We start from the raw sequence: 223,709 nt of genomic DNA on the forward strand, positions 1-223,709 counted from the left end.
GGTCATGCAGGCTTCGACGCGTTCTTCCGCGATGATCAGCAGCCCGCGCTCGGTGTCGACCAGCGCATAGACGATTTCCGGATGGAGGTTCAGCGCCTGGTTGGCGGGAATCGTCCACGGCGTGGTGGTCCAGATCACGATGCCGCCCTCGGCGCGCGGCAGCGCCGGCAGGCCGAATGCGTGCGCGGTCTTTTCCGGTTCCGCGAACGCGAACATCACGTCGATCGTCGGGTCGGTGCGGTCCTTGTATTCGACTTCCGCCTCGGCGAGCGCCGAGCCGCAGTCGAAGCACCAGTTCACCGGCTTTAGCCCGCGATACACGTAGCCCTTCTCGATGATCTTGCCGAGCGCGCGGATTTCTTCCGCCTCGTTGACGAAGTTCATCGTCTTGTACGGGTTCGCCCAGTCGCCGAGCACGCCGAGGCGCTTGAAGCCGACCTTCTGCTTTTCGATCTGCTCGGTCGCGTACGCGCGCGCCTTGCTCATCACTTCGGCCGCCGGCAGCGACTTGCCGAACTGCTTCTCGATCTGGATCTCGATCGGCATCCCGTGGCAATCCCAGCCCGGCACGTAAGGCGCGTCGAAGCCGGCCATGTTGCGCGACTTGACGACGATGTCCTTCAGGATCTTGTTGACCGCGTGACCGAGGTGGATGTCGCCGTTCGCATACGGAGGGCCGTCGTGCAGGATGAACTTCGGCCGGCCCTTGCTCGCCGCGCGGATCTTCTCGTAGATGCCGCGCTCTTCCCACTCCTTGACCCACTGCGGCTCGCGCTTGGGCAGGTCGCCGCGCATCGGGAACGGCGTGTCGAGCAGGTTGACCGGATACTTGGCCTGCGGTTTCGAATCGGCTTTCTTGTTGCTCATGATGGGATCGCTATCAAATCGGGGGACGCTCGTGCGTCGTGAATCGGGGATGCGCGCGGTCGGCGGCGCGAGGAGGGCGGCGCGGGGCGCCGCCGGCCGGATCAGCTAATTCGGTCGGTCGCGGACGTCGAGAAGCCGGTTGCACGGCTGCCCGGCGCGCGGTCGCGCTCGATGAAGTACGCGCGCGCATTGGCGACGTCCAGCGCGATCGCGCGCGACAGCGCCTCGAGATCGTCGAACTTCGCCTCGTCGCGCAGCTTCTTCAGGAATTCGACGCGGATCAGCTTGCCGTACGCGTCGCCGTGCCAGTCGAGCAGGTGAACCTCGAGCAGCACGCGGCCCGAATCGTCGACGGTCGGGCGCAGCCCGAGGCTCGCGACGCCCGGCAGCGGCGCGGGGCCGAGGCCGTGCACCTGCACGACGAAGATGCCCGCGAGCGCCGGCCGCTTGTGCGCGATCGGCAGGTTCAGCGTCGGGAAGCCGAGGTCGCGGCCGAGCTTGAGCCCGTGCGCGACGTGGCCGCTGATCGCGTAGCCGTGGCCGAGCGCCTGCGCGGCCGCATCGAGATCGCCCGCGCCGAGCGCGGCGCGCACGCCCGAGCTGGAGATGCGCGTGCCGTCGCTGCCGGCGACCGTGCCCATCTGCTCGACCTCGAAGCCGTACTGTTCGCCGGCGGCCTTCAGCGTGTCGAAGGTGCCCGCGCGCTTCGCGCCGTAGCAGAAATCGTCGCCGACCATCATCCAGCGCGTGTGCAGCCCGCCGACCAGCGTGCGTTCGACGAACGCCTGCGGCGACTGGCTCGCGAACGTATGGTTGAAGTGTTCGACGACGACGCGGTCGACGCCGTGATCGCGCAGCGCTTCGAGCTTGTCGCGCAGCATCGCGATGCGCGGCGGCGCGCCGGCCGGATTGAAGAATTCGCGCGGGTGCGGCTCGAACGTCATCACGCACACGGGCAGGCCGCGCGCGTCCGCTGCCGCGCGCACGCGCGCGAGCAGGGCCTGGTGGCCGCGATGGACACCGTCGAAGTTGCCGATCGTCAGCGCGCAAGGCGCGCGGCTTTCGGCGTTGGGCAGGCCGCGGAAGACTTTCACGATAGCGGATGCAGCGTCGGGGAATGGGCGGTGGGATGCCGCAAAGCAGAAGATTATAAACGTTCGGGCGGCCCGGCGGCCGAGAAGGGGGGAAACGCGAGGGCGAATGGTAAAATTCGCGGATGAAAAAACTCGTGATACTGATTTCCGGTCGCGGCAGCAACATGGAGGCCATCGTCCGCGCGTGCGCGCAGGAACGCTGGCCGGCCGAGATTGCCGCCGTGATTGCCAACCGGCCCGATGCGGCCGGCCTGGCTTTTGCCGCGTCGCACGGGGTGGCGACCGCGGTGGTCGACCATCGGTCGTTCGACGGCCGCGACAGCTTCGATGCAGCGCTCGCCGCCGAAATCGACCGTTTCGCCCCCGATCTCGTCGTGCTCGCCGGCTTCATGCGTATCCTGACGCCCGCTTTCGTCAGACGATACGAGGGCCGGCTGCTGAACGTCCATCCGTCGCTGCTGCCGAGCTTCAAGGGCATCCACACGCACCAGCAGGCGCTGGATGCCGGCGTCGCGCTGCACGGCGCCAGCGTGCATTTCGTCATTCCCGAACTCGACAGCGGCGCGATCGTCGCGCAGGGCGCGGTGCCCGTGCGCGCGGGCGACGACGCGGCCGCGCTCGCGCGGCGTGTGCTGACGGTCGAGCACGTGCTGTATCCGCGTGCGGTGCGCTGGTTCGTCGAGGGGCGCCTGCGCCTCGAGAACGGGCGGGCAGTGGTGGCGCCGGAAGAGGCGCGCTGGATTTTCGCGGATCAACCGCATACCGAAACGAGCGAGGGCGTATGAAGCTGCACGGATTCCTGATTGGCCAGACCGAGACCTTGCTGGCCGAGGTGCTGAAATTCGCCGGCCCGGCCGACGCGACGACGAGCCGGTTTTTCCGCGCGCATCCGAAGCTCGGCCACGCCGAGCGCGGCGTGATCGCCGAGGCGGTGTTCGCGGTACTGCGCCGCAAGATGGAGTTTTCGCACCTCGCCGAGAGCGGCACGGGCAGCCCCGCGCGGCGCCTCACGCTGCTCGGCCTGATGCAGACGCTCGGCCGCAACGCGCTGAAGCCGTTCGTGTCCGACACCGAGGCCGCGTGGCTCGAGCACGTGTCGAAGATCGATCCGGCGAGCCTGCCGGTGCGCGTGCGCACGAACCTGCCGGACTGGATCTACCAGGCGCTGTCGGCCCGTTTCGACGCCGACGAGCTTGGGCAGCTCGCCGCCGCGCTGAACTACCCGGCGCCGCTGGACCTGCGCGCCAATGCGCAGAAAGCGACGCGCGACCAGGTGATCGACGCGCTGCGCGCGAACGGCATCGACGCGGGCGCGACGCCGTTCGCGCCGTACGGCGTGCGGGTCGTCGGCAAGCCGGCGCTCACGCGCCTGAAGCTGTTCGAGGAAGGCCAGATCGAGGTGCAGGACGAAGGCAGCCAGCTGCTGTGCTCGCTCGTCGCGCCGCGTCGCGGCGAGATGGTCGTCGATTTCTGCGCGGGCGCCGGCGGCAAGACGCTCGCGCTCGGCGCGATGATGCGCTCGACCGGGCGCCTGTACGCGTTCGACGTATCGGAAAAGCGTCTCACGAAGCTGAAGCCGCGCCTTGCGCGCAGCGGTCTGTCGAACGTGAATCCGGTGCTGATCGACAGCGAGCACGATGCGAAGATCAAGCGGCTCGCCGGCAAGATCGACCGCGTGCTGGTCGACGCGCCATGCAGCGGCCTCGGCACGCTGCGCCGCAATCCCGACCTCAAGTGGCGCCAGACGCGCACGTCGATCGACGAGCTCGCGCCGAAGCAGGCGTCGATCCTCGCGAGCGCGGCGCGTCTCGTGAAGAAGGGCGGCCGCCTCGTCTACGCGACCTGCAGCGTGCTCGACGCGGAGAACGAAGCCATCGTCGAGCAGTTCCTGGCCGACCATCCGGAGTTCGTGCTGGTCCCCGCGCAGAAGGTGCTGGCCGACCAGCGCATCGAAATCGAAACCGGCGACTACCTGTCGCTGTGGCCGCACCGCCACGCCACCGACGGCTTCTTCGCCGCGGTGCTGGAACGGCGCCCGCAGTAACGGCAGCGCGCACGGATGATGCAGAATCGTCTGCTGTCGCACCGGCTCGCGTCGGTCATCCGCGACTTCAACCAGCCGGTGATGATCTGGCAGGCGGCGATCCTGGTCGGCGCGCTGTGTTTCGCGTGGGTGGCCGCGCGCTTCGTGCACGGCCGCATCGACGCACGCCGGCGGGCTGCCGGCCGCGTGCCGGGCGCCGGCGCGCAGAGCCTGAAGCGCGCGCTGTTCCCGTTGTTCGGCGGGCTGTTCGTGCTGGCGGCCCAGCTCGCGTTCGACCCGTTCATGTCGACGTCGCTGCTGTCGCTCGCGCTCGTGCCGCTGTTCGGCATCGGGCTCATCTACGTGCTGTTCTTCTTCGCGCGGCGCGTGTTCGCGCGCGACGGCCACACGCATGCGTGGTTGTCGGTCGTCGAGAAGATCGTGTCGGTGATCGTGTGGGCGGCGATGGTGTTTACCGTGCTCGGGATCCAGTCCGACGTGATCGCGTGGCTCGACAGCGTGCAGTTTCGCGTCGCGAATGCGCACCTCACGCTGCTGTCGGTGATTTCCGGCGCGCTGTGGGTGTGCGTGACGCTGATGGTCGCCATGTGGCTCGGCTCGGTGCTCGAGGAACGCCTCGCGCGCTCGAGCACGCTGGATGCGAACCTGAAGGTCGTGCTGTCGCGGGTCGGCCGCGCGCTGCTGGTGTTCGCGGCGATCCTGATCGGGCTGTCGCTCGTCGGCATCGACGTGACGGTGCTCGGCGTGTTCGGCGGTGCGCTCGGCGTCGGTCTCGGCTTCGGGCTGCAGAAGATCGCGAGCAACTACGTATCGGGCTTCATCATCCTGCTCGACCGCTCGCTGCGGCTCGGCGACGCGATCAGCGTCGGCGGGCTGCAGGGCATCGTCACGCAGATCCGCACGCGCTACACGGTCGTGCGCGGCCTCGACGGCAACGAGACGCTGATCCCGAACGAGAAGCTGATCACCGACGTCGTGCAGAACCAGTCGTCGTACCTGACGCGCGGTTACGCGAAGGTCGCCGTGCAGGTCGCCTATACGAGCGACGTCGAGCACGCGCTCACGGTGCTCGCCGAGGCCGCGAAGGGCGTGCCGCGCGTGCTCGCCGAGCCGGCGCCGGCGCCATACCTGGTCAGCTTCGGCGCGGACGGGATCGACCTGGAGCTCGGCTTCTGGATCGAGGATGCGGCGAAGGGCACGTCGGGCGTGCGCTCGGCGGTGAACCGCAACATCTGGCGGCTCTTCGGCGAGCACGGGATCTCGATTCCGTTCCCGCAGCGCGAAGTGCGCGTGGTCGGCCTGCCGGGGGAGTTTGCCGCGACCGGCGCGGTGGCCGACGGCGTACCCGTGGCCGGCAGCGGCCTGGCCGACGGGCAGGCGTCGACCGCTTAGGCGCGTCGTGCCGGCGCGAACGGGCCGAATCGGCGCCGTCGGGCGGCCAGAACCGGATCGCGGGGCTTTCCGGGTCCGTCGATGGACTGCTCGCGTTGCTTCATGACAAGAAAATATTCATTTTTTACAAAGACTTGGAACGGTTGAAGTAAAATTCCGGTCTACACGCGGTATGCTTTCATTTTTCTGACGCTTGCGCGAGCCGGCGTCGCTCTCATCACAGGTAACTGCCTTGTTGAATTCCCTGCTCGATTTTCTTTCCCACGGGCTCCTGCGTTTTTCGTGGTGGCAGGTCGCGCTGTTCGCGCTGGCCGTCACGCACGTGACGATTATCGGCGTGACGGTCTATCTGCACCGCTGCCAGGCGCACCGCGCGCTGGAACTGCATCCGATCGCGAGCCACTTCTTCCGCCTGTGGCTGTGGATGACGACCGGCATGCTGACGGGTCAGTGGGCCGCGATTCACCGCAAGCACCATGCGAAGTGCGAGACCGAGGAAGATCCGCACAGCCCGCAGACGCGCGGCATCTGGAAGGTGTTCCTCGAAGGCGCGGAGCTGTATCGCGCGGAAGCGAAGAACGAAGAGACGATGCGCAAGTTTGGTCACGGCACGCCGAACGACTGGCTCGAACGCAATCTCTACTCGAAGTATCCGATTCTCGGCATCAGCATGATGATGGTGATCGACGTCGCGCTGTTCGGCGTGATCGGCCTCACCGTGTGGGCCGTGCAGATGGTCTGGATTCCGTTCTGGGCGGCTGGCGTTGTCAACGGCTTCGGTCACTTCTGGGGCTACCGCAACTTCAACTCGGCCGATGCGAGCACGAACCTGTTCCCGTGGGGCATCGTGATCGGCGGCGAAGAGCTGCACAACAACCACCACACGTTCGCGACGTCGGCGAAGCTGTCGAACAAGTGGTACGAGTTCGACATCGGCTGGATGTACATCCGCATCATGTCGGCTTTCGGTCTCGCGAAGGTGAAGAAGGTCGCGCCGACGCCGCGCCTGAACAAGCCGAAGACGGTGCTCGACCAGGAAACGCTGCAGGCCGTGCTGTCGAACCGCTACGAAGTGATGGCGCGCTACGGCAAGGCCGTGAAGCGTGCCTACCGCCAGGAGCTCGCGCACCTGAAGGAAATCGGCGGCGAGAAGTACCAGTTGATGCGCGGCGCGCGCAAGTGGTTCCACAAGGATGCCGACGGCCTCGACGAGCCGCAGAAGAAGCTGCTGCCGGAGATTTTCGCGAACAGCCAGAAGCTGCATACGTATTTCCAGCTGCGCCAGGATCTGGCCGCGATCTGGGATCGCTCGACCGCGTCGCGCGAACAGCTGCTCGCGCAATTGCAGGATTGGTGCCATCGCGCGGAACAAAGCGGCATCAAGTCGCTGCAGGAATTCGCGACACGCCTGCGTCGCTACGCCTGATTCGAAATCGATTAGAATCTCAGGACGTCACAAACCCCGCGTTGGCGGGGTTTTTTCTTTTGGGCGGCCGGTTTTCACGGGACGACCGGACGTGCCGGAATTCGTATGAGGCTTGGGGCAGCACCGACGTGGCACCCCGGGGGCGAGCGTAGGGGATAGGGCCGAAGTAGGTGCTGAAGCGCTGACTCGGGTCGACCGCGAAGCATGGGACCGGAGTAAGCGCTGAAGGGCTGACTCGGGTCGACCGCGAAGCATGGGACCGGAGTAAGCGCTAAAGCGCTAACTCCGGTCGACAGGAGATATGGAGATGCAATCGACGATCAAATCCGTCGAGTACGACCGGCCGGTCTCGGCAGGGACCGTTTGTGGCGTCGGGCAGGCATGGGCCAAAGTGCCGGATGCACCTTCCGCCGAAGAACGCGCCGCACTGAAGGCGCGCATCAAGGCGCTGCTCGTGCGTGAAAAAGCCGTGCTGGTCGCCCATTACTACGTCGACGCCGAATTGCAGGAACTGGCCGACGAAACTGGCGGCTGTGTCGCCGATTCGCTCGAAATGGCCCGCTTCGGCCGCGATCACGATGCGCAGACGCTCGTCGTCGCCGGCGTGCGCTTCATGGGCGAAACCTCGAAGATCCTGAGCCCGGGCAAGCGCGTGCTGATGCCCGATCTCGATGCGACCTGCTCGCTCGACCTCGGTTGTCCGGTCGACGAATTCTCCGCGTTCTGCGATGCGCATCCCGACCGAACCGTCGTCGTCTACGCGAACACCAGCGCCGCGGTTAAGGCGCGCGCCGACTGGATGGTCACGTCGTCGATCGGCCTCGAGATCGTCGCCGACCTGCATGCGCGCGGCGAGAAGATCATCTGGGCTCCCGACCGCCATCTCGGCAGCTACATCCAGAAGAAAACCGGCGCGGACATGCTGCTGTGGCAGGGTTCGTGCCTCGTGCACGACGAATTCAAGGGCATCGAGCTGGACCTGCTGCGCGCCGAATATCCGGACGCGAAGGTGCTGGTTCACCCCGAGTCGCCGGAAAACGTCGTCGCGCAGGCGGACGTCGTCGGCTCGACGACGCAGCTGATCGACGCAGCCGTGAAGTTCGACGCGAAGCACTTCATCGTCGCGACCGATCTCGGCATCCTGCACAAGATGCAGCTCGCGGCGCCAGGCAAGACCTTCATCGCCGCGCCGACGGCCGGCAACAGTGCGACCTGCAAGAGCTGCGCGCATTGCCCGTGGATGGCGATGAACGGCCTCGCGAATCTCGCCGACGTGCTCGAGCGCGGTCACAACGAGATCTTCGTCGATCCCGCGATCGGCGAACGTGCACGTCTGCCGATCGACCGGATGCTCGATTTCGCGGCCGCGCACAAGAAACGCGTGCAGGCGAGCGGCGATCTGCAGCGCGACCAGCAACTGTTTGCGAACGTGGGGGCGGCATAATGAACAGCCCCCACGCTCACGTTCGTTCGCTGCCCCTCGAGGGGGCGGCCACCGTCCTTGGAGGCGGCCCGGCGGAAGGCGGCATGACCACGGCAGTCTCGCCGCTGTTCGACAGCGTTCGTGCGCAATACGGCGCGGCCTTCGACGAAGCGATCGCGCGCAACGTCGCCGATGCGATCGCCGAAGACGTCGGCACTGGCGACCAGACCGGGCGGCTCGTGCCGGCCGGCGAGCGTCGCCATGCGCGCATCATCGTGCGCGAAGAAGCGGTGTTGTGCGGCGTGCCGTGGTTCGAGGCCGTCATCGCACGGATCGATCCGTCGATCGTCGTGCAATGGCGCTATCGTGAAGGCGACCGGATGTCGCCGGATTCGACCGTCTGCGAACTCGAAGGGCCGGCGCGCGCACTGCTGACGGCCGAGCGCAACGGGCTGAACTTCCTGCAACTGCTGTCCGGCGTGGCGAGCGCGACGCGCCGTTACGTCGATCGTGTCGAAGGGACGCGCGCGAAGATTCTCGATACGCGCAAGACGCTGCCGGGCCTGCGGCTCGCGCAGAAGTACGCGGTGCGGGTCGGCGGCGGCGAGAACCAGCGTCTCGCGCTGTACGACGGCATCCTGATCAAGGAAAACCACATCGCGGCAGCGGGCGGCGTCGGCGAGGCGCTCGACGCGGCGTTCGCGCTCGAGTCGGGCGTGCCCGTGCAGGTCGAAGTCGAGACGCTCGCGCAGCTCGACACGGCGCTCGCACACGGCGCGCAGTCGGTGCTGATCGACAACTTCACGCTCGACATGATGCGCGAAGCGGTGCGTGTGGCGGCTGGCAAGGCCGTGCTCGAAGTATCGGGCGGCGTCAATTTCGATACGGTGCGCGCGTTCGCGGAGACGGGCGTCGACCGCATCTCGATCGGCGCGCTGACGAAGGACGTGCGCGCGACCGACTACTCGATGCGGATCGTCAACTGATCGCAAGTCATGCCGTCTGACGAAAAAAGCCGCTGGCGCGAAACGCCAGCGGCTTTTTTTCCGGGTACGGCAGCCCTGAGACGGGCGTGCCCGATCAGCGTCGCGCGCGCGGCGTGAGCACGCTCGGCAGCGCCTTCGGCAGCGTATGCGGCCAGTCGCGACTGTAGTGCAGCCCGCGGCTTTCGCGGCGCGAATACGCGCTCTTCACGATCAGCGTCGCGACGTCGACGAGATTGCGCAGTTCGAGCAGGTCGCGCGTCACGCGGAAGTTCGCGTAGTACTCGTGGATCTCGTCGCGCAAGAGCGACAGTCGGTGCTTCGCGCGTTCGAGGCGCTTGTCGGTGCGCACGATGCCGACGTAGTTCCACATCAGGCGGCGCAGTTCGTCCCAGTTGTGCGCGACGACGACTTCCTCGTCCGCATCCGACACGCGGCTTTCGTCCCAGGCGGGCAGTGTGGCCGGCGTGTCGGCATCGTAGCCGGCCGCCTCGATCGCCTCGGCCGCCGCGCGGCCGATCACGAGGCATTCGAGCAGCGAGTTGCTCGCGAGCCGGTTCGCGCCGTGCAGCCCCGTGTACGACGTTTCGCCGACCGCATACAGGCCCGTGAGATCGGTGCGCCCCGCGAGATCGGTGACGACGCCGCCGCACGTGTAGTGCGCGGCCGGTACCACGGGAATCGGCTGCTTCGCGATGTCGATGCCGAATTCGAGGCAGCGCGCATGGATCGTCGGGAAATGTTCGCGCAGGAACGCTTCCGGCTGATGGCTGATGTCGAGATACACGCAGTCGATCCCGCGCTTCTTGATCTCGAAGTCGATCGCGCGCGCGACGATGTCGCGCGGCGCGAGTTCGGCGCGCGGATCGTGCGCCGGCATGAAGCGCGTGCCGTCGGGCAGCTTCAGCAGGCCGCCTTCGCCGCGCACGGCCTCCGAAATCAGGAACGACTTCGCGTACGGGTGGAACAGGCAGGTCGGGTGGAACTGGATGAATTCCATGTTCGACACGCGGCAACCCGCGCGCCACGCCATCGCGATGCCGTCGCCGGTCGCCGTGTCGGGGTTGGTGGTGTACAGGTAGACCTTGCCCGCGCCGCCGGTCGCGAGCACCGTGTGCGGCGCCTCGATCGTGATCGTGCGGTCGTTGTCGACGTCGAGCGCATACAGGCCGTGACAGCGGCGGCCGGGCAGGCCGAGCCGGTCCGACGTGATCAGGTCGATCGCGTGGTGGTTTTCGAAGAAGGTGATGTTCGGATGCTGGCGCGCGCGCTCGGACAGCGTCGCGAGCACCGCATGGCCGGTTGCGTCGGCCGCGTGAATGATCCGGCGGTGACTGTGGCCGCCTTCGCGTGTCAGGTGGAAGCCGAGTTCGGCCGCATCGTCCTTCGTGAACGGCACGCCCTGCGAGATCAGCCATTCGATCGCTTCGCGACCGTGTTCGACGATGTAGCGCGTCGCGCCTTCGTCGCAGAGTCCGCCACCGGCGACCAGCGTGTCGTCGACGTGGTTCTCGATGCTGTCCGCGGAGTCGAGGACGGCTGCGATGCCCCCCTGCGCGTTATCGCTCGCGCCCTCCATCATCGAACGTTTCGCGATCAGCGCGACACGTCGCGTGCTGGCCAGGTTGAGTGCGACCGACAGCCCTGCCAGGCCGCTGCCGACGATCGCCACGTCGAATTTCATGCTGCATCTCCATCGTTACGCTTTAGATCTTGTGCGTTCCGTCGGCCGTGGCCGCGGAAAGGGGAGAGCATACCGCGTCGGGCCCATACGTGCGCGCAAAACAAAAAGCCCCGCATGTGCGGGGCTTTTTGGTCGCCGTCAGGCTGGCAGAAACCGGAGATTACTTGATCTTGGTTTCTTTGTATTCCACATGCTTGCGGACGACGGGATCGAACTTCTTGATCGCCATCTTTTCCGGCATGTTGCGCTTGTTCTTCGTGGTCGTGTAGAAGTGACCCGTACCAGCGGTCGACTCGAGCTTGATCTTGTCGCGTGCGCCTTTTGCCATGATTGTGCTCCTTGGGCTTAGGCTTCGCCGCGTGCGCGCAGGTCAGCGAGCACGGAATCGATGCCGTTCTTGTCGATCAGGCGCAGGCCGGCGTTCGAAACGCGCAGGCGCACCCAGCGGTTTTCGCTCTCAACCCAGAACCGGCGGTTTTGCAGGTTCGGGAGGAAGCGGCGCTTCGTCTTGTTGTTTGCGTGGGAAACGTTGTTGCCGCTCATCGGCGCTTTCCCAGTTACTTGGCATACGCGTGCCATGAGAGCACTCCTAATACGCTAAATTCGGGGTTCGATCGCCGATGAAGGTTCCATCGTACCGCCACGTGATCCATGGCTGCACTCAGAACGCCGAAGCCCTTACAGACAAGGCCCTTCGATGGCTAGAACTGGTTGGAAAAAAGACAGACGACGATTCTAGCAGAAAAAGTTCAGAAAAATCAAACCCAATTTCGCATCGTCGTTGCGGCGGCCCCGGGGCGGGTCGCCGGGCCACAGTCTACAGCCAACCGGCGCGTGCGAACGAAAATGTATCGGCGGTGCCGACGACGACGTGATCGAGCAGCTTCGCGTCGACGAGCTGGAGTGCTTCATGCAGGGCGCGCGTGAGCCGGCGATCCTCCGCGCTCGGCTGCACCGCGCCGGACGGATGGTTGTGCGCGATGACCAGCGCGGCGGCATTCAGCGTCAGCGCGCGGCGCACGATCTCGCGCGGATAGACGGCCATCCGCGTCAGCGAGCCGCGTGCGCTTTCTTCCACGTCGATGAGGCCGTGACGGGCATCCAGATACAGCGTCACGAATACTTCGTACGGACGCGTGCCGATCGTCAGTCGCAGATAGTCCTCGACCGCGCCCGGCGAATCGATCTGCACCCGCACGCGCGCCTTTTCGGCCAGCGCGCGCCGCGTGATCTCGGTCACGGCGATCAGCAGCGCCGAGCGCGCGGCGCCGATGCCGGGGTGCGTGGCGAACACGTCGGGCTCCGCGTCGAGCATGTCGCGCAGCGAGTTGCCGAACCGCGCGAGCAGTGCGCGCGCGCTGTCGAATACGTCGAGGCCGCCGCCGCCGGTGCCGAGCAGCAGCGCGATCAGCTCCGCATCGGTCAGCGCGGCCGGCCCGCGTTCCAGCAGCCGCTCGCGCGGCAGGTTCGGTTGCCAGTTGCGCGGGCGGCGCTTGCGCGGCCGGACGGGGGCCGTGCGGCGGGCCGCAGCGGCCGGGGCATCGGCGGTATCGCGACATTCGGTCGCCGCGACGGCGAGGCAGGATGACGGCATGCTCGAACTCCATTGGCGGCGGGGCGTGCGCGCGACCTCGTCGCACTTTCAGCCCTGCGCGCTCAGGTGACTTACAATATTGGCTTTGCGCCGGGCCTTTCGGCCCATCTCGGGCGCCGACGAACACGAGTAATTCATGAGCCTCATCGATCTATCCGAAGTGAAGCCCGGTTCCCATGTCACGCTGCATTACCGGCTTGCACTGGCCGACGGCGCCGATATCGTCAACACGTTTTCCGACAAGCCTGCCACGCTGCTGCTCGGCGCGGGGCAACTGGCGCCGTCGCTGGAACAGATTCTGATCGGGCTCCGGGTCGGCGACCACTCGACTTTTCAGCTAACGCCCGAACAAGGGTTCGGCCCCCGCAATCCCGACATGCTCCAGCGCGTGACGCTGTCGACGCTGCGCGAGAACGGGATGGTCGGCGACGATTTCACGCCGGGCGAGCTGATCGAGTTCAACGCGCCGGACGGCGGCCGCTATGCAGGTGTGCTGAAGGAAGTCAGCGAAACCTCGGCGCTGTTCGACTTCAATCATCCGCTCGCGGGCCAAGCGCTCACGTTCGAAGTGAAAATCATCGGAATCCTGTAATCATGAGCCCCACCGATACGCTGTCCGGACAGGCCGTCGCCGCCGACGCCGAAATCCTGCTGGCCCAGCCGCGCGGTTTCTGCGCGGGGGTCGACCGCGCGATCGAGATCGTCGAGCGCGCGATCGCGATGCACGGTGCGCCGATCTACGTCCGTCACGAGATCGTCCACAACAAGTACGTGGTCGAGGATCTGAAGAAGAAGGGCGCCATCTTCGTCGAGGAACTCGAGGAAGTGCCGGCAGGCAATACCGTGATCTTCAGCGCGCACGGCGTGTCGAAGGCCGTGCGCGACGAGGCCGACGTGCGCGGGCTGCGCATTTACGACGCAACCTGCCCGCTCGTCACGAAGGTGCACGTCGAAGTGGCGAAGATGCGCCAGGACGGCGTCGACATCGTGATGATCGGCCACAAGGGCCACCCGGAAGTCGAAGGCACGATGGGGCAGGTCGAGCGCGGCATGCATCTCGTCGAAAGCGTCGAAGACGTGCAGAAGCTGCAGCTCGCGGACCCGGAGCGTATCGCGCTCGTCACGCAGACGACGCTGTCCGTCGACGATGCGGCGGAGATCATCGGCGCGCTGAAGGCGAAGTATCCGAAGATTCGCGAGCCGAAGAAGCAGGACATCTGCTATGCGACGCAGAACCGCCAGGACGCGGTGAAGTTCATGGCGCCGCAGTGCGACGTCGTGATCGTCGTCGGCAGCCCGAACAGCTCGAATTCGAGCCGCCTGCGCGAAGTGGCCGAAAAGCGCGGCGTGCCCGCGTACATGGTCGACGCACCCGACCAGATCGACCCGGCATGGGTTGCCGGCAAGCGCCGCATCGGCGTGACGGCAGGCGCATCGGCGCCCGAAGTGCTCGCCCAGGCCGTGATCGCGCGGCTGCGCGAACTCGGCGTGCACCATGTCCGCGCACTCGACGGGATCGAGGAAAACGTGTCGTTTCCGCTGCCGCGCGGGTTGAACCTGCCGCCTGCTGCCTGATTGCCGCATCGCACCTGCGACACACCAGAAGCGCGCCTCCCGGCGCGCTTTTTTTTGCGCCGCATCGCTCCTGTCGCAACCATTATTCACATTAATGGTGCAACCCGGTTGCTATGCCGTTGCTCAAGCGTCTCTCAAAATTGGTTGCAATGCAGGAAAACCCCATCGAATCAGGATTATTGGCGTCCTATAAATGGAGTTACAATGCGCCCGTTTTCAAGCCGGAATGGCTTTGAAATCGGGTTTTGGCAAGGCGCGGGAGACCTACTCGATGCATGTGAAGTTGGCTTACGCCATGTCCGTCGCCGCACCGGTTGCAATGCTTGCCGGTTGCAGCAAAAAGAGCGACGACGGGGCGGGCAGGGAGACTGCGGCACACGCAGAACCGGCGGCCAGCGACGTGCGCGCTGCCACGACCGGTGGTGCGGTGCTGTCGGCGTGCCGCATTGCGCAATCGGACAGAGACAAGGATAACGGGGCACGTTTGGCGATCGAGGAATTCAACGCGCAAGGCCCGAAGTTCGGCATGCAGGCGGCACGGCACGCAGTACTCGCCGGCGACGCCGCGGCCAGCCGGGTAACGGGCACGCGAGTGGCCCGACAATGCGCTGCCGGCCGTGATGCGGCCGCGGCGGGGCGCGTCGGTCGACGGACGCCCGGGTTTCGGGGCAACGCAGGCAACGTGCAGATGTCGCTGATCCCCATTCATTTCGATTCGACGAAACAGCATGTCGCCGCGTCCCGTCGCGTTGCGGCAGGCGCGCTGTTTCACTCGACGGATTCCGATGGACTCCTGACGAAAGTCGGGTGCCGTCTTCGCGGTGCCGGTGACGGCGTCGCGCGGGCGGCGGACGGCGCGCTTGCGAAGCAGGCGCAGGCGTCCGGCATCGGAGCGCAAACCCTTGGCGGCAATGGCATGTGCGCCGCCAAGGTGGTCGAGCCCGCGGACGACGCGGCGCGGAACCTGATCTGCCCGGTTGCGGGTTGCATCGCGGCCCGGACGGAAAAAGGCACGGACTTCGGGAAACCGGACGACGGCCGTTTCGGCACGCAGCCCTACGACTTCAAGGAGGCCCAGTACACCGTCCTCGATGTCGTGACGATTTAGCGACGGGACTCATGATGGCACCGGAACAGTGCGGTGCCGTTTTTGTATCCGCTCCGGCGGCAGGTCCGGCCGTACAGGCCGGGCGGCGCGCGCCGGGACGATCCACCCTTACCGGTATCGACTAGTACCCGCAGTGTCGCCGAGAAGGCGCGATTCCTCGCTTACCCGCGGGGCGCAACGTCCTCCGGCAGCACGGGCCAAGGAGCTTTAAATGGATATCTTCGTCCAGCAGATCCTCAACGGGCTGGTGCTCGGCAGTGTGTACGCCATCATCGCGTTGGGCTACACGATGGTGTACGGCATTCTCGGCATCATCAACTTCGCACACGGCGACGTGCTGATGATCGGTGCGATGGTCGCGCTCTCCGCGATCACCGTGCTGCAGAACCACTTCCCCGAACTCGGCAACGTCGCGACACTGACGATCGGTCTCGGCATCGCCGCAGTCGTCTGCGCATTCCTCGGCTTCGCGATCGAAAAGGTCGCATACCGGCCGCTGCGCCGCGCGCCGCGCCTCGCGCCGCTGATTACCGCGATCGGCGTGTCGATCCTGCTGCAGACGGCCGCGATGATCATCTGGTCGCGCAACCCGCTGCCGTTCCCGCAACTGCTGCCGACCGATCCGATCAACGTGATCAAGGCCACCGACACGACGCCGGGCGCCGTGATCTCGGTGACCGAAATCGTGATCATCGCGGTGGCGTTCATCGTGATGGCGGGCCTCCTGCTGCTCGTGCACAAGACCAAGCTCGGCCGCGCGATGCGCGCGATCGCGGAAAGCCCGAACACCGCGAGCCTGATGGGCGTGAACCCGAACTTCGTGATCTCGGCGACGTTCATGATCGGCTCCGCGCTCGCCGCGCTGGCCGGCGTGATGATCGCGTCCGAATACGGCAACGTGCACTTCTACATGGGCTTCATCCCCGGCATGAAGGCGTTCACGGCAGCGGTGCTCGGCGGGATCGGCAACCTTGGCGGCGCCATGGTCGGCGGCGTGCTGCTCGGCCTGATCGAGCAGCTCGGTGCGGGCTACATCGGCAACCTCACGGGCGGCGTGTTCGGCAGTAACTACCAGGACGTGTTTGCATTCATCGTGCTGATCATCGTGCTGGTGTTCCGTCCGTCGGGCCTGCTGGGCGAACGTGTCGCGGACCGCGCGTAACGGAAGGGGAGCAAACAACATGACATCCATTCAACCGATCGAATCGTCGACGTCGCTCGTCGAACAGCGCAACACGGCCAAGACCGTCGCCATCGGCATCCTGACCGCGGCCCTCGTGATCGCGGCACCGATCGTGATCGGCTCGGCCGGCGGCAACTACTGGGTCCGCGTGCTCGATTTCGCGATGCTGTACGTGATGCTCGCGCTGGGCCTGAACGTGGTGGTCGGCTTCGCCGGCCTGCTCGACCTGGGCTACATCGCGTTCTACGCGGTGGGCGCGTATACCGCGGCATTGCTGAGCTCGCCGCACCTGACCACGCAGTTCGAGTGGATCGCGAATCTCGCGCCCGGCGGATTGCATCTGCCGTTCCTGATCATCGTGCCGATCGCGATGGCGCTGGCGGCGACCTTCGGGATCCTGCTCGGTGCGCCGACGCTGCGCCTGCGCGGCGACTACCTGGCGATCGTCACGCTCGGCTTCGGTGAAATCGTCCGGATCTTCATGAACAACCTCGACCGTCCGGTGAACATCACCAACGGCCCGAAGGGGATCACGGGCATCGATCCGGTGCACATCGGCGGCTTCAGCCTCGCGCAGACGCATACGCTGTTCGGCTTCCAGCTGCCGTCGGTCTACCTGTACTACTACCTGTTCGTGCTGTGCTCGCTGCTGGTGATCTGGGTCTGTACGCGTCTGCAGCACTCGCGTATCGGCCGTGCCTGGGCGGCGATCCGCGAAGACGAAATCGCCGCGAAGGCGATGGGCATCAACACCCGTAACGTGAAGCTGCTCGCGTTCGCGATGGGCGCGTCGTTCGGCGGCCTGTCGGGCGCGATGTTCGGCGCGTTCCAGGGCTTCGTGTCGCCCGAGTCGTTCACGTTCTGGGAATCGATCGTCGTGCTGGCCTGCGTGGTGCTCGGCGGCATGGGCCACATCCCGGGCGTGATCCTCGGCGCGGTGCTGCTCGCGATCTTCCCGGAATTCCTGCGCTCGACGATGAGCCCGCTGCAGCACGCGCTGTTCGGTCACGACATCGTCGATACCGAAGTGATCCGTCAGGCGCTGTACGGCCTCGCGATGGTGGTCATCATGCTGTACCGCTCGGAAGGCCTGTGGCCCGCGCCGAAGCATGAGGACAAGATCGCGAAACTGGCGAAGCGCAACAGCAAGAAGCCGGTGCGCGCTTAACCAACGGATAAGGGGATAGACACATGAGCGACAAGCAAATCCGACTGTCCGTGCAGGGCGTGAACAAGCGCTTCGGCGGGCTGCAGGCGCTGTCCGACGTCGGCCTGCAGATCCGCGAAGGCGAGATCTACGGGCTGATCGGCCCGAACGGCGCCGGCAAGACCACGTTCTTCAACGTGATCACGGGCCTCTACACGCCGGACTCCGGCGACTTCAAGCTGGACGGCACGAACTACACGCCGACGGCCGTGCACCAGGTCGCGAAGGCGGGCATCGCACGTACGTTCCAGAACATTCGCCTGTTCGGCGGGATGACCGCGCTGGAAAACGTGATGGTGGGCCGCCACGTGCGTACCAAGCACGGGCTGCTCGGCGCGGTGTTCCAGACGCCGGCCGAACGCCAGGAAGAACGCGAGATCAAGGAACGTGCGATCGAGCTGCTCGAGTACGTCGGCGTGCTGCAGTACGCCGACTACACGTCGCGCAACCTGTCGTACGGCCACCAGCGTCGTCTCGAAATCGCGCGCGCGCTGGCCACCGACCCGAAGCTGCTCGCGCTCGACGAGCCGGCGGCCGGGATGAACGCGACCGAGAAGGTCGAACTCACGCGCCTGCTCGACAAGATCCGCTCGGACGGCCGCACGATTCTCCTGATCGAGCACGACGTGAAGCTCGTGATGGGACTGTGCAACCGGATGACGGTGCTCGATTACGGCAAGGTGATCGCCGAGGGTCTGCCGCAGGACGTGCAGAAGAATCCGAAGGTGATTGAGGCATATCTCGGCGCAGGGGTGCACTGATGGCAGCGGCAATGTTGAAAATCAAGGGCTTGCAGGTCAACTACGGCGGCATCCAGGCCGTCAAGGGCGTTGACATGGAAGTCCGTCAGGGCGAGCTCGTGACGCTGATCGGCGCGAACGGCGCCGGCAAGACCACGACGATGAAGGCGATCACGGGTCTCAAGGCGTATTCGGCGGGCGACATCGAGTACGACGGCAAGTCGATCAAGGGCGTGCCGTCGCACGAGCTTTTGAAGCGCGGCCTCGCGATGGTGCCGGAAGGCCGCGGGATCTTCGCGCGGATGTCGATCATCGAGAACATGCAGATGGGCGCGTATCTGCGCAACGACAACGATCAGATCAAGAAGGACGTCGAGCGGATGTTCGGCTTCTTTCCGCGCCTGAAGGAGCGGGCGTCGCAGCTCGCGGGCACGCTGTCGGGCGGCGAGCAGCAGATGCTGGCGATGTCGCGCGCGATTCTCTCCAAGCCGAAGCTGCTGCTGCTCGACGAGCCGTCGATGGGCCTGTCGCCGATCATGGTCGAGAAGATCTTCGAAGTGGTGCGCGAGATCTCGAAGGAGGGCATCACGGTGCTGCTGGTCGAGCAGAACGCACGCCTCGCGCTGCAGGCCGCCGACCGCGGTTACGTCATGGACTCGGGCACGGTCACGATGGAAGGCGACGCGAAGCAGATGCTCGACGATCCGAAGGTGCGGGCCGCGTATCTGGGTGAATGAGCGGGCTCGGCGGCGCGCGGCGGCGGATGCCGGGCGCGTCGCACACGGGCTTTCGAAAAGCTGTCACGGGATGCCGTGACAGCTTTTTTTTCGCGTCGCGCGATTCGAGCCGAACTTGTACAGGCGGGCGGGACTCCATTCGACTGTTGCGCCGCGCCCGCGGCGCGGGAACGATGGCGCGGCCGCCCACGGTGGTCGCCTGCAAACCGACACACGGACCGTGCAGCATCGGCGGCCCGTCGGAACACGGAGAGCATGCATGAGTCTGGACTACGGTTTCGTGAAGGCGAAGGTGACGTCGGTGGCGAAGCTGAAGGGCTCGCCGCACGGCAGCGAGATCCAGTATCACATCCACCTGACGCTGGCGTTACCGGGCGGCAACTGGGACGTCGCGATCAACGTCGGCACCAGCGACGCGGACGACTTGCTGAACTACAAGCTCGTCTACGATTTCCATCATCCGGTCACCGCGACGCTCGCGGCCGCGGCCGAAGGCTATACGGATCTCACCGGGCAGGCCGCGCTGCCGGCGCTCGACTATCTGCGCAGCGACATCCTGAACGAGACGGGCGCGTGGCGCGCCAGCGCGGTGATGGACGGCACCGAGAATCCGGAGCCGATCCCGTCGCTGTTGCGGCTCGTCAATGCCGCGCAGTCGCAGGGGCTCGACGTCGTCGTGTTCGGCCGCACGTATCGGCAAGGCAACGGCATTCACGACACGCACATGAACCAGGGTTCGACGGGCTCGAACTACCTGCATCGCGCGGGCGACGACCGCAACGATCACAACGACGTGTGGCAGGACGGCGCACTGATCGTGCGCGTGAGCGAGTCGCAGTGGGCCGCGTATTTCGCGGCGTTCGAGCAGCAGGCCGTGCCGACCGATGCGCTCGGCAATCCGTTGCCGGGCGCGGGGCCGATCACGCGCGGATGAGGGGGCTGCCGGCCGTCAGGCGGCCGGCAGCGTCTTGCCGAACGAGATGCGTTCCTCGACGCGATAGCCGAGCGCCGCATAGAAACGGCATGCATCGTCGTTGCCGGGCAGTACCTGCAGATTGATCTTCAGGCAGCCGCGCGCGGCGAGCGCACTTTCCGCATGTGCGATCAGCGTGCGGCCGATGCCGAGTCGCCGTGCATCGTTCGACACGCCGAACGAGTAGAGCCAGCCGCGATGTCCGTCGAAACCCGCCATCAGCGTGCCGACGACCCGCGCGCCGCAGGTCGCGACGAAGAACAGCTCCGGCTGCGTCGCGAGCTTCAACTCGATCGATCGCAGCGGATCGCGGTGCGGCGGCGCGCCGGCTTCGTCGTACTGCGGGAACGCGTCGCGCCAGACCGTGAGCACGGCATCGGTGTCGGCGCGTTCGAACGGGCGGATAGCGACAGCATCGGCGGCGGCATCCATCGCGGCGGTCTCCTTACAGTGTGTCGAGGACCGACCGCAGCATCGCCATCATCTGGTCGATCTCTTCGGTCGTCACGTTCAGCGCGGGCATGAAGCGCAGCAGGTTCGGGCGCGCCGCGTTGAGCAGCAGGCCGTCGGGCTGCATGTCGCGCGCCTTCTCGACGATCTGCGGGCCGATGTCCTTGCCGAGCAGCAGCGCGCGCAGCAGGCCTTCACCGCGTTCGCCTTCGAAGCCGCGCTCTTCCGACAGTTCGAGCAGCTTGCGCTTGAGATATTCGCTGCGCGCACGCACGCCTTCGAGGAAGCCGGGTGCGACGAGCTGCGAGATCACCGAATAGCCGACCGCCGTCATCAGCGGGTTGCCGTTGTACGTGCCGCCCTGGTCGCCGGCCTCGAACACCGCGACCTCGGCCTTCGACAGCAGCGCGCCGAGCGGGGCGCCGCCGCCGATGCCTTTCGCGAGCGTCATGACGTCCGGCTCGATGCCCGACAGCTCGTACGCGAACAGCGTGCCCGCGCGGCCGCAGCCGCTTTGCACTTCGTCGACGATCAGCAGCAGGTTGTGCTGCTTCGTCAGTGCGCGCAGCGCCTGCATGAATTCACGCGTCGCCGGAATCACGCCGCCTTCGCCCTGGATCGGCTCGAGCATCACCGCGACGGTCTTGTCGGTGATCAGCTTTTCGACCGAGTTGATGTCGTTCAGCTCGGCCTTCGGGAAGCCCGGCACCTGCGGCGCGTAGATCGTGTCCCAGCCCGGCTTGCCGCTGGCCGACATCGTCGCGAGCGTGCGGCCGTGGAAGCTGTGGTCGAACGTGATGATTTCGTACGCGCCGTTCTTGAACTTGCGGCCCCACTTGCGCGCGAGCTTGATCGCGCCTTCGTTCGCTTCCGCGCCGCTGTTCGTGAAGAACACCTTGTCGAACACGCTGTGCTGCGTGAGCAGGCCGGCGAGCTTCGCCATCGGTTCGTTGTAGAACGCGGGCGACGGGTTCAGCAGCTTTTCGGCCTGCGTTTTCAGCGCTTCGACGATGCCTTCGTTGCAGTGGCCGAGGCTGTTGACGGCCCATCCCTGGATGAAGTCCAGATAGCGCTTGCCCGTGTGATCGTAGAGCCACGAACCCTTGCCGTGCGTAAACACGATGTCGGGGCGGTTCGTGATGTACATCAGCGAGTCGATCGGATAATCGTTCAAGGGCATGGCAGCAGACTCCAGCGGACGTTGAAAGGGAAACGGGCAATAAAAAAGCCACGGAATGCCGTGGCTGGTGGATCGAACAGCTTGTGCGTAACCGGTGAAGCAGTGTGGGGGTTACGCGCGAGTCCGTGACGAGCCGGCGGCATCCGGGCGGAGCGGCGAGCGGCGACGTCGGAGAGCGGACAGGAAGCGGTTCATGTGCGCAAGCATAAGGCATCCCGCGCCCCACTGTAAACCGCCGCGATGCCACGGATGTGACACGGCGGCGCGCAGCGGGCGCGCGGGTGCCCGGGACTCAGACCGGATGCGCGAGATCGGCGGCGCTCGTGAACGAGTCCGCGTAGAACTCGTCGGCCGGCAGCGCGTGGTGCTGCGTGAAGTCGCGCTGCGCGGATTCGACCATCACCGGCGCGCCGCATGCGTACACCTGGTGACCGGACAGATCGGGCAGGTCCTCGATCACCGCGCGGTGGACGAAGCCGGTGCGGCCGGTCCACTGGTCGGCGTCTTCCGGTTCGGACAGCACCGGCACGTACTTGAAGTTCGGGATCTCGCGCGCCCACTGCTCGGCGAGCTCGCCGAGGTAGATGTCCTTCTTGCGGCGTGCGCCCCAGTAGAGCGTCATCGGGCGCGTGATGCCCGAATGCCTGACGTGCTCGATGATCGCCTTGATCGGCGCGAAGCCCGTGCCCGAAGCGAGCAGCACGATCGGCTTGTCGGAATCCTCGCGCAGGAAGAACGTGCCGAGCGGGCCTTCGAAGCGCAGGATGTCGCGCTCCTTCATCGCGCCGAACACGTGATCGGTGAACTTGCCGCCCGGCATGTGGCGGATGTGCAGCTCGATCGGGCCTTCCTCGTGCGGCGCGTTCGCCATCGAGTAGCTGCGGCGCGAACCGTCCTTCAGGATGAACTCGACGTACTGGCCCGCGAGGTACTGCAGGCGTTCGTTGGCGGGCAGCTGCAGCTTCACGACCATCACGTCGTCGGCGCGGCGCTCGAGCGCGGCGATCCGGCACGGCAGCTTCTTCACCTGCACGCCGTCGACGCCGGCGATTTCACGCACGTCGATCTCGAGGTCGCACTGCGCCTTCGAGCAGCACAGCAGCGCGAGACCGCGCGTGCGTTCGTCGTTGGACAGTGCCGACGCGGCGTGCGGGCCCTGTTCGATCTGGCCCGACACGATCTGGCCCTTGCAGGAGCCGCACGCGCCGTTCTTGCACCCGTACGGCAGATGGACGTTCTGGCGCAGCGCTGCCGCCAGCACGGTTTCGTCCGACTCGACCTGGAACTGCCGGCCGCTTTGCTTGAGAGTAACGTTGAATGCCATAGAACCAAATAGAACAAAATGTGGGGACCGTGCCTGTCGCGCACGGCAGCTACAATGCAAACCCGTTGCGCGCCGCGCAACGGTGGCTACTGATTTCGCAACCAACATGATCGCGACTCGAATCCTGCGCCGGCCGCGCGTGCTGATCGTCGGCTGCGGCGACGTCGGGCTGCGCTGCGTCGCACAATGGCGCGACGCGCGCCGCAACCTGCGCATCGTCGCGCTGACGAGCCATCTGGGCCGCTGCGACACATTGCGCGCGGCGGGCGCGACGCCGATCGTCGGCAACCTCGATCGCCGGGCGACGCTCGGACGTCTCGCGGGGTTCGCCCGTACGATCCTGCATCTTGCGCCGCCGCAATCCGACGGTCGCGACGACCTACGCACGCGTGCGCTGATCGCCGCATTGTCCGTGCCTGCGAGGCGGCCGTTCGTACCGGCGGTGTCGTCGGTCGGCCGGCTTCGCACGCTGCGCGCCGCTGCCCGACAGGCTGGCGCGCCGGTTCGGGCAGCGCGTATTGTACCCGACGCCCTTCGTGCGCCGACGCTCGTCTACGCCAGCACGACGGGCGTATACGGCGACTGCGGCGGCGCGCGAATCGACGAAACCCGGCCGCTGCGCCCGGCGAATCCGCGTGCGTTCCGGCGCGTGTCGGCCGAGCGCCAACTGCGGGCGGCGACGGTGCGCGGCGTGCTGTCCGCGCGCATCGTGCGCATTCCCGGCATCTACGCGGCGAACCGGCTGCCGCTCGCGCGGCTCGAGCGCGGCACGCCGGCGCTCGACGCGGCCGACGACGTGTACACGAACCACATCCATGCGGACGACCTCGCGACGATCCTGCGCCGGGCAGCCGTGCGCGGCAGGCCGGCGCGCGCGGTGCATGCGTCGGACGACAGCGAACTGCGGATGGGAGAGTATTTCGACCGGGTCGCGCAGGCGTTCGGCCTGCCGCCGCCGCCGCGCATCAGCCGCGCGGACGCCGAGCGTCAACTCGAGCCGACGCTCCTGTCGTTCATGCGTGAATCGCGGCGCTTGTCCAATACCCGGCTCAAGGCCGAATTGTGCGTGACGCTGCGCTATCCGACCGTAGACGAATTCCTTCAAACGCTCGCGCCGGGCGGCGCATCAGGTGAGCGCGGGTAACGCTTCGATCAGCAGGAAGCACAGCAGCGCACCGATCAGCGCGCCAATCAGGTTCGGATGATATTTATGCTTCATGTGCATCGTGGCCAGCAGCCCGCCGATCACGATGGCGCCCACGACCGCGAACGCGATCGTCATGTACGAAAGTTCGAACGAATGGTCGATGTTCATGATGTCCCCCTGCGTCGCTGCTCGTACAGCTTGTGATTTCAGTATAGCGGGGGAAGGCACGGCCGCGATGCGGCCGGACGTCGAACGATCGTGCGGATTTTCCCTTACAGGGTTTTGACGGGATTGCGCAGTGCTGAAAGGTCCGCTTCGCCGAGCCAGCGCCATGCGCCCGGCGCGAGGTCGTCCGGCAGCGTGAAGCCGCCGATGCTTTCGCGGTGCAGCGCCTCGACGCGATTGCTGGCCGCGGCGACCATGCGTTTCACCTGATGATATTTGCCTTCAAGGACGGTCAGCGCGAGCGCGTGCGTGTCGCGCGCGTCGGCGGCGACCGCCGCGATCGGCTTCGGCTCGCCGTGCAGTTGCACGCCGGCGCGCAGCGCCGCGAGCTGCGCGTCGTCGAGCGGGTGGCGCACGGTGGCGACGTAGGTCTTCGGCACCTTGCGTTTGGGCGACGTGTACGCATGCACGAACTGGCCGTCGTCGGACAGCAGCAGCAGGCCCGTCGTGTCCTGGTCGAGGCGCCCGACGCACTGCACGCCGCGCGCGACGAGCGGCGCCGGCAGCAGGCTGAACACGCTCGCGTGGTGCTGCGGGTCGCGCGAACACTCGTAGCCGGCCGGCTTGTTGAGCGCGAGATACGCGTGCGCGTGAAACGGCCATGCGTCGTCGTCGACCGTGAACACCAGACCGTCGGTGTCGAACGATGCGTCGGGGTCGATCGCGCTCGCACCCGCGACGGTGACGCGGCCCGATTCGATCAGGCCGCGGCACTGGCGGCGCGAGCCGAAGCCCTGCGTGTAGAGAATGCTTTCGAGATCCATAGCGCGCGCATTCTATCAAGCGGTGCGCGGGCATCGGCGCGAATCGGTGCGCGCTGGTAAGCTGCCGGGACGTCGCGCGGAGCGCGATGCTCGTTCATTCTTCACGGAAAGTCCATGCAATTCGACCCGCTGCTGTTCGGCCGCAAAGCCGCCGCCGTCGTGCTGACCGCCATGGTCTCGTCGGCGGCGTTCGCGCACGCGCACGTCGCGAACAGCGATCCGGCCGCGAACGCGGCGCTGGCCGCCGCGCCCGCTGCCGTCACGATCGATTTCACCGAGCCGCTGGAGCCGGCGTTCAGCTCGATCGTCGTCGTCGACGGCGAAGGCAAGACCGTTTCGAACGGCCGCGCGAACATCGACGCCGCGGCCGCCAGGCGAATGACGGTGCCGCTCGCCGCGCTCGGCACGGGCGCCTATACGGTGAAATGGGTGGCGGTTGCGACCGACGGGCATCGCACGCAAGGGGCATACGGCTTCAGCGTGAAGTAGTGCCATGACGGTGGCAGGCACGTGCCGGGGCCGCCGTCGTTTCCATCCGACACGGAGCCTGCCGCATGAATCCGACGACGCTCGACGCACTCGCCGATTTTCCCCGCCTGCTCGAAGCCCATTTCGCCGCCGTGCCGGACGGCTATGCGCGCTGGACGCCCGACGACTGGCGCGGGATCCCGAGCGAGCACTTCTCGCCGCTCGGGCAGCTCTGCCATGTGCGCGACATCGAGATCGACGGCTATCACGTGCGGCTGCGGCGCATGCTCGACGAGGATCGTCCGCTGCTGGTGTCGATCGACGGCGACGCGCTTGCAACCGAGCGCCGCTACGACGCCGCCTACGCGTCCGACGTGCTCGCGGCGATTCGCGATGCGCGGCGCGACACGCTCGATCTGCTCGCGCGCCTCACCCCGGAACAGTTCGCGCGCACCGGCGAGTTCGAAGGCTACGGCCCGCTGACCGTGCGTGGCCTCGTGCATTACCTGTGCAGCCACGATCAGCAGCATCTGGCCGGCATGCAATGGCTGCTCGGCAAGATCGATGCAACGCTGCATGCGCGCTGACTTGCGCGGATTCCGATGCGGTTGTCGGTGGGGCAGGGCACCGTCCCCGCATTCCGATTGGCTCTTTTTTCTGGATAATCCATCCAGCCGCGCCTGGCTGACCGGTGCGTCGCGCGTGCCTACACTCCTAGCTTCATTCAACGCAAAAAGGAGTCAACCGTGGCCATTCACACGCTCGCAGACAAGATCGTCCTGATCGCAGGTGGCGCCAAGAATCTCGGCGGCCTGATCGCCCGGGACCTGGCGAGCCACGGCGCGAAGGCGGTGGCGATTCACTACAACAGCGCGGCGTCACAGGCGCAGGCCGAGGAAACGGCTGCGGCCGTGCGCGCGGCCGGTGCGCAGGCCGCGACGTTCCAGGCCGACCTGACGACGGCCGCCGCGGTCGAGAAACTGTTCGACGACGCGAAGCAGCACTTCGGCAAGATCGATATCGCGATCAATACCGTCGGCAAGGTGCTGAAGAAGCCGTTCACCGAAATCACCGAGGCCGAATACGACGAGATGTTCGCGGTCAACAGCAAGTCGGCGTTCTTCTTCATCAAGGAAGCGGGGCGGCACCTCGAGGATCACGGCAAGCTCGTCACGCTCGTGACGTCGCTGCTCGGCGCGTTCACGCCGTTCTACGCCGCCTACGAAGGATCGAAGGCGCCGGTCGAGCACTTCACGCGCGCGGCGTCGAAGGAGTACGGCGCGCGCGGGATCTCGGTGACGGCGGTCGGGCCGGGCCCGATGGACACGCCGTTCTTCTACCCGGCAGAAGGCGCCGACGCGGTCGCGTATCACAAGACCGCGGCCGCGCTGTCGCCGTTCAGCAAGACGGGCCTGACCGACATCGAGGACGTCGTGCCGTTCATCCGCCATCTGGTGACCGACGGCTGGTGGATCACCGGCCAGACGATCCTGATCAACGGCGGCTATACGACGAAGTAATCAACGACGTCACGCTCGCCTGCGGTCGCCGCGGGCGAGCGGCGCACCGCAATGGCGCGTTTGCATGGACAATGGACGGGCGCGCGGGCACGAGGCCGCGCGCCCGTTTCTTCTGGGTCGCCGGAACCGGCCGCTGCGCACGACGGCGGCCGGTGACCGTTGCCCGAACCTACGTTTTCCGCCGATGGACAAGCTGGATCAGGTCAGGATATTCCTTCAGGTTGCCGAGATGGGCAGCTTCATCAAGGCCGCGCACGCGCTCGACGTGCCGCGCGCGACCGTGTCGGCGGCCGTCCAGCAGCTCGAGACGGCGCTCGGCACGCGGCTGTTGCATCGCACGACGCGGCAAGTCCAGCTGACCGCCGACGGCGCGCTGCTGCTCGAGCGCGGCCGGCGCCTGCTCGCGGAAGCCGACGAACTCGACCGGCTGTTCCGGCGGCGCGATCGCGACGTGGTCGGGCGGCTGAACGTCGATGCACCGAGCCGGATCGCGCGCCGCGTGATTGCGCCCGCGCTGCCGTCGCTGTTTCGCCGCCACCCGAAGCTGCAACTGTCGCTCGGCTCGACGGACCGCTCGATCGATCTGGTGCAGGAGGGCGTCGACTGCGCGATCCGGGTCGGGCGGCTTGCGGACAGCAGCCTCGTCGTGCGGCCGCTCGGGCAGTTCGTGCTGATCAACTGCGCGAGCCCCGACTACCTGCGCGAATGCGGCGTGCCCGAGCACCCGGACGCGCTTGCGCATGGGCACTGGGCGATCGGCTATGCGTCGCCGACGACCGGGCGCGAACTCGACTGGGAATACTGCGCGGACGGCGGGCGGCACACGCTGGCGTTGCCGAGCCGCGTGATCGTCAACAACGCCGAAACCTATATCGCGAGCTGCATCGCCGGGATGGGGCTGATCCAGATTCCGCGCTTCGACGTCGCCCATCTGCTCGACAGCGGCGCGCTCGTCGAGGTGATGCCCGGTCACCGGGCCGAGCCGATGGATGTGTCGGCGGTCTATCCGCATCGTCGCCACCGGTCGCGGCGGCTCAACGCGTTCGTCGAGTGGTTCGGGGAACTGATGGCGGATGCGTTGAACGACACGGGCGCGGCTGCCGGCGGCGACTGACAGGCCGTCGGGCGCGAGCCGCGGCCGGGGGCAGGGTGGCGGAGGATCAGCCCGCCTGCACGGCGAACCGCCGGGTGCGCCCCGTGGCGCGTACCGCCTCGATCAGCGCGGCACAGGCCCCGTCGGGCTTCGACGCGAACGCGTAAAAGCGCGCGGCCGGCAATGCCGGCAGCCCGTCATCCGGCCCGCATGCGCGCAGGCCGTCGCGCAACTGGCTGCGCGCGAGCGCCGTGACCGCGAAGCCCGCGAGCGCGGCCGACATGCAACCGGCCATGCTGCCGCTTTCGAACTGCACGCGAAACGGCCGCAGCGCGGCGGCGAGCGCGGACACGGCTGCTTCCCGGTACACGCAGGGCTCCGGAAACAGCGCGAGCGGCACGTCGCCTTCGGCGTCGAGTGCGGTGTCCGACGCGAATGCCCACACGAGCGGCTCCTCCCACAGCAGTTCCCCGGCCGAGTCGACCTGCCGGCATTGCTTGCCGAACACGACGTCGAGCCGGCCCAGCGTTTGCTCGCGCAGCAGCGATGCGGTGACGCCGACCTTCAGCTCGATCGACGAGCGCGGATGGCTGTCGCGGAACGTACGCAATACCTGCGGCAACCACGTGCCCGCGAAATCCTCCGACGCGCCGACCCGCAGCGGGCCGTGTGCCGGCGCACCGCGCAGCCGCGCCCGCACTTCGCGCTCCATGTCGACGATGTTGCGGGCGTACGCATAGAGGGTGTCGCCGGCCGGCGTCAGTGCGACGCGGCGCGTCGTGCGTGCGAGCAGCACCGTGCCGGCTGCCTGCTCGAGCCGCTTGATGTGGCCGCTGACCGCGGACGGCGTCAGCGCGAGGCGTTCGGCGGCCGGCGCGAAACCGCGGCTGTCGACGACTTCGAGGAAGGTGCGCAGCAGCGCGATGTCGAGTGCGGTCGACGCGGGGTCGGTGAGCGGTTCCATCGATCGATTCAACGCAATATTCGAAGAATAAGTGATGATACTCCGCGAATCGTGATGAGACGTGGATCTACCATCGGCCTTCGGGTTCACTTACCGGAGTACACGATGACCGCTTATCGATTTGCGACGACCGCGTCGCTCGACGTCGCCTATCTCGAATGGAATCCGCGCGGCGAACGCGTGGCCGTGCTGCTGCACGGCTGGCCGGACAGCCCGGTCGGCTGGGAAGCGGTCGCGCAAACGCTCGCCGCACGCGGCTATCGCGTGCTCGCGCCCGCGCTGCGCGGCTTCGCGCCGACCCGCTTTCGCGATCCGGCGGTGCCGCGCAGCGGCCAGCTGGCGGCGCTCGGTCGCGACCTGCTCGACTTCGTCGACGTGCTCGGCATCGAGCAGCCCGTGCTGGTCGGGCACGACTGGGGCGCCCGTGCGGTCGCGAACGCGTGCGGGCTGCGCGACGGGGTGGCGTCGCATCTCGTGATGCTGTCGGTCGGCTACGGCACCAACGACCCGGCCCAGCCGCTGTCGCTGCAGCAGGCGCGCAACTACTGGTATCACTGGTTCATGGCGACGCCGCGCGGCGAGCAGGCATTGCGCGACGACCGTCGCGCGTTCGCGCGCCTGATGTGGGACACGTGGTCGCCGCCGGGCTGGTATGGCGATGCGGAATTCGACGCGGCAGCCGACGCGTTCGACGGACCGGACTGGATCGACGTCGTGCTGCATTCGTACCGGCAGCGCTGGGGCTTCGCGCCCGGCACGCCGGCCTATGCGGACGACGATGCGCGGCTGAACCCGGCGCCGGTGCTGTCGGTGCCGACGCTCGTGCTGCACGGCGGCATCGACACCTGCAATCATCCGGACGGCTCGGCCGGGCGCGAGCGCTTTTTCGCCGGGCGCTACGCGCGGCAGGTGCTGGACGGGGTGGGACATTTTCCGCAGCGCGAGGCGCCGGCGGCGGTCGCGGAGGCAATCCTCGGGTTCTGCGAACGGGGCTGAGGCGCGCCGGCCGGCCCGGCGCGTTGCGGCCGGCGCTTTCGCACGTCGACGCGCAGACCGTATGGCCGGCGCGCGACAACCACTTCCTTCGTGATCGATCTCCCGCAAGCGGCCGGCCCGTATGCGGCGTGCGCGATTCCCGGCGTCGGTCAGCACATGCCGCCGTTGGCGCGCAGGATCTGGCCGTTGACCCATGCGCCGTCGGGGCCGGCGAGGAAAGCGACGACGCGGGCGATGTCCTCGGGCTGGCCCAGCCGCTCGAGCGGGTTCATCTTCGCCATCCGTTCGACGAGTTCGGGGCGCTTGCCCTGCAGGAACAGCTCGGTCGCGACCGGCCCGGGCGCGACGGCGTTCACGCTGATGCCGCGGCCGCGCATCTCCTGCGCGAGTACCTGCGTCATCCCTTCGACGGCTGCCTTGGTCGCGATGTACACGCCGTAGGTCGGCAGGCGCATGCCGATCACGCTCGACGTCAGGTTCACGATGCGGCCGCCGTCGCGCACCCGTTTCGCCGCCTCGCGGCTGACGTTGAACGTGCCTTTCAGGTTGATCGCGACGGTCTGGTCGAAAGCCGCGTCGTCGAACTCGGCGAGCGCGGCGAGTTTCATGACGCCCGCGCTGTTGACGACCACGTCGATGTGCCCGAAGGCACGCTCGGCCGCATCGAACAACGCGCCCACCGCCGCCGGGTCGGCGACGTCCGCCTGTATTGCGATGGCCTCGCCGCCGTCGGCGACGATCGCGTCGACCACGTCCCGGGCCGGGCCGGCGCCGCCGGCGTAGTTCACGACGACCCGGAAGCCGTCCCGGGCGAGACGGCGGGCGATTTCCGCGCCGATGCCGCGCGATGAGCCTGTGACGAGGGCAACCCGTTTCGATGCGTTCATGTCCTGCTCCCTGGTTTGTGAGTGCCGGCCGATCCGGCGACAGGACTACTGTAGGCGCCCTTGATCAATAAAAATAATGAATAATGATCAGGTTAATAATGACTGAAAGTACGTCTCATGGCATTCGACAGCAGGCTCCTGAGCGGAATCGGCGTGCTTTCGGCGGTGATCGAAGCCGGGACCTTCGCGCGCGCGGGCGAGGCGATGGGGTTGACGCAGCCGGCGGTGAGCCGCGCGGTCGCGCGGCTGGAAGAGCGGGTCGGCATCCGGATCTTCAACCGGACGGCGCGCGCGATCACGCTGACCGACGAAGGGCGGCGCTTCTACGAAGCCGTCGCGCCGCTCCTGGCCGGCATCGAGGAGGCGGCGGTCGATGCCGGTCGTTCCCGGGCGCGCGTCCGGGGGCGGTTGCGGGTCAACGTGGACGGCACCTTCGGCCACTACGTGCTGGCGCCGAGGATGGCGGAATTCCTCGACCGCTTCCCCGAGCTGTCCGTCGAGATCAGCGTGCGCGACCGAATGGGCGACCTCGTCGCCGACGGGTTCGACGTGGCGGTGCGTTTCGGCATTCCGGAACCGTCGTCATACCGTGCGCGACTGCTGCTGGAGACGCACGTGCTCACCTGTGCATCGGCGGCCTATGTCGTGCGTCACGGCGAGCCGCGGCATCCGCGGGATCTTGCGGACGGGCACCGCTGCGTGCTGATCCGCGATCCGGTGACAGGCCGGCCGTATGGGTGGGAATTCCATCGCGGCAACGAGGTGGTGCCATTCGACGCGACCGGCCGGCTGACCGTCAACGATACGGGCGCGCTGCTCGGCGCATGTGTCGGCGGCGAGGGCGTCGCGCAGTTGCTGGAGCTCTATGCGAGGGACATCCTTGCCGACGGGCGGCTGGTGCAGTTGCTGCCGGAGTGGGCGGACGAGACATTCCCGCTCTACGCCTATCACCACGCGTCGAATCTCGTTTCGGCAAAGGTGCGCGTGTTTCTCGACTTCGTGCGGGAGCTGACGGGCTGAGCCGGTGCGGCGCAAGGCGGCCGGTCATGCGGTGCGACGCGGATATCGTCCGGAAACGGATGGGGTGCATGCGGTCCGGGCCGGCCGGGCGTCGGGAGGGGGAGGCGCGTGTTGCGGCGAGCGCGGCGAAAAACAAGAAACCCGCGAAGCGATGTGCTTGCGCGGGTTTCGAGCGCAGCGCGTGACGCTGCGAAATGCTGATGAGGGCCGGAATTAAATAGGTGTCATAGTGCTCTGCCCGGATGTCGTCTGCCTCGTGTGCGTCGGAAGTCGCTCGTGATAGCAAGGCGGCGGGCCATACAGGGTAAGTCGGTTGTTGCGATTCTGGTAATCTCGGCCACATTCGAACAATATTGAGGGCCGTATGGTGGACAATCGCTATTCCTATAACGGGCATACCGATCTTCAGCCTGCCGATTTGTTTTTCTGGGTCGCGGTCGACCAACTTTGCAAGCGGTTTGGCTTCAGCGATCTCGCTGCCGCTGCTGGCATCCTGCTAGGGCAAAACGATGTGCCGGTGCCGGGCAAACTGCGCGGCGCGGTTGCCGGTACGTCAGTCGTTTCAATGGCCGCGCGAAAACCTCTTGCCGTTCAATATCGGTATGCGGCTACCGACCATCACAAAGGCTGGCGTAGGTGGACTGCGGATCGCGATGACGCGCAATCTGGGAGCGTTTGTGGGGCGCTCGGTGCCGGTGGTCGGAACCGTCATGCCGGCGACCGATGCGGCAATCGTTATGTGGAATACGATGCAGGCCTATAACGGCATCGTGAAGCCGGAAGATCGGGTGCTGTGACATGACAGACCCGACATGGGAGCAGCTTGAGGCGTTCGCCCGTGAAGAGCTGGGACGGCCGATGTTGGGTGGTCCGCTGAAGTTAATGCGCGATAGCCGGATGGAAGAGGACCTTCGCATTACCGGAATCGACGCGATCGAGTTCATCGACAAGTGGGCAGAGACCTTCGGCGTCGACGTGACGAACTTCCCGTACAAGCGCTACTTCGGTCCCGATACCCTTGACGTGGTTCGGTCGATCCTCGGGCTGTTCTCTTCCAGGTATCGCGATCCGGCGTTGGTCCCTCTTACGCTCCGGATGTTGGAAGAGGCAACGCGCCTTGGTCGATGGGACACGGAAGCGATTGAGCGCGCCGCCCGTATCGAATAGCTGCGTACAAATGAAAAACGGGCCGCGCGGATTGCTCCGGCGGCCCGTTCTGCCTGCGCCCCAGCAGAGGTAGAAGGGCATAGCTCTTCCGAACGAGTCACGGACTGCGCGGGTTTTTCTGTGGGGCACTCATAACACCCCTATTTCTTGTTCACAACGAGACGCGGGGGAGGCGGTGGCCCGCCGACCTTCGACGCCGCTGCCTTGGCCGCTTCGGCCTTCGCGTCGTTCTTTCCGCCTTCGCTCTTCTTGGGGTGCGTGTGCTGCGCCACAGCGATTGCTGCGCGTACCTGAATCGCTGTCTTGGGGTTCCGGATGGCTGTATCGGTTAGTGGCACGGGGACAACTCCTGAGGAGTAAGGCAGTTTCGGAGTGGCTGCCCCCAAATATCGCCCCCAAATATCGCCCCCGGATGTCGCCGGACTTCGCCGGAATGAAAAAACCCGCGAAGCCTTGCGCTGTCGCGGGTTTGTGGACTGTGCCGAACGTTGTCGGACGAGTAGCTGGTGCCCAGGGCCGGAATCGAACCGGCACGCCTTGCGGCGGGGGATTTTGAGTCCCCTGCGTCTACCAATTTCACCACCTGGGCTTTGATCCTGGCCGCGCATGCAGATTGCGCGCGGCGAAACGAGGATTATGGCGGAAAACGGGGCACCGGGCAAGCTGCCCGATACCGGCCAGCGTTACTGGCTCAGATAGACGAACTGGCCGTGCCTCACGATCCCCATCACGCTCGCGCGTTGATCGAGCCCCACATGGTCCTTCTCGCTCGTATTGACCACGCCGTTCGGCACGACCAGCTCGTGCGCGCGTTCGAGTTCGCGCCGCAGCGCCGTGCGAAACGCCGGCGTACCGGGCTGCGCGGTCTTCAGCGCGCGGCCGACCGCGTCCGCGAGGCGCGGGTACACGCCCGCCGCGTCGCCTGCGAATTGCGTGACCGTGCCGGCACCGTATTTCGCTTCATACGCGTCGACGAACGCCAGCGCGGCCTTGCGGGCCGGATGGTCGGCGGGCAGCGTGCGCGCGACGACCACCGGCTGGGTCGGGAACAGCGTCCCCTCGACATCCTTGCCGCCGAGCTTGATGAATTCGGGCGTCGCGATCCCGTGTGTCTGATAGATCGCGCCCTTGTAGCCGCGCTCGATCAGCGTGCGCTGCGGCAGCACGGCGGGCGTGCCCGAGCCCGCGATCAGGATCGCGTCGGGCTTCGCGGCCATCAGCTTCAGCGCCTGGCCCGTGACGCTCGCGTCGGTACGGTTGAAGCGCTCCGTCGCGACGACGCGGATCTTGCGCACTTCGGCGAAGCGCGTGAACTCGTTGAGCCAGCTGTCGCCGTAGCTGTCCGCGAAGCCGATGAACCCGACCGTCTTCACGCCGTGGTTGGCCATGTAGCGCGTCATCACGTCGGCCATCGCGCTGTCGCTCTGCGCCATCTTGAACGCCCAGGTTCGCGCGCCTTCCTGCGGCTCGACGATCGCGCCCGAGCCGACCAGCGTGATCATCGGCGTCTGGGCGGCCGCCACCGCGTCGAGCGCCGCGAGCGCGGCGGGCGTGATGTTCGGCCCGACCACGACGTCGACGTGATCCTCGTCCACCAGCTTGCGGATGTTGCGCACGGCGGCGCCCGGGTCGGACGCGTCGTCGAGCACCGTCACCTGCAGCGGCTGCCCGGCGATCGTCTTCGGCCACATCAGGATCGCGTTCTTGCTGGTGATGCCGATCGCGGCGGCCGGGCCGGTCGACGACAGGTCGACGCCGACCTTCAGGTCGGCATGCGCGGCCGCGCATGCGAGCACGAGGGCGGCGCCGGCGGCGCGGCGCAACAGGGCGGGAAGCGTCATGCGGGAATCTCCGTCGGGCAACGAAAAAGGGGCGCGATATGCGCCCCTCGTTTATACACGTCGGTCAAAGCTCGTACGATTCGGATTCGCCCTTGAGCGCCTGCTCGATCAGCTTGCGGTTCAGCGTCGGCGACAGCAGCTCGACGAGCGTATACACATAGCTGCGCAGATAAGCGCCCTGCTTGAGCGCGACACGCGTCACGTTGCTGCCGAACAGGTGGCCGACCGGAATCAGCCGCAGGTTGCGGTCGCGCTCGGGATTGAACGCGATGTCGGCCATGATCCCGACGCCGAGGCCGAGCTCGACGTAAGTCTTGATCACGTCGGCGTCGATCGCCTCGAGCACGATGTCCGGCGACAGCCCGCGCAGTGCGAACGCGTGGTTGATCTTCTTGCGGCCCGCGAACGCGTCGTCGTACGTGATCAGCGGGTACTGCGCGAGATCGTCGAGCGTAACCGGCTTGCGGTCGAGCAACGGGTGGTCGGCCGGCACCACGGCCGCGTGATGCCACTGGAAGCAGGGCAGCGACACGAGTTCCTTGTAGTCGGCGATCGCCTCGGTCGCGATCGCGAGATCGGCCTGGTCGTGGATCACCATCTCGGCGACCTGCGTCGGGCTGCCCTGCAGGATCGACAAATGCACCTTCGGGAAGCGCTTCTTGAACTCCGCGATCGCGGCCGGCAGCGAGTAGCGCGCCTGCGTGTGGGTCGCGGCGATCGTCAGGTTGCCCTGATCCTGCGCTGCATAATCTTTCCCGACCCTTTTAAGGCTTTCCACTTCCTGCAGGATCCGCTCGACCGACGCGAGGATGATCCGCCCCGGCTCGGTGAGCGAGCGCACGCGCTTGCCATGCCGCGTGAAGATCTCCACGCCGAGCTCGTCCTCGAGCTCGATGATCGCCTTCGATACCCCCGGTTGCGACGTGTACAGCGCCTTGGCGGCCTCGGTGAGGTTGAAATTCTGCCGGACGGCCTCGCGCACGAAGCGAAATTGGTGCAGGTTCATTTATAACCCTTCCGCATATCAACAGAATTTTTTAGTCGTTTGAAATATAAGGCGAGTTTATTACGATTCACCGGAGTTTTTCAAATATGGATATCTGTTTTCGTCATTAGCAATCCAGCCAGGCAGCGCAAGGCCGGCGATGGCGGCGGAACGGAGATTCGGGCGCGACGTGGCTAGGACGTCGCGCGGTCACCACGAAAACCCCTGGGGTCCCCGAATGTATCAGTACGACCAGTACGACCAGACGATCGTCGACGAGCGAGTCGCACAGTACCGCGATCAGGTGCGCCGCCGCCTGTCGGGCGAGTTGAGCGAAGACGAGTTCCGTCCGCTGCGCCTGCAGAACGGCCTGTACATGCAGCGCCACGCGTACATGCACCGCATCGCGATTCCGTACGGCAACCTGCGCAGCGAGCAGCTCCGCATGCTGGCGCGCATCGCCCGCGAGCATGACCGCGGCTACGGCCACTTCTCGACCCGTTCGAACATCCAGTTCAACTGGGTCGAGCTGGAAGACACGCCCGAGATCCTCGCGAAGCTCGCATCGGTGCAGATGCACGCGATCCAGACGTCGGGCAACTGCATTCGCAACATCACGGCCGACCAGTTCGCTGGCGTGGCGCAAGATGAAGAGATCGATCCGCGTCCGTGGGCCGAGATCCTGCGCCAGTGGTCGACGTTCCATCCCGAATTCGCATGGCTGCCGCGCAAGTTCAAGATCGCGGTGTCCGGCTCGAAGGACGACCGCGCGGCCGTGCAGATCCACGACCTCGGCGTGTACCTGAAGAAGAATGCGCAGGGCGAAGTGGTCGCGAGCATCCTCGCGGGCGGCGGCCTCGGCCGTACGCCGATCGTCGGCGCGGTGATCAAGGAAGACCTGCCGTGGCAGCACCTGATCACGTACTGCGAAGCCGTGCTGCGTGTATACAACCGCTACGGCCGCCGCGACAACCTGTACAAGGCGCGGATCAAGATCCTCGTGAAGGCGCTGTCGCCGGCGAAGTTCGCGCAGCAGGTCGAGGAAGAGTGGCAGCATCTGAAGGACGGCCCGTCGACGCTCACGCAGGCCGAGCTCGACCGCGTGTCGCAGTACTTCCAGCCGCCCGTCTACGAGAAGCTGGCCGACACCGACGCATCGTTCGAACAGCATCTGCTCGAGAACAAGGCGTTCGCGCGCTGGGTCGAGCGTAACGTCGCACCGCACAAGGTGCCGGGCTATGCGGCCGTCACGCTGTCGCTGAAGGACCACCGTGTGGCGCCGGGCGACGCGACCGACGCGCAGATGGATCTGGTGGCCGACTGGGCCGACGCCTACTCGTTCGGCGAGCTGCGCGTGTCGCACGAGCAGAACCTGATTCTCGCGAACGTGAAGAAGTACGACCTGTTCGCGGTGTGGGAAAAGGCGAAGGCGGCCGGTTTCGCGACGCCGAACATCGGCCTGTTGACCGACATCATCGCGTGCCCGGGCGGCGACTTCTGCTCGCTCGCGAACGCGAAGTCGATCCCGATCGCGCTGGCGATCCAGCAGCGTTTCGACGATCTGGACTACGTGTACGACCTCGGCGACCTGTCGCTGAACATTTCCGGTTGCATGAACTCGTGCGGTCACCACCACGTCGGCAACATCGGCATCCTCGGCGTCGACAAGGACGGCGCCGAGTGGTACCAGGTGTCGCTTGGCGGCGAGCAGGGCACGGGCCGGAACGGCGCGCGCCTCGGCCGCGTGATCGGGCCCTCGTTCTCGGCGGAAGAAGTGCCGGACGTGATCTCGAAGCTGATCGACACGTTCGTCGAGACGCGCGTCGACGGCGAGCGCTTCGTCGACACGTACGACCGCATCGGCATCGCGCCGTTCAAGGAGCGCGTGTATGCGGCGCGCCAGGCAGTGAACGCGTAACCAACCGGGTAGAAGGAATTTGCAGATGGCTTCGATTATCAAGAACCGCGCAGTGATCGACGACGCATGGCAGGTCGTGCGCGCGGCGGAAGACGGTGCGCTGCCCGCGGTCGACGCATTGCCGGCCGGCAAGGTGCTGGTGTCGTTCGCACTGTGGCAGGCCGAGCGCGCAGCGCTCGTCGCCGCGAAGACGAAGGACGAACTGGGCGTGTGGCTGGCGCCGGACAGCGAGCCGGCCGATCTTGTGGCCGACTTCGGCGCGATCTCGCTGATCGCGGTCGAATTCCCGCGCTTCGCGGACGGCCGCGGCTACAGCATTGGCCGCCTGTTGCGCGAGCGCCACGGCTGGACGGGCGAGCTGCGCGCGATCGGCGACGTGCTGCGCGACCAGCTGCTGTACATGTCGCGTTGCGGCTTCGACGCCTTCGCGGTGCGTGCCGACAAGGACATCCACGACGCGCTGAACGCGTTCGGCGAATTCACGCAGCGTTATCAGGGCGCGTTCGACGAGCCGGCGCCGCTGTTCCGCCGTCGCGCGGGCGCGGCCGATACGAAGGTGAGCGCATGAGCACCGCGACCGCCACCGCGCTGACGCCGGAACTGGCTGCGAAGGTCGAGCGCCTCGACGCGCTGCTCGCGCAGATCGGCGAGCGCCACGCGAAGGTGAAGTTCGCGAGCAGCCTCGCCGCGGAAGACATGCTGCTCACGCACGCGATCCTGTCGAAGGGCGCGTCGATCGGCATCTTCTCGCTGAACACCGGCCGTCTGCATGCGGAAACGCTGGGCATGATCGACCGCGTGCGCGAGCGCTACGGCTACGAGATCGAGCAGTTTCACCCGCAGCAGGACGCGGTCGACCAGTACGTCGCCGAGCACGGCCTGAACGCGTTCTACGAAAGCGTCGAGCTGCGCAAGTCGTGCTGCCACATCCGCAAGGTCGAGCCGCTGAACCGCGCGCTGGCCGACGTCGGCGCGTGGGTCACGGGCCAGCGCCGCGAGCAGTCGGTCACGCGTGCGGAGCTGCACGAGGAAGAGCAGGACGAAGCGCGCGGGATCGCGAAGTACAACCCGCTCGCCGACTGGACGGAAGCCGACGTGTGGGCGTACCTTAAGGCGTTTGACGTACCGGTCAACCCGCTGCACGCCCGCGGCTACCCGAGCATCGGCTGCGAGCCTTGTACGCGTGCGATCCGCCCCGGCGAGGACAGCCGGGCCGGCCGCTGGTGGTGGGAGTCGCGCGACACGAAGGAATGCGGGCTGCACATCACCACGATCACGCCGATTCCGGTGGCCGCCGTTGCCGGCGCCGCGCACTGAAAGCCGACAAGAAACTGAATATTGCGCCGCCTGCGACAGCGGGCGGCACGAACCCAGAAGAGAAGGACTGAAATCATGAGCACGACGCTCGAGCAATCCGCCTTTGCCCCGCCCACCGGTGCCGACAACCGCATGGGCCACCTCGACTGGCTCGAAGCCGAGTCGATCCACATCCTGCGCGAACTGGTCGCCGAGTGCAGCAAGCCGGCGCTGTTGTTCTCGGGCGGCAAGGATTCGGTCGTCGTGCTGCACCTCGCGCTGAAGGCATTCGGCCTCGGCGGGAACCGCAAGACGACGCTGCCGTTCCCGCTCGTGCACATCGATACGGGCCACAACTACGAAGAAGTGATCGACTTCCGCGATCGCCGCGCGAAAGAGCTCGGCGCCGAGCTGGTGGTCGGCCACGTCGAGGATTCGATCAAGCGCGGCACCGTCGTGCTGCGCCGCGAAACCGATTCGCGCAACGCCGCGCAGGCCGTCACGCTGCTCGAGACGATCGAGCAGCACGGCTACACGGCGCTGATCGGCGGCGCGCGCCGCGACGAAGAGAAGGCGCGTGCGAAGGAACGGATCTTCTCGTTCCGCGACGAATTCGGCCAGTGGGATCCGAAGGCGCAGCGCCCGGAACTGTGGAGCCTGTACAACGCGCGCCTGCACAAGGGCGAGCACCTGCGCGTGTTCCCGATCTCGAACTGGACCGAACTCGACGTGTGGCAGTACATCGCACGCGAAAACCTCGAACTGCCGTCGATCTATTACGCGCACCAGCGCGAGATCGTGCGCCGCAACGGGCTGCTCGTGCCCGTCACGCCGCTCACGCCGATGCGTGACGGCGAGACGAGCGAGCTCGCGCAGGTGCGCTTCCGCACGGTCGGCGACATCAGCTGCACGTGCCCGGTCGAAAGCGACGCGGACGACGTCGAGAAGATCATCGCCGAGACGGCGGTGACCGAGATCACCGAACGCGGCGCGACCCGGATGGACGACCAGGCCTCCGAAGCCGCGATGGAACAGCGCAAGAAGCAAGGTTATTTCTGAAGCACACGAGGACATTCACATCATGAGCATCATCGAGAACACCGAAGACCTCGGCGTGTTGCGCTTCATCACCGCGGGCAGCGTCGACGACGGCAAGAGCACGCTGATCGGCCGCCTGCTGTACGACAGCAAGGCCGTGCTGTCCGACCAGCTGTCCGCGCTGTCGCGCGCGAAGAACAAGCGCACGGTCGGCGACGAGCTCGACCTCGCGCTGCTGACGGACGGCCTCGAAGCCGAGCGCGAGCAGGGCATCACGATCGACGTCGCATACCGTTATTTCGCGACCGCCAAGCGCAAGTTCATCATCGCCGACACGCCGGGTCACGAGCAGTACACGCGCAACATGGTGACGGGCGCATCGACCGCGCATGCGGCGATCATCCTGGTCGACGCAACGCGCGTGACGATCGAGAACGGCGTCGCGCAACTGCTGCCGCAAACCAAGCGCCACAGCGCGATCGTGAAGCTGCTCGCGCTGCAGCACGTGATCGTCGCGATCAACAAGATGGACCTCGTCGACTACAGCGAAGCGCGCTTCAACGAGATCCGCGATGCGTACGTCGCCCTCGCGAAGCAGCTCGGCCTGAACGACGTACGCTTCGTGCCGGTGTCGGCGCTCAAGGGCGACAACATCGTCGGCGCGAGCGAGCGCATGCCGTGGTATGCGGGCGAGCCGCTGCTCGACGTGCTCGAATCGCTGCCGGTCGAGACGCAGGCGCATGACGCGCTGCGCTTCCCGGTGCAATGGGTTGCACGCCAGGACGGCAGCTCGGCCGACGACTTCCGCGGCTACATGGGCCGGATCGAGTCGGGCGAGGTGAAGGTCGGCGACGAAATCGTCGTGCTGCCGTCGAACCGCACCGCCACGATCGCCGAGATCGTCGCACCGGTGCCGGGCGGCACGGCGTCCGTCCCGCACGCGTTCGCGGGCCAGACGGTGACCATTCGCCTCGAAGAGGATGTCGACGTGTCGCGCGGCGACATGTTCGTCACGACCGCCGAGCCGGTCGCGCCGGCGAAGAAGCTCGAGGCCGACCTGTGCTGGTTCGACGAGACGCCGCTGTCGCCGCAGCGCAAGTATCTGCTGAAGCAGACCACGAGCACGGTGTTCGCGAAGATCGGTGCGGTCAAGGAAGTGCTCGACGTGCATACGCTGTCGCACGCCACCGACCGCCAGGAACTGAAGATGAACGACATCGGCCGCGTGGCGCTGACGCTGCAAAAGCCGATCGTCTGCGATACGTACGACGCGCATCCGGGCACGGGCGCATTCGTGCTGATCGACGAGGCGACGCACCACACGGTCGCCGCCGGCATGATCCGGGCGTTCTCGGCATAACCGGCATGACCGGCATAACCGGTGTTTGGCGCCGCCCTCGCGGCGGCGCGCGCCGGTCCGCCGTCCGCACGGGCAGGACAAGCGAAGCGACAAACATGGGCAAGGTGTATCTGATCGGAGCAGGGCCGGGCGCTGCAGACCTCATCACGGTGCGTGGCGCGCGGTTGCTCGCGCAAGCCGACGTCGTGCTGCACGACGCGCTGGTCGAGCCGGCGATGCTGGATTACGCGCCGAACGCGCGGAAGATCGCGGTCGGCAAGCGCTGCGGGCAGCGCTCGACCGCGCAGCACTTCATCAACAAGCAGATCGTCGATGCGGCGCGCGAGCATGCGTGCGTCGTGCGGCTGAAGGGTGGCGATCCGATGCTGTTCGGCCGCGCGGAAGAGGAAATGCGCGCGCTCGAGGCGGCGGGCATCGACTACGAGGTCGTGCCGGGCATTACCGCGGCGCTCGCGGGTGCCGCGACGCTGAAGCGCTCGCTGACGTTGCGGGGTGTGTCGCGCAGCGTCGCGTTCGCGACGCACAGTCGCGCGCCGGGCAGCGACGAGATTCGCGAAGCGGCGCGTGCCGATTCGATCGTCTATTACATGGGCCGCGACAGCGCGCCCGGCATCGCGCAGGAACTGATCGACGCAGGCCGTGCGCCCGCGACGCCGGTGGCGATCGTCGAGGCATGCAGCACCGCGCGCGAACGCACGCTGACGCTGACGCTCGCGCAGATGGCGGCGGGCGATGCGCAGGCGTGGCTCGATCCGGCGGAACCGAGCCTGCTGATGATCGGCGATGCGTTCGCCGAGCGTGCGCGGCTCGTGAAAGCGGGCGATGCATTGCGGGACGCCGCGTGAGTCGACGCGGCGGTGCGCACGTACGGCGCTCGTCTCCTGCTGCCCGGTAGCGGGCGAACCGCATAAAAAAAGCGCTGGCAGAAGAAGCCAGCGCTTTTTTCTTTGGAGCCGCGGAAGCCGCTACGCGTCGCTGCCGAGCTGGTCGACGCAGTAGCGCGCGATCGCATCGAGCACGCCGTCGTCTTCTCCGACGGCCGTCGCGCAGCGGATCTCGACGCCCGGATGCGCGGCGCGGCATGCGTCGACGAGTTGCGGCAGGTCGCGGCGCACATGGCCGCCCTGGCCGAAGAACACCGGCACCACGGTGACGCGCGTGCAGCCGGCCGCGACCTGCGCGGCGACGGCCGCATCGAGCGGCGGCGTCATCAATTCGAGGAATGCGAGCGACACGTGCGGCGCGGATTCGCCGGCGCCGCGCAGCCGCGCGGCCAGCCGCTCGAACGGCTCGGCCCAGCGCGGATCGCGTGCGCCGTGACCGAACAGGACGATGCCTTGCGAACTCATGTCGAAGCCTCCGTCGTGACGGCGTTCAGTGCCGGTCGACCCACTTCAGCGCGAACAGGCCGAGCGCGAGATAGATGAGGCCCGGTGTCGCCGCGGTCAGCGGCGCGGGCCACGTATTCAGCGTGCCGATGTGCGAGAACAGCGTGTTGAGCAGCTGGAAGCTCATGCCGAGCATGATGCCGCCGAACACCTTCACGCCGACCACGCCCGCACGCGTATGCAGGTACGCGAACGGCAGCGACAGCACGAGCATCACGAACACCGCGAACGGGTACAGCAGCTTGCGCCACAGCGCGATGTCGTAGCGCTGCGTGTCCTGCTGGTTCTCGCGCAAGTGCTGGATGTAGCGGAACAGGTTGATGATCGACATGCGTTCCGGCGACACGAGCAGCACCGACAGGATCTGCGGCGTCAGGTCCGAGCGCAGCCGGTATTCGGGCAGCGTGACCTGCTGCGACCGGTACACGGGGTTCAGCGCGTCGGCCGGCTGGCCGCTGATCGGCTTGATCGGCGTCAGGATCGTTTCCGTGACGCCCTTGAGCAGCCAGTGGCCGGGCGGCTCGTAGCGGCCCGTCTGCGCGATCCGCACGTTCTGCAGCTGGAATTTCGAGTCGAACTCGTAGATGCGCACGTTGCTGATCGTCGAGTCCGGCGACAGGCTGCCGACGTTGACGAAGCGCGTGACCTGCTCGCCGTTCTCGCGCGCCGCGAGCGTGTCCTTCACCCACACGCCCGACTGGAAGTTCGACGACACCGATGCGCCGAGCGCCTGCAGCCGCACGCGTTCGGACAGCTGGTCGGCATACGGGCCGACGAATTCGCCGATCAGGTAGGTGACGATCACGAGCGGAATGCCGATCTTCAGCAGCGAGCGCAGCGCCTGGTTGGTCGCGAGGCCCGACACGCGGAAGATCGTGAATTCCGAGTTCGCGGCCATCTGCGCGAACACGTAGATCGCGCTGATCAGTGCGGCGACCGGGATGATTTCGTAGAAGCGCGACGGCGTCTGCAGCGCGACGCGCAGCACCGCATAGCCGAACTTGTAGTTGCCGTGCCCGACCGAGTTCAGTTCGCTGATCAGGTCGAAGAAGAAGAACAGACCCGAGAACGCGAACAGGATGAAGACGAACGTGACGTAGATCTGCCGTGCGAAGTATTTTTCATAGAGCCGCATCGATCATGCTCCCGAGCGGCCGAACAGCGCGCGTGTAAACAGCGGACGATTGCGCACGCGCAACCAGAAGATGAACGCGACGATCACCGCGACGATCGCATGCAGCCCGACGAGGCCGACACCGAACGACATCTTGCCCTGTTCGATCTGCGACTGGACGACGTTCAGCAGGTTCGAGTACGTGAGGTAGATCAGCACGGCCATCACGAGGTTGATCGTGCGGCTGCGGCGCGGGTTCTGGTACGACAGCGGGATGCCGAGCACCAGCAGGTTGATCGCGATCAGCGGCAGCCCTGCGCGCCACGCGAATTCCGCGAGGTTGTCGCGCGTCGGGTTGCGCAGCAGGTCCAGCGTCGGCGTGCTGTTGGTGGTCGGCACGTTGGTGACCGGAGTGCTCGTGATCTTCACGCCGTAGCGCTGGAACTCCATGATCTTGAAGTTCGGCTGGCCGGGCGTGCCGTCGTAGCGGCGGCCGTTTTCCAGCACGACGAAGCGATCGCCGTCCTTCGTTTCGGTATGACCCGTCTGCGACACGACGACGTTGACCTTGCCGTTCTCCGTCGACGTGACGAAGACGTTCTGCACCTTGCTCTGGTCCGGCGACATCTTCTCGATGAAGAACACGCGATGGTTCGTCGCCGATTCGCGGAACTGGCCGGGCGCGAGCAGCGAGATTTCGTCGCGCTGCTGAAAGCGCGCCTTGATCATCTTGCTCTGCTGGTTCGACCACGGCCAGCCGACGAACGCGAAGAACGCGATCAGCACGATGATCGGCGTCGCGAACACGCCGATCGGCTTGATCAGGCGCGTGAGGCTCACGCCGGACGCGAGCCACACCACCATTTCGGAGTCCCGGTACCACCGGGTCAGCACGAACAGGATCGACACGAACAACGTGACGACGAGCATCACGGCGAGATAGCCGATCACGGTCAGGCCGATCAGCACGAGCACGTCCCGCGGATCGATTTCGCCGGACGCGGCGTAGCCGACGATGCGGATCATCATCGTCGTGAGCATGATCGTGAGCAGCACCATGAACACGGCGCCAGCCGTATACGCAAGCTCGCGCTGGAGGGAGCGTTCGAAGATCATTCTTGATGAGAAGAGGGCGGGAGGCTGCGCACGCGTGGTGGAGCGCTCGCGCCGCCACGGGAAAAATAGCGGATAATTGCGGCTTTCATCCTTAGCCCAGATTTTATCCGAGGACAAGCGCGATGGACTTTAGCATAAAAGGCTGTGATTGGAGCAAAGGCGAGGCCAAGGGGTTCCTGACCGGGAAGTCCGACTGCATCGTGCTCGGCATCTTCGAGGCGCAGACCCTGTCTGGCGCGGCACTCGACATCGACACGGCCACCAACGGGCTGATCTCGCGCGTGGTGAAGGCCGGCGACATGGACGGCAAGCGCGGCCGGACGCTGTTCCTGCACGAAGTATCGGGCATCGGCGCGTCGCGCGTGCTGCTCGTCGGCCTCGGCAAGCAGGATGCTTTCAATCAGAAAGCCTACAACGACGCAGTGACGGCCGCATGGCGCGCGCTGCTGGCGACGAAGGTCGTGCAGGTCACGTTCTCGCTCGCGCAACCGCCGGTCGACGAGCGCGGCTCCGACTGGGGCGTGCGTGCGGCGATTCTCGCGCTGCGCAACGAGACGTACCGCTTCACGCAGATGAAGAGCAAGCCGGAGCCGGCATCGCACACGCTCAAGCGCGTCGTGTTCAGCGTCGATCCGTCCGACGAAAAGGCGGCGAAGCTGGCGATCAAGCAGGCCGTCGCGCTCGCCAACGGGATGGATCTGACCCGCGATCTGGGCAACCTGCCCGGCAACGTGTGCACGCCGACCTATCTCGGCAACACCGCGAAGAAGATCGCGAAGGATTGGGGCCTGAAGGCCGAGGTGCTCGGCCTGAAGCAGATCCAGGCGCTCAAGATGGGCTCGTTCCTGTCGGTCGCGCGCGCGTCGGTCGAACCGCCGCAGTTCATCGTGCTGCACTACCAGGGCGCCGCCGCGAAGGCCGCGCCGGTCGTGCTGGTCGGCAAGGGCATCACGTTCGACACCGGCGGCATCTCGCTGAAGCCGGGCGAGGGCATGGACGAGATGAAGTACGACATGTGCGGCGCGGGCTCCGTGCTCGGCACGATGCGTGCGATCGCCGAGATGGGCCTGAAGATCAACGTCGTCGCGATCGTGCCGACCTGCGAGAACATGCCGGGCGGCAACGCGACGAAGCCGGGCGACATCGTCACCAGCATGAAGGGGCTGACGATCGAAGTGCTGAACACCGACGCCGAGGGCCGCCTGATCCTGTGCGACGCGCTGACCTACGCGGAGCGCTTCAAGCCGGCCGCGGTGATCGACGTGGCGACGCTGACGGGCGCATGCGTGATCGCGCTCGGCGGCCACAACAGCGGCCTGTTCTCGAAGGACGATGCGCTCGCGGGCGAACTGCTCGACGCGTCGCGCGAGGCGAACGACCCGGCATGGCGCATGCCGCTCGACGACGAGTACCAGGATCAACTGAAGTCGAATTTCGCGGACATCGCGAACATCGGCGGACGTCCGGCCGGTGCCGTGACGGCTGCGTGCTTCCTGTCGCGCTTCACCGAAAGCTACCCGTGGGCGCACCTCGACATCGCGGGCACCGCATGGAAGAGCGGCGCGGCGAAGGGGGCGACCGGTCGTCCGGTGCCGCTGCTCGCGCAGTTCCTGATCGACCGCGCCGGCCAGTAATGGCGGTGCACACGACGATGCAGGTACGCGGGCAATGACGCGAATCGATTTCCATTCGAACGTCGGCGATTCGCTCGCGTACGCGTGCCGGCTGCTGCGCAAGGCCTATCAGGCCGGGCAGCCGGTCGTCGTGCTCGCCGAGCCCGCGCGCCTGCGCGCGCTCGACGAGCGGCTCTGGACCTTCTCGCCGCTCGATTTCATCCCGCATTGCGGCGTCGACAGCGCGCACGCGGCCGGCACGCCGATCGTGCTGACCGCCGATCTCGACCAGGCGCCGCATCATCACGTGCTGCTGAACCTCGGTGCCGCCGTGCCCGCGCAGTTTGCCCGCTTCGAGCGTTTGCTCGAAGTGGTCGGCAATGCGCCGGACGAACTCGCCGCGGGCCGCGACCGCTACCGCTTTTACCGCGATCGCGGATACGCGCTGAACAACTACAAGCAGGGCAGCTAGCCGAACCCGTCGACGGAGCGTTCCCGTGACACAAGCCGACTCATCCTCGATCCCGACGCTGACCGACGTGCTGGTGCCGGGCAAGCCGGTGCCGGCGCGTGCGTCCGCGGCCGATGTGCCGTCGCCGCACGACGATGCCGCCATTCCGGTGCTGACCGACGTGGTTGCGCCGGATCGTGCCGCCGAAGTGCCCGGCGCGCCGCAACGCGCGGAAACCGACCCCGAATCCGTGGTGGTCGAGCCGGTGCCGACGCCGTACGTACCGGCCGTCGAACTGCCGGGCGACAGCGATGCGCCGGCCGAACCCGGCGCCGCGGAGCGCGTCGTCGCGGAGGAATCCGCGGCGATGCCAGCGCCGCTTCGTTCGGCGCTCGCCGCCGACGATTCGCAGCAGCACGCTCTCGCTGCCGTGCCGCACGAGCCGGCGGGGCACACCGATGAAGCAGCATTGCCCGAGGCGCTCGTACCGGCTGCTGACGTGCCGGTTCCGGATCACCTCGCCGGCGCACCGCAGCCGGATGCGAATGCGGCCGCCGCGCTGACGGCGGAAGACGCGCAGCGCATCGCCGAGCGTCTGCGCAACCGTCTGACGAATTATCTGACCGGGGAAGGGCGTGAGGCGATCGAGGCGCGTTGCCGCGACGCGCTGCACGACCATACGGCCTGGCTCGTCGGCCAGGTTACGCGCGAAGTGGCGCTGGCGCTCGAAACGGAAGTGATGGATTGGGTTCGCGACGCGGTCGATGACGAGATCGCCCGCCGCCGGACCGGTCATTCGGGCTGACCGCGCATTCGTTTCGGTGCAGGAGCCGCGGGCGCGGTTCCCGTCGCCACCGGCGAACCTGCCGGCGCGTGCGCGCGCCGGATCATTCTCTTCAATGCGGCTTCAGTGCAGCGACAGCACCCACTGCGCGAGCGTGTGCGCTTCGGCGCTCGTCAGCTGCGTATTGGCGGGCATCGGCACGTTGCTCCACACGCCCACACTGCCGTTCACGATCGACTGCGCGAGATAATCGGCGGCGTTCGCGCGTGCGGCGTACCGGCCGGCAATGTCGCGGAACGACGGACCCATCAACGGCTTGCCGATCGCGTGGCAGGCCAGGCAGTTCTTGCGCTGCGCGAGCGCGAGCCCGTCGGCGCCCGGGTCGGCGTGCGCGGCTGCCGCGCTGCCGGTCAGCAGCATCACGAGCAGCGCGCGCAATATCGTCTGTTTCATGCGGTTCTCCGCCGGCGGGGACGGCCGGCTTCACGGTCCGCGTGCATTATAAGAGTAAAGGGAACGCGTGTTTTACGCGTTTCCCCGGCGGCCGTCTGCAATGGGGTCGCATGACGCCCGACACGCGTCAGCCGGTGACGGCCCCCTTGTTCGCCGGGCGGGCGAGGGCCGCGTACTTGGCCAGCACGCCGCGCGTGTAGCGCGGCGCCGGCTGCGTCCAGGCGGCGCGCCGGCGCGCGAGTTCCGCGTCGTCGACGTTCAGTTGCAGCACCAGCCGGTGCGCATCGATCGTGATCGAGTCGCCTTCCTGCACGAGCGCGATCGTGCCGCCGACGAACGCCTCGGGCGCGACATGGCCGACCACCATGCCCCAGGTACCGCCGGAGAAGCGGCCGTCCGTGATGAAGCCGACCGACTCGCCGAGCCCCTTGCCGACGATCGCCGACGTCGGCGCGAGCATTTCCGGCATGCCGGGGCCGCCTTGCGGGCCGAGATAGCGCAGCACGAGCACGTCGCCCACGCGGATCCGGTCGCCGAGGATGGCATCCATCGCGCTCTGCTCGTCGTCGAACACGCGCGCCGGGCCGGTGATCACCGGGTTCTTCAGGCCGGTGATCTTCGCGACCGCGCCGTCTTCCGCGAGATTGCCCTTCAGGATCGCGAGATGGCCTTCCTTGTACAGCGCGCGATCGATCGGGAAGATCACGTGCTGGTCCGCGCGCGGCACGCCCGGCACGTCCTTCAGTTCCTCGGCGATCGTGCGGCCGGTGATCGTGATGCAGTCGCCGTGCAGCAGCCCCGCATCGAGCAGGATCCGCAGCACCTGCGGGATGCCGCCCGCCTTGTGCAGGTCGGTCGCGACGTACTGGCCCGACGGCTTCAGGTCGCAGATCACCGGCACGCGTTTGCGGATGCGCTCGAAGTCGTCGATCGTCCAGTCGATCTCGGCCGCGTGCGCGATCGCGAGATAGTGCAGCACCGCGTTGGTCGAGCCGCCGGTCGCCATGATCAGCGACACGGCATTCTCGATCGACGCCTTCGTGATGATGTCGCGCGGCTTCAGGTCGCGCTTCACGGCCTCGACCAGCACGCGCGCCGATTCGGCGGCCGAATCGACTTTTTCCTGATCGGGGTTGGCCATCGTCGACGAGTACATCAGCGACATGCCGAGCGCCTCGAACGACGAGCTCATCGTGTTCGCGGTGTACATGCCGCCGCACGAGCCCGACGTCGGACACGCGTTTTTCTCGACGCCGTCGAAATCCTCCTGCGACATCCGGCCCGCGGTGAATTCGCCGACCGCCTCGAACGACGACACGATCGTCAGGTCGCGCCCCTTCCAGTGGCCGGGGCGGATCGTGCCGCCGTACACGTAGATGCCCGGCACGTTCAGGCGCGCGAGCGCGATCATGCCGCCCGGCATGTTCTTGTCGCAGCCGCCGACCACCACCACGCCGTCCATCCACTGGCCCTGCACACAGGTTTCGATGCAGTCGGCGATCACTTCGCGCGACACGAGCGAGTACTTCATCCCCTCCGTGCCCATCGACATGCCGTCCGAGATCGTCGGCGTGCCGAAGATCTGCGGATTCGCGTCGGCCGCCTTCACCGCCGCGACAGCGGCGTCCGACAGGCGCTGCAGGCCCGAGTTGCACGGCGTGATCGTCGAGTGACCGTTCGCGATGCCGATCATCGGCTTGTCGAAATCGTCCTTCTGGTAGCCGAGGGCGTAATACATCGAGCGATTCGGCGAACGGGCCACGCCTTGCGTGATGTGCTTCGAGCGGCGGTTGTACGACATGGGGGACTCCATCGTTGTATTGGCGACGCCCGCGAGCGGTGTGCCGGTTCGGATGAAGCAAGAATGGAGTTTCCGGTTTGGGATGTCCAATATATTATTTGTCGCTTATTAAGTCGTTTTACGAATGAGTGAAGCATGGCCGATCCGACGCCCGACCTGCGCCAGTGGCGCTATTTCGCAACCGTTGCCGACGAGCGCCATTTCGGCCGCGCGGCCGAGCGGCTGTCGATGACGCAGCCGCCGCTGTCGCAGGCGATCCGCTCGCTGGAGGATGCGCTCGGCGTTGCGCTGTTCGTGCGCACCAAGCGTTCGGTCGCGCTGACCGCGGTCGGCGCCGCGCTGCTGCCCGACGTGCACAGGCTGCTCGCGTCGGCCGACGCGCTGCCGCCGCTCGCGCGGCGTCTCGCGCGCGGCGAGGCCGGCTCGTTGTCGCTCGCGTTCGTGTCGACCGCCGATTACGGGCTGCTGCCGGCGCTGCTGCGCGCGTTCGGCGCGCGCTATCCGCAGGTGCGGCTGCAGCTCGCGGAAGCGACGAGCGACGTGCAGATCGACGAACTCGTCGCGGGCCGTATCGACGCCGGGCTCGTGATTCCGCCGGTGCCGCCGCGCCACGCGGCCGGGCTGTCGTACCTGCCGGTCGTGCGCGAGCCGCTGGTGGTCGCGATGCCGGCGTCGGTGGCCTCTAGGGCGCCGGAGGCCGCCGAGGACGAACCCGTGCATCTGGCGGAGGTGGCCGCGCTGCCGCTGGTGATCTTCCCGCGTCGTTTGGCGCCCGGCTTTTATGACATCATTACGGGCTGCTACGGCGCGGCGGGGGAAACCCCGCGCATCGGCCAGGAGGCGATCCAGATGCAGACGATCGTCAGCCTCGTGTCGGCCGGGATGGGCGTCGCACTGGTGCCGCAGTCGTTGCGTAACCTGCGGCGCACCGGCGTGGTCTACCGGCCGCTCGCCGGCGATGCGCCCGTCGTCGAAACGGGCCTCGTGTGGCGCACGGGCGACGTGAGTCCGGTGCTCGCCGGCTTCATTGACGTCGTGCGTGCGCACGGTCTCGCCACGTGACGCGAACGTTGACGTGCCGGCGCCGTCCAATGCGCGGTGCGGGAGCGCCGTACCGCATTCGAAAACTTCATCGCTAACCCATGATCATTCACCCGAATTTCGACCCCGTAGCGATCCATCTCGGGCCGCTCGCCGTGCGCTGGTACGGTCTCATGTATCTCGTCGGCTTCATCGCGGCGATCGTCGTCGGCCGAATCCGCCTGAAGCTGCCGCACGTCGCGGCGCAGGGCTGGACCGCGAAGGACATCGACGACATGATGTTCTACGGCGTGCTCGGCACCGTGCTCGGCGGCCGGCTCGGCTATGTGCTGTTCTACAAGGCCGACTTCTACTTCGCGCATCCGCTCGACGTCTTCAAGGTGTGGGAAGGCGGGATGTCGTTTCACGGCGGCTTCCTCGGCGTGACGCTCGCGATGGTGCTGTTCGCGTGGCAGCGCAAGCGCCACTGGCTGCAGGTCACCGATTTCGTCGCACCGATGGTGCCGACGGGGCTCGCGGCCGGGCGGCTCGGCAACTTCATCAACGGCGAGCTGTGGGGCCGCGTGACGGATCCGCACGCACCGTGGGCGATGATGTTCCCGGGCGCGATGCGCGACGACGCCGCATGGCTGCCGAAGCATCCGGCGCTCGTCGAGAAGTGGCATCTCGCCGACGTGTTCATGCAGTACCAGATGCTGCCGCGTCATCCTTCGCAGCTCTATGAAATCGCGCTCGAGGGCATTACGCTGTTCTTCGTGCTGTTCTTCTTCTCGCGCAAGTCGCGGCCGATGGGCGCCGTGTCCGCGCTGTTCCTGATCGGTTACGGCCTCGCGCGCTTCACCGTCGAATTCGCGCGCGAACCGGACGATTTCCTCGGCCTGCTCGCACTCGGCCTGTCGATGGGGCAGTGGCTGTCGCTGCCGATGATCATCGCGGGCATCGCGCTGATGGTGTGGGCGTATCGCCGCCACGCGAAGCATGCGGCTGCGTAGCCGTCGATGCAGGTAATGCATCGCACGCAAGATCACCCATGAAAAACGCCGGCCCTCGGGCCGGCGTTTTCGCATCCGCCTGCGGCGGCGCGATGCGCGTTACTTCATCTGCACGGAGCCGTTGACCGTTACCGAGACGGTCGCCTTGCCGCCTTCGACCGCGATCGGCGCGCTCATCTTCGCGCTGTCCATCGGTGCCGCGGCCATCGCCATCATGCGCGGATACGGCTGAACGTTGCGGCCGCCGCCGACGTTTACATCGCGGATCGAGTAGCTGCTGTAGCCGAAGGCTTTCGCGGCTTCGTCCGCGCGCGCGCGGAACGACTTGATCGCCTCGGTGGTGAGCTTCTGCTCGGCAGCGCGCTGCGCGTCGGGCGACAGCGAGAATTCGACGTTCGCGACCTGCATCTGGTTCGACAACTGGCCCGCGAGTTTCGACGCCGCCGCGAAATCGCGCGATTCGAGCACGACTTCGGTGCGGCCGCGCCATGCGGAAATCTTCCCGTCGCGATCGGTGCTCGGATACACGGAGAACGCGCCGGTGTGCGCGGTGACGCCCGACACGCCCTTCGCCTGCGCAAGCGCTGCGTCGGCGCGCTGGTTCAGCGCGGACGTGAGGCTGCCCGGATCCTTTGCCTGCTGCTCGTAGAACAGCGTGATGTGGATGATGTCCTGCGGCACGTCGGCGCTGGCCTGCGACGACAGCGACAACACGCCCGCCGGCTCGGGAAAGTGCGGGTTCGCGGTTTGTGCGTGCGCGGCGGGCGACGCGAGCGTCAGCGCGACGGGCACGGCAGCGGCGAGGGCGAGCGACAGCGCGAGTGCGGATTTCTTGGTCATTGTTGGACTCCTTGTGCGAGGGCGCGCACGCGGATCACGCGTGCGCGACGCGGGCGTGCCGCGCGACGGAAAAACCGCCGTCGGCCAGATCGGCGGACGGCGGTTGCTTAGGCTGCGCGAACGCGCCGCGAGTTCCGCGGCAGTGGCGCGCGCTGACCGGATTTGACCTTTCGCGCACGCCTACTTCATCAGCTTTTCGGTGATGAAACGCCATTCCGCACGCGTGACGGGCGTGATCGACAACCGGTTGCCGCGCGCGAGCACGCGCATGTCGGCGAGCGCGTCGTGTTCGCGCAGCGCCGCGAGCGGCACGAGCGGCGACTTCTTCACGAAGCGCACGTCGACGAGCAGCCAGCGCGGCGTTTCCTGCGTCGACTTCGGGTCGTAATACGGGCTTTCCGGATCGAACTGGGTGGGATCGGGGTAGGGCGTCGACGACACTTCGGCAAGGCCCGCGATGCCCGGCTCGGGGCAGCTCGAGTGATAGAACAGCACGCCGTCGCCGATCTTCATCGTGTCGCGCATGAAATTGCGCGCCTGATAATTGCGTACGCCAGTCCACGGCAGCGAGCGCTGCGGTGCGTTCGCGAGATCGTCGATGCTTGCTTCGTCCGGTTCGGACTTCATCAGCCAGTATTGCATGGATCGTGATCGACGCAGAAAGGGCTGCTGCAAAAGGAAACGGCATCGGGAGTTCCCGATGCCGTTGGATAGGCCCCCGCCTTGGCCGCTAGGCCGGCATCCTGAACCTGGGGTTCAGAATTGGTCGCAGTTAGCAGCACTTCGGGTACATCAGACAGAGTGACGCGCGCGCCCGTGCTACAAATTTCCGCAACCGTGCACATGGCATTGGTTCAAGGAATATATGACCTTGGCGAACCAGGCAGGGAAGCTGACTGAACTGTGTTTCGTTGCGCCAATTTGACCACCGTTGATCGCCGAGATCAAGGGGAATCGACGCATCGATCAAACGTTACTGCGTCTCGTGCTGTGCGAGCACCGCGCCGAGCTGTTCGTTCATCTGGTGCATTGTACGACGGATTTCCTCCGCCGGAAATGCTTCACCGTGCCGCACGCTGGTTTGCAGTCGCAGCAATTCGGACGCCAGCGACAATGCAGCCATCACCGCGATGCGATCGATGCCGCGCACCGAACTGTTTGCGCGGATCTTCGACATTTCGGCGTCGACGCGCGCGACGGCCTCGAGCAGCGCCGCTTCGGTCTCGGCCGAACAGGCGAGCCGATAGGGCTGACCGAGAATCGAGACTTCGATCTGCTTGGTGCTCATGCATGTTCTCCGTGGCTGGCCGCGTCATCGCTATCCGTACGCGCCTGCGCGTCGAGCAGATCGAGCTGGTTGTCGGCCTGCTCCGCGCTCTTCGAGCGCGGCAGTTTTTCGAGAATCGCGTTCAGTTTGACCTGGGCGTCGTCGATCTTTGCCGACAGGGTGTCGCGCTCGGCCGCGAGCGCATTGCGTTCCTCGCGCAGTTGCGCGAGTTCCGCGCGGACCGAGTCCGCTTCCGCGCGCAATTGCGCGACTTGCTCCTCGAGCGCGAGCCGTTCCGTGTGATAGCGCTTGTTCAGCGAAATCAGACGGCCAATATTTTGAGATAAGGTTTCGAGTTCGTTGAGCATCTGCTGCGTCCTCTAAAGACCCAGCATTTTAGCGCGGAATAACGCGCATTCCGACATCTGTAACGTTTCCAGTCGTAACACCCCCGCTTCTTGCCTCGAATACGCGCGTCGAGCGTGCTCCGAAACGCGCGCGCGGCCGCTTTCTTGACGCTCGTGCGGCCCGCTCCTAAACTGGCGCCGCCTCGGTGCTCGCGCGTGCGTCGCGCGGTTAAACGGGAAGCAGGGCGCGTACTCCGCCAGGAAAGCGCCAACCTGCGCTGCCCCCGCAACGGTAAGCGGCCGCGTCGTACGACGCAGGCCGGCTCGGGCGTGTCCGACGTGCAGGTTGCGCACGCGGGCACGGGCCACTGCGCGCGACATGCGCGGGAAGGCGAGCCGGTACGCTGCAGCCCGGATACCGGCCGAGGCGAGGGGCCCGCACGGGCTTCGTGACGCGCGGCCTGCGGGGAAGCGGGGCGCGCAGTGCTTCACGGGACTTGTCTTCGATGCTGACCCCAATCGTCCGCACGGCGCTCGGCGCGCAGCGCGGATTGTCGCTCGCCGCCGTCGCGCGGATTGCCGCGCACGCCGATTCGGCGAGATTCGCGGCGACGTGCGCCGTGATGGCGGCCGTGCGTGCCGCCTCGAGCGCCGCGGTCGTCGATGTATCGTGGCCGGCGACGATCGTATCGCGCGTGCCGCGCGCGCTCGCGGATGCGGCCGCGCAGTGCGCCGGATTCGATACGCAGGATCTCGCCGCGCGTGCGGACACCGACCCGATACGGCGGCTTCCACTATATTGCGCAGAACGTCGGCTGCACGCAGGTGCCGCGGCCCGCCGGAGCGTCGCGGCATCAAGCCGGTACGGCCGACGCGCGGCGGGGCGCGAGGTCGCGGGATGCGGCTCGGCGGCCACGGGATGGGCGACGTCGCGGTGCGCGATGACATTGCCGCGTCGCGATACGCCCGCGAACGCTTCAACAACCCCTTGTTCCATAAGGATGACGAGCTTGCGTACCCCCACAACACGCGAAAGCGCCGCGACCGTGCCGCGTTCGGCCGGCAACGGCGCTCAGCGGATGCGTCGCACGTCGTGCGCGATGCCGCACAGCGCATGAGCGCCGCTCGGGCCGCCACGATCTGGGGCGCGCTGGCGGTCGCGGTCGCGTTGCTGTTCGTCGCGTCGCTGTCGATCGGCAGCGTGCCGATGTCGCCGTGGCAAGCGCTCGCGTCGCTCGTCCCGCATGGTGGCGATGCGCTGTTCGCCGACATCGTGCGCACGTTGCGGCTGCCGCGCGCACTCGCCGGCTTCGCATGCGGCGCGCTGCTCGCGCTGGCCGGTGCGCTGCTGCAGGTGCTGCTGCGCAATCCGCTCGCGGAGCCGTACGTGCTCGGCGTGTCCGGCGGCGCGGCCGGCTTCGCGCTCGTCGCGATGATCGCGGGTGCCGCATGGTGGCTCGTCGATGCGTCGGCGTTCGCCGGCTCGCTCGTGTCGGTCGCGCTGGTGCTCGGGCTGGCTCGCCGCGAGCTGTGGCGCGGCGATTCGCGCGATGCGTCGCCGCGGCTGCTGCTCACCGGGGTCGTGATTGCGGCGGGATGGGGCGCGCTCGTCACGCTGCTGCTGTCGCTCGCGCCCGACGGCCGGCTGCGCGGCATCCTCTTCTGGCTGACGGGCGACCTGAACGGCGTGACGGCGCCGTGGTTCGCATGGGGGGCGCTGCTGCTGGCCGCGTGCATCGCACTGCCTGCCGCGCCGCAGCTGAACGTGCTGCTGCGCGGCGACGCGACCGCGCTCGCGCTCGGCGTGCCGGTCGCGCGACTGCGGGTGCGGATCTACCTCGTCGCGTCGCTGGCGGCCGCAGCGGCGGTGACGACGGCCGGCACGATCGGCTTCGTCGGTCTCGTCGTTCCGCATGCGCTGCGGCTTGCGTTCGGCAACGACCAGCGCATGCTGCTGCCTGCGGCGATGCTCGCGGGCGGCGGCGGCGTGATGGCGGCCGATCTGCTCGCGCGCACCGCGATTGCACCCGCGCAATTGCCCGTCGGCGTGATGACCGCGTTGATCGGCGTGCCGGTGTTCCTGTGGATGTTGCTGAGGAGGCCGATGCGATGATGCTCACCGCACCGCGCACCGCGGGCGACATGACGTACACGGCGGCCGGCGTGACGCTGAAGGCCGGCGACCGGACGCTGCTCGACGGTTTCACGCAGACGTTCCGGCCGGGCGAGATCTGGTGTGTCGCCGGGCCGAACGGCGCCGGCAAGACGACGCTGCTCGCGACGCTCGCGGGGCTGCAGCCGCCGGCCGGCGGCCAGGTCGAGATCGACGGCCGGCCGCTTGCCGCATGGCCGCCCGAACAGCTCGCGCAGCGCCGTGCGTTGATGCCGCAGCAACTGCACGACGCGTTCAGCGCGACGGTATTCGATACGGTGCTGCTGAACCGCTTTCCGTATCTCGGCGGCTGGGGGTGGGAGCGTGACGGCGACCGCGCGGCGGCGCGCGATGCGCTCGCGACGTTCGGGCTGACCGCGCTCGCATCGCGTGACGTGCTGTCGCTGTCCGGCGGCGAGCGCCAGCGCGTCGCGCTGGCCGCGACGCTGTGCCAGGATGCGCCGCTGATGCTGCTCGACGAGCCGCTCGCGCATCTCGACCTGCATCACCAGATCGATTGCCTGGGCGCGCTGACCGCATGGCTCGACGCGGGTCCGCGCACGGTGCTGTTCTCGTGCCACGACCTGAATCTCGCGCGGCGTTTCGCGACGCACGCGCTGTTGCTCGACGGCCGCGGCCGTGCGTGGGCCGGCCCCGTGCACGACGTGCTGACGCCGGCGCGAGCGAGCGAGGCCTTCGGCTATCCGCTCGTGCTGATCCGCGAGAACGGCCGCGATGCGCTGCTGCCTGCGTGGCCCGAGCGGCGATGATCTTCCTTCTTTCGATGCGCGGCACCGGCCGCGCCAACGAGGCAACCTTCCGATGACGAACCCGACCGACTTCCCGCCCGCGATCGCACCGCTCGACGACACGCTGCGCAAGCGCCTGCAGCATGTGATCGATCACAAGACCAAGCCGCCCGGCAGCCTCGGCCAGCTGGAGGCGATCGCGTTGCAGATCGGGCTGATCCAGCGCACCGAGCGGCCGCATGTGCAGCGTCCCGTGACGATCGTGTTCGCAGGCGACCACGGGATCGCGGCAGAAGGCGTGAGCCCGTATCCGCAGTCGGTCACCGCGCAGATGGTGGCGAACTTCCTGGCGGGCGGCGCGGCGATCAACGCGTTCTCCGGCGTCGCGCAGAGTGCGCTCGAGATCGTCGATGCCGGCGTCGCGTCGCCGCTGCCGGTATCCGACCGGCTGGTGTCGCTGCCGGTCGCGCGCGGCACGCGCAACTTCGCGGTCGAGCCCGCGATGACGCGCGACGAGGCGAACACCGCGCTCGCGGCCGGCGCCGCACGCGTACGCCTGCATGCATCGCTCGGCACGAACGTGATCGGCTTCGGCGAAATGGGGATCGCGAACACGTCGTCGGCCGCGTGCCTGATGAGCCGGCTGCTCGACGTGCCGATCGATGCGTGCGTCGGGCGCGGCACGGGGCTCGACGACCAGGGGCTCGCGCACAAGCGCGCGGTGCTCGGCCGCGCGCTCGTCAGGCATTCGCACGCGATCGCGCCGATCGACGTGCTCGCGACGTTCGGCGGCTTCGAGATCGCGATGATGACGGGAGCGTATCTCGCGGCCGCGAGCGAGCGGATGACGATCCTCGTCGACGGCTTCATCGCGACGTCCGCGTTGCTCGTCGCGGAACGCATCGCGCCCGGCGTGCGCGACTACTGCGTGTTCTCGCATGCGTCGCACGAGGCCGGGCACCGGCGCATGCTCGAGCATTTCGGCGCGAAGCCGCTGCTCGCGCTCGACCTGCGGCTCGGCGAAGGCACGGGCGCGGCACTCGCGCTGCCGCTCGTGCGCGCGGCGGCCGCGTTCCTCGCCGAGATGGCGAGCTTCGAGTCCGCCGGCGTCGACAACCGTGACGCCTGAGCGCGCGCGCGGCGTACGCGCCGAACTGCGCTATTTCTTCGTCGCGCTCGGCTATTTCACGCGCGTGCCGGTGCCGCGCGCGATCGGCTACGAGGCGGGCGATCTCGACCAGGCAGCGCGCTATTTCCCGCTGATCGGCGCCTGCGTCGGCGCGTGGGGCGCGCTCGTCTATCTCGCCGCGCTGCGCGTGCTGCCGGCGTCGATCGCGGTCGGACTGTCGATGGCCGCGACGCTGCTCGCGACCGGCGCGTTTCACGAGGACGGTCTCGCCGACAGCTGCGATGCGTTCGGCGGCGGTTACGCGCGCGACGACGTGCTGCGGATCATGCACGATTCGCGGATCGGCACGTTCGGCGCGGTCGCGCTCGTGATCGCGCTTGGGCTGAAATGGCAGGCGCTTGCCGCGATGCCGCCGCTGCGCGCCGCCTGGACGATGATCGCCGCGCATGCGGCGAGCCGTGCGGCGGCGGTGAGCCTGCTGATATCGCTCGACTACGTTCGTCCGGAGGGCAAGGCGAAGCCGGTTGCGCAGCGCATGGGCGCGCGCTCGGCATGGGTCGCGGCCGTGTTCGGGCTGCCGTGGCTGTTCTGGCCGGACTGGCGCGCGGGCCTCGCCGCGTTCGTCGCGCTCGTGCTCGTGCGCGCATGGGCGGCCCGCTATTTCGTGAAGCGGATCGGCGGGTATACGGGCGACTGTCTCGGCTTCGCCCAGCAACTGAGCGAGCTTGCAATCTATCTGGTGGTGCTCGGATGGATGTCGTCCTGATTCGCCATCCGGCCGTCGCCGTCGAGCCCGGCGTCTGTTACGGACGCAGCGACGTGCCGCTCGCCGCACCGGCCGAGCCGGGTGCGCTTGCCGTACGCGGCCATCTGCTGGCGCTTGGGGCGCCGGCGCCCGCACAGGTCTGGACGAGCCCGCTGATGCGCTGCGCATCGGTTGCCGGCCGGCTTGCGCAGGCGTTCGACGTGCCGCTGCGGTGCGATGCGGGCTGGCAGGAAATGGACTTCGGCACGTGGGAAATGCAGCGCTGGGACGCTATCGACCGCGCGGCGCTCGATGCGTGGGCGGCTGATCTGATGCATGCGTGCGCGCACGGCGGCGAGAGCGTCGCGCGGTTCGCCGCGCGTGTCGCGCGAGTGGCCGATGCGCTCACGCAGGCCGACGCGCCGCACTGGGCGCTCACGCATGCGGGCGTGATTCGCGCGTTCGCGTCGCACGCTTTGCGCGTGCCGCTCGATACGCTGCTGTCGCGACCGGTGCCGACGGGCGGTGTCGTCTGGTTGCGTGCGGACGATGCGGCGCGAACCTGGGCAGTCGTGCACTGGGATGCGTAGGCGATCGCGCACCGGTGTGCCGCCGGCTCGCGATCGTGCGTGCTTCGGCAGCGCAAAGGCATGCCGTCACCCGAATCAGCGTGCCGGCCGCCGTGTTCGCGCGGTGTCGAGATCCTCGCACAGCGCAGCCGCGCCCTGAGCGATCCGCGGCGACGGTCGCGTCAGCAGATCGCCGTCGATCGCGAACAGGTTGTTGCGCGCCACGGCCGTCATCGCGGGCCATGCGCGCCAGCGCGCGAGGCTCGGCAGCGGCGCGTCCGAGCGCGTCGCGCCGGCGCTCGTCGTCACGATCGCTTCCGGATTCGCGGCCAGCACGGCTTCGTCGGTGACGGTCGGCACGAGCGGCTTCAGCGCGGCGAACACGTTACGGCCGCCGCACAGCGCGATCACGTCGTTGATCAGATGATCGCCGTTGAGCGTCATCAGCGGCCGGTCCCAGACCTGGAAGAACATCGTGACGGGCGGCCGCGTCGCGTAACGCGCGCGCAGCGCCGCGATGTCGCGCGAGAACGATGCGGCGGCGGCATCGGCCGCCGGCTCCGTGCCGAGCAACGTACCGAGCCGGCGCAGCGACGACGCCACGTCGTCGAGATGCTTCGGTTCGCTGAAGAACAGCGGGATGTGCAACGCACGCAGCGCGTCGATCTGCCGTTCGGCGTTGCCGTGCCGCCAGACGACGATCAGGTCCGGCTTCAGCACGGCGATCCGCTCGAGGTCGAGCGCCTTGTTGTCGCCGACGCGCGGCACGGCCTGCGCGGCGGGCGGATAGTCGCTGTACGTGACCGTGCCGACGAGCTTCGCGCCGCCGCCGGCCGCGTAGACCAGCTCGGTCGCGTGCGGCGCGAGACTGATCACGCGCTGCGCGGGCGCCGGCAGCGTGACGGTATTGCCGGCATCGTCGCGGGTCGTGACGTCGGCGTGAGCGAAGGATACGTGCGCGAGCGCGGCCATCATCGCGAGCGGCTGCAGCCGGCGGAGCGTGCGGGCGTTCATGCGGATTCCCGTTGTAACGTCGGGACGCACTGCGCGAGCGCCTCGATCACGCGCTGCCATTCGGCTTCGCAGCCCGGCAGGCCGATGCGCACGCTCGACGGTTGCGGGAAGTGCCGCGTCCAGATCCCGTGCGCGGCGAGCGCCGCATGCAGCGCGGCCGCGCGCGGGTCGTCGGTCCAGCTGAAGAGCGGTGTCGCGCGCACCGTGAAGCCGTGCGCGCGCAACAGCGCGGCGAGCCGTTCACCGTCCGCGGCGAGCCGTTCGCGCGCGGCGGCCTGCCACGCACGATCGCCGAACGCGGCGACGACCGCATGACGTGCGGGGCCGCTTACGGTCCATGCGCCGAGCGTGTCGCGCAATACGGCGATGTGCGCCTCGCATGCGAGCACGAAGCCCGCGCGGATGCCGGCGAGACCGAAGAACTTGCCGACCGAGCGCAGCACGACGAGGCCCGCGCGGTCCGCGTATTGCGCGAGCGACGGCGTGGCGCCGGTATCCGCGAACGCTTCGTCGACGATCAGCGTGCCGCCGCGTGCCGACAGCTGCGCATGCCAGCCGAGCAGGCGTTCGGCCGGAACGAAATCGGCCGTCGGATTATTCGGATTCCCGACGATGACGTGACGCAGCGTCGCGGGCAGCACGTCCACGCCGATGTCGAGCGGCACGACGCGATGGCCGTGACGCGCGAATGCCGGCGCGTATTCGCCATACGCGAGCGCCGCGATGCCGGCGTCGCCGGCCGGCAGCAGCGCGGGCAATGCGCGGATCGCGGCCTGGCTGCCGGCAACCGGCAGCACGTGCGCGGCATCGGGCGCGCCGTAGTAGCGGGCCGCGCATGCGGCGAGCGCGTCGCCGTCGTCGGGGAGCCGGCGCCATGCGTCGGCCGGCACGGGCGGCACCGGATAGCCGACCGGATTGATGCCGGTCGACAGGTCGAGCCACGCGTCGTACGGAATGCCGTGGCGGCGTGCGGCTTCGTGCAGGTTGCCGCCGTGCGGGATGCGTGCGTCAGACATGATGGGTAGCGAGGATGAGGGCGCCGCTCGCGACGAGCAGCGCGAGCCACAGCGCGAGCGTGCGCGTGACGAGCGACAGCGCGGCGACGACGTGCGCGGCCGTCGCGGGCGCGCCGGTGCCGAGCGCGGGACGATCCTCGATTGCGCCGTGATAGACGGCCGGGCCGCCGAGCTGCACGTTCAGGCTGCCGGCGCCCGCGGCCATCACGGGGCCGGCATTCGGGCTGTCCCAGTGACGCGCCTGCGTGCGCCAGCAGCGCCACGCGGCAGCGGTGTCGCCGAGCAGCGCATAGCTCGCGGCGGTGAGGCGCGCGGGGATCCAGTTCAGGGCGTCGTCCAGGCGTGCGGCGGCCCAGCCGAAGGTCAGGAAGCGCGGCGTGCGATAGCCCCACATCGCATCGAGCGTGTTCGCGAGCCGGAACAGCAGCGCACCGGGGCCGCCCGCGACGACGAACCAGAAGAGCGCGCCGAAGATCGCATCGTTGCCGTTCTCCAGCGCCGATTCGACGGCCGCGCGCGACAGCGCGCCTTCGTCGGCTTCGCTCGTGTCGCGCGAGACGATGCGCGCGGTCAGCGCGCGCGCGGCGTCGAGATCGTGCCGCAGCAGCGCGGCGGCGATCGGCGCGACGTGGTCGGCGAGGCTTTTCGCACCGAGCGCGAACCACAGCAGCGCGACGTGCAGCGCCGCCGCGAGCGGCCAGGGCAGCACGGCCGCGAGCCACGCCGCGACGGCCACCGGCGGCAGTACGGCCGCGCTCCATGCGGCCACGCCGACCACGCGGCCGCGCCGGCCGGTGTTCATCGCGCCTTCGATGCGCGCGGCGAGCCGGCCGAACGCGACGAGCGGATGCCAGCCGGCCGGTTCGCCGAACATGCGATCGACGATCGCGGCCGCGACCGCAAGCATCGCGACGATCGGCAGCGACAGCATCAGCATGACGGCGCTCCGGCCTTGAGTTCGAGCGGCAGTCCGGCGACCAGCAGCGTCACGCGCGTCGCGAGTGCGGCGACGCGCTGGTTCAGGCGTCCGAGCTCGTCGACGTAGCGGCGCGTGACCGAACCGAGCGGTACGACGCCGAGCCCGATTTCGTTGCTGACGACGATCACTTTCGCGCGGGCGCTGCGCAACGCGTGTTCGAGCTGCGCGACCTGCGCCGCGTACCGCGCATCGTCGAGCGGTTCGCCGTCGAGCGGGCAAAGCAGGTTCGTGAGCCACAGCGTGAGGCAGTCGACGAGCAGGCACGCGCGCGGATCGTCGAGTCGCGCGAGCGTGCCGGCGAGATCGACGGGCGCGTCGGCGAAGCCCCAGTCGGCCGGCCGGCGCGCGCGATGATGCGCGATGCGCTGTTCGAATTCGGCGTCAGAGGCCGTCGCGGTCGCGGTGGCGATATAGGTGACGGGGCGGCCGCTGTCGGCGGCGAGCCGCTCGGCATGCGCGCTCTTGCCCGAGCGTGCGCCGCCGAGAACGAAGGTGAGGTCGTGCGGAATCATCGCGTGATTGTAACGGCGCGCGCGATAATGCGGCCTTCGCTTCGCCACGACTTTGCATACGATGAACGCACCCGAACCGCGGCCGCGCGGCACGTTGATGATCCAGGGCACGACGTCCGACGCGGGCAAGAGCACGCTCGTCGCCGGCCTGTGCCGCCTCGCGCGCCGTGCGGGCGCGCGTGTCGCGCCGTTCAAGCCGCAGAACATGGCGCTCAACAGCGCGGTGACGGCCGACGGCGGCGAGATCGGCCGCGCGCAGGCGCTGCAGGCGCTTGCCGCGGGCGTCGCGCCGCACACCGATTTCAACCCGGTGCTGCTGAAGCCGACGAGCGATCGCGGCGCGCAGGTGATCATTCACGGCAAGGCGCGCGCGAACCTCGATGCGCGGGCGTATCACGACTACAAGCCGGTCGCGTTCGACGCGGTGCTGGAGTCGTACGCGCGGCTGCGCGCCGGCTACGACACGGTGCTCGTCGAAGGCGCGGGCAGCCCGGCCGAGATCAACCTGCGCGAAGGCGACATCGCGAACATGGGCTTCGCCGAGCGGGTGGATTGCCCGGTCGTGCTCGTGGCCGACATCGACCGCGGCGGCGTGTTCGCGCACCTCGTCGGCACGCTCGCATGCCTGTCGGACAGCGAGCGCGCGCGCGTGCGCGGCTTCGTGATCAATCGCTTTCGCGGCGATTTCAAGCTGCTCGAACCGGGCCTCGACTGGCTGCGCGCGCAGACAGGCAAGCCGGTGTTCGGCGTGTTGCCGTACCTGCACGGGCTGCTGCTCGATGCCGAGGACATGCTGCCGTCGCAGGCGCGCAGCGCCGCCGCGCGCGGCGACGCCGGCGTGCTGCGCGTGGTGGTGCCCGCGCTGCCGCGCATCAGCAATCACACCGATTTCGATCCGCTGCGCGCGCATCCGCAGGTCGAATTCACGTACTGGAAGAGCGGGCCGGTGCCGGATGCCGACCTGCTGATCCTGCCCGGCTCGAAAAGCGTGCAGCGCGATCTCGCGTGGCTGCGCGAGGCCGGCTGGGACCCGGTGATCCGCCGGCACTTGCGCTATGGCGGCAAGGTGATCGGCATCTGCGGCGGGATGCAGATGCTCGGTTGCACGCTGGACGATCCGCTCGGCCTCGAAGGCGCGCCGGGCAGCGTGCCGGGGCTCGGGCTGCTCGACTTCGACACGACGCTGCAGCCGGACAAGACGCTGAAGAACGTGACCGGGCGTCTCGCGCTGCCGGGCGCGGCCGCCGTGCACGGCTACGAGATCCACATGGGCGACACGCGCGGGCCCGCGCTGGCGGCGCCCGCGCTGGAGCTGGCGGACGGCGCCGCGCCGGGCGGCCTGCGCACGGACGGCGCGGTGTCGGCCGACGGGCGGATTCTCGCGACCTACGTGCACGGGCTGTTCGACGCGCCCGACGCGTGCGCGGCACTGCTCGCGTGGGCCGGGCTCGACGGCGCGGAGCGCATCGACTACCCGGCGCTGCGCGAGGCGTCGCTGGAGCGTCTGGCCGATTCGTTCGCCGAGCATCTCGACCTGCGCGCGCTGTACGCGGAATTCCGCTGACGCACGGACGCCGCGGCCTGGCTTTTTCCGCCGGATCGCATACAACTCAGGTGGGCGGAGGTCCGCCCGGAGGAGCGCGACGATGAAGGTTCGATGGTGGTTGAGCATGCTGCTCGCGGCGCTGCTGGGCGCGTCGGCGATGGCGCACGCTTGCGACGGCTACGGCCCGGGCAGTGGCCCGGCCGGCTCGGGCGACGCGGCACAAGGCAAAAGCGGCGGCTGAGGTTCGCTTCAGGTATCGGCTGGCGGGGCATGATCAGTCATGCCCTTTTTTATTGCCGAATTCGTTCCTGATGGGAATCAGTTAAAGCCTGATGGCTTGTTTATTGGTCGAATTGGTTCGAATAAAGTGCGATCCATGCTCATCCACTCACGAAGGAATTCGCCATGACCCCCAATCGCCTGAACGATCTTGGCGCGACGCTGCTGCGCGTTGCCCTCGGTGTGCTGTACCTCGCGCACGTCGCGCAGAAGGTGTTCGTCTTCACGTTGCCCGGCACTGCGCAGTTCTTCGCGTCGATCGGCCTGCCGGGCTGGCTCGCGTACGTGACGACCTTCGTCGAACTGGCCGGCGGCCTCGCGCTGCTCGCGGGCTTCCGCGTGCGCATCGCGGCGCTCGTGCTGCTGCCGTTCATGCTCGGCGCAGTGTCCGCGCATCTGCCGAACGGCTGGAGCTTCGCGTCGCCGAACGGCGGCTGGGAATACCCGGCGTTCTGGGCCGTCACGCTGGCCGTGCAGGCGCTGCTGGGCGGCGGCGCGTTCGCGCTCGGCGCGCCGCGGGCCGCGACGCGCACCGCATAAACGGCGCGACATCGGCGCAACCCGTTCCGGTGACACCCCGTTTGCCGATATCATCGCTCCCTGTATCCGCATTCGAGCGGCGCGTGCCACACGGCGCGCGCCGCGCGGCTTTTTCGGGGGGAATTCATGACGGTTATCGTGGTGGCGAATCCGAAGGGCGGCGTGGGGAAGAGCACGCTGTCCACCAATCTTGCCGGCTATTTCGCGGCGCAGGGCGCATGGGTCGCGCTCGCCGATCTGGACCGGCAGCAGTCCGCGCATGCGTGGCTCGATCTGCGTCCGGCCGGACTTCCGGCGATCGAGGCGTGGGATCTCGATCCGGATGCGCCGTCGAAGCCGCCGCGCGGCCTCGAATATGCGGTCATCGACACGCCGGCCGGGCTGCACGGCAACCGGCTGAACGTCGCGCTGCAGCTTGCCGACAAGGTGATCGTGCCGCTGCAGCCGTCGATGTTCGATATTCTCGCGACCCAGCAGTTTCTGGAGCGTCTCGCCGGCGAGAAGGCGGTGCGCAAGGGCAGCGTCGAGGTCGGGATCGTCGGGATGCGCGTCGATGCGCGCACGCGTTCGTCCGACCAGCTGCACCGGTTCGTCGAAGGGCTCGGCCTGCCGGTGCTCGGCTACGTGCGCGACACGCAGAACTACGTGCAGATCGCCGCGCACGGCCTGACGCTGTGGGACGTCGCGAAGAGCCGCGTCGACAAGGATCTCGAGCAATGGCGGCCGATCGTCGAGTGGGCCGAGCGGCGCGCGCCGAAAGCGGAGAAGGCCGCCAAGGCGTCCTGAGCGCGCGGCGCGGCTGCGGCAATATGAAAAGGGCCTGATCCGGCGTCGTGCCGGACCAGGCCCTTCGTACGTCTGCGGCGGACGGCTATCCGGCGTGCCGCGGCGCGCCGGCGGCCATGCGCATTACGTCCAGTTCTGCGTCGGCACGTGATCGCGGTGGCCCTTGATCCTGTTGCCTTCGTCGATGAACACGAGCTTCGGTTTCCAGCCGGCCTGCAGCTCGGTTTCGTCGACCATCGCGAACGCCGCGATGATCACGAGATCGCCGAGTTGCGCACGGCGCGCGGCCGAGCCGTTCAGCGAGATCATCCCGCTGCCGCGCTCGCCCTTGATCGCATACGTCGAGAAGCGCTCGCCGTTGTTGATGTTCCAGATGTCGATCCGTTCGTTCTCGATGAGGCCCGCCGCTTCGAGCAGATCTTCGTCGATCGCGCACGAGCCTTCGTAATGCAGCTCGCAGTGCGTGACGGCCGCGCGGTGGATCTTCGATTTGAGCATGTGGCGCTGCATGGGTGTCTCCGTGATGCGTGAGAGGCGAGGCCGGGCGGCCGTCAGATTTCCAGGTTGTCGATGAGGCGCGTCGCGCCGAGCTTGGCCGCGGCGAGCACGACGAGCGGCTCGCCGGCTTCGAGCTCGGCGGCGCTTGGCGCGATCAGGTTCGCGCGGCGGCGGATCGAGATGTAATCGGGCACCCAGCCGCGCTCGGCCAGGTGCGTGCGCGCGTGCTGCTCGAGCTTGCCGAGGTCGCGTTCGCCGCCGAGCACGCTGTCGCGCACGCGCTGCAGCGTCCTCGCGAGTTCGGGCGCTTCCCGGCGCTCGTCGGCCGTCAGGTAGCGGTTGCGCGACGACAGCGCGAGGCCGTCCTCGTCGCGCACCGTCTCGGCTGCGATGATCTCGACCGGCAGCGCGAGCTGTTGGCACATGCGGCGCACGATCATCAATTGCTGGTAGTCCTTCTTGCCGAACACGGCGACGCGCGGCTGCACGCACGACATCAGCTTCGTGACGACCGTGCACACGCCGGTGAAGAAGCCGGGGCGGAACTCGCCCTCGAGAATCCCGCCGAGATCGTCCGGCGGCAGCACGCGGTACTCCTGCGGCTCCGGATACATGTCGCGCTCGGTCGGCGCGAACAGCACGTAGACATTGTCCTTCTGCAGCTTCTCGATATCGTCCTGCAGCGTGCGCGGATATTTGTCGAAATCCTCGTTCGGGCCGAACTGCAGCCGGTTGACGAAGATGCTCGCCACGACCGGATCGCCGTGCTGGCGCGCGAGGCGCATCAGCGACAGGTGGCCTTCGTGCAGGTTGCCCATCGTCGGCACGAACGCCGTGCGGTTCTGTCCGCGCAGTTGGTCGCGCAGTTCCTGGATCGAGCTGATGACTTTCATGATCGGGTAGCGGGTTCCTCGCGCATGCGCGCGTTGGCGCCGCAGCAGCGGCGTCGGGGTCGAAGCGGAGAACGCCGGCGCGCGGGCGGCGCATCGGGCGTCGGCGGATTGTAGAGGATTTGGCCGCCGGACGCATCGAAAAAAGAACGATCGTTCATTTTTGAGCCGGGCGCACCGCTGGCGGCACGCGCATGCGGCGGCATCACGTAGCGTGGCGGGGCTTTAAGCGGGCAGGTACGCGAGGCGCACGTAGATCGGCGCGAACGGCTCGGGCTGCGTGATCTCGACGAGCGATTCGCGCGCGAGTTCGAGCATCGCGATGAAGTTCACGACGACGACCGGCACGCCGCGCGACGTGTCGAACAGGTCGGCGAACTCCATGAAGCGCGCGTTCTGCAGCTTGCGCAGGATCAGGCTCATGTGTTCGCGCACCGACAGCTCCTCGCGGGAGATCTTGTGATGCTGGACGAGCTTCGCGCGCTTGAGCACGTCGGCCCACGCGGCGCGCAGGTCGTCGGAGTCGACGTCGGGAAAGCGCGGCGTGATGCTCTGCTCGATGTACACCTCGGCGCGCAGGAAGTCGCGCCCGAGCTGCGGCAACTGGTCGAGGCGCTGCGCGGCGAGCTTCATCTGCTCGTATTCGAGCAGGCGGCGCACGAGTTCCGCGCGCGGATCCTCGGCTTCCTCGCCGGTGTCGGCCTTCTTGACCGGCAGCAGCATCCGCGACTTGATCTCGATGAGCATCGCGGCCATCAGCAGGTATTCGGCTGCCAGTTCGAGGTTCGACGTGCGGATCTGGTCGACATAGCCGAGATACTGCGCGGTGACCTGCGCCATCGGGATGTCGAGCACGTTGAAGTTCTGCTTGCGGATCAGGTACAGCAGCAGGTCGAGCGGGCCTTCGAACGTTTCGAGGAACACCTCGAGCGCATCGGGCGGGATGTACAGATCCTGCGGCAGCTTGAAGAGCGGCTCGCCGTACAGGCGAGCGAACGCCGCGACACCGTCGACCGTGTCGGGCGTCGAATCGGCGCCCGCGGGCGCGGCAATCGCGTCGTCCTGCCGGGCGGCGCTGGCCTCGTCGGCGGCGCTCACGTCGTCAGAAGTTCTGGTAGTAGACGTAGGACGTTTGCTTCACGCGCGATTCCTGCTGCTCGGCGCGCTCGTCGAGGTCGATCGGCTGCTTGTCCCACAGCAGGGAGCGGCCCTTGCGCTGCTCTTCTTCGAGCGTCGGCTTCTGTTGCTTGAGCTGGTTCAGGAATTGCGTGACGTCGGACTGATACGGCATGGCTTGGCTTTCCGTTTCGGGCGGCGCAGGAGGCGCCGGATTCTGCGAATTTGGGATTTTACCGCATCGCGGGGAACAGCCGGCGCCAATCGCGCGTCGAATCCGCTGGCCGGCGCCCGGCGCCCGGCGCTCGCCCGAGCGCCGGTCGTTGCGCGCACGCGTCAAAGCGGCGCCGGCGCTGGCGCGGCCGCCGCCCTGTGGTCAAATACAGGGTTTTCCACGAAAACACGACAACCGAGGGCGAGGTCATATTTGGCGGGTCAGGCGAACCAGCAAGCACACACGGCGCGTGACGCAGGGCGGCGCACGGCCCGCCGGCGCGCCGCGGCCGCGGCCCGGGCAGCCCTCGTCGGCTGTCTCGCCGCGTTCGTCGCGCTGCCGGCCTGCGCGAAGTACGACGTCGACATCGACGCGCCGCGCTCGATCCGCAAGCTGCTGAAGGCCCATCTCGATATTGCCCGCTTCGCGAAGCGCGACGACATCAGCGACGACCAGTTCGATTTCCTCGTGACCGCCACGCCGCAGCAGGTTCGCGACCTGACCGCGACGGCCGGCTATTTCTCGCCGATCGTGCGCACCGACGTGCGCACGCACGACGGCAAGCGCGACGTGCGCGTCGCCGTCGATCCGGGGCCGCAGACCGTCGTGTCGACGGTCGACCTGACGTTCAACGGGCCGGTGGCCGCCGAGGATCCGAAGCAGGAGGCCGCGACCCGGTTTGCGTTCTCGCTGAAGCCCGGCGACCCGTTTACGCAGTCCGACTGGGACGGCGCGAAGGGCGCGGCGCTCAAGCAACTGCAGTCGCGCCGCTATCTGGGCGCGAAGATCGCGTCGTCGGAGGCGCGCATCGATCCGCGCACGCAGCGCGCGACACTGGCCGTCACGTTCGACAGCGGCCCGACGTTTACGATCGGCAAGGTCGACGTCGACGGCGTGCGCCGCTATCCCGAGAAGATCGTCACGAACGTCAATCCGCTGTCGGAAGGCGAGATCTACGACGTGCAGCGGATCACCGAACTGCAGCGGCAGCTGCAGAACACGCCGTACTACGCGAGCGTCGCGATCGACGTCGGCGACGACACGTCGAAGCCCGAGCGCACGCCCGTGCATGTGAAGGTCAGCGAGTTCCCGTACAACAGCATTCGCGGTGGCGTGGGTTACGCGACCGATACGGGCCCGCACGTGCAGGGCTCGTACACGTACCTCGACACGTTCGGCGCCGCGTGGCCGCTCACTGTGTCGGGCCGGCTCGACCAGATCCAGCAGTACGGCCAGGTCCAGCTGTCGATGCCGCCGGGCGAGAAAGGCTGGACCAACAGCGTGCTCGCGTCGTACACGAACACCAACGTGTCGGACACGCGCATCTACAGCGCGCGGGTCGGCGTGCAGCGCACGCGCACCGGCCAGTTCATCGACTACGCGTACTCGCTGATGTACTACCAGGACCGGCTCGACCAGAACGGCGCCGGCCCCACCACGAGCCGCGCGCTCGTGCCGCAATGGGCGTGGACGCGCCGCAACGTCGACGATCCGCTGTTCCCGCGCTCGGGCAACCTGATCCACGCGGAGGCCGGCTTCGCGATCAAGGGCGTGCTGACCGACCAGACCTTCGTTCGCGGTTACGCGCGCGGCCAGCAATACGTGCCGATCGGGCGACGCGACCTGTTCGTGTTCCGCGCGGAGCTCGGCGGCGTATTCACGAGCGGCAGCTCGGCCGGCGTGCCGGCGTCGCTGCTGTTCCGCGCGGGCGGCTCGAACTCGGTGCGCGGCTACGGTTACCAGAGCATCGGCAACAGCGTGGACGGCTCCGTGCTGCCGACCAAGTATCTGATGACGGGCACGGCCGAATACCAGCACTGGTTCAACCGCGACTGGGGCGCCGCGACATTCTTCGACATCGGCACCGCGACCGATGCGTGGGGCGAGCGGGTGTTCTACCCGGGCGTCGGCATCGGCGCGCGCTGGCGCAGCCCCGTCGGCCCGATCAACGTCGATGTCGCATACGGGCTGCGCAACCACAGCGTGCGCCCGTACCTGACGCTCGGCATCGCTTTCTGACCTGTTGCCCGACCCACGACGAACCGCATGACGAAGGATTCGAACGACACGCCGCCGCCCCACGATCCGGACTCGCCCGAGCGCGCGCCCGACGCACCGCCGCGCGCGCCGCGCCGCGTGCGTGCCGGTCGCATCGTCGCGTGGACGCTCGCGACGATCGTGCTGCTCGTCGCGCTGGCGGCCGGGCTCGTGCTGGCCGCGGCGACGACCGAGCGCGGCACGCGGCTCGCATGGCAGACGGCCGTGCGGGTGCTGGGCGGGCGGCTGACGGGGACGCTCGACGGCGGCTCGCTCGCGACCGGCGTGCGGCTGCGCGGCTTCGCGTGGACGAGCCCGGGCGGCGCCGGCACCGAAGTGCGGATCGACCGGCTCGACGGACGCTGGGCGCTGACCCGCGCGCCGTGGCGGCTGTCGGTCGCGTACCTGCGCGCGGGCACCGTCGACGTGCGGATCGTGCCGGGGCCGCCGACACCGGCCACGACGCCGCAGGACCTGAGCCTGCCGCTGCAGTTGCGGATCGACGACCTGCGCGTCGATCGCCTGGCGATCCACGAAGGCGGCTCGACGACGCAGCTCGATCGCCTGGCGCTGAACGGCCGCAGCGACGGCCGTCACCATGAACTCCTGCTCGATGGCGTCGACACGCCGTACGGCGCGCTGGCCGCGCGCGTGAAGCTCGACGGCGTGAAGCCGTTCGCGCTGACGGGCGATGCGACCTATGCGGGCAAATTCTCCAACGAACCGGTCAACGCGAGCGCGAACGTGTCGGGTTCGCTCGAAGCGCTCGTCGCGGACGTCACCGCGAGCGGGATGAAGCTGAACGGGCGCGCGCACGTCGAGGCCGCGCCGTTCGGCGCGGTGCCGCTTACGCGCGCCTCGCTCGTGTTCGATCACGTGAATCCGCAGGCGATTTCGCCAGGGGCGCCGGCCGCCGATCTCGCGGTGCGCGCCGAACTCGCGCCCGTGACCGCGCCGGCCGGCGCCGCGGCGGCGAAGGGCTTCGCGGTGACGGGCCCGGTGTCGATCGTCAACGCGAAGCCCGGCACGCTCGGCGACCATCTGCTGCCGGTCGTCGACGCGCACGCGACCGTGCATCTCGACGCGCATGCGCAACGGATCGACGACCTCGCGCTGAAGCTGATCCGCGACGGCAGCGTGACCGGCAGCGGCACGCTGACGGGCGGCAAGGGCCGTTTCGACCTGAAGGCTGCGAATCTCGACCTCAATGCCTTCGTCGCCGAATTGCGGCCGATGCGCCTGGGCGGCCCGCTCGGCGTGACGCTCGCGGGCGACGTGACGACCGTCGATTTCAACCTGAACGACCCGAAGCTCGCGCTCGGCGCCCGCGCGAAGGTCGCGCTGACGTCGCAGCAGACGGTGCTGACCGACGCGCGCGTGACGGCAGGCAAGGGCCGGATCGACCTGACCGGCGTGTTCCGGCACGACGCGCACGCGAGCTATGACGCGAAGGCGACGCTGACCGCGTTCGATCCGCTGCTGCTCGCCGCGATGAGCGCACCGAAGGCGTCCGGCGGCAAGCCGGCCGCGAAAGTCGCCAAGGCGCCGGCACAGCGCGGCGAGACGCGCGTATCGGGCACGTTGACGGCCTCCGGCGCGTTCGCGCCGCAGGTGTCGACGAAGGCGACGTTCAAGCTCGGCGACAGCCTGTACGACGGCGTGCCGTTGACCGGCGCGGGCGTGCTGCAACTGGCCGGCACGCGGATCCTGCCGAGCAACGCGAACCTGTCGATCGCCGGCAACCACGTCGACCTGCGCGGCAGCTTCGGCGCGCCCGGCGACCGGTTGCGCTTCGTCGTCGATGCGCCGCAGCTCGACCGGCTCGGCTTCGGCTTCCAGGGGCTCGTGCAGGCGCAGGGCGACCTGACCGGCAGCTTCGCGCATCCGAACGTGACGGCCACCTACAAGGCCGAGCACGTCGTGATCGGATCGAACCGGATCGGCGCCGCGCAGGGCCACGCCGACATCCGCGACGGCGCGAACGGCGCGCTCGTGTTCACGGCCGACGCGACCGACATCGCGCTCGGCTCGCTGCAGCTGAAATCGCTGCGCGCGAACCTCGGCGGCACCCGCGCGAAGCACACGCTCGATGCGTCGGCGATCGGGGTGGCCGGCGGCCGCGTGATCGACCTGACGCTTGCCGCGAACGGCGGCGTGGTCGAGAACCGCGACGGGATGCGCTGGGACGGCACCGTCACGCGCCTCGCGAACCGCGGCACGCCGGCGCTTGCGCTGCAGTCGCCGCTCGCCGTGTCGGCCGGCGCCGGCCGCGTGACGCTCGGCGCGACGCGGCTCACGCTCGAAGGCGCGGCGATCGACCTGAAGTCGTTCGTGTTCGATCACGGCCAGATGCGTTCGGCGGGCTCCGTGAGCGGGGCGTCGGTCGCGCGTTTCCTCGAGGTTCGCCAGGAGTTGACGGGCCAGCGGCCTCCGGTGCGTACCGACGTCGTGCTCGATGCGGACTGGGACTTCTCGCTCGGTGCGAACGCGACGGGTTACGTGCAGGTGAAGCGGCGCGGCGGCGACGTGACGATCGAGAGCGGGCGCGGCATCGCGTCGCTCGGGCTGACCGACCTGTCCGCGCGCGCGAGCTTCGCGCCCGGCAACCGGCTCAACCTGGTGGCGCTTGCGAAGGCGAACCGGATCGGCACGCTCGACGCAAACGTGATGGTGCCGTTCGCGTTGCGCGACGGCGTGTTCGGCGTCGCCGACGACGGCTCGCTGTCGGGCCGCATCGATGCCGACCTTCCGTCGCTGAAGGCGACCGGCAACCTGTTCGGGCCGAGCTACCTGCTCGGCGGGCGCGCGGCGCTGAAACTGACGGTCGCCGGCACGCCGGCGAAGCCGAACGTGTCGGGGATGCTGACGGGCGACGATCTGTCGGCGACGCTGGTCGACCAGGGCGTGCAACTGAAGGACGGCATCGTGCGCGTGAAGCTCTCGGACAACCTCGTCGAATTCCAGCAGGTCGAGTTCCACGGCGGCGACGGGACGCTGCGCGCGATCGGCCGCGTGCGGCTCGACGGCGAGGCGCCCGATCTGACCGCGAGCATCGTCGCCGACAAGCTCGAGCTGTTCGCGGCGCCCGATCGCAAGCTGTCGCTGTCGGGCAAGGCGACCGTCGCGAACGACGGGCCGCGCGGCGCGCTGTCGATCGACGGCAAGTTCGTCGTCGATCACGCGCTGTTCGACCTGCCGGAGGACGCGGCGCCGCACCTGTCCGACGATGTCGTGATCGTGCGGCCGGACGGCACGGTGCGCGGCGAGACGCCGACGGGCACGGCGGTCGCCAAGCCGCAGAAGGTGACGGACAAGCCGGCGCCGTCGCTCGCGCCGCGCGCGAACATCGACATCGGCCTCGGCAACAACTTCCGCTTCAAGGGCCACGGCGCGGATCTCGGGCTGCGCGGCACGATCACCGTGATGAGCGCGCCCGGCGTGCCGTTGCGCGCGGTCGGCAACGTGCGCGTGACGGAAGGGTCGACCTATACGTCGTTCGGCCGCAAGCTCGCGATCGAGAACGGCTTCTTCACGTTCAACGGCCCGGTGTCGAACCCGGGCGTGAACATTCTCGCGATGCGGCGCAACCAGGAGGTCGAGGCTGGGGTACAGGTCACCGGCACGATCCAGTCGCTGACGGTCAAGCTGGTGTCGGAGCCGAACGTCACGGACAACGAAAAGCTGTCGTGGCTGCTGTTCGGGCACGGCACCGACCAGGGCAACAACGTCGGCCAGCAGGGCACGATGACGGCCGCGCTCGCGCTGCTCGGCAGCGTGACCGGCAAGCGCGTCGCGCAGACGTTCGGCCTCGACGAGTTCTCGATCGGCCGCAGCGACGTCGGGCTGACCGATCCGCAGGTGATCCAGATGTCGAAGGCGATCAACGAGCGTTTCGTGCTCGGCTTCGAGCAGGGCCTGCAATCGGCGAGCAACGCGTTCAAGGCGACGATCAACCTGACGCGCTTCTGGTCGGTGTCCGCGTATGGCGGCACGTTTCAGGGCGTCGATCTCAACTACACGCGGCGTTTCGATCGCTGGTTCTCGCGGCGCTGACGAAGGGGCGGCGCGCGCCGGCGCCTGCCGTGACGGGCGGCGTGCGCGTTTGCGCGGCGCTGTCGGCGCGGCGCGTGCGGCCGCGTTTTTTCCGGCTCAGGCTGCCTCGCCCGGTGTCGGATCGGCGCGCAGACAAGACTCGAACCCTTCCTGCGTTTCGGCCACCGTCACATCGACCTGCAACAGCCGGCCGTGCGCGTCGATGCGCCGCGCGCGGAAGTAATGACGGTAGCGCAGCGCGGCAGCCGCCACCGGCGGCGCGATGCGCGCATTCCACGATTCGATCGCGAAGCCGTCGGCCTCGAGCCATTGCAGCAGCCGCGACACGCCCGCATCGTCGGGCGCGACGACGAGGTCGACGTCGTTCAGCGGCGCATCGGTGCCGATAGCGTCCGCGTTACCGGCCAGACGCCGCGCGAAGCCGCCGATCACCGTGAATGCGAAGCCGTCGCGCGTCAGCGCGGCAACCAGCGCGCGGGCCGCGTCGGCGTCGCTCGCGAGCGGCGCCTTGCGGCACACGAGCGCGTATTCATGCGTGCGATCGGTGGCCCCGGCGCCGTGCGGTGCGGGGCCGTCCGCCCGTTCGTAGATCAGCACGCGTTCCTCGTGCAGCACGAAGCGCTCGCCGAGTAGCCGCGCGACATCCCACGCGAGCGGCACGAAGCGGCCGCCGATGCGCAGGTTCTGCGCCATCGCGATGCACCAGCCGCCCGGTTCGAGCAGCGCGTGCACGCCGGCGAACACGTTGCGCATCCGTTCGAGATACGGCGCGTAATAGTCGACGCCGTACAGTTGTCCGTCGCTCGGGCGGCCGGGCAGCCCGCTGCAGCCGAAGTACGGCACGCTCGTCAGGCATAGCGTGAACGGGCCGCCCGCGTCGCGCGCGGCAGCCTGCGTCGCGTCGCCCGACAGGTCGCCGGCCAGCACCGGATAGCGGGGAGATGCGGCGCCGGCGCGCGCGAGCCGTTCGCGTGCGAATGCGACGCGCTGCGGATCGATTTCGACGCCGAGCGCCGGCACGCCGCAGCGTGCTGCGGCGACGAGCGTCGTGCCGAAGCCGCCGAACGGATCGACGATCCAGCCGCCCGGCGTCGCGTGGCTGCCGATGAACGGCACCATCTGCTCGACCCAGCCGCAATCGCGCGCGTCGAACGAATCGCGGGCCCGCAGATCGGCGGGCAGGGTGGTGTCGGCGGCCTCGCCGGTCAGGCGCAACCAGCTAGTCACGGGGGGCATCGCTGCTCCAGAGAATGTCGCGCGTCGGCTGCCAGCCCGCGCACAGGTTGCCGTTCGGGTGAAACACGAGCTTGTACACCGCGTCGCGCAATTCGTGTTCGCGCATCGCGCCGTAGTCGGAGGTTTCGAACACGACGTCGAGGCCGTCCCGATGCGCCCAGCGCGCGTTCCAGAAGTAGTAGCCGCCCGTCAGCTCGATCGGCTCGTATTGCGCGGAAAACGCGCGGTCGGCCGCGCACGCGAGCAGCAATGCGTCGATCGGAACGCGCGCACGATCGATATGGCGCCGCGTCGCGTTGTGCCGGTAGGTATCGGGCAGCGCCGAGAATTCGCGGAAGATCACCGAGCGGGCGCCGAGCGCGCGGGCGTGGGCGACATAGCGCAGCACGTCCGCCGGCGTCTCGATGCCGCCGCGCTGCACGATGCAGACGAGCTTGACCGGGAAGTGCGCGCGCGCGGCGGCGAAGGCCGCCTCGAACGCGGGCTGGTGCATGATGCGCTGGCCGGGCCGAAAGCGCATGATCGACTGGTTCACGTCGTCGCGGTCGTGATGACGGGACCATTCGAGCCACGACAGCCCGAAGCCCGCGAGCGCGGGCAGCAGTGCGTCGCGATGCTCGACGAGGCCGGCGCCGTTCGTGTACAGCACGCTGCCGTTCGCGTCCGGACCGTCGTGGCCGGCTGCGCGCAGCGTCGCGACGAGCGACAGCAGCCAGTGCGGATCGTCCGTGTTCTCGAGCCCCGACAGCGAATACGACAGCGGCACGCCGCGCAGCGCCCGCAGCGCGCGGCGAAGCGTGTCGAAATAGTCGGCCGGCGGCCGCAGGCTTGCCGCCATCGGCCCCGCCGCGGTGTCGTCGACGAGCGTTTCCGAGCAGAACCGGCAGCGCGCGGAGCAGGGCTGTGCGGCCGCATACGGCGTGAACGTGAGCGGCTGCGCGAAGCGCAGCGTGCGGCCGGCAATGGTGTGGACATGCCATCGGCCGGCGTCGGCGGCGGGCGGTTCGCGCAAGGCGAGCCACGCGAAGCGCTGCGCGAGCGTGTCGAACGCGCGGCTGCGCGCGACGAGCGGCGCGACGGCGTTCGCGTCGGCAATCGGCACGAGCGGAATCGTCATCGGCGCGCGCGCATCGCGCGTGCGCGGCAAAGCGCGCGTCCGTTCGGTGGACGGGGCGTCGGGTGCGTTTGTCATATCGTTGTTGTGACGAGGAGCCCGCCGCCACGGCCTGGGTCGACCGCTCGATCGATGCGGTCTTCGGAATCCGGCGGGTCCGATGCAGCCGCTATGGTAACGGAACGCGGCCGCGCGCCACGCGGGGCAGGGCATCTTCGCGCCGCGGCATGAAAAAAGCCCCGCACGAAACGTGCGGGGCTTTTTTGCGCAAGCGGTGTTGCGTGTCGCTTACTTCACGCGCATGCCGGGCTTCGCGCCGCTGTGCGGCTCGAGGATGTACAGGCCCGGTTCCGCCTTCTCGTCGGCTGCCGACGCGGCGAGCACCATCCCTTCGGAGAGCCCGAACTTCATCTTGCGCGGCGCGAGGTTCGCGACCATCACCGTCAGCTTGCCGACGAGCTGCTCGGGCTGGTACGCGGACTTGATGCCCGAGAACACGTTGCGGGTCTTTTCCTCGCCGATGTCGAGCGTGAGCTGCAGCAGCTTGTCCGACCCTTCGACGGCCTGGCACGCGACAATTTTCGCGATGCGCAGGTCGACCTTCGCGAAATCGTTGATCGAGATCGGGCCGTCGTCGGCGCCGTTCGCGGCGGCCGGCTGCGCGCTTGCCTTGGCGTTCTTCGCGCCCTTCGACTCCTTGGCGGCGTTGGCGCCCGCGGCAGCGGCGCCGGCGGCGTCGGCCTGCAGCGAATCGCGGTTCGCGGCGAGCAGCGCATCGATCTGCTTCGGGTCGACGCGCGTCATCAGGTGCTGGTACGCCTTGATCGGCTGTGCCGACGACAGCGGCTTCGCGGCATCGGCCCACGTGAGCGGCGCGATTCCGAAGAACGCTTCGACGGATTCGGCGACACGCGGCATCACCGGCTTCAGCGCGAGCGACAGCAGGCGGAACGCCTCGAGGCTCACGCTGCAGGTTTCGTGCAGCGCGACCGCGTTGGCCGGATCCTTTGCGAGTTCCCACGGCTTCGCGCCGTCGACGTACGCGTTCACTTCGTCCGCGAGCTCCATCGTGTGGCGCAGCGCGCGGCCGTATTCACGCGCTTCGTAGTTCGCGGCGATGTGCCCAATCGCGTCGCGCAGCTTCGCGACGAGCGGATGATTCATCGCGCTGTCCTGCACGCGGCCGTCGAAACGCTTGATCAGGAAGCCCGCCGCGCGGCTCGCGATGTTCACGTACTTGCCGACGAGGTCGCTGTTCACGCGGGCCTGGAAGTCTTCGAGGTTCAGGTCGAGGTCTTCCATCGTCGCATTCAGCTTCGCAGCGAAGTAGTAGCGCAGCCATTCGGGGTTCAGGCCCGTGTCGATGTAGCTCTGCGCTGTGATGAACGTGCCGCGCGACTTCGACATCTTCGCGCCGTCGACCGTCAGGAAGCCGTGCGCGAACACGTTGGTCGGCGTGCGATGGCCCGAGAATTCGAGCATCGCCGGCCAGAACAGCGTGTGGAAATACAGGATGTCCTTGCCGATGAAGTGGTACTGCTCGGCGGTCGAGCCCGAGCGGATCCATGCGTCGAAGTCGATGCCCTTGCGGTCGCACAGGTTCTTGAAGCTCGCGTAGTAGCCGACCGGCGCGTCGAGCCACACGTAGAAGTACTTGCCGGGCGCGCCCGGGATCTCGAAGCCGAAGTACGGCGCGTCGCGCGAGATGTCCCAGTCGGCGAGCTTGGCTTCGCCGGCATCGCCGAGCCATTCGCGCATCTTGTTGGTGGCTTCGGGCTGCGCGAGGCCGCTGACCCATTCGCGCAGGAACGACTCGCAGCGCGGGTCGGACAGGCGGAAGAAGTAGTGCGTCGACTTCTTGCGCACCGGCGTCGCGCCGGACACGACCGAGTACGGGTTCAGCAGTTCGGTCGGCAGGTAGGTCGAGCCGCACACTTCGCAGTTGTCGCCGTACTGGTCCTTCGCGTGGCACTTCGGGCACTCGCCCTTGATGAAGCGGTCCGGCAGGAACATTTCCTTGACGGGGTCGTACGCCTGCTCGATCTCGCGCTCGGCGATCAGGTCGTTTTCCTTCAGCGCGAGATAGATCTTCTCGCTCAGCACGCGGTTCTCGTCCGAATCGGTCGAGTAGAAGTTGTCGAACGACACACCGAAGCTGTCGAAGTCGCGCTTGTGCTCGGCCCATACGCGATCGATCAGCTGCTTCGGCGTGAGGCCTTCCTTCTCCGCACGCAGCATGACCGGCGTGCCGTGCGTGTCGTCGGCGCCGATGTAGTAGACCTCGTGGCCATGCATTCGCAGCGTCCGCACCCAGATGTCGGTCTGGATGTACTCGACCAGGTGGCCGATGTGGATCTGCCCGTTGGCATAGGGCAGTGCGGACGTAACGAGGATCTGGCGGCTGCCTTGCGGCGCCGCAGCCTGCACGGAAGTGAGGTCGGATGCGGACATAGGGTCTGTAGAAGAACAGCGGAAACGACGGAGGAAACTGCGATTCTAGCAGGGGCGCGCGCAGGTCAGTCGGGGGCGGTGCCGCAGGCAGGGCGGCGCAAGGAGGCGGGAGCGTCGGGCGGACGGGCGTGGCGGCGTTATGTTGCGTCGCAGCACGCATTTTCCGGGCAAAAAAAACCGGGGCGGATACGGCCCCGGAGCAACAACGACAAGAGGAGAATGGTGACGCGCTGGCAGCGCCAGCCGCGTACCGTAAAGACAGACCGCGGGTTACGACAGAAGTTCGAAATTTTTTTCGATTTGTTGACGGTCCCGCGGCGAGCCTTGTGTGACGGGGCCGAGCGCCCGGCGCGCGCCCCCGTTTCCTCTCGCTACGCTGCTTACTGGTGCTGCTGCGGTGCGCGCAGGTAGATCTCGACGCGGCGGTTTTGCGCGCGGCCGGCTTCGGTCGCGTTGTCCGCGATCGGGTTCGACGCGCCCATGCCCTGGGCCGACAGGCGGCCGCCGGCGACGCCGCGCTGCACGAGCGCGTTCACGACGCTCTGCGCACGGTTCTGCGACAGCGTCTGGTTCAGCTGCGCCGAACCCGTGCTGTCCGTGTAGCCGACGATCGAGGCCGTCACTTGCGGGTTCTGGTTCAGCGTCGTCGCCAGGTCGTTCAGGAGCGGCGTGAAGGCTGGCGTGATCGCGTACTGGTTCGTCGCGAACGTCACCGAGCTCGGCACGTTCAGCTTCAGCGAGCCGTCCGGCTGCTCGGTCACTTGCGTGCCCGTCTGTGCTGCCGACGGCGCGAGCTTGTTCTTGATCGCTTGCCAGTTGTAACCCGTCACGCCACCCACCAGTGCGCCGACGCCCGCGCCGATCGCCGCGCCCTTGCCGCCGCCGGCCAGTGCGCCGATGCCCGCGCCCAGCGCCGCACCCGAGCCGGTGCCGACGGCCGTGTTGGTGCCTTGCTGCGTGGCGCAGCCTGCCAGCAGTGCGCCGGCGAGTGCGAAGACGGACAGGCGAGTCGCGATTTTCATGTTCATCTTGGATTCCTCTCTTGGTTGAACGAGTCGACAACGACGACAAACAACAGTTACGGCTCCCTACGCGGGCCGCCCGAAAAAGGAGGGCGGGCCCGCGCTCGCGGCAGCCGCGGAGGCGGCCGCATGCCCTGTTCGCCAGCGTGGCTGTTCGGACAGGGTGACGCGTCAGCCTCTACAATATAGGCGGTTGGCGGCCGATTTGGCCCCATAGCGTGCCGCACGCGAAGATTGCTCCGCTGCGCGCGTTCGCGCAATGGCGTGCAACAGATTCTTTCACTTTTCCCGCTTTTCGCAGCGTTATTTGATATTTCTTGACGTTCGTGCGCGAAAAAAACGTTTTCACGGAGTTTCGATGAGCATTGACCGGGCACAAGTCGACGCCGCACTGGCGGCTGTCGTCGACCCCAATACCGGCCGTCCGTACGCGGCGAACAAGGGCGTGCGCAACGTCGCGATCGACGGCGACGTCGTGGCGGTCGACGTGGTGCTCGGCTATCCGGCGCGCAGCCAGCACGACGACGTGCGCGCGCGCATCGCTGATGCGCTGAAGGGCGTGGCGGGCGTGCGCGACGCACGCGTCGCCGTGTCGCAGGAGATCGTCGCGCACACGGTACAGCGCGGCGTGAAGCTGCTGCCCAACGTGAAGAACATCGTCGCGGTCGCATCGGGCAAGGGCGGCGTCGGCAAGAGCACGACGGCCGTGAACCTGGCGCTCGCGCTCGCCGCGGAAGGCGCGTCGGTCGGCATTCTCGACGCCGATATCTACGGCCCGTCGCTGCCGACGATGCTCGGCATTCACGGCCAGCGCCCGGAGTCGCCCGACAATCAGTCGATGAACCCGCTGGTCGGCCACGGCCTGCAGGCGAACTCGATCGGTTTTCTGATCGAGGAAGACAACCCGATGGTGTGGCGCGGCCCGATGGCGACGTCCGCGCTCGAGCAACTGCTGCGCCAGACCAACTGGCGCGAGCTCGACTACCTGATCGTCGACATGCCGCCGGGCACGGGCGACATCCAGCTCACGCTCGCGCAGCGCGTGCCGGTGACGGGCGCCGTGATCGTGACGACGCCGCAGGACATCGCGTTGCTCGACGCGAAGAAGGGCCTGAAGATGTTCGAGAAGGTCGGGATTCCGATTCTCGGTATCGTCGAGAACATGAGCATCCACGTCTGCTCGAACTGCGGCCACGAAGAGCATATCTTCGGCGCCGGCGGGGCCGAGCGGATGGCGAAAGATTACGACGTGAACGTGCTCGGCAGCCTGCCGCTCGACATCGCGATCCGCGCGCGCGCGGACAGCGGGACGCCGACGGTCGCGGCCGAACCGGACGGCGCGCTGGCGCGCCGCTACCGCGACATCGCGCGCGGCGTGGCGCTGGCAATTGCCGAGCGTTCGCGCGACATGACGTCGAAGTTCCCGTCGATCGTTGTTCAAAATACGTAAAACCCTTGCGGGGCGGGGCCTCACGCTGTTTACGGCGCCGCGAGGCGCGGTATCATGGCGACTTTTCCCGGGTCCCTTTACCCGCCCGGCATGGCCGCCGTGTCGAACGGCCGCCAGCCGGCATGAGGATCGAATGAACCAACGACATCACGGCGTGCGCGCCGGCCGCGCGCGGCGCGCGCTGCTGGCCGCCGCCGCGCTGGGCCTGCTGGCCGGCTGTACCTCTTTTTCCTCGTCGCACGAAAAGCGCGCCGACGCGCAGTTGCAGCCGACCGTCGGCTCGCAGACGCGCGGCGCGGTGACGTTCGTCGAGCGCCCGGACGGCGTCCAGGTCACCTACAACCTGGCCGGCCTGCCGCCGAACAGCGATCACGCGCTGCAGGTGCACGAGCGCGGCGACTGCAACGCGGGCGACGGTTCGAGCGCCGGCCAGGTGTTCGCGCCGGCCGCCGACCGGCTGCGTGCGGGCGCGCGCGTCGCCGGCGATCTCGGCAACATCCATGCGGACGCGAATGGCGTCGCGGCCGGTTTCATCGTCGCTCCCGATCTGGCCCTCGACGGCGTGCGCTCCGCGCTGAACCGCGCGGTGCTGGTCCACCGCGATTCCAGCGATCCCGCGTTTCCGCAGCACGGCGCGGGGCCCGCGCTCGCGTGCGGCGTGATCCGTTGACGGCCGCTGCGTGCGCGAGCCGATGATCGCGTAAAATGTGCGCCTTTCCGGGTCGCTGCTTCGCGCCAGTGGCCCTTACCGACTGTCACGCAGCGTTTCCAGGCGCCCCGATATGAAACGACCCCAACGCTCACTTCGTTCGCTGTCCCCCGAGGGGACGGCCAGCCGCCCACGGCCGGCTTTGCAAAGCCGGCCGGCTGCGCAGGCGCAGAGCGATGCTCTGCGAATGCCCTGCTACGCCCTTGGGACGGCCCGGCGGAGGTCGGCATGAGTATCAAGTCCGACAAGTGGATTCGGCGCATGGCCGAAGAGCACAAGATGATCGAGCCGTTCGTGCCCGATCAGGTTCGCGCGTCCGAGGACGGTCGCAGGATCGTCAGCTACGGCACGTCGAGCTACGGCTACGACATCCGCTGCGCGGACGAATTCAAGATCTTCACGAACATCAACTCGACGATCGTCGATCCGAAGAACTTCGACGAGGGTTCGTTTGTCGATTTCAAGGGCGACGTGTGCATCATCCCGCCGAATTCGTTCGCGCTGGCCCGCACCGTCGAATATTTCCGCATCCCGCGCACCGTGCTGACCGTCTGCCTCGGCAAGTCGACGTACGCGCGCTGCGGGATCATCGTCAACGTGACGCCGTTCGAGCCCGAGTGGGAAGGCTACGTCACGCTGGAATTCTCGAATACCACGCCGCTGCCGGCGAAGATCTACGCGAACGAAGGTGTCGCGCAGGTGCTGTTCTTCGAAAGCGACGAAGTGTGCGACGTGTCGTACGCCGATCGCGGCGGCAAGTATCAGGGTCAGCGCGGTGTCACGCTGCCGAAAACCTGATCTGGTTGCATAACGTCTCACCAGTTTCCGGGTGACCGCTGCGCGTGACGCGCCGCGGTCGTTCTTTTTGGAGAATCGCCCATGAAGTTTCGTTTCCCCGTCGTCATCATCGACGAAGATTTCCGCTCCGAGAACATCTCGGGCTCCGGCATCCGGGCGTTGGCCGAAGCGATCGAGAAGGAGGGCGTCGAAGTCCTCGGCCTCACGAGCTACGGCGATCTGACGTCGTTCGCGCAGCAGTCGAGCCGCGCGTCGTGCTTCATCCTGTCGATCGACGACGACGAACTCATGCTCGGCGAGACGGGCCCGGACGGCGAACTGCCGGAACTGGCGACCGCGATCATCGAGCTGCGTGCGTTCGTGACCGAAGTGCGCCGCCGCAACGCGGACATTCCGATCTTCCTGTACGGCGAGACGCGCACGTCGCGCCATCTGCCGAACGACATCCTGCGCGAACTGCACGGCTTCATCCACATGTTCGAGGACACGCCGGAATTCGTCGCGCGCCACATCATCCGCGAGGCGAAGGTCTATCTGGACTCGCTCGCGCCGCCGTTCTTCAAGGAACTGGTGAAATACGCGGACGAAGGCTCGTACTCGTGGCACTGCCCGGGCCACTCGGGCGGCGTTGCGTTCCTGAAGAACCCGCTCGGCCAGATGTTCCACCAGTTCTTCGGCGAGAACATGCTGCGCGCGGACGTGTGCAACGCCGTCGACGAACTCGGCCAGCTGCTCGATCACACGGGCCCGGTCGCGGCGTCCGAGCGCAACGCGGCGCGCATCTTCAGCGCGGACCACCTGTTCTTCGTGACCAACGGCACGTCGACGTCGAACAAGATCGTCTGGCACGCGACGGTCGCACCCGGCGACATCGTGCTGGTCGACCGCAACTGCCACAAGTCGATCCTGCACGCGATCACGATGACGGGCGCGATTCCGGTGTTCCTCACGCCGACGCGCAACCACTTCGGCATCATCGGGCCGATCCCGCGCGACGAATTCAAGCCGGAGAACATCCGCAAGAAGATCGACGCGAACCCGTTCGCGCGCGAGGCGATGCGCCAGAATCCGGAGATGAAGCCGCGCATCCTGACGATCACGCAGAGCACGTACGACGGTGTCGTCTACAACGTCGAGATGATCAAGGATCTGCTCGGCGACCTGCTCGACACGCTGCACTTCGACGAAGCGTGGCTGCCGCACGCGACGTTCCACGATTTCTACCGCGACATGCACGCGATCGGCGACGGCCGTCCGCGCACGGGCGCGCTCGTGTTCGCGACGCACTCGACGCACAAGCTGCTCGCGGGCATTTCGCAGGCGTCGCAGATCGTCGTGCAGGATTCCGAGAACCGCACGTTCGACAAGCACCGCTTCAACGAGGCGTACCTGATGCACACGTCGACGAGCCCGCAGTACGCGATCATCGCGTCGTGCGACGTCGCGGCGGCGATGATGGAGCCGCCGGGCGGCACCGCGCTCGTCGAGGAATCGATCGCCGAGGCGATCGACTTCCGCCGCGCGATGCGCAAGGTCGACGCCGAATACGGCGACGACTGGTTCTTCAGCGTGTGGGGCCCGGACGACCTGTCCGAAGAGGGCATCGGCTCGCGCGAAGACTGGATGCTGAAGCCGAACGACCACTGGCACGGCTTCGGCCCGCTCGCGGAAGGCTTCAACATGCTCGACCCGATCAAGGCGACGATCATCACGCCGGGGCTCGACGTCGACGGCGAGTTCGGCGAGACGGGCATCCCGGCCGCGATCGTCACGAAGTACCTGGCCGAGCACGGGATCATCGTCGAGAAGACCGGCCTGTACTCGTTCTTCATCATGTTCACGATCGGCATCACGAAGGGCCGCTGGAACTCGATGGTGACCGAGCTGCAGCAGTTCAAGGACGACTACGACAACAACCAGCCGCTGTGGCGCGTGCTGCCGGAATTCGTCGCGCAGCATCCGCGCTACGAGCGCGTCGGCCTGCGCGACCTGTGCACGCAGATCCACGACGTGTACCGCGCGAACGACATCGCGCGCCTGACGACGGAGATGTACCTGTCGGACATGGAGCCGGCGATGAAGCCGTCGGACGCGTTCGCGAAGCTCGCGCACCGCAAGATCGACCGCGTGCCGCTCGACGAGCTCGAAGGCCGCGTGACGAGCATCCTGCTCACGCCGTACCCGCCGGGCATTCCGCTGCTGATCCCGGGCGAGCGCTTCAACAAGACGATCGTGAACTACCTGCGGTTCGCGCGCGACTTCAACGAGCGCTTCCCGGGCTTCCACACCGACATCCACGGCCTCGTCGCGGAAGACCTGAACGGTCGCGTCGAGTACTTCGTTGACTGCGTGCGCGACTGATGGCGACGCATGGACGAATCCGGGCGATGCGCGCGGCGCTGGCCGCGCTCGTCGTCTGGGCGACGTGGCTGGCGGGGCCGGCCGGGTTGAATGCGGCGCACGCGGAAGTTGCCGCTGCCGACCCGATCGACGTCGCGATGCGGCAGTGTCTCGCGCGGCGCGACCGGTCGTCGACGGCCGGCCAGATCCAGTGCATGGGCGAAGCGCAGCAGCAGTGGCAGGCGGTGATGGATGGCGCGTACCAGCGCCTGTCGAAGGATGCGCCGGCCGATGCGAAGCGCGGCTGGCAGGACAGTCAGCGCCGCTGGGTCACGTGGCGCAAGGATGAACTGCATCTGCTGAAAGCGGTGTACGACACGACGCGCGGGACCGCGTACACGATGTCGAGCGCCGACATGCAGCTGCAGCCGGTGCGCGATCGCGCGCTCGCGCTGCGCGCGGCGGCCGACCGTTATGCGCCGCCTGCCGCGGCGACGAGCGCGGCGCAAGGCGCTGCCGCCGGCGGCAAGCCGGCGAATGGCGCGCGCGACCCGGCGATCCAGCGCGTGCGGCCGTGCGTGCAGGATGCCGCGTGCGAGCACGCGGTATTCGACCTGAACCGCTATTACCAGAAGCTGCGCCGCAAGATGCCCGCGCATTCGGCCACGACGCTCGTGCGTGCGCAGCGCGCGTGGGTGGCGTTCCGCGATGCGACGGCGCCGCTCGTCGGCGAGGACGGGCGGGTCGACCTGATCGGCGCGCGCATCGCGACGATGAAACGGCTGTCGGAGACGGCCGGCAACAAGTAACGCGCGGGCCGCGACGGCGATCGTGCGCGACAACGCAAAACGGGCACCCTCGGGTGCCCGTTTTGCATTCGGGGCGCTGCGTGACGTGCTTACGCGGGCTGCTGCGTATCGAGGCGGCCGAACCACGACGGCACGAGCGTGACCGCGTCGTCGAGCGAGGCGAGCACGTGCAGGCTCAGCGCGACGATCTCGGGCGTGGGCGCCTTCAGGTCCGGCACGGTGACGACCGATGCGCCGGCGCCGGCCGCCGACTGCGCGCCGAAGTCGCTGTCCTCGAAGGCGACGCATGCGTGCGCCGGCACGCCGAGGCGTTCGGCCGCGAGCCGGTAGACGGCCGGGTCGGGCTTGCCGCGCGAGACTTCGTCGCCGCCCGCGATCGCGCGGAAGAACGGCAGCACGCCGACCGCATCGAGGCGCGCGCGAATCACGTCGCGTGCGGACGACGATGCGACCGCGCACGGAATGCCGGCCTGCGCGAGCGTCTCGAGCAGCGCGAGTGCGCCGGACTTCAGCGGAAACTTCGGATGAGGTTCGGGCGCGGCGAGCTGCTCGCGTACGCGGGTGCGCACGGCGTCGAACGTGTCGGGGTTGCCGATCAGCCGCGCGAGGATCACCTGGCCTTCGGCGAACGAGCGGCCGACGATCTGCAGGTAGTCGATCTCGGTCAGCACGACGCCGTGGGCGTTCGACACGTCGATCCACGTGTTCATGATGGTCCGCTCGGAATCGACGAGCAGGCCGTCCATGTCGAAGAGCGCGGCGGAGAAAATCATCGGCGGTATCCGGGAAGCGGGGAAGGCGACGGGCGGCGCGACGGCCGCCCGGATGAAAAACGGACGCCGAAGGCGTCCGTTCGTGACAGCAGGCTTACTTGCCGAGCGCGGCGCGGGCGGCCTTGACCGCCGCACGCACCTGGTCGGGCGCGGTGCCGCCCGGGTGATTGCGGCTCGCGACCGACCCTTCGAGCGTCAGATAGCCGAACACGTCGTCGCCGATCAGGTGCGCGACGTTCGGCAGCTCCTGCTTCATCTCGTCGAGCGTCAGGTCGGCGAGATCGATCCCGCGGTCGTCGCAGATCTTCACCGCGTGCGCGACGGCTTCGTGCGCGTCACGGAACGGCAGGCCGCGCTTCACGAGGTAGTCGGCGAGGTCGGTGGCGGTCGAGAAGCCCTGCAGCGCGGCCGCGCGCATCGCGTCCGGCTTCACGGTGATGCCCGCGACCATTTCCGCGAAGATCCGCAGCGTGTCGGCGACGGTGTCGACCGTGTCGAACAGCGGTTCCTTGTCTTCCTGGTTGTCCTTGTTGTACGCGAGCGGCTGGCCCTTCATCAGCGTGAGGAGCGCCATCAGGTGGCCGTTCACGCGGCCGGTCTTGCCGCGCGCGAGCTCGGGCACGTCCGGGTTCTTCTTCTGCGGCATGATCGAGCTGCCGGTGCAGAAGCGGTCGGCGATGTCGATGAAGCCGACGCGGGGGCTCATCCACAGCACGAGTTCCTCGGAGAAGCGCGATACGTGCGTCATCACGAGCGCGGATGCCGCCGTGAATTCGATCGCGAAATCGCGATCCGACACCGCGTCGAGCGAGTTCGCGCAGATGCCGTCGAAGCCGAGCGTCTTCGCGACCGCGTGACGGTCGATCGGGTAGCTGGTGCCCGCCAGCGCGGCCGCGCCGAGCGGCAGGCGGTTCACGCGGGTGCGGCAGTCGCGCATGCGTTCCGCGTCGCGCGTGAACATTTCCACGTAGGCGAGCAGGTGATGGCCGAACGTGACGGGCTGCGCGACCTGCAGGTGCGTGAAGCCCGGCATGATCGTGTCCGCGTTCGTCTCGGCGAGGTCGATCAGTGCGCCGCGCAGGTCGGTCAGCAGGCCGCCGATGCGGTCGATCTCGCCGCGCAGCCACAGACGGATGTCGGTCGCGACCTGGTCGTTGCGCGAGCGGCCCGTGTGCAGGCGCTTGCCGGCGTCGCCGATCAGCGCGGTCAGGCGCGCCTCGATGTTCAGGTGGACGTCTTCCAGGTCGAGCTGCCATTCGAATTCGCCGCGCTCGATCTCGCCCTTGATCTGTGCCATCCCGCGTTCGATCGCGGCGAGGTCGTCGGCGCTGATGATCTTCTGCGCCGCGAGCATGCTCGCGTGCGCGAGCGAGCCGGTGATGTCGACGAGCGCGAGGCGCTTGTCGAAAAACACCGACGACGTGTAGCGCTTGACCAGCTCCGACATCGGTTCCGAGAAGCGGGCCGACCAGGCCTCGCCCTTTTTGTGCAGTTGGGACGTCATGGCGATTCTTCGAAGGGGAGTTGGGCGGCGTGCGCCGCCGAGGGAATCCCGCGATTCTAACATTCGCGGGGCGGCCCGCCGGCCTTTGCCGGCGCGGGCCGCTCGCTCAGTCGCGCACGAGGACCACGAGCTTCAGGTCTTCCCGATGCGCGGGCTTCAGCGTGATCTGCTGGTACACGAGGCGGCCGTCGGCCGGGTGGTCGAACTCGCGCAGGCCGCCTTCGCGCTCGAACACGTCCTGCGACGCCCAGTACTGCGCGAACGCGTCGCTGCCGGCCATCAGCGCGTCGATCAGCGCGCGGGTCGGCGCGTCGGCCAGATGGCGGATCGAGTCGGCGCGGAATTCGGCCGCGAGGCGCCGCGCACGGGTTTCCCAGTCGACGATCAGCGTGCGCGCGGCCGGCGACATGAACGTGAAGCGCAGCAGGTTGCGGTCGTGCTCGCCGTCGAGCCAGCCGGTAAACAGCGCCGCGGCCGGCGCGTTCCACGCGAGCGCGTTCCATTGGCGGTCGAGCACGTAGGCGGGCGTGGCGATCGCGGCGACGGTCGCCGCGAGCGTCGGCGGCAGGTCGCCGGCCGCGACGTCGGGCTCGGCCGGGTCGCGCTGCGCGGCCAGCTCGAACAGGTACGCGCGCTCGGCCTTCGACAACTGCAATGCGACGGCGATCCGGGCGAGCGCGTCGGCCGACGCCGACACCGGGCGGCCCTGCTCGATCCACGTGTACCAGGTCGGGCTGACGCCGCAGAGCTGCGCGACTTCCTCGCGCCGCAGGCCCGGCGTGCGGCGGCGCGGGCCGGGCGGCAGGCCGACGGCCTGCGGCGACAGCCGTTCGCGGTGCGCGCGGATGAATTCGCCGAGCGCGCGGGCGGGCGTCGCGTCGAGTGGCGGGTTGGGAGCGGAGGACGACGGGTTCATGCGAAAACGGCTGAAACGACGAAAAGGGAAAAAAAGGCGCTGGGCGCGGCAAGCATCAGGCAGGTGTAACGAATACCAGAATAACTGCTTAACTTGTACTGGTACAAGCGCGGCCCTATTGTAGCGATTCGCGCGCTGGCAAGCAGCGGGCGCCCCACCACAAGAAGGAGCGAACGATGAAACACCACGATCAGGTCGCCGACGCATTCGGCACGACGGCCGCCGCCTATCTGACGAGCACGGTCCACGCGACGGGCGCGGATCTGCAGGCGCTGGCCGACGCCGTGCGCGCGACGCCCGATGCCGCGGTGCTCGATCTCGGCTGCGGCGCGGGCCACGCGAGCTTCGCGGTCGCGCCGCACGTGCGCGACGTGGTCGCTTACGATCTCGCCGCGCCGATGCTCGCGACCGTCGACGGCGCCGCGCGCGAACGCGGGCTCGCGAACGTCCGCACGCAGCAGGGCCCGGCCGAGCGGCTGCCGTTCGACGCGGGGACCTTCGACTGGGCGGTGAGCCGGATGAGCGCGCACCACTGGCACGACGTGCGCGCGGCGCTCGCCGAGGTGCGCCGCGTGCTCAAGCCGGGCGGCCGCGTGCTGATGATCGACATCGCGGGCAACGACCATCCGCTGCTCGACACGTATCTGCAGGCCGCGGAAGTGTTGCGCGACGCGTCCCACGTGCGCGATTACCGTGCCGACGAGTGGCTCGCGATGTTCCGTGGCGCCGGGTTCGATGCACACGTGGAGAGCCGCTGGCGCCTGCCGATCGATTTCGATACGTGGGTCGAGCGCATCCGCACGCCGGCCGACAGCGTCGCGGGCATTCGCGCGCTGTGGGCGCACGCGCCCGACGAGGTGCGCGGCTACTACGCGGTGCAGGCGGACGGATCGTTCGAGCACGACGCGTTGCTGATCGACGCGCAATGAGTGCGCGGCGCGGCGGCTCGCACCGTCGCGCTGCCCGATGAAAAAAGCCTCGATACGCGCGGGCCGCGTATCGAGGCTTTCGATTTGCACCGCCGGCCGGCGCGGGGCGAACCCGCGCCGCACGCGGATCAGCCCGTATTGCGCAGGCCGGCCGCGATCCCGTTGATGGTCAGGTGAATCCCGCGACGCAGCCGCGCGTTCGTGTCGCCCGCGCGGTGACGCTTGATCAGCTCCACCTGCAGGTGGTTCAGCGGATCGAGATACGGGAAGCGGTTCTTGATCGAACGCGCGAGCAGCGGGTTGGTCGCGAGGCGGCCTTCGTGCCCCGTGATTTCCGCGAGCGCCTGCGACGTGCGCTCCCATTCCGCGACGATCCGCTCGAACACGTGCTTGCGCAGCTTGCGATCGGCAACGAGCTGCGCGTAGCGCGACGCGACCGCGAGATCGGTCTTCGCGAGCACCATGTCCATGTTCGACAGCAGGTTCGCGAAGAACGGCCAGGTCTTGTTCATCTTCTTGAGCAGCGTGACGCGCTTCGCGCGTTCGGCCGCGTCCTGCGCGCCGTCGAGATACGCGCTCACCGCGCTGCCGAAGCCGTACCAGCCCGTCAGCAGCAGCCGGCACTGACCCCACGAGAAGCCCCACGGAATCGCGCGCAGATCCTCGATCTTGCGGTGCTTCGGATCCTGCAGCTTGCGCGACGCCGGACGGCTGCCGATGTTCAGCTCGGCGATCTCGGTGATCGGCGTCGACGAGAAGAAGTAGTCGGTGAAGCCCGGCGTTTCATAGACGAGCGCGCGATACGACGCCATCGCGGCGTCGGACAGCGTCTGCATCGCGGCTTCGAACGCGGGCAGTTGCGCGGGCGCGTTCGACCGCGGCAGCAGCGATGCCTCCAGCGTGGCGGCCACGACCGTTTCGAGGTTGCGCCGGCCGATCTCGGGGTTCGCGAACTTGCTCGCGATCACCTCGCCCTGTTCGGTCAGGCGGATCTGGCCGTTCACGGTGCCCGGCGGCTGCGACAGGATCGCCTGGTAGGTCGGGCCGCCCCCGCGGCCGACCGTGCCGCCGCGGCCGTGGAACAGGCGCAGCGTGATCTTGCGTTCGCGGAACAGGTCGACGAGCGCGAGTTCCGCGCGATACAGCTCCCAGTTCGACGTGAGGAAGCCGCCGTCCTTGTTGGAGTCCGAGTAGCCGAGCATCACTTCCTGTTCGGCGCCCTGGTGCGCGATCAGCGCGTCGACGCCCGGCAGTGCGAAGTACTCGCGCATGATGCGCGCGGCGTCGCGCAGGTCGGGGATCGTCTCGAACAGCGGGATCACCATCAGGCCGCTCTTCGCGTTGCCGCCGAGCGTGCCGTCGAGCAGGCCCGTCTCCTTCTGCAGCAGCAGCACCTCGACGAGGTCGCTGACGGTTTCCGTGTGCGAAATGATGTAGTTGCGTACCGCGCGCGGGCCGAACTGCGCGCGCACGTCGCGCGCCTTCTCGAACACGCCGAGCTCGCTCTGCGCGAGCGCCGAGTATTCGAGGTACGGCGAGCGCAGCGGACGCGGATCGGCGAGCGCGGCGAGCAGCACGCGCAGCTTGTCTTCCTCGGCGAGCGCCGCGTAGTCGGCTTCGACGCCCGCGCGCGCAAACAGCTCGGCGACCACGGACTCGTGGATGTCGGAGCTCTGGCGCAGGTCGATGCTCGCGAGGTGGAAGCCGAACACTTCGGCCGCGCGCATGAGCGGCGCGAGCCGCGGTGCGGCGAGCGGCGTGCCGTGATGCTCGTCGAGCGATGCGGTCAGCACCTTCAGGTCGGCGACGAACGCTTCGGAATCCGCGTACGGCACGGCGCGCACCGGCGGCGCACCGCGGCCCGCGCTGCGCACCGGCACCGTGCCTTCGCCGAGACGCACGCGCGCGCTCGCGGCGAGTCGCGTGTAGATGCCGATCAGCGCGCGGCGGTACGGTTCGTCGACGCGATGCGGCGACTGGTCGGGCGAGGCGGCCGCGAGCGCCTTCACCGCGTCGTTCGCGCCGACCAGCAGGTTCGATACCGACAACTCGGCGCCGAGCTTGTGCACCTGTTCCAGATAGTGTTCGAGGATCACCGCGGCCTGGCGGGTGATCGCTTCGTCGAGCGTCGGGGCCGTCACGTTCGGGTTGCCGTCGCGGTCGCCGCCGATCCAGCTGCCCATCTGGAAGAACGCGGGCACGCGCGCTTGCAGGCCGTGCTCGGCGAGCGCGGCCTCGATGTCGCCGTACAGCGCCGGCAGTTCGTCGAGGAACGTCGCGCGGTAGTACGACAGCGCGTTCTCGATCTCGTCGCCGACCGTCAGGCGCGCATCGCGCAGCATGCGGGTCTGCCACAGCGCGGTGACGCGCGCGCGCAGCATCGATTCGTTGTACGCGCGTTCGCGCGCGGTGAGCGGCTGGTCGCGCTCGGCGAGCAGGCGTGCGATGTCGTGCTGCGCATCGAGGATGCTCTTGCGCTGCACTTCGGTCGGGTGCGCGGTCAGCACCGGGACGATCAGCGCATCGTCGAAGAAGCGCTGCAGCAGGCGCTTGGATGCGTTGCCGGTGGTCTTCAGCTGTTCGAGCGCGTACGCGACGGTGCCGGGCTGCGACGCGGAGCCGGCCAGCGCGTGAATGCGGCGGCGGCGGTTGTGATGGCGGTCTTCCGCGATGTTCGCGAGGTGCGAGAAATAGCTGAACGCGCGCACGACGCTCACCGTCTGCTCCGGCGTCAGCTTGCGCAGCTTCTTCTCGAGCGTCTGCGCGGCCTCGCTGTCGTCCTCGCGGCGAAACTTCACCGCCGTCTGGCGAATGGCTTCGACGACGTCGAACACCGTGTCGCCTTCCTGCTCGCGCACCACGTCGCCGAGCAGGCGGCCGAGAAAGCGGATGTCTTCGAACAGCGGGCCGTCCTTGTCCTCGCGCGTGCGGGCGCCGGGCTTCGATGCGCGGGCCGTGCGGGCCGCCGGACCGCTGGTCTTGATGGCGCTTTTTGTCTGACGTATCGGGTCTTTCGGTTTCGTTGCCGTTTTCGCACGGCCGTTCGCGGCAGTGGCGACGGTGCCCGTCTGGGCGTCGGAGGAGGGCAGGGCAGCATTGCGGCGCGCTGTACGCGCCGATCCGGAAGACTTCACGATGGGTTTCCTTGGGAAAGCTCGAGTCAAAAGGGACTGCGGGGACTGCGGAAACTACGGGAACTGCGGTCAAGCAACCAGCTACGTGCGGCACATTCGCGCATCGGTGTCGCCGCCCGCGCCGAAGCGCGGCGGGCGCAGGCTCCGGGCCCGGGCGGGCTGGGGCGTGCGTGCTACCATTGTTCGATCTTCCATCCCGTCCTTCGATGTTCCAGCAATGAATTCCGAGATTCCTGCGGCAGGGCCGCGACAGACGCCGCCGCCCGCGACGCTGACGATTGCTTCGCGTGAGAGCCGCCTGGCGATGTGGCAAGCCGAACATGTGCGTGATGCGCTGCGCAAATTATATCCAGCTTGTGACGTGAAAATCCTCGGGATGACGACCCGTGGCGATCAGATTCTCGATCGTACGCTGTCGAAGGTCGGCGGCAAGGGCCTGTTCGTGAAGGAGCTGGAGAATGCGCTCGCCGACGGTCGTGCCGATCTGGCCGTGCATTCGCTGAAGGACGTGCCGATGGCGCTGCCCGACGGTTTCGCGCTGACGGCGATCATGGTGCGCGAGGACCCGCGCGACGCGTTCGTGTCGAACGACTACGCGTCGCTCGACGCGCTGCCGGCCGGCGCGGTCGTCGGCACGTCGAGCCTGCGTCGCGAGGCGATGCTGCGCGCGCGCTATCCGCACCTCGACGTGCTGCCGCTGCGCGGCAACCTCGACACGCGCCTGTCCAAACTCGATCGCGGCGATTACGCGGCGATCATTCTCGCGGCCGCGGGCCTGAAGCGCCTCGGCCTCGACGCGCGGATCCGCGCGCTGATCGACGTCGAGGACAGCCCGCCGGCCGCCGGCCAGGGTGCGCTCGGCATCGAGATCGCCGCGCACCGCGCCGACGTCGCGGCGTGGCTGGCGCCGCTGCACGACCGCCAGACCGCGCTCGCGGTCGAGGCCGAGCGGATGGTGTCGCGTGCGCTCGGCGGCAGCTGCGAAGTGCCGCTCGCCGCGCATGCGGTGTGGCGCGCGGGCGAGCTGTACCTGACGGGCCGCGTGTCGACGACCGACGGCCAGCGCGTGCTGACGGCCGACGCGTGCGGGGCCGTCGTGACGGTCGCCGATGCGCTCGCGCTCGGCCGCGCGGTGTCCGACGAGCTCGAGGCGCAGGGCGCGCTCGACATCGTCAACGCACTGCTCGCCGCGTCGCAGGCCGGCAAGGGCGACGCCTGATGGCGGGCGGCGCGCGCGCGTTCACCGCCGTCCTGACCCGCCCGGACGGCCAGTCGGCCACACTCGCGTCGCAACTGGCCGAAGCCGGCTGCGACGTGCTCGAATTTCCGCTGATCGACATCGCGCCGGTCGACGATCCGGCGCCGCTCGATGCGGCACTCGCCGCGCTCGCCGACTACGCGCTCGTGATCTTCGTATCGCCGAACGCGATCGAGCGCGCGCTCGGGCAGTACGGCGCGATCTGGCCGAATGCGCTGCCGGTCGGCGTCGTCGGGCCCGGCAGCGTCGCCGCGCTCGAGCGCCACGGCATCGCGGCGCCCGCGCATCGCGTGATCGCACCGCAGGCGCCGGCCGACGGCGGCGTCCCGCATTACGATTCCGAAAGCCTGTTCGCGCGCATCGAGGCCGCGTTCGGCGGCGCGCAGGCGCTCGCCGGCAAACGCGTGCTGATCGTGCGCGGCGACGGCGGGCGCGAATGGCTTGCCGAGCGCCTGCGCGAAGCCGGTGCGGACGTCACGCTCGTCGCGGCCTACCGGCGCGTCGTGCCGGAGCCGCGCGTGGCCGTGTGGGAGCGCGTGCATGCGCTGCTCGCCGGCGCGCCGCATGCGTGGCTCGTCACGAGCTCGGAAGGCGTGCGCAACCTGCACGAACTTGCCCGCACGCACCTGAACGACGCGGAGATCGATGCGCTGAAGCATGCGCCGCTCGTGACGCCGCACCCGCGCATCGAGCAGACCGCGCGCGCACTGGGTTTTGATAGGATTACGCTGACCGGCGCGGGCGATGAGCGCATCGTCCGCGCGTTTCGAACGATGGCCGACGAGGCCGTCCAACCGGCGACAGCCGCACCGGTGACTAAACGCATGACAGATACCAACGATTCCAAAAGCGTCGCTTCCCAGCCGGCCGCTGCATCCGCACCGCCGCCCAGTCCTCCTTATCTCGCGTCGGAGCCGCACGCGCGCCGCGGCGGCAGCGCGGCGCTGTGGTTCGTCATCGTCGTGCTCGGCTGCGCGGCCGGTGTCGGCGGCTACGCGCTGAACCGCAAGGTCGACCGGCTCGGCGATGCGTTCGTCGCGCGCCAGAAGACGCTCGATGCGCAGACGGCCGAGACCCGCATGAAGACCGAGCAGGCGCTTGCGAGCACGCATCAGGTCGACACGCAGCTCGCACAGCTCGACGGCAAGCTCGCCGATGCGCAGAGCGCGCAGCAGGCGCTGCAGCAGCAGTACCAGGACCTGTCGCGCAACCGCGATGCATGGATGCTCGAGGAAGTCGACCAGATGCTGTCGAGCGCGAGCCAACAGCTGCAGCTGACGGGCAACACGCAGCTCGCGTTGATCGCGCTGCAGAATGCCGATGCACGCCTTGCGACGTCGCAGAGCGCGCAGGCCGTCACGGTGCGCAAGGCGCTCGCGCTGGACATCGAGAAGCTGAAGGCCGCGCCGTCGGCCGACCTCACGGGCCTCGCGATCAAGCTCGACGACGCGATCGCGAAGATCGACACGCTGCCGCTGTCGGGCGAGGCGATCGTCCCGCACGCGGCGCCGCAGGCCGCGCCGGCCGACGCCGCGTCTTCGGTCGCCGCCGACACGCCGCGCTGGAAGGTGTGGTGGCATGACTTCTCCGCCGGCCTCGGCCAGCAATTGAAGGGCCTCGTGCAGGTGCGCCGGATCGACAACGCCGATGCGATGCTCGCGTCGCCCGACCAAGGCTACTTCGTGCGCGAGAACGTGAAGCTGCGCCTGCTCACCGCGCGACTGTCGCTGCTCGCACGCAACGACAGCGCGATGAAGGCCGACCTGCACGCCGCGCAGGCGTCGCTCGGCAAGTATTTCGACCAGGCATCGAAGGACACGCAATCGGTCGAGGATCTGCTCAAGCAGGTCGACGGCGCATCGCTGACGGTCGCGGTGCCGAACCTGAACACGAGCCTGAACGCCGTTCAGCAGTTCAAGAGCCGGGGGTAACGATGACGCTTCGAGGAATCGTCTGGCTCGCGATCCTGTTCGCGATCGCCGTGGCACTCGCCACCGTCGGCCATTTCGATGCGGGGCAGGTGCTGTTCGTCTATCCGCCGTACCGGGTCGACGTGTCGCTGAACCTGTTCGTGATCGCCATCGTCGTGCTGTTCATCGCCGTGTATGCGCTGCTGCGCATCGTGCGCAACATCTGGCGCATGCCGCAGCGGGTCGCCGCGTATCGCGCGCGTTCGCGTAACGAGAAGGCCCAGGCGTCGCTGCGCGATGCGATCGCGAATCTGTACGCGGGCCGCTTCTCGCGTGCCGAGAAGGCCGCGCGCGATGCGCTCTCGGTCGATGCGAACCAGGGCGCCGCGAGCCTCGTCGCCGCGACGGCCGCGCACCGGATGCACGAGTACACGCGTCGCGACGACTGGCTGTCGAAGGTCGATGCACCGGAGTGGCAGGACGCACGGCTGCTCGCGTCGGCCGACATGCGCGCCGACGCACGCGATGCGGACGGCGCGCTCGCCGCGCTGGCCGACATGCAGGCGGGCGGCAAGCGCATTCATGCGCAACAGGTCGCGCTGCGCGCGCAACAGCAGTTGAAGAACTGGGCCGAGGTGCTCAAGCTCGCGAAGGCGCTGGAGAAGCGCGAGGCGCTGCATCCGGCCGCGGCTGTGCGGCTGCGCCAGCAGGCCGCGGAAAACCTGCTGCGCGAACGCCGGCACGATCCGGATGCGCTGCTCGAAGTGTGGCAGTCGCTGTCGCCGCTCGAGCGCCAGTCGCCGCGTCTCGCCGATCTCGCGGCCGACCTGCTGGTACCACTCGAGCGCCGCACCGAAGCGCGCCGCATCGTCGAGGACGCGCTCGCGCACAACTGGGATGCGCGTCTGCTGCGCCGCTATCCGGACACCGCCGGCGGCGATGCGCTGCCGCTGATCCAGAAGGCCGAAGGGTGGAAGAAGGATCACCCGGACGATGCCGACCTGCTGTTCGCGCTGGGCCGTCTCTGCCAGCAGCAGCAGCTGTGGGGCAAGGCGCAGTCGTTCCTCGAGGCGTCGCTGAAGCAGGCCGACAACGAGGCGCTGAAGGTGCGGGCGCACCGTGCGCTCGCGCGCCTGTTCGAGCATCTCGGCGAAACCGACAAGGCCGCCACGCACTACCGCGAAAGCGCGCTCGCGATCACCGTGGTCTGACGCACCGCTGCGTAAAAAAGCCCCGAACGCCGATCGGCGTCCGGGGCTTTTTTTCGTCCGTTGCGAGCCGGCCCGAACGCGTTACGCGCCGGGCTTGCCCAGTATCACTTGTCGACCAGCCGTTTCGGCACCGACAGCGCGAGCAGCCCGCCGAGCACGAGGAACCCGGCGAGCATGTACATGCCCGCGTCGTTCGCGCCGGTCGCCTGCTTGAGCCAGCCCATCATGTACGGGCTCAGGAAGCCCGCGAGGTTGCCGATCGAGTTGATCATCGCGATGCCGGCGGCGGCGGCCGCGCCGCCGAGGAATGCGGTCGGCAGGCTCCAGAACAGCGGCAGCGTGGTCAGGATGCCCATCGTCGCGAGCGTGAGGCCGAGCATCGCGAGTGCCGTCTGGTGCGCCCAGATCACCGACAGCACGAGCCCGAGCGCGCCGAACGCAGCCGGAATCGCCAGGTGCCAGCGTCGTTCGCGGCGCTTGTCCGCACTGCGCGCGATCAGGATCATCGCGACTACCGCCACCGCATACGGAATCGCCGACAGCAGGCCGATCATGAACGTGTCGACGACGCCGGTCGCCTTGATGATCGTCGGCAGCCAGAAGCCGACGCCGTAGAGGCCCATCACGAACGAGAAGTAGATGAGCGCCATCAGCCACACGCGCGGGCTCGACATCACCGTGCCGAGCGGCAGGTCTTCCTTGGTCGCTTCCTCCGCTTCGACGTTGCGCGCGAGCAGCGCCTTTTCGTCGTCGGTGAGCCATTTCGCCTTCGAGATCCGGTCGTCGAGCGCGAAGAAGATGAGCACGCCGGCCAGCACCGACGGAATCCCTTCGAGCAGGAACAGCCATTGCCAGCCGTGCCAGCCGCTCACGCCGTTGAACGCCTTCAGGATGAAGCCGGAGATCGGCCCGCCGATCACGCCCGACAACGCGACGGCCGTCATGAAGAACGTCGTCATCCGGCCGCGGCGGTGCGCGGGATACCAGTAGGTGAGGTACAGGATCACGCCGGGGAAGAAGCCGGCCTCGGCGACGCCGAGCAGGAAGCGCATCACGTAGAACATCGCGGGCGTCGTGACGAACATCGTCAGGATCGAGATCACGCCCCACGTCGCCATGATGCGCGCGATCCACACGCGCGCGCCGACCTTGTGCAGGATGATGTTGCTCGGGACTTCGAACAGAAAGTAGCCGAAGAAGAAGATCCCGGCGCCGAGCCCGTAGACGGTGTCGCTGAGATTCAGGTCGCTCGCCATCTGCAGCTTCGCGAAGCCGACGTTCACGCGGTCGAGATACGCGACCACGTAGCACAGCAGCAGGAGCGGGGTGAGCCGCCACGACACCTTGCGGTAGGTTGCTTCCTCGAATGCGCCGGACGAGCCCGGCAGCGACTGCGTCGATGTTGCCATGTTGTCTCCTGTCCTTTCTTGTGGTGGCCGGAACCGGCGCGGCGGCGCCCGATCCGGGGTCGTGCGAGGCAATGCTCGTGCGGAGATGCGGCGCCGGCCGGCACTGCCGGCGCGGCGCAATCACGGCCGTGCGGCTAGATGCAGCGCCCGCCGTCGACTTCGAGACAGACGCCGGTGATGAACTCGGCTTCGTCGGATGCGAGGTAAAGGGCCGCGTTCGCGATGTCCTGCGGCGTCGAGAAGCGGCCGAGCGGAATCGTCGCCAGGAACCGGCGGCGATTCTCGGGCGTGTCCTCGCAGCCCATGAACTCGGTCATCAGGCCCGTTTCGCCGAGCACGGGATTGATGCAGTTCACGCGGATCCGGTCGGCGCCGAGCTCGGCCGCGAGCGACTTGCTCGCGGTGATCATCGCGCCCTTCGTGCTGTTGTACCAGACGAGGCCCGGGCGCGGCCGCACGCCGGCCGTCGACGCGACGTTCACGAACACGCCGCCGCCCTGCGTGCGAAAGTACGGAACGAAGGTCTGCACGCTCCAGAACAGGCTTTTCATGTTGACGGCGTACACGCGGTCGAACTCCGCTTCCGTCACGTCGAGCACCGGCTTGTTGCGGTGCGTGGTGCCGGCGTTGTTCACGACGATCTGCACCGAATGGAAATCGTCGAGCGCGGCCTGCAGCAACGCGCGCCAGTCTTCGTCCCGCGACACGTCGCCCGCGACCGCGATCGCCTTGCCGCCCGCCAGCGCGATCTCGCTCGCGACGCGCTCGGCCGCCGCGCCGTTCAGGTCGTTGACGACGACGTTCGCGCCTTCGCGCGCATACGTCTTCGCGATGCCTTCGCCGAAACCCGAGCCGCCGCCCGTGACGATGGCCGTCTTGCTGCTCAACCGCATGGTGTGTCTCCTGGGTTGGATGAGTGCATGGTGTGCCGGTCGTTGCCGGTTGTGTTCAGCCGTGCCGGATCGCGATCGTCTTCAGCGTGGTGAAGCCGTACAGCGCCTCGAAGCCTTTCTCGCGGCCGTGCCCCGAGTGGCCGACGCCGCCGAACGGCAATTCGACGCCGCCGCCTGCACCGTAGTTGTTGACGAACACCTGGCCCGCGCGCAGCCGCCGCGCGAGACGCATCTGGCGCGCACCGTCGCGCGTCCAGATGCCCGCGACGAGGCCGTACGGCGTGCCGTTCGCGAGCGCGACCGCTTCGTCTTCGTCGGCGAAGCGCATCGCGGCGAGCACCGGGCCGAATACTTCTTCCTGCGCGAGCCGGTGCGACGACGGCACGTCGCGCAACAGCGCGGGTGCCTGGTAGAAGCCGCTTTCGGGCGCGTCGGCGACGACCTGGCCGTGCGCGGCCATCGGAATGCCGTCGTGCTGCGCATCGGACAGGAAGTCCCACACGCGCTGCTGCTGCTTCGCGTTGATCAGCGGGCCGCAGTCGAGGTCGGCGCGGCTCGGGCCGACCCGCAGCCCGTTGAATGCGGTCGCGAGCCGTTCGACGAGCGGCTCGTAGATCGCGCGCTCGATCAGCACGCGGCTGCCGGCCGAGCAGGTCTGCCCGCCGTTCTGCACGATCGCCGATACCAGCACGGGCAGCGCCGCTTCGAGATCGGCGTCGGCGAACACGATCTGCGGCGACTTGCCGCCGAGTTCGAGCGTGACGGGGACGTGGTTTTCGGCGGCCATCTGTGCGACCAGCTTGCCGGTCGCGGGCGAGCCGGTAAACGAGATGTGGTCGATGCCGGGGTGGCGCGCGAGCGCGGCGCCGGCTTCATGGCCGTAGCCGGTGACGACGTTCAGCGCGCCGGCCGGCAACCCGGCTTCGGCGGCCAGCTCGGCGACGCGCAGCACCGACAGGCATGCGTCCTCGGCCGGCTTCACGACGCACGCGTTGCCGGCCGCGAGCGCCGCGCCGACGCTGCGCCCGAAGATCTGCATCGGGTAGTTCCACGGCACGATGTGGCCGGTGACGCCGTGCGGCTCGCGCACGGTGAGCACCGTGTAGCCCGCGTGATAGGGCAGCGTTTCGCCGTGGAGTTTGTCGGCGGCGCCCGCATAGAACTCGAAGTAGCGCGCGAGCGCGGCCGCGTCGGCGCGTGCCTGCTTCAGCGGCTTGCCGGTGTCGCGCGCCTCGATCGCGGCGAGTTCCTCGAGGTGGTCGGCGACGCGTGCGGACAGCCGCATCAGCACGCGGCCGCGTTCGGCGGCGCTCGTCGCGCCCCACGGGCCCGCGAACGCGTCGCGGGCCGCGGCGACCGCGCGCTCGATGTCGGGTGCCGTGCCGCGCGCGATCGTCGCAAACGGCTGGCCGTCGGAGGGATCGACGACGGGGATCGTTTCCAGTTGCGCGGGCAACGTCCATTCGCCCGCGATGAAGTGCTTCGCTTCTTCCATGCGTTCTCCTGTCGACCCGAGTTAGCGCTTCAGCGCTTACTCGGGTCCCATGGCGTGGCTGGATGGAGTCGGCGCTTCAGCGCTTACTCCATCCCCACGGCGGTCGGCCCGAGTCGGCGCTTTAGCGCTTACCTGGATTCCATGCCTTGCGCTCGACGTACAACGGGGCCAGTGGTCGAATGGCCGGACATCGGGAACGATTATCGCGCCGATCGTCATCCGGACGCCACCGGTCGATTGGCTATAATGGCGCATTCCTTGCGGGGACGCCCGCGGCGGTGTATCGGCCGCGGCGCCCTGTCCCGAATTCCATCGACCAACAGAGAGCGCTCATGAGCTTCAACCATGTTCCGGCCGGCAAGGACCTGCCGCACGATTTCAACGTGATCATCGAGATCCCGGCGCAAAGCGACCCGGTGAAGTACGAGGCGGACAAGGAGCTGGGTCTCCTCGTCGTCGATCGCTTCATCGGTACCGGCATGCGTTACCCGGTGAACTACGGCTACATCCCGCAGACGCTGTCGGGCGACGGCGATCCGGTCGACGTGCTGGTGATCACGCCGTTCCCGCTGCTGGCCGGTTCGATCGTGCGCTCGCGCGTGCTCGGCATGCTGCAGATGACCGACGAATCGGGCGTCGACGCGAAGCTGGTCGCGGTGCCGCACGACAAGGTCTGCCCGATGACGGCCAACCTGAAGTCGATCGACGACGTGCCCGAGTACCTGAAGGACCAGATCAAGCACTTCTTCGAGCAATACAAGGCGCTCGAGAAGGGCAAGTGGGTGAAGGTCGAAGGCTGGGCCGGCATCGATGCCGCGCACAAGGAAATCACCGACGGCGCCGCGAACTACAAGAAGTAAGGCCGGCTTGCCGGCCCGACGGCCGGTTCGCCCGCCACGCAAACCGCGCGTGTCTCCTCAGGAGGCCGCGCGGTTTTGTTTTTTGCGCGCGGGGCGCTTCTTGTGCACGGCAGCGGGCGCGGCGGCGGGAGGCGGGGCATCCTTCGCACGTTTTGCCGGGGTCGCGCGGCGCGGCGTGGCTGCGGGGGCGGAGGCCTTCGCTGTCGACGCACGGCTGCGCGCCGGTGCGCGAGCCGTGTCGTCGCGTCCGTTGGTGGCGGGCTTGCCGCCGGATGCTTTCCCGGCGGATGACGATTTCGCGGCCGGTTTGATCGGCTTCCCGGATTTAGCTGCTTTGTCCGCTTTGTCCGGCGTGCCGCGCGTCGAGGTCTTTTTCGTCGGCGCATCGTCGCCGGTTTTCGCCCGCTTCGCAGCGGGTGCGGCCTTTGCCTTCTTTGGTGTCTTTCCGGTTTGCACGGCCTTCGCCGGTTTTTCGGCCTTCGCCGTCTTCTTCGAGACCTTCCCGGTTTCAGCCGATTCCGCCGCCTCGCCGGCGTTCTTCGCATCCGCCTTCTTCCGCCCGCGCGTGCTGGCCGCCACAACGGCCGCATCGACGTGCCCGTCGATCGACATCCCGGCCGGCAACACCGACCCGAGCGTCCGGATTCCTGCGGCGAGTTCGCGTTTCTGCGCGGCCGTGAGCCGCTTCACCCAGTACTCCGCGCGCGATGCGATCGACCGGTCGGGCAGCGGGAACGACGCGAGCACCGCACGCGGCTTGCGCGAGCGCGTGTAGCGCGCGCCCTTGCCGGACGCGTGCTCGTCGAAGCGCGCGGCGACGTCGGTCGTGATGCCCGTGTAGACGCTGTCGTCGGCGCATTCGATCAGATACAGAAACCAGGACATGGAGGAGCGGCGGGATGCGAAGCCGCCAGTGTCTCAGAAAAGATCGGGCGAGCCGCCGGATTTTGCGGCAGCAGCATATCGACCGGCGCGGCGGGGGCGCGTGCGGGCCTCGATCATCGGCCGGGATGACGGTGCGCGCGGCGACGCATGCGGCTCGCAACCCCGTGCAGGCGCATGAACGGTTTCGGCTTTGGAGCGCACACGGTTGCAGGCGCCTTTCAGCGAATCTCGCCGCGAACCGCGACGCATCGTAGCGTGCGCGATGCGGCGCGAGCCGAATGGCGCAGCGGCCGCCGGTGCATGGCGGCTACTCCGCGCTGCGCCGGAACGGATCGTGTTCGCGCAACTCGTCGACGTATGCGTGAATATGCTCGGTCTCGCGTTCGAGAAAGCGCGCGACGGCATCCGAGAATGCCGGGTGCGCGAGCCAGTGCGCGGAGTGCGTGACGGTCGGCAGGAAGCCGCGCGCGAGCTTGTGTTCGCCCTGCGCGCCGCCCTCGAACGTGTCGAGCCCGGCCTCGATGCAGAACTCGAGCAACTGGTAGTAGGCCGTTTCGAAATGCAGGCAGGGCACGTGCTCGAGCGCGCCCCAGTAGCGGCCGTATAGCGTGCCGCCGCCGTTCGCGCCGCGCCGGTAGACGGCGAGCGAACTCGCGATCGGCTTGCCGTCGGCCTGCGCGATCACGAGCAGCAGGTTCTCGGGCATCGTCGCGCCGATCGCGCGGAAGAAGTCGAGATTCAGGTACGGGCTCGAATAGTGTTCGCGGTAGGTCTGCCGGTAGCAGCGCGAGAAGAAGCGCCAGTCGGCATCGGTGATCATGTCGCCGGTGAGCCGGCGGAACGTCACGCCCGCATCGTGCACCTTGCGGCGTTCCGCGCGGATGTTCTTGCGTTTTTTCTGCTCGAGCGTGCCGAGGAAGTCGTCGAAATTGCGGTAGCCGTCGTTGATCCAGTGAAACTGCACGCCTTCGCGCAGCATCATCCCCATCGATTCGAACAGTTGCGCCTCGTCGCCGGTCGGGAACAGCACGTGCAGCGACGACACGTCGCTCTGCTCCGCGAACGCGAGCAGCGTGGCCGCGAGCCGGCGGCGCGCATCGTCGTCGGCGGCGAGGAGGCGGGTGCCCTGGACCGGCGTGAACGGCACCGCGCACAGCAGCTTCGGGTAGTAGGACAGCCCGTTGCGCTGGTACGCGTCGGCCCATGCCCAGTCGAACACGTATTCGCCATACGAATGCTGCTTCGCATAGACGGGCGCGGCGGCCGCGAGCCGCCCCGTGCGCGCGTCGGTCAGCGTGACGAAATGCGGCGACCAGCCGGTGTCGTCGACCGCGCAGCGCGCGACGTGCAGCGCGTCGAGGAATTCGTGGCGCAGGAACGGTGTCGGCTGCGCGTCGCACTCGAGCAGCGCGTTCCATTCGTCGGCCGGAACCTCCGAGGGGGACGACAGGATGCCCGTGCGATAATCGATGCGTTCGTGTTTCAAGCGTGAATCCGTACTGTTGGATGCCGCCGGATGCGTGCCGCCGTGGCCCGCGTCCGGGACGATTTCGTCAGCCATTCAGGGCGCGCCGCCGGGCTGCGCCGATCCCGTCATGAAGACCCGACTCGCTCTCGCCCAGATCAACGTCACCGTCGGCGACTTCGCCGGCAACGTCGCGCGGATCGTCGCGGCCGCGCGCGCCGCGCACAACGATGGTGCGCAACTGATGGTCGCCCCCGAACTCGCGGTGTCCGGCTATCCGCCGGAGGACTTGCTGCTGCGGCCGGCGTTCTACGCGGCGGCGGCCGCCGCGCTCGATACGCTCGCCGATGCGCTGCGCGCGTTCGACGGGCTCGCGGTGCTGGTCGGCCATCCGTTGCGCGGTCCGGGCAGGGGGCCGGGCAGCGGTGCGGGCAGCCGCGCCGGCGACGATGCGCGCGCGCCAGCCGTCGATGGTAATGCAAACTGTCCGATCGAGCGCGGCGTGCCGCCGACCGACACCTACAACGCGGTGTCGCTGATCGTCGGCGGCGAGATCGTCGGCACCTATCGCAAGCAGGATCTGCCGAACGCCGACGTGTTCGACGAGAAACGCTATTTCGCGACGGACACCGAGCCGTTCGTGTTCGAGCTGAACGGCGTCAGATACGGCGTGATCATCTGCGAGGACGCGTGGCATGCGTCGGCCGCGCAGATCGCGAAGGCGGCCGGCGCGCAGGTGCTGCTGATCCCGAACGGTTCGCCGTATCACATGGACAAGGAAGCGCTGCGCATCGACATCCTGCGCGCGCGGATTCGCGAGACCGGGCTGCCGATGGTGTACGTGAACCTCGTCGGCGGCCAGGACGAACTCGTGTTCGACGGCGGCTCGTTCGTGCTCGACGCGCAGGGCGCGCTCGTCGCGAAGATGCCGCAGTTCGACGAAGGGCATGCGATCGTCGAATTCGACGGCCCGCGGCCGCTGTCCGGCGCGATCGCGCCCGATCTGCCGGTCGATGCGCAGGTCTATCGCGCGCTCGTGACCGGCGTGCGCGACTACATCGGCAAGAATGGTTTTCCCGGCGCGCTGATCGGGCTGTCGGGCGGCGTCGATTCGGCGCTGGTGCTCGCCATCGCATGCGACGCGCTCGGGCCCGAGCGCGTGCGCGCGGTGATGATGCCGTCGCGCTATACGGCCGGCATCTCGACCACCGATGCGGCGGAGATGGCGCGGCGCGTCGGCGTGCGCTACGACGAGATCGCGATCGCGCCGATGTTCGATGCGTTTCGCGCGGCGCTCGCGAACGAATTCGCGGGCCGCGCGGAAGACGCGACGGAAGAGAACATCCAGGCGCGCATCCGCGGCACGCTGCTGATGGCGCTGTCGAACAAGTTCGGCTCGATCGTGCTGACGACCGGCAACAAGAGCGAGATGGCGGTCGGCTACTGCACGCTGTACGGCGACATGGCCGGCGGTTTTGCGGTGATCAAGGACATCGCGAAAACGCTGGTCTACCGGCTCTGCCGCTATCGCAACGCGAGCGCCGACTTCGGGCCGCGCGACGTGATTCCCGAACGGATCCTGACGCGCGCGCCGTCGGCCGAGCTGCGCGAGAACCAGACGGACCAGGACAGCCTGCCGCCGTACGACGTGCTCGACGCGATCATGCGGATGTACATGGAAGAGGACCGGCCGCTCGCGGAAATCGTCGCGGCCGGCTATGCGGAGGCCGACGTCGCGCGCGTGACGCGGCTCATCAAGGTCAACGAATACAAGCGCCGTCAGGCGCCGATCGGCATTCGCGTCACGCACCGCGCCTTCGGGCGCGACTGGCGTTATCCGGTCACGTCGCGCTTTACCGAACGTCTCGACTGAGCCGCACGCCGCTGACCGGCTTACGGCTTACAATCGGGATCGCGATTTTTCATCCAAACGAGCATTGAGGGACAACCATCATGAAACGCATCACCGCCATCATCAAGCCGTTCAAGCTGGACGAAGTCCGTGAAGCGCTCGCCGAAGTCGGCCTCACCGGCCTGACCGTGACGGAAGTGAAGGGCTTCGGCCGCCAGAAAGGGCACACCGAGCTGTATCGCGGCGCCGAGTACGTCGTCGACTTCCTGCCGAAGATGAAGATCGAGGTGGTCGTCGCGGAAGCGCAGGTCGACCAGGTGATCGATGCGGTGATCGGCGCGGCGCGCACGGGCAAGATCGGCGACGGCAAGATCTTCGTGTCGGACGTCGAGCGCGTGATCCGCATCCGCACCGGCGAAGAGAACGAAGCGGCGGTCTGAGCGCCGCATCCGGCAAGGGCTGCGCAAAACCGGCCCGCCAATAAAAAACGGTGCGATACCCGGTTGGGTACCGCACCGATACGCGCCTCTCGCAGCAGCGTGGAAAGTGTTGTCGAATCGTTCCTTGAACGGCCCTGATCAGAACAGGTGCTGGATGCCGGCGTAGACGCCGGTCTGGCTGCCGCCCGGGTTCGGGTTGCCCGTCGTCACGGCCGTGCCCGCGCCGTTCGCGTTCAGGCCGAAGTTGGCCGTCGAGCTGTTGCGCACGGTTGCGACCTGCAGGTCGAACAGCGTGCGCTTCGAGATGTTGTACGAACCGCCGACCGTATAGATGTTCGCGTTGCCGCCGCCGTGGTTCGCATTCACGTGATACACGGCCGCGATCAGCGCTGCCGCCGGCGTTGCCTGCCACGTCACGCCGCCCCACACCTGCTGGGTGCCCGTCACGCCGGCGTTGACTGCCGGGCCGCCGCTGCCGTCCGCGCGCGATGCCTGGTAGGCCGCCTGCAGCTTGAACTGGCCGAGGAACACGTTCACGCCCGCGAAGTATTCGCGCGAGTAGTTGAACACGTCCGAGAAGCGGCCGTTGCTGTCGCGCGTTTCGTCGTAGATGCCGCGCAACTGGAACAGCGAGTTCGTGTACGTGATCTGCGCACCGGCTGCACGACCCGGCTGGCCGGCCGTCGTGTTGCCGTTGAAGCTCGTCGAGTTCGAGAACGCGAACTGGCCGTAGAAGTCGAGGCCGTAGAGCGACGGCGACTGGTACGACACGTTGTTGCTGGTCTTGTTCCAGTTACGGCCGCGCACGAGCGACGCGGTCGACCAGTTCGACTGGCCGAACGGGTCGAAGTCCCACACGCCGTTGGCGATCGCGAGTTCGCGACCCAGCAGCAGCGTACCGTAGCGATCGTTCGAGATCCCGACCGTCGCGTAACGATCCCAGATCGTGCCGCTCGAGCCGAGGCCGCCGTTCATCGTGTTGAACGCGCCTTCGAGGTGGAACAGGATCTTGTTGCCGCCGCCGATATCCTCGGTGCCCTTCAAGCCCCACAGGCTCGTGCCCCAGTCGCCGCTTTCCGCGCGGAATTGATGGCCGTTCTGCAGGCCGTTCATGTACTCGAGGCCCGCATCCAGGCGGCCATACAGCGTGACGCTGCTCTGCGCGTGCGCCGTCACCACCCCGGCAGCCATCAGCGCGGCCGCGACCAAAGCTTTCTTCATCATCTCCTCCATACCCTGTCAAAAAGTCAACCCAGACTGCACGAGATGCCCGGCGCGACGAACGCCGGGCAAAAGCGAAAAGCGGGATAACCAGGGAGACCTCGTGCAGGGCCGGTAAGCGCGGCACGCGGGCAAGCGGACGGAAAACCGTTGAGCGGTCCCGCGCAGCCGGGTCGGCTTGCGGGGTCTCCTTGTAGTGTCGTGAAGCTAAACTACATTTCACGAACTTCGTTTTGCTACTTTGGTTACTAATTTAGCAAAAATACAATTTTGTGGCGATGGAAATCGTTGTTTGACTAACACCTGTCGCCAAATTGCCATGCAACAGAGGGGGCGGAGGAGGCCGCCGGGCCCGTCGATTACCGGAAAACCCTTGTCAGACAAGGGAGACATGGATTCGGTGGCCGTGGGTCAAGGATTGCCACTATTGACGTCGGCGGGGCACCGGCGTAGGTGCCGGAGAGATGAAATTGGTAAGTATTTCGTAATAAATTGAAGGCGGCCCGGCGTCGCCGCACGGTGCCCGAAACGCCCGGCAGGCAGCGGCACGCCGCCGGCCGGGCAGCGCGTCCAGATTAACCGGGTGCCGGACGCGCGTCGAGCAGCTGCGCGCGAATCCAGCGATGCGCATCGGTGCGCGCGTGCTTCGCGTGCGAATAGACCTTCACCGTGTAGCGGGGGATCTCGAACGGCGCGGGGAAGATGCGGATCGGCGCCGCGTGGCGCAGTGCCTGCGCGGCGCGGTTCGGTACGGTCATCAGCAGCGACGATTCCGCGATCACGAACGGCGCGGCCAGCACGCTCGGCAACTGCACGGCCACCTGCCGCTCGACGCCGAGCCGGTCGAGCACGTAGTCGACGACGCCGCGCGACTCGTTCCACGGCGTGACGACCGCGTGGCGGGCCGCGAGATACTGATCGAGCGTCAGCCGCCGGTGAATGTCCGGATGCCGGGCGCTCGCGATGACCACGTAGTCGTCCGAGAACCAGTCGAAATCCTCGATACCCGGCGCGTCGGCCGTCGATTCCTCGTGATAGCCGAGCGCGAAATCGATGCGGCCGGCCGCGAGCTCGTCGACGGCTATCTTGCGCTCGGAATGGACGACCCTGATGTGCAGGCGCGGCGCGATGCGTTCGATGCGCGCGAGGAACGCCGGCAGCACCGCGAACGCCGTGTAGTCGCTCGCGGCGAACACGAACGTGCGGTCGCTTTGTGCGGGATCGAAGCGGCGCGCGCGGGCGAGCCCCTTTGACATCGTGTCGAGCGCGTCGCCGGCCCACGTGGCGATGTCGTCCGCGCGCACGGTCGGCTGCATTTCGTTGCCGAGCCGCACGAACAGCGCATCGCCGATCGCGTCGCGCAGCCGTGCGAGCGCATGGCTCAGCGCGGACGGACTCATCGCCAGCTCGTGCGCGGCAGCGGCGACCGACCGGTGACGGTACAGCGCGTCGAAGGCGAGCAGCAGGTTCAGGTCGAGGCGGCGCAGATCGGGATGCATGGTTTTCGTGTTCTGATGAAGAAACTGCACTTCCTGCAGTAGCGCCATGAACGTAGCATGTCGGTCTGACCTGCGCCAGCGCGATTGCGCGGGCGTCGCATCCCGTTTCCAGCCAGAGCCGAAGGAGGGCTCACACCGTGCAAATCGATATCCGTCCCGCCACCGTCGCCGACGTGCCGCAAATCCTGCGTTTCATCACCGAGCTGGCCATCTACGAGAAGGCCGAGCATGAGGTGGTCGCGACGCCCGCGTCGCTCGAGCACAGCCTGTTCGGCGAAGGCTCGCCGGCGCGCGCGCTGATCTGCGAGGTCGACGGCGAGCCGGCCGGCTTCGCCGTGTATTTCTTCTCGTACTCGACGTGGCTCGCCCGCCAGGGGCTGTATCTCGAGGATCTGTACGTATCGCCGCGCTTTCGCGGCGCGGGCGCCGGGCTGCGGCTGCTGAAGGCGCTCGCGCGGATCGCGGTGGATACGGGCTGCGGGCGTTTCGAATGGAGCGTGCTCGACTGGAACGAGCCGGCGATCCGCTTCTATGAAAGCGTCGGCGCCGCGCCGCAGGACGAGTGGGTGCGCTACCGGCTCGCGGGCGACGCGCTGCGCACGTTCGCCGGCGGCACGCCGGTCGACGCCGCGTAAACGCAAAACGGGCGCCGCCCGGCGCCCGTTTTGCGTATCGCGATGCGTGCGTTTACTTGAGGCTGCCCGACAGGAACCCGCGCAGGCGCTCGCTCTTCGGGTTGGCGAACACCTCCGACGGCACGCCTTCTTCCTCGACGCGCCCCTGGTGCAGGAACATCACGTGATTCGACACGTTGCGCGCGAAGCCCATCTCGTGCGTGACGACGATCATCGTGCGGCCTTCCTCGGCGAGCTTTTGCATCACCTTCAGCACTTCGCCGACCAGTTCGGGATCGAGCGCCGACGTCGGCTCGTCGAACAGCATCACGTCGGGATGCATCGCCAGCGCGCGCGCGATCGCCACGCGCTGTTGCTGGCCGCCCGACAGGTGCGACGGATACTGCTTCTCGACGCGCGGCGCGAGGCCGACCTTCTCGAGATATTCGCGCGCACGATCCTCGGCTTCCTTCTTCGGGATGCCAAGCACGTTCACCGGCGCTTCCATCACGTTCTCGATCACGTTCATGTGCGACCAGAGATTGAAGTGCTGGAACACCATCGACAGCTTGGTGCGCACGCGCTGCAGCTGCTTCGGATCGGCGGCGCGCAGCGCGCCCGTCTTGTCCTTCGTGGTACGCACTTCCTCGCCGTCGACGACGATGCGGCCCGCGTTCGGCTGCTCGAGGAAATTGATACAGCGCAGCATCGTGCTCTTGCCGGAACCGGACGAGCCGATCACGCTGATCACGTCGCCCGAGTTCGCCTTCAGCGACACGCCTTTGAGTACCTCGTTGTCGCCGTACCGCTTGTGCAGATCGTCGACGAAAAGCTTCTGGGTCTGGGAATTCATCAATAGTCCTGCGAAAACTTACTTGCCTTGCGGGCGCAGATACGCGAGCCAGCGACGCTCGGCCTGGCGGAACAGCCACACGAGCGTAAACGAGATCACGAGATAGAGCAGGGCGGCGATGCCGAATGCATGGAACGACATGTAGGTCGCCGAGTTCACGTCGCGGGCGATCTTCAGGATGTCCGGCACGGTCGCGGTGAAGGCCACCGTGGTTGCGTGCAGCATCAGGATCACTTCGTTGCTGTAGAGCGGCAGCGAGCGGCGCAGCGCGGACGGCAGGATCACGCGGCGATACATCGTGAACGTCGACATCCCGTACGCGCGCGCGGCCTCGATCTCGCCGTACGACGTCGACTTGATCGCGCCGGCGAAGATTTCGGTGGTGTACGCGCAGGTGTTCAGCGTGAACGCGAGCAGCGTGCAGTGCATCCCGTCGCGGAAGAACGAGTCGAGCAGCGGCGTGCCACGCACGAACTGCAGGCTGTAGAGGCCCGTGTAGCAGAGCAGCAGCTGCACGTAGAGCGGCGTGCCGCGGAACACGTACGTGTAGAGCCACACCGCGCCCGACAGCCACTTCTTCTTCGACACGCGGGCCACCGCGAGCGGCACCGACAGGCAGAAGCCGAGGCCGATCGACACGACCAGCAGCCACAGCGTGATCGCGACACCGGTGATCCGGAAACCGTCGGTGTACAGATAGTTGCGCCAGTATTCTTGGATGAGTTCGATCATAGGTCAGCCTTGCGGACACCGGTCGAGTAGCGCTTTTCGAGCCACATCAGCACGAAGTTCGAGATCGTGGTGATGGCGAGGTAGACCGCACCGGCGATCAGCGTGAAGAAGAAGAACCGCAGCGTGCCCTTGCCGGCGTCCTGCGACGCCTTCACGACGTCCGCGAGGCCGATGATCGACACGAGCGCGGTCGACTTCACGAGCACCTGCCAGTTGTTGCCGATGCCGGGCAGCGCGAAGCGCATCATCTGCGGGAACATGATCCGCGTGAACACCTGCCAGCTGGTCATCCCGTACGCGCTGCCGGCCTCGAGCTGGCCGCGCGGCACCGACAGGAATGCGCCGCGGAAGGTCTCGGTGAAGTACGCGCCGTAGATGAAGCCGAGCACGAGCACGCCGGCGAGGAACGGGTCGATGTCGATCTGATCCCAGCCGAGCGCGTCGGTCGCCATGTTCAGCCAGATCTGCAGGCTGTAGAACAGCAGCAGCATCAGCACGAGGTCGGGCACGCCGCGGATCAGCGTCGTGTAGACGGTGCCGGCGCCGTTCGTGAAGCGGTTGCGCGACAGCTTCGCGCCCGCGCCGAGCAGCCCCAGCAGGAACGAAAGCGCGAGCGAAAGCACCGCCAGTTTGACGGTTTGCCAGGTGCCTGCGAGGATCAGCGGGCCGTAACCTTGTAGAAACATGTGTGGTCCCTGGTGTGGTCCCTGAGGGCGCACGCGGTGCGCCGCGAAATACGCGCCCGCCAAGCTGCGCGGAACGCCCCGTGCGTATCATGCCGTCCGCCCCGGCAACGGTGCCGGGCAAGCCCGTCGCGCGAGCGCGGGCGAGGGGGCGGGCGGCGCGTGGTTGACTGCCTGTACTGCCCGGACGCGGGGCTGCCCCCGCATCCGTTCTCCTTCATTGTCGGCGCTCAGCGGGCCGAGTAGACGCTGAACGCGAAATACTTGTGCGACAGCCGGTCGTACGTGCCGTCCTTGTGCATATCGGCCAGCGCCTTGTTGATCTTGAGCTTCAGGTCCGTATCGTCCTTGCGCAGGCCGATCGCGGTGCCGTCGCCGATCGTCTTCGGATCCTTCACTTCCGGCCCGGCGAACGCGAAGCCCTTGCCGCGCGGCGTGCGCAGGAAGCCGTAGTCGGCCTGCAGTTCGTCCTGCAGCGTCGCGTCGAGGCGGCCCGAGCCGAGATCGGCGTAGACCTGATCCTGGTTCTGGTATGGAACGATCGTCACGCCCTGCGGTTCCCAGTACGCCTTCGCGTACGATTCCTGCGTCGAGCCCTGCTCGACGCCGACACGCTTGCCCTTGAGCGACGCGACCGTCGGCAGCAGCGGCGAGCCGGTCTTTGCGATCATCCGTGCCGGTGCGTCGTACACCTTGTCGGAGAAGTCGATCTGTTCGCGACGCTTGTCCGTGACGGTCAGCGACGACACGATGATGTCGTACTTCTTCGCCTTCAACGCGGGGATGATCCCGTCGAGATCCTGCGAGACCCACACGCACTTCACGTTGATCCGCTTGCAGATTTCCTTGGTGAGATCGACGTCGAAACCGACGATCTCGCCGCTCGGCGCGGTCGACTCGAACGGCGGATAGCTGGCATCGACGCCGATCCGCACGGTCTTCCACTCCTTCGCGAAGGCGCTGCCCGCCACGAGGGCGAGGGCGGCGCACAGGGCGGCCTTCTTCATTTCCATCCTTTTGTCGCTCACTTCCGGGAGGGCGCTCGCGGCCGGTCGGGCCGGGCGCCGCGGCGTATTCTAGACGGCCAAAATTCGTGTTTCGGCGCGCTGGCAACGGCGCCCGCCGGACGGGCGAACGCCAAAAGGGCGGTATTTTACCCGAACGCGATACCCGGAAAACGGCAATCCGGCCGACCGGTGGATTCTTTGATTCGGCCGTTGCGGCAATCGTGGTATTCGCAACGAGTATTGCGCCGATTGGGTTCGTGAGTGCAACGATGCGGTGCGCGGAAAGCGGATTGTGGCGTGGCCGGGCCGCCCCTACAGTGCAGGTAAACCCGAAAAAGAACATCTGCCTGCCGGAGTGCCCGCCCCATGTTCCAGATCCGCCGCGCCGCCGACCGCTGCCACACGCGCCAGGGCTGGCTCGAATCGAGCCACAGCTTTCCGCTTGCCGGCCACGCCGGGGCCGCGCATCCGCCGTTCGGTGCGCTGCGCGTGCTGAGCGAGGACCGGATCGCGCCGACCCGCGGCTTCGGCATGCAGCCGCGCCGCGACCTCGAAATCGTCACCTATGTGCTGGACGGCGCGCTCGCGCATCGCGACAGCCTCGGCAACGGCGCGATCGTGCGGGCCGGCGGGATTCAGCGGATGAGCGCGGGCACGGGACTCGTGCACAGCGAGACCAACGCATCGTGCCGCCGCGCGCTGCATCTGCTGCAGATCTGGCTGCAGCCGGCCGAGCGGGGCGGCCGGCCGGGTTACGCGGAACGGCGCTTCGCCGACGACGAGAAGCGTGGCCGGCTGCGGCTGGTGGCGTCGCCGGACGGCGACGACGGCGCGTTGTCGATGCGCGCCGACGCGCGGATCTTCGCGGGGCTGATCGACGGGGACGAGGAGGCGGCGTTCGGCGTGCGGGCCGGGCGCAGTACCTATGTGCACGTGGCGCGCGGCGACGTGGAAGTCAACGGGCACGCGCTGGGCACGGGTGACGGCGTGCGGATCGCCGGGGTGGACGCGGTCGCGTTCGCGCGCGGCCGGGCGGCCGAGGTGCTGCTGTTCGACGTCGCCTGAAATGAAACCGGGGACGCGGGCACCCTGCCCGCGTCCCCGTCGGTGCCGCCTGCGAGGGCGGCCTGCCGGCTTACTGCGCCGGCGCCGATGCGGCCTTGGCCGCGCGGTGCTGCTGCCAGCGCTCCTTCATCTTCTCGTGGCGCTGCTCCATCCGCGCGAACTGCTGCTTCAGCGCGGTGCTGACGGTGGTCTTCTGCTGGTCGTTCAGCCCGTTGTAGAACGCGAGCCACGCGGCCGAGCTCTGCTCGCGCAGCTGCGCATTCTGCTGTTCGGCCTGCTGGCGGGCCGCGTGCATCGCGCTCAGGTCGAGGATCGGCTGGTTCTGCTGAGCCTTGAACTGCTCGCGCATCTGCTCGTGGCTCTTGCGCATCGCCTCGTGGTTCTGCTTCATCGTGTTGACGGCCGTCTGCCATTGCTGTTCCTGCGACGCGTTCAGCTTCAGCTGATCGTGCAACTTCATGATCACGCCGAACGGGCCGCCGTCGTGGCCGTGCATGTGATGCATGCCGGGGCCGCCCTGCGGGGGCATGGTGTTGGGCTGCGCGGCTTGCGCGGTGCCGAATGCGAGAGCGAGCACGGTAGCGGCCGCGATGGCCACACGGGAAGTCTTCTTATACATTTCAGAAACTCCTTGTATTCAAAGGGTCCGGCGATGCGGTGCACGGGGTGGCCCGCGTGCCGCATCCGGTAAGACGCAGGTTAGCGGCGCAAACCCCGGCGGGTGTTACGCGGGAAGCCTGCCGGGTTACAGCGCATTACAGTTGCCTTGCGCCGTAACCCGCAGTAACCCTTTCGTCCCTTTGTTTCGTTCTTTGACCCCGCGCTCGCGCGGTAAACTTCAAGCCATGACTACCCAGATCCTCATCGTCGACGACGACCAAGAACTCCGAGACCTGCTGCGCGACTATCTCGTGCGCCAGGGGATGGAAGTGTCCGTGCTGCACGACGCGGCGACGCTCGAGAAGCGCCTCGAGCGCGAGCGGCCCGACCTGATCGTGCTGGACCTGATGATGCCGGGCGTCGACGGCCTGACCGCGCTGCGCCAGTTGCGCGCGGCCGGCGACGACATCCCCGTGATCATGCTGACCGCCCGTGCGGACGACGTCGACCGCATCGTCGGGCTGGAGCTCGGCGCCGACGACTATCTCGGCAAGCCGTTCAACCCGCGCGAATTGCTGGCGCGCGTGCAGGCCGTGCTGCGCCGCCGCCGCGCGACGCCGTCGGCGGCGGCGCCCGAGCAGCGCGAGCCGTTCGCCTTCGGCCGCTTCGTGCTCGACTTCCAGGCGCGCACGCTGTCGGTCGACGGCAAGCCCGCAACCCTGTCGAGCAGCGAATTCGCGCTGCTGAAGATCTTCGTGAACCACGCGCTGCGCACGCTCACGCGCGAGCGGCTGCTCGAGCTGCTGCACGGGCCCGAGTACGACGGCACCGACCGCGGCATCGACGTCCAGGTGTGGCGTCTGCGCCGTATCCTGGAAACGGATCCGTCGACGCCGCGTTTCATCCAGACGGTCCGCGGGCGCGGCTACGTGTTCGTGCCCGACGGCGAGGCCCATGCGCAAACCCATTGATTCACTGTTCGGGCGGCTGGCGCTGCTGGTCGTCGGCGTTCTGCTCCTGTCGCATTTCGCGTGGTTTTTCGCGATGCGGCTCGAGCGCAGCCAGATGCAGACGCGCTATGCGGTCGAAGAGGCCGCGTTCCTCGTCGACGCGGTGCGCCAGCACGTCGAGCGCACGCCCGATCAGCCGCTGCCGTCGCGCGTGCGGCTCGTGTCGCCGGGCAGCCCCGACGTGCCGAAGAGCGGCGACTCGAACATGCCGGCGCCGCTCAAGCGTTTCCGTGACGACGTCAGCGAGCGAATGCCCGCGGGCACCCAGGTCGAGATTGGCCAGCCGGGCCATCCGCCGGTGCTGTGGGTCAAGGAGCCGACCGACCGCAACTGGATCGTGGTGCCGGTGCAGCCGTTGCGCCCGCCGCGCTCGCTCGACCGGATGCTGTTGTGGCTCGGCACGATTTTCTCGGCCGGTGTGATTGCCGCGCTGTTCGCGGCGTGGCAGCTTCAGCAGCCGCTGCGCTCGCTCGCGCGCGCCGTCGCGCGCTTCGGCCGCGGCCAGCCGGTGCCGCCGCTGCGCGAGCGCGGCCCGCGCGAGCTGCGCCAGCTCACGCACGGCTTCAACCAGATGGTGGAGCAGGTGTCGCAGGCCGAGAGCGACCGCGCGGTCATGCTGGCGGGCGTCGCGCACGACCTGCGCACGCCGCTCGCGCGGATGCGCCTGCGGGCGGAAATGATGGATGACGCGCGTTTGCGCGATGGCGTCGTGCGCGATGTCGACTCGATGTCGCACATCGTCGACCAGTTCCTCGTGTTCGCGCACGGTGGGGCGGACCGCAGCGAGCCCGTGCCGGTCGACCAGACCTGCGAGCGGATCGCGCGCACCTATCGGGCGGTCGCGCCGAATGCGCCGACGGTCCAGACGCATCTCGCGGCCGATCCGGGCTTCCGTCTGCCGACCGCGACGCTCGACCGGATCCTGTCGAACCTGCTCGACAACGCGCACGCATATGGCGCGCCGCCCGTGCTCGTCGAGACGGTGCGCACGTCGGCCGGCTATGTCCTGTCGGTCAGCGACAGCGGCGGCGGGATCGCGCCGCGCGACCTCGCGGCCGCGACGCGGCCGTTCGTGCGGCTCGACCCCGCGCGCGGCGGGAACGGCCACAGCGGGCTCGGGCTCGCGATCGTCGAGCGGCTGGTCGTCAGGCTGGGCGGGGCGTGCGAGATCGGCAACCGTCCCGAGGGCGGCCTGCGCGTGGCGATGACGTTCCCGTTCGACGTGGTGCCGAAGGACGAACTTCACGCACAGGCCGCGTAAGCGGCGCATGCGGCGCCTGCCGGGCAGGCGCCGCGCGGCGTCATTCGCCGAACAGCGAGCCGAGCGTCTCGGCGGCGTTGCTGTCGATGGTGTTGTAGGTCACGCTCGTGGCCTCGAAGATATAGACGGTCGTATAGCGGCCGAGGCGCTCCAGGATTTCCTCCTGCAGCGATTCCGGCACGACGTTCATGTTCAGGTACCACGCCGTCGACGACAACCGCGTCTGGAACGACCCGTATTCCTGCATCAGCTCGTAGAACGCGTCGGCATCCTGATCGCGGCAGACGATCACCAAATTTCCTGCCATTCCCTTCCTCCCGCTGGTCGAACGATCCCTAGGGGCTGTCTGTCGGCAGACTCTAAGGGCTAGCCCCGATCATACCTGCTTCACCGCATTCGTCCGCTGACGTGCGGCATGGTTTGCGTTCGCGTGTGCCGGGCGGGTTCACGGCCGGCCCGGATCACGGCATAATTCGGGGCCTGCATGCCGGCCGACCGACTGCGGCCGGATTGCTCCGCACCGCGCGCCGCAGCCTGCCCGCGCGCCGGGCACGAACCGTGCGGCGGGCCGCGCGTCGCACCGTCCCCGGACGGTTGTAGCTGAAATACAGGTTGGTGTAGTGTCGTGCCGTCGCGGCCCGACTCGGCCGCCGGGGCGCAGCTTGCACGCACGGCGCGTCGCGCCGGCGTGAGATCGTGAATCCATCGAATTACCGCGTCGAATTACCGCGCCCGAGCGCTTTGCCATGAATCAACATCGTTTGCCGGCTTCGTTCGGCCTTACCGGGGAGGGCGCCTGATGGACGTCGGATTCTTCAATCCGAACCGGACCGCCAATGCGTCTGCGTGGCGCGTCCTGCCGAACCGGTGGGATTTCATCGCGTTTCCGCTGATCATCTGCCTGATCGCGATGGCGGTCGTCGGTTTCCATGAAACGATGGCGCCGATCGGCGTGCTGCAGACGCAGAAGATCTCGCTCGATCCGTCGAACCTGCCCGAATACGCGTTGCGCACCACGCTGCGGATGCTCGCCGCGATGATCGCGTCGCTCGTGTTTACGCTCGTCTACGGCACGCTCGCCGCGAAAAGCCGGCGCGCGGGCATGGTGCTGATCCCGATCCTCGACATTCTGCAGTCGGTGCCGGTGCTCGGCTTCATCTCGTTTACGGTCACGTTCTTCCTCGCGCTGTTCCCGAGCCGCGTGCTCGGTGCCGAGCTCGCGGCGATCTTCGCGATCTTCACGAGCCAGGCGTGGAACATGACGTTCAGCTTCTACCAGTCGCTGCGCACCGTGCCGCGCGACCTGGACGAAGTGTCGCGCGGCTTCCACCTGACGTCGTGGCAGCGTTTCTGGAAGCTCGAGGTGCCGTTCTCGATGCCGGGCCTGATCTGGAACATGATGATGTCGATGTCGGGCGGCTGGTTCTTCGTCGTTGCGTCGGAGGCCATCACCGTCGGCAACCAGACCATCACGCTGCCGGGCATCGGCGCGTATCTCGCGCAGGCGATCTCGGACAAGAATCTCGGCGCGATCGGCTGGGTGATCCTCACGATGACCGTCGTGATCCTCGCGTACGACCAGTTCCTGTTCCGCCCGCTGATCGCGTGGGCCGACAAGTTCCGGATGGAGAACACCGCGTCGGGCGATGCGCCGCAATCCTGGCTGCTCGACCTCGTGCGCCGCACGCGCCTGATCCATCAGCTGCTCGTGCCGGCCGGCTGGTTCTTCGCGAAAGCCGCGCGAATCCCGCTGCGCCTGCCGCTGTCGGGTGCGATGCGCTTCTCGCTGCCGAAAGTCGAGAAGAAGGCCTCGCGCACGGTCGACATCGCGTGGGCGATCCTCGTGCTGATCGGCACGGCCTATATCGTGTGGCGCGTCATCAGCTTCGTCTCGACCGGCGTGACGATGGCCGAAGTCGGTCACGTGCTCGTGCTCGGGCTCATCACGCTGCTGCGCGTGGTCGTGCTGATCGCGATCGCGTCCGTGATCTGGGTGCCGATCGGCGTGTGGGTCGGGCTGCGGCCGAAGCTGGCCGAAAAGCTGCAGCCGCTCGCGCAGTTCCTCGCCGCGTTCCCGGCCAACCTGCTGTTCCCGGCGTTCGTGATCGTGATCGCGCGCTTCCATCTGAACCCGGACATCTGGCTGTCGCCGCTGATCGTGCTCGGCACGCAGTGGTATATCCTGTTCAACGTGATCGCCGGCGCGACGTCCTATCCGAACGACTATCGCGAAGCGGCGACGAACTTCCGCATCCGCGGCTGGCAGTGGTGGCGGCAAGCGATCCTGCCGGGCATCTTCCCGTACTACGTGACGGGCGCGATCACCGCATCGGGCGGTGCGTGGAACGCGAGCATCGTGTCGGAAGCCGTACAGTGGGGCAACACCAAGATCGAGGCGCACGGCCTCGGCGCGTACATCGCGCAGACCACCGCCGCCGGCGACTTCCCGAAGATCATCCTGGGCATCGCCGTGATGTCCCTGTTCGTCACCCTGTTCAACCGCCTGCTGTGGCGCCCGCTGTATGCCTTCGCCGAAGCGAAGCTGCGGCTCGACTGAGACCGATTGAGAGCGAAACGCGATGCACAATCCGAATGCTGTAAACGCCCCCGTCCAGACGTCCCAGTCGCCGCGCCTCGGCGAGGAAATCCTGCGCGTCGACCACGTGAACCGTGGCTTCAACAAGACGCAGGGCGAATTGCTCGTGCTCGACGATGCGAACCTGTCGCTGCGCGAAGGCGAGATCGTCGGGCTGCTCGGCCGTTCCGGGTCGGGCAAATCCACGCTGTTGCGCATCATCGCCGGCCTGATCGAGCCGACCGGCGGTGAAGTGACCTATCTCGGCAAGCCGCTGAACGGCCCGGCCGAAGGCGTCGCGATGGTGTTCCAGACCTTCGCGCTGTTTCCGTGGCTGACCGTGCTGCAGAACGTGGAAGCCGGGCTGGAAGCGCTCGGCGTCGGCGCGCGCGAGCGGCGCGAACGCGCGCTCGCGGCGATCGACCTGATCGGTCTCGACGGTTTCGAGAACGCATACCCGCGCGAGCTGTCGGGCGGGATGCGCCAGCGCGTGGGCTTTGCGCGCGCGCTCGTCGTCGATCCGACGATCCTGCTGATGGACGAGCCGTTCTCGGCGCTCGACGTGCTGACCGCGGAAACGCTGCGTACCGACTTGCTGGACCTGTGGACGCAAGGCCGGATGCCGATCAAGTCGGTGCTGATCGTCACGCACAACATCGAGGAAGCGGTGTTCATGTGCGACCGGATTCTGGTGCTGTCGTCGAACCCGGGCCGCGTGATCGCCGAGATCAAGGTGCCGTTCAAGCATCCGCGCAACCGTCTCGACCCGGCATTCCGCAAGCTCGTCGACGACATCTACGCGAAGATGACCGCGCGCCAGACCGGCGAAGCGACGAAGAAGGGGCTCGAACTCGGCAGCTGGCTGCCGCAGGTGTCGACCAACCTGATGGCCGGCCTGATCGAGACGCTCGCGATGGCGCCGTACCACGGCCGAGCGGACATGCCGGAAATCGCGCGCACGCTGCATCTCGAAGTGGACGACCTGTTCCCGATCGCCGAAGTGCTGCAGCACCTGGGCTTCGCGGACGTGCGGGAAGGGGACGTGTTCCTGACGCCGCCGGGGCGCGTGTTCGCGGAGTTCGGCACGCAGGAGCGCAAGCTGATGTTCGCGGATCATCTGCTCAAGCATGTGCCGCTGGCCGCGCGGATCAAGAAGGTGCTCAACGAGCGCCCGGGCCACCGCGCGCCGCGCGTGCGTTTCGAGCAGGAGCTGGAGGATTTTCTGTCCGACGGCGCGGCCGAGGAAACGCTCGACGCGGTGATCGACTGGGGCCGTTACGGCGAGATCTTCTCGTACAACGACCAGACCGAAATCTTCAGTCTCGAAGACGTCGAGTCCTGAGCGCGTGCGCCGGGCCATGCGGCCCGGCTTCTTGCGTCGCACGCGTTACGCGCGACGCTTCGTGTCGTTACTGCAAATTCCCCCACCGATCGACCGCCGGCTCCGCCGACGCCCACTTCCAGTGCGTGCCTTGCTGGCACGCACTGGCGAAATACCAGTCGGCCTTGTCGCCGTCCTTCACCGAGAACGCGAATTCCTTGCACAGCGCGAGCGCCGTCGAATACGCGCGCGCGACGCGCACTTCGCCTTCGCCGTTTTCCAGCGGCAGCGTGTTCTTTACCTTCCACGGTTTCACTTCGCCGACGGCCAACGTGCCGGCCACCTTCGCGATCGCGTCCTGCTGGTTCTGATGGAGCTGCTTCATCGTGCGGTTGACAGCCTCGTCGGTCGCCGCCTGCACGGCAATGCCGACGCCGACGCCCACGGCCGGGTTCGCGGTGACGAGGCCCGTCGCCGCGCCGGCGAGCGCGCCGCTTGCCGCGCCGACCGAGCCGCAGCCCGACAGCGCGGCGGTGGCCGCGCACAGCGCGCCGATCGCCGCGATACGGATCGCGACGCTCATTGCAGCGCGCCCCAGCGTTCGGTCGCGGGCTCGGCCGACGCCCATTTCCACACCGGGCCTTCGCGGCAGATCGTGGCGACGTAGAACGCCGATTGCGCGGCCTTGTCGCCCTTGGCGGGCGTATCGACCGCGAACACGATTTCCTTGCAGTCGAGCGGGCCGACGCTGATTATCCGGCTCACCGTCACGCGGCCCTGTTCGTCGTCCTCGATCGGAAACGAATGGTGCGTCGACCACGGCGCGACGCCGCCGACATCGAGCGGGCCGGCCGCCTTCGCGATCTGTTCCTGCGTATAGCGGTGAGCGACGCGCTGCGTGTACTGGACACCCGCGCGGGCGCCGGCGACGGCGCCCAGGCCGATGCCCGTCGCGACGGCGGCGTTGTTGGTGACCTTGGATGCGATCGCGGCGCCAGCGATACCGGCGCCGGCGGTTGCGCCTTCGCTGTACAGCGAGTTGCAGCCGGACAGCAGTGAGGCCGTGGCGATCGCGGCCAGCACGATGCGCGCCGGCATGGCCCGACGCGGCGATTCGAAGCGAATGTTCATCCCTGAGTGCAAGTCCTGTCTGGGTGAGCGGCGACGCGTGCGCGCCCCCTTGCCGCGTCATTGTTTCGCAATTGTCATAGGAAAACTGCAAAGCTTTGACAAATCGCCGGGCGGCGGCTCGCGCGCGTACGCGCGGCGCCATTGTCGGACAGATGATGGGTGAAGGGTCGAAACGTTACAAATTGAAGGTAATTGTTACCATCGCCTGCGCGCAAGCGACCTAGACTGTTTTGTTATGGAATGTTTCAACGACGGCCCCGAGCCGCGCTGCATATGAGGCACTCAGCCATGCGCCGTTCGAAACGCCTTTCACCGCGTCCGCCCGAGGCGGGCGCCGGCCGACCCGTTCCGCAGCGCGACACGCCTGTTGCGCCGCCAGCGGGAGCGCCCGACGAGACGCCGTCCGACGGCGATCACAACCAGGGCGGCGCACGCCCGGAAGGGCTCGACTATCAACGCGATCTCGGCCAGGAGCAGGACGCTTGACGCCGTCGCCGTTGCATTCCGCTGCCGCATTTCACTGCGCTCTTTGTTGCATCGCTCACATCTGAATCGCCGCGTGGCCGCCTTCGGGCCGCCGCGCCCGTCTTGGCGCGCGCCGTGCGTCATCCAATCGAATCGAGGAGGGGAAGCTGCATGAGCAGATTGATCGTGGTATCGAATCGTGTCGCCGCAGGCGAGGACACACGTCCGAGCGCGGGTGGTCTCGCGGTCGGCGTGATGGACGCGCTGAAGGAAACCGGCGGCGTCTGGTTCGGCTGGAACGGCGAGATCGTCGGTACGCCCGACGCCGAGCCCGCGATTCAGCGGGACGGCAACGTCACGTACGCGACGGTCGGGCTGACCCGGCGCGACTACGATCAGTACTACCGCGGCTTCTCGAACGCGACGCTGTGGCCGGTGTTCCATTACCGCGGCGATCTCGCCCGCTTCGACCGGCAGGAGTACGCGGGCTATCTGCGCGTGAACGCGATGCTCGCGAAGCAGCTCGCCGCGCTGCTGCGGCCCGACGACCTGATCTGGGTACACGACTACCACCTGCTGCCGTTCGCGCATTTCCTGCGCGAGCTCGGCGTGAAGAACCCGATCGGCTTTTTCCTGCACATTCCGTTTCCGTCGCCGGAGATGCTGCGCCTCGTGCCGCCGCACGAGGAACTCGTGAAGTTCATGTGCGCGTACGACGTCGCGGGCTTCCAGACCGATGCCGACAAACAGGCGTTCGCCGACTACATCGAGCGGCGCGGGATCGGCACGGCGAGCGACGACGGGATGCTGCATGCGCACGGCCGTGTCGTGAAGGTCGCCGCCTATCCGATCGGCGTGCATCCGGATGCGATCGCCGAGGCGGCCGTCCAGTACGGTTCGCGCAAGCCGGTGAAGATGCTGCGCGACGCACTCGACGGCCGCAAGCTCGTGATGAGCGTCGACCGTCTCGACTATTCGAAAGGGCTGGTCGAGCGCTTCCAGTCGTTCGAGCGGATGCTCGCGAACGCGCCGGGCTGGCAGGGGCGCGTGTCGCTCGTGCAGATCGCGCCGCCGACGCGCTCCGACGTGCAGACCTACCAGCACATTCGCGAAACGCTCGAAGGCGAGGCCGGCCGCATCAACGGCCGCTTCTCGCAGCTCGACTGGACGCCGATCCAGTACCTGAACCGCAAGTACGAACGCAACCTGCTGATGGCGTTCTTCCGGATGTCGCAGGTCGGCTACGTGACGCCGTTGCGCGACGGGATGAACCTCGTTGCGAAGGAATACGTCGCGTCGCAGGATCCGGCCGATCCGGGCGTGCTCGTGCTGTCGGAGTTCGCGGGCGCGGCAGCCGAGCTGACCGGCGCGCTGCTCGTCAATCCGTACGACCTGTCGCAGATGGCCGACGCGCTCGAGCGCGCGCTGTCGATGCCGCTCGCGGAGCGGCAGGCGCGTCATGAACAGAACCTCGCGCGGCTGCGCGAGAACGACCTGTCGGTATGGCGCGATACCTTCGTCGCCGACCTGCGCAGCGTCGCGGCCGCCGCGTCGGTCACGCAGCGGGCAGGCCGGCGGATCGCTCATGTCTGAGCGCGCGGAAGCGGCCGGTGCCGACGACGATGCGGCCGGCCGTTTCCACGTCGTCACGGGCGGCCCGGGCTCGGGCAAGAGCACGCTGCTCGATGCGCTCGAGCGCGCCGGCTTCGCGCGCTCGCAGGAGGCCGGGCGTGGCGTGATCCGCGACCAGATGGCGATCGACGGCCAGGCGCTGCCGTGGCGCGACCGGGCCGCCTTCGCGGAACTGATGCTCGGTTGGGAGATGCGTTCGCACCATCTGGCGCGATGCGCGCGCGGGCCGGTGTTCTTCGATCGCGGCGTGCCGGACGTGATCGGCTACCTGCGGTTGACGGGCCTTGCGGTGCCCGCGCATGCGGAAGCGGCGGCGCGGCGCTTTCGCTATCACCGGCGCGTGTTCATCGCGCCGCCATGGCCCGAGATCTACGCGCAGGACACCGAACGCCGGCAGGATTTCGCGGAAGCCGTGCGGACCTACGACGCGATGGTCGACTGCTATACGTCGTACGGCTATCGGCTGATCGAGCTGCCGCGCGCGAGCGTGAAGGCCCGCGTGCGCTTCGTGATGGATACGCTCGACGCGGCGTGACGTGCGCGCGTTGCACGCGTCGATTTCAGGTTGCCGCGTCGGGCTTTGGCGACGCGATGCGCAGCATGCTCACCACCGCTGCGACCGCCGCGAACGCCGTCGCGAGATAGAGCGCGATGGTCGGCCCGCGATCGGGCGCAAGCCCGAAAATCAATGCGACGAGCGCGGCGCCGAGCGTCTGGCCGGTGAGCCGTGCCGTGCTCAACATCCCGCCCGCGCCGCCACTGCGCTCGCGCGGCGCCGACGACAGCATCGCGCGGTTGTTCGGCGACTGGAACAGCCCGAAGCCCGCGCCGCACAGCGCCATTCGCCACACGATGTCGACGGTGCCCGGGTGTGCGCCGATCGTCGCGAGCGACAGCAACCCGAGCGCGAACAGCGCGAGCCCGATCCCGCCGAGCACGCCGGCCGAGTAGCGGTCCGACAGCACGCCCGCGAGCGGCGCGGCGAACACGATCACGAGCGGCCATGGGGTCATGTAGAGGCCGGTTTCGACCTGCGAGAAGCCGAGCGAATTCTGCAGCCAGAACGGCAGCGCGACGAACGCGAGCATCTGCGACGTGAACGATGCCACCGACGTGCAGATCGACAGCGCGAACATCGGAATGCGCATCAGGTCGACCGGCAGCAGCGGCGCCGGCTGCGACAGCTGACGTTTCACGAAGAAGTAGCCGATGCCGAACGCGACGGCCAGCTCGATCACGACGTATGCGCGGCTTTCGCCGTGGCCGAATCCGTCGACGGCCATGATCAGCAAGCCGAACACGCAGGCGTTCATCAGCGCGCTCGGGAAGTCGTACGGCGCGTTGTGCAGCGGGTTGGTCGGCAGCGCGCGGAGGCTGCCGAATACCGCGGCGATGCCGATCGGCACGTTGACCGCGAACAGCCACGGCCACGACGCGAACGACAGGATCGCCGACGCGACCGTCGGGCCGATTGCCGACGACAGCGCGACCACCATCGCGTTGATCGACAGCCCGCGCCCGAGCATCGCCGACGGGTAGATCATCCGCACGAGCGCCGCATTCACGCTCATGATGCCGGCCGCGCCGAACCCCTGGATCACGCGCATCACCGCGAGTATCGGCAGCGAACCGGCGAGTGCGCAGCCGAGCGATGCCGCTGTGAAGAGCGCGAGCCCGGCGATGTAGATGCGGCGGTAGCCGATGCGCTCGCCGAGCGATGCGAGCGGCAGCAGCGTGATCGTGACGGCGAGCTGGTACGCGTTGACGATCCAGATCGATGCGGCGTCGGACGCGTGCAGGTCGCGCGCGATCGTCGGCAGCGCAACGTTAGCGATCGCGCCGTCGAGCACGGCGAGCGTGATGCCCAGTGCGACGCAGACGATCGCCCAGTAGCGTTGCGGAAGCGGCAGGCCGATATCGGCGTTCATGACGGGAGCGAAAGCGTGGTTGTCCGCGCGCCCGGATGCCGGTTGCGTGCGCAACCATGCCCACGGGTGGAGGCGGCGGTGAATGGCCAGGCCGGCACAACATCTGCGCCGAAGCGGGACCGGTCGAGTGTATCACCGGCTCGCATTGGCCGACGCCGACGCGCGCGGCTGCCGGCCGGCACGTGCATTCAGCCTTCGAAGTCGAGGCCGCCGAGCCGCACCAGCGGGTCGGCCTGCGTGCGCGACGCCAGATCGATGTCGCGTGCGCCCTCCCACGCGCTCAGCTTCCTCGGCAGCGCGCCCAGGTAGTGCTCGAAGCGCGCGGGACCGTCGGGCTCCATCAGTCGTTCTATCTCGTCGCCGTCCCAGGTCAGCTCGAGGTTCAGCGGATGCACGTAGCCGCTCACGTGCTCGTGCGGCGCGCTGCGGATCCGCACGCGCGTCGGTTGCCCGTGTCCGCCGTACGGGACGACGTCGGCCTGGACGTGATCGGCGAAGAAAGCGGCGATTGCCTGCGCGATGCGCGGTGCGAATTCGGTATCGAAACGGCGGGTGGTTTCGGGCTGCATGAAGGCGTCTCCTGTATGCCGAAAATCGTAGCACGGCGGTGCCGCGTTTCGGTGTGCGTGATACCCGTAATGGCGCGTTACCACTTGCTGCATCTATTACGGCCGGGTGCCGCCACAATGCATCGCATCCAGTACCACTTCGCGTGGGAGTCCATCATGAAAAAAATTGCCGCAGTATGTGTCCTCGCCGGTTCGCTCGTCGCGGCGGGTCCGGCGTCCGCACACGGCCGCGACGGCGGCGCCGTCATCGGCGCGCTGATCGGCGGCGCGGTGCTCGGCGCGATCGTGACGTCCGCGATCAATCCGCCCGTCGCGTACCAGGCGCCTGTGTATCAGGCGCCGGCCTATCAGCCGCCGACCTACTACCAGGCACCGGCGTATCAGCAGCCGGACTATCCGACCTATCAGCAGGCGCAGTATCAGGGCGGCGGCCCGAACTATTGCTACGATCGCTATCAGCGCGCGTACGTGTGCGGTGCGCCCGTGTCGGGCGGCTATGCGCAGCCGGCCGGCTGGTAAGCGGGTGAATGACCGGATTCGGCGCGGCGTGGTACGCGCCGATCGAACCGCCGGTACGCAGGACGACAAAAAGCAAGGCCCTCGCATGATGCGAGGGCCTTTGTCATTTCGCGAATGTCAATTCTCGTGCGCTACGCGGCACGCCGCGCGGGGCGGCGTGCGGATACAAACGGTTGCAATTGGACCGGCTGGATCAGTGGCGATGGCCGCCGCCGTCGCCATGACCGCGTCCGCCGCCGCCTTCGTTCCAGTCGCCGCGACGCCCGCCGCCGTGACCCCAGCCGCCTCGATGGTAGTCGCGACGTCCGCGGTCCCAGTCGCGTCCGCCGCCACCGCCCCAGATATTGACCGTGCCGTAGACCGGTGACGGGCCGTACGCATAGCCGGGATCGGAATAGTAGGGCTGTCCGTAGCCGTATCCGGCCTCCGGACCGACGACGCAGCCGGCCAGCAACGTGGCGACGCCGGCGGCAGCAATGAGCTTCAGCATGATGTTCTCCCTTGGTTCCCCTATAAGTACCGCGCGCGGAGATTGCGGGCTGTTTGCAATTGTGTCTTCAAATTACAGCTTCGTAAGCTGTTGCGACGAAAGTGTTAGCATCCGAGCCTATTTTGTTTATGAGGAGCATATCGATGAAATTCGCGATCCGGGCTGTTCTGGCCGCCATTTGCGTCACGACCGCCGCCGCGTGCGCGGCCGGGCCCGCATCGGCGCCCGCCGTGTCGGCCGAGTCGATCAAGATGTTCCCGCAGCCGGCGGCCGGGCAGCAGCGTGCGGTGATCGCGCTGCCCGCGCTCGAGAACGAGGGCGACGCTCGCGTCGAGCTGATGATCGGCAAGACGCTGCAGACCGACTGCAACCAGCAGTGGTTCGGCGGCGAACTGACCGCCGAGGATGTGAAGGGCTGGGGCTATACGTACTATCGGCTGACCGACGTGAAGGGGCCGGCGTCGACGCTGATGGCGTGCCCGGGCCAGGCGCCGCAGCAGCGGTTCGTCCAGGTGCGCGGCGACGGTCAGCTGCTGCGCTACAACAGTCGTCTGCCGCTCGTCGTGTACGTGCCGGACGGTTTCGACGTGCGCTACCGTGTGTGGCATGCGTCGAAGGACGTGCAGCATGCAGTGACGCAGTAAAGCGGTATTGGCGCGGGCCGCCTGTCGCCGCATGGCTGCATGCGGTTTGCGCGATACTTCCCGATCACGACGGCTCGCGCCGTCGCTTGCCTGAATCCATATCCCCTTTTCGCCTGTCACGCAGAAGCGCTAGCGCGTGTTGCATGTCGTCGTGATGACGCTTCGATGAATGACAGAGGACACCGAACGGTTGATGCGAAGCACGCCGCATTATTTATTTACAAAGTAACTTGACGTACTTACGATGAGGCCACCTTGGGCTAGTGGAACATCGTATGCGTACAGTCGATCGGGCAACGCTTGCCGCGCTCTGTCTTGGTCTTGCCGCATGCGGTGGCGGTGACGACAACGCCGGGCCAGCACCGCAGACCGTTGCGAGCACATCGACATCGCCGGCCGACCCTACGGGCGCGGCATCCGGCGCATCGGCTTCATCGGCCACTTCCTCTTCACCGACGAATTCCGGCAGCGCCGCGCCGACTTCCGGCACTTCCGGCACTTCCGGCACTTCCGGCACTTCCGGCGCGACACTTCAGCCCGTCGACGGCGCCAAGCCGGTTGTCATTGCGGACATGACGATTGCTCCGGCCGCGGACGGCAGCGATCAGGCCGATGCGCTTCAGAAGGCGATCGACAGCCTGCGGGCCGGCCAGCGCCTGATCATCGCACCGGGGCGGTACGTCGTCGGGCATTCGCTCGCGGTGACGGTGCCGCAGGCGGTGATTTCCGGATACGGCGCGACGCTGGCCGCCACGAATCCGGCCGACCAGACGATCGTGATGAGCGGCGCCGGCTCGACGCTCGTCGGCGTAACGCTCGCCGGCACCGGCACGACGCGCCTCACGACGCCCGAGTCGACCAAGGTCGAGGTGAAGGGCACGGACGTTCAGGTGCTCGGCGTGACGATCCAGGGCGGTGCGAGCGCCGGGATCTTCGTGTTCGGCGGCAGCGGCGTCGCGATCGTGGGCAACACCGTGCGGGCGACGCTCGCCGACGGCATCCATATGACCTACGGCTCGACCAACGTGCTGGTGCAGAACAACACGGTGACCGGCACCGGCGACGATATGATCGCCGTGGTCAGCTATATCGACGACGGCCGTCTGAGCAGCAACGTGCTGATCGACCGTAACGCGGTGTCGGGCAACCCTTGGGGGCGCGGCATTTCAGTCGTCGGCGGGCAGGGCGTGACGATCTCGAACAACACGGTCGACGGCGTTCAGAAGGCGGCGGGGATCCTCGTCGCGCAGGAAGACAGCTGGCAGACATACGGGGTGTCGAATGTCGTCATCAAGGGCAATGCCGTCACCAACATCCAGAACTCGACCGTGAACAACGGGCTTCAGCCGACGCAGCAGGCCGCGATCGAGCTGGATACGTGGTTGGGGACGGTGTCGGATGTCGTGGTGGCTGATAACCGGGTGTCGGGCGTCGGGTATTCGGGGTTTCGGGCGTACGGGAACGTGTGTTCGTTCAGTGTGACGGGGAATACGTTCGCTTCGATCGTCGGTTCGCCGGTGCAGTTGCTGACGAACGGCTGCGCGGCGAGCCAGATCGTCGTCGATGCGAACCTGCTCGGCGATGGCACCGCGCTGGCGCTGCCGGCCGGGGCGTCGTTGGCGGGGGCGTTGGCGGTGGCCGGGGCGAGCGTGAGCTTGATGCCGCAGGTCAGGACGGGGTTGATGCAGTGATGGGGGGATGGCTGTTTGCGGGGCGCCACAGCGGTGCTTTTCCGCAAGCGCGTTTTTCGCACTGCCTTCATAAACCGAACGGATACAGGTCGGTCGAACGTTGAGTTGCGACCGTTACGCCTACTGCGCCCGGGCTACAACAGCCGTCGAAGACGCCGAGCATTCTGCGCGTGTCGATCCAACGGCAACCGCCCGGGCGAATGAGAAAAGCCCGCTTGCTGACGCAGAGCGGGCTTCGAATTTGGTTGCGGGGATAGGATTTGAACCTATGACCTTCGGGTTATGAGCCCGACGAGCTGCCAGACTGCTCCACCCCGCGGCGCGAAGTGTACGCGGAGTGCTACCTCCGTGTCAAACGAATGGGGCAATCTCTTTACGATGCCTGTTCGGTATGGCGAGCTGGCTCTGTCTCTGGCGTTTCGAGGGGCTTGACCAGCAGGCGTTCGAGCGACTCGGCGTGAGCGTAGGCTGACGTGACCGGGTTGCGTTCAGCGTGTGCGGTCTGACGCTCGACGACGTCGCGGCTGTATTCTGGTTCAAGCAGCGTAGTTGCAGCGGGGTCCCGCGGAGCCCTTGTCCATGTCATGCGTGATTCGTAGCCCGTCCGATACAGGGCATGCAACAGCGCAGCGTGACGGGGTTCTTGTCGCGAAGCTGGTGAAACTTTGGAGGATCTTTGGTCCCCGACAGAATTCATGTCTAGTTAGTGCGTGGAGATGTTGGGGGATATCGGGGAATTTATACCCCCAAAAATACCCCCGAACGATAGATGATTGGATGTCGGCCTGTCAGCCGCCTGATCGATATCGAGTGCCTATGATGAACGAATACGAAGTCGAGATCGTGCAGGGCAAGCTGGACGTGGCGCTATTTCACCTCTACCAGGCGCGCCGCCGCCATGTACGCGATCAACATTTGCTACCGGCTGTACAAATGCTGGAGGAAGTGAAGGAACTGCTCGAAGGGCGGCGTCCGGATGGCTGCGCGTGAAGGCGTTCGACCGTTGCCTGACGGTATCAGGCAGAAGCGGCGGGAACAGGTGCGCCAACACCTGCCCTGCCTGACCACAGCACGACCTTTAGTGGAGGTTCGTATCATGGCTAGTGCCAATTCTACAGAACGCATCATCGTCAACGGATTCGAGCCCGTTTCCATCGATGACATCGAAGGTACCGCAAACATCACCTACGAGCAGGCTGAGGCGATGAGTGCAATCTTTCGCAGCATCTCTCGGCTGACGGACGACCGCGAGATCAAAGCGCTATGTGAGCATGGTGCTTTACAAGCAGACCTACAGGCCAATGACATCGATGTGATTCGTGAGCGAGCCGTAAAAGCCGGTCTCAATGCAAGCGGGGTGCGCCATGGCTGACAAAAACTCGACCGATAACTTGAGTCTGCCTCAGGCTCTCGAAGCGTGTGCAGCGAGAGAACTTGACGCGGCCGGTGATGCACTGATGCGCGTGCGTACTCTTCTCGACGTAATGCGTAGTGTCGTCACCTCTGGCGAAGAAGAGACATTCAACATGCTCAACCTCGTAGATTCGGCAATCGAAATTGCCTCTATGTATGCGGAGCGGGCAACCAACGAGAGTCTTGTCGCCATCCATGAAGTGGCAGCGCGCGGATAACGCGGGCTGGCAATCACGATGCTTTGAGACCCCGGGGTGGAGGGCGGCAAACGCCCCGCACTTCTAAGCCAAGGAGAAAACTCATGGACTCAATGCAAGGGACACTTCCCATCCGCGATAGGCGCTGGTTCGGGTTCCCGCTGCAAGCGCGTTTTGCATCTATCTCGGCAAGTCAATCAGGCATTGACGTCACAATTGAGTCAGTATTGCTTGACTACCGTACGTCGGAAGACTGCTTGGTCTGGAGTGGCAGCGAGAAACAGCTTCGTTCGTCGGGTTACTTCGATTCCCTGCGAACTTTTCCGCAGCATCATCGCTGGTGTTATCCAGGGAACCTGCGTGGGCACCTTAGGCGGACAGGACGGGACAGATTTCGTTTTGCCATCGAGTGGGTCTATACAGGGAAGACGCCCAGACTTTTCCGCAAACAATCTTCGCGGGCATTGGAGTGCTCAGATTACTGCGACTTCCGTGAAAAACTGTTGCGGACGACCGAAAGCACGTAAGTACAGTTTTGCCCCTGCCTAGCTCGACGGAGCGAAAAGCCGGACACCTTCACCGGCCTGGCAGGGGCACCTGCTCACGAAGGATCGCATTAAGGGATGCGGGATGACGAAAGGAGCGAAAAAGCCGGATGCGCTTGACGAACTGATCGGCAACGCGGCTGCACGTTCGAAAAACAAGCATCGCCTTGCAACGCAGACCGAACGGGGCAGGCGGTTAGAAAAGCGCAGGGGTCATATACCTCTATCTGCCGTGTTTGAGGATGAAGACTTTAGGCGACATCTTGATATCGAGAAGCGTAGCGTACATGGCAACCCCGAATTGATCCGAGCACTTGAGGAAGAGCTGGCGAGCAACGCGGCGTCCTATGCGGAGACTAAAGTAAAGCGTCGAAAGGCTGCGATCGAGGGTGGGAAGGCTACCGCTTCAGTGCGCCAACCCGTCGTAACGTCGGCGCACGACGCTATAGTCAAATATGCTTCCCAGCAACTCGAAAACGGAAAGAAGCCTCACGAGTTGGCATCAATTACGGCGCGGCACTTTAAGTATTCGGACCGACGAGTACGTGACATTCTAAAAAACGCAGGCTTGATCAAGAAGAAAAACGGAAACGCGCCTTAGGATAGCCGACGAACGAAAATATACCTTGTCATTGCAAACGACGCCTAAGGAGGCACAGCAATGACGAACAAGGCAGCAAGCGCGCAATCGCTCGGTGGCGCACACCTTTCCATTCCGGATTCACTCCCGCTTGATGGTTTTTCGCGATGGAGTGATCTGCGACCCTTTATCCCTTTCTGCCGTGAAACGCTACGCAAGCGCGAGAGGGAAGGCCGCTTCCCGCGCCGGCAACATCTCTCTCTACGTTGCACTGCATGGCCGAACCGCGAACTCCATCGCTGGTTCGCTGATCCCGTCAGTTATCGGGTGGACTGCATCGAGCAATCGATGCGCGGTATTTGACAGGAGGCCTGAGATGAATAAAAAAATGGCCACCCCGAAAAACAAGGCAGCCAGTGATGTCAAACTCAATAATAAAGATATGTCGGCCGCGGCGCAATGCAAGCGCGTGCTCGAATATCTCAAGGCTGATGGGCAGACTACCTACAGCTTGCGTGCCAGAGGTATCAGCCACCCCGCGCAACGCATCAAGGAGCTTGTCCGGCTCGGTTATCGCATCTGTGCGCATCGCGTCTCGGCCGTCGACTCAGACGGCTTCTTGCACGCCAACGTGGCGCGATACAGCCTGCTTGATCGCGAACTGGATCTCGTCGACATGATGGAGGCCGCGTGATGTATGGCGAACAAACGGTTCAAGGGCGCCAAGCAGAAACGGGCGTCCGGACGGTTCTACGCGCTGCCGGCGTCTGTCTTGCAAAGCAAGGCTTTCATTGGACTCTCGTCGCATGCCGTTCGGCTGATGCTGGATTTCCTCGAACAGTATCGGGGAGACGACAATGGGCGGATGATCTGCACTTGGGCGCACATGCACGAAAAGCGCGGTTGGAAGTCACGCGATACGCTGGACAAGGCGCGGGCGGAATTGATGGCGGCAGGCTTTCTGTTCGAGACCGTGAAGGGCAGACGGCCGAACAAGGCGAGCTGGTACGCGTTGACGTTTTTCGCAATCGACCCGAACGACGGGTACGACGTTTCGCCCCGAGCTTTCCCTTTCATGGCATTAGCGGACCCTCCGACCATCGCCATGAAAAACACATCGCTTACCACGCCGATCGTGTCACACGCCGCCTGATTGACACGTCCGGCGTGTTGCGGGGCTCCGATGTTGACACGCCGATCGTGTCAATCAGGCCCATTTCACCGGGTCTCTCTAACACGCCGGGCGTGCACCCTCTAGAGATGCCATCTACACAGGCAATTTCCCGGAGAGAGGTGCGGCAATGAACCTGCAATCGATGCTGCCCGAGACTGAAACGTTACCGAAACGGAAACGTCGGCACGAAGAGGTAACGATGGCCGAGTTCCTTGATGCCTGCAAGGCTGCCGGTGAAAAGGCCATTCCTGCCGATGACTCGATCTATCGCTACGCGGAGCGTGCCGGCATTCCTGACGATTTCCTTGAGATCGCCTGGCTGGAATTTCGCGAGCGCCATCTCGACAACCCGGCAAAGAAATACCGGGACTGGCGGGCGGCCTTCCGGAACAGTGTGCGCGATGGCTGGTTCCGTTTATGGCGTTTTGCCGATGGGCAATGTGTCCTGACCGTCCAGGGGGAACAGGCTGCGCGCGTGCACGGAAAGGCCGTGCAGCAGCAACCCGGCAAATTCGATCCGGTCGCTTACGTGAATCGCAACCGGAAACCGTCACGCCACAGCGGCTTCGACCAGATCGACTACCGGGAGGGGATCAATGAAGACGGCTCGTTCTGAACAAATGGAAGCGGCTGAGCCTGCGGTTGCATCCAGTTCCGTCGCGGCAGTCGAGAGCGACCGGCAGCTCGCCGCCGCCGCAGCGTCTGCAGACAAAGAGCGCGCGGAGAAGCGCGGGAAGACCACCGCCGAGTTGATGACGCGTCCGTCATTCATGGCGGCTCACACGGCAATGAGCTTCATTCCTGACTCGATGAAGGCGTACGGCCCTGCCAACGTCGTCAGCATGTACGAGGAGTTTCACAAGCGTGTGAAGGAGGTTTGCGAGGGTGACATGACGACGCCCGAGGCGCTACTTGTCGCGCAGGCCATGTCGCTCAACTCGATCTACAACGAGTGTGCGCAGCTTGCGGGCGCAAATATCGCCCAGCGTCTCCCGCAAGCCGAAATCCTCATGCGCATGGCTCTGAAAGCCCAAGCTCAATGTTCGCAAACACTGCGCGTCCTGGGCGAGTTGAAGGCGCCCAAGTCGGTCGCGTTCATCAAGCAGCAGAACAATGCAGCGGGCAATCAGCAGGTCAACAACGGACCGGTGACGCAGGGCACGTCCGCGCGCACGAGCGAAGAATCGCCGGAACGATCAAACGAACTATTAACAGACTAACGAGAGAGCGAACATGCCGCGACGCTGGACGCCCGAGCAGCGGGCCGCACAGGCAGAAAAGATCCGCGGATGGAAACCGTGGGAGCAGTCCACCGGACCGGTGACTGACGATGGCAAAGCCGCGGCATCACAAAACGCGCTCATACATGGCTTGCGCGCCCGTGACTGGCTCGCCTACCGGAAGCGTATTAACGACCTGCTGCGCGCCTGCAGGAAGCAACTGAACCAAATCTAACGGAAATCCTATGAGCTTCACTCGCAAGAAAATCAACCTAACCTTCAAGCTGGGCCGAGACACGAATGGTGTGCAGTATTCGTTCGACGGCAAGTACGACACTGTCACCGTGTCCGGTTTGCGTATTCAGGCGACGATTGCCAATGCAGGTGCGCCGTCCATGGGGCAAGCATCGTTGATCATCCACGGGTTGACGCCGTCTCTTCTGAACCAGCTCTTGAGCGTCAATCGGTTGGATAACGGGCAGGTCTCAATCCGCTTCAACCAGCTTGTGATCGAGGCCGGTGACGATTTGGTTGGGATGAGCGTCATCTTCCAAGGCCAAATATCGATGGCAATGCCGACTTACAACAACGCCCCAGATGTCGCACTCCACGTGGCGGCGTGTCCCGGTCTCCTTGAGGCAGTGAAGGTGGCGCCAGCATTGAGCTATTCAGGATCAGCCGATGCCGCGATCATCATGCAGAACCTCGCCACGCAAAACGGCTACATGTTCGAAAACAATGGCGTTTCGGTAATCCTGTCGACACCGTACTTCCCGGGCTCACCGAAGCGGCAGATGGAAGCGTGCGCAAATGCGGCAAACATCAACTGGTCGCTCGATAACGGCGTACTAGCAATCTGGCCGAAAGGTGGAAGTCGCAGTGGTTTCGTACAGACAATATCGCCAGAGACGGGAATGATCGGCTATCCGGCAGGGACTCCCGCTGGCGGAGTACTGGTTCGTACGCTATTCAACCCACACTTGCACTACGGTGCCGCTGTGCAGTTAGAGAGTAGCTTGCCTTTCGCCAACGGCAAATTCGTCCTATTCGACATTGCCCATGACCTTGAAAGCGAAACGCCAAACGGGCAGTGGGAAACCTCGTTCAGTGGGTCTGTGTTGGCCCTCTGAACCGCGCGCGACGTGGTCGCATTTGCAGGTGGGGCCTCGGAATGCCGATCGCCCTCGCAAACTGCCAAGTTGGTGCCGACGCGAGAGTCACCGTTTGAAAACAATCAAAGGAAATCAGACGGGGCCGGACTGCGAACATGCGAAACACCCGATCGAATTGCTGCTGCCAACAGCACCCGCTTTCTGAGTAATGCGACCAGTACGCGCGCGCAAGCGAAACGGTCAGGACTTGTCCTTAGCGCGTCGAACTGCCCCAAGCGTTATCTTGGGCTCTCCGTGTTTTCTCTTCATTTCCGCCCAGATAGCGTCGGACTTTCGGCGCTCGGCGAGGCCGTGCTCAGTGAGCATTTCCTCGGGCAAGTCGCGCAGAGCATGGACGTACACAAAGTAGCATTGGCATCCAGTTTCTTCATGCGGAGCCGTGATTTCGTCCGTGTAGCCGTCTGGCCCCGCCTGCATCAGGCCCTTCTGCATCGCCCAGTTGTCGCGAAGCGTGTATATCTTGTGGTCACGCTCGGGGTGGTCGGTGCCGCCATACGGCTCATAGTATCGGGACGAGCGCCACTTGGCTGCTATTGCGCCGCTGGCAAGAGCCTGTGCCTCAGCGGCGCGTAGCTGTTCAACGGCGGGGGTCGGCAGGGGGGATATGTCGGGACAGCCAATCGGACCGAGCGCGCGCAGCCGTTCCTTCGGGGGTAATGTGGTCCGGTCCGGTGACGCCGCCGGCAATGGCGCTTCAGATGGCTTCGGTTGCTGGTCCGGGGTCTCGTTGGGTCGCCCTTTGAGCCAGGAAAACAGTCCCATCGCAATCTCCGGTAGCGCACATAGTATCGGCCGATGTTCGCGGCCAGGTTCGCACGAGAAACACGCTCGTCGAGGCCCGCGCCGGCCGAGTGCTGACTCCCTCATCTGGCGGGCGTTTGGCGACGTGACGCCTGCATTTTTTGGATGATCTAGGCGGGCGGTGAGTGTTCGACTAACGTTTGTTGTGCCGCTTTTCTCGCTCATCGAGCGCCTGAACGACTTTGCCGGCCACGGTGTCGGCGAAGAGGTCCATGGTTCGGTCGTCGACTGGTGGCGCTCCGTTCACATCCGGTTCCAGGCTTTCTTCGAGCCGCTTCACGACCTCCGCATTCAGCGATCGGCCGTTCTCTTCCGCGAGCGCCGTTAGCCGGTCTTTCAATTCGACCGGTAGGCGCAGCTTCATCTGTGGATCTTCACGTGTCATGTCGGAATTATGATGGACCACGGTGGTGTTGACAATGGACCACCGTGGTGTATATCATCAAGTCACCGTGATCCCCAGTGTTGCCATCCACAGCGATGAGGAGATAGCTATGCGTACTCAAGCATTGATGCGGCAAAGTTCCGTGCCCGTTCACGTCGGTCAACTTGCGATTCTGTCGACTCGCCACGAGACGCGAGTCGTCCGCGTCCTGTCGCGCGCGGCGGACATCTGCCTCGACTGGAAAGTCGAAGTACTGGGCAGTCCGCTGTGGTGCGTCGACGCCCGTACCGACCTGCCGGCGCTCACGAATCTTGGCCTGGTGAAGGACGAACAGTTGTTTCCGCTCGAGACGGATGACATGGAGTTGTCACTGGCTGAAGAGCAGGATGGTTGACTGAGTCAACGCCAGTGGATGGCATTTTTAGCGTCTAATGATTAGGACAACATGATGATTAAGAATGAATCAACTGATCGCGAGGGTTCGTCCCGCCTAGTCGAGCGAATCGTCCGAGATGCATTGCGTAACGCATCGATCGCGTCCACCGATGCAGATGCGTTGGATATCGCTGGCGACGCGCTGTGCCGTCTGGCCGCGCTTGCTCGCACGGAGGTTTGCCATGTCTGAGATCTACGATCGTGAATCTGCTGCGGGTCGTGACATTTCCAATGCCGTTCAGGCCTTGAGCGATCTCTGGAAAATTCTCGATGGCTCGCTCGGCAGTGACAGGGAGGGCGCAGCGTGTTCTATGGCCATTGAGTTGCTGCCGTTGATTGGTGGCCGGTTTGATAGCGCTATTTCCGCGCTCGGCGTGGGTCCAACTGGTTGTTTCGAACAGGTGTTGGCTGCCAAGGGAATCGTGATTGGCGCATCCAGCAGCCCCAGAGAAGAGGTGCGCCGTGGATAACCGCAAGATCACATCTCAATTGGGCAGCGGATCTCAAATCGTCAATTTGGCGGACTTCCAGAGGAGTCCGTCGGCCGCTCACACTCTATCGGGAGAGGACGCGCGACGCGAGCTTAAGCTGACAATCCTGTCCCTTTCGAACCATCTGCTTTCCAGTGCTGAGTTAGTCGCCAAATGCGCCGAACTGTTCGAGGCGCTTGATGACGTGGGAGCGAATCATGGCTAAGGCATCGTTTTCGATATCGATCGGCGGGTCTGACGGGCTCCTGCTTGTAGGGGCTGATGCACCGATAGCAGATTCCTTGCAGGAAGCGTCAGACACCTTGGAGGCGGCGCTTACCATCATTACGACTGTCGCCAACGGCATGGAGTCGAACCCTGAGGCGCAATCGACGCTTCACGGCGCCCTCACACTGATCGGAATCAGCAAAGGTCTTGCCGACGCTGCACTCGTCAAGTACGGCTTGGCGAAGGACGCGGAGGTGAACCATGTCTGACATTCGAACGCTTAAGACTCTCGCTGAAGAGCCTCTTGATGGCAATGCGATGACTGGATATTTTTCGGTCACGGCTGGTATGCCGGTTCTTGAAGCCCTGGAGGCTTCGTCATGTCATCTCAGCGTCGTGCTGGACGTGCTTCGAGACGCTGCATCCAATAGCACTGAATGCTCGAGCCAGATGTATGCCGCTATCGCTGTCGCGGGGATGTCCAAGGGACTACTCGACGCTGCTGTATCGGCTATTGCGGTCGATAGTAAGGAGATGGACCATGGCTAAGCGTAATCTCACGGAGGACTACCGCCATGGTGCGAAGCGCGCCAACGAGTTGCTCATACAGTGGACGGACCGATGCTGCAAGGACTCAGCCTTCTGTGTGCGATTTCCGGATGAGCTTCGCTCCGAACTGTCACGAGTTGCTGGCGACGTTCGGCTTGGACTGGAAGACGGCATTGCGATCTATCTCAGATCGATTCTCGAAGATATGCCACCGATTCTGGGGAAATGGGATCTGGTCGAGGATCTGGAAGACCCCGAGGCTCTGTACGGGATCGAATAGCTTCGGCCGGTGGTCGACAACTTCTTTCGTCTTGGTTGGCTTCTGAGGGGCCATCCCTAGAGCCGCCAACCGGCAGAGCAAAAAATATGCAAGAAGAACAATTCCTGATCCGTGACCGATGCTACGGCGTCTGGCATCGGCCGCGATCGATTGGTCGTTATCTCGAGCGCCGCAAAGCGCAATCGTTGACGATGGCCGACCTGGATAGCGTCCTGTTTGTCGAATACGGCTATGGGAACAAGGTTCCGTTGGCCCTTGTGGAGGTCGCCCGGGACATCGGTCAGGAGAAGCCAACGGGCGTGATACGGGAACTGGCAAAGATGGCGAACCTGCCGGCATTCGTTGCGCTCTACACCCCCGCACACCAGGCGAATCCCACCAGTCCCGCGTGGCATGACATCGACGGCTTTCGTGTTCGACGTGTGTGGCCGAAACCGGAGGCGTCGTGGAGGTCGCTGACACCGGGGCAGTGGGCAAACGCACTGCTACAGATTCGAGACTGGCAACTGCGCAAGTATGTATCGCGCGCCGCCGAAAACGATGCCCACTTCTGACGTGTATAAGGCTGGACTAGACCAAACAGACAGCGTAAGTTCGTCTGACTCAGTTCGGCCATGATACGTCATTCGTTCGTACTGTCGCGTAGACGTTCAAACGTCGGTTCCAGTCAGGAACTGGCCGCTAATTTCGCAAGAGTTGCAATGTTGCTTGTCGAAGCGATTGAACGAGCACGGCGGTACAAAGTTACGCGCAGACGCCGAGGCAATCTGCCTATATCTCGGCCAGTCGCGAAAGCACCCTGCATTGGGAATCAATCCTCGCGGCTACGGCGATCAGCATCTCCCGGAATGCCCTGTCCGAGGTGACGATCACGTCGCAGTAGGCGACCGCCAGCACGCCAAACTGGACGTCAATGCCGTCCGATCGCCTGAGCCTACGCTGACTTGCGACTCGATGCCGATAGGTCTGTTCCTCGGCGTGGAACGCTGGGCAGCGCAGGTACGCGTCGTCGATGTGGGCAAGGAGGAAGTCGACCAACGCTACGCGTCGCCGCTGATCGATCCATGCGTTGTCGGCCTGATTCCGCTCGGGCAGCAGTTCCATCAACCACTGCTGGTCGATCAACTGCTCGTCACGTTCCAGGACCCCTTCGACGAACGCTTGACGGCCAACCGCAGCAGCCACTGGTCCATCATCAAGCGCGGCGTCAAGATGTCGGCGCAGGTCGGAATGAGTCAGCATCTCCACACCGTCGCGGAAGCTCTCGCCTACGAAAGGGGTCGCGGGGTTATGCGGGCTGGCGAAGGTTGCCCACATTTGCGCGGGCGTGTCGAAGAACGGGCTGACCTCCTCGACGCGGTATGGGTGGTCGTTGTACCGGTCGGCTGCATATCGGACGACCTCCTGCACCTGAACGAGACGCGGGTTTGCGCAGTAGAGCGGCCGGACGCCCGTTATGAACTCAATGCAGCCGTCCTTCGTTTCCTTACGGCCAGCCCGCGCTGTTTCGTACATGTTCCAGACCGATACCGCGAAGCGATGCTCACCCGCCCTGACGGTCTCCGTGGCGCGACCGCGTTCAGCATCCGCGTCGGCGACGCGGGTATGCCCAGCAATATCGGAGACGAAGTTGTGGTCGAGATAGATAACGCCCATCTTTGCACGCGCAGTTGGATGCTGAAGCAACAAGTGTATCGCGGGCTGAACGCAGCGCACCCGCCCCGGAAATCAGGCGCTGGCTGGCGTGCTGCTGTGCGGGAGGCATTTGGCTCTGGCATCCCATGACCCGGTCCACTATAAGGTCGATGACGTATTAGCCCACGCGCTCGAACACATGGCCGCTGCACCTCAGAAGCTGCCGTCAAGCGCGACCGGGGGCGGACGGCAGCACGGGGTCGGTAACGGCCCTTGATGAAGTGACGGCCAAGCAATCTCAGGCCTGATCTGGCGGTGACTGAGAGATCAGGTCTTGACTTGCGCATCTGACATCTAGTTTCGGTTGTCGCGGCACGACAACATCACGTTTTTCCTACCCTAGCGGAGCATCACTTTGCGATATCGCACGCAAACCGAACGCCGTCACGACAGAATGCGTGCGTCACTCTGTAGGTGTGACCGCCACTCTTCGTCGCCGGACAGGGCGCGCTGAAAACCTGTTGCCAACCGGTACGAGCATCGCTAATCTAGCTTCACACCTAGCCCGGGTTAAGGGCATCGACTGAAGTGCGCCGAAACTAATCGGCAATTGTTTGGAAAGCTCGCTATGCGGGCACGGTGACTTGATCACCGAATTCACTGAGTAGGGCCCACGCCCAAAATCCGTCCATCGTTTCCTGATGGACTCGTGACTGTTTCGCCGCTAGGTGAAGCCCTCCATCGCCTTTTGCTTCCTGCGAAAGGCGCGATGTGCAATCCCCGTATGCCGCTCCCGCGGCAATCAATCCGTGACGTGCGCCCCCCAGCGCTAACGCCGTGCCTTGCTGCGTCCGTCTCAATCGTCCTCGTGATGATTGGCGGCGTGCTTGGCCTTGGCGTATGGAATCTCGTGTCGACTCGCTCGGCACGCATCAATTCGCGCGGTCGGGGCATTGGCGCCCCCGATCGGTCGCAAAGCCAAAACACGGATCAAACGGGGGAAGCGTCCTCCCGCCGCGTGCTGACCCTCATCGGGTTGATGCGCGCCGGGCTGCGCCGGCTTGCTGGCGTAGAACGCTCCCAATCTCACCAGGCCGAGGCTCGTGCCCCCGTTTGTTGTCTCCCAGCTGCGTTTGAGCGGCTCCGTCCAGCGGATAGGGAGGCAACTGGGGGTCGAGCCTCACGTCATGGATGCGGGGTACGCATGTCGCACAAATCTCTCACGGCAGACCTGTGCCGTGCTGCGCGCGGGGCGCGTGGCAAACAGGCAAACTCGACCTCCAAAGGTCGGGAGAAGTCGCTCGCGCGTTTTGCTCGGTTTCTGTGGGACCTGGGCTTTCAGGTTCACACAACTGGCCAGCTCAAGGAGAAGCATCTGTTCGCATGGTCGGGCGACATGTTGGCGCGCGGGCGTTCGAAGCGGACGGCAATCAACAATATGACGCACATCCGAACGGCGCTCGAAGGGATCGGTCGCCGGCCGTTTGCCGACAAGATGAGCAATGCGGCGCTCGGGCTATCGGGCGCAAGTCGGGCCGGCACGAAGCGGCCGATGACGCGCGACGAGCTGGAACCGTATCGTGCTGCTGTTACTGCGATCGATCCCGGCGTCGCGATTGTGCTCGAGCTGCAGCTCGAACTTGGGTTGCGGGGCAGGGAGGCGGTTCAATGCATCAAGTCGCTGGCCGAATGGCGGCGCGCGCTTTCGAACTCAATCGGGGATGGCTTCGTGACCATCATTCACGGGACGAAGGGAGGTAAGACGCGTCGAAGCCCACCGCTGGATCGGCAGCGCGCCGCCGAGTTGGTGGAGCGTGCGATCAGGCTGTCGAACGAGTACGGCGGGAAGCTGGTACGCAAGCCGGATCTGAAGCGGGCGATGGAGCGTTACCACTATGTCGTACGAAAGGTCGGTATGACAGATGAGCGCGCACCGCATAGCCTCCGATACGCGTACGCGACCGAGCACCTAGAGAGGCAGAAGGCAGCCGGTGTCTCGCGTCGGGAGGCGGCCGCCGGCGTGTCGACATGGCTTGGCCACGGGGATGGACGCGGGACGTGGGTGGAGCGGGTCTATGGGCGCGAGGCGTTGGCCGAAGTGGAGGTGCGCAATGCATAAGCACGTCGGTGCATTGCCGTTCGTCGGTCACTCAAGGTGGAAGCAAATCGAACCCTTCGTTGGCGTATCACGTGAGACATGGCGGAAGTTGTGCCGAGCCGGAAAGGCGCCTCGGCCAATCCGCTTGTCTCCGAGATGCACTGTTTGGTCGAACGATCAGATGCACGCATACTTGGCCGATCCATTGGGATATCGCGTGCCGTGATCGCAACTACCGGCTCCGGCAATAACGGTTTGGCGGAGGAAGCAGACGTGAGGGATGGCTAGCGGGGGGCATGGCAGACTGAATGCATTAGCTCAACATCATTTCGTGGAGATCTAGGCATGGAGGAAGTGCGCATACACAAGGTCAAGTTGCCACTCGAGGTACTCCGATCGCTTCCTAAAGAGCGAGCTTCGGCTTTCTTACGTGTGGGGCTTTTCACCAACGAACTGAATTGGCTTGTTCGGCTGCTTCTGATTGCAAGAATGCCAAACGACGCGGACGAAGCGGAAAGGCGCGCCACCCTCTCGCTTGCGCTGCTTACCGTGAAGCTGCTCGCAGGGAAGATCCACGAAGGCTGGGCCAAACTTCAGAGCGAAATTAACCCATTGGTTGTCGATTCGCTAACCGCAGAGGGGAGGAGTGCCGTTGGCGAATTGGGCAAGCGGCTGGCCAAAGGCTCCATGATTCATAAGCTCCGGAACGGCTTCGCCTTCCACTACTCCGCCCAGCTTTCTATCGATGACTTGGAGGCATTGCCCCTTGGGGACGACGAGATGGTGGCCTATATGTCGCAGAATCACGGTCACAACCTGATCTTCGTGTCGGAGCTGGCGGCAATAAATCGGTTGGCCACCATTACAGATGAGGCGAACCCAGGCAAAGCATTCGGACTGGTAATGCAAGAGGTGGTCGAGGTCGCCGGCTTGTATAGCGACTATGTTGTGGCGGTCTTGACGGCGTTGCTTGGAAACGATGTTGTTGAATCTCTAACGATCGAGGAAATGCCGCATACAAAGCCGGCTGAGCCGAGAACCGACAGGATCATGTTTTTTGAGTTGCCCGTCCGCGACTAGGGGCGTTGCGTTTGGGGATTACTGCTTCTGCGGCTGCGGTCAGTCGCAGCGCCAGCTGCCGGGATAGCCTAAGTATTCCGCGCAGCGTTGTCGTTCAAATCTGCTAGGATTTTCCGAACCGCAGCGCGATGACTGCGACAACACAATCACAATTGACGGGGAATGCGATGGCAGACAACAACTCAACTGGCCTTGCCGCCGAGATGCCGAAAGCATGGTCGTATTTGGACTCGATGCTCGTTACCGGGGAGGCCGTTCAGGAGAGCACGGTGCAGCGCCGATTGTTTGCGCTTTTGCATCGACGCGCGCTTGTGGCAGCGACGTCCGGTCGGCTAATCGGGATGACACGCGGCCTGTTGGGAGGTTTTTCGCCCGTTGACCTTCGCTGGCAGGACATCAAGACGGCCCATATCAAGGCCGGTATCTTTGGCAGCACTCTGACCGTTACCGCACTGACTCAACCTGACTTGGCAAGTGGTGGCGCTCTCCGTGGGTTCCAGTTCTCCGGCTTGCGCAAAGCAGAGGCGCAAGCAATCTACCGTATCTGCCAGGCGCAGGAGCAGGCTTGGCGTGAAAAGCGCCGGCAGCGTGAGCTTGAGGAGATGCGTGCCAAATCCGGCGGGTTTCAGGGCAGTTTCGGTGACTCTGCAGCCGTGGCCGGTGAAAGTCCGACGGAGCGGCTACAGAAGGCCAAGGCCATGCTCGATCAAGGGCTCATCAGCGATTCCGAATACGAAACTATCAAGGCCAAGGTCATCAGCCAGCTTTGATGTGTTCTCGTAACTGCCCACCCAAGCCGCTGAAATCCGACTAGGAATGGTCCGCCATCAATCCATTCGGCGGGCGATATTGGCATGCCACGAGGGACCATCCCCGCGTCATGCTGACTGGCGGACAAACGTCTGGAAATGCCGTGAGTACCCTCAAGCAAAAGCAGGCATATCAACCGGATTCGCTGCAGCTATTCCATATGCGTGTGAACGTGATTCCGCATATGCTGGTTCGTATCGATGCAGCCCGACAGGCGCTGGAGTTGGAGAAGAAGTACACGTCGTTGGACTACATTGAGGTATTCCGTTCGGCCGTGCCACCCCAACGAGTCTTGTTCACCGTATTAGGTGGCTACACCCAGCCTGTAATCTCGATAGCAGCACTTCAATGCAGGGTGTTGCTCGAGTTCCTGGGGCTCACGGCCAGCAAGCGCGATCGTGGACTCCTAGTTTCTACCAAAGATCGTCGTCTTGACGGAGACATTGGCATCGAGCATTACGTCGACGTCAATGGGCAGCCGCTAAGTCGTTTGACAAGAGCACAGGCACTGGCTTCGATAGCAAACCCATCACGGGCGGAGCAGGCATGGACCACGGTCATCGAGTTCACGAACCAGAGGCTTGCTCATGCGACTGACGATCAGCGGCTTGGTGGAAAGTCGGTTCGCCCCCATCTCTATAACGCGTTCCGTACTGTTCCCCAGTTGGTGGAGCAGGCGTTCATTGAGCGGGCTGAGCAGCCCACCCAGCCGCGGCAGTTGCAGTAAGAAGGGCGGTCTACCGTCCGATTTGTGACATTGAAATGATCCGCAGTTGCCGGAGCCAAGTTTGGGGCACGCGGTGGAACAGGCGTTTCCGCAAGACTAGAGTTAGAACGCGTCGTGATACCCGCTTGGGTGTGAAGTGCTTGGTGCTACGGGCGCGATCTCGCGAACGCCTACAGGCGAACCTTTTTCGTAGAAATCGTATGGGTCGCTCGTCCATCCTTGAGTCCGAGCAAAGAGATTTAGGCAGAGTGCACTGGGCGTGAGGATCGCGACTGGGGTTGGACTGCTATTCAGATTAAATCCACTTTCCATTTGAAGAAGGCCAACCTCACGAAGATGGTCGATTGCTATGTCAAGCTCGCTGGCGCTATCGATGCTCGTGACTTTGCGCAGACCTTCGAGCGGAACAATTACTTGAGTTTCGGCAAGTACCAAGCGATGCTCGGACGTGCATATCCGAGTGTCCTTACAGAGAAATTCGATAAGCGTTGCTTCGCTTGCCGTCAATTGATCAAGTAGTGTGATGAAAATAAGGTTGCTGTCATCTGTGCCAGTGGGGGAGCACGAACTAACGAAAAGTCCAGACCACATCTCCTGCAGATTCTCAGCGTCTACCCACGAGCTTTTGTCGATGATCTTACCTGCGATGCGGGGATGTACATGAATCTCGCCGGCTTGTTCATTCCGCTCGAGGTGGGCTCGGCTCCTCTCGAGAATGGCCACGGCATTGGACGCACGCCAGCTCCGGACTTTGTCTTGGAGCAGGAGTCCAAACTCCTCGGCTGCCGGCATGCAAACCTTGTTTAGAAAGGCGCCAATGCCGGTCACGGTCTTTTCGGTGACGATCTTGGCGGCTTCGGCAAGCGCTTTGGTTCCCACTGGGTCGAGATTCTCTTCGCTCATACTTGTCTCCACGCTTCAATTTTGAACGACCGATCGTTGGCACAGTCTAGACGCCTCGTGCGGGTACGCAGCGCTGATCAGGGGCGGACAGATATTCTGTCACTGATTTATTTTTGCAAGTGGGCGTTTCGCGGATGCAACGGATCGAGCGCTTTTTCTGCCTTTCGCAAAGGGAGCAACGCTCTGAGGGCCGCCGACTGGGGAATGGTGCAAAACTTGCTGCATTTTCGGTAGTGGTGGAGACGCGACACGCCAAGATCCGGTCACATTTTGTCGTTATCTGCTATGGACATGCTGGAATCAGCGGGATAGAGTGAAGTCGTAATTTTCGTAGTAAAAAAAATGCGCCTGTCAAGCTGCAGTGCCGCGGGACAGGTAGTGGAGCGCCGAGCCATGAAGCCAATCGATTATGTTCGCGACCACAAGACCGCGATCAACGGGGTCTTGGCGCGCTTTCATGTCCAAAATCCACGCTACATTCCCGAGGTAGTGGGCGAGGCCGAAGTGGTCTTGCTAGTGCAGCCGGAAGGGCAGGTATCGTATTTCGACGTGTTCAAGATGGAGGATGCGTTGACTGACGAACTGCATGCTCGGGTAACAATACTCACGGAAGGTGGGTTAAAGGGGAGTGATCGCGACCGTATTCTGAGCATTGCCCAGAAGGTCTAGTCGTGCCAACGCCCCGCGAGCGCTGCGAAGACATACTTCGCTCGGTACAGGCTATCTTGAGCGAAGTGAACGGACGCGACGAGCAGGCTTTTGTTGCTTCTGACGGGTTGGTGGCGGCATGTTGCTATCGATTTGTAATAATCGGGGAAGCCGCCAGTTCATTACTGACTGGGTGCCAGAGTGAGATTGCGCAATGTCCAGCGACCTTGGCTACTGCTCTAAAGTACGCCAAACGAATGCGTGATCTGTTGGCTCATCGCTACTTCGCTGTTGATCCCGCTAAAGTTTGGGCAACAATTCAGCAGGATCTTAGGCCGCTGGCGGCTGATGTCGCTATTCTTCAGGCGAAGTTCCCTTAGTTACTTAGGCCCCGTCTATCCGTCGGGCGTCGCCGTATATATCCCGCCGGGATATCGCTAGGTTCTGTTCGTGATCGTTTGCCGCGCGGCGTTGATCGGGATCACCGGAGCACCAGCCTGCAGTGCATCGAGGTGATCTGCCCAATGTTGCATCATCTTCCGGCGCTCGGGTAAGAACTCGGCATGCACGTATGCTGCGGTGACCTGATTGCGTTCAGCATGGGCAAGCTGCCGATCGACAACATCGCGGCCATAACCGAGTTCGCGTAGCACAGTCGCGGCCAACCCGCGGAACCCGTGGCCGGTCATTCGCGACTTGTAGCCCATGCGGTAGAGCGCATAGAGCATCGTGTTGTTCGAGATGTGGCTTCGGCCCTGGGTACTATAGAAAACGTGCCGATGGGCGCCGTTCAGTTCACGCAGCGCGGCCAATGTGTCGAGCGCTTGGCGCGAGAGCGGGACAATGTGCGGGTCGCGCATCTTCATTCGCTCCGCGGGAATCCGCCATTCGGCGGCGCGCTCGTCGAATTCGTCCCACTCGGCGTTGATCATCTCAGTTGTTCGAGTGAACGTCAGGGCCATGAAGCGAAGTGCCAGTCGCGTGACGAGGTCACCTTGGTAGGCTGCGATGTCCCGCATGAGTTGGGGGATTTCGACGGGTTTGACCCGTGCCATGTGTTGGACACCTGCGCCTTTCTTGAGAACAGTCTCGGCGTCGATGTCCGCGGCTGGATTCCGAGGGCATCGCCCGGTCATGATTCCGTACTGGAACACGGCCCGCGAGCGCTGGAGGATGCGCTTTGCTGTCTCTCGCACGCCGCGAGATTCGACGGCTCGGAGGATCTCGAGCATGTCGGGTGCCTCGATGTCTCGGATTGGACGGTGGCCAATTCGGGGGAAAACGTCGACCTCAAGCGAGTTGATCACTTTGCCCGCATAGACTTCGGTCCAACCATCCTTCTGGGCCGCAAACCACTCGCGCGCGACAGCCTCAAACGTCGATGCTGCTTCGATCGCACGTGTGCGTTTGACCTCCCGCTTCTGTTCGATCGGATCGGTGCCGGCGGCCAGTTGCTTCCGCGCATTGAGACAGGCTTGTCGAGCCTCAGCGAGTGTCACCTCTGGATAGACGCCGAACGACGCGAGCTTTTCCTTTCCGTCGAACCGATACTTCATGCGCCAGTACCGGGAGCCGTTCGGCATGACCTGCAAGTAGAGCCCTTTGCCGTCAGCTAAGCGGTATGGCTGTTCGGCGCCCTTTGCGCGGCGTACTTGCAACTCGGTTAGTGGGTCAGTTCGCTTTGGCATTTGGCGTGGGGGTATCGACTCCGAGTGCTTCGGGGTATATCCTCACCGATACCCCCAATGTACTTGGCTTGTACTGGGCAACCTTGGGCAATGATGGCAGCAAAAGCTTAGGCAGCACAAGGCTGTGCGCGATTTTTTGGGCGAACTTGGGAAGTGTTGGGAACTTAGATGGTCCCCCCGACAGGAATCGAACCTGTATCTAGCGCTTAGGAGGCGCTTGTTCTATCCATTGAACTACGGGGAGAGCCATGTCCGCGGTATCGCGTGCTGAAGACGCGAACGGGACGGCGGTGTGGACAGCGCGCAAAGTATAGCAAACGCGCGGCGCATCGGCGGACGGAATGCGTGCCGATGCGCGGTTCGCGCGTTCAAGCGTGGTCGGGAATCGCGAATCAGAAATCGACGACGACGAAATCTTCCTTGCCCACGTCGCACAGCGGGCAGCGCCAGTCGGCGGGAATGTCGGCGAAACGGGTGCCGGCGGGGATGCCTTCGTCGGGCAGACCTTCCGCTTCGTTGTAGACCCACCCGCAAATCAGGCAGACCCAGCTCTGGTATTCGGTTACTTCGCTCATGTAGCGCTCGGGATGATGAAAGTCGGTGATGCCGTTCGCGGCACGGCCGGCGGACGAAAGGCGCAATGGTACCGGAATTTCGCCGAACGCCTCGGCAACGTCGTTTTAAACGTACGCATCGCGAACAACCGCCGTCGTCGCGCGGGTCGGGCACGCAGTGTATGCTTCGTGAGCCTTTCAATCTGAAGGAGGAAACGATGCTCAACAAGAAATGGATCGCGGGCGCGATTTGTGTCGCGGCATTGGCCATGTCGACGCTCGCGCGTGCCGAGGCGCGCGTGTTCTTCGTCGAGCCGAAGGACGGCGCGACGGTATCGAGCCCGGTGCACGTGAAGTTCGGCCTCGAGGGGATGGACCTCAAGCCGGCCGGCGACATGACGCCGGACACGGGCCACCATCACCTGCTGATCGACGGCAAGCCGGTGCCGAAGGGCGACGTGATCCCGGCCACCGACCATTCGCTGCACTTCGGCAAGGGCCAGACCGAAACCGACTTGAAGCTGCCGCCCGGCCAGCACACGCTGACACTGCAATTCGGCGACGGCGCACACCGTTCGTACGGCCCCGAAATGAGCTCGACGATCACGGTCAACGTGCAGTAAACGCACCGCCCGCATGCGGACGCCCGGCCGGGAATTGCGGCCGGATGTCCACCGCAGGCCTCGCGCAACACTGAGGCGTCGCATGCGGCCCCGTCCGTCGGGCACACGCCGTCACGCACCCACAGCACAAAATAGAAGCGCGCATCGGCCTAGTCCGTTCGGCCATCCCGGCGCGGGCGTCCGCCACCGGTACAATGGGCGCTTCCGATTTCTCTCTTCGCCGTCTCCCCATGTCGCTTTATTCCATTACCGGCGCGCAACTCGCGTTCGGTCACGTCGCGTTGCTGGACCACGCGGACTTCTCGCTGGAGGCCGGCGAGCGCGTCGGCCTGATCGGTCGCAACGGCGCGGGCAAGTCGTCGCTGCTGAAGATCGTCGCCGGGCTCGCGAAGCCCGATGACGGATTGATCACGCGTCAGCAGGATCTCGTGACCGTCTACGTGCCGCAGGAGCCCGAATTCGAACCCGGCGCGACGGTGTTCGACGCGGTGGCGTCAGGGCTCACGCACACGCGCGAAGTCCTCGAAGAATACGATTCGATCGCGCATCGTCTTGCGGAGACGCCGGAAGGCGCGGAGCACGACGCGCTGCTCGCGCGAATGAACGCGCTGCAGTCGTCGCTCGATACGCACGATGCATGGAACTGGCGCACGCGCGTGTCGATGACGCTCGCGCAGATCGGCCTGACGGACGGCGATGCACAGGTCGACTCATTGTCGGGCGGGATGCAGAAGCGTGTCGCGCTGGCGCGCGCGCTGGTGCTGCAGCCGGACGTGCTGCTGCTCGACGAACCGACCAACCACCTCGACTTCGACGGCATCCGCTGGCTGGAAGAGCTGCTGGTCGCGCAGCGCGCGGGCCTGCTGTTTATCACGCACGATCGCGCGTTCCTCGACCGCGTCGCGACGCGCATCGTCGACCTCGATCGCGGCGGTCTGCTGTCGTATCCGGGCAATTTCTCGGCGTACCAGACGCGCAAGGCGCAGCAGCTGGAAGTCGAGCGCGTGGAAAACGAGAAGTTCGACAAGCTGCTCGCGCAGGAAGAAGTGTGGATTCGCAAGGGCGTCGAGGCGCGCCGCACGCGCAGCGTCGGGCGCATCGCGCGGCTCGTGCAGATGCGCAACGATCGCGCGGAGCGCCGCAACGCGCAAGGCAACGTGAAGCTCGACGTCGCGCAGGGCGAGAAGTCGGGCAAGATCGTCGCGGAGCTGACCGACGTGACGAAACGCTACGGCGATCGCACGGTGGTCGACACTTTCTCGACGACGGTCATGCGCGGCGACAAGATCGGTTTCGTCGGCCCGAACGGCGCCGGCAAGACGACGCTGCTCAAGCTGATCCTCGGTGAACTGAAGCCCGACGCGGGCACGGTGCGCACCGGCACGAACCTGCAGGTCGCGTACTTCGACCAGATGCGCGCGCAGCTCGACCAGGACAAGAGCCTGGCCGACACGATCAGCCCGGGCAGCGAATGGGTCGAGATCGGCGGCGTGCGCAAGCACGTGATGAGCTATCTCGGCGACTTCCTGTTCGCGCCGGAACGCGCGCGTTCGCCGGTGAAGTCGCTGTCGGGCGGCGAGCGCAACCGGCTGCTGCTCGCGCGTCTGTTCGCGCGCCCGGCCAACGTGCTGGTGCTCGACGAACCGACCAACGACCTCGACATCCCGACGCTCGAACTGCTCGAAGAGCTGCTGGCCGACTACGACGGCACGGTGCTGCTCGTCAGCCACGACCGCGCATTCCTCGACAACGTCGTGACGTCGGTGATCGCGGCCGAAGGCGACGGCAAGTGGCGCGAGTACGTTGGCGGCTTCACCGACTGGCAGATCCAGAGCGAGCGGTCGCAGCAGCTCGCGCAGCAGGAAGCGGCGAAGCGCGCCGTGAAGGACGCGGCGCCGGCCAAGGAAGACGCGGCGAAAAGCGCGGCGGGCCGCAACGCGCAGCGCTCGGTGAAGCTGTCGTTCAACGAGCAGCGCGAACTCGATGCGCTGCCGGAGAAGATCGCCGCGCTCGAGGAGGAACAGAAGACGATCAACGCGCAGCTCGAGGACGGCTCGATCTTCGCGAAGGATCCGCAGGAGGGCACGCGCCTGACCGAACGGTTCGCGGCGATCGACGACGAACTGCTCGCCGCGCTCGAGCGGTGGGAGACGCTCGAAGCGAAACGCAAGCCGGTTTGACGCACGGCACGCGGGCCGGCCGGGCCGGTGCCGCACGCGCGGCGGCCGGCCGGTGGCGCGGTGTGACGATCTTGCGGTGGCGTGCCACGCGGAACCAGTAAAATACCGCGCGTCCCGGGCCGCGCAGCGCATGCCGCGCGCCCGCTTTCGGAGCAGTCCAAGCACACCGTTGTTTCGATTCGCTTTTTTACGGAACTCAACGCTTTGTCCACGACGTTATCCACACGAGATGTGGAAAACGTCCCGATGAACGACGAAATTCAGCGCCTATGTCAACGAAGAAGCCCAGCGCGGCCTATAGCGAAGCATCGATCAAGGTGCTCAAGGGCCTCGAGCCGGTCAAGCAGCGGCCCGGCATGTACACCCGTACCGAAAATCCGCTGCACATCATTCAGGAAGTCATCGACAACGCGTCCGACGAGGCACTCGGCGGCTACGGCAAGCAGATCACGGTCACGCTGCACGCCGATCAGTCGGTGTCGGTCGAGGACGACGGCCGCGGCATCCCGTTCGGCCTGCATCCCGAGGAAGGCGTGCCGGTCGTCGAGATCGTGTTCACGCGCCTGCACGCAGGCGGCAAGTTCGACAAGGCCGCCGGCGGCGCGTACACGTTCTCGGGCGGCCTGCACGGCGTCGGCGTGTCGGTGACGAACGCGCTCGCGACGCGCCTCGACGTGACGGTCTGGCGCGACGGCAAGATCGCCGAGCTCGGTTTCGCCGACGGCGATGTCGTCAAGCCGCTCGCGACGCAAGGCGCGGGCCGCGGCGAGAAGAAATCCGGCACGCGCGTGCAGGTGTGGCCGAATCCGAAGTACTTCGATTCGCCGAACCTGCCGCTCGGCGAGCTGCAGCGCCTGCTGCGCTCGAAGGCCGTGCTGCTGCCGGGCGTCGAGGTCGTGCTCGTCAACGAGAAGACCGGCGAGCGCCAGGCGTGGAAGTACGAGGACGGCCTGCGCGGCTACCTGCTCGACGAGATGAACGGCAGCGAGCTGCTGATCCCGCTGTTCGAAGGCGAGCGCTTCGCCGATGCGCGTTCGGCCGACGACACGTTCGCCGAGGGCGAGGGTGCATCGTGGGTCGTCGCATGGAGCGAGGAAGGCTCGCTCGTGCGCGAGTCGTACGTGAACCTGATTCCGACGCCGGCCGGCGGCACGCACGAATCGGGCCTGCGCGACGGTCTCTACCAGGCGGTGAAAAGCTTCGTCGAACTGCACAACCTGCAGCCGAAGGGCGTGAAGCTGCTCGCGGAAGACGTGTTCGCGCGCGTGTCGTTCGTGCTGTCCGCGAAGGTGCTCGATCCGCAGTTCCAGGGGCAGATCAAGGAGCGCCTGAACAGCCGCGACGCGGTGAAGCTCGTGTCGTCGTTCTCGCGTCCCGCGCTCGAACTGTGGCTGAACCAGCACGTCGAGCACGGCAAGAAGCTCGCGGAGCTCGTGATCAAGCAGGCGCAGGCGCGCACGCGTGCGGGCCAGAAGGTCGAGAAGCGCAAGAGCTCGGGCGTCGCGGTGCTGCCGGGCAAGCTGACCGACTGCGAGACGGAAGATATCGCGCGCAACGAACTGTTCCTCGTCGAGGGCGACTCGGCGGGCGGTTCCGCGAAGATGGGCCGCGACAAGGAATATCAGGCGATCCTGCCGCTGCGCGGCAAGGTGCTGAACACGTGGGAAACCGAGCGCGATCGTCTGTTCGCGAACAACGAGGTGCACGACATCTCGGTTGCGATCGGTGTCGATCCGCACAGCCCCGACGACACCGTCGACCTGTCGAACCTGCGCTACGGCAAGATCTGCATCCTGTCGGACGCGGACGTCGACGGTTCGCACATCCAGGTGCTGCTGCTCACGCTGTTCTTCAAGCATTTCCCGCAGCTGATCGAGCGCGGACACGTGCACGTCGCGCGGCCGCCGCTGTTCCGCGTCGATGCGCCCGCTCGCGGCAAGAAGCCCGCGCAGAAGCTCTATGCCCTCGATGACGGCGAACTCGAAGCGACGCTCGACAAGCTGCGCAAGGACGGCGTGCGCGACACGCAATGGAGCATCAGCCGCTTCAAGGGTCTCGGCGAAATGAGCGCCGAGCAGCTGTGGGACACGACGATGAACCCCGATACGCGCCGCCTGATGCCGGTGAAGCTCGGCGAGCTCGACTACGAGGCGACCGTCGCGCGCATGACGATGCTGATGGGCAAGGGCGAGGCAGCCGCGCGGCGCGGCTGGCTCGAGGAAAAGGGCAACGACGTCGAAGCGGATATTTAAGCGACGCATCCGCGCGGCCGGGCATGACGCCCGGCCCGGCCTCACGCCACTTACGAATACGGAATTCAGATGGACGACAATACTTCCGATCTCTTCGCCGGGTCCGACGCACCGGACGCCGATGCGCTGACGCTCGGCAACTACGCGGAGCAGGCGTATCTCAGCTACGCGGTCAGCGTCGTGAAGAGTCGCGCGCTGCCCGACGTGTGCGACGGCCAGAAGCCGGTGCAGCGCCGGATCCTGTTCGCGATGAACGAAATGGGTCTCGGCCCGGACGCGAAGCCGGTGAAATCGGCGCGCGTGGTCGGCGACGTGCTCGGTAAATACCACCCGCACGGCGACCAGTCGGCGTACGACGCGCTCGTGCGTCTCGCGCAGGACTTCTCGCTGCGTTACCCGCTGATCGACGGGCAGGGCAACTTCGGCTCGCGCGACGGCGACGGCGCGGCGGCGATGCGATACACCGAAGCGCGGCTCACGCCGATTTCGAAACTGCTGCTCGACGAGATCGACCAGGGCACGGTCGATTTCATGCCGAACTACGACGGCTCGTTCGAGGAGCCGAAGACGCTGCCGGGCCGCATGCCGTTCGTGCTGCTGAACGGCGCGTCGGGCATCGCGGTCGGTCTCGCGACGGAAATCCCGTCGCACAACCTGCGCGAAGTCGCGGCGGCGGCAGTCGCATTGATCCGCAATCCGAAGCTCACGCACGCGGAGCTGATGAGCCTGATTCCCGGCCCGGATTTCCCGGGCGGCGGCCAGATCATCTCGAGCGACGCCGAAATCTCGGCGGCATACGAATCCGGCCGCGGCAGCCTGAAGGTGCGCGCGAAATGGAAGATCGAGGATCTCGCGCGCGGCCAGTGGCAGCTCGTCGTCACCGAATTGCCGCCGAACACGTCGGGCCAGAAGGTGCTCGAGGAAATCGAGGAGCTGACCAACCCGAAGCTCAAGCTCGGCAAGAAGACGCTCACGCCCGAACAGCTGAACACGAAGAAGGCGATGCTCGACCTGCTCGACGCGGTGCGCGACGAGTCGGGCAAGGAAGCGGCGGTGCGGCTCGTGTTCGAGCCGAAGTCGCGCACGATCGACCAGACGGAATTCGTGAACACGCTGCTCGCGTACACGAGCCTCGAATCGAACGCGACGCTGAACCTCGTGATGATCGGCGCCGACGGCCGGCCGGGCCAGAAGGGCCTGTTGACGATCCTCGACGAATGGGTGAAGTTCCGCCAGCTGACGATGACGCGCCGTTGCCGCCACCGTCTCGCGAAGGTCGACGACCGCATCCACATCCTCGAAGGGCGGATGATCGTCTTCCTGAACATCGACGAGGTGATCCGCATCATCCGCGAATCGGACGAGCCGAAGGCCGCGCTGATGAGCGCGTTCGGCCTCAGCGAGCGGCAGGCCGAGGACATTCTCGAAATCCGCCTGCGCCAGCTCGCGCGGCTCGAGAAGATCAAGATCGAGAAGGAACTCGAGGCGCTGCGCGACGAGAAGGCGAAGCTCGAGGAGTTGCTCGCGAACGAAAGCGCGATGAAGCGGCTGATGATCAAGGAGATCGAGGCCGACGCGAAGCAGTATGGCGACGATCGGCGCACGCTGATCCAGCAGGAAAAGCGCGCGACGTTCGAGGCGAAGGTGGTCGACGAGCCGGTGACGGTCGTCGTGTCGCAGAAGGGCTGGGTGCGTGCGCTGAAGGGCCACGGGCTCGATCCGGCCGGTTTCACGTTCAAGGCCGGCGACCACCTGTACGCGGCGTTCCAGTGCCGCACGCCCGATCGCCTGATCGCGTGGGGCAGCAGCGGCCGCGTGTACTCGGTCGACGTGTCGGTGCTGCCGGGCGGGCGTGGCGACGGCGTGCCGGTCACGTCGCTGATCGAGCTCGAATCGGGTTCGCACCTGATGCACTACTACGCGGCGCCGGCCGACCAGCAACTGCTGCTCGCGTCGAGCAATGGTTTCGGCTTCGTCGCGAAGGTCGGCGACATGGTGAGCCGCGTGAAGGCCGGCAAGGCGTTCATGACGATCGATGCGGGCGCGGTGCCGCTCGCGCCGATGCCGGTGCTGCCGAACGCGACGCAGGTTGCGTGCCTGTCGAGCGGCGGCCGCCTGCTGGTGTTCGGGATGGACGAAATGAAGACGCTGTCCGGCGGCGGCCGCGGCGTGATCCTGATGGCGCTCGAGGACAAGGAAACGCTCGTGCAGGCGCTCGCGATCGATCCGGCCGGCGTCGTGCTGATCGGCACCGGCCGCGGCGGCAAGGCGCAGGACGATACGCTGTCGTACGCGGGGCTCGCGCCGCACATCGGCAAGCGAGCACGCAAGGGCCGCGCGCCGGACACGAAGCTCAAGGTCATCAACGAGCTGCGTCCGATGCTCGGCTGACGCGCGATCCGCTCGCCGGTTCGACGGGCATCGAAGGCCGCACCTCCGCTTCGGCGGGTGGGCGGCCTTTCCTTTTGCGGCGACGCCGTATTCAGGTAAGCGAGCGTGGCGCCGTCGCGCGGAACTTGCAAAATATTGTGAAATGCTGCCAGGGGTCTGAACCGAGCGGCGGTGCGCCGGTCGAACGTCGCTTGATACCGCGCGTGACGCGGCTGTTCGTTGCACTCAACCCATCACAGGATCGCCGCCATGTCCCACGCTGTTTCCGTCGCGTTGTTTCTTCATCTGCTGGCCGTTGCCGTGTGGGTGGGCGGGATGGTTTTCGCGAACTTCTGCCTGCGCCCGGCGCTGTCCGACCTGACGCCGCAGCTGCGGCTGCCGCTGATCGAGGGCGTGTTCGGCCGCTTCTTCAACTGGGTGTCCGGCTCGGTGATCGTGATCCTGCTGTCCGGCGGCTTCCTGCTCATGGCGTTCGGCGGCGCGCACGCGACGTGGACGCTGCATGCGATGGCCGGGCTCGGCGTCGTGATGATGCTGATCTTCGGTCATATCCGTTTCGCGCTGTTCCCGCGCATCCGCCGTGCGGTGCAGGCGCAGAACTGGCCGGACGGCGCGCGCGCGGTGAACACGGTGCGCCTGCTCGTCGTCGTCAATCTCGTGCTGGGCGTCGTGACGATCGGCGCGGCGGTGCTGTCGCGCGGCTTCTGAGCCTGCGGCGGCGCCCTCCGGCGCGAATTGCCCGCGCGGTGCCGCGCCGCTACGCGGCCAGCATCGCGTCGAGCAGCCACGAGCCGGCCGGCCCGAGCGGCCGGTTGCGCGACCATACCGCATCCACCCGCACGCGGCGCGGCCAGCCGCGCGAGCGCAGCTCGCACAGGCGATCGCGCGCGAAGTGCTCCACCATCCAGCGCGGCAGCTCGGCCCAGCCGAACCCCAGCACGGCCATCTCCAGCAGCATCAGATAGCTCGGCGCGAGCCAGCGCTGCGTGCCGACGACGATCCGGTCGTCGGCGCTGCGATCCTCCGGTTTCACATAGGTATTGAGCCGCAGCTCGCGCGCGTCGCGCAGCGCCGCATGCGGCACGTCGGCATCGCCGTATTGCGCCAGCGCGTGCATGCGCCCGACGAACAGGCCGATCTCCGATTCCTCCGCCACCGTCGCCGCACCGATATCGGGCGGGTAGGCCGCGCGCGCGGCCATCAGCCCGAGCTGCGCACGGCCCTGCTGGATCAGGTCGAGCACGTCCTCGTGCTCGGCGATCTGGCATTCGAGCTCGAGCGCCGGAAAGCGCTGTTCGAGCGCCATCAACGTTTCCTCGTAACGCTTCGACTGGTACGTGTCGGACACGACGAGCGTGAGCCGCGCTTCCTCGCCTTGCGCGAGCCGCGCCGCCATGCGGTCGATTGCCGCGCCGGCCTCCAGCGCGCGCTGCACCTGCGGCAACAGCGCGCGTCCGGCGTCGGTCAGCGTCGGGGTGCGTGTCGAGCGATCGAACAACTGCACGCCGAGGTCGATCTCGAAGTTCGCGATCGCCTCGGAAATCGTCGACTGGCGTTTGCCGAGCTTGCGTGCGGCGGCCGTGAACGAGCCGAGCAGCGCGGCTTCGGCAAACGCGAGCAGGGCTTCGGGGGCGTGGCGCATGCGGCGCTCCTCACAGCGTTATATCGGTAAAACCGATGATATCAAACTGGATTGGCATGGTTTCACCGATCAAAATGGCCACAAGAACTGAATAGACGAACCGGAGGGAATCATGAAACAGGTGAATAAAACGGTGACGGAACGCCTCGTGCATGCGCTGACGTTCGAACTCGTGGCGATCGCGCTGTGCGCGCCGATCGGCGCATGGCTGCTCGACATGCCGGTGTCGCACGTCGGCGTGCTGACGGTGATGGTGTCGCTGATCGCGATGGTGTGGAACATGACGTTCAACACGCTGTTCGACCGCCTCGAACGGCGTGCGGGCCTGACGCGCACGCTTGGCATGCGGGTCGCGCATGCGGTCGCGTTCGAACTGGGTCTTGTCGCGATGGTGGTGCCGGTTGCCGCGTGGTGGCTGAACGTGAGCCTCGTCGAGGCGTTGGTGCTCGACCTCGGCCTCGTGCTGTTCTTCCTGCCTTACACGTTCTGCTTCAACCTCGCGTACGACGCGCTGCGCGCGCGCTGGGTCGCACGCCGCGTCGCAATGCAGGCGGGCTGAGCAGGGCGGGGGAGTCGAACCGGCGGGCGCCGCCGCGAGCGCGGCTGTCCGTCAGTGGGCGGCCGCCCACAGCCACACGCCGCACACGATCGCGACGACGCCGTACACGGCATACACGGGCACCTTGAAGCGCGCGAAGCACAGCGTCGCGAACGCGCCCGTGAGCCAGTAGACGGGATCGGCCGGTTCGCGATGCAGGATCTTCACGACGGCGACCACGAGAAAGCCCGTCGTCGCCGCGCGCAGCAGGCGCATCCCGTGCTCGAAGCGCGAATGCCGCTTGAGCCGGAACAGGTGGTTCTTCGCGAACACGACGAGGCAACCCGACGGAATGAACAGCGCGGCGGTCGCGAACAGCGCGCCGATCCAGCCGTCGGTCAGGTAGCCGAGAAACGGCACGACGTTCAGCAGCGGCCCCGGCGACACCGGCGACAACGCGAAGGCGAGCGTGAAATCGTGATCGGAGATGCCGGTCGCCGGCGACACGAACAGCGTCTTGAGCACGGGCAGTGCGGAAAAGCCGCCGCCGAACAGCGTCATGCCGGCGCCCGCGAGCCGCGGCCACAGCAGCGCCATCTGGTAATCGCCCGGCAGCGGCAGCGCGAACAGCGCGACGAGGACGGCGAGCAGCACGAGCAGGTTGCGATCGCGCGTGGACAACGTGAAATCGATCGCGTCGTGTTGCGGCGGCCCCGTCAGCCAGCCTGCTGCAAACGCAGCGCAGAGAATGCCGACGAATGCGGCCGGACTATGCGCGAAAGCGAGCAGAATCGTCGACAACGCGGCGATCAGCTGTTCGAGCCGCGTGCGCGCGAGCGAGCGCAACTGCTTGAGCCACGTGACGCCGATCAGCGCGGCGAGCACCATCCCGAAGTGATTGATCAGCATCGGCGCGGCGAGCGAGCGCACGAGCGGCGTGCGATAGAAGATCGCGAACAGCGTCATCAGCACGAAGAACGGCAGCACGCTCGCGATGCCGGCGATCCATGCGCCGGCGCGCCCGTGCAGCGTCTGGCCGACCTGCACCGCGACGTTGCATCCGACCGGACCTGGCACGAGCCATGCGAGCGCGACGAGATCGGCGAACAACTGCGGCTCGATGCGCTGCAAGCGGTCGACATAGTGACGTTCGAGCTGCGCCATCATCGACAACCCGCCCCACGACACCGCGGAAATGCCGGCGACGACCTTGAACAAGGCCCACAGGGATGCCTGTGCCCGTTCGACACGTTCGGCCGCTTCGACTTCGACGGTTGTCATGATTGTGCTGTTGGCGCAGGGCCCGATCTCGCGCATAGGGGCATGCCGGCGGCCTGCCGACACGATGGCCCTCCCGATTGTCCGCCGCGCATCGTGACACTGCCATGCGCGAAAACGCTAGTTAATGAACTAAACGATCGGATCGGAAACCGAAATGATCGGCATGTGGCAAGACGCGTGCCGTGCGTGCCGCGTGTGGTGTGCGGTGTGCTTACGCGCCGGCGTTGCCGGCCGCGCGATGTGCGATCACGTTCGCTTGCTCGCCGCGCACGCCGAAGCGTTCGATCAACGCGGGAATCGCGTCGGCCGGTACGGGCCGCGAAAACAGGAAGCCCTGCGCTTCGATCTCGCCGAGCGCGGACAGCCATGCGATCTGCTCCTCGGTTTCGGTGCCCTCGACGACGACCGTGAGGCCGAGCGAGCGCGCGAGATGCACGATCGACGACACCATCACGCACACGCTGCGATCGTTCGGGATCGCCTGCACGAACGAGCGGTCGACCTTCAGCGTATCGACGGAGAAGCGGTGCAGGTATGACAGCGACGAGTAGCCGGTGCCGAAATCGTCGAGCGCGATCCGGATGCCGAGCTTCTTCAGCGCGACGATCTTCTCGGAGACGAGTTCCGGATATTCCATCATCGCGGTCTCGGTGATCTCGAGCTCGAGCCGGTTCGCGTCGATGCCGGTGTCGAGCAGCGCTTGCGAGATCGTCTCGATCAGGTCGCCGCGCCAGAACTGCACGGGCGAGATGTTGACCGCGAGCGTCAGCGTGTCGTGGCCGTCGTCGCGCCAGCGCGCGATCTGCGCGCATGCGGTGCGGATCACGAAGTCGCCGATCGGCACGATCAGGCCGGTCGATTCGGCGATCGAAATGAATTCGTTCGCGGAGATGATGCCGTGCTCCGGATGATCCCAGCGCGCGAGCGCCTCGAAGCCCGTGATCGTGCGCTGCGTGAGGTCGATCTTCGGCTGGTACGCGAGGAACAGCTGCCCTTCGGCGAGCGCGACGCGCAATTGCTGTTCCCAGCGCATCAGGTGATCCGCGCGGTGCGACAGGTGCGGCGCGTAGAACTGATAGCAGTTCTTGCCGGCGTCCTTCGCGCTGTACATCGCGAGGTCGGCCTTCTTCAGCAGGTCGATTTCGCTTTCGTTCGCGACGGTGTGCAGCGCGATGCCGATGCTCGCATGCAGTACGAACGAGCTGCCGCGCACGTCGAACGGTTCGCTGAACAGGCGGATGATCGCTTCCGCGAGCCGCACCGCGCGCCGTTCGACGTCGTCGCCCTTCATCACGACCACGAACTCGTCGCCGCCGATCCGCGCGAGCGAGCCTTCGTCGCCGACCGCATCGGACAGGCGCGACGCGGTCATCTGCAGCACGATGTCGCCGGCGTTGTGGCCGAGCGTGTCGTTGACGGTCTTGAAGTTGTCGAGATCGATGAACAGCAGGCCGAGCCGCGACAGGCTCGCCGGCATCGACACGTCGTTGCGCAGCCCGCGCAGCGTCGCGTAGCGGTTCGCGAGGCCGGTGAGCAGGTCGTATTCGGCGAGCTGGGTCATCTCGCGCTCGCGGCCGAGCAGCTTGCCGATCAGCCCCGTCGCGACGCCGAAGAACGCGAGCATCGCGAGCGTGATGAAGCTCGTCATCAGCAGGTAGACGTTGCGCGTGTGGTAGTAGTCCGCGAATTCCTCGGTCTGCGACAGCCCGACCATCACCGCGAGCGGGTAGCCGTCGAGGTGGCGGTACGACACGATGCGCGTCACGCCGTCGAGCGGGTCGATGATGGTGCCCGTCACGCGCTCGGCGATCGGGTAGACGCCCGATGCGGAGAACGCGCCCGGCGCGTTGCTCACCGAGCCGGTGCGGCGCGCGAGCACGGCGCCCGTGTCGGACACGACGGCGATCACGCCTTCCTTGCCGATCGCCGCATTGTTGTAGAAGTCGTTCGTGAAGTAGCTCGGGTCTTCCGACACGACGACGATGCCCGCGAAGCTGCCGTCCGGGTTGTTCAGGCGCCGCGTCATCTGCAGCGTCCAGTGGCTCGACACGCGGCCGAGCACCGGCTTGCTGATGTACAGGCGGTCGTCGTTGTTCGCGAGATGCACCTTGAAGTGCTCGCGGTCGGACAGGTTGATCGGCTTCGGATGGAGTTCGGCGGTGTTCGCGAACAGGATGCCCTTCGCGTTGACGAGCGAAACCTGGATCAGCGTGTCGCTCGGCACGACGCCTTTTTCGACCGCGCTCGCAAGGTTGAAATGCGCGGGCGACTTCTCGAACTCGAACTTGACGAAGCGGGTGATCTGGTCGACCTGGTGGATCGCCTTGACCGTATGCTGTTCGAGCGCGGACGACAGGATCGCAGCGGATGCCGCCGCTTCCTTGTACGCGCTGTCCTTTTCGACCGACAGTCGCGCGATGATCACGGCCCACAGCAGCGCGAGCGCCAGCATCCCGAGCAGCGGGATCGCGAACAGCGCACGCCGGCGCGATTTGCGCGGCGCGCGCAGCGGCCGATTCGGCGGCGTGTGGTTAGACCGGGCGGAGCTCATCGAAAAGGGCGGCGTCCTGCTCGCGTGAGCCATCCCCCGTCGGGATGGCCGGCTATGGTTGGGGCGCACCGGCGTCTGTTCGTTCGCGGGATGCGCAACCATGGACAGACCCGCCGAAGCGACGGATTAGGCCCGATATTACTGGCTGGAACGCTTTTGCGATAGACGGGTGAATCGTAGGGTGCCGGCCCGGCCGGCACCGTCGCGCATCGCGAAACGTCAGGCGGGCGCCTGGAACGTGCCGTCCACGACCGTCACGACATGGCCGCCGATCCAGATCGTGCCGTCGTCGCCATAGTGGACGAAGATGCGGCCGTCGCGGCCGATTGCCGTGCCCTGGCGCACTGTATACGAAGGGCCGGGGCGGCGTTGCTGGCGGCTCAGCAGGCCGGCCAGCGCCGCATTGGCGCTGCCGGTGACGGGATCCTCGCCGACGCCGAAGCTGCCGCCCGTCATCAGGCAGCGGATTTCGAACGTGGCGGGGCCGCCGTCCGGGTGCGGCGCGTAGACCGCAAGGCCGTCCGTGCCATAGCGGTGGGTGATTGCCTCTAATGCGGCCTGATCGGGGGCGAGGCCGACGCAGGCGTCGGCCGACGTCAACCGCACGACGAGCCACGGCGCGCCGTTGTCGACCGCGCACGGTTCGGCATCCGGATCGATCGCATCGCTGCGCAATGCGGCTGCCAGTGCCGGGTAGTCGGCGCGGTCGAGCGGCGTGAACCGTGCCGGCGGTGCGGCAAATGCCCAGCCATCGGCCCGTTCGCGCAGTTCGACCCGGCCGACCCCGCATTGCTGGATCAGCCGGCCCGGCGTGCGCGGCCGCGCGCCGCTTTCCAGGAACGCATGCGCGGTGCCGAGTGTCGGATGACCGGCGAACGGCAGCTCGCCGCCCGGCGTGAAGATCCGGACGCGGTAGTCGGCTTCCGGATCCGTCGGCGTGCATACGAACGTCGTTTCCGACAGGTTCGTCCAGCGGGCGATCGCCAGCATGTCGTCGTCGCCGAGCGAATCGGCGTCGAATACCACGGCAAGCGCATTGCCCTTGAACGGCACCGACGTGAAGGCGTCGACCTGCTTGAAGCGGACGCGGCGGCCGGTCATCGTGACGGTTGCGTGACCTGCTTGACCTGCGTTATGCAACTTCGGCGATCAGTTCGATCTCGACGCATGCGCCGAGCGGAATCTGCGCGACGCCGAACGCCGAGCGCGCATGCTTGCCCGCATCGCCGAACACTTCCGCGATCAGCTCCGACGCGCCGTTCGTGACGATGTGCTGTTCGGTGAACTCGAGCGTCGAGTTCACGAGGCTCATCAGCTTCACGATGCGCGTGACCTTGTTCAGGTCGCCGGTGTGCGCGTGCAGCGTCGCGAGCAGGTCGATCGCGATCGAGCGCGCGGCCGCCTTGCCGTCTTCCGTCTGCAGATCGGCGCCGAGCTTGCCGGCCCAGACCTTGCCGTCCTTCTTCGCGATGTGGCCCGACAGGTAGACCGTGTTGCCGCTTTGCGCGCTCATCACGTAGGCGGCGGCCGGTGCGCCGGCGGTCGGGAGCTCGATGCCGAGCGACTTCAGTTTGTCGTAGACGTTAGCCATGGGTGCGATTCCTCGTAGAGAGTCGTGCGTGACAGGAAAAAGGGGATCAGAGACGCTCGCGCAGCAGCTTGCCGAGGCGCGCGACGCCTTCCTCGATCTTTTCGGGCGGCACCGTCACGAACGACAGGCGCAGCGTGTTCTGCTGCGGATCGTTCGCGAAGAACGGCGCGCCGGGCACGAACGCGACGTGGTTCTCGACCGCCGCTTCGAGCAGCTTCATGCTGTCGATCTGCGCGGGCAGGTTCACCCAGATGAACATTCCGCCGTCCGGGCGGTTCCACGTGACGCCTTCCGGCATGTGACGCGCGAGCGACGCGAGCATTGCCTCGCATTGCGCGCCGTACAGCTGGCGGATCGTCGGGATGTGTTCGTCGAGGAAGCCGTCCTTGATGACTTCGTGCGCGATGCGCTGCGTGAGCGTCGGCGTGTGCAGGTCGGTGGCCTGCTTGGCCTGCACGAGCTTGAAGTGGAGTTCTTCGGGGGCAATGATGTAGCCGATCCGCAGGCCCGGTGCGAGCACCTTCGAGAACGTGCCGAGGTGCACGACGTGGTCCGGCGCCATCGACAGCATCGTCGGCAGCGGCTCGCCCTGGTAGTTCAGCGCGCCGTACGGATCGTCTTCCAGCACCGGGAACGGGCTCGACTGCGCGAACGCGGCGAGCGCGCGGCGGCGCTCGACGGGCAGGCGGCGGCCGGTCGGGTTCTGGAAGTTCGGCTGCGCGTACAGCAGGCGCGCGCCTTGCGTCAGTTCGGGCGTGAGGCCTTCGGGCAGCAGGCCCTGCTCGTCGGTCGGCACCTGCACGTAGCGCGGCTCGTACAGCGAGAACGACTGCAGCGCGCCGAGGTAGGTCGGCGTTTCGACGAGGATCGGGCTGTCCGGATCGATCAGCGCCTTGCCGAGCAGGTCGAGCGCCTGCTGCGAGCCGGTCGTGATCAGCACTTGCGACACGCGCACGCTGTAGCGTTCGGCGATCCATTCGCGCAGCGGCAGGTAGCCTTCGGTCGCGCTGTACTGGAGTGCCGCGGCGGGCGAATCGCGCAGCACGCGGTCGGCCGCGGCGCGCATGCGTTCGGCCGGGAACGTCGCGGGAGCGGGCAGGCCGCCGGCGAACGAGATGACCTCGGGGCGTTCCGTGATCTTCAGGATCTCGCGGATCGCCGAGCTCGTCAGCTTGCGTGCGCGTTCGGAAAGCTGCCAGTGCGGCGGATGCAGGTCGCTCGGATTCATAGTCTCCTCGTTCGGATATCGTGGTCAGTCAAGAAAGGTCGGTCAGGCGGATTGCGTCGACGCGGCCGGGTGGGCATGCGGGAGCGCGATCGGGCCGTCGCGGCTGGATAGGCAAAACCGTTCAGGCAAAACGAACATTATGGCGCACCTCATCAACCGGCGCGAGCGGGGCGCGGGGCCGTGGCGACCGACGAGCGCCGCCCGAGCATGACGGTCGCGATCACGGCGGCCGCGAACAGCCACGTCGACGACGTCACCGTCTCGCCGAACAGCAGCGCGGAAAAGGCGATCGTGAAGAAGATCTGCAGCAATTGCACCTGGCCGACGCGCGCGATGCCGCCCATCGCAAGCCCCGCATACCACGCGAAAAAGCCGATGAATTGCGAAAAGAGGGTTACATAGCCGAATGCGAGCCACGTGCGCAGCGCGAGCGGGCCGGGGTGCGCGGCGTGCTGCATCCATGCGAGCCAGCCGACCGGCAGCACGAGGAACGGCGCGGACACGACGAGCGCCCAGCAGATCACCTGCCAGCCGCCGATCTGGCGTGCGAGGCGCGCGCCTTCGGCATAGCCGAGCGCGCCGATGCCGACCGCGACGAGCATCAGCGCGTCGCCCGCCTGCACGGTGCCGCCGCCGTCGCGCAACGCGAACGCGATCACGAGCGCGCTGCCGGCCAGCGCGCTGGCCCAGAACGCCTTCGACGGCCGTTCGTGCGACAGCCATGCCGCATACAGCGCGACGAACAGCGGCTGCAGGCCGTTGACGACGGCGCCGTGCGACGCAGGCACGGTTTTCATCGCCCACGCGGAGAACACCGGATACGCGATGATCACGCCGGCCGACACGACCGCGAGGCTTTTCAGTTGCGCGCGGGTGGGCAGCCGTTCGCGGCGCCACCACAGCAGCAGAGCGGCCGGCACCGACGCGGCGAGCGCGCGGCCGAGCCCGTTGAGCAGCGGATTGAGTTCGGAGACGACGATACGCGTCATCGGCAGCGTCAGGCTGAAGATCATGACGCCGATGAGGCCGAGCAGCATGCCCCGGGTTTCGCGCGAATTCATGTCGTGGGTGTCTCCGTATTCGTGAGGTGCATCGGGTGTAACGGGAGGGCGGCCGGGCGTGCAGCGTCAGCGCAGCGTGCGCGCGCCCTGCGGCGTGTCGAATTCCGCGGTGAGCGCGGGCGGGCCGTCGGCGGTCTCGAGATCGAGCAGGTGGGCGGCGCCGAGCCAGTCGAGTTGTTCGCGAAGTGCATCCGCGCGCGGGTGGGCGCCCTTGAGCGCCTTCAGCGCGACGCCGTCGCTCGGCAGCGATTCGGCCGGGTGGCGCGGGCTGTCCCACTGGATCAGCGACGGCAGCAGACCGTCGCCGGCGCCTTGCCATGCGGGGAACGCGCCGTCGTCGGGCACCGTGAGGCCCCAGCCGAGGTCGCCGCGCCGCATCGCGACGAGCGGTGCGATCCGGGCCGGATACTGGCTTTGCCACAATGCGAGCTGGCGCGGGCGGTCGACGCGCGCGACCCAGTGCGCGAGGAACGGCCCCTGCGCGAGCCGTTCGCGCATCGCCGGATCGTCGAGGCCGAACAGCCGCGCGCGCGGCGGCGCGCCGTCGTCGCCCGTGGCGGGCGCGTCCGGATCGATCGAGATCACTTCGAGGTACAGGCCGCCCCATGCGCCGAACAGCGCGTTATGGGTGCGCATCAGCGGATGGCGGCCGCCGCCGGCCGGTTCGATGCCGAGCGCGTCGGCGACGTGGCGCACGCCTTCGTCGAGCGTGCGCGCGGCGATCACGAGATGGTCGAGGGTCAGGGAGCGGGCTGGCATGAACGTCGGTCGGGAAGCGAAAGTGTCATGGTAGTCGGGCGAGGTGCCGGGCGGTTGCGGAACCGGCCGGGGCACGGGCGGCGCTGCAGGCCAGCCGGCGCGGCGCCAGTGCGGCAGGGCCGCAGCGACGGCCGCATGATCGCCATTCCGGTCAACTGTAATCGTCCGCACCGGCACAGTAACGGTACAATCGCTGCGATAGCCTTCGGTACAGTTGGAGCCACCGCCCATGTCCACCGTTTCCCTCGCCCAGATTCCCGCGCCGCACGACACGGCCACGCTCACGCTCGTCGACCAGCTCGTCCAGTGGGCGCGGCGCCGCATCGACGAGCGCGTGTTCCGGCCCGGCATGCGCATGCCGTCGATCCGCAAGCTCGCGCTCGACAAGAGCGTGTCGCGTTTCACCGTCGTCGAGGCGTACGAACGGCTCGTCGCGCAGGGGTATCTCGATTCGCGGCGGGGCTCCGGTTTCTACGTGCGCGAGCGCACGGCCGTCGGCCCGCAGCCGGTCGACAGCGTGGCGCGCGTGGCGGAGGCCACGCCGGTACACAACACGATCGACGTCGTCTGGCTGCTGCGCAACATGCTGCATACCGCCAGTCCGGAAAAGGGGCCGGGTCTGGGCTACCTGCCGGGCCGCTGGCTCGACGGCGAGCTGATCACCGGCTCGCTGCGCGCGCTCGGGCGCCAGGCGGGCGCGCAGATGCTCGGCTTCGGCACGCCGCAGGGTTTCCTGCCGCTGCGCCAGCAACTGCAGACGCGGCTCGCGGAAGTCGAGATCGGCGCGAAGCCCGAGCAGCTCGTGCTGGTGTCGGGCATCACGCAGGCGATCGACCTGATCTCGCGGATCTACGTGCAGCCCGGCGACGCGGTGATCGTCGGCGACCCCGCGTGGTTCCAGATGTTCGGCCGTTTCGCATCGCAGGGCGCGCAGCTCGTCGGGATGCCGTATACGCCGGACGGCCCCGATCTCGACGCGCTGGAAACGCTCGTGCAGATGTGGCGGCCGAAGATGCTCGTGATCAACTCGGTGCTGCAGAACCCGACCGGCACGTCGCTGTCGGCCGCGCAGGCGTTCCGGATCCTGAAGCTCGCGGAGGCGTACGACTTCCTCGTCGTCGAGGACGACGTGTACGGCGATCTGTGTCCGCCGAGCTATCCGGCCACGAGGCTCGCGAGCCTCGACCAGTTGAAGCGCGTGATCTACCTCGGCAGTTACTCGAAGACGCTCGCGGCGAACCTGCGGGTCGGCTACGTCGCATGCGCGCCGGAGATCGCGAAGGCGATCACCGACCAGAAAATGCTGGTCGGAATGACGACGCCGGAGCTCAACGAGCGCGTGCTTTACAAGATCCTGACCGAAGGGCATTACCGGCGCCACGTCGAGCGCCTGCGCGCGCGGCTCGACGGCGTGCGCGACAAGACCGCGCGGATGCTCGAGCGCACCGGGCTGAAGCTCTTCACGATGCCCGCGGCCGGGATGTTCCTGTGGGCCGATACGGGCGTCGATTCGGACGCGCTCGCGGCCGCCGCGCACGAGGCAGGATTCCTGCTGACGCCGGGAAGCCTGTTCTCGCCGCAGCAGTCGCCGTCGACGTGGACGCGCTTTAACGTCGCGAACTGCGGCGATCCGGCGCTGCCGGGGTTTCTCGCGCGCTATATCGAATCGGCGGCGCGGCGCGCATCGTGACGCGGCGGCGCGCCGCCCCTTGAAATCGCGGCGAGCGGCCCCAGATACCCGCGCAAACCGCTTGCGCCAGGCGGTTGTCCTTGACGGGCCCGCCGGCATCGCGCGCCGGGCGCCCGCGCCACACCATTCAAGTTCAAGTAAGAGGAAACAGCATCCATGGCACACGAAACGATGAGCTTTCAGGCAGAGGTCAAGCAACTCCTCCACCTGATGATTCATTCGCTCTACAGCAACAAGGAAATCTTCCTGCGCGAACTGGTGTCGAACGCGTCCGACGCGGCCGACAAGCTGCGTTTCGAAGCGCTCGCGAACAACGCGCTGTACGAGAACGATCCGAACCTGCGTATCCGCATCGGCTTCGACAAGGCCGCGCGCACGATCACGATCGAGGACAACGGCATCGGCATGAGCCGCGACGAGGCGATCGCGAACCTCGGCACGATCGCGCGTTCGGGCACCAAGGAATTCTTCACGAAGCTGTCCGGCGACCAGCAGAAGGACGCGGCGCTGATCGGCCAGTTCGGCGTCGGCTTCTACTCGGGTTTCATCGTCGCCGACCGGATCATCGTCGAGACCCGCCGTGCGGGCCTGCCGGCAAGCGAAGCGGTGCGCTGGGAAAGCGCGGGCGAGGGCGATTTCACGATCGACGCGATCGAGCGCGCGCAGCGCGGCACGACGATCACGCTGCACCTGCGCGAAGGCGAGGACGAACTGCTGTCGTCGCACCGCCTGAAGTCGATCATCCAGAAGTATTCCGATCACATCGCGCTGCCGATCCTGATGCAGAAGGAAGAGTGGGATCAGGAAAAGGGCGAGATGGTCCTGAAGGACGAGGACGAAACCGTCAACCAGGCGAGCGCGCTGTGGACGCGTTCGAAGAGCGACGTCACCGACGAGCAGTACACGCAGTTCTACCAGCACATCGCGCACGACCATCAGGATCCGCTCACGTGGACGCACAACCGCGTCGAGGGCCGCAGCGAATACACGCAGCTGCTGTTCGTGCCGGCACACGCGCCGTTCGACCTGTGGAACCGCGACTATCGCGGCGGCCTGAAGCTGTACGTGAAGCGCGTGTTCATCATGGACGACGCCGAGCAGTTGCTGCCGCAATACCTGCGTTTCGTGAAGGGCGTCGTCGATTCGGCCGACCTGCCGCTGAACGTGTCGCGTGAAATCCTGCAGGAAAGCCGCGACGTGAAGGCGATCCGCGAAGGCGTGACCAAGCGTGCGCTGTCGATGCTCGAAGAGCTCGCGAACGCGGAAGAGGATGCCGGCAAGGAGAAGTACAGGACGTTCTGGGGCGCCTTCGGCCAGGTGCTGAAGGAGGGCCTCGGCGAGGATCACGCGAACCGCGAGCGCATCGCGAAGCTGCTGCGCTTCGCGTCGACGCACGGCGACACCGACGCGCAGGACGTGTCGCTTGCCGACTACGTGTCGCGCATGAAGCCCGAGCAGAGCAAGATCTACTACGTGACCGCCGATACGTGGCAGGCCGCGAAGAACAGCCCGCATCTCGAAGTGTTCCGCAAGAAGGGCGTCGAGGTGCTGCTGCTGACCGATCGCGTCGACGAATGGATGCTGTCGTTCCTGCATGAATTCGACGGCAAGCCGCTCGCGAGCGTCGCGCGCGGCGATCTCGACCTCGGCGAGCTGAACGACGACGAGAAGAAGGCTCAGGAGCAGGCGGGCGAGGCGATCAAGCCGGTCGTCGAGAAGATGAAGGAAGCGCTCGGCGACAAGGTGAAGGAAGTGCGCGTCACGTTCCGGCTGACCGATTCGCCGTCGTGTCTCGTCGCGGACGACAACGACATGAGCGGCTACCTGCAGCGGATGCTGAAAGCGGCCGGTCAGAACGCGCCGGCGATGCAGCCGATCCTCGAGATCAACCCCGAGCACGCGCTCGTGAAGCAGCTGAACGCCGACAGCGCCAATTTCGGCGACTGGTGCCATCTGCTGTTCGATCAGGCGTTGCTGGCCGAAGGCGGGATGCTCGACGATCCGGCGAGCTTCGTGAAACGGACCAACGCGCTGCTGCTGTCGCGCACCGCGTGACCGTGCGGATGCGATTCGACGGCGCACAGGCGGGCTGGCGCGACACGCCCCGGCCCGGCTGCACGCTCGACCAGCGCGACTGGCTGACGCGCGGCGGCTCGCTGACCGCGCATCTCGCGCGGCTCGGCAGCGTGAAGGTGCGCGTGACGCGCGAGGCCGTCGATTGTCCGTGGTTCGACGAGCCGGCGGCGCTCGGCAGTGCGCCGCGCGCGCCGATGTGGGTGCGCGAGGTGATCCTGTCGGTCGACGGCACGCCGTACGTCGCCGCGCACAGCATCGCGCCGCTCGCGGCCAGCAAGGGCGTATGGCAGGCGATGCGGCGGCTGCGCACGCGGCCGCTCGCGGAGCTGCTGTACAGCGATCCGCAGGTCGAGCGCTCGGTGCTCGTCAGCCGGCGCGTGATCGCCGGGCATCCGCTCTACACGCTTGCGAGCCATGCACTGGGCGGCGAGCGTGCACCGCATGCGTTCGCCGCGCGGCGCTCGGTGTTTCAGCGGCACGGCAAGCCGTTGATGGTCACCGAATGCATGCTGCCCGCGCTGTGGCGTCATCTCGATGCGCACGGCGACGGCCCGCGATCCGTCGGGCCGCGCGGAGGCGTGTGATGCTGCAAGGCTTTGCGCCGGTCGTCGGGCCGAATACGCACACGATGATTCTCGGCAGCTTCCCGGGCGAGGCGTCGCTCGATGCCGCGCAGTATTACGCGCATCCGCGCAACCAGTTCTGGCGGCTGTTGGGCGCGGTGCTCGACGCGCCGGGGCTGCACGAGCTTGCGTATGACGCGCGGCTCGAGCGCGTGCTGTCGCACGGCATCGGCATCTGGGATGTGCTCGATGCCTGCCATCGCGAAGGCAGTCTCGATTCCGCGATCCGCAATGCGAAGCCGAACGACTTCGCGTCGTTGCGCGAGCATGCGCCGCTGCTGAGGAAGGTGTGCTTCAACGGGAAGACGGCGGGGCGATTTGCCGACGTGATCGGGCAGGCCGGGTACGACACGCTCGTGCTGCCGTCGTCGAGCCCGGCGAATGCGATGTTGTCGTTCGAGCAGAAGCTCGTGCAGTGGCGGGCGATACCCGATTGACACCGAATCGAGCGGCGGCAGCGCCGATTGCCGCCGACGCTCACCTACTTGTCCTTGCCCCATCGCCACCGGGGCTTTTCACCCTTGATCCAGCACACGACGGTCAATAGCGCGACCAGCGCCACGATGCACGCGCCGTACGCGACCGGCGACCGGTGCGGTGGCACCAGCCACGCGCTCGCGATGATCCCGATCACGAACAGCAGTACCACCACCCACCCTTGCCACGCGACCGGCAACCCCCATCCCCAGCCGTAGCGTTTCGCAGGGAACCAGATCTTCTTGTCGTTCGAGGTCATGTGATTCCTCGTCGTCTCGTCAGTGGTAGTCGCTTTCCCGCTGATGGCGGACCGCAAGGATCGTCACCGTTTGGCCGTCGTCGATCTCGAACAAGGCGACGTAGCCGGATGCGCCGAATGGAATGATCAGTTCCCGGAGAAACGGCATGGACGGATGAACTTTGCGGCAGGTGAACGGCGACGATTCGAGCGTGGCGATTCCTGACGCAATGGCTGCCAACGCGCGTTCAGCCCGTTCGACCTCCGCATCGTCACGGTCGACGACGAAAGCATAAAGCCGGTCCAGGTCGTCCGAGGCGCCGGACGTAAAGCGAACCGTATAGGTCATCGAGTCTGCCGCTTCCGGTCACGCAGCGTATCGAGTCGTCGACCCAGCCGTTCCAGCACTTCGGACGAAGCGACATACTTGCCGGTCCGTCGAGCTTCATCTCGCGACGCAATGCCGCGCGCAATGAATTCGCTTTGGAGACGTCGACGTTCGATGCCTTCGCGAATCGATTGCTCGACGAAGCTCGACAGCGATTCGCCTTCCTGAAGGACATTCTCGGCGGCATCGCGCAATTCCGGTTCGACCCGGACAGATGGAAAAGTCGCAGTTTTCATCGTGGCCCCTTTTGCATCGCAATTGCGATACATTATCCCGCATGCCCGTGTCGCCTGCAAGTCACCCGAATGGCCGGCCGACGGACCGCGCACGCCTCCTGCGGTCTGGACCCCCACCAATGCTATCCTCTCGTCCGCTCATCCAGCATCACCCAGCGAGATTCAACATGACCCGACTGATCAAGCGCGCGTCCGCCGAGGCGCGCGCGTTCAAGCAACGCAAGCCGTCCGCGTACAACGGCTCCGACAAACTCCAGCCGCCGCGCTTGAAGCGCCGCCCGGAGATCGACGAACACGACGACGTGCCCGTCCTCGACGCGCCGCGCAAGCCGCGGTTCGCGCCCGTCACGTTCTCGGAAGAGCGCGGCGTGCGCTTCCTGCACTTCGGTACCGAATGGGTGCAGGGCGCGATGCGGATTTCCAAGCCGCTGCATATCGAACTCGAGTACGCACAGCAGATGATGGCGTGGCTGCTGTTCCTCGAAACGCCCGAGCGGATCGTCCAGCTCGGGCTCGGCACTGGTGCGCTGACCAAGTTCTCGCACCGCTTCCTGCCGCACGCGAAGGTCGAGGCGGTCGAACTGAACCCGGCCGTGATCGTCGCGGCGCGCACGATGTTCGCGCTGCCGCCCGACGATGCACGCCTCGTCGTGCACGAAGCCGACGCATGGGACTTCGTCAACGACGCGGCCAACCGCGGCACGACGGGCGCGCTGCAGATCGACCTGTACGACGCGACCGCGCGCGGCCCGGTGCTCGACAGCGTCGCGTTCTACCGCGCGGTGCGCGGCTGCCTCGCGGATGCGGGCATCGCGACGATCAACCTGTTCGGCGACCATCCGAGCTTCGTGCGCAACATGAAGCACCTGAACGCGGCGTTCGACCACCGCGTGATCGCGCTGCCGGAAGTGCACGACGGCAACCGGATCGCGATCGCGTTCTCGGGCCCGGCGCTCGACGTGTCGTATGCGCAACTGGAAGCCCGCGCGAAGCTGATCGAGGACACGCTGAAGCTGCCCGCGCGCAAGTGGGTGAAAGCTTTGAAAGAAACGACGGGCGCACGCGAATCCTCATTCGCGATCTGACGCCCATGCGCCGGCCGCATGCCGGTGCAACCGCGTGACTAGGGGCGGATCACCTCGGGTTCGCCCCCGCTTGACCGCGCGCTCGCGGCTCCTATACTGGCGCGAAGCCAGGGGAGCCGCAGCTTACCCGTTTTGTCGCTCCTCTCGCCGCCGTACCCGCTCAACAAGATCGATAACCGGGAAAGATGAGGAGACGTCATGGCTCACGATGCCGACGCCAATCGGGCCGCCAAGCGCTGGCTCTGGCTGCTGGTAGTGCCGCTGATCGCGATGGTCTGGGTACCGTCGTACAGCAAGATCGAACCGCAATGGTTGGGTTTTCCGTTCTTCTATTGGTACCAGCTGCTCTGGGTGTTCATTAGCGCGGTGATCACCGCGTTCGTGTATCACAAGACCAAGAACGCGTGGAAGGCGAACGGCACGCAAGGAGGTGCGCGATGAATCTCGGCGCTACCTTCGTTTTCGTTCTCCTGTTCATCGGCGTCACGGTCCTCGGTTTTCTCGCCGCGAACTGGCGGCGCGGCGATCTCGCCCACCTCGACGAATGGGGCCTCGGCGGTCGCCGCTTCGGTACGATCGTCACGTGGTTCCTGCTCGGCGGCGACCTCTACACGGCCTATACGTTCGTCGCGGTGCCCGCGCTCGTGTTCGGCGCCGGCGCGATGGGCTTCTTTGCATTGCCGTACACGATCCTGATCTACCCGTTCGCGTTCGTCGTGTTCCCGAAACTGTGGAGCATCGCCAAGCGTCACGGCTACGTGACGGCCGCCGACTTCGTCAACGCACGCTATGGCAGCCGGATGCTCGCGCTCGCGATCGCGGTGACGGGCATCGTCGCGACGATGCCGTACATCGCGCTGCAGCTCGTCGGCATCGAAGTGGTGATCGGCGCGCTCGGTTTCGACACGACCGGCTTCGTCGGCGACCTGCCGCTCATCATCGCGTTTGCGATTCTTGCCGCGTACACGTACACGTCGGGGCTGCGCGCGCCGGCGATGATCGCGATCGTGAAGGACATCCTGATCTACATCACGATCGCCGCGGCGGTCATCGTGATCCCCGCGAAGCTCGGCGGCTTCGGGCACATCTTCGCGACGGTGCCGCCGGCGAAGCTGCTGCTGAAGGCACCTGATGCGATGAGCCTGAACGGCTACAGTGCGTACGCGACCCTCGCGATCGGCTCCGCGCTCGCGCTGTTCCTGTATCCGCACTCGGTCACGGCGATCCTGTCGTCGTCGTCGGGCAACACGATCCGCCGCAACATGGCGATGCTGCCCGCGTATTCGTTCGTGCTCGGCCTGCTCGCGCTGCTCGGCTACATGGCGCTCGCATCCGGCGTGAAGGACATGCCGCAGTACGCGCCGTACTTCAAGGCGTTCGGCCCGAACTTCGCGGTGCCCGCGCTGTTCCTCAACTACTTCCCGTCGTGGTTCGTCGGTGTTGCGTTCGCGGCGATCGGCATCGGCGCGCTGGTGCCGGCGGCGATCATGTCGATCGCGGCCGCGAACCTGTACACGCGCAACATCCACCGCGAGTTCGTGAACCGCAACATGACGCACGAGCAGGAGACGCACGTGGCGAAGCTCGTGTCGCTGATCGTGAAGGTCGGCGCGGTCGCGTTCATCCTCGGGCTGCCGCTGACCTATGCGATTCAGCTGCAGCTGCTCGGCGGGATCTGGATCATCCAGACGCTGCCGGCGATCGTGCTCGGCCTGTACACGCGCGTGCTCGACCATCGCGGCTTGCTGGTCGGCTGGGCCGCGGGCATCGTGTGCGGCACGTGGATGGCGATTTCGCTGAAGCTGGCCGGCTCGATCTTCACGATCCACCTGTTCGGCCTCGCGATTCCGGGCTACGCGGCCGTGTGGTCGCTGATCGTGAACCTGGTGGTGTCGGTGGTGGTGAGCGTGCTGGTGCGCGTGATGGGCATGGCGCATGCCGAGGACCGCACGCGACCGGAGGATTATCTCGACGTCGTCGAGAGCTGATCGGCCTACCTTCTGCGGCAGTTTCGACCCGACGCCCGCGACGCAAGTCGCGGGCGTTTTGCTTGGTGCGCGGGTGTTACTGGCCCGCGCGCTTTGCGAGATCGTCGCGTTGCGACAGGTCTTCGACGTTGACCATCCAGTGCACGCCGAAACGGTCCTTCGCCATCCCGAAGCCGAGCGCCCAGAACGTCTTGCCGAACGGCATCGTCACTTCGCCGCCGTCGGCGAGCGCATCGAACAGCTTCCGGCCTTCGTCGACCGTCGCCGGGTTCAGCGACAGCGAATAACCCGCGTGCGCGCCACCGTCCGGCTGGCTGCAGTCGCCGTCCGAGCACATGATCATCGACTCGCCGATCGTGAAGCTCGCATGCATCACCTTGTCGCTCATCTCCGGCGACATCGGGTAATCGGGATTCGGCGGCGCATCCTTGAAGTGCATCTTGAACATCGTCTTCGCGCCGAGCGCCTTTTCGTAGAACTGAAGGGCTTCTTCCGCGCGGCCGTAGAACGTCAGATACGGTTGGACTTGCATCGTTGTCTCCTGTGGACCGGGCAGGCGCGTCGGCGCCGGCTCGGGTATATCCAAGATTGACCGGGAAGAGCGCACCGGGACGCGGCCGGCGCACTCGTGACGTGGATTGTAGTGCGCGCGCTTGACGCTGGAATGAAAAATAAAACGGCCGCGAACACAGGGTTCGCGGCCGTCGGCAATGCTTGCTGACGCCTGTTGTCAGTGCTGCTGACAGCTCAACTGACAGCGGCAGGCGCGGGCTGCGCGATTCAGCGCAGCGCGTCGATCAGCTTCTCGAGCTTCACCGCGTCGGCGGCGAACACGCGAATGCCTTCGGAAAGTTTTTCCGTCGCCATCGCTTCGTCGTTCAGCTGGAAGCGGAACGATGCCTCGTCGATCGCGACGCGCTCGGCCGGCTTGTCGTGCAGCGCGTCCGGCGACAGCTTGCGCGCCACCGTGTCGGTGCTGTCCTGCAGCTTCTGCAGCAAATCGGGGCTGATCGTCAGCAGGTCGCAGCCCGCGAGTTCGGTGATCTGGCTCGTCGTGCGGAAGCTCGCACCCATCACTTCGGTGTGGTAGCCGAACGTCTTGTAGTACGTGTAGATGCGGCGCACCGACTGCACGCCCGGATCGTTCGCACCGCCGTTCTTCGCTTCATCCCAGTCGGCGCCGGCCTGCTTCTTGTACCAGTCGTAGATGCGGCCGACGAACGGCGAAATCAGCTGCGCGCCGGCTTCCGCGCACGCGGCGGCCTGCACCAGCGAGAAAAGCAGGGTCATGTTGCACTTGATCTCTTCCTTCTGCAGCACTTCGGCCGCGCGAATGCCTTCCCACGTCGACGCGAGCTTGATCAGGATGCGCTCGCGGCCGATGCCGGCGGCTTCGTACAGCTTGATGAGTTCGCGGCCCTTGTCGATCGAGCGCGGCGTGTCGAACGACAGGCGCGCGTCGACCTCGGTCGACACGCGGCCCGGGATCAGCTTCAGGATCTCGGTGCCGAATGCGATCAGCAGGCGGTCGATGATGAAGTCGGTGCTTTCGTTGCGATGATCGCGGACGGTTTTCTCGAGGATCGGCTTGTACGCATCCTTCTGGACGGCCTTCAGGATCAGCGACGGGTTCGTGGTCGCGTCCTGCGGCTTGTATTGCGCAAGCTGCTGGAAATCGCCCGTGTCGGCGACGACGGTCGTGTACTGCTTCAGCTGGTCGAGTGCGGTAGTCATGGCGATTCGGGAGGAGGGCGCGGGGCGCCGGGGTTCTCACGGGCCGCGCGAGCGCGGCAGCGAAGCGAGGCGGCGCCGGGCACCGCCTCCGATCCATCATTTTAGGCCCGATTCGTGTCGCGCACGTTTTGGCATGCCGCCGGTGCGGCAGGCCTCCGCTGTACGGGGCTAGGCGGGACGACGCGCGTTCAGGATCACCTGCGTGACGATCCCCGCGACGAGCCCCCAGAACGCCGAGCCGATCGACAGCAGCGTGAGGCCCGAAGCCGTGACCATGAACGTGACCAGCGCGGCTTCGCGCTGCTTCACGTCCTGCATCGCGTTCGCGAGCCCGCTCATGATCGAGCCGAACAGCGCGAGCGCGGCGACCGAGACGACGAGCGCCTTTGGCAGCGCGGCGAACAGCGCGGCGATCGTCGCGCCGAAGATCCCGGCAATCAGATAGAAGGTGCCGCACCACACGGCGGCCGTGTAGCGCTTCGCGTGATCTTCATGTGCTTCGGGGCCCGTGCAGATCGCGGCCGTGATCGCCGCGAGGTTCACGCCGTGCGAGCCGAACGGCGCGAGCAGCAGCGATGCGAGGCCGGTGGTCGCGATCAGCGGCGACGAAGGCGTCCGATAGCCGTCCGCGCGCAGCACCGCGATGCCCGGCACGTTCTGCGACGCCATCGCGACGACGAACAGCGGAATGCCGATGCTGACGATCGACGCGACCGAGAACGCGGGCATCGTGAACACGGGCTGCGCGAGCGCGATGTGGAAACGGCTGAAGTCGAGCAGGCCGAGGCCGCCGGCCACCGCGGTGCCGACGATCAGCGTCGTGACGATCGCATAGCGCGGCGCGAGCCGCTTGACGATCAGGTACGTGAAGAACATCGCGAGCACGAGTGCCGTCTGGAACTGCGCGGCGCGGAAGATCTCGATACCGATCTCGAACAGGATGCCCGCGAGCAACGCGGCTGCGATGCCGGCCGGAATCCGCCGCATCAGCGTGTCGAACAGGCCGCTCACGCCGACGGCCGTCAGCAGCAGCGCGCATACGACGAACGCGCCGATCGCGTCGGGGTAGGGCACGCCGGGCAACGACGCGATCAGCAGCGCGGCGCCGGGCGTCGACCACGCGACGACCACCGGCGCGCGAAAGCGCAGCGACAGCCCGATCGTCGTCAGCGCCATGCCGATCGACAGCGCCCAGATCCACGACGAGATCTGCGCGTCGGTGAGGTGCGCGGCGCGGCCGGCCTGGAACATCAGCACGAGCGAGCTCGTGTAGCCCGTCATCATCGCGACGAAGCCGGCGACGAGCGCGGACACGGACGTATCGTTGAAAAAGCGGCGGCCGCCGGCGCGGCCAGCGCTCGCGGTGGGCGAGGAATTCATGCTATCTCCGGGGGGAGGCCGCTCGGACGCGGCCTTCGTGTCTGCAGGGTGGGTTCGTTGTTATTTGCTGAGCGCGCGCATCGCGGTTTCGAGGCCCGCGAGCGTAAGCGGATACATGCGCTGGCCGAGCAGGTCGCGGATCGCCGCGACCGATTGCCGGTATTCCCATAGCCGCTCGGGCTCGGGGTTCAGCCATGCATGATGGGGGAACTGGTCGGCGAGGCGGCGCAGCCACACGGCGCCGGCTTCCGGATTGTTGTATTCGACCGACCCGCCGGGCTGCAGCACCTCGTACGGGCTCATCGTCGCATCGCCGACGAAGATCAGCTTGTAGTCCGGCGTGAACTTGTGCAGCACGTCCCACGTCGCGGTGCGCTCCGAGTGACGGCGGCGGTTGTTCTTCCACAGATGGTCGTACACGCAGTTGTGGAAGTAGTAGAACTCCAGGTGCTTGAACTCGGCCTTCGCGGCGGAGAACAGCTCCTCGGTGCGCTTGATGTGGTCGTCCATCGAGCCGCCGACGTCGAGCAGCATCAGCACCTTCACGTTGTTGTGGCGCTCGGGCACCATCCGCAGGTCGAGCCAGCCGGCATTCGCGGCCGTGCTGCGGATCGTGCCGGGCAGGTCGAGCTCTTCGGCCGCGCCTTCGCGCGCGAAGCGGCGCAGCCGCCGCAACGCGACCTTGATGTTGCGCGTGCCGATCTCGACCGAATCGTCGTAGTCGCGGTATGCGCGTGCCTCCCACACCTTGACCGCGGTGCGGTTGCCGTTCGACGGGCCGCCGATGCGCATGCCTTCGGGGTTGTAGCCGCCGTGCCCGAACGGCGACGTGCCGCCGGTGCCGATCCACTTGTTGCCGCCTTCGTGGCGCTCCTTCTGCTCGTCGAGCAGCTCCTTCAGGCGCTCCATCAGCTTGTCGAGCCCGCCCATCGCGTCGATCTGCGCTTTTTCCTCCGGCGACAGCTCGCGCTCGAGGCGCTTCTCGAGCCAGTCGAGCGGAATGTCGAACGCGTCGGACGGCAGCGCGGACACGCCATGGAAATATGCGCCGAACGCCTGGTCGAACTTGTCGAAATACTGCTCGTCCTTGACGAGCGTCATCCGCGCGAGGAAGTAGAACGCGTCGATCGACGGCGAGATCAGCCCGGCCTTCAGCGATTCGAGCAGCGTCAGGTATTCCTTCACCGAGACGGGCAGCTTGGCTGCGCGCAGCGCGTAGAAGAAATTGAGCAGCATGGCCGGGCCTTCGCGGGTGGGTTACCGGTTGTGCCGGTTCATGTAGACGAGCCGCTCGAGCAGGCTCAGATCCTGCTCGTTCTTCAGCAGCGCGCCGGCGAGCGGCGGCACGATCTGCTTCGCGTCGGCGCCGCGCAGCGCGTCGGCCGGGATGTTCTCGGCGAGCAGCAGCTTGAGCCAGTCGAGCAGTTCGGACGTCGACGGCTTCTTCTTCAGCCCCGACACGCTGCGCAGCTCGAAGAAGCTCTCGAGCGCCGCACGCAGCAGTTCCTCGCGGATGTTCGGGAAGTGCACGCCGACGATTTTCTGCATCGTCGACGGATCGGGAAACTGGATGTAGTGGAAGAAGCAGCGGCGCAGGAACGCGTCGGGCAGCTCCTTCTCGTTGTTCGACGTGATGATCACGAGCGGGCGGTGCTTCGCGCGCACGGTCTCGCGCGTCTCGTACACGTGGAATTCCATCCGGTCGAGCTCGCGCAGCAGGTCGTTCGGGAATTCGATGTCGGCCTTGTCGATCTCGTCGATCAGCAGCACGCTCGGGTGCTCGGCGTCGAACGCCTGCCACAGCACGCCCTTCACGATGTAGTTCGCGATGTCCTTCACGCGCGCGTCGCCGAGCTGCGAATCGCGCAGCCGCGACACCGCGTCGTATTCGTACAGGCCCTGCTGCGCCTTCGTCGTCGACTTGATGTGCCACTGCAGCAGCGGCATGTCGAGCGCGGCGGCCACTTCCTCGGCGAGCATGGTCTTGCCGGTGCCGGGCTCGCCCTTGATGAGCAGCGGGCGTTGCAGCGTCAGCGCGGCGTTGACGGCGAGCTTGAGGTCGTCGGTGGCGACGTAGTGCGAGGATCCTTCGAAACGCATGGCGGCGCTCTTCTTAATCGCAAAAAAACCCAGTATAAGTCAGAAGGGCTGTCCGGTTCGGCCGGGCCCGCGTATCGTTGCGGGGTTGCGGCGGGGTGGACCGGGGCGCCATATGGACGCGTTCCCCGCCGACGCGGTACAATCTGGCCGTTTTTTTTGGCCTGCGTGGCGATCCGATAAGCAAAACGGCGCGGGCCGTTGCCGCTTCGGCGCCAGTTTCCCCTCAAGCTAGGTTACAAGAGCTATGAACAAATTCGTCGGCAAACACGTCGTTGTCGCAGCGCTCGTGGCGCTCGCGGGCAGCGCGCAGGCGGCCGGTGTGGTCGGCAACCCGAAGGACGGAGCGGGCAAGGCCGCCATGTGCATCGGTTGCCACGGCATCCAGGATTACCGCGCAGCCTATCCGGAGGTCTACCGGGTACCCGTCCTCGGCGGCCAGAACCAGCAATACCTCGAGAACGCGCTGAAGGCCTACCGCAAGAAGGATCGTCACTTCCCGTCGATGAACGCGGTCGCCGGTTCGCTGACGGATCAGGACATCGCGGATCTGGCGGCCTACTATGCCGCCCAGAAGGTCGACTCGAAGGACAATCCCTACAAGTAAAGCGCGCGCCGCCGATCTCACCGGCGGGACAGGAGCATTCATGAACAACGCATTCAAGACGGCGGCGGTTGTACTGGCGGCCGGCCTCGCGATCGGTACCGCGCATGCGGCGGACACGTCGAAGGGCAAGGATCTGGTCGAATCGCACAACTGCGCGGCCTGCCACGGCGCGCAGCTGAACCAGCCGATCAACGCCGAATATCCGCGCCTCGCGGGCCAGCACGCCGACTACCTCGTCTGGGCGATGCGCCAGTACCAGATGGGCCTGACCAACCCGCTGCTCGGTCGCAACAACGCGATCATGCAGGCACAGGTCCAGAACCTGTCGGTCAGCGACATGAAGGACATCGCGGCCTACATCGAGTCGCTCAAGGGTGACCTCGTGTTCAAGAAGTAAGCGCGGCGGGCCTTGCCGGCACGCGCAGCAAAAATACCCCGCGCGGCGGGGTATTTTTTTGTCCGCGTTTTTGTCGGCGGCCCGGCGCGGCGGCGCTCAGTCGCGCGATGCGCGACGCAGGATGCGTTGCAGGTATGCGTCCGTATCGGGCGGCGTGCCGGTGCGCTGCGCGTCCCAGATCGTCTCGCCGAGGCATTCCATGATCACGTGCTGCGCTTCGTGCGTCGAATCGAGCTTCGCGGCCAGCTTGTCGTGCGCGGCGCGGATGCCGGGCGGCTGGTCGATCGACAGCTGCTCGCTGATCGCGAGGTGCATCGACAGGTGCAGGAACGGGTTCGTGCGGCCTTCCTCGGGCGTATAGTTGCGCGCGGCGGCGCCGTCGGCGTCCGCGAGGTCGGCGTGATATTCGGGGTGCTCGACGATCCAGTCGGCCGCCATCGCTTCCAGCGGCGTCAGGATCTCGCCGGCGCGCTGCTTGCGCCAGGTTTCGGTGAAAAAGCGGCGGACTTCGTCGCGACTCGGATTGAACATGGTGGGGAAACGTCGTGATTCGGGCGGCGTCATGCCGCGTCGGGCATTGTACGCCGGGTCGTCGCGCGGCGCTGGCGGTGGCCGCGCCGCGCGACGGGTAAGCGCCGACTAGGCTGCCGGCCGCCGCGCCGGTACACTCCGACGACATCCGTCGACGCGCTCGCGCCGTTTCATCATGTCCGCTACCGCCCGCTCACCGTCCGCCGCGCTGCAAGGCGCGCTCTATGTCGCGCTGTCCGCCGTCGCGTTCGGCGCGATGGCGATCTTCGGCCGCTATGCCTATGCGGCAGGCGTCGACGTGCTCGGCTTGCTGATCGTGCGCTTCGCGATCGGCGGCGCGGTGCTCGCCGCGATTGCCCGCCACCGCCGCGTCGCATGGCCGCGCGGCCGCGCGCTCGTGCCGCTCGTCGCGATGGGGGCGCTCGGCTACGTCGGACAGTCGTTCTGCTACTTCAGTGCGCTCCAGCATGCGCAGGCGAGCCTCGTCGCGCTGCTGCTGTACCTGTATCCGGCCTTCGTCACGCTGCTGGCCGCGTGGTGGCTCGGCGAGCGCCTCACGCGCGCGAAGGCCGTCGCGCTCGTGCTCTGCGTCGCCGGTTCCGCGCTGATGGTCGGCGGCGGCCACGGCGAGCCGCTCGGCATCGCGCTCGCGCTGGCGGCCGCGGTGATCTATTCGCTGTACATCGTCGGCGGCACGAAGGCGACGCGCGGCGTCGATCCGCGCGCGACCACCGCGATCGTCTGCCTGTCGGCGACCGCGACGCTCGTCGCGATCGCGCTCGTGCGGACCACGCTGTTCGGCGCGCCGCCGCGCTGGCCGGAAACGGCCGGCGGCTGGGCGGCGATGCTCGCGATCGCGCTGGTGTCGACGGTCGCGGCGATGCTCGCGTTCTTCGCCGGGCTCGAGCGGCTGGGCGCGGCCCGCACGTCGATGCTGTCGACGCTCGAACCGGTCGTGACGGTCGCGCTTGCGGCACTGCTGTTCGGCGAAGCGCTGTCGCCGCTGCAGTGGGCGGGCGGCGTCGCGGTTCTCGCGGCCGTGCTGGCGCTCGTGCGCGCGGGCGGCGCGGCAGCCGACGACGCGACCGCGACGTCGAACGCGTAGCGGGAAAGGAGCGGGGAAGGGCAACACCGCAGGCGCCGCAACGGGGCCTGCGGATCGTACCGTACGCGGCCCGGCCGGTGCGGTGTGTCAGCCGTGGCCGGCGTTCACTCGTTCGGCGGCGGCGTCTTCGGCCTGAATTCGCACAGCGGCTCGATTGCGCAATGCCAGCATTCGGGCTTGCGGGCCTTGCACACATAGCGGCCGTGCAGGATCAGCCAGTGATGCGCGTCCTGCAGGAATTCTTTCGGCGTGAACTTCTCCAGCGCGGTCTCGACGGCCTTCACGTCCTTGCCCGGCGCGAGCCCCGTGCGGTTCGCGACGCGGAAGATGTGCGTGTCGACCGCGATCGTCGGGTGGCCGAACGCTGTGTTCAGCACGACGTTCGCGGTCTTGCGGCCGACGCCCGGCAGGCTTTCGAGCGCTTCGCGATCGGCCGGCACCTCGCCGTCGTAGCGCTCGAGCAGGATCCGGCACGTCGCGACGACGTTCTTCGCCTTGGTGCGGTACAGGCCGATCGTCTTGATGTAGTCGGTGACGCCTTCTTCGCCGAGCGCGACGATTTGTCGCGGGGTGTTCGCAACCGGAAACATCTTCCGCATCGCCTTGTTGACCGACACGTCGGTCGCCTGGGCGGACAGCATCACCGCGATCAGCAGTTCGAACGGCGTCGTGTATTCGAGCTCGGTCGTCGGATGCGGGTTGAGGCTTTGCAGCGTTTCGTAGATCGCGCGTCGTTTGCTGGCGTTCATGGCGTGTCGTGGTCGGGCGGCGTGGATGCGCTGTGCTGGTCGTCGTGGCCTTCGGCGTCGCGCTGCGCCTGCTGCTCGGCGAGTCGCTTGCGGCGCGCTTCGGCCGCATCGATCTGGGCCTGCACGGCCGTGCTCACGCTTTCGGTGTTTTTCGGCCCGGCGCCTTGCGCGGACAGCTCTTCCTTCTTCTTGCGCGCGCGTTCGAGCGCGGCGGCGATGATCGCGCGTTTCTTCGCGTCGGCGTCGTCGGCCGGGGCGGCGCTCGGCGCGGCCGGCTGCGTGTCGGGCTGCCCGGCTGCCGGCGCGGGCTTCGCCGCGCGACGTGCGGCAGCGCGCGCTTCGGCGGCTTCGCGTTCGCGGCGCTGGCGCGCGAGCCGGCGGTCGTGGCGTTCGCGTGCGGCGTCTGCCTGCTCCTGCGACCACGCGTCCCAGCCGGTGCGATCGCCGGTCACGGGCACCATCGCGATGCAGTCGACCGGGCACGGCGGCACGCACAGGTCGCAGCCGGTACACAGCGACTCGACGATCGTGTGCATTTGCTTCGGTGCACCGACGATCGCGTCGACCGGGCACGCCTGCATGCACAGCGTGCAGCCGATGCACAGGCTCTCGTCGATGAACGCGACGGCGCGCGGATGTTCGCTGCCGTTGACGGGATTCAGCGGGATCACGGGCTTGCCGAGCAGGCCGGCGAGGCGTGCGATGCCTTCGGCGCCGCCGGGCGGGCACTGGTTGTAGTTCGCGTCGCCGGCGGCGATGGCGTCGGCGTACGGACGACAGCCGTTATAGCCGCACTTCGTGCATTGCGTCTGGGGAAGCAGATCTTCGATGCGATCCGCGAGGGTTTTGGAATCGGTCACGGTGACAACGGGCGCAGCAGCGCCGACTGGCTCTCGGCCGCGTCTGGCGCGGCCGGAAAGGTTTGCCAAAGCTCGATTATCGCCGATTTCCCGCATTGCGCTGGACGCCGTCTGTGCGCATAATCAAACCGCTTTTTTGCAGGGGCTCAGCAGGAGGGCGGCCGCACGTGGCGCGCCCGTTCCACGGCAGTCGGCGCCGAGGCGGTGGGGGTGCCGGTCCGGATCACGCGGCTCACATAGCAAAACGCCACCATGAATCAGCCAAAAATCAAAAGAGATCCTGAAGGTACGCGCCGTCGCATCCTGATGGCGGCAGCCGAAGAGTTCGCGAGTGGAGGGCTGTTCGGCGCGCGCGTCGACCAGATCGCCCGCCGGGCCGAAACCAACGAGCGGATGCTCTATTACTACTTCGGCAGCAAGGAGCAGCTGTTTACGGCCGTGCTCGAACACGCGTTCTCCGCACTGACCGAGGCCGAGCGCGTGCTCGATCTCGATGGCGTCGCGCCCGTCGAAGCCGTCACGCGGCTCGCGCATTTCGTGTGGGATTACTACCGCGACCATCCGGAACTGCTGAGGCTCATCAACAACGAGAACCTGCACGAAGCGCGCTACCTGCACAAGTCGACGCGGATCCGCGAGATGATGTCGCCGATCGTCGCGAAGCTGGGCAACGTGCTGATGCGCGGCCAGAAGGCCGGGCTGTTTCGCGGCGACGTCGATCCGCTGCGCTTCTACGTGACGCTGTCGGGGCTCGGCTACTACATCGTGTCGAACCGCTTCACGCTCGCCGCGACGCTCGGCCGCGACTTCAGCGAAGCCGACGAGCGCGCGGAGATGGTCAGGATGAACACCGAAGTGTTGCTCGCGTATCTGCTGCGGCGCTGAACCGCCGAACTGCGCCAACTGCGATCGCCGAATGAAAAAACGCCGCCGTGCGCAAGCAACGGCGGCGTTTTTTATCCGGACGCGGTGCGTCAGGCGGCCTTGCGTGCGCGAGCCGGTTTGGCGCGCGTGCTGCCTGCGCGTTTCGCGGCGGGTGCGGTCTTCGCGGTTGCCGTCCTCGCGGGGGCGACCGTCGCGGCCGGTGCCTTCGCGCGCGTGCGCTTCGCAGCGGTGACGGAGGCGCGCGTTGCCGTTTCGGCCTGCGGCTGGCTGGCCGGCAGCGTGGCGACGGGGGCTGCGACCGGTGCATCGGCGGGCGCCTTCGTCGCGCCGCTCTTCGGTTCCGGCGCATGCTCGCGGATGAAGTCGCGCAGTTGCGGATAGATGATCGTGCGCCAGCGGCGACCGGAGAAGATCCCGTAGTGACCGCACTTCTCGGCGGTCAGGCTGCGGCGATCGTCTTGCGGAATGCCCGTGCACAACTCGTGCGCGACGTGCGTCTGGCCGCTGCCCGAGATGTCGTCGAGCTCGCCTTCGATCGTCATCAGCGCGGTGTGCTTGATGTCCTGCGGACGCACGCGTTCGCCTTCGATGTCCCACGTGCCTTCCGCGAGCCGGAATTCCTGGAACACGACGCGAATCGTCTCGAGGTAATACTCGGCGGCCATGTCGAGCACCGCGTTGTACTCGTCGTAGAAGCGGCGGTGCGCTTCGGCGTCCTCTTCGTCGCCGCGCAGCAGGCTCTGGTAGAAGTCCCAGTGCGATTGCGCATGGCGTTCCGGGTTCATCGCGACGAAGCCCGTGTGCTGCAGGAAGCCCGGATACACCTGGCGGCCTTCACCCGGATAGTTCGCGGGCACCGTATGGATCACGTTGTTCTCGAACCACGCGGTCGAGTGCTGCGTCGCGAGCGAGTTCACCGACGTCGGGCTGCGGCGCGCGTCGATCGGGCCGCCCATCATCGTCATCGTGAGCGGCGTGTCCTCGCCGCGGCTCGCCATCAGCGAGATCGCCGCGAGCACCGGCACCGTCGGCTGGCACACGGAGATCACGTGCAGGTTGCGCGCGCCGATGTGGCGGATGAATTCCTGGATGTACGCGATGTAGTCGTGCAGGTGGAACGGGCCGACTTCGACCGGCACCATCCGCGCATCGATCCAGTCGGTGATGTACACCTTGTGATCCTGCAGCAGCGTGCGCACGGTGTCGCGCAGCAGCGTCGAGTGGTGGCCCGACAGCGGCGCGCAGACCAGCACGACCGGCTCGTCCTTCAGTTGCGTGACGGCGTCGGCGTCGTCCGAATAGCGTTTGAAACGCAGCAGGCGGCAGAACGGCTTCTCGACGATCGTCTGCTCGACGATCGGGATGTTGTGGCCGTCCTTGACGATCTGGTGAATGTTGAATTCGGGCTTCTCGTAGTCCTTGCCGAGCCGGTATACCAGCTCGTACGCGGCGGCCATGCGCGGCGCGCCGGGCATCAGCGAGAACGGGCTGGACGGGTTGGCGAACGACTTGGAGGCAGCCTGGGCCCAGGCCGTGAGCGGGCTCAGTATGGCCCGCTGGAATTCGTGCAGTTGGTAAAGCATGCAGACTACTCCCGCGTGGGGGGACGGTGCGCAGGGCGGCTTGGGGCGTCGCCGCGTGCCGTGGGGGTCAGCGGCCGGCCATGTTGCACTGCGGCCGGACAATCGCGTCGATCATATCGGACAACGATCGGTGTTGCAATGCAACATTTCCCCGATTTTTCATCAAACTTTTGCGAATTGACGTTCTCTGACGAAGCTGCCCCGACGCCGCTCAGCGCCCCGTCGCCACGGCCGGCGCGGGCTGGCCGGCCGCGCGGGCCATTGCCTCTTCGTGGTGCATCAGGTTCATCGCGGTATGCACGAGCGCGACGTGCGAGAACGCCTGCGGGAAATTGCCGACGAGCCGCCCGCCGACCGGGTCGTACTCCTCGGCGAGCAGCCCGAGGTCGTTCGACAGCGCGAGCAGCCGGCTGAACAGCCGGTGCGCGTCGTCGATCCGGCCGAGCAGCGCGTAGTTGTCGACCAGCCAGAAGCTGCATGCGAGAAACGTGCCTTCGCCGGGCGGCAGGCCGTCGTCGTACTCGGTGGTGCGATAGCGCATCACGAGCCCGTCGTGCAGCAATTCCCGCTCGATCGCCTCCACCGTGCCGACGATGCGCGGGTCTTCCGGCGGCAGGAAGCCGAGCAGCGGCATCAGCAGCACGCTCGCGTCGAGCTCGTCGCTGCCGTAGCTCTGTGCAAACGCCTGTTTGCCTTCGTGCCATGCGTTGGCGCAGACGTCCGCGTGGATGCGGTCGCGCAGCGCGCGCCAGCGGTCGAGCGACGCGGGCAGGCGGAACATCTCGGCCGACTTGATCGCGCGGTCGAACGCGACCCACGCCATCACCTTCGAGAACGTGAAATGACGGCGGCCGCCGCGCGTTTCCCAGATGCCCTCGTCGGGCTCCTGCCAGATCTTCTCGAGATGGTCGAGCAGCGAGCACTGCACGGACCACACGGTGTCGTCGGCCTGCAGGCCGCCCACGCGCGCGAGGTGCAGCGCGGCCATCACTTCGCCGAACACGTCGAGCTGGAGCTGGTTCGCCGCGCCGTTGCCCACGCGCACCGGCTTCGAATCCTGGTATCCGGGCAGCCAGTCGAGCTCCATTTCCGGCAGCCGGCGCTCGCCCGCGATCCCGTACATGATCTGGATCTGCTCGGGCGAGCCGGCCATCACGCGGCCGAGCCAGGTGCGCCACGCGCGCGCCTCGTCGTAGTAGCCGCCGCGCATCAGCGCGAGCAGCGTGATCGTCGCATCGCGCAGCCAGCAATAGCGGTAGTCCCAGTTCCGGTTGCCGCCGATCTTCTCGGGCAAGGACGTGGTGGGCGCGGCGACGATGCCGCCGGTCGGCTCGTAGGCGAGCGCCTTCAGCGTGATCAGCGAGCGGCGCACGGCGGCCGCATAGCGGCCCTGCACCTGGCAGCGCCCCGACCATTCGAGCCAGTAGTTCTCGGTGCGGGCGAGCATCGACAGCGGATCGCGCGCGGGCGGCAGCCGCAGGTGCGACGCCGCATAGCCGAGCGAGAACGGGATGCGCTCGTCGGCGCTCACCGTGAATTCGGCGAGCGTGTGCAGGTTCTTGCCGGTGAGGGCCACCGGCGTGCGCAGCACGACCGTATCGGGGCCGGCGATGGCTTTCATCCCGCTTTCGCGGGACAGCTGCGTGACCCACGGGATCGAGAAACCGTAGTCGAAGCGCAACACCAGTTCCATGCGCATCTTCATCGTGCCGTGGCGGCCGACGACGATCCGCACGAGTTCCGACCAGCCGTTGCCGGGCGGCATGAAGTCGATCACGGTGACGGCGCCGTCGGCGCTTTCGTAGTCGGTTTCGAGGATCAGCGTGTCGCCGCGATAGCGGCGTGTCGTGTGCGTGATCGCGGCGTCGGCGGCCGGCGCGAGCAGCCAGCGGCCATGTTCGGGCGTGCCGACCAGCGCCGCGAAACAGGCGCCCGAATCGAAGCGGGGCCAGCACAGCCAGTCGACGGAGCCGTCTTTCGAAATCAGCGCGGCGGTGTGGCCGTCGCCGACGAGGGCGTAGTCTTCGATCAGGGCGGGCATGGGCAAGCGGTCCTTGGATAGTCGAGTTCACAATGCAGGCTGCGGCGCCCGGGCTTCACGTGCCGGCGTCGCGCCCCGTATACTCGGCCGGGCGGCGGAGCGCATGATCGGCCGGCGTTTCGTCCTATCTCAACACTTGAAGCGACTCGATGCAAGGAGGATTCAATGCCCAACCGTTTACGCGAGCATGACGCGCGCGCTTCGACACGAGGGTTCCCGCTTAGGCTCGCTCACTGGATGAAAGGTTTCGCGATCGTGCTTTCCCTGTCCGCGACCCACGCCTTTGCGCAGCAATCGCCGGCACCGGCCGACGGCGTCTACAACCTGCTGGTCGGCACCTATACGGGCCACGGCAGCGACGGGATCTACGTGTATCGCTTCGATACCAAGACGGGCAGCGTCGCGCCCGTGTCGTCGGCGAAGACCGTGAACCCGTCCTATCTGTTGCCGAGCCGCGACGGTCGCACCGTCTACGCGGTCAACGAGTTGCCCGGCGACAACGGGCCGGCCAACGAGCGCGGCGGCGTCAGCGCGTTCAGCTTCGATGCGAAGACGGGCGCGCTCACGTTCATCGACCGCGTGTCGTCGGAAGGGAACGATCCTTGCTATCTGGCGCTGTCGCCGGACGGCAAGTACCTCGTCACGGCCAACTACTCGGTCGCGGCGGATCCGGGCGGCAGCTTCGCGGTGTTCCCGATCCGCGACGGCGGCGCGGTGGGCCAGGCCGTGCTGACCGTGCATCATGAGGGCTCGGGCCCGGTGAAGGGGCGCCAGGACGGCGCGCATGTGCACTCGACCGTGTTTTCGCCGGATGGCCACTACCTGTTCGTGCAGGATCTCGGCACGGACAAGATCTATGGCTATCGCTACACGGTGGACGGCAGCCGCGGGCTGATCAGCCCGACCGATACGCGCTACACGCCCGTGAAGGCCGGCTCCGGCCCGCGTCACATGGTGTTCAGCGCCGACGGCCGGTTCGCGTACGTGACGAGCGAACTCAGCGCGTCGGTCGAGGTGTTCGGCTACCACGACGGCAAGCTGGCGCCGGTCGAGATCGTGCCGATGACGGTGCCCGGCTTCAAGGGCAAGGTCGGCGGCGGCGCGATCCACCTGTCGCCGGACGGCCGCTTCCTGTACGTGAGCAATCGCGGCGACGTCAACGACATCGTGATCTACGCGGTGAACGAGGCCGACGGCCGGTTGAAGACGGTCGGACGCCAGTCGAGCCTCGGCAAGACGCCGCGCGAGTTCCTGATCGACCCGACCGGCAAGTGGCTGATCGTCGGCAACCAGGACAGCGACACGTTCTACGTGTTCAGCCGCGACGTCGAAACGGGGCAGCTCGGCCCGAATCCGCAGAAGGTCGCGGTCGGCAGTCCGGTCGATTTCAAGCTGGTGCCGGTGGCGCAGTAAATAAAAAAGGCGCTGCCGACGCAGCGCCCTTCGTATGCCGGGCGGCCGCTTGCGCGGCGCGCCCGTCCCGGCGGCGGCCGTCCGGCCGCCGCACTCAGTCGGCCGCGGCCGGCACGAGCACCTCGCGGCTGCCGTTGATGCCCATCGGCGACACGAGTCCGGCTGCTTCCATCTGCTCGACGAGACGCGCGGCGCGGTTGTAGCCGATGCGCAACTGCCGCTGCACCGACGAAATCGACGCGCGCCGCGTGCGCACGACGAACGCGACGGCTTCGTCGTACAGCGGATCGGCTTCCGCATCCGGCGCTTCGCCGAACAGGTCCTGCGCCGCGCCATCGGTGGCCGGGCCGTCCAGAATCCCTTCTTCGTACTGCGGCTCGCCGAACTGCTTCAGGTACTCGACGACCCGGTGCACTTCCTCGTCGGCGACGAACGCGCCGTGCACGCGCTGCGGATAGCCGGTGCCCGGCGGCAGGAACAGCATGTCGCCCTGGCCGAGCAGCGATTCGGCGCCCATCTGGTCGAGAATCGTGCGCGAATCGATCTTCGACGATACCTGGAACGCGACGCGCGTCGGGATGTTCGCCTTGATCAGGCCCGTGATCACGTCGACGGACGGACGCTGGGTCGCGAGGATCAGATGGATGCCGGCCGCGCGCGCCTTCTGCGCGAGGCGCGCGATCAGCTCCTCGATCTTCTTGCCGGCGACCATCATCAGGTCGGCCAGTTCGTCGATCACCACGACGATCAGCGGCAGCGTCGACAGCGGTTCCGGATCGTCCGGCGTCAGCGAGAAAGGGTTGCCGATCTTCTTTTCCTTCGCCTGCGCGTCGCGGATCTTCTGGTTGAAACCCGCGAGGTTGCGCACGCCGACGGCCGACATCAGCCGGTAGCGCTTCTCCATTTCGCCGACGCACCAGTTCAGTGCGTTCGCCGCCAGCTTCATGTCGGTGACGACCGGCGCGAGCAGGTGCGGGATCCCTTCATAGACCGACAGCTCGAGCATCTTCGGGTCGATCATGATAAGCCGCACGTCCTCGGGCGTCGCCTTGTACAGCAGCGACAGGATCATCGCGTTGATCGCGACCGACTTGCCCGAACCCGTCGTACCCGCGACCAGCATGTGCGGCGCCTTCGCGAGATCGGTGACGACCGGGTGACCGGTGATGTCCTTGCCCATCGCGATCGTCAGTTGCGACGTCGAGTGCTGGTACTGGCGCGATTCGAGGATCTCCGACAGGCGGATCATCTGGCGTTTCGCATTCGGCAGTTCGAGGCCCATGCAGGTCTTGCCGGGGATCGTCTCGACGACGCGGATCGACGTGAGGCCGAGGCCGCGCGACAGATCCTTCATCAGGCCGACGATCTGGCTGCCGCGCACGCCGAGCGCGGGCTCGATCTCGAAGCGCGTGATCACCGGGCCGGCCGATGCGCCGACGACCGTCACCGGCACCTTGAATTCCTGCAGCCGCTGCTCGATCACCTGGCCCGTCTGCGCGAGGTGCTCTTCGGAGATCGTCTGGACGTCGTCCGATGCGGGCTCGAGCAGGTCGAGCGTCGGCAGTTCGACGTTGAACGACGCGGGCGCGTGGAATTCGAACGCATTCGGCCGCGGCGGGCGGGCAGGCGGGGCCGACGCGTCGGCGGCCGGGGTGGCCGGTTCTGCCGCTGCGGCGTCGGCCGCCGGCGGCAGGCTCGCATCGGCGATCGTTGCGGCTGCAAGCGGTGCGGCAGTGACGACCGATGCGGCGATGCCTGCCGGGGCGGGCGTGGCGCCGGAGCCGGACATGGACCAGCTCGCCGGCGTTGCAGCAGGGGCGGGCGGCGTGGTGTACGACTGCGCCGGGGCCGAGGGTGCCGGCGCGATCGACGGTGCGGGCGCTGCGACGCCGAAGGTTGCGCTCGGTGCGAGGGCAACCGGCAATACCGACACCGCCGAGGTGACGGGCGACGGCGAGAGTGCCGGCGCAGCGGTTGCGGCAACGGACGCCAGCGTGCCGGCCGTCGTGACAGGCGTGGTGCTGAACGCGGCGGGCGTAGCGGCCGCGGTCGTGCCGGTCGTGGCCGGTGCGCCGGACGATGGGGGCGTCGCGATTGCAGCGGCAGGCGGAGTCGTGGTTGCAGGCTGTGTCGCTTCGGTCGGCACGGCTGCCGCGTTGATCGAGGGCGCATCGATTGCGCGGGTCCACGATGCCGTCGAACCGGTGGCCGATGCGGTGGATGTCGCGGCAAGCGTCGCGCCCGACGATGCGGACGGCATTGCGGTTGCCGCGGGTGTCGGGATGCTTGCGACCGGTTGCGATGCGGTTGCGCTGAATGACGTGTCGATCGATGCGGACGGCGCGGGCGTTGAAGGCTGCGCCGCGGACACGCCGGCGGTGTTTGCCGCAGGCGTCGGGGCAGGCGCGGCTGCTGCCGCCGGTGCAGGCGAGCGCGTAACCGAGTCGGATACCGGGCCGGCAGCGGCGCCGATCGTCGACGATGCTGCCGGCCCGATGGCCGACGCAGCAGACGACACGCGATGGCCGGAACCATCCACGGTGCTCGTCGCGCCAACCAGCGCCGACGGCGCAACCGATGCGACGGCCGATGCCGGTGCGGCCGGTTGCGACGGCGAACCCGATGCCGCGTTGGTCACGTCGCCAAACGAAGGCGCGATAGCGGCAGGCGTGCGGTTCGGCGTGATGGCCTGTGCGGGCGTAGCCGGAACGGGTGCGACGACGGGTGACGATGTGCTGGCGGTCGAGGCGGTCGAGGAAGTCGGCGCAGCAGCGAAGGGGCGGGCCGACAACGGGCTCGACCACGGCGCAGAGGTCGCGGCGTTAGCCGAGGCAGGTTCGGCGACCGCGGAAGTCGACGGTGCGGGCGCGGCGCTCATTGCCGGCGTCGTGGGGCGTTGCGTGCTCGTGGACAGCGGGACAGCGTCCGCGACGCGCTCTGCAACGTTTTTCACGGCCGCTTCATTCTTCCAGACGGTTCCCGTCACGGTGTGGGCCGGTGCCGTGCTCGACGCGGCGAGGGCGGTCGCGGCCGCCGCAACGGGCATCGCGTCGGCAAGCGTGCGCGCCGGTGTTTCCGCAACAGGCGCAACAGGGAGAGGAGAGGGCGTCGCGACTTGCTCGGCGGCCTTCGCACCGTTCACGCCATTCACGCCGTCACGCGGGTTGTGTGCCGAATCGGCCGATACGACGGTATCGGCAGAGCGCGCGGGCTGCGATTCGAACGGGGCGCCGATGCCGGTGGTGATCGCTGCTTCGTTCGCATCGAAGTTGCGAGCCGTGTCGCTTGCGGCGGATGTGACGGCGATCGAAGCCTGGCCGGCCGCGACCGGTTCACCGCCAACCGCCGGCGAAGCGGCAATCGGGCTCTTCTGCGGCGCATCGATAGCGGCAAACGGCGGGCTGACGCTGTCTTCCCACGGCGCAACGTCGATGGGGGCATGGAATGCCGGCGCGACAGGCGCATCCGCGACATGTCGACTCTCGTCGTTCGCGTGGCGCGCCGGCGTTTCGGGGGCGACACGGAGATCCGACGCCTCGGGTTGCGCGGTGTCGCCGGACACCATGGCATCCGGCGCGGCAGCATGCACGTGCGCGCTCGGCTCGGCGGGCATGAACGCGTCGAGCACTATCGGTGCGTCGTCGTATGCCGGCACAGGCTCGTGTTCGTCCAGGCGACCCGTGTCGCGCGGCGCGATCTGCGGTGCTACCGGAACGAACCCGCCCGGCACCGCGGTCGATGCCGGCGCGGCGCCGCTGCTTGCCGCTGCGATCGCTCCGGCTGCAGTCGCGGCGGTTGCCGTCGTGTTCAGTCCATTCGTCGAGCGGGTGTTATCCAGCGTCGCCCATTGCGCGGTGCTTGCCTCGATCGAGCGCAGCGTGTCATGAACGCTCGGCGACGGCGTGACCGGCTCCGCCGGCTGTTGCACCCACGTGTAGAGCGGCGCGCGTGCGGGCGTCGGCGGCGCGGGGCGGCGTCGCGCCGCATCGGCCGGCTGGCCGGCCGCGCCCATTCCCGTCGCCGGGCGTGCAGGCGTGCGCGGCGGCGTCGCGCTGACAGGCCGCGGCGTGACCGAAGTACGGGGCGCTGCCGGCTGTTTCAGCGCGGCGGCCGCAGGCCGGACGGCGGTTGGCCGCGGTCGTACCGGTTCGAACCCGGCCGGAAGCGGTGCGGGATCCGGGCGCGGCACTTGTGCGTTCGCCGCGGCGCGCGCGAGGCTCGCGGTGCTGCCGGTCGTCGGCGGCGGCAGCGGGCTGGTCGCGGTCGGCACGGGCGGCGTCGGCACGCGATTGGCCGGCGTCGGCTTCAGCCAGCCGGACGGCGCGACGGGTTCCGCGAGCGGACGCGGCGCTGCGTTGCTGCGCGGCTTCGGCCGGGCTTGCGGATCGGGTTTCCACAGCGTCGGGCGCGAATACCGGCCGTTCTGCCGGGGCGCCATCGAATTGACCGTGTGCGCGGTGGTCGGCTGCACGATGTCGTCGTCGCGGTGCAGTGCGTTGCGCGGCAGGTCGGCGACGCCGCGCGCGTCGTCGTCGTCGACCTCGCGCGCGAGCTTGACGCCGAACGACGTGTCGACCCACGCAGCGAACTGCCGCCAGCCGATGCCGGTCAGCCAGGGCAGCCCCGCGAGCAGCAGCACGACCATCGCGACCGGTGTGCCGATCGGGCCGAGCACGTGCGCGAAGCCGGTCGAGAACGCGTGGCCGAACCCGTTCGTGTCGGGGCCCGACAGCGGGCTCGTCAGCGTGCAGCTTGCGACGAACACGGCCGCGAAGCCGAGCCACAGGCGAATCGAGCCGCGGCCGGCGAGTCCGCCGCCACCGGGCAGCATCGCCTGAACGAGACGCCAGAAGAGAAGAAGGAACCAGACGGCGGAGATGCCGAACCAGCCGAAGACAACCGTATGCATGCTGTGATGAAACAGGAAGAGGGCGGGGAGCGCGGTGCGCGACCCGCCGAGTTTAACCGGCCGGCGAACAGGACTCTAAGTAAGGCAGCAGCGACGCGCGGATGCGCGTTTCGGCCGCGGGACGCATGCGTCCGGTATCCGCGCGCGGCAAAGGCGGCCGGTCGGCCTTTGCCCGCGCGTTGCTATCAGGGGCTCCGGCGCGTGAAGGTCAGCGTTGCACCGGCTTCGGTCACGATCTGCAACTGCTGCGGGTCGCGCATCTGCACGCCGGTCTTCTGGACGTGCGCGAGCGCGTCGAGGTACGCGTGTTCGAGTTCGCCGCCGAGCGTGTTCGGGCATGCCATGCGCGTGCCGGCGAGCGGGCCGAAGTTCAGCAGGCCGTTCTTCAGCGCGTAGGTTCCCATATAGCGATTGCAGCCCGAAAAGCCGCTTGCTTGCCGGATGCCCGATTGGGCGGACAGCGCGAGCTTGATCGGCTCGCCGTTGTCGCCGTGCGGAATCGTGCGCGGCGTGCCGTCGGCGTTCAGCCAGCTCGTGAGCTCCCAGCTCGTGTCGTCGAGCAGTTGCACGGCAGCGGGGTTGTACGGGTCGGGTGCGGGGGCGGCGGAATCGGGGTGGGTCGGCATCGCGCAGGCGGCGAGAAGCGTGGCAAGCGTCAACGCGCAGAGCGGCGCGCGCAACGGGCGAAGCAGGCCGGTGCGTGCGCGTGCGGCTGCGGACAGGTGGGACATGAGCCTCGTTCCTCATCGGATTCTGATCAAGGCGTAAGAGTAACGCACCCGCCCCGCGCGAGGCGAGCCGACACTTCATACGTGAAAACGTTCGCATCCCGCCCGCGAGCCTCGCGCGGCGTGGCGGCCGCGCGACGAAACCGCCCAAACCGGCGCGGATGCGCGTGTTAACATCGAAGCCGTTTTCGTCCTTCAACAGAACCAGCGGGAAATCACATGCAGATCGGTCAGCGGCTCGGTACGCCGCTTTCTCCGTCGGCCACGCGCGTCATGCTGCTCGGCGCCGGCGAGCTCGGCAAGGAAGTCATCATCGCGTTGCAGCGGCTCGGTGTCGAAGTCGTTGCGGTCGACCGCTACCCGGACGCGCCGGGCCATCAGGTCGCGCATCGCGCGCACGTGATCGACATGACGGACGCCGCCGCGCTGCGCGCGATCGTCGAGGCGGAGCGTCCGCACCTGATCGTGCCGGAGATCGAGGCGATCGCGACCGACGCGCTCGCGGCGATCGAGGCGGCCGGTCTTGCCGAGGTGATCCCGACCGCGCGTGCGACGCAGCTCACGATGAACCGCGAAGGCATCCGCCGGCTCGCGGCCGAGGAGCTCGGGCTGGCGACGTCGCCGTATGCGTTCGCGGAGTCGTTCGACGCGTTCAGCGCCGCCGTCGCGAAGATCGGCATGCCGTGCGTCGTGAAGCCGGTGATGTCGTCGTCGGGCAAGGGGCAGTCGGTCGTGCGGACCGAAGCCGACATCCAGCCCGCGTGGGACTACGCGATGGCCGGCGGCCGCGTGAACCACGGCCGCGTGATCGTCGAGGGCTTCATCGATTTCGAGTACGAGATCACGCAACTGACCGTGCGCGCGATCGATCCGGCGACGCTCGAGACGCGCACCTACTTCTGCGAGCCGGTCGGCCACGTGCAGGTGGCGGGCGACTACGTCGAATCGTGGCAGCCGCAGCCAATGAGCGCGGCCGCGCTGGAAAAGTCGCGCGAGATCGCGCACAAGGTGACCGAGGCGCTCGGCGGGCGCGGGATGTTCGGCGTCGAGCTGTTCGTGCGCGGCGACGAAGTCTGGTTCTCCGAGGTGAGCCCGCGGCCGCACGACACCGGACTCGTCACGCTCGCGTCGCAGCGCCAGTCGGAGTTCGAACTGCACGCGCGCGCGATTCTCGGGCTACCGGTCGATCCGACGCTCGGCTCGCCGGCCGCGTCGGCGGTGATCTACGGCGGGCTCGACGAGCGCGGCATTGCGTTCGAAGGCGTGCGCGACGCGCTGGCGGTGCCGGGCGCCGACCTGCGCCTGTTCGGCAAGCCGGAGAGCTTCGCGAAGCGGCGCATGGGCGTCGCGCTCGCGACCGGCGCGAACGTCGACGAAGCCCGCGAACGCGCGAAGCGCGCGGCGGCGGCCGTGCGGCCCGTGTCGACGCGCTGACCGGCAAAACCAGGAGAAAGCGATGGCGTCGACGCGGTTGCATATCGGAACGATTCGAAGGATCGGCAGACTGGGTGCCGCACTGGCGCTCGTCGCGAGCCTCGCGGGTTGCGGTCTCGCGGCCGCGCCGTGCCGGGTCGCATCGGCCGGGCTGAAGATCGTGCCGCTCGTCGGCCATGTCGCGGCCGCACCGACCGACGCGTGCGCCGACGTCATCGATCCCTGAGCGAAGTCCTGTCGAAGAACCATCGACGAGTAACCAACGATAACCGCGCGCCCCGCGAGGGCGCGTTTCCACCCGTCTCGTGAAAGGACCTGCATGATTCGCCAAACCTTCGCCGCGCTCGCGCTGGCCGGCACCGCCGTTTCCGTCGCGCATGCCGCGCAACTGACCGTCGAGGAAATCGACGCCGATTCGCGCCAGATTGCCGTGTACCAGTGCGCGAACCAGAAGCAGCCGGTGCGTGTGTCGTACTGGCACGCGGGCAACGCCCAGAGCTTCGCGCTGGTGCCGGTCAACGGCCAGCAACTGCTGTTCGTCGACACCGTGTCGGCGTCGGGCGTGCGCTACCAGGCCGGGCGCTATACGTGGTGGACGAAGGGCAAGGAAGGGACGCTGCGCGACGAGATCGCGGATCCGAAGTCGCCGCCGCTGCTCGGCGACTGCGTGCAGGTCGAGAAGAAAAAGAAGAAGGGCTGATCGCCGCGCGCGATCGGACGCGTATGCGGATGCACGGGAAGCGGTGCGCCGGCCGGTTCGACGTTGAGTCGTAGGGCGGGGCGGAGCGACGCTCCGGCGCGCCCGCAGCCCGCAGCCTGGCCGATCAACTGAAATGGCCGGGATTCGACCCCGAATTTCGCCAACCGGCCGATCGGGATAGCCCGATCGCCGCTCGCATCGACCCGCGCCCGGCCTGCCGGCGTACGCCGTGAGCCGCCACCGGGGCCGTTCGCGGCGTTGTCACGGACAGATGGCCGCGCAGTGCTACAATACGGCCCTTTCCGCCGGCATTCGCGCCGAACGGAGTCCGCACGGCCTTGTGGGAGCCGAGGTTCGAATTGAACCGGTTCCGAGCGCCAGAGCGGCGCCGCGCGGCGCGCCGCGGCTCCGTCTACTTCCGAAATGTGATGAGCGCAGGCCCGGCCGGCCTGACGCACGATGTCCCCGCCGCGCCTTTTGAGCGAAACGCCACCATGTCCGATTCTGTCGCCAAGCCCGTCGACGCAACCTTCGATCAATTCGGCCTTGCCGCCGATATCCTGAAAGCCATTGCGGAGCAGGGCTATACGACGCCGACGCCGATCCAGGCGCAGGCCATTCCGGTCGTGCTCGCCGGCCGCGACGTCATGGGCGCCGCGCAAACGGGTACCGGCAAGACCGCGAGTTTCTCGCTGCCGATCATCCAGCGGCTGCTGCCGCAGGCCAATACGAGCGCGTCTCCGGCGCGCCACCCGGTGCGGGCGCTGATCCTCACGCCGACCCGCGAACTCGCCGACCAGGTCGCCGCGAACGTGCACGCGTATGCGAAGCACACGCCGCTGCGCAGCGCGGTGGTGTTCGGCGGCGTCGACATGAACCCGCAGATGGCCGAACTGCGCCGCGGCGTCGAGATCCTGATCGCGACGCCGGGCCGCCTGCTCGACCACGTGCAGCAAAAGACGGCGAATCTCGGCCAGGTCCAGATCCTCGTGCTCGACGAAGCCGACCGGATGCTCGACATGGGCTTCCTGCCCGACCTGCAGCGCATCCTGAACCTGCTGCCGAAGGACCGCCAGACGCTGCTGTTCTCGGCCACGTTCTCGGGCGAAATCAAGAAGCTCGCCTCGACCTACCTGCGCAACCCGCAGACGATCGAGGTCGCGCGCAGCAACTCGACCAACGCGAACGTCACGCAGATCGTCTACGACGTCGCCGAAGGCGACAAGCAGGCGGCCGTCGTGCAACTGATGCGCGAGCGCGGGCTCAAGCAGGTGATCGTGTTCTGCAACAGCAAGATCGGCGCGAGCCGGCTCGCCCGCAACCTCGAACGCGACGGCGTGGTCGCGTCGGCGATCCACGGCGACAAGACGCAGATCGAGCGGATGCAGGCGCTCGACGCGTTCAAGCGCGGCGAGATCGAGGCGCTGGTCGCAACCGACGTGGCCGCGCGTGGCCTCGACATCGCCGAACTGCCGGCCGTGATCAACTTCGACCTGCCGTTCAGCGCGGAAGACTACGTGCACCGGATCGGCCGCACGGGCCGTGCGGGGGCGACGGGCGATGCGCTGTCGCTGTGCAGCCCGAACGAGCGCAAGCAGCTCGCCGATATCGAAAAGCTGATCAAGCGTCCGCTCGACGTGCAAACGCTCGCGCTGACCAAGCCGGCGCGTCATCGTCAGGACGAACGCGGCGGTGAGCGCGGTGAACGTGGCGAGCGCGGCGGCGAACGCGGCGGCCGCCGCGAGCGTGAAGAGCATCGCGGTGCGTCGGGCCGTCGCCCGGGCGGTTCCGAGCGCGGCCATCACCGCCGCCATGAGCCGCCGGTCGACGATTTCTTCCTGAAACCGTACGAACCGTCGGCGTCGGCGAAGCAGCCGGAAGACGCGCAGTCCGAGCAACAGCCGGAGAAAAAGGGGCCGAAGCGTCAGGTCGCCGCACTGCTCGGCGGGTTCGGGATGCCGCGCAAACCGTCGGCATAAGCAGCGGGAATACGCGGTGGGGCGGCGCGCGAGTGCCGCCGAGGAAACGGGTGCATGCGATGAGCATGTGCCCGTTTTTCATTGGGCGAGACGATTTGAAGGGGACTGTGATTGCCGGCAGCGACGATTTCGACGTGTTGCGGCGCCGTCGTCATCGAGCGCGGCGTTCCGGCTCCGTCACGCTTTCATGCGACCGGATTCGGCACCGAGGCGGCTGCCGCAAACCGAACCGGTGCCCGGCGAGCCGCTCAACCGGCCCGCAGCCCGAAGCGGCGCGCCCACGCGCCGGTGGCGGCCGCATGGAACGCATCCAGCGTATGGCCCGATAGATCGCCATCGGCCGTTAGGCCGAGATGCGCGGCGGCGGCCCGGAGCGCCGGCAGCGGATCGTCGCGCTCGAGCGCGCTCGCACCCGTTTGCTTGCTGAGCTTTTCGCCGTTGGCGTCGACGACGACGGGAACGTGCAGGTAGTCGGGTGTCGGCACGCCGAGACAGCGTTGCAGATAGATCTGGCGTGCGGTCGAATCGAGCAGGTCGGCACCGCGCACGACGTGCGTGATGCCCGCGTCGGCGTCGTCGACCACGACCGCGAGCTGATAGGCCCACTGGCCGTCCGCGCGCTTCAGCACGAAATCGCCGACTTCGGTGGCAAGGTTCTGCGATTGCATGTGCTGCCAGCGGTCGTCGAATGTGACGATGGCGTCGGCGCCGTCCGGCACGCGCAGCCGCCACGCACGCGCGGGTTTGCCGTGCAGGCCGGTGCGGCAGGTGCCCGGATAGGCGAGCGTCGTGTGACGCTCGTGCGCCGCGCGCAGCGAATCGGCGATTTCCTTGCGCGTGCAGCCGCACGGATACACGCGCCCCGCGGCGACGAGCTGCTCGAGCGCGGCCGCGTAGCGCGCATCGCGCGTGTTTTGCCACACGGGCGGCTCGTCGGGTGTCATGCCGAAATGCGCGAGCGTCGCGAGGATGTCGTCGGCGGCGCCCGGCACCGTGCGCGGGCCGTCGATGTCCTCGATGCGCACGAGCCACGTGCCGCCGTGTGCGCGCGCATCGAGCCAGCTCGCGAGTGCGCCGACCAGCGAGCCGAAATGCAGCGGGCCGGTGGGCGACGGCGCGAAGCGGCCGCGGTAGCCGTTCATCGGGGCGCGGGGCGGCGCGCGCTTACGCGGCGCTGGCCGCCTGCGCGCAGGCCGGGCACGACTTGCCGGGCACGTAGCTCGGCGATTGCTGCGCTTCCGGCGTGACGACCGCGCGGCACGCGAAGCACGTGACGTTCTCGGTCGGCTGAAGTTGCGGGTTCAGCGCGGTGCGGTAGTCGAACACGAAGCAGTCGCCGTGATAGTGCGCGCCGCCGACTTCCTCGAAATACTTGAGGATCCCGCCTTCGAGCTGGTACACGTTCTCGATGCCGATTTCCTTCATGTGGATCGCGGCCTTCTCGCAGCGGATGCCGCCGGTGCAGAACGACACGACCGTCTTGCCCTCGAGGTCGGCGCGGTTCGCGTCGATCACTTCCGGGAACTCGCTGAACTTGTCGATCCGGTAGTCGAGCGCGTCGTCGAACGTGCCGACGTCGATCTCGAACGCGTTGCGCGTGTCGAGCATCACGACCGGGCGGCCCGCATCGTCGTGGCCGCGGTCGAGCCACGCCTTCAGCGTGCGCGCGTCGACCGACGGCGCGCGGCCGAGCTCGGGCTTGATCGCCGGCTTCTTCATCGTGATGATCTCGCGCTTCAGGCGCACGAGCATCCGGCGAAACGGCTGCGAGTCGGACAGGCTTTCCTTGAACTGCAGCGTCGCGAACTTGCCTTCGAACAGCGGATCGTGGCGGAGGTAGTCGATGAACGCGTCGGCCGCTTCGCGCGGGCCGGCGATGAACAGGTTGATGCCTTCCGGCGCGAGCAGGATCGTGCCGCGCAGGCCGAGTTCGTTGCAGCGGGCGGTGACGAGCGGACGCCATTGCTCGGTCGCGTCGAGCGACACGAAGTGGTAGGCGGCGAGGTTGACGATGGTCATGATGGTCCGACGGGAAAACGGCCGCGGCCGTGCGGCGGGCGCACGGCGGCCCCGCAAAAAAGGGTGCGAAGCCGGGGCGAAGATTCGAAAACCCGTATTATCCCGCAAACCGGGCATGCACCGGCACCCGGCCGTTCGGCCGACGTCGCGCGCATCGGCCGAACGGCCGGGCAGGGGGATTTTTTGGGCAGCCTGCGCGACGACGCGGCTACAATAACGCCCATGTCAGATCCCCGCTTCGTCCATCTTCGCGTTCACTCCGAATTCTCGATTGCCGACGGCATCGTGCGTCTCGACGACATCGTCAAGGCGGCGGCCGCAGACGGCCAGGGCGCGCTCGCCCTCACCGATCTCGGCAACGCATTCGGCCTCGTCCGTTTCTACCAGGAAGCCCGCGACAAGGGCATCAAGCCCATCGCCGGCTGCGACGTCTGGATCGCCAATCCGGACGATCGCGACAAACCGTCGCGCCTGCTGCTGCTGGTGAAGGACAAGGTCGGCTACCTGAACCTGTGCGAGCTGCTGTCGAAGGCGTGGCTCACGAACCAGTACCGCGGCCGCGCGGAGCTCGACGCGAGCTGGCTCGAAGGCGAGCTGTCGCAAGGGTTGCTCGCGCTGTCGGGCGCGCAGCAGGGCGACATCGGGCTCGCGTTCGCCGCCGGTAACGAAGAGGCGGCGCGACGTCATGCCGAGCGCTGGGCGAAGGTGTTCCCGGGCGGCTTCTACATCGAGCTGCAGCGTTACGGCCAGCCGGGCGCCGAGGCGTATATCCAGCAGGCCGCGACGCTCGCCGCGTCGCTGAAGCTGCCGGTCGTCGCGACGCATCCGACGCAATTCATGACCGACGATGATTTCACCGCGCACGAAGCGCGTGTGTGCATCTCGGAAGGCGACATGCTCGCGAACCCGCGGCGCCAGAAGCGCTTCACGACCGATCAGTATTTCCGCACGCAGGACGACATGGTCGCGCTGTTCGCCGACCTGCCGTCGGCGGTCGCGAACACGGTCGAGGTCGCGAAGCGCTGCAACCTGAAGCTCGAGCTCGGCAAGCCGAAGCTGCCGCTGTTCCCGACGCCGGACGGCATGTCGCTCGACGATTACCTGGTCCAGCTGTCGAAGGAGGGGCTCGAGAAGCGCCTCGAACAGCTGTATCCGGACGCCGCCGAGCGCGATGCGCAGCGCGACACGTACTACAAGCGGCTCGAATTCGAGTGCGGGACCATCACGAAGATGGGCTTCCCGGGCTACTTCCTGATCGTTGCCGACTTCATCAACTGGGCCAAGAACAACGGCGTGCCGGTCGGCCCGGGCCGGGGCTCGGGCGCCGGTTCGCTGGTCGCGTACGCGCTCGGCATTACCGATCTGGACCCGCTGCGCTACAACCTGCTGTTCGAGCGATTCCTGAATCCGGAACGCGTGTCGATGCCCGACTTCGACATCGACTTCTGCCAGCACGGCCGCGATCGCGTGATCCAGTACGTGAAGGAGAAATACGGCGCGGACGCCGTGTCGCAGATCGCCACCTTCGGCACGATGGCCGCGAAGGCGGCCGTGCGCGACATCGGCCGCGTGCTCGATCTCGGCTACATGTTCACCGATGGCATCGCGAAGCTGATCCCGTTCAAGCCGGGCAAGCACGTGACGATCGCCGACGCGATGAAGGAGGAGCCGCAACTGCAGGAGCGCTACGACCACGAGGACGAAGTGCACCAGCTGATCGACCTCGCGCAGCGCGTCGAGGGCCTGACGCGTAACGTCGGGATGCACGCGGGCGGCGTGCTGATCGCGCCCGGCAAGCTGACCGATTTCTGCCCGCTGTACACGCAGGGCGACGACGGCGGCGTCGTCAGCCAGTACGACAAGGACGACGTCGAAGCCGTCGGCCTCGTGAAGTTCGACTTTCTGGGTCTGACGACCCTGACGATCCTCGACTGGGCCGAGCGCTACATTCGCCGCCTCGATGCGTCGAAGGCCGACTGGTCGCTCGCGCAGGTGCCGCTCGACGATCCTGCGTCGTTCCAGATCCTGAAGAAGGCCAACACGGTCGCCGTGTTCCAGCTGGAAAGCCGCGGGATGCAGGGCATGCTGAAGGATGCGCAGCCCGACCGCTTCGAGGACATCATCGCGCTCGTGTCGTTGTACCGTCCGGGCCCGATGGACCTGATCCCGAGCTTCTGCGCACGGAAGCACGGGCGCGAGAAGGTCGACTATCCGGATCCGCGCGTCGAACCCGTCCTGAAAGAGACCTACGGCATCATGGTCTATCAGGAGCAGGTGATGCAGATGGCGCAGATCATCGGCGGCTACTCGCTCGGCGGCGCCGACTTGCTGCGTCGCGCGATGGGCAAGAAAAAGCCCGAGGAGATGGCCAAGCACCGCGAGATCTTCGCCGAGGGTGCGGCGAAGAACGGCCTCACGCGCGAGAAGTCCGACGAGATCTTCGACTTGATGGAGAAGTTCGCGGGCTACGGCTTCAACAAGTCGCACGCGGCAGCCTATGCGCTGCTCGCGTATTACACCGCGTGGCTGAAGGCGCACCATCCGGCCGAATTCATGGCGGCCAACATGACGCTCGCGATGGACGACACCGACAAGGTGAAGATCCTGTTCGACGACTGTGTCGTGAACAACCTCGCCGTGCTGCCGCCGGACATCAACCAGTCGCATTACCGGTTCGAGCCTGTCGCCGAAGCCGACGGCAAGCGCTCGCGCACGATCCGCTACGGCCTCGGCGCGGTGAAGGGCAGCGGCCAGAACGCGATCGAGGAAATCCTGCGCGCGCGCGAGGAAAAGCCGTTCACCGACCTGTTCGACTTCTGCGAACGGATCGACCGGCGCGTCGTCAACCGCCGCACGGTCGAGGCGCTGATCCGCGCCGGTGCGTTCGATTCGCTGAACGCGAATCGCGCGCAGTTGCTCGCGTCGGTGCCGCTCGCGATGGAAGCCGCCGAGCAGGCCGCGGCCAACGCGATGCAGGCCGGCCTGTTCGACATGGGCGCCGAGTCGCCGCACGCGCATGCGCTCGTCGATGAACCCGCGTGGGACGACAAGAAGCGTTTGCAGGAAGAGAAGGGCGCGCTCGGCTTCTACCTGTCCGGCCACCTGTTCGACGCGTATCGCGACGAAGTGCGCCGGTTCGTGCGGCAGAAGGTCGGCGACCTGAAGGAAGGGCGCGACAAGCTCGTCGCGGGCATCATCGCGTCGCTGCGCACGCAGATGACCCAGCGCGGCAAGATGCTGATCGCGTTGCTCGACGACGGGTCGGGCCAGTGCGAGATCACGATCTTCAACGAGCAGTTCGAGGCGAACAAGGCGCTGTTCAAGGAAGACGAACTGCTGATCGTGCAGGGTCAGGCGCGCAACGATGCGTTCACGGGCGGCATCCGTTTTACGACCGACACGGTGATGGATCTCGAACGCGCACGCAGCCGCTATGCGCAGGCGGTGCGGCTGACGATGAACGGCAATGCCGATGCGGCGGCGCTGCGCCGCGTGCTGGAGCCGCACGTGTCGAAGGACGATCCGGCGGCCGCGAACGTGGTCGAGGCGCCCGCGCCGCGTGGCGGCGGACGCGACGGTGGCCGTCGCCCGCAGGCGCCGCTGCCGAACGGGCTCGCGGTCCAGGTCCACTACAGCAACGCGCGCGCGCAGGGCGAAATGCGGCTCGGCGACGCGTGGCGCGTGAAGCCGAGCGACACGCTGCTCGCGGAACTGCGCGCGACGTTCGACGGCAGCATCGTCGAAATCACGTACTAGGCGCTCCCCCGCCGGACGGCTGTCGCACTGCGCGGCCCGTCGCATCGCCATCGTGCGGTGCGACGGGCCGTTTTCATGTGTGCGGGTTTTGTGCGGGTGCTTGGGGCCGTCATCCGGACGCTATGCAATCCGTCGCGCGCCGCCCGCGGTCCATCTCGTGGCCGGACCGAGCGGCGGCATGCCGGCGGTGCGTCACGCCATTGCCGGTTGCCGGGCTGGCGGCTGCGGCGAGCCTGCTCGATGCGCTGCGCCGGCCGCCGCAAAATCCTGTACATTGCGAGCCTTGTCCAGCCAGCTAGACGGATCGATTGCCGTGGCCCTGTTTTCTTCCGCCCGCCCGCCCAGAACCATCCTCGTTGCCGCACCGCGCCGTATCGGCGACGTGCTGCTGACGACGCCGCTCGTGCGTTCGCTGAAGGCGCGCTGGCCCGACGCGCAGATCGACATGCTGGTGTTTCGCGGCACCGAGGGCGTGCTGGAGCACAACCCCGATGTGCGGCGCGTGATCGTCGTCGCGCAGCGCGCGGGGTTCGGCGAGCGGCTGCGCGATGCGATGTCGATGTGGCGCCGCTACGATCTCGCGTGCGCGGCGCTGAGTTCCGACCGTCCGCGCTTCTACAGTTGGTTCGCCGGCCGCAAGCGCGTCGGCCTCGTCGATCCGAATCGCGTCACGTGGCTCACGCGGATGATGCTCGACGGGATCGCGATCAATCACCACGAATCCGCCCATACGGTCGTCAGCACACTGGCGCTCGCGCCCGTGATCGGCATCGAACCGGTGTCGGAGGTCGTCGCGCCGGGCATCGGCGACGATCCCGCGCGGCGCGCGCGCTTCGACGCGTGGCTCGCGGAGTCGCCGGCGATCCGCGACGGCAAGCCGCTCGTCGTGCTGCATCCGTATCCGATGTTCCGCTACAAGCAATGGCGGCTCGAAGGCTGGGTCGAGATGATCGAATGGTTGCGCGCGCAAGGGTTCGCGATCGCGCTGTCGGGCGGCCCGGCCGATCGCGAGCGCGAGTACGCGGAGCAGGTCGCGGCGATGGCGGGCGGCGACGTGCTGAACCTGGTCGGCCGCCTCACGTTCGGCGAAAGCGCGGAGCTCGTGCGGCGCGCGAAGCTGTTCATCGGGCCCGATACGGGCGCGACGCACGTCGCGGCCGCAACCGGCACCGACACGATCGCGCTGTTCGGTCCGTCCGATCCGGTGCGCTGGGGGCCGTGGCCGCAGCATTGGCCGGCGACCGAGAATCCGTGGTCGCTGCGCGGCTCGGGGCGGCACGGCAACGTGTGGCTGCTGCAGGGAGAAGGCGACTGCGTGCCGTGCCGGCACGAGGGCTGCGAGCGTCATGTCGAGAGCCGCAGCGACTGTCTCGTCAATCTCGGTACGCAGCGCGTGAAGGCCGCGGCCGCCGAGCTGCTCGGGCTGAATCCGCCCGGCGCGGCCGACACGGTCGTCGACACGTCGCGGCTGCACCGCGCGCGACCGGACTGACGCGCGCGCGAGTCGCGGTTTCCTGATTTGAAAAAGGAAAGTGACGCCGGGGCGTGACGCGTCGAAGGCGCGTACCCGTTCGTCCGATCACGGCGCGGGTGCTCCGCCACTGAAGCTGCTTCGGCGGCAGACAGGAGGCAACCGCGCGTACCGCTTACCGCCCGCTGCCTGTCCGCGCGTCGCGTTGCGCGGACGCGTTACGCGCTGCGCCGGATCGCCGACGTCTCGCGCGGGAGCGCTTCGCCGCGCTCGCCGCAGCCGAGCAGGATGCCCGCGAGCAGCACCAGCAGGTGCCCTTCGGCGAAATCGAGCAGCAGCGAATTCGCGAGACTGCCGATCGCGAAGATCGCGAGCCAGCCGAGCAGCAGATGCCGCGAGCGCGGATCGAGCGCGAGGCTGCCGCGCGCGATCTGCACGATCAGGTTCACGAACAGCAGCACGCCGAGCGTGCCGAGCTGCACGGCCATCAGCATGTATTCGTTATGCGGATTCGACGTGAGCTGGCCTTCCGCCGCCGTCTTGCCCGCCGCGAGCTTCTGGAACTCGAACTCGAGGCCGCCCGCACCATAGCCGAGCGCGGGGCGCGCGCGATACAGCTCGAGCCCCTTCTTGTACCACTCGAGACGCAGCCCGGTGGACGTGGCCGCATCGGTCTGCCGATACTGCTGCACTTCTGACACGACCTTCACGAGCCGGCCGTTGTGTACCGTGCACGCGGCCGCGACGAGTGCGGCGCCGGCCAGCACCAGCGCGCCGGCGGCGAGCCCTGCGCGCAGCGCGGACTGGCGGCGCAGCAGCAGCACGAAACGCACGGCGACGACGAGGATCAGCAGCAGCGCGATGACCTGCCCGGTGCGGCCTTGCAGCATCACGAACACGTTGATCAGCGACCACGCGGCGACGCCGGCATACGCGGCACGCGACAGCGCGGTGCGGGCCGACAGCGCGAGGTCGGCCGCCTGGTAGAACAGCAGCGCGCCGAACATGCCGCCCGCGATGTGGTTCTTGAACACCCATGCACGCGACAGCGGCAGCTCGGTCGCATGCGCGGGCCCGATCGCGGTCAGTCCGAGATAGTTGGTGGTCGACAGCAACAGGATCACGCACAGCGTACCGAACCAGCAGCGCCGCACGATCGGCGCCCAGTTCGAATGGCGGAATGCGAGAACGGCAAACGGCACCAGCAGCAGCTTGTCGTACTTGGCGACCCAGTTCCATGCTTTCGGGTGCGGGGCGACCGTGTACGCGACGCTCGCGGCCAGCGCCGCGAGGATCAGCAGCGCCGCGAGCGACACCGGTTCGGTGACGAACGTGCGCAGGTTGCGCCAGAATTCGGGGGAAATCACGAGCGCGACCGCGAACAGTGCGCAGAACACGTTGGTCAGCGCGGTCGAGACGGGCACCATGCAGAGCGCGATGACGGCGAAGGTGCGGGCCGCGGTCAGGCGCCGCGTGGCGTGAGACGAAAACGAAAGCATCGGGACCTGTCGAATGGACGAATACGGCATGCGGGCACCGTGCTGCGCGCCGCGCGCCCCGACGGCACCCGGGGCGAAGCGCGCAGTATACGCGAAGCAGCGTGCGTTTCCGCGCCGTTTCCGGGGCCCGATCAGCCGAATGCGCGCTTGATCCGCGAGCGCAGCAGCGCGCGCTTGAGCCGCCCTTCGACGGCCGGGGTATCGAGCGCGATGCGCGAGCCGGCCGGCTCGCCGCGATGCAGGTAATAGCGGTCGAACGTGGCCTGCGTCATGCCCCATTTGTTGAGGAACTGGCGGCGGCCGTCGTTCTTGACGATCTTGCCCGTGCTCTTCTGCTGGAAGTGGTAGACGAGGCTGTCGCCCACGCCGAGAAAGATCCGGCAGCCGGCATCCCAGCATTTCATCGAGAAGTCGTTGTCGCTGCTCATCCCGGGCGACAGCTCGCTGCTGTAGCCGCCGATGCGGTTCCACCAGTCGCGATGCACGAGCGTCGGCGGCCAGGTCGAGCCGAGCCAGTCCGCGCGCGCAAGCTTCGGCGTGGCCGCGACGAGGCCCGCCGCGTCGAACTGTTCGGCATCGCGGCCGAAATTGCTGACGACGACGCACGGGTTGCGCGTGTCGACCGGCTCGACCATCGTGCCGGACAGCATGAAGAGGTCGGTCGGCATCTGCTCGATGCGCCGCACGAGCGCCGCGTCCCAGCCGGGGCAGCAGTACATGTCGTCGTTCATGTAGACGACGTAGTCGCGCGTCGCGCGCGCGGCGGCCAGGTTCACCGCGTGACAGATGCCGATGTTGGCCGGCGAAGCGGTGTGCTCGATGCCTTCGTGGCGCACCCAGTCGAGCGTGCCGTCCGAGCCGTCGTTCACGTGCACGATGATCTGGTGATCGTACGCGGAATGGCGGCGCAGGCTGTCGACGACGAGCTTGAGGTACGGCAGGTTGTTCCAGGTCGGGATGATGATGGAGAACATGGCGGTCGAATTCGGTGGTCGTCGTGTCGGCGGCGCGTGGCGCGCCGCCGCGGGCGGGCGCGGATGGCGCGCCGGGCAGCCCGGCATTGTAACGCCGGGCCGGCCGCATGCCGGCGGCATCAGGGCAAGGGCAGCGCGGGGCGCGTTCAGCGGGCCGGTTCGTGGCCGAGCTTCAGGAACCGGTAGTAGACGGTCTCCGCGTTGAACACGGCGATCATGAAGCCCGCGCGGCCGTCGAGAAACCCGCGCCGCAGCACGTAGGTCCGCACGAACGCCCACGCACCGCGCGCGAGCGCCTTGCCGAAGCCGCCGCGCTGGCCGGCCGCGCGGCGCTGACGCGCGCCGGCCGTCGAATACGCATCGAGCTTGCGCACGACCGTTTCGAAATCCTCGTACGAATAGTGCATCAGCTTGCCGGATAGCCGTTGCGCGGGCGTATCGAACACGAGGCGTTCGTGCACCAGATCGTCGGAGAAGCGGGCCGTGCCACGCCGGAACAGGCGCGGGATCCAGTCCGGATACCAGCCGCTGTGGTGGATCCACTGGCCGCAGAAGCTCGACAGCCGGTCGACCGCGTAGACCTGCGCGGCCGGCGCGCGGATCGCGTCGCGGATCGATTGCGCGAGCGCTGGGCTGACCACCTCGTCGGTGTCGAGCGACAGGATCCAGTCGGTGTCGAGCGCGTCGAGCGCGCGGTTCTTCTGCGGGCCGAAGCCCGGCCAGTCGCGCTCCACGATCACGCGGGCGCCGTGCGCGCGGGCGATCGCGACGGTATCGTCGGTGCTGCCGCCGTCGATCACGACGACGTCGTCGGCGAAGGCCAGCGCATCGAGGCACTGCGCGAGCCGCGCGGCCGCGTTGAGGGCGATGAGGGCGACGCCGAGAGTGGGTTCTGCCATGAAAATCGTCGAAAAGGCGGAGAAAACGGTGAGCGGCAGTATACCCGCGCGCCGGCTGGCGGCCGCTTCGGCGGCGGCCGCGCCGGCGCAGGCGGTACGGCTATAATGTTGGGCCTTTTTCGGCACCCGCCGGACGGGGGCGAACCCCCGGACAGTCATGTTCCGGGCGCCGCGTCGCGGCTCAGGAAGGATTGCCTTGGAAACCCAGAACACTCTTCGCAAACCGATGGACGGCACGAGTACGTCGCCGGTCACGGTCCTCAAGCGCCTGTGGCCGTACATCCGGCCGCTCATCGGCATCGTGGTGCTCGCCGTGGTGACGATGGGCGTCGTCGCGGCCACGGAAGCCGGGATTCCGGCGCTGCTCAAGCCGCTGCTCGACCACGGTTTCGGCTCGCACGGCAGCGACCGCGCGAAATGGTACGTGCCGATCGCGGTGATCGGCCTCGCGCTCGTGCGCGGCGTATCGCAGTACGCGTCGAACTACCTGCTCAACTACGTTTCGAACCGCATCCTGCTGCAGCTGCGGCTCGAGATGTTCCAGCGGATGCTCCACACGGGCGCGTCGTTCTTCCAGCGCGAAACCGCGAGCACCGTGATCAACGCGATCGTGTTCGAGGTCAACCAGATCCTGTCGGTGCTGACCGGCGTGATGGTCACGCTCGTGCGCGACTCGCTGACGGTGGTGTTCCTGCTCGGCTACCTGTTCTACCTGAACTGGCGGCTCACGCTGATCGTCGCGGTGATCCTGCCGGGTATCGGCTGGCTCGTCAGCAAGATCAACCGCCGCCTGCGGCGCCTGAACCGCGAGCACCAGACGCTGACCAACGAGCTGTCGTACATCGTCGAGGAGACGGTCGGCGGCTACAAGGTCGTCAAGGTGCACAACGGCGAAGCATACGAGATGGACCGTTTCACGGCGATGAGCAAGCGCCTGCGCGGCTACGCGATGCGCATGACGATCTCGGGCGGGCTCGCGCAGCCGCTGACGCAGTTCCTCGCGTCGATCGCGCTCGCGGTCGTGATCACGATCGCGGTCATGCAGTCGAGCAACGACCAGACGACGGTCGGCGGTTTCGTCGCGTTCGTCACGTCGATGCTGCTCGTGATTTCGCCGCTCAAGCACCTGATCGACGTGAACCAGCCGCTGCAGCGCGGGATGACGGCCGCCGAGCTGATCTTCGGGCTGATCGACGAGCCGGCCGAGCCGCAGGGCGGCGGCCGTGCATTGCCGCACGCGCGCGGCGAGATCGAATTCCGCGACGTGACGTTCGATTACGGCGCGGCCGAGCGGCCGACGCTCGACCGCATTTCGTTCAAGGTCGCGCCGGGCGAGATGATCGCGCTCGCGGGGCCGTCCGGCAGCGGCAAGACGACGCTCGTGAACCTGCTGCCGCGCTTTTTCGACCCGACGGGCGGCGCGATCCTCGTCGACGGCGTGCCGGTGGCCGACTACGACATCCACGCGCTGCGCGGCCAGATGGCGATGGTCAGCCAGGACGTCGTGCTGTTCAACGACACGATCGCCGCGAACGTCGCGTACGGGCAGACGCCCGACCGCGCGCGCGTGCAGGCGGCGCTCGAGGCCGCGAACCTCGCCGACGCGGTCGCCGCGATGCCCGACGGGCTCGACACGCTGGTCGGCGGCAACGGGATGCGTCTGTCGGGCGGCCAGCGGCAGCGGCTCGCCATTGCGCGCGCGATCTACAAGGACGCGCCGATCCTGATCCTCGACGAGGCGACCTCGGCGCTCGATTCGGAATCGGAGCGCCACGTGCAGGCGGCGCTCGAACGGTTGATGGAAGGCCGCACGACGCTCGTGATCGCGCACCGGCTGTCGACCATCGAGCGTGCCGACCGTATCCTCGTGCTCGAGGCCGGCAAGATCGTCGAGGAAGGCAGCCACGACGAACTGCTGCGCCACGGCGGGCTGTACGCGCACCTGCACCGGATCCAGTACCAGCAGCAGGCCGCGTGACGTCGGTTCACGCGTGTGTGCTAGTCTTCATCGGGCAGGTGCAGTCGTTTCTGGTTCGACGTGACAATTCGGAGGGACGGACAATGAAGAAAATGCACGGAATGATGCTGGCCGCACTGGTCGCTGCGGGTTTCGCAGCGCCGGTCGCGATGGCGCAGGATCACGGCAACTACAACAAGCACGACAATCACGGCGGCCCCGGCATGCAGCGCGGCCATGGCCCGCAGCACATGCCGCCCGGCCAGGCGATGCATCGCGACGACGTCCCGCAGCGCTGGGCCGACCAGCCGCACCGCGACTGGCACAAGGGCGACCGGCTCCCCAACGAATTCCGCGATCGCCAGTACGTGGTCGACGACTGGCGCGGCTACCACCTGAGCGCGCCGCCGCGCGGCTATCAATGGGTCGGTGTCGGCGGCGACTATCTGCTCGTGCAGATCGGCTCGGGCATCGTGTTGCGGGTCGGCCCGTAACGCGTCGTTCGATCCTTCATCCGGCGGCCGGGCGTGTGTCCCGGCCGTCGCGTCATTTGGCCGCCGTCCGGCGGAACCAGCGTCGCTCGATGCGCGACATCGCCCAGCACACGGCCAGCGCGCATACGGTACCGAGCGCGACCTCGCCGAGCCGCATCAGCGGAATGTCCCATAGCGGGCCGTTGCCCGGAAACAGCAGCACGATCGTCGCGGTCACGCCGCCGAGTCGTGCCGCGCTGCCGACGTTCAGGCACCAGCAGCTGACGATCACGATCGCGACGGTGATTGCGTAAGCAACGAGGCGATCGCCGCCGAGCGCCGCGCCGGCGAAGCCCAGCAAGCCGCCGATCATCGCGCCGATGAACTGGTCGCGCGACAGCGACATCGTGTCCGAGTAGTTGTGCTGCGTGACGGCGATCGCGGTGATGGCCGCCCATACGGCCTGCTCGGTGTGCAGCGCGCGGCCGATCGCGTACGCGAGGCACGCGCTGCAGACGGCCTGCAGCGCCATCAGCGTACCTTGCGCGAGCCGTTCGCTGAACGAGAGCCCCTTGAACAGATCGAAGATCGACTGCTGGATCTGCTGGCGTGCTTCGTTGAGGGTCCTGATCGTATCCATCGGTTCGTCGGTCGAGAGTCGGTTGTCGGGGCGACTGCGTCAGCGCGCCTGTTCGGGCGACGCGGCGGCCGGCTCGTCCGTGGTCGTATCGCCGTTCTCGACGCGCGTTTCCGGCATCGCGAGCCAGACCAGCAGCACTGCGAGCGCGCCGGCGCCGGCGAGCCCGAAGAAGCTGGTCGCATTGCCGAAGTGATCGGCGACATAGCCGGCCACGGCCGTGCTGAGCGTCGCGCCGATCCCGGCCGCGAGCCCGAACAGCCCGATGCACAGGTTGTAGCGGCCCTTGCCGCCCGCGACGTCGGCCGCGATCAGCGGCAGCATCACGCCGAACACGGCGGCGCTGATGCCGTCGAGCATCTGCACCGGCACCAGCAGGTACGGGCTGCTCACGCCGGCGAAGAGCAACGCGCGTACCGGCAGCGCCGAGAAGCCGAGCAGCAGGATCGGGCGACGCCCCCAGCGTTGCGCGGAGCGGCCGACCCACGGCGACAGCATCGCGACGATCGCCTGCGGCACGATGATGCAGGCGGCGATCACGAGCTGCACGTTCTCGCCCATCCCGGCCGTTACTTCGCCGGCCGCGAGGTTGAGCATCGCCGCGTTCGACAGGTGGAACAGCACCACGCATGCCGCGAAGATCAGCATCCGGCGATCGCGCAGCAGCTCGAGCAGCGTTTCGCGTTGCTCGCCTTCGTCGCGATGGCCGTGATCGTCGGGCTTCGACGACTGCGGGATCACTTCGTGCGTCGGCTGGATCATCGCGAGCGCGAACAGCGCGGGCAACGCGAGCACGGCAGTCAGCCAGAACACCGCGCGTGCGGAGAAATACTCGCCGGTGAGCCCCATCAGGCCCGCGGCGACCGCGCTGCCGATCGACGCCCAGCGTGCATTGCGGCCGAGCCGATCGCCGAGATCCGCGCGCCCGACCAGCGAGAACGAGATCGCGGCCATCGCCGGCACGAGCATGCAGCTCGCGAAGCCGTGGAACACTTCGGCTGCGATCACCGGCACGATCGTCGGGCTCGACGCGAGCAGCACCGCCGACAGGATGATCGCCGCGATCGCCCACGCGGCCGCGCCTTTCTTGTTTTTCAGCGCATCGACGGCCGCGCCGCCGGGCACCTGGCTGACCATCGCGCTGATCGTGCCGATCGACAGCACCATGCCGATCTCGCCCTGCGTCCACTTGTGCGACGCGAGGTAGGACGCGATGAACGGACCGAACCCGGTTTGAACGTTTGCGACGAAGAAGTTGAGCCAGTCGAGGGACCGCAGACTGCGAACGGTGACGGAATGCTTGATCGTCATCGGGTCGCACTCGCAGACGAAGCCGGTGCCGGGGCAACGGGCGGGAAGACCGCGACGATCGGCTTGTCGGCCGCGTAGGGCGGCGACGCCTTGATCTGTGCGTCGTTCAGGTCAAGCTGCGGATGCAGCGCCTTGTCGCGCGTGACGAAGCGCAGCGCGCCCCAGCTCGCGGCGATCGAGCGGCGGTCGGTATTGACGAGCCCGCCGAGGTCGAGCACGACGGCCTGCGGCTGCGCGGCGCGGTCGATCAGGACGTCGACGACGCGGCCGATCTTCGTGCCGTTCGGGCGCTCGACGTCGCTGTCGAGCATCGGCAGCCGCGTCGCGGGCGACGCCGCGGCCGAACCCGACAGCGGCACGGCCTTGGGCCGCGCGGCCGGGGGCAGCTCGCCCGACGGCACGTCGAGCACGATCGGCTCCTGTTTGCCGCCCGGCGTGAAGCGGAACACATTCCACGGGAAGCTGACCTTGCGGTCGCCGACGCCCATGAAGCCCTGCAGGTTGACGATCATCTCGCGCGGCTTGCCGCTCGCGTCGGTCACCATGTCGACCGCGCGGCCGATCACCTTGCCGTTGCGTCGCGCGACTTCGCTATCGAGCAGCGCATGGATCTGGGTGCGGTCGAGCGGGCGCGTCGCGATGAGCGGGGCCGGCGGCGGAGGCGGCGGGGTCGGCGTTTCGGGACGCTGCACCGGCTTCGGCCGCGTCACCTCGCGGTGCGGCTTCTTCGGCGCTTCCGGTTCTTCCGGTTGCACGGGCGGCGGCACGGGCGGCATCGTGAGCGGCTCGCCGGCGGCTTCCTCGATGGGCTCGACGAGCGCCTCGCTGATCGGCGCGGGCGGATTCTGCGTCGACAGCAGCCCGCAGCCGGACAGCAGCGCGGCAGCGGCGAGAATCAGCAGGACCGTCGAGGACGGGGACGACATGCGGGATGCGGGAAACGGAGGTCCGCCGCTCATTGACACTCACTCCATGGGTCGGGGGCGCGTACGAAGGCACGCGGCTGGCGATGGATGGCGGGTGCGGGCGGCGCACCACGCGAGGTGAGAGTTTAACGTGTCTTCCTTTCAGGACCGATTTCTGCGGCTTTTTGCAGCAGCGCGGGTGCCCGGGACAGGGCGGAAGGGTGGGGGCGTGCAGGCGGGAGAAGCGGCCCGGCCCGCCGTCATGGCGGGCCGGAGCGAGTACGGCTCGAGGTGCGCGGAAGCCGGGCGCTCAGGCGTCCGGATACCACGCGTCGCTGAATTCGCTGACCTGGACGTCGGTCAGCTCGGAGCGTGCGGCGAGCCATGCACGCACGCTTTCGCGGTCGGCGTCGGTCGTCGTGCCGCGCGGCGCGCCGGAGATCACGTAGGCGCCGATCCCTTCGTCCGCGGACGCGACGGTCAGCAGGCCGTTCGCCTCGACGAAGTCGATGAACGCGTCGATCAACTGGCCGCGTTCGAGGTCGGACAGCTCGTTACGGTATTGCGCGGTCGCGTTGAACGCGAGTTCCTGGAATTCGGCGATGTGGAGTTTCTTGCGCTGGCGGCGGTTGTGGCGTTGGCTCATGGTGTGTGACGAGTGAATGAGAGGTGGGAAAGGAGCGTGCGGCGGCGGCGGGCACTATCTCGACGTGCCGCGCGGTCCGGGCCTTGTCGCTGAACGCGCGAGCGTCGCGCCGTCGCGATATCGTGCTGTTGCACGATTGATCAGGAAACCATTGTTAAACATGGGTTCGACTTGGCTTTCGCGGTGTGGCCTGGCCCGGCGGCTGATTGCACGCATGACCGAATGATACAGGGATGGCGAGCCGCTTCGGCTTTGCTGAGGCGGCGGCCATCCGGACGATGGCGAGGGCCGGGGAAGTCGCCCCGCCGCCGATGGGATGCGGAAGTGATCGAACGCGTCGCCCTGGATCAGGCCGTGCATCGGGAATAGCCGCTCGCCGATGCGTGCCGGTTGCGCGAAATTCCCGCCGTACACGACGGCATTCGCGCAACCGCACAGTCGAACGAAGCGTTACATCAGCACGATGTCGTACTGTTCCTGACTCAGATTCGACTCGACCTGCAGCGACACCGGCTTGCCGATGAAGTCGATCAGCATCGCGAGATGCTGCGATTCCTCGTCGAGGAACAGGTCGATCACCTGCTGCGCGGCGATCACGCGGAATTCGCGCGGGTTGAACTGGCGCGATTCGCGCAGGATCTCGCGCAGGATGTCGTAGCACACCGTGCGCGACGTCTTCACCTGGCCCTTGCCCTGGCACGTCGGGCACGGCTCGCACAGCACGTGCGCGAGCGACTCGCGCGTGCGCTTGCGCGTCATCTCGACGAGCCCGAGCTGGGAGAAGCTGTTGACCGTCACGCGCGTACGATCGCGCGACAGCGCCTTCTTCAGCTCGGACAGCACCGCGTCGCGATGCTCGGCGTTCTCCATGTCGATGAAGTCGATGATGATGATCCCGCCGAGGTTGCGCAGCCGCAACTGCCGCGCGATCGTATGCGCGGCCTCGAGGTTGGTCTTGAAGATCGTGTCGTCGAAGTTGCGCGCACCGACGTAGCCGCCGGTGTTCACGTCGATGGTGGTCATCGCTTCGGTCTGGTCGATCATCAGGTAGCCGCCCGACTTCAGGTCGACGCGGCGCGACAGCGCGCGCTGGATCTCCGTCTCGATGTTGTACAGGTCGAACAGCGGCCGCTCGCCGGTGTAGTGATGCAGCTTCGGACTCACCGCCGGCGTGAACTCGCCGGCGAATTCCGACAGGCGCTGGTACGTCTCGCGCGAGTCGACCTGGATGCGCGTCGTGTCGTCGTTCGCGAAATCGCGCAGCACGCGCTGCGCGAGGTCGAGATCCTGGTACAGCAGGCTCGTTGCCGGCAGCCGCTGCGCCTGAGCCACGATCGTCGCCCAGGTCTTGCGCAGGTAGGTGACGTCGCCGGCCAGTTCGTCGGAGGTCGCGTCCTCGGCGATCGTGCGCACGATGTAGCCGCCTTTCTCGTCCGGCGGGATCACGGCGGTCAGGCGCGCACGCACGGCCTCGCGCTCGGCCTCGCTCTCGATCTTCTGCGAGATGCCGATGTGCGGCTCCTGCGGCAGGTAGACGAGCGTGCGGCCCGCGATGCTGACTTGCGTCGACAGCCGCGCGCCCTTCGTGCCGATCGGGTCCTTGATCACCTGGACCATCAGCGTCTGGCCTTCGAACACGGTTTTCTCGATCGGCTGGTGCTGTGCGCCCGACTGCGGCTCGCCCGCGAGGCGCGGATGCCAGATGTCGGCGACGTGCAGGAACGCCGCGCGCTCGAGGCCGATGTCGATGAATGCCGACTGCATGCCGGGCAGCACGCGCACGACCTTGCCGAGATAGATGTTGCCGACCCGTCCGCGCGACAGCGTGCGCTCGACGTGAAGCTCCTGCACCGCGCCTTGCTGCACGAGTGCGACGCGCGTTTCCTGCGGCGTGAGGTTGATCAGGATTTCTTCGTTCATGGTGCGATTCAGAAGGCGACGCGTGCGGTGCGCAGCAACGCGGCAGTCTCAAAAAGGGGCAGACCCATGATACCCGAATGGGAACCGTCGATTCGCTCGATGAATTCGGCCGCGCGCCCCTGGATCGCGTACGCGCCCGCCTTGCCGAACGGCTCGCGGGTTTCGACGTAACGCTCGAATGCGTCGCGCGGCGCGGCGGCGAAGCGTACCGACGAGCGCGACAGCGCGGGCGGCAGCAATTCGCCGTCGGCGCCGATCACGGCGACGGCGGTCAGCACTTCGTGGTCGCGGCCGGCGAGCCGGGTCAGCATCGCGAGCGCGTCGTCGGCGTCGGCCGGCTTGCCGAGGATCGCGCCGTCGATCGTCACGGTGGTGTCCGCCACCAGCACGGGCGCGGCCGGCTTGCCGCTCGCGACGAGACGCGCACGCGCGGCTTCCGCCTTCGCGACGGTCACGCGCTGCACGTACGCATCGGCGGCTTCGCCGGGCAGTTCGGTTTCGAGCGCTTCGGCGTCTTCGTCGGGGCGCGGCAGCAGCAGTTCGAAGCGCACGCCGATCTGCAGCAGCAGCTCCTGGCGGCGCGGGCTTTGCGAAGCGAGGTAAAGGGTCGGAAAAAGCTGGGAGGGCGTGCTGGACGGCATGGTGTCGTTATCTCGTTGAGCGCGCGCGGCGCGCGTCCCGAGGACGACGCGTCATGCGCGGTGATAGGGGTGATTCTGCGTGATGCTCCACGCCCGGTAAAGCTGTTCGGCGAGCAATACGCGCACCATCCCGTGCGGCAGTGTCATGCTCGAGATGCGCAGCAGCAGGTCGGCGCGCGCCTTGAGCTCCGGATCGAGCCCGTCGGCGCCGCCGATCACGAACGCGACGTCGCGGCCGTCCTGCTGCCAGCCGGGCAGCGCCTGCGCGAGCTGCATCGTGGTCCAGTCGCGGCCGTGCTCGTCGAGCGCGACGATGCGCGCGCCCTTCGGCAGCGCGGCCTCGATCTTCTGCCGCTCGGCGGCCATCACGCTTTCCGCGCTACGGCCGCCCGAACGCAGTTCGGGCTTGATTTCGCGCAGCTCGATGCGCAGCTCGGGCGGCATCCGCTTCGTGTATTCGTCGAAGCCGGAGGCGATCCAGCCCGGCATCTTGTGGCCGACCGCGAGGATGAAAAGCTTCATCGGGACGTCGCGACGCGTCAGCGGCGGCGGGCCGCCGTCTTGCGCGCCGGGCGTGCCGGCGCCGCTTCCTCGTCGTCCTCTTCGTCGCTGGCCGTCGCGAAGCCGTTCGGGGCCTTGCCGCCGCCGAGCTTCATCCGCACGGGCTTGTCGCCCCAGATTTCCTCGAGGTTGTAGTACTGGCGCAGGGCCGGCTGCAGGATGTGCACGACCGCGTCGCCGCAGTCGACCAGCACCCATTCGCCGGTGTCTTCGCCCTCGGAGCTGACGATGTCGCCGCCGGCTTCCTTGACCTTGTCGCGCACGCTCGATGCGAGCGCCTTGGTCTGGCGGTTCGACGTGCCCGACGCGACGATCACGCGGTCGAACAGTTCGGTCAGGTG

At 66.9% G+C, this 223,709-nt stretch carries 219 protein-coding genes, 3 tRNA genes, 1 other RNA gene, 2 pseudogenes and 1 riboswitch (2 of these 226 only partly in view); of the genes and pseudogenes, 121 read left to right on the plus strand and 104 right to left on the minus strand.

Annotated elements, in window-relative coordinates; translation table 11 throughout:
• A protein-coding gene (gene ileS, locus BME24068_RS01295) for an isoleucine--tRNA ligase (RefSeq protein WP_174924936.1) crosses the window boundary here: on the minus strand, window positions 1–867 show its beginning. The gene continues 1,971 nt to the left of window position 1, outside the view; only the first 867 of its 2,838 coding nucleotides appear in the window; its start codon is at window positions 865–867; its stop codon lies off the left edge, out of view.
• Window positions 868–968: 101 nt separating this feature from the next.
• Window positions 969–1,961, minus strand: a complete 993-nt coding sequence (locus BME24068_RS01300; protein WP_096502333.1) for a bifunctional riboflavin kinase/FAD synthetase — start codon at window positions 1,959–1,961, stop codon at window positions 969–971.
• Window positions 1,962–2,083: 122 nt separating this feature from the next.
• Between BME24068_RS01300 and purN the strand changes: the two genes are divergently transcribed.
• The 6 genes from purN (at window position 2,084) to nadC (ending at window position 9,232) form a co-directional block, all read left to right on the plus strand.
• Window positions 2,084–2,746, plus strand: coding sequence for a phosphoribosylglycinamide formyltransferase (gene purN, locus BME24068_RS01305; RefSeq protein ID WP_096502331.1), 663 nt, complete (start codon window positions 2,084–2,086; stop codon window positions 2,744–2,746).
• Window positions 2,743–4,005 carry an RsmB/NOP family class I SAM-dependent RNA methyltransferase gene (locus tag BME24068_RS01310; protein ID WP_096502329.1) on the plus strand — a complete coding sequence of 421 codons (1,263 nt, stop codon included), beginning with the start codon at window positions 2,743–2,745 and terminating at the stop codon, window positions 4,003–4,005. Before purN ends, BME24068_RS01310 begins: the two co-directional genes overlap by 4 nt.
• A 15-nt stretch (window positions 4,006–4,020) precedes the next feature.
• Window positions 4,021–5,397, plus strand: a complete 1,377-nt coding sequence (locus BME24068_RS01315; protein ID WP_174924937.1) for a mechanosensitive ion channel family protein — start codon at window positions 4,021–4,023, stop codon at window positions 5,395–5,397.
• A gap of 232 nt (window positions 5,398–5,629) precedes the next feature.
• On the plus strand, window positions 5,630–6,823 hold the full coding sequence (locus BME24068_RS01320; RefSeq protein ID WP_174924938.1) for a DesA family fatty acid desaturase: 1,194 nt from the start codon (window positions 5,630–5,632) through the stop codon (window positions 6,821–6,823).
• 307 nt (window positions 6,824–7,130) lie between these two features.
• Entirely contained in the window at window positions 7,131–8,267 is a 1,137-nt protein-coding gene (gene nadA, locus BME24068_RS01325) for a quinolinate synthase NadA (RefSeq protein ID WP_096502508.1), read from the plus strand.
• Window positions 8,268–8,350: 83 nt separating this feature from the next.
• Window positions 8,351–9,232: a carboxylating nicotinate-nucleotide diphosphorylase gene (nadC, locus tag BME24068_RS01330; RefSeq protein WP_174924939.1), complete on the plus strand. Its 882-nt coding sequence runs from the start codon at window positions 8,351–8,353 to the stop codon at window positions 9,230–9,232.
• A gap of 94 nt (window positions 9,233–9,326) precedes the next feature.
• Here the strand turns inward: nadC and nadB are convergent, their stop codons facing one another.
• The 4 genes from nadB to radC form a co-directional block, all read right to left on the minus strand.
• Window positions 9,327–10,913, minus strand: coding sequence for an L-aspartate oxidase (gene nadB, locus BME24068_RS01335; protein WP_096502321.1), 1,587 nt, complete (start codon window positions 10,911–10,913; stop codon window positions 9,327–9,329).
• Window positions 10,914–11,073: 160 nt separating this feature from the next.
• Entirely contained in the window at window positions 11,074–11,241 is a 168-nt protein-coding gene (gene rpmG, locus BME24068_RS01340; RefSeq protein ID WP_006478046.1) for a 50S ribosomal protein L33, read from the minus strand.
• Between the two features lie 17 nt (window positions 11,242–11,258).
• Window positions 11,259–11,492 (minus strand): 50S ribosomal protein L28, encoded by a 234-nt coding sequence (rpmB, locus tag BME24068_RS01345; RefSeq protein WP_004186391.1) that lies wholly within the window; start codon window positions 11,490–11,492, stop codon window positions 11,259–11,261.
• A gap of 238 nt (window positions 11,493–11,730) precedes the next feature.
• Window positions 11,731–12,507: a RadC family protein gene (gene radC / locus BME24068_RS01350; RefSeq protein ID WP_096502319.1), complete on the minus strand. Its 777-nt coding sequence runs from the start codon at window positions 12,505–12,507 to the stop codon at window positions 11,731–11,733.
• Between the two features lie 136 nt (window positions 12,508–12,643).
• On the opposite strand from radC, the gene BME24068_RS01355 reads away from it, so the two are divergent.
• The 8 genes from BME24068_RS01355 to BME24068_RS01390 all read left to right on the plus strand — a co-directional run bounded on the left by BME24068_RS01355 (window position 12,644) and on the right by BME24068_RS01390 (window position 19,991).
• Complete coding sequence (locus BME24068_RS01355) at window positions 12,644–13,099, plus strand: FKBP-type peptidyl-prolyl cis-trans isomerase (protein ID WP_014896285.1); 456 nt, start codon at window positions 12,644–12,646, stop codon at window positions 13,097–13,099.
• A gap of 2 nt (window positions 13,100–13,101) precedes the next feature.
• Entirely contained in the window at window positions 13,102–14,082 is a 981-nt protein-coding gene (ispH, locus tag BME24068_RS01360; RefSeq protein WP_174924940.1) for a 4-hydroxy-3-methylbut-2-enyl diphosphate reductase, read from the plus strand.
• Between the two features lie 271 nt (window positions 14,083–14,353).
• Entirely contained in the window at window positions 14,354–15,190 is an 837-nt protein-coding gene (locus tag BME24068_RS01365; protein ID WP_174925078.1) for a type 1 periplasmic-binding domain-containing protein, read from the plus strand.
• 211 nt (window positions 15,191–15,401) lie between these two features.
• Window positions 15,402–16,352, plus strand: coding sequence for a branched-chain amino acid ABC transporter permease (locus BME24068_RS01370; RefSeq protein ID WP_096502315.1), 951 nt, complete (start codon window positions 15,402–15,404; stop codon window positions 16,350–16,352).
• 19 nt (window positions 16,353–16,371) lie between these two features.
• Entirely contained in the window at window positions 16,372–17,541 is a 1,170-nt protein-coding gene (locus tag BME24068_RS01375; protein ID WP_096502313.1) for an ABC transporter permease subunit, read from the plus strand.
• A 23-nt stretch (window positions 17,542–17,564) separates the two neighbouring features.
• Window positions 17,565–18,341, plus strand: a complete 777-nt coding sequence (locus tag BME24068_RS01380) for an ABC transporter ATP-binding protein (RefSeq protein ID WP_027785192.1) — start codon at window positions 17,565–17,567, stop codon at window positions 18,339–18,341.
• On the plus strand, window positions 18,341–19,057 hold the full coding sequence (locus BME24068_RS01385) for an ABC transporter ATP-binding protein (protein WP_096502311.1): 717 nt from the start codon (window positions 18,341–18,343) through the stop codon (window positions 19,055–19,057). Before BME24068_RS01380 ends, BME24068_RS01385 begins: the two co-directional genes overlap by 1 nt.
• 259 nt (window positions 19,058–19,316) lie before the next feature.
• Entirely contained in the window at window positions 19,317–19,991 is a 675-nt protein-coding gene (locus BME24068_RS01390) for a DUF2278 family protein (protein WP_174924941.1), read from the plus strand.
• Between the two features lie 15 nt (window positions 19,992–20,006).
• On the opposite strand, the gene BME24068_RS01395 is transcribed toward BME24068_RS01390, so the two are convergent.
• The 3 genes from BME24068_RS01395 to BME24068_RS01405 form a co-directional block, all read right to left on the minus strand.
• Window positions 20,007–20,462, minus strand: coding sequence for a GNAT family acetyltransferase (locus BME24068_RS01395; RefSeq protein WP_174924942.1), 456 nt, complete (start codon window positions 20,460–20,462; stop codon window positions 20,007–20,009).
• A gap of 13 nt (window positions 20,463–20,475) precedes the next feature.
• Entirely contained in the window at window positions 20,476–21,660 is a 1,185-nt protein-coding gene (locus tag BME24068_RS01400) for an acetylornithine transaminase (protein ID WP_096502305.1), read from the minus strand.
• Window positions 21,661–21,952: 292 nt separating this feature from the next.
• A complete protein-coding gene (locus tag BME24068_RS01405; RefSeq protein WP_096502303.1) occupies window positions 21,953–22,984 on the minus strand; it encodes a CDP-6-deoxy-delta-3,4-glucoseen reductase in 1,032 nt (343 codons plus the stop codon).
• 106 nt (window positions 22,985–23,090) lie between these two features.
• Here BME24068_RS01405 and BME24068_RS01410 point away from each other — a divergent pair, with 106 nt between their 5' ends.
• Window positions 23,091–24,128: an NAD-dependent epimerase/dehydratase family protein gene (locus tag BME24068_RS01410; RefSeq protein ID WP_174925079.1), complete on the plus strand. Its 1,038-nt coding sequence runs from the start codon at window positions 23,091–23,093 to the stop codon at window positions 24,126–24,128.
• Here BME24068_RS01410 and BME24068_RS01415 read toward each other — a convergent pair.
• Both BME24068_RS01415 and BME24068_RS01420 read right to left on the minus strand, forming a co-directional pair.
• The gene (locus BME24068_RS01415; RefSeq protein ID WP_096502299.1) at window positions 24,111–24,299 is read right to left on the minus strand and encodes a hypothetical protein; all 189 of its coding nucleotides are present in this window, start codon (window positions 24,297–24,299) and stop codon (window positions 24,111–24,113) included. The two genes, BME24068_RS01410 and BME24068_RS01415, sit on opposite strands and share 18 nt — an antisense overlap.
• A 104-nt stretch (window positions 24,300–24,403) precedes the next feature.
• The gene (locus BME24068_RS01420) at window positions 24,404–25,120 is read right to left on the minus strand and encodes a pseudouridine synthase (RefSeq protein WP_174924943.1); all 717 of its coding nucleotides are present in this window, start codon (window positions 25,118–25,120) and stop codon (window positions 24,404–24,406) included.
• A 114-nt stretch (window positions 25,121–25,234) separates the two neighbouring features.
• Here BME24068_RS01420 and copC point away from each other — a divergent pair, with 114 nt between their 5' ends.
• The 4 genes from copC (at window position 25,235) to BME24068_RS01440 (ending at window position 28,222) form a co-directional block, all read left to right on the plus strand.
• Window positions 25,235–25,609 (plus strand): copper homeostasis periplasmic binding protein CopC, encoded by a 375-nt coding sequence (gene copC / locus BME24068_RS01425; RefSeq protein ID WP_174924944.1) that lies wholly within the window; start codon window positions 25,235–25,237, stop codon window positions 25,607–25,609.
• 65 nt (window positions 25,610–25,674) lie between these two features.
• A complete protein-coding gene (locus BME24068_RS01430; protein WP_096502293.1) occupies window positions 25,675–26,175 on the plus strand; it encodes a DinB family protein in 501 nt (166 codons plus the stop codon).
• 159 nt (window positions 26,176–26,334) lie between these two features.
• Entirely contained in the window at window positions 26,335–27,108 is a 774-nt protein-coding gene (locus tag BME24068_RS01435; protein WP_174924945.1) for an SDR family oxidoreductase, read from the plus strand.
• 184 nt (window positions 27,109–27,292) lie between these two features.
• On the plus strand, window positions 27,293–28,222 hold the full coding sequence (locus BME24068_RS01440; protein WP_174924946.1) for a LysR family transcriptional regulator: 930 nt from the start codon (window positions 27,293–27,295) through the stop codon (window positions 28,220–28,222).
• Between the two features lie 46 nt (window positions 28,223–28,268).
• On the opposite strand, the gene BME24068_RS01445 is transcribed toward BME24068_RS01440, so the two are convergent.
• On the minus strand, window positions 28,269–29,165 hold the full coding sequence (locus BME24068_RS01445; protein ID WP_174924947.1) for a LysR family transcriptional regulator: 897 nt from the start codon (window positions 29,163–29,165) through the stop codon (window positions 28,269–28,271).
• 105 nt (window positions 29,166–29,270) lie between these two features.
• On the opposite strand from BME24068_RS01445, the gene BME24068_RS01450 reads away from it, so the two are divergent.
• Entirely contained in the window at window positions 29,271–30,161 is an 891-nt protein-coding gene (locus BME24068_RS01450) for an alpha/beta fold hydrolase (protein ID WP_174924948.1), read from the plus strand.
• 149 nt (window positions 30,162–30,310) lie between these two features.
• Here BME24068_RS01450 and BME24068_RS01455 read toward each other — a convergent pair whose 3' ends face one another.
• On the minus strand, window positions 30,311–31,048 hold the full coding sequence (locus tag BME24068_RS01455) for an SDR family oxidoreductase (RefSeq protein ID WP_174924949.1): 738 nt from the start codon (window positions 31,046–31,048) through the stop codon (window positions 30,311–30,313).
• A gap of 117 nt (window positions 31,049–31,165) precedes the next feature.
• Between BME24068_RS01455 and BME24068_RS01460 the strand changes: the two genes are divergently transcribed.
• The 3 genes and pseudogenes from BME24068_RS01460 to BME24068_RS01470 all read left to right on the plus strand — a co-directional run bounded on the left by BME24068_RS01460 (window position 31,166) and on the right by BME24068_RS01470 (window position 33,235).
• A complete protein-coding gene (locus BME24068_RS01460; RefSeq protein WP_096502281.1) occupies window positions 31,166–32,068 on the plus strand; it encodes a LysR family transcriptional regulator in 903 nt (300 codons plus the stop codon).
• 364 nt (window positions 32,069–32,432) lie between these two features.
• Window positions 32,433–32,865: pseudogene (locus BME24068_RS35470) on the plus strand (STM2901 family protein).
• 1 nt (window position 32,866) lies between these two features.
• The gene (locus BME24068_RS01470; protein ID WP_174924950.1) at window positions 32,867–33,235 is read left to right on the plus strand and encodes a DUF1493 family protein; all 369 of its coding nucleotides are present in this window, start codon (window positions 32,867–32,869) and stop codon (window positions 33,233–33,235) included.
• A 504-nt stretch (window positions 33,236–33,739) separates the two neighbouring features.
• On the opposite strand, the gene BME24068_RS01475 is transcribed toward BME24068_RS01470, so the two are convergent.
• The 3 genes from BME24068_RS01475 to BME24068_RS01485 all read right to left on the minus strand — a co-directional run bounded on the left by BME24068_RS01475 (window position 33,740) and on the right by BME24068_RS01485 (window position 36,082).
• A tRNA-Leu gene (locus BME24068_RS01475) sits at window positions 33,740–33,824 on the minus strand.
• Window positions 33,825–33,918: 94 nt separating this feature from the next.
• Complete coding sequence (locus tag BME24068_RS01480; protein ID WP_174924951.1) at window positions 33,919–35,076, minus strand: ABC transporter substrate-binding protein; 1,158 nt, start codon at window positions 35,074–35,076, stop codon at window positions 33,919–33,921.
• A 64-nt stretch (window positions 35,077–35,140) separates the two neighbouring features.
• A complete protein-coding gene (locus BME24068_RS01485; RefSeq protein ID WP_096502275.1) occupies window positions 35,141–36,082 on the minus strand; it encodes a CysB family HTH-type transcriptional regulator in 942 nt (313 codons plus the stop codon).
• A 217-nt stretch (window positions 36,083–36,299) separates the two neighbouring features.
• Between BME24068_RS01485 and BME24068_RS01490 the strand changes: the two genes are divergently transcribed.
• The 6 genes from BME24068_RS01490 (at window position 36,300) to cobA (ending at window position 42,518) form a co-directional block, all read left to right on the plus strand.
• Window positions 36,300–37,979 (plus strand): nitrite/sulfite reductase, encoded by a 1,680-nt coding sequence (locus BME24068_RS01490; RefSeq protein WP_174924952.1) that lies wholly within the window; start codon window positions 36,300–36,302, stop codon window positions 37,977–37,979.
• Window positions 37,980–38,004: 25 nt separating this feature from the next.
• Complete coding sequence (locus tag BME24068_RS01495; protein WP_174924953.1) at window positions 38,005–38,547, plus strand: DUF934 domain-containing protein; 543 nt, start codon at window positions 38,005–38,007, stop codon at window positions 38,545–38,547.
• Entirely contained in the window at window positions 38,544–39,296 is a 753-nt protein-coding gene (locus BME24068_RS01500; RefSeq protein WP_096502269.1) for a phosphoadenylyl-sulfate reductase, read from the plus strand. The genes BME24068_RS01495 and BME24068_RS01500 overlap by 4 nt, the downstream gene beginning before the upstream one ends.
• Before the next feature lie 75 nt (window positions 39,297–39,371).
• Window positions 39,372–40,334, plus strand: a complete 963-nt coding sequence (cysD, locus tag BME24068_RS01505) for a sulfate adenylyltransferase subunit CysD (RefSeq protein ID WP_096502267.1) — start codon at window positions 39,372–39,374, stop codon at window positions 40,332–40,334.
• 22 nt (window positions 40,335–40,356) lie between these two features.
• Complete coding sequence (locus BME24068_RS01510) at window positions 40,357–41,673, plus strand: sulfate adenylyltransferase subunit 1 (RefSeq protein WP_174924954.1); 1,317 nt, start codon at window positions 40,357–40,359, stop codon at window positions 41,671–41,673.
• A gap of 95 nt (window positions 41,674–41,768) precedes the next feature.
• Complete coding sequence (gene cobA / locus BME24068_RS01515) at window positions 41,769–42,518, plus strand: uroporphyrinogen-III C-methyltransferase (protein WP_098550883.1); 750 nt, start codon at window positions 41,769–41,771, stop codon at window positions 42,516–42,518.
• Window positions 42,519–42,638: 120 nt separating this feature from the next.
• Here the strand turns inward: cobA and BME24068_RS01520 are convergent, their stop codons facing one another.
• From BME24068_RS01520 to lptF, 3 genes are read right to left on the minus strand one after another with little or no spacing between them, the layout of a single operon-like run.
• Window positions 42,639–43,022 (minus strand): sirohydrochlorin chelatase, encoded by a 384-nt coding sequence (locus BME24068_RS01520; protein WP_096502261.1) that lies wholly within the window; start codon window positions 43,020–43,022, stop codon window positions 42,639–42,641.
• Window positions 43,023–43,047: 25 nt separating this feature from the next.
• Window positions 43,048–44,196: an LPS export ABC transporter permease LptG gene (lptG, locus tag BME24068_RS01525; RefSeq protein WP_174924955.1), complete on the minus strand. Its 1,149-nt coding sequence runs from the start codon at window positions 44,194–44,196 to the stop codon at window positions 43,048–43,050.
• Between the two features lie 3 nt (window positions 44,197–44,199).
• The gene (gene lptF, locus BME24068_RS01530) at window positions 44,200–45,291 is read right to left on the minus strand and encodes an LPS export ABC transporter permease LptF (protein WP_096502257.1); all 1,092 of its coding nucleotides are present in this window, start codon (window positions 45,289–45,291) and stop codon (window positions 44,200–44,202) included.
• Window positions 45,292–45,413: 122 nt separating this feature from the next.
• Here lptF and BME24068_RS01535 point away from each other — a divergent pair, with 122 nt between their 5' ends.
• From BME24068_RS01535 to BME24068_RS01545, 3 genes are read left to right on the plus strand one after another with little or no spacing between them, the layout of a single operon-like run.
• The gene (locus BME24068_RS01535) at window positions 45,414–46,925 is read left to right on the plus strand and encodes a leucyl aminopeptidase (protein ID WP_096502255.1); all 1,512 of its coding nucleotides are present in this window, start codon (window positions 45,414–45,416) and stop codon (window positions 46,923–46,925) included.
• 34 nt (window positions 46,926–46,959) lie between these two features.
• Window positions 46,960–47,376, plus strand: a complete 417-nt coding sequence (locus BME24068_RS01540; protein ID WP_057926038.1) for a DNA polymerase III subunit chi — start codon at window positions 46,960–46,962, stop codon at window positions 47,374–47,376.
• Between the two features lie 25 nt (window positions 47,377–47,401).
• Window positions 47,402–48,160, plus strand: coding sequence for a DUF2486 family protein (locus BME24068_RS01545; protein ID WP_174924956.1), 759 nt, complete (start codon window positions 47,402–47,404; stop codon window positions 48,158–48,160).
• A gap of 102 nt (window positions 48,161–48,262) precedes the next feature.
• Here the strand turns inward: BME24068_RS01545 and BME24068_RS01550 are convergent, their stop codons facing one another.
• Together BME24068_RS01550 and ilvD are read right to left on the minus strand one after the other, a co-directional pair.
• Window positions 48,263–48,592 (minus strand): c-type cytochrome, encoded by a 330-nt coding sequence (locus BME24068_RS01550; protein ID WP_096502251.1) that lies wholly within the window; start codon window positions 48,590–48,592, stop codon window positions 48,263–48,265.
• Window positions 48,593–48,719: 127 nt separating this feature from the next.
• On the minus strand, window positions 48,720–50,393 hold the full coding sequence (gene ilvD, locus BME24068_RS01555; RefSeq protein WP_174924957.1) for a dihydroxy-acid dehydratase: 1,674 nt from the start codon (window positions 50,391–50,393) through the stop codon (window positions 48,720–48,722).
• A gap of 135 nt (window positions 50,394–50,528) precedes the next feature.
• On the opposite strand from ilvD, the gene BME24068_RS01560 reads away from it, so the two are divergent.
• The gene (locus BME24068_RS01560; RefSeq protein ID WP_096502247.1) at window positions 50,529–51,455 is read left to right on the plus strand and encodes a LysR family transcriptional regulator; all 927 of its coding nucleotides are present in this window, start codon (window positions 50,529–50,531) and stop codon (window positions 51,453–51,455) included.
• Window positions 51,456–51,535: 80 nt separating this feature from the next.
• On the plus strand, window positions 51,536–52,426 hold the full coding sequence (gene lgt / locus BME24068_RS01565) for a prolipoprotein diacylglyceryl transferase (RefSeq protein ID WP_096502245.1): 891 nt from the start codon (window positions 51,536–51,538) through the stop codon (window positions 52,424–52,426).
• A gap of 99 nt (window positions 52,427–52,525) precedes the next feature.
• Here the strand turns inward: lgt and BME24068_RS01570 are convergent, their stop codons facing one another.
• The 5 genes from BME24068_RS01570 to BME24068_RS01590 form a co-directional block, all read right to left on the minus strand.
• On the minus strand, window positions 52,526–53,266 hold the full coding sequence (locus tag BME24068_RS01570; protein ID WP_096502243.1) for an SIMPL domain-containing protein: 741 nt from the start codon (window positions 53,264–53,266) through the stop codon (window positions 52,526–52,528).
• A 180-nt stretch (window positions 53,267–53,446) separates the two neighbouring features.
• Entirely contained in the window at window positions 53,447–53,908 is a 462-nt protein-coding gene (locus BME24068_RS01575; RefSeq protein ID WP_096502241.1) for an EVE domain-containing protein, read from the minus strand.
• Window positions 53,909–53,977: 69 nt separating this feature from the next.
• Window positions 53,978–54,159, minus strand: a non-coding RNA gene (gene ssrS, locus BME24068_RS01580) — 6S RNA.
• A gap of 80 nt (window positions 54,160–54,239) precedes the next feature.
• Entirely contained in the window at window positions 54,240–54,554 is a 315-nt protein-coding gene (locus BME24068_RS01585) for a cell division protein ZapA (RefSeq protein WP_096502239.1), read from the minus strand.
• Window positions 54,551–54,901 carry an ATPase gene (locus BME24068_RS01590; protein ID WP_096502237.1) on the minus strand — a complete coding sequence of 117 codons (351 nt, stop codon included), beginning with the start codon at window positions 54,899–54,901 and terminating at the stop codon, window positions 54,551–54,553. Before BME24068_RS01590 ends, BME24068_RS01585 begins: the two co-directional genes overlap by 4 nt.
• 166 nt (window positions 54,902–55,067) lie before the next feature.
• Window positions 55,068–55,321: riboswitch (cobalamin riboswitch) on the plus strand.
• Between the two features lie 8 nt (window positions 55,322–55,329).
• On the opposite strand from BME24068_RS01590, the gene BME24068_RS01595 reads away from it, so the two are divergent.
• The 6 genes from BME24068_RS01595 to cobC are packed head-to-tail and all read left to right on the plus strand — an operon-like array spanning window position 55,330 to window position 60,245.
• Window positions 55,330–55,998, plus strand: coding sequence for a hypothetical protein (locus tag BME24068_RS01595; protein WP_174924958.1), 669 nt, complete (start codon window positions 55,330–55,332; stop codon window positions 55,996–55,998).
• Window positions 55,995–56,993, plus strand: a complete 999-nt coding sequence (locus tag BME24068_RS01600; protein ID WP_096502502.1) for a FecCD family ABC transporter permease — start codon at window positions 55,995–55,997, stop codon at window positions 56,991–56,993. The genes BME24068_RS01595 and BME24068_RS01600 overlap by 4 nt, the downstream gene beginning before the upstream one ends.
• Window positions 56,990–57,802, plus strand: a complete 813-nt coding sequence (locus BME24068_RS01605) for an ABC transporter ATP-binding protein (protein ID WP_174924959.1) — start codon at window positions 56,990–56,992, stop codon at window positions 57,800–57,802. Before BME24068_RS01600 ends, BME24068_RS01605 begins: the two co-directional genes overlap by 4 nt.
• Before the next feature lie 52 nt (window positions 57,803–57,854).
• Window positions 57,855–58,910: a nicotinate-nucleotide--dimethylbenzimidazole phosphoribosyltransferase gene (gene cobT / locus BME24068_RS01610; protein WP_096502233.1), complete on the plus strand. Its 1,056-nt coding sequence runs from the start codon at window positions 57,855–57,857 to the stop codon at window positions 58,908–58,910.
• Entirely contained in the window at window positions 58,900–59,676 is a 777-nt protein-coding gene (locus BME24068_RS01615; RefSeq protein ID WP_096502231.1) for an adenosylcobinamide-GDP ribazoletransferase, read from the plus strand. Before cobT ends, BME24068_RS01615 begins: the two co-directional genes overlap by 11 nt.
• A complete protein-coding gene (cobC, locus tag BME24068_RS01620) occupies window positions 59,661–60,245 on the plus strand; it encodes an alpha-ribazole phosphatase (protein WP_174924960.1) in 585 nt (194 codons plus the stop codon). The genes BME24068_RS01615 and cobC overlap by 16 nt, the downstream gene beginning before the upstream one ends.
• A 75-nt stretch (window positions 60,246–60,320) precedes the next feature.
• Here cobC and BME24068_RS01625 read toward each other — a convergent pair whose 3' ends face one another.
• Genes BME24068_RS01625 through cobU form a run of 4 tightly spaced genes read right to left on the minus strand, consistent with a single transcriptional unit; the run spans window position 60,321 to window position 63,745 of the window.
• Window positions 60,321–61,238 carry a cobalamin-binding protein gene (locus BME24068_RS01625; RefSeq protein ID WP_174924961.1) on the minus strand — a complete coding sequence of 306 codons (918 nt, stop codon included), beginning with the start codon at window positions 61,236–61,238 and terminating at the stop codon, window positions 60,321–60,323.
• Complete coding sequence (gene cobD / locus BME24068_RS01630; protein ID WP_174924962.1) at window positions 61,235–62,254, minus strand: threonine-phosphate decarboxylase CobD; 1,020 nt, start codon at window positions 62,252–62,254, stop codon at window positions 61,235–61,237. The genes BME24068_RS01625 and cobD overlap by 4 nt, the downstream gene beginning before the upstream one ends.
• Window positions 62,247–63,191 carry an adenosylcobinamide-phosphate synthase CbiB gene (gene cbiB / locus BME24068_RS01635; RefSeq protein WP_174924963.1) on the minus strand — a complete coding sequence of 315 codons (945 nt, stop codon included), beginning with the start codon at window positions 63,189–63,191 and terminating at the stop codon, window positions 62,247–62,249. The genes cobD and cbiB overlap by 8 nt, the downstream gene beginning before the upstream one ends.
• Window positions 63,185–63,745, minus strand: coding sequence for a bifunctional adenosylcobinamide kinase/adenosylcobinamide-phosphate guanylyltransferase (cobU, locus tag BME24068_RS01640; RefSeq protein ID WP_096502500.1), 561 nt, complete (start codon window positions 63,743–63,745; stop codon window positions 63,185–63,187). Before cobU ends, cbiB begins: the two co-directional genes overlap by 7 nt.
• 61 nt (window positions 63,746–63,806) lie before the next feature.
• On the opposite strand from cobU, the gene BME24068_RS01645 reads away from it, so the two are divergent.
• The 4 genes from BME24068_RS01645 to BME24068_RS01660 all read left to right on the plus strand — a co-directional run bounded on the left by BME24068_RS01645 (window position 63,807) and on the right by BME24068_RS01660 (window position 66,896).
• Window positions 63,807–65,309, plus strand: coding sequence for a cobyric acid synthase (locus tag BME24068_RS01645; RefSeq protein ID WP_174924964.1), 1,503 nt, complete (start codon window positions 63,807–63,809; stop codon window positions 65,307–65,309).
• Between the two features lie 82 nt (window positions 65,310–65,391).
• Entirely contained in the window at window positions 65,392–65,532 is a 141-nt protein-coding gene (locus tag BME24068_RS01650) for a hypothetical protein (protein WP_174924965.1), read from the plus strand.
• 164 nt (window positions 65,533–65,696) lie between these two features.
• The gene (locus BME24068_RS01655) at window positions 65,697–66,110 is read left to right on the plus strand and encodes a DoxX family protein (protein WP_174924966.1); all 414 of its coding nucleotides are present in this window, start codon (window positions 65,697–65,699) and stop codon (window positions 66,108–66,110) included.
• 126 nt (window positions 66,111–66,236) lie between these two features.
• A complete protein-coding gene (locus BME24068_RS01660) occupies window positions 66,237–66,896 on the plus strand; it encodes a ParA family protein (RefSeq protein ID WP_124827278.1) in 660 nt (219 codons plus the stop codon).
• A 123-nt stretch (window positions 66,897–67,019) separates the two neighbouring features.
• Here the strand turns inward: BME24068_RS01660 and panD are convergent, their stop codons facing one another.
• From panD to BME24068_RS01680, 4 genes are all read right to left on the minus strand, one after another.
• Window positions 67,020–67,406 carry an aspartate 1-decarboxylase gene (panD, locus tag BME24068_RS01665; protein WP_174924967.1) on the minus strand — a complete coding sequence of 129 codons (387 nt, stop codon included), beginning with the start codon at window positions 67,404–67,406 and terminating at the stop codon, window positions 67,020–67,022.
• Between the two features lie 41 nt (window positions 67,407–67,447).
• Window positions 67,448–68,287, minus strand: coding sequence for a pantoate--beta-alanine ligase (gene panC / locus BME24068_RS01670; RefSeq protein ID WP_174924968.1), 840 nt, complete (start codon window positions 68,285–68,287; stop codon window positions 67,448–67,450).
• Between the two features lie 222 nt (window positions 68,288–68,509).
• A complete protein-coding gene (locus tag BME24068_RS01675; protein ID WP_096502211.1) occupies window positions 68,510–69,382 on the minus strand; it encodes a segregation and condensation protein A in 873 nt (290 codons plus the stop codon).
• A gap of 4 nt (window positions 69,383–69,386) precedes the next feature.
• Window positions 69,387–69,575, minus strand: coding sequence for a DUF3460 family protein (locus tag BME24068_RS01680; protein WP_044849219.1), 189 nt, complete (start codon window positions 69,573–69,575; stop codon window positions 69,387–69,389).
• Between the two features lie 252 nt (window positions 69,576–69,827).
• On the opposite strand from BME24068_RS01680, the gene BME24068_RS01685 reads away from it, so the two are divergent.
• Together BME24068_RS01685 and BME24068_RS01690 are read left to right on the plus strand one after the other, a co-directional pair.
• Window positions 69,828–71,633 carry an autotransporter assembly complex protein TamA gene (locus BME24068_RS01685; protein WP_096502209.1) on the plus strand — a complete coding sequence of 602 codons (1,806 nt, stop codon included), beginning with the start codon at window positions 69,828–69,830 and terminating at the stop codon, window positions 71,631–71,633.
• 27 nt (window positions 71,634–71,660) lie between these two features.
• Window positions 71,661–75,704: a translocation/assembly module TamB domain-containing protein gene (locus BME24068_RS01690; RefSeq protein WP_174924969.1), complete on the plus strand. Its 4,044-nt coding sequence runs from the start codon at window positions 71,661–71,663 to the stop codon at window positions 75,702–75,704.
• Window positions 75,705–75,800: 96 nt separating this feature from the next.
• On the opposite strand, the gene BME24068_RS01695 is transcribed toward BME24068_RS01690, so the two are convergent.
• The 4 genes from BME24068_RS01695 to BME24068_RS01710 all read right to left on the minus strand — a co-directional run bounded on the left by BME24068_RS01695 (window position 75,801) and on the right by BME24068_RS01710 (window position 81,533).
• Complete coding sequence (locus BME24068_RS01695) at window positions 75,801–76,940, minus strand: DNA methyltransferase (RefSeq protein WP_174924970.1); 1,140 nt, start codon at window positions 76,938–76,940, stop codon at window positions 75,801–75,803.
• Window positions 76,924–78,132 carry a hypothetical protein gene (locus BME24068_RS01700; protein WP_239007753.1) on the minus strand — a complete coding sequence of 403 codons (1,209 nt, stop codon included), beginning with the start codon at window positions 78,130–78,132 and terminating at the stop codon, window positions 76,924–76,926. The genes BME24068_RS01695 and BME24068_RS01700 overlap by 17 nt, the downstream gene beginning before the upstream one ends.
• Window positions 78,133–78,342: 210 nt before the next feature.
• Window positions 78,343–80,505, minus strand: coding sequence for a methionine--tRNA ligase (gene metG, locus BME24068_RS01705; protein WP_174924971.1), 2,163 nt, complete (start codon window positions 80,503–80,505; stop codon window positions 78,343–78,345).
• Window positions 80,506–80,885: 380 nt separating this feature from the next.
• Window positions 80,886–81,533, minus strand: a complete 648-nt coding sequence (locus BME24068_RS01710; RefSeq protein ID WP_096502201.1) for a YiaD family glycine zipper/OmpA-like lipoprotein — start codon at window positions 81,531–81,533, stop codon at window positions 80,886–80,888.
• Window positions 81,534–81,885: 352 nt separating this feature from the next.
• Between BME24068_RS01710 and apbC the strand changes: the two genes are divergently transcribed.
• From apbC to BME24068_RS01735, 5 genes are all read left to right on the plus strand, one after another.
• Window positions 81,886–82,977 (plus strand): iron-sulfur cluster carrier protein ApbC, encoded by a 1,092-nt coding sequence (gene apbC, locus BME24068_RS01715; RefSeq protein ID WP_174924972.1) that lies wholly within the window; start codon window positions 81,886–81,888, stop codon window positions 82,975–82,977.
• Window positions 82,978–83,110: 133 nt separating this feature from the next.
• Window positions 83,111–83,647 (plus strand): superoxide dismutase [Cu-Zn], encoded by a 537-nt coding sequence (gene sodC / locus BME24068_RS01720; protein ID WP_096502197.1) that lies wholly within the window; start codon window positions 83,111–83,113, stop codon window positions 83,645–83,647.
• A gap of 267 nt (window positions 83,648–83,914) precedes the next feature.
• Window positions 83,915–84,484, plus strand: coding sequence for a dCTP deaminase (gene dcd, locus BME24068_RS01725; RefSeq protein ID WP_006398615.1), 570 nt, complete (start codon window positions 83,915–83,917; stop codon window positions 84,482–84,484).
• A gap of 81 nt (window positions 84,485–84,565) precedes the next feature.
• Window positions 84,566–86,845, plus strand: a complete 2,280-nt coding sequence (locus BME24068_RS01730) for an arginine/lysine/ornithine decarboxylase (RefSeq protein ID WP_174924973.1) — start codon at window positions 84,566–84,568, stop codon at window positions 86,843–86,845.
• The gene (locus BME24068_RS01735) at window positions 86,845–87,633 is read left to right on the plus strand and encodes a lysozyme inhibitor LprI family protein (protein ID WP_174924974.1); all 789 of its coding nucleotides are present in this window, start codon (window positions 86,845–86,847) and stop codon (window positions 87,631–87,633) included. The genes BME24068_RS01730 and BME24068_RS01735 overlap by 1 nt, the downstream gene beginning before the upstream one ends.
• Before the next feature lie 89 nt (window positions 87,634–87,722).
• Here BME24068_RS01735 and BME24068_RS01740 read toward each other — a convergent pair whose 3' ends face one another.
• The 3 genes from BME24068_RS01740 to BME24068_RS01750 form a co-directional block, all read right to left on the minus strand.
• Window positions 87,723–88,406 carry an HAD family hydrolase gene (locus BME24068_RS01740; RefSeq protein WP_096502191.1) on the minus strand — a complete coding sequence of 228 codons (684 nt, stop codon included), beginning with the start codon at window positions 88,404–88,406 and terminating at the stop codon, window positions 87,723–87,725.
• A 94-nt stretch (window positions 88,407–88,500) separates the two neighbouring features.
• A complete protein-coding gene (gene argH / locus BME24068_RS01745) occupies window positions 88,501–89,910 on the minus strand; it encodes an argininosuccinate lyase (protein ID WP_174924975.1) in 1,410 nt (469 codons plus the stop codon).
• 106 nt (window positions 89,911–90,016) lie between these two features.
• Entirely contained in the window at window positions 90,017–90,826 is an 810-nt protein-coding gene (locus BME24068_RS01750; RefSeq protein WP_174924976.1) for a helix-turn-helix transcriptional regulator, read from the minus strand.
• 176 nt (window positions 90,827–91,002) lie between these two features.
• Between BME24068_RS01750 and BME24068_RS01755 the strand changes: the two genes are divergently transcribed.
• On the plus strand, window positions 91,003–91,755 hold the full coding sequence (locus BME24068_RS01755) for a class I SAM-dependent methyltransferase (RefSeq protein WP_096502183.1): 753 nt from the start codon (window positions 91,003–91,005) through the stop codon (window positions 91,753–91,755).
• Window positions 91,756–91,883: 128 nt separating this feature from the next.
• Here the strand turns inward: BME24068_RS01755 and ppc are convergent, their stop codons facing one another.
• Complete coding sequence (gene ppc, locus BME24068_RS01760) at window positions 91,884–94,889, minus strand: phosphoenolpyruvate carboxylase (RefSeq protein WP_174924977.1); 3,006 nt, start codon at window positions 94,887–94,889, stop codon at window positions 91,884–91,886.
• 217 nt (window positions 94,890–95,106) lie between these two features.
• Here ppc and hemC point away from each other — a divergent pair, with 217 nt between their 5' ends.
• From hemC to BME24068_RS01775, 3 genes are read left to right on the plus strand one after another with little or no spacing between them, the layout of a single operon-like run.
• Window positions 95,107–96,108 carry a hydroxymethylbilane synthase gene (gene hemC, locus BME24068_RS01765; RefSeq protein WP_174924978.1) on the plus strand — a complete coding sequence of 334 codons (1,002 nt, stop codon included), beginning with the start codon at window positions 95,107–95,109 and terminating at the stop codon, window positions 96,106–96,108.
• The gene (gene hemDX / locus BME24068_RS01770; RefSeq protein ID WP_174924979.1) at window positions 96,108–98,078 is read left to right on the plus strand and encodes a fused uroporphyrinogen-III synthase HemD/membrane protein HemX; all 1,971 of its coding nucleotides are present in this window, start codon (window positions 96,108–96,110) and stop codon (window positions 98,076–98,078) included. Before hemC ends, hemDX begins: the two co-directional genes overlap by 1 nt.
• A gap of 2 nt (window positions 98,079–98,080) precedes the next feature.
• Window positions 98,081–99,268 (plus strand): heme biosynthesis protein HemY, encoded by a 1,188-nt coding sequence (locus tag BME24068_RS01775; protein ID WP_174924980.1) that lies wholly within the window; start codon window positions 98,081–98,083, stop codon window positions 99,266–99,268.
• 104 nt (window positions 99,269–99,372) lie between these two features.
• Here the strand turns inward: BME24068_RS01775 and BME24068_RS01780 are convergent, their stop codons facing one another.
• The 3 genes from BME24068_RS01780 to BME24068_RS01790 all read right to left on the minus strand — a co-directional run bounded on the left by BME24068_RS01780 (window position 99,373) and on the right by BME24068_RS01790 (window position 103,065).
• Complete coding sequence (locus tag BME24068_RS01780) at window positions 99,373–100,677, minus strand: MFS transporter (protein ID WP_096502173.1); 1,305 nt, start codon at window positions 100,675–100,677, stop codon at window positions 99,373–99,375.
• Window positions 100,678–100,811: 134 nt separating this feature from the next.
• Window positions 100,812–101,570, minus strand: a complete 759-nt coding sequence (locus tag BME24068_RS01785) for an SDR family oxidoreductase (RefSeq protein ID WP_096502171.1) — start codon at window positions 101,568–101,570, stop codon at window positions 100,812–100,814.
• A 55-nt stretch (window positions 101,571–101,625) separates the two neighbouring features.
• Window positions 101,626–103,065, minus strand: coding sequence for an aldehyde dehydrogenase family protein (locus tag BME24068_RS01790; protein ID WP_174924981.1), 1,440 nt, complete (start codon window positions 103,063–103,065; stop codon window positions 101,626–101,628).
• Between the two features lie 332 nt (window positions 103,066–103,397).
• On the opposite strand from BME24068_RS01790, the gene ppa reads away from it, so the two are divergent.
• On the plus strand, window positions 103,398–103,925 hold the full coding sequence (ppa, locus tag BME24068_RS01795; RefSeq protein ID WP_006753432.1) for an inorganic diphosphatase: 528 nt from the start codon (window positions 103,398–103,400) through the stop codon (window positions 103,923–103,925).
• Between the two features lie 57 nt (window positions 103,926–103,982).
• Here the strand turns inward: ppa and BME24068_RS01800 are convergent, their stop codons facing one another.
• Both BME24068_RS01800 and BME24068_RS01805 read right to left on the minus strand, forming a co-directional pair.
• Window positions 103,983–104,810 carry a GIY-YIG nuclease family protein gene (locus BME24068_RS01800; RefSeq protein WP_174924982.1) on the minus strand — a complete coding sequence of 276 codons (828 nt, stop codon included), beginning with the start codon at window positions 104,808–104,810 and terminating at the stop codon, window positions 103,983–103,985.
• A 307-nt stretch (window positions 104,811–105,117) separates the two neighbouring features.
• Window positions 105,118–106,296, minus strand: a complete 1,179-nt coding sequence (locus BME24068_RS01805) for a GNAT family N-acetyltransferase (protein ID WP_174924983.1) — start codon at window positions 106,294–106,296, stop codon at window positions 105,118–105,120.
• A 109-nt stretch (window positions 106,297–106,405) separates the two neighbouring features.
• On the opposite strand from BME24068_RS01805, the gene BME24068_RS01810 reads away from it, so the two are divergent.
• Both BME24068_RS01810 and BME24068_RS01815 read left to right on the plus strand, forming a co-directional pair.
• The gene (locus tag BME24068_RS01810; protein WP_174924984.1) at window positions 106,406–108,148 is read left to right on the plus strand and encodes an NAD+ synthase; all 1,743 of its coding nucleotides are present in this window, start codon (window positions 106,406–106,408) and stop codon (window positions 108,146–108,148) included.
• 80 nt (window positions 108,149–108,228) lie between these two features.
• Window positions 108,229–108,567 (plus strand): P-II family nitrogen regulator, encoded by a 339-nt coding sequence (locus BME24068_RS01815; protein WP_006398637.1) that lies wholly within the window; start codon window positions 108,229–108,231, stop codon window positions 108,565–108,567.
• A 138-nt stretch (window positions 108,568–108,705) separates the two neighbouring features.
• Here BME24068_RS01815 and BME24068_RS01820 read toward each other — a convergent pair whose 3' ends face one another.
• Both BME24068_RS01820 and BME24068_RS01825 read right to left on the minus strand, forming a co-directional pair.
• A complete protein-coding gene (locus BME24068_RS01820) occupies window positions 108,706–109,791 on the minus strand; it encodes a porin (RefSeq protein WP_174924985.1) in 1,086 nt (361 codons plus the stop codon).
• A gap of 572 nt (window positions 109,792–110,363) precedes the next feature.
• Window positions 110,364–111,335, minus strand: a complete 972-nt coding sequence (locus BME24068_RS01825; RefSeq protein WP_239007754.1) for a LysR family transcriptional regulator — start codon at window positions 111,333–111,335, stop codon at window positions 110,364–110,366.
• Between the two features lie 89 nt (window positions 111,336–111,424).
• Between BME24068_RS01825 and BME24068_RS01830 the strand changes: the two genes are divergently transcribed.
• Window positions 111,425–111,922: a GNAT family N-acetyltransferase gene (locus BME24068_RS01830; protein ID WP_174924986.1), complete on the plus strand. Its 498-nt coding sequence runs from the start codon at window positions 111,425–111,427 to the stop codon at window positions 111,920–111,922.
• A 52-nt stretch (window positions 111,923–111,974) separates the two neighbouring features.
• Here BME24068_RS01830 and BME24068_RS01835 read toward each other — a convergent pair whose 3' ends face one another.
• From BME24068_RS01835 to BME24068_RS01850, 4 genes are all read right to left on the minus strand, one after another.
• Window positions 111,975–112,754 carry an ABC transporter ATP-binding protein gene (locus tag BME24068_RS01835; protein WP_096502159.1) on the minus strand — a complete coding sequence of 260 codons (780 nt, stop codon included), beginning with the start codon at window positions 112,752–112,754 and terminating at the stop codon, window positions 111,975–111,977.
• Between the two features lie 18 nt (window positions 112,755–112,772).
• Entirely contained in the window at window positions 112,773–113,486 is a 714-nt protein-coding gene (locus BME24068_RS01840; RefSeq protein ID WP_096502157.1) for an ABC transporter permease, read from the minus strand.
• Window positions 113,483–114,172, minus strand: coding sequence for an ABC transporter permease (locus tag BME24068_RS01845; RefSeq protein WP_096502155.1), 690 nt, complete (start codon window positions 114,170–114,172; stop codon window positions 113,483–113,485). Before BME24068_RS01845 ends, BME24068_RS01840 begins: the two co-directional genes overlap by 4 nt.
• Window positions 114,173–114,399: 227 nt before the next feature.
• Window positions 114,400–115,176: an ABC transporter substrate-binding protein gene (locus tag BME24068_RS01850; protein ID WP_143331648.1), complete on the minus strand. Its 777-nt coding sequence runs from the start codon at window positions 115,174–115,176 to the stop codon at window positions 114,400–114,402.
• A 366-nt stretch (window positions 115,177–115,542) separates the two neighbouring features.
• Here BME24068_RS01850 and BME24068_RS01855 point away from each other — a divergent pair, with 366 nt between their 5' ends.
• Window positions 115,543–116,241 (plus strand): pirin family protein, encoded by a 699-nt coding sequence (locus BME24068_RS01855; RefSeq protein WP_174924987.1) that lies wholly within the window; start codon window positions 115,543–115,545, stop codon window positions 116,239–116,241.
• Window positions 116,242–116,311: 70 nt separating this feature from the next.
• Here BME24068_RS01855 and BME24068_RS01860 read toward each other — a convergent pair whose 3' ends face one another.
• On the minus strand, window positions 116,312–116,860 hold the full coding sequence (locus BME24068_RS01860) for a Spy/CpxP family protein refolding chaperone (RefSeq protein ID WP_174924988.1): 549 nt from the start codon (window positions 116,858–116,860) through the stop codon (window positions 116,312–116,314).
• Window positions 116,861–117,086: 226 nt separating this feature from the next.
• Between BME24068_RS01860 and BME24068_RS01865 the strand changes: the two genes are divergently transcribed.
• Both BME24068_RS01865 and BME24068_RS01870 read left to right on the plus strand, forming a co-directional pair.
• Entirely contained in the window at window positions 117,087–117,812 is a 726-nt protein-coding gene (locus tag BME24068_RS01865; protein ID WP_009693256.1) for a response regulator, read from the plus strand.
• Window positions 117,796–119,112, plus strand: a complete 1,317-nt coding sequence (locus BME24068_RS01870; protein ID WP_096502147.1) for an ATP-binding protein — start codon at window positions 117,796–117,798, stop codon at window positions 119,110–119,112. Before BME24068_RS01865 ends, BME24068_RS01870 begins: the two co-directional genes overlap by 17 nt.
• A gap of 40 nt (window positions 119,113–119,152) precedes the next feature.
• Here the strand turns inward: BME24068_RS01870 and BME24068_RS01875 are convergent, their stop codons facing one another.
• Entirely contained in the window at window positions 119,153–119,419 is a 267-nt protein-coding gene (locus tag BME24068_RS01875; RefSeq protein ID WP_011885680.1) for a double-stranded DNA-specific endonuclease, read from the minus strand.
• 492 nt (window positions 119,420–119,911) lie between these two features.
• On the opposite strand from BME24068_RS01875, the gene BME24068_RS01880 reads away from it, so the two are divergent.
• Entirely contained in the window at window positions 119,912–121,669 is a 1,758-nt protein-coding gene (locus BME24068_RS01880) for an ABC transporter permease (RefSeq protein ID WP_096502145.1), read from the plus strand.
• A gap of 22 nt (window positions 121,670–121,691) precedes the next feature.
• Entirely contained in the window at window positions 121,692–123,029 is a 1,338-nt protein-coding gene (locus BME24068_RS01885) for an ABC transporter ATP-binding protein (RefSeq protein WP_174924989.1), read from the plus strand.
• 67 nt (window positions 123,030–123,096) lie between these two features.
• Here the strand turns inward: BME24068_RS01885 and BME24068_RS01890 are convergent, their stop codons facing one another.
• Window positions 123,097–123,591 (minus strand): hypothetical protein, encoded by a 495-nt coding sequence (locus BME24068_RS01890; RefSeq protein WP_096502141.1) that lies wholly within the window; start codon window positions 123,589–123,591, stop codon window positions 123,097–123,099.
• Window positions 123,588–124,139, minus strand: coding sequence for a hypothetical protein (locus BME24068_RS01895; RefSeq protein WP_174924990.1), 552 nt, complete (start codon window positions 124,137–124,139; stop codon window positions 123,588–123,590). Before BME24068_RS01895 ends, BME24068_RS01890 begins: the two co-directional genes overlap by 4 nt.
• Before the next feature lie 288 nt (window positions 124,140–124,427).
• Here BME24068_RS01895 and BME24068_RS01900 point away from each other — a divergent pair, with 288 nt between their 5' ends.
• The 3 genes from BME24068_RS01900 (at window position 124,428) to BME24068_RS01910 (ending at window position 126,771) form a co-directional block, all read left to right on the plus strand.
• Complete coding sequence (locus BME24068_RS01900; RefSeq protein WP_096502137.1) at window positions 124,428–124,625, plus strand: hypothetical protein; 198 nt, start codon at window positions 124,428–124,430, stop codon at window positions 124,623–124,625.
• Window positions 124,626–124,775: 150 nt separating this feature from the next.
• Window positions 124,776–126,197, plus strand: coding sequence for an alpha,alpha-trehalose-phosphate synthase (UDP-forming) (gene otsA / locus BME24068_RS01905; RefSeq protein ID WP_096502135.1), 1,422 nt, complete (start codon window positions 124,776–124,778; stop codon window positions 126,195–126,197).
• Complete coding sequence (locus tag BME24068_RS01910; protein WP_174924991.1) at window positions 126,190–126,771, plus strand: AAA family ATPase; 582 nt, start codon at window positions 126,190–126,192, stop codon at window positions 126,769–126,771. Before otsA ends, BME24068_RS01910 begins: the two co-directional genes overlap by 8 nt.
• A 25-nt stretch (window positions 126,772–126,796) precedes the next feature.
• Here the strand turns inward: BME24068_RS01910 and BME24068_RS01915 are convergent, their stop codons facing one another.
• Window positions 126,797–128,164, minus strand: a complete 1,368-nt coding sequence (locus tag BME24068_RS01915; RefSeq protein WP_096502131.1) for an MFS transporter — start codon at window positions 128,162–128,164, stop codon at window positions 126,797–126,799.
• A 188-nt stretch (window positions 128,165–128,352) separates the two neighbouring features.
• A complete protein-coding gene (locus BME24068_RS01920) occupies window positions 128,353–128,733 on the minus strand; it encodes a DUF5594 family protein (RefSeq protein WP_096502129.1) in 381 nt (126 codons plus the stop codon).
• Between the two features lie 117 nt (window positions 128,734–128,850).
• Between BME24068_RS01920 and BME24068_RS01925 the strand changes: the two genes are divergently transcribed.
• Window positions 128,851–129,252, plus strand: a complete 402-nt coding sequence (locus BME24068_RS01925; protein WP_096502127.1) for a hypothetical protein — start codon at window positions 128,851–128,853, stop codon at window positions 129,250–129,252.
• Window positions 129,253–129,445: 193 nt separating this feature from the next.
• On the opposite strand, the gene BME24068_RS01930 is transcribed toward BME24068_RS01925, so the two are convergent.
• Window positions 129,446–129,742 (minus strand): hypothetical protein, encoded by a 297-nt coding sequence (locus tag BME24068_RS01930; RefSeq protein WP_174924992.1) that lies wholly within the window; start codon window positions 129,740–129,742, stop codon window positions 129,446–129,448.
• A 143-nt stretch (window positions 129,743–129,885) separates the two neighbouring features.
• Between BME24068_RS01930 and eco the strand changes: the two genes are divergently transcribed.
• Window positions 129,886–130,386, plus strand: a complete 501-nt coding sequence (gene eco, locus BME24068_RS01935; protein WP_096502123.1) for a serine protease inhibitor ecotin — start codon at window positions 129,886–129,888, stop codon at window positions 130,384–130,386.
• 566 nt (window positions 130,387–130,952) lie between these two features.
• Window positions 130,953–132,077: pseudogene (locus BME24068_RS01940) on the plus strand (right-handed parallel beta-helix repeat-containing protein); the annotation flags it as partial.
• A 242-nt stretch (window positions 132,078–132,319) separates the two neighbouring features.
• Here BME24068_RS01940 and BME24068_RS01945 read toward each other — a convergent pair.
• Window positions 132,320–132,396, minus strand: a tRNA-Met gene (locus BME24068_RS01945).
• Window positions 132,397–132,896: 500 nt separating this feature from the next.
• On the opposite strand from BME24068_RS01945, the gene BME24068_RS01950 reads away from it, so the two are divergent.
• The 11 genes from BME24068_RS01950 to BME24068_RS02000 all read left to right on the plus strand — a co-directional run bounded on the left by BME24068_RS01950 (window position 132,897) and on the right by BME24068_RS02000 (window position 138,336).
• A complete protein-coding gene (locus tag BME24068_RS01950; RefSeq protein WP_174924993.1) occupies window positions 132,897–133,067 on the plus strand; it encodes a hypothetical protein in 171 nt (56 codons plus the stop codon).
• Between the two features lie 106 nt (window positions 133,068–133,173).
• Window positions 133,174–133,449 (plus strand): hypothetical protein, encoded by a 276-nt coding sequence (locus tag BME24068_RS01955; protein ID WP_174924994.1) that lies wholly within the window; start codon window positions 133,174–133,176, stop codon window positions 133,447–133,449.
• A complete protein-coding gene (locus BME24068_RS01960) occupies window positions 133,442–133,708 on the plus strand; it encodes a hypothetical protein (protein WP_174924995.1) in 267 nt (88 codons plus the stop codon). The genes BME24068_RS01955 and BME24068_RS01960 overlap by 8 nt, the downstream gene beginning before the upstream one ends.
• A 609-nt stretch (window positions 133,709–134,317) precedes the next feature.
• Complete coding sequence (locus BME24068_RS01965) at window positions 134,318–134,833, plus strand: hypothetical protein (RefSeq protein ID WP_174924996.1); 516 nt, start codon at window positions 134,318–134,320, stop codon at window positions 134,831–134,833.
• A 60-nt stretch (window positions 134,834–134,893) separates the two neighbouring features.
• Window positions 134,894–135,175 (plus strand): helix-turn-helix transcriptional regulator, encoded by a 282-nt coding sequence (locus tag BME24068_RS01970; protein WP_174924997.1) that lies wholly within the window; start codon window positions 134,894–134,896, stop codon window positions 135,173–135,175.
• Between the two features lie 13 nt (window positions 135,176–135,188).
• Window positions 135,189–135,506 carry a helix-turn-helix domain-containing protein gene (locus BME24068_RS01975; RefSeq protein ID WP_174924998.1) on the plus strand — a complete coding sequence of 106 codons (318 nt, stop codon included), beginning with the start codon at window positions 135,189–135,191 and terminating at the stop codon, window positions 135,504–135,506.
• 3 nt (window positions 135,507–135,509) lie between these two features.
• Window positions 135,510–135,965 (plus strand): hypothetical protein, encoded by a 456-nt coding sequence (locus tag BME24068_RS01980; protein ID WP_174924999.1) that lies wholly within the window; start codon window positions 135,510–135,512, stop codon window positions 135,963–135,965.
• Between the two features lie 148 nt (window positions 135,966–136,113).
• Window positions 136,114–136,602, plus strand: a complete 489-nt coding sequence (locus BME24068_RS01985) for a hypothetical protein (RefSeq protein WP_174925000.1) — start codon at window positions 136,114–136,116, stop codon at window positions 136,600–136,602.
• Entirely contained in the window at window positions 136,583–137,206 is a 624-nt protein-coding gene (locus BME24068_RS01990; protein WP_174925001.1) for a hypothetical protein, read from the plus strand. Before BME24068_RS01985 ends, BME24068_RS01990 begins: the two co-directional genes overlap by 20 nt.
• 13 nt (window positions 137,207–137,219) lie before the next feature.
• Window positions 137,220–137,441 carry a hypothetical protein gene (locus tag BME24068_RS01995; RefSeq protein ID WP_174925002.1) on the plus strand — a complete coding sequence of 74 codons (222 nt, stop codon included), beginning with the start codon at window positions 137,220–137,222 and terminating at the stop codon, window positions 137,439–137,441.
• 10 nt (window positions 137,442–137,451) lie between these two features.
• Window positions 137,452–138,336 (plus strand): baseplate hub protein, encoded by an 885-nt coding sequence (locus tag BME24068_RS02000; protein ID WP_174925003.1) that lies wholly within the window; start codon window positions 137,452–137,454, stop codon window positions 138,334–138,336.
• A gap of 222 nt (window positions 138,337–138,558) precedes the next feature.
• Here the strand turns inward: BME24068_RS02000 and BME24068_RS02005 are convergent, their stop codons facing one another.
• Together BME24068_RS02005 and BME24068_RS02010 are read right to left on the minus strand one after the other, a co-directional pair.
• Window positions 138,559–139,140 carry a hypothetical protein gene (locus BME24068_RS02005; protein ID WP_174925004.1) on the minus strand — a complete coding sequence of 194 codons (582 nt, stop codon included), beginning with the start codon at window positions 139,138–139,140 and terminating at the stop codon, window positions 138,559–138,561.
• A 172-nt stretch (window positions 139,141–139,312) separates the two neighbouring features.
• A complete protein-coding gene (locus BME24068_RS02010; RefSeq protein WP_085509419.1) occupies window positions 139,313–139,564 on the minus strand; it encodes an Arc family DNA-binding protein in 252 nt (83 codons plus the stop codon).
• A gap of 109 nt (window positions 139,565–139,673) precedes the next feature.
• Between BME24068_RS02010 and BME24068_RS02015 the strand changes: the two genes are divergently transcribed.
• The 8 genes from BME24068_RS02015 to BME24068_RS02050 all read left to right on the plus strand — a co-directional run bounded on the left by BME24068_RS02015 (window position 139,674) and on the right by BME24068_RS02050 (window position 142,080).
• Window positions 139,674–139,958: a hypothetical protein gene (locus BME24068_RS02015; protein ID WP_174925005.1), complete on the plus strand. Its 285-nt coding sequence runs from the start codon at window positions 139,674–139,676 to the stop codon at window positions 139,956–139,958.
• 54 nt (window positions 139,959–140,012) lie between these two features.
• On the plus strand, window positions 140,013–140,189 hold the full coding sequence (locus BME24068_RS02020) for a hypothetical protein (RefSeq protein WP_174925006.1): 177 nt from the start codon (window positions 140,013–140,015) through the stop codon (window positions 140,187–140,189).
• Complete coding sequence (locus BME24068_RS02025) at window positions 140,182–140,469, plus strand: hypothetical protein (RefSeq protein ID WP_174925007.1); 288 nt, start codon at window positions 140,182–140,184, stop codon at window positions 140,467–140,469. The genes BME24068_RS02020 and BME24068_RS02025 overlap by 8 nt, the downstream gene beginning before the upstream one ends.
• Window positions 140,462–140,695, plus strand: coding sequence for a hypothetical protein (locus BME24068_RS02030; protein ID WP_174925008.1), 234 nt, complete (start codon window positions 140,462–140,464; stop codon window positions 140,693–140,695). The genes BME24068_RS02025 and BME24068_RS02030 overlap by 8 nt, the downstream gene beginning before the upstream one ends.
• A complete protein-coding gene (locus BME24068_RS02035; RefSeq protein ID WP_174925009.1) occupies window positions 140,688–140,966 on the plus strand; it encodes a DUF3077 domain-containing protein in 279 nt (92 codons plus the stop codon). The genes BME24068_RS02030 and BME24068_RS02035 overlap by 8 nt, the downstream gene beginning before the upstream one ends.
• Window positions 140,959–141,246: a DUF3077 domain-containing protein gene (locus BME24068_RS02040; protein WP_174925010.1), complete on the plus strand. Its 288-nt coding sequence runs from the start codon at window positions 140,959–140,961 to the stop codon at window positions 141,244–141,246. The genes BME24068_RS02035 and BME24068_RS02040 overlap by 8 nt, the downstream gene beginning before the upstream one ends.
• Window positions 141,239–141,526 carry a hypothetical protein gene (locus BME24068_RS02045; protein WP_174925011.1) on the plus strand — a complete coding sequence of 96 codons (288 nt, stop codon included), beginning with the start codon at window positions 141,239–141,241 and terminating at the stop codon, window positions 141,524–141,526. Before BME24068_RS02040 ends, BME24068_RS02045 begins: the two co-directional genes overlap by 8 nt.
• Window positions 141,527–141,612: 86 nt before the next feature.
• Window positions 141,613–142,080, plus strand: coding sequence for a hypothetical protein (locus BME24068_RS02050; RefSeq protein WP_174925012.1), 468 nt, complete (start codon window positions 141,613–141,615; stop codon window positions 142,078–142,080).
• 217 nt (window positions 142,081–142,297) lie between these two features.
• Here the strand turns inward: BME24068_RS02050 and BME24068_RS02055 are convergent, their stop codons facing one another.
• Complete coding sequence (locus tag BME24068_RS02055; protein WP_239007755.1) at window positions 142,298–143,215, minus strand: hypothetical protein; 918 nt, start codon at window positions 143,213–143,215, stop codon at window positions 142,298–142,300.
• Between the two features lie 1,150 nt (window positions 143,216–144,365).
• Between BME24068_RS02055 and BME24068_RS02060 the strand changes: the two genes are divergently transcribed.
• From BME24068_RS02060 to BME24068_RS02075, 4 genes are all read left to right on the plus strand, one after another.
• Window positions 144,366–145,280 carry an integrase domain-containing protein gene (locus BME24068_RS02060; RefSeq protein ID WP_174925013.1) on the plus strand — a complete coding sequence of 305 codons (915 nt, stop codon included), beginning with the start codon at window positions 144,366–144,368 and terminating at the stop codon, window positions 145,278–145,280.
• A 324-nt stretch (window positions 145,281–145,604) separates the two neighbouring features.
• A complete protein-coding gene (locus BME24068_RS02065; RefSeq protein WP_174925014.1) occupies window positions 145,605–146,339 on the plus strand; it encodes a hypothetical protein in 735 nt (244 codons plus the stop codon).
• 167 nt (window positions 146,340–146,506) lie between these two features.
• Window positions 146,507–147,109, plus strand: coding sequence for an SHOCT domain-containing protein (locus tag BME24068_RS02070; protein ID WP_122474469.1), 603 nt, complete (start codon window positions 146,507–146,509; stop codon window positions 147,107–147,109).
• 143 nt (window positions 147,110–147,252) lie between these two features.
• Window positions 147,253–147,876 carry a hypothetical protein gene (locus BME24068_RS02075; protein ID WP_174925015.1) on the plus strand — a complete coding sequence of 208 codons (624 nt, stop codon included), beginning with the start codon at window positions 147,253–147,255 and terminating at the stop codon, window positions 147,874–147,876.
• A 102-nt stretch (window positions 147,877–147,978) separates the two neighbouring features.
• Here the strand turns inward: BME24068_RS02075 and BME24068_RS02080 are convergent, their stop codons facing one another.
• Window positions 147,979–148,779, minus strand: coding sequence for an Abi-alpha family protein (locus BME24068_RS02080; protein WP_174925016.1), 801 nt, complete (start codon window positions 148,777–148,779; stop codon window positions 147,979–147,981).
• A gap of 393 nt (window positions 148,780–149,172) precedes the next feature.
• Here BME24068_RS02080 and BME24068_RS02085 point away from each other — a divergent pair, with 393 nt between their 5' ends.
• Both BME24068_RS02085 and BME24068_RS02090 read left to right on the plus strand, forming a co-directional pair.
• On the plus strand, window positions 149,173–149,448 hold the full coding sequence (locus tag BME24068_RS02085) for a hypothetical protein (RefSeq protein ID WP_174925017.1): 276 nt from the start codon (window positions 149,173–149,175) through the stop codon (window positions 149,446–149,448).
• Window positions 149,449–149,450: 2 nt separating this feature from the next.
• Window positions 149,451–149,807: a HepT-like ribonuclease domain-containing protein gene (locus BME24068_RS02090; protein WP_338138567.1), complete on the plus strand. Its 357-nt coding sequence runs from the start codon at window positions 149,451–149,453 to the stop codon at window positions 149,805–149,807.
• A 57-nt stretch (window positions 149,808–149,864) separates the two neighbouring features.
• On the opposite strand, the gene BME24068_RS02095 is transcribed toward BME24068_RS02090, so the two are convergent.
• The 3 genes from BME24068_RS02095 to BME24068_RS02105 form a co-directional block, all read right to left on the minus strand.
• The gene (locus BME24068_RS02095; RefSeq protein WP_174925019.1) at window positions 149,865–151,115 is read right to left on the minus strand and encodes a tyrosine-type recombinase/integrase; all 1,251 of its coding nucleotides are present in this window, start codon (window positions 151,113–151,115) and stop codon (window positions 149,865–149,867) included.
• A 169-nt stretch (window positions 151,116–151,284) separates the two neighbouring features.
• Window positions 151,285–151,359 (minus strand) — tRNA-Arg (locus BME24068_RS02100).
• Window positions 151,360–151,507: 148 nt separating this feature from the next.
• A complete protein-coding gene (locus BME24068_RS02105; protein ID WP_006478164.1) occupies window positions 151,508–151,690 on the minus strand; it encodes a rubredoxin in 183 nt (60 codons plus the stop codon).
• Between the two features lie 197 nt (window positions 151,691–151,887).
• Between BME24068_RS02105 and BME24068_RS02110 the strand changes: the two genes are divergently transcribed.
• The 5 genes from BME24068_RS02110 (at window position 151,888) to BME24068_RS02130 (ending at window position 159,823) form a co-directional block, all read left to right on the plus strand.
• Window positions 151,888–152,292, plus strand: coding sequence for a DUF4399 domain-containing protein (locus tag BME24068_RS02110; protein WP_174925020.1), 405 nt, complete (start codon window positions 151,888–151,890; stop codon window positions 152,290–152,292).
• A gap of 230 nt (window positions 152,293–152,522) precedes the next feature.
• Complete coding sequence (locus tag BME24068_RS02115) at window positions 152,523–154,472, plus strand: ATP-binding cassette domain-containing protein (RefSeq protein WP_096502117.1); 1,950 nt, start codon at window positions 152,523–152,525, stop codon at window positions 154,470–154,472.
• Between the two features lie 269 nt (window positions 154,473–154,741).
• Window positions 154,742–156,724: a DNA topoisomerase IV subunit B gene (locus BME24068_RS02120; protein ID WP_096502115.1), complete on the plus strand. Its 1,983-nt coding sequence runs from the start codon at window positions 154,742–154,744 to the stop codon at window positions 156,722–156,724.
• Between the two features lie 69 nt (window positions 156,725–156,793).
• Entirely contained in the window at window positions 156,794–159,115 is a 2,322-nt protein-coding gene (gene parC / locus BME24068_RS02125; RefSeq protein WP_174925021.1) for a DNA topoisomerase IV subunit A, read from the plus strand.
• A gap of 249 nt (window positions 159,116–159,364) precedes the next feature.
• Window positions 159,365–159,823, plus strand: a complete 459-nt coding sequence (locus tag BME24068_RS02130) for a CopD family protein (protein ID WP_096502111.1) — start codon at window positions 159,365–159,367, stop codon at window positions 159,821–159,823.
• 49 nt (window positions 159,824–159,872) lie between these two features.
• Here BME24068_RS02130 and BME24068_RS02135 read toward each other — a convergent pair whose 3' ends face one another.
• On the minus strand, window positions 159,873–160,757 hold the full coding sequence (locus tag BME24068_RS02135) for a LysR family transcriptional regulator (RefSeq protein ID WP_174925022.1): 885 nt from the start codon (window positions 160,755–160,757) through the stop codon (window positions 159,873–159,875).
• A 112-nt stretch (window positions 160,758–160,869) separates the two neighbouring features.
• Between BME24068_RS02135 and BME24068_RS02140 the strand changes: the two genes are divergently transcribed.
• Complete coding sequence (locus BME24068_RS02140) at window positions 160,870–161,316, plus strand: multidrug/biocide efflux PACE transporter (RefSeq protein ID WP_174925023.1); 447 nt, start codon at window positions 160,870–160,872, stop codon at window positions 161,314–161,316.
• A gap of 51 nt (window positions 161,317–161,367) precedes the next feature.
• On the opposite strand, the gene BME24068_RS02145 is transcribed toward BME24068_RS02140, so the two are convergent.
• The 7 genes from BME24068_RS02145 to BME24068_RS02175 form a co-directional block, all read right to left on the minus strand.
• A complete protein-coding gene (locus BME24068_RS02145; protein ID WP_096502492.1) occupies window positions 161,368–162,576 on the minus strand; it encodes a chromate transporter in 1,209 nt (402 codons plus the stop codon).
• Window positions 162,577–162,787: 211 nt separating this feature from the next.
• The gene (locus BME24068_RS02150) at window positions 162,788–165,127 is read right to left on the minus strand and encodes a bifunctional diguanylate cyclase/phosphodiesterase (RefSeq protein WP_096502105.1); all 2,340 of its coding nucleotides are present in this window, start codon (window positions 165,125–165,127) and stop codon (window positions 162,788–162,790) included.
• A gap of 219 nt (window positions 165,128–165,346) precedes the next feature.
• Window positions 165,347–166,228, minus strand: a complete 882-nt coding sequence (locus tag BME24068_RS02155) for a PhzF family phenazine biosynthesis protein (RefSeq protein WP_174925024.1) — start codon at window positions 166,226–166,228, stop codon at window positions 165,347–165,349.
• 31 nt (window positions 166,229–166,259) lie between these two features.
• Window positions 166,260–166,718: a RidA family protein gene (locus BME24068_RS02160; RefSeq protein WP_096502101.1), complete on the minus strand. Its 459-nt coding sequence runs from the start codon at window positions 166,716–166,718 to the stop codon at window positions 166,260–166,262.
• A gap of 46 nt (window positions 166,719–166,764) precedes the next feature.
• A complete protein-coding gene (locus tag BME24068_RS02165; RefSeq protein WP_096502099.1) occupies window positions 166,765–167,946 on the minus strand; it encodes an aminotransferase-like domain-containing protein in 1,182 nt (393 codons plus the stop codon).
• Window positions 167,947–168,098: 152 nt separating this feature from the next.
• Entirely contained in the window at window positions 168,099–169,007 is a 909-nt protein-coding gene (locus BME24068_RS02170; RefSeq protein WP_174925025.1) for a DMT family transporter, read from the minus strand.
• Between the two features lie 66 nt (window positions 169,008–169,073).
• Window positions 169,074–169,766, minus strand: coding sequence for a VOC family protein (locus BME24068_RS02175; protein ID WP_174925026.1), 693 nt, complete (start codon window positions 169,764–169,766; stop codon window positions 169,074–169,076).
• Between the two features lie 229 nt (window positions 169,767–169,995).
• Here BME24068_RS02175 and BME24068_RS02180 point away from each other — a divergent pair, with 229 nt between their 5' ends.
• The 4 genes from BME24068_RS02180 (at window position 169,996) to BME24068_RS02195 (ending at window position 174,592) form a co-directional block, all read left to right on the plus strand.
• The gene (locus BME24068_RS02180) at window positions 169,996–171,456 is read left to right on the plus strand and encodes an aminotransferase-like domain-containing protein (protein ID WP_096502093.1); all 1,461 of its coding nucleotides are present in this window, start codon (window positions 169,996–169,998) and stop codon (window positions 171,454–171,456) included.
• A 156-nt stretch (window positions 171,457–171,612) separates the two neighbouring features.
• Window positions 171,613–173,511: a molecular chaperone HtpG gene (gene htpG / locus BME24068_RS02185; protein WP_174925027.1), complete on the plus strand. Its 1,899-nt coding sequence runs from the start codon at window positions 171,613–171,615 to the stop codon at window positions 173,509–173,511.
• Between the two features lie 8 nt (window positions 173,512–173,519).
• Window positions 173,520–174,116 carry a chorismate--pyruvate lyase family protein gene (locus BME24068_RS02190; RefSeq protein ID WP_174925083.1) on the plus strand — a complete coding sequence of 199 codons (597 nt, stop codon included), beginning with the start codon at window positions 173,520–173,522 and terminating at the stop codon, window positions 174,114–174,116.
• Entirely contained in the window at window positions 174,116–174,592 is a 477-nt protein-coding gene (locus tag BME24068_RS02195; RefSeq protein WP_096502087.1) for a DNA-deoxyinosine glycosylase, read from the plus strand. Before BME24068_RS02190 ends, BME24068_RS02195 begins: the two co-directional genes overlap by 1 nt.
• A 44-nt stretch (window positions 174,593–174,636) precedes the next feature.
• On the opposite strand, the gene BME24068_RS02200 is transcribed toward BME24068_RS02195, so the two are convergent.
• From BME24068_RS02200 to BME24068_RS02210, 3 genes are read right to left on the minus strand one after another with little or no spacing between them, the layout of a single operon-like run.
• A complete protein-coding gene (locus BME24068_RS02200) occupies window positions 174,637–174,891 on the minus strand; it encodes a hypothetical protein (protein ID WP_174925028.1) in 255 nt (84 codons plus the stop codon).
• 19 nt (window positions 174,892–174,910) lie between these two features.
• Window positions 174,911–175,219 carry a type II toxin-antitoxin system RelE/ParE family toxin gene (locus BME24068_RS02205; RefSeq protein WP_174925029.1) on the minus strand — a complete coding sequence of 103 codons (309 nt, stop codon included), beginning with the start codon at window positions 175,217–175,219 and terminating at the stop codon, window positions 174,911–174,913.
• A complete protein-coding gene (locus BME24068_RS02210; protein WP_174925030.1) occupies window positions 175,216–175,494 on the minus strand; it encodes a YlcI/YnfO family protein in 279 nt (92 codons plus the stop codon). The genes BME24068_RS02205 and BME24068_RS02210 overlap by 4 nt, the downstream gene beginning before the upstream one ends.
• 167 nt (window positions 175,495–175,661) lie before the next feature.
• On the opposite strand from BME24068_RS02210, the gene BME24068_RS02215 reads away from it, so the two are divergent.
• The 3 genes from BME24068_RS02215 to mctP all read left to right on the plus strand — a co-directional run bounded on the left by BME24068_RS02215 (window position 175,662) and on the right by mctP (window position 178,567).
• On the plus strand, window positions 175,662–176,579 hold the full coding sequence (locus tag BME24068_RS02215) for a class I SAM-dependent methyltransferase (RefSeq protein WP_096502083.1): 918 nt from the start codon (window positions 175,662–175,664) through the stop codon (window positions 176,577–176,579).
• A gap of 198 nt (window positions 176,580–176,777) precedes the next feature.
• Window positions 176,778–177,020 (plus strand): DUF3311 domain-containing protein, encoded by a 243-nt coding sequence (locus BME24068_RS02220; RefSeq protein ID WP_096502081.1) that lies wholly within the window; start codon window positions 176,778–176,780, stop codon window positions 177,018–177,020.
• The gene (mctP, locus tag BME24068_RS02225) at window positions 177,017–178,567 is read left to right on the plus strand and encodes a monocarboxylate uptake permease MctP (RefSeq protein WP_096502079.1); all 1,551 of its coding nucleotides are present in this window, start codon (window positions 177,017–177,019) and stop codon (window positions 178,565–178,567) included. Before BME24068_RS02220 ends, mctP begins: the two co-directional genes overlap by 4 nt.
• A gap of 76 nt (window positions 178,568–178,643) precedes the next feature.
• On the opposite strand, the gene BME24068_RS02230 is transcribed toward mctP, so the two are convergent.
• From BME24068_RS02230 to BME24068_RS02250, 5 genes are all read right to left on the minus strand, one after another.
• Window positions 178,644–179,099: a VOC family protein gene (locus tag BME24068_RS02230; RefSeq protein WP_096502077.1), complete on the minus strand. Its 456-nt coding sequence runs from the start codon at window positions 179,097–179,099 to the stop codon at window positions 178,644–178,646.
• 248 nt (window positions 179,100–179,347) lie between these two features.
• A complete protein-coding gene (tal, locus tag BME24068_RS02235) occupies window positions 179,348–180,301 on the minus strand; it encodes a transaldolase (protein ID WP_174925031.1) in 954 nt (317 codons plus the stop codon).
• Between the two features lie 168 nt (window positions 180,302–180,469).
• On the minus strand, window positions 180,470–181,681 hold the full coding sequence (locus tag BME24068_RS02240) for a benzoate/H(+) symporter BenE family transporter (protein ID WP_174925032.1): 1,212 nt from the start codon (window positions 181,679–181,681) through the stop codon (window positions 180,470–180,472).
• Between the two features lie 60 nt (window positions 181,682–181,741).
• Entirely contained in the window at window positions 181,742–182,917 is a 1,176-nt protein-coding gene (locus BME24068_RS02245; protein WP_174925033.1) for a vWA domain-containing protein, read from the minus strand.
• A gap of 21 nt (window positions 182,918–182,938) precedes the next feature.
• Complete coding sequence (locus BME24068_RS02250) at window positions 182,939–183,781, minus strand: AAA family ATPase (RefSeq protein WP_096502069.1); 843 nt, start codon at window positions 183,779–183,781, stop codon at window positions 182,939–182,941.
• A gap of 244 nt (window positions 183,782–184,025) precedes the next feature.
• On the opposite strand from BME24068_RS02250, the gene BME24068_RS02255 reads away from it, so the two are divergent.
• Complete coding sequence (locus tag BME24068_RS02255) at window positions 184,026–184,385, plus strand: c-type cytochrome (RefSeq protein WP_096502067.1); 360 nt, start codon at window positions 184,026–184,028, stop codon at window positions 184,383–184,385.
• Between the two features lie 40 nt (window positions 184,386–184,425).
• Window positions 184,426–184,782 carry a c-type cytochrome gene (locus tag BME24068_RS02260; RefSeq protein WP_096502065.1) on the plus strand — a complete coding sequence of 119 codons (357 nt, stop codon included), beginning with the start codon at window positions 184,426–184,428 and terminating at the stop codon, window positions 184,780–184,782.
• Between the two features lie 96 nt (window positions 184,783–184,878).
• On the opposite strand, the gene BME24068_RS02265 is transcribed toward BME24068_RS02260, so the two are convergent.
• Window positions 184,879–185,313 carry a DUF1841 family protein gene (locus BME24068_RS02265; RefSeq protein WP_096502063.1) on the minus strand — a complete coding sequence of 145 codons (435 nt, stop codon included), beginning with the start codon at window positions 185,311–185,313 and terminating at the stop codon, window positions 184,879–184,881.
• A gap of 175 nt (window positions 185,314–185,488) precedes the next feature.
• Between BME24068_RS02265 and BME24068_RS02270 the strand changes: the two genes are divergently transcribed.
• On the plus strand, window positions 185,489–186,418 hold the full coding sequence (locus BME24068_RS02270; protein WP_096502061.1) for a DMT family transporter: 930 nt from the start codon (window positions 185,489–185,491) through the stop codon (window positions 186,416–186,418).
• A gap of 104 nt (window positions 186,419–186,522) precedes the next feature.
• Here BME24068_RS02270 and nth read toward each other — a convergent pair whose 3' ends face one another.
• Together nth and rsxB are read right to left on the minus strand one after the other, a co-directional pair.
• On the minus strand, window positions 186,523–187,167 hold the full coding sequence (gene nth, locus BME24068_RS02275; protein WP_096502058.1) for an endonuclease III: 645 nt from the start codon (window positions 187,165–187,167) through the stop codon (window positions 186,523–186,525).
• Window positions 187,164–188,123: an electron transport complex subunit RsxB gene (gene rsxB, locus BME24068_RS02280; protein ID WP_115531453.1), complete on the minus strand. Its 960-nt coding sequence runs from the start codon at window positions 188,121–188,123 to the stop codon at window positions 187,164–187,166. The genes nth and rsxB overlap by 4 nt, the downstream gene beginning before the upstream one ends.
• 156 nt (window positions 188,124–188,279) lie before the next feature.
• Here rsxB and BME24068_RS02285 point away from each other — a divergent pair, with 156 nt between their 5' ends.
• Window positions 188,280–188,912 carry a TetR/AcrR family transcriptional regulator gene (locus BME24068_RS02285; RefSeq protein WP_096507691.1) on the plus strand — a complete coding sequence of 211 codons (633 nt, stop codon included), beginning with the start codon at window positions 188,280–188,282 and terminating at the stop codon, window positions 188,910–188,912.
• 89 nt (window positions 188,913–189,001) lie between these two features.
• Here the strand turns inward: BME24068_RS02285 and BME24068_RS02290 are convergent, their stop codons facing one another.
• Both BME24068_RS02290 and BME24068_RS02295 read right to left on the minus strand, forming a co-directional pair.
• A complete protein-coding gene (locus BME24068_RS02290; protein ID WP_174925034.1) occupies window positions 189,002–190,495 on the minus strand; it encodes a polyhydroxyalkanoate depolymerase in 1,494 nt (497 codons plus the stop codon).
• Window positions 190,496–190,706: 211 nt separating this feature from the next.
• Window positions 190,707–192,536: a glycoside hydrolase family 15 protein gene (locus BME24068_RS02295; protein WP_174925035.1), complete on the minus strand. Its 1,830-nt coding sequence runs from the start codon at window positions 192,534–192,536 to the stop codon at window positions 190,707–190,709.
• 165 nt (window positions 192,537–192,701) lie between these two features.
• Here BME24068_RS02295 and BME24068_RS02300 point away from each other — a divergent pair, with 165 nt between their 5' ends.
• Window positions 192,702–193,949, plus strand: a complete 1,248-nt coding sequence (locus BME24068_RS02300; RefSeq protein WP_174925036.1) for a lactonase family protein — start codon at window positions 192,702–192,704, stop codon at window positions 193,947–193,949.
• Window positions 193,950–194,043: 94 nt separating this feature from the next.
• Here the strand turns inward: BME24068_RS02300 and BME24068_RS02305 are convergent, their stop codons facing one another.
• Together BME24068_RS02305 and BME24068_RS02310 are read right to left on the minus strand one after the other, a co-directional pair.
• A complete protein-coding gene (locus tag BME24068_RS02305) occupies window positions 194,044–198,858 on the minus strand; it encodes a DNA translocase FtsK (RefSeq protein ID WP_174925037.1) in 4,815 nt (1,604 codons plus the stop codon).
• 185 nt (window positions 198,859–199,043) lie between these two features.
• A complete protein-coding gene (locus BME24068_RS02310) occupies window positions 199,044–199,589 on the minus strand; it encodes an META domain-containing protein (protein WP_174925038.1) in 546 nt (181 codons plus the stop codon).
• Between the two features lie 216 nt (window positions 199,590–199,805).
• Here BME24068_RS02310 and purT point away from each other — a divergent pair, with 216 nt between their 5' ends.
• The 4 genes from purT to BME24068_RS02330 all read left to right on the plus strand — a co-directional run bounded on the left by purT (window position 199,806) and on the right by BME24068_RS02330 (window position 203,699).
• On the plus strand, window positions 199,806–201,020 hold the full coding sequence (gene purT / locus BME24068_RS02315) for a formate-dependent phosphoribosylglycinamide formyltransferase (protein ID WP_174925039.1): 1,215 nt from the start codon (window positions 199,806–199,808) through the stop codon (window positions 201,018–201,020).
• A gap of 22 nt (window positions 201,021–201,042) precedes the next feature.
• Entirely contained in the window at window positions 201,043–201,246 is a 204-nt protein-coding gene (locus BME24068_RS02320; RefSeq protein WP_096507683.1) for a DUF6726 family protein, read from the plus strand.
• A gap of 93 nt (window positions 201,247–201,339) precedes the next feature.
• On the plus strand, window positions 201,340–201,720 hold the full coding sequence (locus BME24068_RS02325) for an MliC family protein (RefSeq protein ID WP_096507682.1): 381 nt from the start codon (window positions 201,340–201,342) through the stop codon (window positions 201,718–201,720).
• Window positions 201,721–202,214: 494 nt separating this feature from the next.
• A complete protein-coding gene (locus tag BME24068_RS02330) occupies window positions 202,215–203,699 on the plus strand; it encodes a DEAD/DEAH box helicase (protein ID WP_478209911.1) in 1,485 nt (494 codons plus the stop codon).
• A 248-nt stretch (window positions 203,700–203,947) separates the two neighbouring features.
• Here the strand turns inward: BME24068_RS02330 and gluQRS are convergent, their stop codons facing one another.
• Both gluQRS and BME24068_RS02340 read right to left on the minus strand, forming a co-directional pair.
• Window positions 203,948–204,841 (minus strand): tRNA glutamyl-Q(34) synthetase GluQRS, encoded by an 894-nt coding sequence (gene gluQRS / locus BME24068_RS02335; protein ID WP_174925040.1) that lies wholly within the window; start codon window positions 204,839–204,841, stop codon window positions 203,948–203,950.
• A gap of 22 nt (window positions 204,842–204,863) precedes the next feature.
• Window positions 204,864–205,718 carry a sulfurtransferase gene (locus BME24068_RS02340; protein WP_096507679.1) on the minus strand — a complete coding sequence of 285 codons (855 nt, stop codon included), beginning with the start codon at window positions 205,716–205,718 and terminating at the stop codon, window positions 204,864–204,866.
• A 222-nt stretch (window positions 205,719–205,940) separates the two neighbouring features.
• Between BME24068_RS02340 and dnaE the strand changes: the two genes are divergently transcribed.
• Window positions 205,941–209,474: a DNA polymerase III subunit alpha gene (gene dnaE / locus BME24068_RS02345; RefSeq protein ID WP_096507678.1), complete on the plus strand. Its 3,534-nt coding sequence runs from the start codon at window positions 205,941–205,943 to the stop codon at window positions 209,472–209,474.
• 313 nt (window positions 209,475–209,787) lie between these two features.
• Window positions 209,788–210,966 (plus strand): glycosyltransferase family 9 protein, encoded by a 1,179-nt coding sequence (locus tag BME24068_RS02350; protein WP_096507677.1) that lies wholly within the window; start codon window positions 209,788–209,790, stop codon window positions 210,964–210,966.
• 197 nt (window positions 210,967–211,163) lie between these two features.
• On the opposite strand, the gene BME24068_RS02355 is transcribed toward BME24068_RS02350, so the two are convergent.
• From BME24068_RS02355 to BME24068_RS02365, 3 genes are all read right to left on the minus strand, one after another.
• Window positions 211,164–212,444 carry an O-antigen ligase family protein gene (locus tag BME24068_RS02355; protein WP_096507676.1) on the minus strand — a complete coding sequence of 427 codons (1,281 nt, stop codon included), beginning with the start codon at window positions 212,442–212,444 and terminating at the stop codon, window positions 211,164–211,166.
• Between the two features lie 131 nt (window positions 212,445–212,575).
• Window positions 212,576–213,418 (minus strand): glycosyltransferase family 2 protein, encoded by an 843-nt coding sequence (locus BME24068_RS02360; protein WP_096507675.1) that lies wholly within the window; start codon window positions 213,416–213,418, stop codon window positions 212,576–212,578.
• Window positions 213,419–213,564: 146 nt separating this feature from the next.
• Window positions 213,565–214,317, minus strand: a complete 753-nt coding sequence (locus BME24068_RS02365) for a glycosyltransferase family 2 protein (protein WP_096507674.1) — start codon at window positions 214,315–214,317, stop codon at window positions 213,565–213,567.
• Window positions 214,318–214,543: 226 nt separating this feature from the next.
• On the opposite strand from BME24068_RS02365, the gene msbA reads away from it, so the two are divergent.
• Complete coding sequence (msbA, locus tag BME24068_RS02370) at window positions 214,544–216,295, plus strand: lipid A export permease/ATP-binding protein MsbA (RefSeq protein ID WP_239007767.1); 1,752 nt, start codon at window positions 214,544–214,546, stop codon at window positions 216,293–216,295.
• Window positions 216,296–216,378: 83 nt separating this feature from the next.
• On the plus strand, window positions 216,379–216,768 hold the full coding sequence (locus BME24068_RS02375; protein ID WP_096507672.1) for an RcnB family protein: 390 nt from the start codon (window positions 216,379–216,381) through the stop codon (window positions 216,766–216,768).
• Window positions 216,769–216,820: 52 nt separating this feature from the next.
• On the opposite strand, the gene BME24068_RS02380 is transcribed toward BME24068_RS02375, so the two are convergent.
• The 8 genes from BME24068_RS02380 to rsfS form a co-directional block, all read right to left on the minus strand.
• The gene (locus BME24068_RS02380; RefSeq protein ID WP_174925041.1) at window positions 216,821–217,387 is read right to left on the minus strand and encodes an FUSC family protein; all 567 of its coding nucleotides are present in this window, start codon (window positions 217,385–217,387) and stop codon (window positions 216,821–216,823) included.
• A 39-nt stretch (window positions 217,388–217,426) separates the two neighbouring features.
• Window positions 217,427–218,695 carry an MFS transporter gene (locus BME24068_RS02385; protein WP_174925042.1) on the minus strand — a complete coding sequence of 423 codons (1,269 nt, stop codon included), beginning with the start codon at window positions 218,693–218,695 and terminating at the stop codon, window positions 217,427–217,429.
• On the minus strand, window positions 218,692–219,654 hold the full coding sequence (locus BME24068_RS02390; protein WP_096507669.1) for a PRC-barrel domain containing protein: 963 nt from the start codon (window positions 219,652–219,654) through the stop codon (window positions 218,692–218,694). The genes BME24068_RS02385 and BME24068_RS02390 overlap by 4 nt, the downstream gene beginning before the upstream one ends.
• 256 nt (window positions 219,655–219,910) lie before the next feature.
• Window positions 219,911–220,246 carry a YggL 50S ribosome-binding family protein gene (locus BME24068_RS02395; protein WP_096507668.1) on the minus strand — a complete coding sequence of 112 codons (336 nt, stop codon included), beginning with the start codon at window positions 220,244–220,246 and terminating at the stop codon, window positions 219,911–219,913.
• Window positions 220,247–220,696: 450 nt separating this feature from the next.
• Window positions 220,697–222,166: a ribonuclease G gene (gene rng / locus BME24068_RS02400; protein ID WP_096507667.1), complete on the minus strand. Its 1,470-nt coding sequence runs from the start codon at window positions 222,164–222,166 to the stop codon at window positions 220,697–220,699.
• A gap of 8 nt (window positions 222,167–222,174) precedes the next feature.
• On the minus strand, window positions 222,175–222,807 hold the full coding sequence (locus BME24068_RS02405) for a Maf family protein (protein ID WP_096507666.1): 633 nt from the start codon (window positions 222,805–222,807) through the stop codon (window positions 222,175–222,177).
• 51 nt (window positions 222,808–222,858) lie between these two features.
• A complete protein-coding gene (rlmH, locus tag BME24068_RS02410) occupies window positions 222,859–223,329 on the minus strand; it encodes a 23S rRNA (pseudouridine(1915)-N(3))-methyltransferase RlmH (RefSeq protein WP_096507665.1) in 471 nt (156 codons plus the stop codon).
• A gap of 17 nt (window positions 223,330–223,346) precedes the next feature.
• Window positions 223,347–223,709 carry the 3' portion of a ribosome silencing factor gene (gene rsfS / locus BME24068_RS02415; protein WP_174925043.1) on the minus strand. Its footprint extends 84 nt past the window's final position, so only the last 363 of its 447 coding nucleotides appear in the window; the start codon falls outside the window, past its right edge; the stop codon is at window positions 223,347–223,349.

Source organism: Burkholderia anthina (assembly GCF_902498995.1).
Taxonomy (GTDB): Bacteria; Pseudomonadota; Gammaproteobacteria; order Burkholderiales; family Burkholderiaceae; genus Burkholderia; species Burkholderia anthina.

Coding starts and splice junctions, on each gene's coding strand:
- BME24068_RS01845 (WP_096502155.1), bottom strand. CDS start 114,172: ATGTTTCTACAAGGTTACGGCCCGCTGATCCTCGCAGGCACCTGGCAA.
- cobC (WP_174924960.1), top strand. CDS start 59,661: ATGGATGTCGTCCTGATTCGCCATCCGGCCGTCGCCGTCGAGCCCGGC.
- BME24068_RS02310 (WP_174925038.1), bottom strand. CDS start 199,589: ATGTCCCACCTGTCCGCAGCCGCACGCGCACGCACCGGCCTGCTTCGC.
- nadC (WP_174924939.1), top strand. CDS start 8,351: ATGACCACGGCAGTCTCGCCGCTGTTCGACAGCGTTCGTGCGCAATAC.
- BME24068_RS02010 (WP_085509419.1), bottom strand. CDS start 139,564: ATGACACGTGAAGATCCACAGATGAAGCTGCGCCTACCGGTCGAATTG.
- BME24068_RS01995 (WP_174925002.1), top strand. CDS start 137,220: ATGCCGCGACGCTGGACGCCCGAGCAGCGGGCCGCACAGGCAGAAAAG.
- BME24068_RS01510 (WP_174924954.1), top strand. CDS start 40,357: ATGAGCATCATCGAGAACACCGAAGACCTCGGCGTGTTGCGCTTCATC.
- panD (WP_174924967.1), bottom strand. CDS start 67,406: ATGCAGCGCCACATGCTCAAATCGAAGATCCACCGCGCGGCCGTCACG.
- BME24068_RS02130 (WP_096502111.1), top strand. CDS start 159,365: ATGTCCCACGCTGTTTCCGTCGCGTTGTTTCTTCATCTGCTGGCCGTT.
- BME24068_RS01740 (WP_096502191.1), bottom strand. CDS start 88,406: ATGATTTTCTCCGCCGCGCTCTTCGACATGGACGGCCTGCTCGTCGAT.
- BME24068_RS01380 (WP_027785192.1), top strand. CDS start 17,565: ATGAGCGACAAGCAAATCCGACTGTCCGTGCAGGGCGTGAACAAGCGC.
- BME24068_RS01395 (WP_174924942.1), bottom strand. CDS start 20,462: ATGGATGCCGCCGCCGATGCTGTCGCTATCCGCCCGTTCGAACGCGCC.
- BME24068_RS01910 (WP_174924991.1), top strand. CDS start 126,190: ATGTCTGAGCGCGCGGAAGCGGCCGGTGCCGACGACGATGCGGCCGGC.
- BME24068_RS01365 (WP_174925078.1), top strand. CDS start 14,354: ATGCATGTGAAGTTGGCTTACGCCATGTCCGTCGCCGCACCGGTTGCA.
- BME24068_RS01430 (WP_096502293.1), top strand. CDS start 25,675: ATGAATCCGACGACGCTCGACGCACTCGCCGATTTTCCCCGCCTGCTC.
- BME24068_RS01415 (WP_096502299.1), bottom strand. CDS start 24,299: ATGAACATCGACCATTCGTTCGAACTTTCGTACATGACGATCGCGTTC.
- BME24068_RS01750 (WP_174924976.1), bottom strand. CDS start 90,826: ATGAACCCGTCGTCCTCCGCTCCCAACCCGCCACTCGACGCGACGCCC.
- BME24068_RS01655 (WP_174924966.1), top strand. CDS start 65,697: ATGACCCCCAATCGCCTGAACGATCTTGGCGCGACGCTGCTGCGCGTT.
- mctP (WP_096502079.1), top strand. CDS start 177,017: ATGAATCTCGGCGCTACCTTCGTTTTCGTTCTCCTGTTCATCGGCGTC.
- BME24068_RS01735 (WP_174924974.1), top strand. CDS start 86,845: ATGGCGACGCATGGACGAATCCGGGCGATGCGCGCGGCGCTGGCCGCG.
- BME24068_RS02025 (WP_174925007.1), top strand. CDS start 140,182: ATGTCTGAGATCTACGATCGTGAATCTGCTGCGGGTCGTGACATTTCC.
- BME24068_RS01645 (WP_174924964.1), top strand. CDS start 63,807: ATGAACGCACCCGAACCGCGGCCGCGCGGCACGTTGATGATCCAGGGC.
- BME24068_RS01810 (WP_174924984.1), top strand. CDS start 106,406: ATGAAGACCCGACTCGCTCTCGCCCAGATCAACGTCACCGTCGGCGAC.
- BME24068_RS02060 (WP_174925013.1), top strand. CDS start 144,366: ATGTCGCACAAATCTCTCACGGCAGACCTGTGCCGTGCTGCGCGCGGG.
- BME24068_RS02115 (WP_096502117.1), top strand. CDS start 152,523: ATGTCGCTTTATTCCATTACCGGCGCGCAACTCGCGTTCGGTCACGTC.
- BME24068_RS01695 (WP_174924970.1), bottom strand. CDS start 76,940: ATGCCCCCCGTGACTAGCTGGTTGCGCCTGACCGGCGAGGCCGCCGAC.
- BME24068_RS02015 (WP_174925005.1), top strand. CDS start 139,674: ATGCGTACTCAAGCATTGATGCGGCAAAGTTCCGTGCCCGTTCACGTC.
- BME24068_RS01485 (WP_096502275.1), bottom strand. CDS start 36,082: ATGAACCTGCACCAATTTCGCTTCGTGCGCGAGGCCGTCCGGCAGAAT.
- BME24068_RS01540 (WP_057926038.1), top strand. CDS start 46,960: ATGACGCGAATCGATTTCCATTCGAACGTCGGCGATTCGCTCGCGTAC.
- BME24068_RS01385 (WP_096502311.1), top strand. CDS start 18,341: ATGGCAGCGGCAATGTTGAAAATCAAGGGCTTGCAGGTCAACTACGGC.
- gluQRS (WP_174925040.1), bottom strand. CDS start 204,841: ATGAACGGCTACCGCGGCCGCTTCGCGCCGTCGCCCACCGGCCCGCTG.
- BME24068_RS02300 (WP_174925036.1), top strand. CDS start 192,702: ATGCCCAACCGTTTACGCGAGCATGACGCGCGCGCTTCGACACGAGGG.
- BME24068_RS01870 (WP_096502147.1), top strand. CDS start 117,796: ATGCGCAAACCCATTGATTCACTGTTCGGGCGGCTGGCGCTGCTGGTC.
- BME24068_RS02195 (WP_096502087.1), top strand. CDS start 174,116: ATGCTGCAAGGCTTTGCGCCGGTCGTCGGGCCGAATACGCACACGATG.
- tal (WP_174925031.1), bottom strand. CDS start 180,301: ATGACTACCGCACTCGACCAGCTGAAGCAGTACACGACCGTCGTCGCC.
- BME24068_RS01575 (WP_096502241.1), bottom strand. CDS start 53,908: ATGCAATACTGGCTGATGAAGTCCGAACCGGACGAAGCAAGCATCGAC.
- BME24068_RS02290 (WP_174925034.1), bottom strand. CDS start 190,495: ATGCTTTACCAACTGCACGAATTCCAGCGGGCCATACTGAGCCCGCTC.
- lgt (WP_096502245.1), top strand. CDS start 51,536: ATGATCATTCACCCGAATTTCGACCCCGTAGCGATCCATCTCGGGCCG.
- BME24068_RS01915 (WP_096502131.1), bottom strand. CDS start 128,164: ATGAACGCCGATATCGGCCTGCCGCTTCCGCAACGCTACTGGGCGATC.
- BME24068_RS01535 (WP_096502255.1), top strand. CDS start 45,414: ATGGACTTTAGCATAAAAGGCTGTGATTGGAGCAAAGGCGAGGCCAAG.
- BME24068_RS02140 (WP_174925023.1), top strand. CDS start 160,870: ATGAAACAGGTGAATAAAACGGTGACGGAACGCCTCGTGCATGCGCTG.
- BME24068_RS01850 (WP_143331648.1), bottom strand. CDS start 115,176: ATGAAGAAGGCCGCCCTGTGCGCCGCCCTCGCCCTCGTGGCGGGCAGC.
- otsA (WP_096502135.1), top strand. CDS start 124,776: ATGAGCAGATTGATCGTGGTATCGAATCGTGTCGCCGCAGGCGAGGAC.
- BME24068_RS01605 (WP_174924959.1), top strand. CDS start 56,990: ATGATGCTCACCGCACCGCGCACCGCGGGCGACATGACGTACACGGCG.
- hemDX (WP_174924979.1), top strand. CDS start 96,108: ATGGCGGGCGGCGCGCGCGCGTTCACCGCCGTCCTGACCCGCCCGGAC.
- BME24068_RS01700 (WP_239007753.1), bottom strand. CDS start 78,132: ATGACAAACGCACCCGACGCCCCGTCCACCGAACGGACGCGCGCTTTG.
- BME24068_RS01585 (WP_096502239.1), bottom strand. CDS start 54,554: ATGAGCACCAAGCAGATCGAAGTCTCGATTCTCGGTCAGCCCTATCGG.
- BME24068_RS02245 (WP_174925033.1), bottom strand. CDS start 182,917: ATGCTGCTCAATTTCTTCTACGCGCTGCGCGCAGCCAAGCTGCCCGTC.
- BME24068_RS02080 (WP_174925016.1), bottom strand. CDS start 148,779: ATGAGCGAAGAGAATCTCGACCCAGTGGGAACCAAAGCGCTTGCCGAA.
- metG (WP_174924971.1), bottom strand. CDS start 80,505: ATGTCCGCATCCGACCTCACTTCCGTGCAGGCTGCGGCGCCGCAAGGC.
- BME24068_RS02355 (WP_096507676.1), bottom strand. CDS start 212,444: ATGCTTTCGTTTTCGTCTCACGCCACGCGGCGCCTGACCGCGGCCCGC.
- cobD (WP_174924962.1), bottom strand. CDS start 62,254: ATGTCTGACGCACGCATCCCGCACGGCGGCAACCTGCACGAAGCCGCA.
- BME24068_RS02135 (WP_174925022.1), bottom strand. CDS start 160,757: ATGCGCCACGCCCCCGAAGCCCTGCTCGCGTTTGCCGAAGCCGCGCTG.
- BME24068_RS02200 (WP_174925028.1), bottom strand. CDS start 174,891: ATGACCTCGAACGACAAGAAGATCTGGTTCCCTGCGAAACGCTACGGC.
- BME24068_RS01990 (WP_174925001.1), top strand. CDS start 136,583: ATGAAGACGGCTCGTTCTGAACAAATGGAAGCGGCTGAGCCTGCGGTT.
- BME24068_RS01875 (WP_011885680.1), bottom strand. CDS start 119,419: ATGGCAGGAAATTTGGTGATCGTCTGCCGCGATCAGGATGCCGACGCG.
- BME24068_RS01865 (WP_009693256.1), top strand. CDS start 117,087: ATGACTACCCAGATCCTCATCGTCGACGACGACCAAGAACTCCGAGAC.
- BME24068_RS01950 (WP_174924993.1), top strand. CDS start 132,897: ATGAACGAATACGAAGTCGAGATCGTGCAGGGCAAGCTGGACGTGGCG.
- BME24068_RS01680 (WP_044849219.1), bottom strand. CDS start 69,575: ATGCCGTATCAGTCCGACGTCACGCAATTCCTGAACCAGCTCAAGCAA.
- BME24068_RS01570 (WP_096502243.1), bottom strand. CDS start 53,266: ATGACCAAGAAATCCGCACTCGCGCTGTCGCTCGCCCTCGCCGCTGCC.
- BME24068_RS01970 (WP_174924997.1), top strand. CDS start 134,894: ATGACGAACAAGGCAGCAAGCGCGCAATCGCTCGGTGGCGCACACCTT.
- BME24068_RS02095 (WP_174925019.1), bottom strand. CDS start 151,115: ATGCCAAAGCGAACTGACCCACTAACCGAGTTGCAAGTACGCCGCGCA.
- BME24068_RS01490 (WP_174924952.1), top strand. CDS start 36,300: ATGTATCAGTACGACCAGTACGACCAGACGATCGTCGACGAGCGAGTC.
- BME24068_RS01500 (WP_096502269.1), top strand. CDS start 38,544: ATGAGCACCGCGACCGCCACCGCGCTGACGCCGGAACTGGCTGCGAAG.
- BME24068_RS01860 (WP_174924988.1), bottom strand. CDS start 116,860: ATGTATAAGAAGACTTCCCGTGTGGCCATCGCGGCCGCTACCGTGCTC.
- BME24068_RS01375 (WP_096502313.1), top strand. CDS start 16,372: ATGACATCCATTCAACCGATCGAATCGTCGACGTCGCTCGTCGAACAG.
- BME24068_RS02190 (WP_174925083.1), top strand. CDS start 173,520: ATGCGATTCGACGGCGCACAGGCGGGCTGGCGCGACACGCCCCGGCCC.
- BME24068_RS02220 (WP_096502081.1), top strand. CDS start 176,778: ATGGCTCACGATGCCGACGCCAATCGGGCCGCCAAGCGCTGGCTCTGG.
- BME24068_RS02340 (WP_096507679.1), bottom strand. CDS start 205,718: ATGACCATCGTCAACCTCGCCGCCTACCACTTCGTGTCGCTCGACGCG.
- BME24068_RS01775 (WP_174924980.1), top strand. CDS start 98,081: ATGACGCTTCGAGGAATCGTCTGGCTCGCGATCCTGTTCGCGATCGCC.
- hemC (WP_174924978.1), top strand. CDS start 95,107: ATGAATTCCGAGATTCCTGCGGCAGGGCCGCGACAGACGCCGCCGCCC.
- BME24068_RS02145 (WP_096502492.1), bottom strand. CDS start 162,576: ATGACAACCGTCGAAGTCGAAGCGGCCGAACGTGTCGAACGGGCACAG.
- BME24068_RS01900 (WP_096502137.1), top strand. CDS start 124,428: ATGCGCCGTTCGAAACGCCTTTCACCGCGTCCGCCCGAGGCGGGCGCC.
- BME24068_RS02005 (WP_174925004.1), bottom strand. CDS start 139,140: ATGGGACTGTTTTCCTGGCTCAAAGGGCGACCCAACGAGACCCCGGAC.
- BME24068_RS02330 (WP_478209911.1), top strand. CDS start 202,215: ATGTCCGATTCTGTCGCCAAGCCCGTCGACGCAACCTTCGATCAATTC.
- copC (WP_174924944.1), top strand. CDS start 25,235: ATGCAATTCGACCCGCTGCTGTTCGGCCGCAAAGCCGCCGCCGTCGTG.
- BME24068_RS02175 (WP_174925026.1), bottom strand. CDS start 169,766: ATGCCAGCCCGCTCCCTGACCCTCGACCATCTCGTGATCGCCGCGCGC.
- BME24068_RS01920 (WP_096502129.1), bottom strand. CDS start 128,733: ATGCAGCCCGAAACCACCCGCCGTTTCGATACCGAATTCGCACCGCGC.
- BME24068_RS02255 (WP_096502067.1), top strand. CDS start 184,026: ATGAACAAATTCGTCGGCAAACACGTCGTTGTCGCAGCGCTCGTGGCG.
- BME24068_RS02020 (WP_174925006.1), top strand. CDS start 140,013: ATGATTAAGAATGAATCAACTGATCGCGAGGGTTCGTCCCGCCTAGTC.
- BME24068_RS01625 (WP_174924961.1), bottom strand. CDS start 61,238: ATGAACGCCCGCACGCTCCGCCGGCTGCAGCCGCTCGCGATGATGGCC.
- BME24068_RS02065 (WP_174925014.1), top strand. CDS start 145,605: ATGGAGGAAGTGCGCATACACAAGGTCAAGTTGCCACTCGAGGTACTC.
- dnaE (WP_096507678.1), top strand. CDS start 205,941: ATGTCAGATCCCCGCTTCGTCCATCTTCGCGTTCACTCCGAATTCTCG.
- msbA (WP_239007767.1), top strand. CDS start 214,544: ATGGACGGCACGAGTACGTCGCCGGTCACGGTCCTCAAGCGCCTGTGG.
- BME24068_RS02265 (WP_096502063.1), bottom strand. CDS start 185,313: ATGTTCAATCCGAGTCGCGACGAAGTCCGCCGCTTTTTCACCGAAACC.
- BME24068_RS02155 (WP_174925024.1), bottom strand. CDS start 166,228: ATGACCGGCCGCCGCGTCCGCTTCAAGCAGGTCGACGCCTTCACGTCG.
- ppa (WP_006753432.1), top strand. CDS start 103,398: ATGAGCTTCAACCATGTTCCGGCCGGCAAGGACCTGCCGCACGATTTC.
- BME24068_RS02240 (WP_174925032.1), bottom strand. CDS start 181,681: ATGAATTCCTCGCCCACCGCGAGCGCTGGCCGCGCCGGCGGCCGCCGC.
- BME24068_RS01710 (WP_096502201.1), bottom strand. CDS start 81,533: ATGAACATGAAAATCGCGACTCGCCTGTCCGTCTTCGCACTCGCCGGC.
- BME24068_RS01985 (WP_174925000.1), top strand. CDS start 136,114: ATGAACCTGCAATCGATGCTGCCCGAGACTGAAACGTTACCGAAACGG.
- BME24068_RS01825 (WP_239007754.1), bottom strand. CDS start 111,335: ATGGCGCTACTGCAGGAAGTGCAGTTTCTTCATCAGAACACGAAAACC.
- BME24068_RS01560 (WP_096502247.1), top strand. CDS start 50,529: ATGGCCGATCCGACGCCCGACCTGCGCCAGTGGCGCTATTTCGCAACC.
- parC (WP_174925021.1), top strand. CDS start 156,794: ATGGACGACAATACTTCCGATCTCTTCGCCGGGTCCGACGCACCGGAC.
- BME24068_RS02110 (WP_174925020.1), top strand. CDS start 151,888: ATGCTCAACAAGAAATGGATCGCGGGCGCGATTTGTGTCGCGGCATTG.
- cobA (WP_098550883.1), top strand. CDS start 41,769: ATGGGCAAGGTGTATCTGATCGGAGCAGGGCCGGGCGCTGCAGACCTC.
- BME24068_RS01780 (WP_096502173.1), bottom strand. CDS start 100,677: ATGGCAACATCGACGCAGTCGCTGCCGGGCTCGTCCGGCGCATTCGAG.
- BME24068_RS01650 (WP_174924965.1), top strand. CDS start 65,392: ATGAAGGTTCGATGGTGGTTGAGCATGCTGCTCGCGGCGCTGCTGGGC.
- BME24068_RS02160 (WP_096502101.1), bottom strand. CDS start 166,718: ATGGCTAACGTCTACGACAAACTGAAGTCGCTCGGCATCGAGCTCCCG.
- BME24068_RS01310 (WP_096502329.1), top strand. CDS start 2,743: ATGAAGCTGCACGGATTCCTGATTGGCCAGACCGAGACCTTGCTGGCC.
- cysD (WP_096502267.1), top strand. CDS start 39,372: ATGAGCACGACGCTCGAGCAATCCGCCTTTGCCCCGCCCACCGGTGCC.
- BME24068_RS01820 (WP_174924985.1), bottom strand. CDS start 109,791: ATGATGAAGAAAGCTTTGGTCGCGGCCGCGCTGATGGCTGCCGGGGTG.
- sodC (WP_096502197.1), top strand. CDS start 83,111: ATGAACCAACGACATCACGGCGTGCGCGCCGGCCGCGCGCGGCGCGCG.
- BME24068_RS01800 (WP_174924982.1), bottom strand. CDS start 104,810: ATGTCCTGGTTTCTGTATCTGATCGAATGCGCCGACGACAGCGTCTAC.
- BME24068_RS02375 (WP_096507672.1), top strand. CDS start 216,379: ATGAAGAAAATGCACGGAATGATGCTGGCCGCACTGGTCGCTGCGGGT.
- BME24068_RS02260 (WP_096502065.1), top strand. CDS start 184,426: ATGAACAACGCATTCAAGACGGCGGCGGTTGTACTGGCGGCCGGCCTC.
- BME24068_RS01790 (WP_174924981.1), bottom strand. CDS start 103,065: ATGGAAGAAGCGAAGCACTTCATCGCGGGCGAATGGACGTTGCCCGCG.
- BME24068_RS01895 (WP_174924990.1), bottom strand. CDS start 124,139: ATGAACATTCGCTTCGAATCGCCGCGTCGGGCCATGCCGGCGCGCATC.
- BME24068_RS01980 (WP_174924999.1), top strand. CDS start 135,510: ATGGCGAACAAACGGTTCAAGGGCGCCAAGCAGAAACGGGCGTCCGGA.
- BME24068_RS01590 (WP_096502237.1), bottom strand. CDS start 54,901: ATGCTCAACGAACTCGAAACCTTATCTCAAAATATTGGCCGTCTGATT.
- purN (WP_096502331.1), top strand. CDS start 2,084: ATGAAAAAACTCGTGATACTGATTTCCGGTCGCGGCAGCAACATGGAG.
- BME24068_RS02050 (WP_174925012.1), top strand. CDS start 141,613: ATGCAAGAAGAACAATTCCTGATCCGTGACCGATGCTACGGCGTCTGG.
- BME24068_RS02320 (WP_096507683.1), top strand. CDS start 201,043: ATGGCGTCGACGCGGTTGCATATCGGAACGATTCGAAGGATCGGCAGA.
- BME24068_RS01785 (WP_096502171.1), bottom strand. CDS start 101,570: ATGCGGTTGAGCAGCAAGACGGCCATCGTCACGGGCGGCGGCTCGGGT.
- BME24068_RS02390 (WP_096507669.1), bottom strand. CDS start 219,654: ATGAGCGGCGGACCTCCGTTTCCCGCATCCCGCATGTCGTCCCCGTCC.
- BME24068_RS02165 (WP_096502099.1), bottom strand. CDS start 167,946: ATGAATCCGAGCGACCTGCATCCGCCGCACTGGCAGCTTTCCGAACGC.
- BME24068_RS01755 (WP_096502183.1), top strand. CDS start 91,003: ATGAAACACCACGATCAGGTCGCCGACGCATTCGGCACGACGGCCGCC.
- BME24068_RS01600 (WP_096502502.1), top strand. CDS start 55,995: ATGAGCGCCGCTCGGGCCGCCACGATCTGGGGCGCGCTGGCGGTCGCG.
- BME24068_RS01890 (WP_096502141.1), bottom strand. CDS start 123,591: ATGAGCGTCGCGATCCGTATCGCGGCGATCGGCGCGCTGTGCGCGGCC.
- BME24068_RS01370 (WP_096502315.1), top strand. CDS start 15,402: ATGGATATCTTCGTCCAGCAGATCCTCAACGGGCTGGTGCTCGGCAGT.
- BME24068_RS02085 (WP_174925017.1), top strand. CDS start 149,173: ATGAAGCCAATCGATTATGTTCGCGACCACAAGACCGCGATCAACGGG.
- BME24068_RS01445 (WP_174924947.1), bottom strand. CDS start 29,165: ATGGAACCGCTCACCGACCCCGCGTCGACCGCACTCGACATCGCGCTG.
- BME24068_RS01450 (WP_174924948.1), top strand. CDS start 29,271: ATGACCGCTTATCGATTTGCGACGACCGCGTCGCTCGACGTCGCCTAT.
- BME24068_RS02325 (WP_096507682.1), top strand. CDS start 201,340: ATGATTCGCCAAACCTTCGCCGCGCTCGCGCTGGCCGGCACCGCCGTT.
- BME24068_RS02205 (WP_174925029.1), bottom strand. CDS start 175,219: ATGACCTATACGGTTCGCTTTACGTCCGGCGCCTCGGACGACCTGGAC.
- BME24068_RS01315 (WP_174924937.1), top strand. CDS start 4,021: ATGATGCAGAATCGTCTGCTGTCGCACCGGCTCGCGTCGGTCATCCGC.
- purT (WP_174925039.1), top strand. CDS start 199,806: ATGCAGATCGGTCAGCGGCTCGGTACGCCGCTTTCTCCGTCGGCCACG.
- rsxB (WP_115531453.1), bottom strand. CDS start 188,123: ATGCGGGAAATCGGCGATAATCGAGCTTTGGCAAACCTTTCCGGCCGC.
- BME24068_RS02040 (WP_174925010.1), top strand. CDS start 140,959: ATGTCTGACATTCGAACGCTTAAGACTCTCGCTGAAGAGCCTCTTGAT.
- BME24068_RS02180 (WP_096502093.1), top strand. CDS start 169,996: ATGTCCACCGTTTCCCTCGCCCAGATTCCCGCGCCGCACGACACGGCC.
- BME24068_RS02150 (WP_096502105.1), bottom strand. CDS start 165,127: ATGAGCTCCGCCCGGTCTAACCACACGCCGCCGAATCGGCCGCTGCGC.
- nadB (WP_096502321.1), bottom strand. CDS start 10,913: ATGAAATTCGACGTGGCGATCGTCGGCAGCGGCCTGGCAGGGCTGTCG.
- BME24068_RS01455 (WP_174924949.1), bottom strand. CDS start 31,048: ATGAACGCATCGAAACGGGTTGCCCTCGTCACAGGCTCATCGCGCGGC.
- BME24068_RS01965 (WP_174924996.1), top strand. CDS start 134,318: ATGACGAAAGGAGCGAAAAAGCCGGATGCGCTTGACGAACTGATCGGC.
- dcd (WP_006398615.1), top strand. CDS start 83,915: ATGAGTATCAAGTCCGACAAGTGGATTCGGCGCATGGCCGAAGAGCAC.
- argH (WP_174924975.1), bottom strand. CDS start 89,910: ATGACGTCCCAACTGCACAAAAAGGGCGAGGCCTGGTCGGCCCGCTTC.
- BME24068_RS01880 (WP_096502145.1), top strand. CDS start 119,912: ATGGACGTCGGATTCTTCAATCCGAACCGGACCGCCAATGCGTCTGCG.
- BME24068_RS01420 (WP_174924943.1), bottom strand. CDS start 25,120: ATGGATCTCGAAAGCATTCTCTACACGCAGGGCTTCGGCTCGCGCCGC.
- BME24068_RS02395 (WP_096507668.1), bottom strand. CDS start 220,246: ATGAGCCAACGCCACAACCGCCGCCAGCGCAAGAAACTCCACATCGCC.
- BME24068_RS02360 (WP_096507675.1), bottom strand. CDS start 213,418: ATGTTCTCCATCATCATCCCGACCTGGAACAACCTGCCGTACCTCAAG.
- BME24068_RS02105 (WP_006478164.1), bottom strand. CDS start 151,690: ATGAGCGAAGTAACCGAATACCAGAGCTGGGTCTGCCTGATTTGCGGG.
- panC (WP_174924968.1), bottom strand. CDS start 68,287: ATGAAAGTCATCAGCTCGATCCAGGAACTGCGCGACCAACTGCGCGGA.
- BME24068_RS02305 (WP_174925037.1), bottom strand. CDS start 198,858: ATGCATACGGTTGTCTTCGGCTGGTTCGGCATCTCCGCCGTCTGGTTC.
- BME24068_RS02285 (WP_096507691.1), top strand. CDS start 188,280: ATGAATCAGCCAAAAATCAAAAGAGATCCTGAAGGTACGCGCCGTCGC.
- BME24068_RS01550 (WP_096502251.1), bottom strand. CDS start 48,592: ATGAAACAGACGATATTGCGCGCGCTGCTCGTGATGCTGCTGACCGGC.
- cobT (WP_096502233.1), top strand. CDS start 57,855: ATGACGAACCCGACCGACTTCCCGCCCGCGATCGCACCGCTCGACGAC.
- BME24068_RS01885 (WP_174924989.1), top strand. CDS start 121,692: ATGCACAATCCGAATGCTGTAAACGCCCCCGTCCAGACGTCCCAGTCG.
- radC (WP_096502319.1), bottom strand. CDS start 12,507: ATGCCGTCATCCTGCCTCGCCGTCGCGGCGACCGAATGTCGCGATACC.
- BME24068_RS01975 (WP_174924998.1), top strand. CDS start 135,189: ATGAATAAAAAAATGGCCACCCCGAAAAACAAGGCAGCCAGTGATGTC.
- BME24068_RS02035 (WP_174925009.1), top strand. CDS start 140,688: ATGGCTAAGGCATCGTTTTCGATATCGATCGGCGGGTCTGACGGGCTC.
- BME24068_RS02250 (WP_096502069.1), bottom strand. CDS start 183,781: ATGCGTTTCGAAGGATCCTCGCACTACGTCGCCACCGACGACCTCAAG.
- rlmH (WP_096507665.1), bottom strand. CDS start 223,329: ATGAAGCTTTTCATCCTCGCGGTCGGCCACAAGATGCCGGGCTGGATC.
- BME24068_RS01960 (WP_174924995.1), top strand. CDS start 133,442: ATGGCTGACAAAAACTCGACCGATAACTTGAGTCTGCCTCAGGCTCTC.
- BME24068_RS02120 (WP_096502115.1), top strand. CDS start 154,742: ATGTCAACGAAGAAGCCCAGCGCGGCCTATAGCGAAGCATCGATCAAG.
- BME24068_RS02210 (WP_174925030.1), bottom strand. CDS start 175,494: ATGAAAACTGCGACTTTTCCATCTGTCCGGGTCGAACCGGAATTGCGC.
- BME24068_RS02385 (WP_174925042.1), bottom strand. CDS start 218,695: ATGACGATCAAGCATTCCGTCACCGTTCGCAGTCTGCGGTCCCTCGAC.
- rpmB (WP_004186391.1), bottom strand. CDS start 11,492: ATGGCACGCGTATGCCAAGTAACTGGGAAAGCGCCGATGAGCGGCAAC.
- lptF (WP_096502257.1), bottom strand. CDS start 45,291: ATGATCTTCGAACGCTCCCTCCAGCGCGAGCTTGCGTATACGGCTGGC.
- BME24068_RS02270 (WP_096502061.1), top strand. CDS start 185,489: ATGTCCGCTACCGCCCGCTCACCGTCCGCCGCGCTGCAAGGCGCGCTC.
- BME24068_RS02070 (WP_122474469.1), top strand. CDS start 146,507: ATGGCAGACAACAACTCAACTGGCCTTGCCGCCGAGATGCCGAAAGCA.
- BME24068_RS01855 (WP_174924987.1), top strand. CDS start 115,543: ATGTTCCAGATCCGCCGCGCCGCCGACCGCTGCCACACGCGCCAGGGC.
- BME24068_RS01480 (WP_174924951.1), bottom strand. CDS start 35,076: ATGACGCTTCCCGCCCTGTTGCGCCGCGCCGCCGGCGCCGCCCTCGTG.
- BME24068_RS01460 (WP_096502281.1), top strand. CDS start 31,166: ATGGCATTCGACAGCAGGCTCCTGAGCGGAATCGGCGTGCTTTCGGCG.
- cobU (WP_096502500.1), bottom strand. CDS start 63,745: ATGATTCCGCACGACCTCACCTTCGTTCTCGGCGGCGCACGCTCGGGC.
- BME24068_RS01355 (WP_014896285.1), top strand. CDS start 12,644: ATGAGCCTCATCGATCTATCCGAAGTGAAGCCCGGTTCCCATGTCACG.
- BME24068_RS01925 (WP_096502127.1), top strand. CDS start 128,851: ATGCATCGCATCCAGTACCACTTCGCGTGGGAGTCCATCATGAAAAAA.
- BME24068_RS02295 (WP_174925035.1), bottom strand. CDS start 192,536: ATGCCCGCCCTGATCGAAGACTACGCCCTCGTCGGCGACGGCCACACC.
- ispH (WP_174924940.1), top strand. CDS start 13,102: ATGAGCCCCACCGATACGCTGTCCGGACAGGCCGTCGCCGCCGACGCC.
- htpG (WP_174925027.1), top strand. CDS start 171,613: ATGGCACACGAAACGATGAGCTTTCAGGCAGAGGTCAAGCAACTCCTC.
- lptG (WP_174924955.1), bottom strand. CDS start 44,196: ATGCGGCTCTATGAAAAATACTTCGCACGGCAGATCTACGTCACGTTC.
- BME24068_RS02215 (WP_096502083.1), top strand. CDS start 175,662: ATGACCCGACTGATCAAGCGCGCGTCCGCCGAGGCGCGCGCGTTCAAG.
- BME24068_RS01730 (WP_174924973.1), top strand. CDS start 84,566: ATGAAGTTTCGTTTCCCCGTCGTCATCATCGACGAAGATTTCCGCTCC.
- BME24068_RS02000 (WP_174925003.1), top strand. CDS start 137,452: ATGAGCTTCACTCGCAAGAAAATCAACCTAACCTTCAAGCTGGGCCGA.
- BME24068_RS02230 (WP_096502077.1), bottom strand. CDS start 179,099: ATGCAAGTCCAACCGTATCTGACGTTCTACGGCCGCGCGGAAGAAGCC.
- BME24068_RS01520 (WP_096502261.1), bottom strand. CDS start 43,022: ATGAGTTCGCAAGGCATCGTCCTGTTCGGTCACGGCGCACGCGATCCG.
- BME24068_RS01690 (WP_174924969.1), top strand. CDS start 71,661: ATGACGAAGGATTCGAACGACACGCCGCCGCCCCACGATCCGGACTCG.
- BME24068_RS01840 (WP_096502157.1), bottom strand. CDS start 113,486: ATGATCGAACTCATCCAAGAATACTGGCGCAACTATCTGTACACCGAC.
- BME24068_RS01410 (WP_174925079.1), top strand. CDS start 23,091: ATGATCGCGACTCGAATCCTGCGCCGGCCGCGCGTGCTGATCGTCGGC.
- BME24068_RS01495 (WP_174924953.1), top strand. CDS start 38,005: ATGGCTTCGATTATCAAGAACCGCGCAGTGATCGACGACGCATGGCAG.
- BME24068_RS01835 (WP_096502159.1), bottom strand. CDS start 112,754: ATGAATTCCCAGACCCAGAAGCTTTTCGTCGACGATCTGCACAAGCGG.
- BME24068_RS01660 (WP_124827278.1), top strand. CDS start 66,237: ATGACGGTTATCGTGGTGGCGAATCCGAAGGGCGGCGTGGGGAAGAGC.
- cbiB (WP_174924963.1), bottom strand. CDS start 63,191: ATGCTGATGCTGTCGCTGCCGATCGTCGCGATGCTTGCGGTCGCGGCC.
- BME24068_RS01440 (WP_174924946.1), top strand. CDS start 27,293: ATGGACAAGCTGGATCAGGTCAGGATATTCCTTCAGGTTGCCGAGATG.
- BME24068_RS01815 (WP_006398637.1), top strand. CDS start 108,229: ATGAAACGCATCACCGCCATCATCAAGCCGTTCAAGCTGGACGAAGTC.
- BME24068_RS02365 (WP_096507674.1), bottom strand. CDS start 214,317: ATGGCAGAACCCACTCTCGGCGTCGCCCTCATCGCCCTCAACGCGGCC.
- BME24068_RS02405 (WP_096507666.1), bottom strand. CDS start 222,807: ATGCCGTCCAGCACGCCCTCCCAGCTTTTTCCGACCCTTTACCTCGCT.
- BME24068_RS02380 (WP_174925041.1), bottom strand. CDS start 217,387: ATGGATACGATCAGGACCCTCAACGAAGCACGCCAGCAGATCCAGCAG.
- ilvD (WP_174924957.1), bottom strand. CDS start 50,393: ATGTCGTACAACCGCCGCTCGAAGCACATCACGCAAGGCGTGGCCCGT.
- eco (WP_096502123.1), top strand. CDS start 129,886: ATGAAATTCGCGATCCGGGCTGTTCTGGCCGCCATTTGCGTCACGACC.
- rpmG (WP_006478046.1), bottom strand. CDS start 11,241: ATGGCAAAAGGCGCACGCGACAAGATCAAGCTCGAGTCGACCGCTGGT.
- BME24068_RS01400 (WP_096502305.1), bottom strand. CDS start 21,660: ATGCCCTTGAACGATTATCCGATCGACTCGCTGATGTACATCACGAAC.
- BME24068_RS01955 (WP_174924994.1), top strand. CDS start 133,174: ATGGCTAGTGCCAATTCTACAGAACGCATCATCGTCAACGGATTCGAG.
- nth (WP_096502058.1), bottom strand. CDS start 187,167: ATGAACGCCAGCAAACGACGCGCGATCTACGAAACGCTGCAAAGCCTC.
- BME24068_RS02170 (WP_174925025.1), bottom strand. CDS start 169,007: ATGAATTCGCGCGAAACCCGGGGCATGCTGCTCGGCCTCATCGGCGTC.
- rng (WP_096507667.1), bottom strand. CDS start 222,166: ATGAACGAAGAAATCCTGATCAACCTCACGCCGCAGGAAACGCGCGTC.
- BME24068_RS01930 (WP_174924992.1), bottom strand. CDS start 129,742: ATGCTGAAGCTCATTGCTGCCGCCGGCGTCGCCACGTTGCTGGCCGGC.
- BME24068_RS01390 (WP_174924941.1), top strand. CDS start 19,317: ATGAGTCTGGACTACGGTTTCGTGAAGGCGAAGGTGACGTCGGTGGCG.
- BME24068_RS02045 (WP_174925011.1), top strand. CDS start 141,239: ATGGCTAAGCGTAATCTCACGGAGGACTACCGCCATGGTGCGAAGCGC.
- BME24068_RS01470 (WP_174924950.1), top strand. CDS start 32,867: ATGACAGACCCGACATGGGAGCAGCTTGAGGCGTTCGCCCGTGAAGAG.
- BME24068_RS01405 (WP_096502303.1), bottom strand. CDS start 22,984: ATGGCATTCAACGTTACTCTCAAGCAAAGCGGCCGGCAGTTCCAGGTC.
- nadA (WP_096502508.1), top strand. CDS start 7,131: ATGCAATCGACGATCAAATCCGTCGAGTACGACCGGCCGGTCTCGGCA.
- apbC (WP_174924972.1), top strand. CDS start 81,886: ATGAGCATTGACCGGGCACAAGTCGACGCCGCACTGGCGGCTGTCGTC.